Raw genomic sequence first — 230,686 nt, forward strand, 5'->3', positions numbered from 1 at the left:
GATTCATATCGCCAATGGCGGAAATCTCCACGAAGGAGAAGCGGCCATTCCTAAACAAGAGGACATTCCATTGTTCGGCTATGCAATCCAATCCAGGGTGACGACGGAAGATCCATTGAATGACTTCATGCCTGACACTGGCAAGCTGATGGTTTACCGGTCTGGTGGGGGCTTCGGTGTCCGCCTCGACGCGGGGAACGGCTTCCAAGGGGCCGTCATCACTCCATACTATGATTCCCTCCTTGTAAAAGTTTCGACTTGGGGCACGTCATTCAGGGACGCGGCTGCAAAGATGAACCGGAACCTTCAGGAATTCCGGATCCGGGGAATCAAAACGAATATCCCGTTCCTTGAAAATGTCGTCCGTCATGAAAGCTTCCTGACCGGCAATTATGATACAAGCTTCATCGACTCCACTCCTGAATTATTCGAGTTCCCGGTTAGGAAAGACCGCGGGACGAAAATACTAAATTATTTGGGGAATGTGACTGTCAATGGGTTCCCGGGAATCGAAAAACAATCGAAACCGTTATTCCATTCAGCGAGGAAGCCAGAAGTGGACTTGCTAGCACCACCTGCGGCTGGCACAAAGCAAATACTCGATCAGAGTGGTCCTGAAGGTTTAATCAAATGGATTAAAGAGCAGGATGATGTCCTACTGACAGATACCACGTTCCGGGATGCACATCAATCATTGCTTGCAACGCGAGTCCGCACTTCAGATATTACGAACATTGCCTCCGAATCGGCAAGGCTGTTACCGGATCTGTTTTCATTCGAAATGTGGGGAGGAGCAACATTCGACGTTGCGTACCGTTTCCTGAAGGAAGATCCGTGGGAAAGGCTGACAAAGCTTCGAGAGCAAATTCCGAATGTATTATTCCAAATGTTATTCCGCGGCGCAAATGCTGTCGGCTATTCGAATTATCCGGATAATGTCATCCGTGAATTTGTCAAAGCCGCAGCAGAATCGGGCATTGATATCTTCCGCATATTTGATAGCCTGAACTGGATCAAAGGAATGGAAGTGGCAATCGATGCAACCCGGCAAGCAGGGAAGGTCGCAGAAGCTGCGCTTTGCTATACAGGGGACATCCTGGATGATTCAAGAGCGAAATATACGGTTGCCTATTATAAAGAAATGGCGAAGGAACTTGAGGCTGCGGGAGCCCATATTCTTGCGTTGAAGGATATGGCCGGCCTACTGAAGCCCGAAGCCGCTTACCGGCTTATTTCGGAGTTGAAGGCGACTGTCGATATACCCATTCATCTTCATACTCACGATACGAGCGGAAACGGCATTTACATGTACGCAAAAGCGGTAGAGGCAGGGGTGGACATCGTCGATACGGCGCTCGGCTCCATGGCCGGTCTTACGTCACAGCCATCCGCCAGCTCATTATATTACGCCTTGCAAAACGGCAAGCGCCAAGTGAAGGCCGACGTCAATGCACTCGAATCTTTATCGTATTACTGGGAAGATGTCAGGAAGTACTACCAAAACTTTGAAAGCGGCATGGTAAGCCCACATTCCGAAGTGTATGTACATGAGATGCCGGGCGGACAATATTCCAACTTGCAACAGCAGGCCAAAGCTGTCGGCCTCGGGGAAAGATGGGAAGAAGTCAAGAAGATGTACTCGCGTGTAAATATGCTCTTCGGCGACGTTGTTAAAGTGACTCCGTCTTCTAAAGTTGTAGGGGATATGGCGTTATTCATGGTTCAAAATGATTTGAATGAGGAAACCGTCATCACACGCGGACAATCGATTGACTTCCCTGAATCCGTCATCGAGTTTTTCAGTGGGTTTATCGGCCAACCGTACGGAGGATTCCCAGAAGAATTGCAACAAGTCATTCTCAAAGGGCGTACGCCTATTACTGTCCGTCCAGGGGAATTAATGGATGACGTGGACTTTGGAGCACTTCTTCTTAAAACGGAAGAACTTCTCGGACATCCTTCCACTATGAAAGATGCGCTCGCCTATGCGCTCTATCCGAAAGTGTTCGAAGAATATTCCGCAATGAAAAAGGAGTTCGGAAACATTTCCGTCATCAACACACCGGAATTCCTATTCGGAATGAGGTTGGGCCAAGAAATCGAAGTGGAGATCGAAAGAGGGAAGACGCTTATCATCAAGCTCGTCTCCATCGGTGAGCCACAAACAGATGGTACACGTATCATCTACTTCGAGCTGAATGGCCAGCCGAGGGAGGTCATCATCCAAGACATCAATGTTGAGTCGGATGTAGCCCGCAAGCAAAAAGCGGATCCGTCCAATGATTCCCATATAGCAGCAACAATGCCGGGAACCGTATTGAAAGTCGCGGTTTCCAAAGGTGCGAAAGTCAGAAGAGGGGAACACTTGCTGATTACGGAAGCAATGAAGATGGAAACGACAATCCAAGCGCCATTCGATGGAATCATCAAAGAAATCCACGTCACCCCAGGCGACGCCATCTCAACAGGGGATCTACTATTAGAGCTAGAACATTAATGAATGAAAAAAGCACCCGCATGGATTTCCACGCGGGTGCTTCATTAATTTTACTGCCTGCTCCTTGAAACAAGAAGCACCATATAAGTTAAAAGGCCAAACAGAAGAATCACAAACAACGAGTGCGCCAAAGCTAAATAAAGATTTAAACGCGTAATAATAACCGATGCGCCCGCCAAAACCTGCAATGTCACAAGAATGAAAGCAGCAATCCATCCCCAATAGATAACCCGTTGGTTTTTATAATGCCTGATCGCATGAATGGCAATAATCCCTAGCCATATGAAAATCAAAGCGGCAGCCGTACGATGACTCATCTGCACCCATTCCCAGAAGTTAGCCGGCAACGAGAAATCCCCGTTCTTGCACATCGGCCAATCCGTACAGCTCAATTCGGATTCAGTATGACGCACAAGCGCTCCCGTGTACACGACAATGTAGGAATAGATCGTAACGCCGATTGTATGGAATCTGAGCGTCTTGCCGATTGCCAGCTTGTCTGCATCAAATTTCTGATCGACTTCAAAAACAAGCAAGGTAAGAAGAAATACGGATGCAAAAGAAATGAGCGAAATGCCGAAATGGAGTGCAAGAATGAAGTCGCCTTGTCCCCAAAGGACTTGAGCAGCTCCGATCAATGCCTGCAAAATCAAGAAGAAGATTGCCAAAAAGGCAAGTAGCTTTGTCTCCCTTTTATGCCCGATCGCTTTCCAAGACCAAACTGCCAGGACAACGATTAAAATGCCAACCGATCCAGTAACGACACGGTGTGAAAATTCAATAAGGACTTCGGGGGTGATTTCATCCGGAATCAACTGACCATTACAGCCTGGCCAATGCCTTCCGCATCCCATCCCGCTATCTGTCTTTGTAACAAGAGCTCCGCCCAACAGGATCAGCAGCATGCCAATTGTTGAGGCGACTCCGAACCATTTCAAATATTTATTAAATCGCAAACAAGACACCTTCTTTATGAAATGATGACCATTATGAAAAAAGGCCCCGTTTGTTGATGATAGCGAAAAAAATGCGAAAAAACAACGCATATTGGCCAAAAATGGCTTTGCATACCGCTTTTTCACAAATTGTTCATAAAATAGACCCTTTAACTTCACAAAAGGCATGGGGAAATGATTTACTATAGATAAGGCGAAACAATTCATAATGACATATATACTTCACATATCGGGTTACATAACGGGCGAAATTCGGGTTATATATAGAAATTATTGCCGGAATTCGATATAGTTAAGTATAGCGGTCCTTGCCGACATTCCTTGAAAGGAGGGTACATATGTCAAACGGTCGAGCGATTTCTTCATCCGTTGAACCGGATATCGGATCGACATCCATATTGAAGGATTTTCTAGCACTTATTAAAATCGGCATTGTGAATTCAAACCTTATTACAACATTCACCGGTCTTTTTCTTGCATTCCAATTCACGGGCAAAAGTTTCATCAGCAATTTGGACTTGCTTCTGTATGGACTTTTCGGTACGGGATTGATTATCGCGGGCTCGGCGGCTTTGAACAATCTGATTGATCGGGATATCGATCCCGTCATGACAAGAACTAAGTCACGGCCAACGGTCACCGGCAGATTTAAAGCACCGGCTGTCTTGGCACTGGCGTTCACTTTCATTGCCTTAGGCGAAGTGATGTTATTTGCTGCATCACCAGCGGCAGGACTATGGGGACTTGCAGGTGTATTCAGCTATGTTGTACTCTATTCAATGTGGTCGAAAAGAAAGCATGTCAGCAATACGGTTGTAGGCAGCATCTCTGGGGCCATACCGCCACTGATCGGTTGGGCGGCGGTCGAACCATCTCTTGGCATGGGTGCATGGGCGCTGTTCCTCATCATGTTTGCATGGCAGCCGCCACATTTTTATGCATTAGCAATGCGTAGGACTGAGGAATACCGGGAAGCCGGCATTCCGATGCTTCCAGTAGTGAAAGGATTTGAAAGGACGAAGAAGTCGATTTTTGGCTGGATTCTACTACTGTTTCCACTGCCTTTCCTTCTTTCGGAGCTCGGTATCGGATTCATTGTGCTGGCAACGGCTCTGAATATCGGATGGATATATTTTTCGATCAGAGGATTCAATGCGAAGGATGATTTGAAATGGGCTACATCCATGTTCATCTTTTCCTTGAACTATATGACGATCCTATTCGTCGCAATGATCATTTTTTCGATATTCATCTAACTGATGGAATTCTTTCTTTTTGACAGGAATTCATTATAGAGAGGTCAACAGTCCTCATTGAAGAAAACATTTTTTTAGAAAGAGAGGTATTAGTTAGCGATGATGAAAGGACTCAAAAAGTGGCGTCTCTTTTCTCTATTGGCTGTACTGACAGTTTTCCTTGCAGGGTGTGGACAAGAAGAACTTTCAACGCTTCTGCCTGCCGGACAAGTCGGTAAAGACCAATTCAACTTGCTATTATTGTCGTCAGGAATAATGTTGCTCGTAATTATTGTTGTTGTAGCAATTTATCTAGTCGCATTAGTGCGTTTCAGACGTTCGAAATTAGGTGAAGATCATATTCCTGAACAAGTTGAAGGAAGTCATACGCTTGAGCTTGTATGGACGATCATCCCGATTCTATTGATCTTATTGCTAGCCGTCCCAACAGTTTACTACACATATAAACTTGGGGATGTCACTGCGATGGGCGCTGTGGATGACGACGGGAATGCTGAAAACCTAGTCGTTGATGTAACGGCGAAACTTTACTGGTGGGAGTTTGAATATCCTGACCTTGGTATTGTAACGGCACAAGAATTAGTTGTACCAATGGATGAAAAGGTTTACTTCAACCTGATTGCCGCAGACGTGAAACACTCCTTCTGGATCCCGGCAGTCGGTGGAAAACTGGATAATAACGTAGAAAACGTCAACAAATTCTATTTGGTATTCGAGAAAGACTCTAGCGAGTTGAAAGACGGCGTATTCTATGGTAAATGTGCTGAACTTTGCGGTCCTTCGCATGCTTTGATGGACTTCAAAGTGAAGACGATGCCTCGTGCTGAATTCGACAATTGGGTAGCTGCAATGCAGGCATCCGGTGATAATCAAGTCGTTGCAAATCCAGCGGGTGAAGAAGTATTCAAACAAAGCTGTATCGGATGTCACGCCACTTCAGGTGTTGGTGAAAGCGGTGCAGTGGGACCGAACTTAGCGACATTTGGTGATCGTAACCGGGTTGCCGGTTTCATGGATCATACAAAAGAGGATTTGATCGATTGGATCAAGTATACTCAGAAACATAAACCGGGCAATAAAATGCCTGAGTTTGCCGATCAGCTTTCCGATTCTGAATTGGATGCATTGGCTGAATACTTAATGGGATTATCTGTTGAAAAATAATCTTTTGTGATTTTGAAGAGGAGGTAAACAAAGTGAGTTCAGTTGCTCAAAAAAAGGGTTTTGGCGCAACGCTATGGGACTGGCTGACTACAGTCGACCATAAGAAGATCGGAATCCTTTACTTCCTTGGTGGCGGATTCTTCTTCGTGGTCGGCGGTATTGAAGCGATGCTGATTCGTTGGCAGCTTCATAAGCCGAACAACGATTTCGTCAGTGCTGGTCTTTTCAATGACTTGATAACAATGCACGGAACGACGATGATTTTCCTAGCGGCCATGCCTATATTATTCGGATTTATGAACGCGATAATGCCTCTGCAGATAGGTGCACGTGATGTTGCGTTCCCATTCATTAACTCCTTAGGGTTCTGGATGTTCTTCTTCGGGGGACTATTCCTGAATCTATCATGGTTCTTCCAGCAAGTTCCTGATGCGGGATGGACATCTTATGCATCACTATCCACTGCTTCAGAAGGTCATGGTGTTGATTTCTATGCGATCGGTTTGCAAATTGCCGGGGGTGGTACGCTCATGGCGGGGATTAACTTCCTTGTCACGATCATCAACATGCGTGCTCCAGGTATGACATACATGCGTATGCCGTTGTTCACTTGGACAACATTTGTAGCATCTGCAATGATTCTGTTTGCATTCCCTCCATTGACTGTCGGTCTTTTCTTCCTGACATTTGACCGTATGTTCGGTGGAAACTTCTTTGATCATACAATGGGTGGTAACACAATCATCTGGGAGCATATTTTCTGGATTTTCGGTCACCCTGAAGTTTACATTCTTATTTTGCCTGCTTTCGGTATTTTCTCGGAGATCTTCTCGACGTTCTCCCGTAAGCGTCTCTTCGGATATCCATCCATGGTCTTCGCGACTGTGTTGATCGGATTCCTTGGATTCATGGTTTGGGCTCACCATATGTTTACAGTAGGTCTTGGACCGACTGCGAACGCAATTTTCGCTGTTGCCACGATGGCAATCGCTGTTCCGACAGGGGTTAAAATCTTTAACTGGCTATTGACAATGTGGGGCGGAAGCATCACGATTACAACTCCTATGCTATATGCGCTCGGATTCATCCCTTCCTTCGTAATGGGTGGGGTAACGGGTGTCATGCAAGGTGCTGCACCGCTTGACTATCAATTGCATGATTCCTATTTCATCGTAGCTCACTTCCACTACGTCATCGTAGGTGGGGTTGTTCTTGGGATCTTGGCTGCAACACACTATTGGTGGCCAAAAATGTTCGGTACGATGTTGAACGAAGCATTAGGTAAGGTTACATTCTGGTTCTTCTTCATCGGTTTCCATATGACATTCCTTATCCAGCACTGGCTTGGATTCTGGGGAATGCCACGCCGTGTTTGGACGTTTATGGACGGACAAGGTTGGAACTCGGCAAACTTTATCAGTACAATTGGTGCATTCTTGATGGCAATCGGTGTCATTGTACTCGTTTACAATATCATCGTAACTTCTGTAAAGAATGTAAAAGTTGCAAACGACCCGTGGGGAGACGGCCGTACGCTTGAGTGGGCGATCGAATCTCCGCCGATCTACTACAACTTCCCGGCAACTCCGCTTGTCCGTGGTCTTGATACTGTTTGGATCGAGAAAATGGAAGGAAATGAAACAGGTATAACGGCAGCTGAACCGATCAAGGACATCCATATGCCGAACGGATCGATCATTCCGTTCCTTATGACATTCGGTCTCTTCGTAGCTGGATTCGGTGCTATGTTCCGCACTGAGCACGCATGGGGTCTGCCTGTCCTAATCCTAGGTCTTCTCTGGACATTCTTGATGATGGGTGCTCGTTCATTGAAAGATGATACAGGCTACTACATTAAAAAAGATGAGATTCTCCGTGATCTAAAACGTAAAGGGGGTCAAAAATAATGGATTTGAATAAGAAATTCACTCCTGAAACTTGGCCCGATCATCCAGAAAAAGCGACACTTGAAGCGAAAAACAAGTTTGTCGGTTTCTGGCTCTTCCTTGGGGGAGAGACAATCCTATTCGCAACGCTTTTCGCGACGTATGTTGCATTGAAAAACTCGGGTCCAAGCGGTTTTGGATTCTCGACTCAAGAGCTTTATGAATTACCTCTAGTTTTTGTCATGACGATGTTACTATTGACTTCTTCATTGACGAGTGTGTTCGCCATGTATCATTTGCGTAACTACAACTTCAAGAAAATGCAACTTTGGCTTGCCATTACTGCATTCCTAGGACTTGGCTTCCTCATGCTTGAAGTATATGAGTTCTCGCACTATGTAAAACTTGGCTTCACATATAACAACAGTGCCTTCAGTTCCGCGTTCTATACGCTTGTCGGAACACACGGTTTCCACGTTGCTGTTGGCCTTGTGTGGATTACATTGTTGATTTTCCGTAATGCGAAACGCGGTCTGAACCTTTATAACGCTACGAAGTACTACACATTTTCATTGTACTGGCACTTCATCGACGTTGTATGGGTATTCATCTTCACTGTAGTCTACTTGATGGGAGTGGTAGGTTAAGATGGCAGAGATCCAAGTTTACAAACGTACACCTGCAGAGCAGAAACTTGCTCAACGTCGTGCGAAAAAATCGATGCGAGATCAGGTCATGATGTTTTCTCTTATGATCTTCCTGACACTTGTATCATTTTCCATGGTTGTAGCATTTGAAGCGGGCGTTGCCGGGTTTTCGAAGTTTTTCATCATTCCAATGGTAATGCTGTTTGCAGCTGTACAAGTCGGCTTGCAACTGTACTATTTCATGCATATGAGTGAAAAAGGACATGGCATTCCTCAAATGTTCATGTATACGGGAGCACTTTTAGGCTTCCTCATCCCTTTGACATTCGTAACAATCGTTTGGTGGTAATCAATAACAAAGAGCCTGTGGATCATTCCACAGGCTTTTTTGTATTTGCGATGGGTTTGTGTCCATTCGCCACATTCCGGTCAAAAATGGTGCATTGTCAAAGTTCGTTCATTGTGTTCCGCGTCTTATTCGTTTTATAATAGAAAAAGACACATTTAAAGGAGCGATGGCAATGATGCCTTTAAGCATATTCGGATTTCGCGCATTATGGAGTCCTTATTTCTTTTTATCGATCGTACTGCTTATTGTTTTATATTTTCTTTTGACGAAAAAATGGGGACATTGGTTTGAGGGGAACGAACCCGTAACCAAAAGGGAAATCAGGTTCTTCCTTGCCGCGATGGTCTTGCTGTATATTTTGAAAGGTTCGCCGGTCGATCTTCTCGGCCATATCTTGTTCTCTGTGCACATGACGCAAATGGCGCTTCTTTTATTGATGGTAGCCCCATTTTTAATCATCGGCATCCCGCATTTCATCTGGAAAAAAGTGCTCAGTGTCAAGATCATTGATAAGATTGTAAGACTATTCACGAAGCCTGTTATAAGCCTTATGGTTTTCACGATCATGTTCTCATTAAACCACTATCCGATGGTGTTGGATTATATTAAATTGAACGTATTCTTACATGCCATTTTCACCATCACGTTATTTATCTCGGCAATTTTCCTTTGGTGGCCGATATTAAATACGTTGGAAGACCATCCGCAAATTCATGGTCTGAAGAAAATCGGATATGTCATCCTAAGCGCAATTCTGATTACGCCGGCCTGTTCGTTAATCATCTTCGTGGACGTGCCTGTCTATGAAACGTACAGCAGCGGAGAAGCATGGCTGCAGGCAATGGCCCTATGTGTGCCTGCCGGTACGCTTTCAGGTCTATCGATTTCAGGACCGGAATTATTTACAAACATGCCGACATTGTATGATCAACAATTGGGCGGTATTATTATGAAAGTTATCCAGGAGCTTATTTACGTCGTCGTCATCGGAAAGATCTTCATTAAATGGTACCGTGAGGAGCAGATGAACGCAGACGAAATTACAAAGAAAGATCTTTTGGAAAGACAAAGCCTGCGAATGCATGGCTAATGATCCAATTTGATTTTTAAAGGGGTATTATGCGATGAATGTTCCTTTTTTACCGACTTTAAGCACATTTTTCATTGTTTTATCCGCTATCCTTGTTGCGATTGGATGGAAATTAATCCTGCAGAAGAAGATTGATGCCCATAAGAAGACAATGTTAGCTGCAGCCGTTGCGGCAGTCCTGTTTTTCATCATCTATGCCTCCCGTACGATTTTCGTCGGCAACACTGCGTTTGGAGGCCCGGAAAATCTGAAGATATATTATACAGTCTTCCTTATTTTCCATATCATCCTCTCTACGACAGGGGCCGTCATGGGTGTCTTGACGATCAAATGGGGTTTGAAGGATAAGTTGGACAAACACCGCAAAATCGGACCAATCACAAGCATCGTCTGGTTCTTCACAGCAATTACAGGTGTAGCTGTCTACTTACTGTTATATGTCTTCTATGAAGGCGGAGAAACAACATCGATGATCAAAGCCATTTTAGGAATATGACAGCAAAAGAAACCGGCAAAGGAAATTGTTCCTTGCCGGTTTTTACGTTTCATATTTTAAAATTCAACTTGATAATGCCTGCTTCTCTTGCTGTGTTGAATAAAATGACAATCATCGGTCCGATAAAGAAACCGAGCACACCGAATAACTTCAACCCGATGAACATGCCGATAAGCGTTGGAAGAGGGGATAAGCCGATCTGGTTGCCCATCACCTTAGGTTCAACAGTGCGTCGGATAATCAAGAGGATCGCAGCCAAAACGGCCAGCTTTGTCCCCATGCCTATATCTCCGCTTACAAACTGATACAATGACCAAGGAGCAAGAATGATGATGGAACCCAAAATCGGGATGACATCAATTATCCAAATGACAATGGACATGATCAATGCATATTTAGGTGCGATGATCAGCAATCCTACGAATGTCACCGCAAGAATGATAAAACTGACAAGCAATTGTGCCTTCATGAAACCGAAAATGACCGAGTTCAATTTAACTGTCATATAACGGACTTTTTTCGCTGTATCTTCCGTGAAATGTCGGAACACCATCTTTTTCAATTCCGGCAATTCAAGCATGAAAAGGAAAAGGGCGATCATATAAACGATAAGGCTCACTAGGAAGTTCGGAATTTCAGAAGCAAGTGCAACGATTTTATCAGAATTGAATAATTCCAATAAGGATTTCCGGAATGAATCCAAAATATCATTGAACCCGTCCTGCGCCGATCTCACAACATCATCAGGCAGCCCTGAAGTGTAGACAAACAGCTTGCTTTGAAAATCGATCCAAACCCCGGACAGCTTGTTTAAATAGTCGGGCGCGGCTTTTGTGAATTGAATAAGTCTACCTATCAAGGAGGTGACTGTATAATAGATACTGATTGCAAGAATGGCCAAGATGAAAATGAAGACGGATATGACCGACATTTTGCGCTTCCATTTAAATTTCGTTTCGGTCAATTTGACGAGTGGTTCAAACAGAAGGGCCGTCAGAAGGGCTAAAATGATCGGTACGGAAATAGGGAGAATAAAAATAAATAGTAATATGACAATAATAAGCAAAGTAACTAATAGTATATTCCTTTTTGTAAGCCATCGGGACAACGGTCATTCCTCCAAATTGTTCATTGCTCTCATTATAACCAAAATTCAGAGGAATGAATAGGTAAAAAAAGCCGCAGAACAATTAGTTCCCCGACTTTCGTTAATAAAATGCTTATTTTGATAAGATATATGGCTTCAGATCTTCTAAGACCGCTTTAAGTGTCGCTTCGCAATCTTTCACAAGACCTGCAGGGAAGTGCTCGCCCTCACCATACTCTACACCGTGTGGATAGTAGTGCTTGCCGATTACAGGTTTTTTAAGATGCATGATTGCATCCCGAGTGTCAACGTCTCCATCGGGAGTGAAACCGAATACGCGCAAGTAATAAGTGCCTTCCTTGATTACGTATTTCTTATCGTATGTCACACGCTCATAGTCCCATTGTCCAGCACGTACAAGATCGTGTTTCAGCATGATTTCATCTAGTACTGACAATTCAGCAACAATGCCTTCAATCCCTGTATTTTCAATATACATCGTTCAAGTCCTCCTTCATAATCATCCAGTCGAATGCCTATACTTATTTATCATAGAACAAAACAGTGTTAGTTGCAATGACAACATTGTGTCATAAGCGCCTCTAAACGTCCTCTATGCAACATCCTCCTATGCATGGAAGACTCAATCTTATGCGGTGATGACTTTGGCACTTGAAATTCACGATAGTTGACTTATACTCAAACTAATACTATTCATCAAGAATTTAAGGTTTTTTGTCAATATTATGGAAGGTGGCGAGAAGACTTGAAAGTACTATGGAAAATTGGATTATTACTCGTTGTCCTTCTCGCGCTGTTTTATTTCATGGGGAGTAGAGTGCAGGAAAATGAACCTTTGGAGTCGCCGGTTAAGCATGGAACGGCTATCCCCGCGCCGGATAAGGAAGTTGTTGAACTGACAGCTGGTCCCAAACGGCCGGAAACTGGACTTTCCACGTTTGTCGGGAAATCTTCGGAAAAACTGATTAAAGCAATGGGAGAGCCCGATCGTATTGAACCTTCAGCTTACGGTTATGACTGGTGGATATACTCGAATGATGTTCGAATAATGGCGGGAGTCGGAAACGGTACAGTCAATCAGGTTTTCAGCGCCGATACGGATGCTGATCTATCGCCAATTGTAATCGGGCAAAATATTAATGAAGTATTCCGATTTTCAATCATCGAGTCTGAAGTTAATGTGATACTGGATGAAAATATTTATACGTTTACATTGAATAGCCAGGATTTGAAGGATCGGATCCTGCTTAAGTATGAAAACCTGTATGCGCAAGTTTATGTAGATTCGACAGATGGAATTATTGAAAGTGTCCGATTCATCGATCCGAAGACGCTCGTCATTCACCAGCCTTATGACATGGAATTCATGGGTGAATTGTTCACAGCTGAACGCCCATCGTCGACGGTACAAATGGAAGTTGACCGTTCAATGGAGAGGCAAATTGTTGAATTGACGAATGGTTATCGGGAGCGTCATGGCCTTAAGTCGCTCAATAATGATTACTGGCTATCATTGCTTGCCCAAAACCATAGTAAGGATATGGCGATTGAGAATTATTTTTCTCATGAATCACCATCTGCAGGGAACTTGTCCGACCGATTGAAAAGCTTTGGAATTGAACATAAAAAAGCCGGGGAGAATATCGCCGCCAACTATGTGGATGCTATTGAAGCAGTCCATGGTTGGCTGAATTCTCCCGCGCACCGTAATGTTTTGTTGGATTCGGATGCAACTGATATCGGCACAGGGGCATATGGAAAGTACTACACGCAAGTACTGATAAAATCTGACAAGAAAGAAAACAGGCCAGGTGATTTGCAAAAATGATTCACGGCAAAATCCAGGTCCCTTTCTCATTGGAAGCGATGCCTCTTACATAAAGAGGTATCGCTTTTTGCATTGCATAAATGGCCGCGCGCTTTTGAATGACGGGATGATTTGTTTCCAAGAGCGGCAACAATTGATGGATGCTCATTTCGTCCAATTTTTTGGCGTTAGCACCGAAACGGGGATCACTCGTCATGACACCCGGAACGTCCTTGAAAAACTCCACATGCGATGCACGCAAAGCCCCGCCTAATGCTATGGCGGATAAGTCACTGCCACCCCTGCCAATTGTCATCACCTGGCCAAATTCGTTGATTCCTTGGAAACCTGGAATGATGACACAACCGGATTCCTGTAAGCTGTCGACGATCATTGTAGGATCAACATCACTGATCGTTCCATCGCCGAAATCCCCGGATGTCCAAATACCCGCTTGAATTCCATGTAGTATCCTGTTAGGGACGCCTGCCTCTTCCAGTTCGGCTGATAGGATGGCTGATGCGATAAGCTCGCCACATGAGGCGGCGAGGTCACTTGCAGCTTTGGAATAGATAAATGCGTCAGTTAGACGTAATAACCGATCTGTGGAGTATGGGTCATCTCCTCTTCCGATTGCTGAAACGACTACAACGACATTTTGATGGTTTTCCAATCCAGATTTGATGTGACCGATGCAGATTTTTCTAGTTTGTTTGTCTTTCATGGCCACTCCGCCAAATTTTTGAACTATCATTTAAGCTCCCAACTTTCTTCGTGTCGTTCGTTCCATTTTCTTCATACGATAAAGTATGGTTCGCTCTCAATATATTCGCTATTCATGAAAATTGTTCGGGAAGGGGAGGGGGCTTCTGTTATTATCTGAGATCTTGAAAGATTGGCCCTGTACGGTTTCGGGAAGTGTCGGTGTGCCGATTTACGGCATTACGGAGAGGTCTGGAAAAGTGAAGGATGGATTCATTTTCGTCGCGAGGAAAGGAGCTCGGGACGATGGGATTTTGCATGTCCAAGAAGCGATTGAACGAGGTGCTGTTGCAATCGTCATCGATCGAAATGAAAACGTGAATTTCGATTCAATCCAGGATATCACACTGATTACTGTGCCAGACGGAAGAAAGTTCATATCTCATGCCAGTGCCAAACTCGCAGGGAATCCATCTGAATCAATGACAATCATTGCTGTGACAGGAACGAATGGCAAGACGACTGTCACGCATTTCATCGGCCAATTATTGACGATGCTTGGAGAACAGGCAGCGGTCATCGGGACGACCGGACTTTTCATGAACGGCAGGAAAGTCTTCCTTGATGTGCCGGAAATGACGACATTGCCAGCAGAGTTTCTACATCCACTGTTAAAGCAATGCTTGGATGCTGGCATGAAATATATAGTGATGGAAGCATCTTCCCTTGGATTATCCACGTCAAGATTGGATCATTGTAAGATTGATATAGGAGTTTTCCTCAATATCGGGGTTGATCATTATGAAGAGCATGGCAGCAAGGAAGCCTATATTGCAGCGAAAAAAAGACTGACTACGATGGCGAAGAATCTTGTAGTTAACGGGGATGATCTGCAATGTGTGCAGATGATCGATGGAGCAGATAGACCCGTCCACTTTTTCAATGAGCTGATGGCTGCAGGAAGGGTTGTGCCTTGCCATTTATATCCGACATTATTGCCCGGAAAGCATAATCGGTTAAATGCCCTCGCCGCAATCACTGTTCTGAACATACTTGGTTGGAATCATTGTGAAACATTGCCCCTTTGTGACGAGCTTGTATTGCCGGAGGGGCGACTGCAAATGTTGCGTGAAGGGGAAGTGGTTGTTTTTATCGATTATGCACACACACCCGATGCTCTTCAAACGGTTTTGACTTCCCTGCTGGATGAATCTACAGGAGAATTGATTACCGTATTCGGTTGTGGAGGCAATCGAGACCGAGGGAAGCGTCCGCAAATGGGAAGGGTGGCTGCGACATATTCCACAAAAGTAATAATCACATCAGATAATCCAAGAAATGAAGAGCCTTCTTCCATAATAGAAGAAATCCTTAATGGAATTGGCTATGGAAAGGAAAAAGTCATCGTCGAGATGGATAGAAGGGCGGCAATTGAAAAAGCTGTCTCACAAGCGAAAGCCGGTGATATTGTTTTGATTGCCGGGAAAGGGCATGAAAAAACGCAGCAGATCGGTCAAGAACTTCTTACATTTTCTGATTATGAAGTCGCAAAGGCTGCATTGTGCAATAAGAAGATATAAAACAAACCGGAATGGATGCACAGGAAACGCTTTTTCTGGTATGATAAGTTGGAATGGAGGGAAAGCCCTATGATGATGACAGATGAATGGATGTCTATCATTGAGCAATCAGAAATACTCTCCGATATGTTGCTCTCTTCCGAAATCATCCAAGAGTACAGAAGAGCGAATCATGCCGTTTATTCCGACAAAAAGTTGGCAGAAGCGATCCGTGATTTTACCAATATGAAGGAGCGTTACGAAGAAGTGCAGCGTTTCGGCAGATACCATCCTGACTATAAAACAGTCATGAAAGATATACGTATACAAAAAAGGGAACTGGATATGAATGAGCAAGTCGCCGCCTTGCGCCTTGCTGAGAACGATGTGCAAAGATTGTTGAATGAAATTAGTGCAATCATTGCAACGTCCGTGTCCGAATCCATCAAAGTACCTGCAGGTGATAGTTTCTTTGTAGACTCTTCTTGTGGGGGCGGGTGTGGCACAGGCGGGAGCTGCTCCTGCTCAGCGTGACTAGGTAATGAGATTAATGCCAGGCTGCCTTAATTTCTGCAAAGTACGCAGAAATACGGCAAATCGAACCCTTCGCTGTTCGATTGGCTCCTGTTCCGCATGAGGAAACTATTATGCGTTTAATCAATATAATAAAAACGGTTGCCTGTTCAATGACTGGCAACCGTTTTTTTCTGTCATTATGAATTTCGTTGGATGACTTCCATAGCCAAAGCAGGCTCGTCTGTGATGAATCCGGCGGCTCCAGCGTTTAAGAGCTTTTCAAATGAATCTCTTTCAGTGACATTATTATAGTAGACAGAAACGTTCAAATTGGAAAGGAAGCTTACGAAGCTTTCTGTATTCATCGGAAACAAGCCCAATTTTTCAGGGATGCAAAACAGGTCTGCACGCGGGTTGTACAAATGGCCGAATCTGCTTGAATACGACGCATACGCTTTTTTCACTTCATCATTTCCTGCTCCGGTTGCAACTTTATTTTGAGCATAGAGATTGAAGCGATCCGTCTGCTCATCAAAAGTGCTCATGACAATCACACGTTCCTCCGATCCTGTTTCCTCCAAAAGACGCCAAAGCTTGGAAGGCATGAGACTGCCTTCGTATGTATCGGGCGAGTCTTTGAGGTTAATTGCGATCAGCATATGCGGATAAGCCGTTAACAGTTCACGCAAATTGATGATTTGTTCGCCTTTGCCACGGAAAGGGAAATTCCCTTCAGCATCCTCGAACATATAGCCGGCATCTGCTTTTTTCAATTCATCTATTGTATAATCGGAAACTCTGCCGGAAAAGTCAGTTGTCCGATCTACAGTTTCATCATGGAAGAGGACGATTTCTTCATCTTTTGTCAATCGGATATCGACTGCAAATCCATGGACCCCAAGTTCCGCTGAACTTGAAAACGCTGCCATCGTATGCTCTGGGGCGCTCTTCATCCCCCCACGATGGGAAAGGACGACCGGGTCTTTGAATTCAAGCGCTTCCTTTCTGGGGCGTGGTTGGGGTTTAGCGACTACTTTGGATGCAGCCCAAGCTGCAACGCCGGCTGCACCCACCGTAAGAGCCACTTTCGTTTTTCTACCCATTTTCGTATCCTCCTCAAGTATCGTTACCTTGTCCTACCCTCATTATAATGGAAAAAACGGAAGATGTCAGCAATGTTCGGTTGCAGCCCATTTCTCTACTATGGTATTGTATGGGGTAGGAAAAGAGGGGAAAATCATGATTGATCGACAAGGGATAATTGTATATCTCCATCATTTGAAACAGGCTAAATCGTTACGAAAATACGGCCATGTCCATTATATTTCAAGAAAAATGAAATATGTCGTCCTTTATTGTGATCAAGTGGATGTTGATGATACAATCCGTAAACTTGAACGACTTCCATCTGTTAAAAAGGTATTGCCTTCGTATCGTCCATTCGTGAAAACGGAATATGAAAATGTTAAACCGGATAAGGCGAAGGAATACGATTATAAAATAGGTCTTTAATCATCAAGAGCTAATTATTGTAATGGCGGGACAAGATGATTAAGACGCAGTATTCCTGTTATATACTGATAGAATAATTTAGTGTCGGCGAATTCGGAAGAGTGCTTCAGTCCGATGAAAATTGGTTCCTTTCCCAATTCAACCGAAGCTTCCTCGAAAAGAAGCCTTCTTTTCGATTTGGATTCATCTTTTTGTGTAATACCTTCCCTGCATATGTATATCGGCATGAAATTACTATCTTGGGCAGGGTGGAATGCAGCCGCCAAGGAAATCGCCTGTCCGCTTTTTGTGTTGGAGGAAAAGATGAAGGTTCTATGAAGACGTTGTGAGTTCGTTTTCATTAACTCCATAAGCTCATAGATATCTCCATACCCTTCGCCTAATTCGATAAAATACTGTTGTAACATTCATGACACTACCTTTCTCCATTCGGAATATAGTTCATCTTATCATTTTTCATGTATATTAAACATCCCTTGCAATGAGGTGCAGCGATTGAAGATCATACTCCGTATTGTCGGCCTATTAGTCATCATGAATTCAGTTTTGCTTTATATGCATTATAGTCAGCTGGCTGATGCAAGCGGGACGCCTGAAAAGGAATCAAGGTACATCCAGGAGATAGAAGTGATCAACAGGGCAGACGCTCTTTACATCAGACATCATTTTCATACATTGGACGAGGGCCGCCACGAAATCATCTTGCCTGCAGAGAGCCGGAATCGGGCTTGTTATCTGGAAACCGAAACTTCCTGTGCAAGGATTAATGAAAATGTAACAGCAATCCTGGATGGGGAAGAGCGCCGGCAATCGATTTCCTACGAAATTCCGAAAACCGGACAATTGGAAAGTGGAAAGCTTTTCAAAGAACCATTCGCCTCGTTACGAAATGCGAAACCGGACTCCACCATTTTACATGTAACAGATGAAAGTGGAATCGGCGGTATGTGGGTCAGTGGGCTGGAGTTGGTCGGTTCCAAAAAAATGGACTTGATCGATTATACAATGTTCAAAGGAAAGGGCAGCGTCACTCATCTTTATTGGCAGCGGAACTCATTGCCGCAAGTTTATCGGGGAGACCGGCTTTCGGTATTCGGAGATTCAATCGACTCTGAAGTTGCCGATCAATTGAATAATGCGTTACTGAAATTGAATTCCAGTCATATTGCAATTCTTTTGGATCCAAAGGGAAAACCGCTTCAGACTTCCCGGTTTTTAATTACACAGCAGAAAGCGTCGGAACTAACTGACTCGGTTTTAGATAGAGGAGTCCGCTCGTTGTATGCCATTTCGGAAAAGGACAGGCTTGTAGCAGGACTCGTTGCATCGATTTTGACTGATACGCCTTCAGGTACAGACAGATCCAAAGCGGCTTTTGAAACGCTTAAAGATTCATTGACCGCAGAGCAGTATGAAATGTTGAAAGCCCGATTAGACGAGAGTCTTGGGCAACATATGGATGCCGCCGGACTGGATAGCATGATAGGTGAAGTTTGCGGATGGAAAACCTCCTTCGTTCAAAAGAATGAAGAAGACATCTACCCATTCCTGTTGGAGGATACCCGGATGGTTACAATGAACGGCGAAGACCAGGAAGACATCCAAGTCATCCTTATGGACAAGCGGGCGTTGTATCCGGCAAATAAGGTTTTGACAAGAAATGGCTATTCGGTATCGGCAAATGAAAGTTCAATATATATCGAAAATGAAACGGAGAAATTTAGATTTTCGTTACGGGATCCATTCTATGTATTGAATGAAAAAAGGTACGAATTACGGGAAAGACCTTTTACATCCATTGATAATGAATATTATTTTGAGGAAGATGCATTAAGGCGTTTGTTTCATCTATCCATACAAAAAAATGAAGATACAATCATCGTGAAGTCTTTGACGAGAGGGGATTTGTAATGAGGGTCGTATCAGGATCCAGAAAAGGAACACCATTAAAATCATTGCCTGGCAATTTGACAAGACCGACTTCCGATAAGGTGAAAGAATCAATCTTCAATATGATCGGTCCTTACTTTGACGGCGGAATCGCTGTTGAGCTGTTCGGCGGCAGCGGTTCTCTCTCCATCGAATCGCTGTCCAGGGGAGCGGACATGGCTTACATTTTCGAAAAAAATCCAAAGGCATGCTCGATTATCCGGGAAAACGTGGAAAAATGCCGCTTTACCGATCAAGTACATATTATTAGAAATGATGCAAGGAACGCAGTTCGGGCATTACCCGAGGACATTCAGATTGATTTGCTTTTCATCGACCCTCCGTATGCCGAAACGAAATTCTATGATTTGGCGGATGCGCTTGTGCAAGCTGGCAAACTTTCCGACGATGCGATTATCATTTGCGAACATGATAAGCAATTGACGCTCCCGGATGCGTATCAAGATTATCAAAAGATCAAAAATCCGATCTATGGGAACAGCGCGATATCCATCTATATGAAATGAGGTAGCTTCAATGACAAAAATAGCAGTTGTGCCGGGCAGCTTCGATCCGATTACGAATGGACATCTGGATATTATCGAACGGGCGGCCAAAGTGTTTCCAGAAGTGAGAGTTGCTGTCATGAACAATTCATCCAAAAATCCTTTATTCACGGTGGAAGAGCGGATGGATCTGATTGGTGCCGTCACATCGAAATTCCCGAACGTCATCATCGAGTCATCATCCGGGCTTCTGATCGATTATGCACGTGAGGCCGGGGCTTCCGTCATCGTTCGGGGATTGCGGGCGATATCCGATTTTGAATATGAAATGCAGATCACATCTATGAATAGGATGTTGGATGAAAGCATTGAGACGTTTTTCGTCATGACGAAAAATCAATATTCATTTTTAAGTTCAAGCATTGTCAAAGAGGTCGCCCGGTATGGAGGAGATATATCCGCACTTGTTCCTCCAGTGGTCGAAAAAGCTTTGCGCGAAAAGTACATAGGTTAATAAGGTGATGGAATGGTTATGACATGAAAGCTTGTCATAACCATTTTTCATAATAAGAAATATAAAATGATTGGCACAGTGATGACGCTCCATATTCTGCTGATGAAATAGGGGAGAAATGGCGTGTCGGCGGTTTTCGCTATGACGAATACTTGCATATGGATGCTCAGCCCATTCATGGAAATGATTGCGGCGATTAAAAAAGGGAATACTGGACTCGTGAAAAAATGGTCAGTCGCTGATTGGACGCCAGAAGTCATTTCAAAAATCGCTAGCAGGATTGTTTTGGTGATCCCTAAATCGACGGTGAAGGCCTTCGATATGGCAGTCGTCAATACATTTCCAAGAGCGGAAAAAAAGATTACGGTAGTGGCGACAAGAATGATGACCGTAGAGCTTTCCTTGATGGACTCCAAGAAAGGTGAACCGGCGCGCTTTTTCAGCAGCGGCAGTTGGGGGGAATCCAATTCCCGCCGCCCTTTATTCATCGCGATCAGCGTGAAAAATAAAAAGAGGATATTGGCAATATGGATGGCGATCAATAGCTTCCATCCGGATGTTGTGTCGCCGAATAGCTCAGTTCCTACGAAACCAAGGATGAACATAGGACCGGGCGCATGACAGGCGGCTAGCAGAAAGCCGCTTTCACGCCTGCTCAATTCACCGTTTTTAACCATTTCCGTGACCGTGACCGCCCCGACTGGAAATCCTCCGAATGATCCGAGAACGTATGCTTTCATATAACGTTTCCAACTTTTCTTTGATGGATTTTCCGCAGGCACCTTCAAAAGCCATTGGGTCAAAATGATATAGGGAAGCAAATAAGGAAGCAAGGCGTGTACAAATAACTGCGCGCCGGCTTCTGCCCCGTCATGGGCAATGCCGGGCTGTAAGATGAAAAGGATGATTAGTCCCCAAATGATGGCGATGCTAATCATATTTTGTTTTGTTGCATAGTATCTAAGATGGTGTTCATTCAAGTGCCTCCTCCCGGGAAGTGTGTTGCAAATGGTTGTTGTTTTTGCTTTATTATGGATATTTTCGGTGGTACACTAATAACCAGCTGCCTTGGAGCAATAACTATGTAATATATATGTCTTAACTGTACAGGCTATTAATGGAGGTGTGTGGGTATGAAGATGAAAAGGATTGGATTGTATGCTGTCGTTCTGCTTTTGATTTTGTTTTTATTCATGTATCCTCTCGATGCATACATATCTAAACCAGGCGGGGCTTACGATCTTGCGCCGATTGTGGAAGTTGAGGGCGGCGATAAAGATGACGTGGGAATATTTAATCTCATGACCATTTCAATTGGAAAGGCCACTCCCGCTACCTACGTCGCCTCAAAATTTTCCGATCGGATGAAAATGCTCCCGATCAACAAGGTGAGAAAAGAAGGGGAGAATGATAAAGAATATAACATCCGTCAGAAAAAACTTATGTCGGATTCCCAATTCAACGCGATTACGGTAGCGTTTAGCAAAGCCGGAATACCAGTCGACATTACGTATGATGGTGTCTTTGTCGTTTCTGTCCTCAAAGGTGGGGCGTCTGATGGAAAACTTGAAACGGGAGATAAAATCCGTTATGTCGATGGGATACAACTGAAAGAGGCGGGACAATTCGCATCGTCAATCACCGGGAAAGGTGAAGGCGACAAAGTGAAGGTCACAGTAGAACGGGATAAAAAGCTTTTGGATGTTGAAATCACTTTACGTGAAATACCGGAATCCCAAGGAAGAATCGGTTTAGGTGTCGAATTCCAGGAGGATCGCTTACTTGCAACCGACCCGAAAGTTAAAATCCATACAGCTGACATCGGCGGGCCATCCGCGGGGCTTATGTTCACGTTGGAAATTATGAATCAGCTGCTGGACGAGGATTTGACAAAAGGATATAACATCGCAGGAACCGGGGAAATGCTTGCTGATGGAACAGTCGGCCGTATTGGCGGTGCCGATTTCAAAATCATGGCAGCTGACCGCGAAGGGGTGGAAATCTTCTTCGCTCCAAACGATTATTTGCCGGAAGAAGTGCGGGCGAAAAATCCCGGAATCATGACAAACTATGAAGAAGCTGTAAAAACGGCAGAAAAAATAGGCACGAAAATGAAAATCGTACCTGTAACGACAATTGATGATGCATTGGATTATTTGAAAGACTTGGAGCCGAAATGATCTGCCATGATCGGTGATTGTAGATAATCCAAGCCGATTTTGGACTCATCCGTTCCTTTTCCAAGCCCCAATGCATAAATATCGGACGCGGTTATGTCCATGTCCAATGAGGGGTCGGAAAAGGATGCAACTTTGCTGATGAGAGGCAGGGGCAGATTCTTTTTCCGTACGTTTAAATAGGAGCGTCCTTCATTGGTCATACCAAGTAGACGCAAGTAAGCGGGTTTGTCCATGTCGGCTCGCATGTCTTTCGTGAAACCGGTTAAAATATGGGTAAGCATTCTTTGGATCCGTGTCCAAGTGTAGCGCTTGGATTTCACTGCATCCATGAATGATTTGAAAGAATCCTGCGATTGCGCCGCACGGAAAATAAGGTTTTCAATTCCTTCGGAAACATCGGCAATCGTACGAAGCCTGGAAGGGCCGTCCCGTAAAATGATGAATCGGAGAAATGGGTAAAAGCTTTCCCAATTGCCGAATCCCTTTCTTTCCGATTGCCATTCAAGCAGGAGGTTCCGGGTGGCTTCTGGAATGAAACCAACAACATCATCAAGTGTTTCCGACCCGAAATAAGATTTTCGGATGCCTGTTGCACTTGCGATTTTCTGACTATCCAACGTTTCATCATGGTAGCCGGCTCCCATTCGCTTGATTGTTACAGCATCCATCGATGACCCGATTGACTGCGCCGCTTCCATGTAATGAAACCCTAAAATGTTATTCGGCTTTGACAAGTCGGCGACCGGAACTGCGGATTGTCCAGCAAGGATTGTCTCATACGCTTTATTCAACGCCATCGGATAACTTAACCCTTCAGCAATGGCATATTTCACCGCCGCTTCATATTCATCTCTGTGGCGGCCGATCAGCTGTAAGCTATTCTGAAACGGCTCCATATTGCCGTCCTCGCTTCCGAAACAAAAAGCACTGCATCCAGCTGCATCAAGCAACTCGATGGCCCCTCGGGCAAATGCAGGAGCATTGCCCGTTGCAAAACGGTAAGGCAACTCAAACACGATGTCCACACCGGATGCCAGCGCCATCTTCGTCCGTGTCCATTTATCGACAAAGGCCGGTTCGCCCCTTTGCAGGAAATTGCCGCTCATAACAGCAATTATGACATCTGCGCCAGTTGCCAATCTGGACTGCTCTGCATGGTAGACATGTCCATTATGCAATGGATTATATTCAACGACGATACCTATAGCTTTCAATATGTCCACCCCTTCGATATAATCTAATTACATTATATGTTGATGCGATTTAGGTGACAAGAAAATATCTTGACATCCCTTTTTATCCATTATATAATCAACAGTGTTGTCTTGAGGTGATATAGACGTGAAATGGTCCATTCATCAACTACAGAAATACAGACAAGGAGCATTGCCGCTTGACGAAGCGGTCAACCTTGACTCCGTCAAAAAACGGAATCCGGAAATCCGGGACATTAAGCCTGTCCACGTAACGGGTAGCTGCAATATCGGTTCGAAAAAACTGACTTGCCATTTTCATCTCGAAGGTGTGATGACATTGCCTTGCTCACGAACATGGGAAGATGTCGAATATCCATTTTCAGTGGAAACGGACGAGCAGTTCAGTTGGGATGAAGCCACTCTTGCAACGGATGACATGATTCACCCGGTTATCGGCGAAATCATCGATCCAACCCCGATCTTTGAAGAACTCGTTCTTCTAGAAGTGCCTTTGCAGGTTTTCAGCGAGAATGCCGAAAAGATGACAAGTGCCGAGGGGAAAGGCTGGTCGTATACGTCCGACGAAGAACACGAAGAGCGGCTCCGTCTTGAAAAAGAAAATAAAGTTGATCCGCGTTTAGCGGGTTTGGCCGATTTTTTCAACAAGGACAAGGAATAGACGAAACTAAGGAGGTGCCTCAAATGGCAGTACCAAAAAGAAGAACTTCAAAAACAGCTAAAAGACTTCGTCGTACGCATTTTAAACTACAAGTTCCAGGCATGACTACTTGTGACAATTGCGGCGAAATGAAACTTGCGCACCGCGTTTGCAAATCTTGCGGTCATTACAAAGGAAAAGAAGTAGTAGGCGAATAAGTTCACCTGCTTAAAAACCACCGTGAGGCCATGGCTCCGGTGGTTTTTTTATACTATAAAGCGGAGGGCGGCGTTTAGCCTCGACAGGCATAAGGCGAATCTGCGAAACGGCGTTCTTTGCCGTGCAGCAGAGTTGACTTATGACCAGAGAGGCTGCCGCCTGGAGCTGGATTGTATAAAGCGGAGGGCGGGCGTTACTAAACGTTAAAACGGATGCGTCAAAGGTCCCGAAATGACGATAACTTTTGGGAAGTGACCGATAACTTCTTTAAAGTGACCGATAACTCTATGGAAATGACCGATAACAACTCTGAATTGACCGACAACTTACCGGAAATGATCGATAACTTTCATTCAACTACCTAAGGAGGGATTTGCATGTCTTATAAAATTGAAATCACAAATGGAATCGCCACTTTCACCATTAATCGTCCTGAAATGAGAAATGCGATCAACTATGCAGTCATGGACGGTCTTGAAACGTTCTTGTCAAAAGTCGAATCGGATGACAGCATCGCATTTGCAGTCATTACAGGCGCAGGTGACCGCGCATTTTGCTCCGGCGGCGACCTATCCGAATTCCACGGATTCCGCACTGCGAAAGAGGCTTACCCGATGCTGAGCAGGATGGCTGGCCTGTTGTACAGATTATCTATTTTGCCGGTTCCAGTCATCGCACTTGTTAACGGGGCAGCGGTTGGCGGAGGATGTGAGATTGCCTCTTCCTGCGATTACAGACTAGTCTCTTCAAAGGCAAAGGGCGGCTTCATCCAAGGAACGCTCGCAATAACAAGTGGATGGGGCGGAGCTTCACAATTATTTGCCAAGATGAATAATCATACCGCAACCTTGAAATTTTTATCAGAAGCAAAAGTACATACAGCTCAGCAATTGCAATCAATCGGATGGGCAACAGATGTTTTTGAAGGAGATGCACAAGAGGCTTTAGAAAACTTCATTTCCGACAAGAAAAAAATCCATCCATCCGTCCATAAAGCCTATAAAAAGTTGGCAATTACAAACTGGACTCAAACCGGACTCAAAGATCGAATGATAGAAGAAGCAGCCCAATGCGCAAAACTATGGGAAAGCGACGCCCACCATGAAGCTGTAGATAGGTTCTTAAATAAAGAGTAATAAGGTCAGATTTTCAAAGGAATTCAGACAAATAGTTGAAAACGGTTTCATTCATCGTATAAACTATAAATGGGGAGAAGTTCAAACAATGCAGCTTGGGGGGATTACAATATGAAGAAAATACTTATCGCGAATCGTGGAGAAATCGCTTTAAGAATCATGAAGACATGCAAGCGGCTCGGCATAAACACCGTCGCTGTCCATTCAGAAGCCGATGCGGATATGCCATTCGTGAAATATGCAGATGAGGCACAGGGAATCGGGCCGGGTCCTGTCCTGCAATCTTATTTGAAGGCGGAGACAATCATTGATGTAGCGTTGAAAACGGGAGCGGACGCGATTCATCCCGGCTATGGCCTTTTGTCCGAAAATGCCGCATTCGCACGGAAAGTCCGTGATGCAGGTTTGACTTTCATCGGCCCTGACGCCGAAACAATCGAGTTGATGGGCGATAAAATCGCTTCAAGATTGAAGATGAAGGATGCTGGGGTCCCAGTAGTTCCGGGCACTGATGAAGGTGTCGCCTCATTAGAGGATGCAATTAAAGCTGCTAATGAAATTGGGTATCCGATCATGCTGAAAGCGAGTGCAGGCGGTGGTGGCATTGGAATGGTTCGATGTGAAAATGAGCAAGCGCTCAGTCAACACTTTCAATCCGTCAAAACTCGTGCAAAATCTTACTTCGGAGACGACGTTGTTTTTCTTGAGAAATTCGTTGAGAACGCGCGCCACATCGAAGTGCAGATTTTCGGGGACGATAAGGGGAATATCGTCCACCTGTTCGAGCGGAATTGTTCCGTGCAAAGGCGGAATCAGAAAGTGATCGAAGAATCGCCATCCCCTTCCTTGAGTGAGGAAGTTGCAGGGCGACTGTATGAGGCCGCGGTTGCTGCCGGGAAAGCTGTCAACTATCGGAACGCCGGAACTGTGGAATTTATTCTATCGGAAAACGATGATTTTTATTTCTTGGAAATGAACACCCGGCTACAAGTGGAGCATCCAGTTACGGAAGAAGTGACCGGATATGATCTTGTAGAATGGCAGATTGAAGTGGCACGGGGCAATGAATTGCCAGTAAAGGAACAGCAGCAGATTAAAAACGCGGGCCATGCAGTCGAATTCCGCATTTATGCTGAAGATCCGGTAACATTCATGCCATCACCTGGGACGATCAACACAATGGAATGGAATGAGTCAGCTAACGTGCGCATTGATTCGGGTTATGAAGAGGGCGGAAGTGTAACGCCTTTCTATGATCCGATGATCGCAAAAGTGATCGTCCATGCAAGCGGGCGTCAAGAAGCGATAAGTGAAGCGCAAGAATTCTTCGCTTCGTTTACCATTGAAGGGGTAAAATCAAATATTCCACTCTTTCAAAAGTTCATAGGGTCAGATGAATTTGCAAATGGAAATTATAATACGAATGTGTTAGCAGAATGGCTTAAAACAGAAAAGGAGGAAGTGGAAAAATGACACAATTAAAAGCTGCTATGGCAGGTACAGTATTTACAGTGAACGTTGCCGAAGGTGATGAAGTACAGGCTGGCCAAGTGATTATCGTCCTTGAGTCAATGAAAATGGAGATTCCTGTAGAAACGGAAGTTGGCGGCAAAGTGACATCGATCAATGTCCAAGTCGGCGATTTCGTAAATGAAGAGGATGTACTTGCAGTTATCGGGGAATAAAATAACTGGTTAGGTGCCTGAAGGGTGAATGTGATCGGGAGGGGTAGAGCGATGACGAATACGACTGAACAGAAAAGCTATAATGCAAAACTGAATGAGAGACTTGACAAGGTGCTGGCGGGTGGCCATCCGAAATACCACGAAAAATTGAAGGAGCAGAATAAGCTGTTCGTGCGCGATCGCCTTAAGCTTCTTTTTGACGATGGAAAGTATATGGAAGATGGCCGCTTCGCAAATTGCGAAGCCGATGATCTGCCTGCAGACGGCGTTGTCACAGCGATGGGGAAAGTGAACGGACAGACCGTTTGTGTCATGGCGAATGATTCGACAGTAAAGGCCGGTTCTTGGGGATCAAGGACGGTTGAGAAGATCATTCGTATCCAGGAGATTGCGGAAAAGAATAGAGTGCCGATGCTGTATCTCGTCGATTCTGCAGGGGCACGGATTACAGATCAACTTGAAATGTTCCCGAATCGTCGCGGCGCCGGGAGGATATTCCACAACCAGGTAAGACTTTCGGGCTTCATCCCGCAAATCTGCCTATTGTTCGGACCTTCGGCAGCAGGTGGGGCTTACATACCTGCATTCTGCGATATTGTCATCATGGTGGACGGCAATGCATCCATGTATTTAGGGTCCCCGAGGATGGCTGAAAAAGTGATCGGGGAGAAAGTGACATTGGAAGAGATGGGTGGAGCAAGAATGCATTGTTCCGTCAGTGGATGCGGAGATGTCCTTGCGGCAAATGAAGAGGAAGCGATCAGTGAAGCGCGTCGCTATCTAAGCTTTTTCCCTGCCAATTTCACTGAAAAGCCTTCCGTCAAAGACGCAGTCGCCGCTAAGGCGGGAAGGTCCCTGGAAGAGATCATTCCGGAAAACCAGAATGCGCCGTTCGATATGTATGAAGCGATTGACGCATTAATCGATGAAGGCAGTTTCTTTGATGTTAAGAAATTGTTTGCGCCGGAGCTTATTACAGGACTTGCGCGGATAGAAGGGCAACCGGTAGGGATCATCGCGAACCAGCCAAAAGTGAAAGGGGGCGTCCTATTCGTCGATTCGGCGGATAAGGCGGCCAAATTCATTAACCTATGCGATGCATTTTCGATTCCGTTGCTATTTTTGGCGGATGTCCCAGGCTTCATGATCGGAACGAAAGTGGAACGCGCTGGAATTATTCGCCACGGTGCGAAATTGATCATGGCGATGAGCTCGGCGACGGTTCCTAAAATTTCTGTCGTCGTCCGAAAAGCTTATGGAGCAGGGCTTTATGCGATGGCGGGGCCGGCATTCGAGCCTGATGTTTGTATTGCATTGCCGACTGCACAAATCGCAGTGATGGGACCGGAGGCTGCGGTCAATGCGGTTTATTCGAATAAAATCGAAGCAATCGAGGATCCGAAAGAGAAAATCGCTTTTGTCCAGGCGAAGCATAAAGAATATAAAGAGGAAATCGATATTTACAAGATGGCCTCCGAGCTGATCATCGACGAAATCATTGCTCCTTCGGATTTGCGGAATGTGCTTGCGGACCGTTTCCGTTTTTATTCGACAAAAGAACTTCCATTACCACCTAAAAAACATCCTGTATATCCTGTATAATCAAATATAAGGAAAAACAAAGGGCGCCTTTCCGAAGGTCGCCCTTTTTAAAAAGGGGGATTTTCATGGATGTTGTTGTTGCCGGAGCGGGTTCTATCGGTTTGCTCATAGGTTCATATTTGGCGGAGGCGGGTATGGACGTCGTCTTTTTTGTGAGGCGGGAAGAGCAGGCGGCAACCATTCGCGAACGGGGGATTAGGCGGGTAAATGGCGACGGATCGGAAACTGTTTTGAAAGCGGATGCCCAAACCGATGCAGGAAAATTACCGTGGAATGCCCCCTGGATCGTTGCAACGAAGTATGGCGGAGTAGCTCCGACGGTAGAAATAATACGTAAAAGAAATTTAGAGAACGCAGTCATGTTCGTCCAAAATGGGTATGGACACTTCGATTTTGTGCGAAAAACGGAATTGCCTAACGTCAATTTTGCCACGGTCGAGCATGGCGCTGGCCGGTTGGATGATCGGACGGTCTCCCATAACGGGGTTGGTGCCTTGAAAATTGCCCTTTATAGGGGAGATGAAAAAAGTTTTGACTTCTTCAAGTCGGTTGACTCACCCGATTTTCCAGTGATTTATGCAAATGACGCGCACCAGCTCATTTTGCGCAAAGTGCTGATCAATTGCATGATCAATCCTTTAACAGCGATTTTGCAAGTGAAGAATGGGGAACTAGTGCAGAATCGTTATGCAAAAAATCTTTTTGATCAGTTATTCGATGAAATTATGGCCGCATTCCCTGAAATGCAAAAGGATTTACCGAAGTCAGCCGTTGAAGAAATTTGTATCAGGACGGCCGCCAATAAGTCTTCCATGTTGACAGATCGATTGAATGGGAATCTGATGGAGATAAAGACCGTTGTTACATCGATCCTTCAAATGGGTGAAGGTCGCGGAATGCCCTTGCCTTTATTACGAACGCTTGAAAAAATCCTGCTTGCGATAGATGGGAGTTGATCGGCGATGGTGAATGGCATTCTTTCGATACTTACTGGCATCATCGTTTTATTTCCGTTTCTCATAACGATCGTATTTCTTGTCGTCATGAGGAGAATGGGGAAAGCGCCAGCCGCGGTCATCGGCAAAGCGGCAGATTTTACGACCCCTTTTTTATTTTTGTCGGTTTATATCACGTCAATGAACATTTTTGGCAAAGGGACCGGTTTTTATATTACATCTATTGCCATTCTTTTCGCCATCATTCTTGCTGTCATTGAAAGGGTGAAGGAGAAGGAATTTCAAATAGGACGTGTGTTGCAGAAGACGTGGAGAATGTATTTTCTGATGCTGTCCTTTGTATATGTTGTTCTCCTCCTCTTAGGTGTCGGCTTCAAAATATCGGAATACGTGAAATGATGGGCAATCCAATCTAAAGGCAAGCGTATATTTTTCATTCCGATGATTGAGAATGATATACTCTGTTCATATCAGTAAAAAGGGGCATCAATGATGGAAATCAAGTCAGTGGAATTGCAAAATGGAAACAAATTAATGCAAGCTTACAATCATGATGAACAATTCATACATAGTTTTTTTGATTATAGAAATGAAAGCCGTTCATACCCCGAAAGGCTGTCGGAGCTATCCGGCCGTCCGTTTTTCAGGAAAGAACTTTCTTCTATCATCCGTGACTTCATGGAACCCTTCGGCATTTCCGAGAAAGCTTCAGAACATCTTGGGGAACTATCGGAAAACGGAGTTGTCGTCATTGGGGGCCAGCAAGCTGGTATTCTGACTGGTCCGCTCTATTCCGTCCACAAGGCGATTACGGTCATCCTTCTTGCGGAGGAAAAAAGGAAGGAGCTAGGAGTTCCTGTCATCCCGGTGTTTTGGGTTGCGGGCGAGGATCATGATCTGAATGAAATCAATCATGTGTATACGGAAGCATTAGGCGGGATGACTAAACATAAATATCCGGAAAAATTCATCCTGAAATTGATGGCCTCTGATGCAACGTATTCCCATCATGAAATGACGGCATTCGTAGAAGGCATCTTCCGTCAGTTCGGGGAAACGGAACATACACGGGCGCTTATGGAAGAAGCTTTGACTGCAGTCGAAATGGAAAAGACATTCACCGGATTTTTCGTCAGACTGATGAACGGTCTTTTCCACGAGCAAGGGCTACTCTTCATCGACTCAGCATACAAACCGTTGCGTGAATTCGAAAAAAATCATTTCGCTCAATTTATTACAAAATCCGGTGAACTTGCCGGATTAATCGTTGAGAAAGAGGAGCAGTTTTCCGAGTCGGGATTCGGAAAGCCGATCGAAGCTGAACATGAAGCGGCGCATCTGTTTTATGTTCATGAGACTGGACGTGTCCTGCTTTCTAAAAAAGATGGAGCTTTTGTGAATGACAGCACGGGCATCCGATTTACTAGTGAAGAAATGCTGAAGATCGCTGCTGAAGAACCTTGGCTGTTAAGCAACAATGTTGCGACACGTCCGATTATGCAGGACCTTGTATTCCCGGTCGTGGCATTCGTAGGGGGACCCGGAGAAATTGCTTACTGGGCTCTATTGAAGGAAGCATTCCATCTATTCGGAATCCGCATGCCGATCATCGTGCCGCGTGTATCGATGACATTGGTTTCCAATCGTGCGAAACAGGCAATGGAGTCAACTTCACTGACGCTTGAAGATGTTCTTGCAGGAAATGTCCATGACACTCGGGAACGGTTCATCGATTCATTGCAAAATGAACGATTTGAAAAACTGCTTGCCGAAACAGAAAGTCAGTTGAAAGGAAAATATGAAGAACTTGCAGAAGGTTCGAGTACGGCGATGCGTCAGTTGCTAGAGAAGAATTTGAAATTCCACGAAAAGCAGTTGGAGTATATAAGAAGGAAGGCGGAAGAGGAGCTGCTGATCCAACATGAAACGGCTCTTCGTAAATATAGCATCCTCGAGAATGAGCTGTTGCCGGAGGGATCGCTTCAAGAGCGGATTTTCACCCCGTATTTTTTCATGAATCAGTATGGACCAGGATTGGTTCAGGATTTGCTTCGTCAACCGATCAAAATGGATGGCACCCACCAAGTCATCTATTTGTAAATAATAAATTACGCCGATGCAGGCATCAAATACTGCGTCGGCGTTTTTTTGTGCATTTATGAGTTATTTAGCGTATTTTTGCATGTTATGAGACTTTGCTCGAATCATAGCGATATCTCAATGAAACAAGTACTATATACACATTTTACTATGAAAATAGATTTTAAGTGGAGGAATGTGGAGGGATGTGGTACATTAAAAACATATAGTGGGGTGAAGAGTATGTTCATGGGCGAATATCAGCACACTGTAGATGCAAAAGGCCGTTTGATAGTCCCTTCGAAATTCAGGGAATATCTGATGGATGGTTTTGTGCTGACTCGTGGATTGGATAACTGTCTCTTCGGTTACCCTATGGAGGAATGGAAGCGGCTTGAGGAAAAATTGAAGGCGTTGCCGGTCACGAAGAAAGATGCCCGTGCATTTGCCCGATTCTTCTTCTCGGGTGCTACGGAAGTTGAAATTGACAAGCAGGGCCGTGTCAATATACCATCCTCATTATTGGATTACGCAAAAGTTGAAAAAGATTGTGTCGTCATCGGGGTTTCAAGCCGTATCGAAATCTGGTCGAAATCCTCTTGGGATTCCTATTACGATGAGTCGGAGCAATCATTCAACGAAATCGCGGAGAACATCATTGATTTTGACTTTTAACATGATAATTTTAAAATTGGAAAGTAGGCGGTTTCGATGTTCGATCACACAACTGTATTACTTCACGAAGCCGTCGATGGGCTTAACATTAAGCCGGATGGCATTTATGTCGATTGCACGCTAGGCGGTGCGGGACATAGCCTGGAAATTGTGAAGAAGCTTACGGCAGGCGGCAGATTGATTTGCTTCGATCAGGATACGACGGCAATTGAAGCTGCCAAAGTGAAGTTGAACGACTATTTGGAGCAAGTTACATTCATCCATTCGAACTTCAGGAATTTGAAAGAAGAACTTGCAAAGATTGATGTACATACTGTAGATGGCATCCTTTATGACCTTGGCGTTTCCTCTCCGCAGCTTGATACACCAGAGCGTGGATTCAGCTACAACCATGACGCAATGCTCGATATGCGCATGAACACAGAGGCGGCGTTGACTGCCTATGACGTGGTGAATGAATGGTCATACGAAGATTTAGTTCGGATTTTTTTCAGATATGGCGAAGAGAAGTTTTCAAAAGGGGTTGCCCGAAAGATTGAAGAAGCGAGGAAAAACGCTCCAGTCAAATCGACAGGCGAGCTCGTTGAATTGATCAAAGAAGGAATTCCTGCAGCGGCACGCAGAACGGGCGGGCACCCTGCAAAAAGGGTGTTCCAGGCGATACGGATAGCCGTGAATGATGAGCTTGGGGCGGCAGAAGACTCATTGACTGATGCATTGACGGTCATGAATCCAGGTGGCCGCATTTGCGTTATCACTTTCCATTCACTCGAGGACAGATTATGTAAAACAATCTTCAAAGAGGCATCTTCCATGCCTGATCTGCCACCGAACCTGCCGATTATTCCAGAGGGGATGGAACCCGATTTTAAATTGGTGACGAGGAAACCGATCCTTCCCAGTACCGAGGAAATTGAAGTGAATAAAAGATCACGATCTGCAAAGTTGCGGATCGTAGAGAAAAAATAAAGGGGGAACTTGTTAAATGGCATTGGAACAGAGAAGCTTTCAAATGAATACGATACATGAAGTACAAGCACCGCAATCACCGAAGACACATGAGCCGCAACAGCCTGCTAGGCGTTCAAGAAAACTTTTCTCGACTGGCGAGAAATTCCTGTTCGTGATGTTCGCGGCAGTTCTCGTACTTTTCTCTACAATGATTTTGCATACACAGGCACAAATCAATGAAACGAACAAGGAAGTGCAACAAATCAACAACGACATCGTGGAGATTTCAAAACAGAATACAGAATTGTCCATACAAGTGAGCGAAAAATCTACATACGAAGTTATCTGGAATAAAGCGAAGGAGCTCGGCTTGAATCTTAACGAGAAAAACGTAAAGGTCGTGCCTGGACGATGAAAAAGAAGTTTCGATTTCAGTGGGGAGCCTTCCTGATGTTTATTATTTTCGGAGGGCTCTTTTTTCTTATGTTCGGGCGATTGTTGAGCATTCAAATAACTGGACAGGCTGAAGGAAGGCAAATGGCCGCTATGGCTGAAGCGAAATATGCGCGTGAGTCGATTTTGAAAGCCGAGCGAGGCAAAATCGTTGATCGCAATGGCGAGCTGATTGCATCTGATACGTTGAGCTATAGGGTAATTGCAATATTGAATGAAAAAGCGACTGAAAAAGGTGCGAAAAAGCCGAGACATATTACTGATTTTGAGAAAGCTGCGGATTTGTTGAGCCGGTTCATTCCGATGGAGAAAGAGCAAATGATCCAGATCAGGGATGCTGCAATTAAAAGGAATGCAGAGACATACCAGATCGAATTCGGAAAAGCAGGACGCGATATTAGTCACGAAACGATGTTGGCAATTAAAGAAGCAGCGGACAAAGAAGGAGTTACAGGGCTTCAATTCATCGAAGATAAGAAGCGCTTTTATCCAAACGGGAATTTCGCTTCGTATTTGATCGGCTTTGCGATGCGTGAAGAAGATGAAAATAAAAAAGTTTCCACAGTAGGTAAAATGGGGCTAGAACAGACATATAACGAGGAGCTTACCGGGACTGACGGAAAAGTAGATTATCAGACTGATATTTGGGGATTCATCCTGCCGAAATCAGAGAAAAAAATCGTTGCTGCAAAAGACGGTTTGACGATACAATTAACGATTGACAAGACAATCCAGAACTTCGTCGAAGATGCGATGAATCAAGTGGATAAAAAATATTCTCCCCAAAAAATGCTTGTCATCGTCGCCAACCCGAAAACGGGAGAAATCTACGCGATGAGCCAGCGCCCTTCGTTCCATCCTTCCACCCGTGAAGGATTGACGGAAAACTGGCTGAACGATGCCGTGCAAAACACAATTGAGCCAGGTTCCACAATGAAAATTTTTACATTGGCGGCGGCAATCGAGGAGAAGAAATGGGATCCTTTTGCTGAATACCAATCTGGACAATATACGATTTACGATAAGACAATCCGTGACGTCAATCGGACGGGCTGGGGAAGGATCAGTTTCTTGGAAGGATTCCAGCGTTCCTCTAACGTATCGATGGCGTATCTATTGGAAAGGATGGGCGACCGGACATTCATCGAATATTTACGCGGGTTCGGTTTTGGAGAAAAGGTCGGAATCGATTTGCCAAATGAAGTTCCGGGCATTATTTTGGACATTAACCCAAGTGAGCGGCTGACGACTTCATACGGACAAGGGTCCACTGTCACTCCGATCCAAATGATACAGGCAGCATCCGCGATTGCGAATGATGGGAAAATGATGAAACCGTATGTCATCGATAAAATTGTCGATCCGAATACGGGTAAAGTGGTGGATGATCATAAAGAAGAAGTACGAAAATCCCCGATCTCGGCGGAAACTGCCAAACAAGTACGTGAGGTATTAGCTTCGACAGTCACATCAGACGCCGGAACTGGCCGGAAATTCGCTCTTTCAGGATACTCTGTAGGCGGAAAGACGGGAACAGCGGAAATCCCTAGAAAAGATGGCAGGGGATATTTGTCCGGAGACGGGAATTACCTATATTCTTTCCTTGGCATGGCGCCTATCGACGATCCGCAGTTATTGACATATGTGCTTGTCCAGCAGCCGAAGCTCGAGCTTGGCCAATATGGATCGGATCCGGTTGCTGAGCTGTTCACTTCCATAATGGAAAGCAGCTTGAAATATATGAATATACTACCTGAAAATAGTCAAACTTCCACGACGAAGTCACTCTCGAACCATATTGGAGATGATGCGGAATCCTCAATTGCAAGTCTTGAACAACAAGGATTTTCGCCAATCTTGATAGGAGAGGGAGGCAAGGTGAAAAGCCAATATCCGGAGGAGGGCACTAAGTTGAGCGAAGGCTCAATAGTACTTCTTGAGACTGAAGGGGATACAACTCTTCCAAATTTTTCCGGGTGGTCGAAAAAAATGGCCTTATCATTTAAAATGTTATCTGGGCTTGATATCCGATTGAACGGAGATGGATTTGTGACCGAACAAAGTCTTTCCGCTGGTGCGGTCATCAGCAAAGACGATCCTGTCGTGCTTCAGCTGAAATCGCCGGAAGATCAGCATACAATTATTGAACAAGATGAAATGGAAGGCGAGGAAGAGGAAGAGATAATTGGTGGATGATGTATAGCTGTCCCTGCCCATTCATAGGTTGATAGAAAAACGAAAGGTGTGGGGCTCTGCGTAAATACGCCGATTTGCAATCAAAAAAGCGATTGCGGGCAGTTTTCATCATTTTCCTCATTTCCATATCCATGGTTATAGCAAAGCTCTTCCACGTTCAAATCATTAAACATGAATGGTTGAAAGCGCGTGCGGAAGAGAACTGGGATCGGGAAATCCCTTTTGGAGCCATCCGGGGGGAAATCCAAGATCGCAACGGTCAGCTGATCGTTGGCAACCGGCTTGCTCCGACGCTATATTTTATGCCTTCCCAAAATAAGGAACCCGAGAAGGCGGCAGCAATGCTAGCGGGTATTTTACAAGTCGATCAACAAAAATTGCTTGAGAAAATGACGAAGAAATCTTATATGAATAAGTTGGCACCTGAAGGCAAAAACATAACCCAGGAGCAGGCAATGGAAATTGCAAAGCTGCAAATCGATGGCTTGTATACTGGAGTAGATTTCGTCAGGAACTATCCTTATGGAGAACTGCTTTCAAGGCTGATCGGGTTTACGGGGTTCGATGGAACTGGCCTTGCAGGCATTGAATATGCATATGATGAGATTTTGCAAGGTACCGGAGATAAGATACGTCTCTATACGGATGCAAAGGCGATTCCGCTTCCACATGTCGATGATGGTTTCCAGACGGGGGAAAATGGTGCCACTTTAGAACTGACAATTGATATTGAAATGCAGAAAGTCATGGAACGTGAACTGATCCAGGCAATGGAAAAATACGACGCGACACAAGCGATCGGTATCATCATGAATCCAAAAACAGGCGAAATACTTTCATTGGTTTCCATGCCGACTTTCCACCCTGCGGAATACCAGGAAACCGACCAGGCAATCTATAATCGAAATTTGCCGGTTTGGATGACGTTTGAGCCGGGATCGACTTTCAAGATCGTTACACTAGCAGCCGGTCTTGAGGAAAAGCTAATCGATCTTCATCATGATTATTTTAATGACCCGGGTTATACGATGGTTGCCAACGCAAGATTACGATGCTGGAAGCGGGAGGGGCATGGTCATCAGTCATTTTTGGAAGTTGTAGAGAACTCCTGCAATCCAGGATTCATTGAAATTGGCCGGCGTTTGGGCGGTGAAAAGCTTGACAAATATATACGGGATTTCGGTTTCGGTGAATCGACAGGTTCGGGTATTGCCGGCGAAGCGAAAGGAATCCTATTTTCGAAAGACAGATTCGGTCCTGTAGAACAGGCGACAACCGCTTTCGGCCAAGGGATTTCCGTAACGCCGATCCAGCAAGTGCAGGCAGTGGCGGCTGCCATTAATGGCGGTTATTTGTATCGTCCGTATATTGTAAAGGAAATAAAGAATGATAAGGGAGAGACGTTAAAAACGTTTGAACCCGAAATGAAACGCCGCGTCATTAGCGAGGAAACTTCCGCCCAAGTGAGAGAGGCATTGGAATCGGTTGTCGCGAACGGCTCCGGCCGAAATGCATTCAATGATGGCCTCCGTGTCGGCGGTAAGACGGGGACTGCTCAGAAGGTTGTGAACGGCAATTATGCCGATGGCGATTATATCGTTTCATTCATGGGATTTGCTCCGGCAGACGATCCCGAATTGCTTGTCTATGTAGCAGTTGATAGCCCGAAAAACTCCATTCAATTCGGAGGCGTTATTGCTGCGCCGATCGTCGGCAGAATCATTGAAGAAATCGCGCCGATCGCAGGCATCGAGAAAAGGGAAGGGCAGATTGAAAAAGAATACCGATGGGGCGACGCAATGACACATCGGGTTCCGGATTTGACGGGCATGACAAAAGGAATGGTCGCCCGCCAGCTTCACACGTATCGTATAGTGTGGCATGGTGAAGGAGACGTCATCAAATACCAAATGCCAGTCCCTGATTCCGTAATGCAGGCGGACGATATCATCCACGTCTATACTGAGGATGAAGAATAGAAATGCGGAAGGCGCTTGCTCAGCAGAGGTGCGCAGTCTAAGAACGCCGCGTCCTGCGGCAACGACTGCATGACCGGCTTCCTGCCGGCCTTAGGCATAAGGCGAAGATGCGAAGGCTGCTCGTAACGCTGCGCTTATACTCGCAAAAGCCGTTCTTCGTAACGGCTCTAGCTTTGACTTATGACCCGAGCAAGTCGAACTGCGAAGGGTTCGATTTGCCGTATTTCTGCGGTTTTGCAGAAATTAAGGCATCCATCTAGCGCCTGGAGCTGGACAATAAATAAAATTACAGTTTCAACACAAGTAAGGAGAACATATTATGACACTCGTCACGACAATTACGGTAATTACCGTAGCATTTGTACTAACAGCATTAATCGGGACCGCAATCATCCCATTGCTCAGAAGGCTGAAATTCGGCCAGAGCATCCGGGAAGAGGGTCCCGAAGCCCATAAGAAAAAAGCGGGCACGCCTACAATGGGCGGCCTTATTTTCCTGGGCTCCATTATCATTACGATGATTGTCCTATCATACATATATGAAGACGTACTGACTACACAGTCCATTGTACTGATGATCGTGCTCGCCGGATTTGGTGTCATCGGATTCTTTGACGATTTCATCATTGTCGTCATGAAAAGGAATTTGGGATTGACATCCATCCAGAAACTCATTGGTCAGATCATTATTGCGGTTATCGCCTTTTTCCTTTTGAAAATGGGTCCATTTGAAACGACGGTTGTCATACCGTTTACGAATTTTACTGTAGACCTCGGAATTTTTTATGTCGCTTTCCTCATTTTTTGGCTCGTCGGATTTTCGAATGCAGTCAATTTGTCGGATGGCCTCGATGGTCTCGTTGCAGGGACTTCGACAGTTGCCTTTGCGGCGTTTGGTGTACTTGGTCTTGTCTACGAACAATATGACATTGCTATGTTCGCATTCGTCGTAGCAGGTGCGATGCTGGGCTTTTTATTGTTCAATATGAAACCTGCAAAAGTGTTTATGGGTGATACGGGCTCATTGGCGCTCGGCGGAGCGATTGCGATGCTATCGATTTTAGTGAAACAGGAGCTGCTCCTTGTCGTCATCGGGATTGTTTACGTTATCGAAACATTGTCAGTAATGATCCAGGTGACAAGCTTTAAATTGACCGGAAAACGGGTATTTAAAATGAGCCCGATCCACCATCATTTCGAATTGTCGGGATGGTCGGAATGGAAAATCGTTCTTGTTTTCTGGGGAGTGGCATTATTGGCTGCGATGATACCCGTACTGTGGGAGGTGATGTAATTGGGAAAGCGAAATGAGTTTAGGGGCAAGAAAGTTCTTGTGCTGGGTCTAGCCAAGAGCGGCTATGCCGCGGCGGAACTATTACATTCACTTGGGGCATTCGTCGTTGTCAACGATTCTTCTCCTGAGAATGGTAATGAAGAAGCTAAAGCATTGCGGTCAAAAGGGATAGTCGTCATTTGTGGCGGACATCCCGAAGATATACTGGACCATGACTTTGATACGATTGTCAAAAATCCCGGTATCCCTTATCACAATCCGGTTCTTACACAAGCGCAACAAAGAGGGATTCCGATTTGGACTGAAATCGAACTTTCCTATTTAGTAAGCGAGGCTCCGATCATCGCCATCACCGGATCGAACGGGAAGACGACAACAACTACGCTCCTTTACCATATTTTGAATATCGGGGGCAAAAAGCCTTTGATTGCTGGAAATATTGGAACGGTTGCGTGCACCGTCGCACAGAATGCAAAACCTGACGAAGTGATTGTCATGGAAGTATCCTCTTTCCAGTTGGCGGGAACGGTCAACTTCCGTCCTAAGATTGCTGTCTGGACAAATTTATATGATGCACATCTCGATTATCATGGAACGTCGGAAGAATACGCCTTGGCGAAGGCAAAGGTGACGGATAATCAGAATGAAGAGGATTTTCTTATTTACAATGCCGATCAACCTGAGATGCAACCGTATATTAACCGGTCGAAAGCAACGAAAATCCCATTTTCATTACAAGGGAAACGAGCGGAAGGGATTTCCGCGGATGATGAACTGATTTACTGGCAAGGCGAACCGTTTGTGAAAAGGTCGATCATCAAATTGCTCGGCCGCCACAACTTGGAGAACATTTTAGCGGCGACCGCTTCAGCTCTCCTTATGAATTGCGATAAAGAAACGATCGAAAATGTGTTAAGTTCCTTTACAGGAGTGCGGCATCGTATGCAGTTTGTCAAGGAATTGAAAGGCAGGCCGTTCTATAACGATTCGAAAGCTACAAACACATTGGCGACAAAGAGTGCCTTATCGTCCTTCGAATCGCCCGTCGTGTTAATTGCCGGCGGATTGGATAGAGGGCATTCATTCGAGGAATTAAGGCCGTATATGAGCAGGGTGAAAGCTGTTCTTGCATTAGGGGAAACTGCTGACAGGCTAATCGATTTTGCCGCTTCATGCGGAGTTGAACATGCAGTAAAGGCGGAATCGATGGAAGAGGCTGTGCAGGAAGCATTTTCAATTTCCCACGATGGCGATCAAATCCTATTGTCGCCCGCTTGTGCAAGCTGGGATCAATACCCGAACTTTGAAGAACGTGGAGATGCTTTTATAGATGCTGTCATGAAACTTTAAGTCATTCGTTCACACGATCTTACCAATAAGACGGAAGGATGCGTTCACTGGATTGGAAATTAAAGGCTGCCTTCGTCATTTCGGCAGTGTCATTGTCACTGATAGGATTGGTTTTTGTCCATTCGGCGGGAGCGTACTGGGGGCAAGTGCACTACGCGGATTCATCCCCCTTCATCGTAAAGCAGGGGATTTACATGGCTGTTTCTATATTTGTAGCATTTATGTTGATGAAAGGGTCATGGGCCTCTAGTGAATCTTTTTGGACCGCCTTTTATTACATAACGATCCTATTGTTGGTTGCGGTTATGATTCCGGGCATCGGTGCTGTACGGAATGGATCCCAAAGTTGGATTGCACTCGGTCCTTTCAGTATCCAGCCTGCTGAATTCGTTAAAGTGGCGCTTATTGGCAAGCTTGCTTGCAACATGAAACAATCGGCTGGGAAGAATCCGTTCAGGTTAAGTCATTTTGTGCTTATATTATTGCCTGCAGCATTGATCATGCTTCAGCCTGACCTCGGATCTGCAGTGATTATGATCGTTTCCGCTTTCGTCATTTTGTTTATCGCGGGATATCCACTGTCGTTTTTCGGTATACTCGGCTTTGCGGGTATAGGTGCGTTCGTCGCTCTAATCGCCGCTGCTCCCTACCGATTGGAACGGATAAAATCATATATTGATCCTTGGAATGATCCGCTCGGGACAGGGTTTCAAGGGATTCAGTCATTGTTTGCAATTGCGCCTGGCGGGTTGTTCGGTCACGGCTACGGAAACAGCAGGCAGAAATATTTGTACTTGCCCGAACCGCAAAATGACTTCATATTTTCCATCATTGCTGAAGAAACAGGGTTTATCGGAGCGACATTCATTCTCGTCTTATTTTCAGTCCTGCTTCTGTCGGCATTCGGTATTGCGATCCGTGCAAAAGATTACAAATCATTTTTAATGACAGCGGGGATGGCTTCAATGATCATTTTTCAAACATTCCTGAATGTCGGGGTCGTCTCGGGTTTATTGCCGGTCACAGGGGTGACATTGCCGTTCATCAGTTACGGAGGCTCGTCTTTGCTAACGACATGGATGGCGGCGGGTACAATTTTACATTTTGCTTTTTATAGACCAAGAAGATGAGAGGAGGGCGGCACATGGATAAAGTGATAGACATCGAAGAACGAATACCATCCATGAGGGAAAAACGGAGAAAGAAGACGAATAAGAAGTTTTTATTCATCATAGCCGTCTTCGGTATCGCCCTTCTTGTGCTTTTATATTTTCAGTCTCCTCTTAGTCAGGTTGGGAAAGTGGAAATCCACGGGGCTGCACTTCATGATGACCAATATTATTATGATAAAAGCGGGATTTTAGAAGGAGCATCTTATTGGGGATTTACAACGAAAGAAGTGGAAGAAGAACTTTTGAAGCTTGAAGGCGTCAGTAGTGTTGCCGTCACTAGAAAATGGATGAGGGATATTGATATTTCCATAGATGAATGGAAAACCGTCGCCTATATGGAAAGTGGCGGGGAATATGGTTTATTGCTCGAAAATGGAGCCCTTTTCCCAAGTGATGGAAGTTACCCGAATGTGCCGATTTTAAATCATGTGGACAACCCTGACCTTCGGAAAAGACTGACAACACAATTGCTGAAAATGGATAAAAATGTTCTGCAATTGATTTCCGAAATCATCTATACTGGGACAGAGGAGAATCCTGATACGATTGTTGCCTATATGGATGATGGATATGAAGTCCATGCAATTTTGCAGACCTTTGCTGAGAAGATGGATTATTATCCGGATATCATATCCCAATTGGGCGATATCGAAAAAGGGATTGTCAATATGGAAGTGGGCATTTACTTCACCCCTTTTAGCAAAGTTTACGGAAATGCCGAAGTAGAGGAAGGGGAAGGTGATGAAGTTGGCGAAGAAAATGAGTGAGGACTATAAAACTAGAGGGAGATACATATTATACTCTTTCGTTTTCCTTATACTCGGTTTCATCTTCGCGTTCTCCTATCGTACCTTAGGGAAGGATAGCGGCGAATCCGTCCAATCTCCTGCATTGCAACAGGAAGAGCAATATCGGGAAGAATTGATTGCTCAAAAGGAAAGAAATAAGGAGCTTGCGGATGAAATCCATGCGAAGCAAGATGAAATCCGTGACTTTGAAAAATCCTTTTCTGAGAACGAAGACAATCATACCGTGCTAGTTGAGGAGGCAAAGGATCTAAGGTTGCTTCTAGGTGTGATTCCTGCTACCGGTCAGGGGGTCCGTGTGACATTGAAGGATGGCGATTATGATCCGATCGAACAGAATCCTAATGATTATATTGTCCATGAAAGTCATGTACTCCGTGTTGTGAATGAATTGAAGATTTCCGGCGCACAAGGGATTGCCATAAATGGACAGCGCATATCGTCCAATTCATATATCAAATGTACAGGCCCGGTAATAACAATTGACGGCAGGACGCTTCCGGCCCCGTTTGTCATTGAGGCAGTCGGTGATGCAGACGTCTTATCAGCTGCGTTGAACTTGGGCGGCGGAGTAATTGATGGATTGGTACATGACAATATCGTCGTCACATTGGAGCAACTGAAAGAAATCAAGCTTCCCGCATTAAGGGACGAGGCATAATGAATCACTAAGAGGGAGGGTGTTCGTTGAAAAAAGCTATCAATTGGAAATTCACAATTGTCCTCCTGCTCATCGGATTTATGATTGCAGTCCAATATAATACGATGGAACATCCTAAGGAACGTGATACGAGGGATATTTGGGCAATACGCCAGGAGTTGGCGGAAGAGAAGAAAATCCATTCAGAGCTTCTTACAGAAATCCGCGATTTGGATAGAACGATCTCATCTTACAGAACATTGAGCGAATCAAGTACGGGACAAGCGCTGAGGGATACTGTGGACAAGCTGCACAAAAAGGCGGGAACGACGGATATTTCGGGACCGGGTTTTACAATCGAAGTCCGCCCATCCGTGGAAAGCATAGCGTATGGAATACCAATCACGAGTATTTCATCTGATTTACTGACCCGTTTCGTCAACGAAGTGAACCGATTTAAAGGCATTCATATGGAAATTGACGGCAAACGGTTGACGATGATGAGCTCGATACGGGTCATCAATGGCGTGACTACTGTAAATGGTTTGAATGTCTCGACTCCGCCCTTTACGATTAAAATCATTTCACCTACAATGTCAGATAGTGAGAAGCTTTATAATTATTTGTTGGCATCGTCCATCCATGACGATTTTTACCTTGATAATCTTGTGCTAGAAATCAATCAACCGGAAAAGGACGTGACCGTCCGGGGGTATCCCGACAAATTTAAAAATGTTTATTTGAAAGAACTTCCGAAAGGGGAATGACAATGTGGTTGCCACTGCTCGGTTTATTACTAGGAGTTTCGCTGGGCCTGTTATCGGATATTCAGATCCCGCAAATTTACAGCAACTATTTGTCCATCGCCGTGTTAGCTGCATTGGATACGCTTTTCGGAGGAATACGTGCGCATCTGCAACAAATTTATGATGATAAGGTGTTCATTTCCGGATTCTTCTTCAATATTGCACTTGCGGCAGGGTTGGCTTTCCTCGGAGTACATCTGGGGGTGGATTTATATTTGGCTGCCGTATTCGCATTTGGGGTCAGGTTATTCCAGAATATCGCTGTCATTAGAAGGATTTTACTGACGAAATGGTCAGATCGAAGTAAAGTTTCTGAAACGAAAGTTCAGGAATGAAAGGAATTGGTCATTGGATGGAGAAAATATTTAGACAATACGACTCTAATACAATAGAATGTAAGATAAGGACTGTAATGGGAGGTGCCGGGAATTGAGTCAATCTACAATTTATGTATCACTAGATATAGGATCTTCGTCAGTCAAAGTGTTGATCGGCGAAGTGGATGGCGGATCCCTCCACGTAATCGGGGTAGGTAACGTCCAATCAGCAGGCATTCGTAAAGGGACGATTATCGACATCGATGCGACTGTCCAATCCATCCGTAAAGCGGTGGAACAGGCTGAACGGATGACAGGCATGCAAATTCGGGAAGTTATTCTCGGTATTCCTGCCAATGGCGTACTGCTGCAAGATGTTAAAGGCGTTGTTGCCGTCAATTCAGAAAACAGGGAAATCACCGATGACGATCTGGATCGGGTAATGAAGTCCGCGCAAGTCATGTCGGTTCCGCCTGAACGGGAAATCGTCAATATCATACCAAAGCAATTCATCGTGGATGATTATGATGAAATAAAAGATCCGAGGGGCATGATCGGCGTCCGACTGGAAATGGACGGGACGCTTATAACGACATCCAAAACATTAGTGCATAATATTTTGCGATGCGTCGAGCGGGCGGGTCTTGTCATCCGTGAAATCTATTTACAGCCTCTCGCAGCTGGACAATTTGCATTGACCGAGGATGAAATGAACCACGGCACTGCATTTATCGATATCGGCGGAGGTTCTACGACAATTGCCATTTTCGGGGATAACCGCTTCATTTCTACAGCTGTCATTCCAGTGGGCGGAGACCATATAACAAAGGACTTGTCGATCGTTCTGAAGACACCAACCGAGCAGGCAAGAAAAATCAAACATCAATATGGACATGCTTTTTACGACGATGCATCTGATGATGAGCTTTTTGAAGTCCCTGTCATCGGTGCGGATTCGAAAGATCAATATAGTCAAAGATACATATCGGAGATCATTGGTGTCCGATTGGAAGAATTATTCGACTTGGTTCTGGAAGAGCTCTACCGTATGGGCATCCAAGATCTGCCGGGCGGCGTCGTATTGACAGGCGGCACAACGAAGCTCGACGGGATATTGCAACTGTCTAGACATGTGTTGAGAACGAGGGTACGGATCCATACGCCGGAATATATCGGAGTGCGTGAACCGATGTATTCGACTGCTGTAGGCCTTATCCGTTATGCTAGTATGGAAGATAGCTATTATGGGACAGTGGCAGAATCTCAAACTGTCGCCGCTACTAGTGAGATGGATTATCAACCTTCCACTAAAAAGAAGGTCGCCGCCAGACCGAAAGAGAAAAAGACAAGCTTTATGAGCAAAACAAAGAAATTTTTCGATGGATTTTTTGAGTGACTGATCTAAAGGGTCATATAGGGATTAGGAGGAGAGAGCATGCTGGATTTTGAAACAAATGTCGATGCACTCGCAGTCATCAAGGTGATTGGAGTCGGTGGTGGAGGAAACAATGCGGTTAACCGCATGATTGAACATGGAGTACAAGGCGTGGAGTTCATCGCTGTAAATACGGATGCGCAAGCACTTAAATTATCCGAAGCAGAAGTTAAATTGCAAATCGGAGCTAAATTGACTCGCGGTCTAGGTGCAGGTGCAAATCCTGATGTAGGAAAAAAAGCGGCTGAAGAGAGCCGTGAGCAAATAGAAGAGGCGCTTCGCGGCGCTGATATGGTGTTCGTTACCGCAGGTATGGGCGGCGGAACTGGAACAGGTGCCGCACCAGTCATCGCACAAGTGGCAAAAGACCTTGGAGCGTTGACAGTAGGTGTCGTCACACGGCCATTCACATTTGAAGGAAGAAAGCGTCAAACACAAGCGATCGGCGGAATTGCGGCGATGAAAGAATCGGTCGACACGCTGATTGTCATACCAAATGATAAATTGTTGGAGATTGTCGATAAGAACACGCCAATGCTTGAAGCATTCCGCGAGGCAGACAATGTCCTGCGTCAAGGGGTTCAAGGCATTTCAGACTTGATCGCTGTGCCTGGACTTATCAACCTTGACTTTGCGGACGTGAAAACAATCATGTCCAATAAAGGTTCTGCACTGATGGGTATCGGTATGTCAACGGGTGAAAATCGTGCTGCCGAAGCCGCAAAGAAAGCCATTTCGAGCCCGCTTTTGGAAACGTCGATCGACGGAGCCAAGGGTGTATTGATGAACATTACAGGCGGTTCCAACCTGAGCTTGTTCGAAGTTCAAGAAGCTGCGGATATTGTGGCTTCCGCTTCCGATGAGGATGTCAACATGATTTTCGGATCCGTCATCAATGATGACTTGAAGGATGAAATCCTTGTTACAGTTATCGCTACCGGGTTTAGTGAAGAGCAATTGAGTCAGCAGAAGCCTTCAAGAAACCCAGGCTTCGGGGCTACACGTCAACGTGAATCCCAGCCTGCACAGCAGCAGCCTTCCTATACTCGTCGGGAAGAGCCGCAGCAGCAGCAATTCCAACAGCCTGAGCCGACGCGACAACCGCAAAGCCATCAGCAAGATGATGCGTTGGATATTCCGACATTCCTGCGCAATCGCCAAAGAAGATAATAGAACTGAAATAGACAGAAACTCTCCGGCAGTCCAAATGGACAAGCCGGAGAGTTTTTTTAATGACTGTGTGATGCAATGCAATCAACGGGGCTCGCAACACAAAGAATGCGGGCTGCAACACAATCAACGGGGTCGCAATGCAATCAAACTGTCGCAACGCAATCAACGGACCGCGAAACACAACGAATTCGGGGCGCAACACAATCAAACTGCCGCAACGCAATCAACGGGACTCGCAACACAACGAATACGACAGGCAACACAACCAATTCAATTCGCAACACAATAAACCGTCCATATCCGCTAATCATGTCGAATATTTATATGAATTATTCCCTTGTTCCGACAAACATTGCAGTCATGAGGTGTTATCCTTACGTACAAGGAGGGCGGGCTGATGTATGGCGAACTCATTGTTGGTATTAACATGGTTTTCAACTACGCGATTTTGTCCTTTGCCGACCGGATGGTCAAGGCACAAGCTACAACGCGGCGTCTATTGCTCGCTTCTCTCTTCGGCGCGTTGCCGGTTACGATTTTTCCAAACTCCCAAATTGCCATCATCATCGCTTTCGGTGCAATGATCATCTGTGCCTTCGGAATTTCAATAGCGTCCATCGGCGGCAGGGCGGTCATTGTATTGATTGGTGCGCTTTTTGCTGGAGGGGCACTGACGGTATTCACGGAGAAGTTCATGTTTTCGGATTCAAAGGCGACGGTCTTCGTCAGTGCGCTACTTGCTTACGTTTTCCTCTATTTATTAAAGACCAAGTGGTTGGATGTGCGAGTTGCCCGCCAATTATCCTCCTATTCAGTTGCTTCGGTACTTTCCATTTGGAATGAAACGATTTCAATTCCGAGTTTCATCGATACAGGAAATCGCTGCACGGAGCCATTGACCGGTGAACCGGTACATTTCGTTTCTTTCAAATTCGTGGAACAGTCAATTCCTGAAGAGTTGAAGAAACCTTTGCTTTCATGGAAAACCGGAGACATGCCCCAACTTTCGACATTCCCGAAGCATTACCAAAAAACATTGCGATTGATCCGGCTGCAAACAGTCCAAGGCGCGTCCTGGGCAGTAGGCTTTAAATACGATAGATGGATCATCGGGGAAGGGAGTGAGATGCCGGCAGGCTATATCGTCTTCACAAAGCAGGATAACCGTTATCCGGAAGGGGCAGGCGCCATTTTGCATGCCTCCGCATTGGAATCCATTACGAACGAAAGGGGAACCAGTCATGTTGCAGGAACTTAAAAAATGGCTATCGATCATCAAGAGCTTCATCACACGGAAAAAGTCCGGTACGTATTACATTGGCGGCCATGAATCGCTTCCAAAGCCATTGTCCCGGGAAGAAGAGGCAATCGCAATTAGGGCGTTCATGGAAGGGGACATGGATGCCCGGGATACGCTCATTGAAAAGAATTTAAGGCTCGTCGTTTACATTGCCCGCCGTTTTGATAATACGAATACGCATATTGAAGATTTGATCAGTATTGGAACAATCGGACTTATAAAGGCGATCGAAACTTTTAAGAGCGATCGCAATATTAAATTGGCGACATATGCTTCAAGATGTATTGAAAATGAGATTCTTATGCATTTGCGAAAAACGAACCGGACTCGATCGGAAATTTCATTTGACGAGCCGTTAAATTCCGATGCGGATGGAAATGAGCTTTTGCTCTCTGATATTTTAGGGACGGATGAACATATTATCATTGATGACGTTGAAAAAAAATTAGAAAGACAACATATGATCGAAGCGATCAGCAATTTGGATGAACGTGAGAAATATATAATGGAATGCCGCTTCGGACTAACAGGAAGACTCGAAATGACACAGAAGGAAGTCGCGGAACTACTTGGCATTTCCCAGTCTTATATTTCTCGTCTGGAAAAGAAAATCATCTCCGAACTGCGTGACAGACTGAATCACCCGATTGCCTGATGGTTGAAATTGGCGAATTGCTTTTCGCATATTCCGCAAGTGTGAGGACAAACTATTTGTACAGTCATCTACAGAATGCGGAGGAAAAGCGAATGATGCGTACAAGAGTTGAAATCTGTGGTATCGATACGTCCAATTTGCCATTACTGACGAATGAAGTGATGAAAGAAACGTTTATCCGGCTTCAGAATGGTGACGACTCGGCAAGGGAAGAGCTTGTAATAGGAAATTTGCGGCTAGTGTTAAGTCTTGTTCAAAGATTTGCTTACAGGGGGGAGCAAGCAGACGATCTTTTTCAAGTTGGCTGCATCGGGTTATTAAAGTCCATTGACAATTTCGATTTGAAACATAACGTCCGGTTTTCAACATATGCCGTCCCGATGATCATCGGTGAAATTAAAAGACATTTGAGAGACCACCATGCCATTAGGGTGTCCAGATCGCTCAGGGATATAGCATATAAAGCTATCCGTGCAAAAGAACAATTTGTGAATGAACATCAGAAAGAACCGAGAATATCTGATCTGGCTGAAGCGACAGGCATTCCGGAGGATGATATCTTATTTGCTTTGGATGCAATACAAGACCCGATGTCCCTTCATGAACCGATGAATGGGGATGGCGGGGATCCGGTTTATATTATGGATCAGTTGCAGGATAAGAAGGTGTCAGAAGAACGTTGGTTGACGTATGTGTCCGTGAAGGAAACGGTGTCGGGCATGACGGAAAGGCAGCAGCTGATCCTTTCGAAACGTTTCTACTTAGGACAGACACAAACCGAAATTGCAAAAGAACTAGGCATTTCCCAAGCACAAATTTCCAGACTTGAGAAAAACGCGATTCAAATTATTAGAGATGGTATGGAGAATAAATAATCAATGATGAAGGGACTGTCTGTCAGCGTATCTGACTATGACAGTCCCTTTTAACTGTTGATTTCCGCTTCAGGCGGACGCTTTCAAACGAACTACGAAGGGTTCGATTTGCCGTATTTCTGCGCATTTTACAGAATTAAGGCAGCCTGCTCGCAACGCTGCGCTTTTGCTCGCAAACGCCGTTCGCTGTTCCCGCTGGAACCGCCGCCTTACGCTACAATCAACGGAGCTACTTTTAAGTTGTTGCGCATAAGCTGTATAAACATAAAATTTATTATCTATATCCATTGTTTAGGGACATTTAATAACATGGCAGCTGTTGCTTGGAGTGCAGGCGCGAGACTCCTGCGGGAAAAGCGTTAGTCGAAGACCCCGCAGGAGTGAAGCGGAGCGTAATGACGAGGAGGCTGAGGCAACGCCCGCGGAAAGCGAGTGCCGGAACGGAAGGCAACAGCCCCTTTTATAAGCAAGATTCTATTTTAATTATCATTGGAGGGATAAGGATGCGTTTTTCGGACTTGCAGAAAAAAGAAGTGATTGAAGTGAAGAAGGGCTCGTTCCTAGGATTTGTACAGGACGCGACAATCGATATGAAAAACGGCAAAATTGATGTGCTGCAAATTGGAGGAGCAGAAAGGGCTCTGTTCTTAGAATCAAAAATGAAGGATCTGAAGCAAATCAAGTATGACGACGTCCTGACAATCGGAAAAGACATCGTATTAGTGGGCAAAAAGACTGATAAGTGAAGACTTATCATTGATATGTGTCCATCCAATTGATACAATAAAGCAAAGTAAGCAGAAAAGTAGTGATTTCATTGGACACACTTCAACAACGTATGGAAAAAATAGAAGAAGAAATTCAAGCGGCTTGTGACCGTTCAGGAAGAAATCGTCAGGACGTAACCGTTGTCGCGGTAACAAAGGAAGTATCCGACAAAAGAACTCAGGAAGTCATCGAAATTGGCATCACGGATATTGGTGAAAATCGGCCGGACGGCCTTCTCTCAAAGAGGGAAAGCATCCCATCGGATAATCTTAACTGGCATTTCATCGGTAATGTACAGAGCAGAAGAGTAAGGGACATTATCAACGAAGTCGATTTTCTTCATTCGTTGGACCGGCTCAGCATTGCAAAAGAGATTCAAAAGCGAGCAGACTCACCGGTCGATTGCTTTGTACAAGTGAATGTTTCCGGGGAAGAGTCAAAATCCGGACTACAGCCTGATGAATTAGAGGATTTCATCCTTCAATTGGCCGAATATGATAAAATTCGTGTCGTAGGCTTGATGACAATGGCGCCTTTCACGCAAGATGAAGAATTGATCCGCAAGATTTTCAGTTCATTGCGCGGCCTTCGTGACCAACTTGCAGCGAAAGAAATGGACCATGCACCATGCACATTATTATCAATGGGAATGTCAAATGATTATCCAATCGCAATCGAAGAAGGTGCAACACACGTTAGAATCGGAACCGCATTAGTCGGAACGGAGAGCGAGGGAGACGAATGAGCATAAAAAGACGATTTGAAAAATGGTTCTATCTTGATGAGGAAGAGGAATTCCAGCAAGAGCCTGTCAGGGAACAACAGCCTGCTGTACAGGAGCAGCAACAGCCGAGAAGATCGGTTTCGCGAAAGCCTCAAGTTCCGGATACTCAGCAGCCGGGAACGGTTGTCAGCTTGCAGAGCATCCAGAAATCTTCAAAAGTTGTTCTTTTTGAACCGCGTGTCTACGCAGAAGCACAGGACATTTCGGAGCATTTAAAGAATAAAAGAGCTGTTGTTGTCAATTTGCAAAGAATAGAGCGTGATCAAGGAATCCGTATCGTCGATTTCCTGAGCGGGACCGTCTACGCACTTGGCGGGGATATCCAGCGGATTGGCACTGACATATTCCTTTGCGTACCGGAGAACGTAGAAGTGGCAGGGACCATTTCGGATTTTTTTGAAAGATAGAATTGAATGAGGTGTACAGATGGAATTAGCGGTAATAATAACGTTATTATTTAAACTTTTAATGAATGTACTAGATATTTACATGATACTCCTCATTATTTATATACTAATGTCGTGGGTACCTGCATCGAGAGAAACTACATTCGGAAGGTTTTTAGGGCGGATTACTGAGCCATATTTAGGTTTTTTCCGCAAATTTATCCCTCCGCTCGGAATGATCGATATTTCTCCAATTGTGGCCATCTTTGTTTTGAATTATTTAATTCGAAGAGGAGTAGGCGAAGTTTATTATTTAATTATTGCCTCACTGACGTGAGGTTTTTTCAATAAGGAGCAGTTGACGATGGATTCGATCATACAACATTTCAGAAAAGACGAGCAGCCGTTTATTGAAACGGTGATTGGGTGGACACGTGAAGTGGAAGACACCTATTCGCCGAAGCTTACCGGTTTTCTCGATCCAAGGCAGATTTTCATTTTGAGCTCGATCGTCAGAAGTTCAGGTTTGCAATTCGGAGTCCATGGCGCATTTCTTGAACCCGAACGGCAGCGGGCATTGATATACCCCGATTATTACGAACCGGAAGATGAAGATTTCCAAGTGACTGTTTTTGGTATAAGGTATCCAGCGAAATTCATGACGCTTGAGCATCGGGATGTTTTAGGTTCTCTTATGGCGCTTGGCATTGACCGTTCCAAATTCGGTGATATCCGATTGGAAGGAGATATCGCCCAATTCGCCGCCGCGGATGAAATGAAAGATTATCTGACCGCCAATTTGACGTCTATCGGGAAATCGAAGGTCCGTGTCGAAGAACTTGGAGCCTCTGATGAACTTATCGTAATTGCGGAATCGTGGAAGGAAGAGCTTCATACTATAAGCTCATTGCGCCTGGACTCCCTTGTCGCCTCTTTAGTGAATTGTCCGCGTCAAAAAGCTGTCGCGCTCATTCAGAACGATAAAGTGAAAGTGAATCATGTTGTACGGGATCAGCAAGCATTCGAGGTGAATGAATCGGACATCCTTTCAATTAGAGGGTCGGGCCGTTTCAAAATCATGTCGATAGAAGGAAGGACTCGAAAAGACAAAATACGGTTGTTGATTGGTAGGTTAGAATGATTTTTCAGACAACCGGTGGAAAAACTGCTTTCTTATCTGTTGTGGGCATGTATAATAGGAAATAGAAGATTTACTCGAAAGGGAGGAACAGAAGATGGCATTGTCACCACTCGATATACATAACAAAGAATTCAGCCGCGGCTTTCGCGGATACGATGAAGATGAAGTAAACGAATTTCTCGAACAGATCATGAAGGATTATGAAAATGTACTGGAAGAGAATAAGACGTTGAAAAACAGTTTGAAGGAAACGAAAGAAAAGATTTCGCATTTCAATACAATTGAAGAAACATTGCAGAAGTCAATTTTGATTGCCCAAGAAGCAGCTGAAGATGTGAGAAGGAACTCGGTGCAGGAATCGAAACTGATTGTGAAGGAAGCCGAGAAGAACGCGGACCGGATTGTGAATGAAGCACTGTCGCGTGCCCGTAAGATTGCGATGGAAATCGAGGATTTGAAAAAACAATCAAAAGTGTTCAGAAACCGTTTCCGCATGTTGGTAGAAGCTCAACTTGACATGATCAAGACAGATGACTGGGAAAAACTTCTTGAATATGAACCGGATACTGAGCATCTTGAATCTGCAGCGGACGTGGAATGACGCGGAAGCTTGACATTCTATTCCCTTCGCACATATAATAATGACCATATAAGTAGGAACAGGCGTTGAAAGAGAGAGTACTTTCCGATATTCTAGTGTAGCGAGCCGGGGGCGGTGAAAGCCTGGCCTGAAACGGAAACGAAAATCACTCCAGAGCCGGATTGACAAAATCAATCCCGGATGCACCCCGTTATGGTGTTCTGAGAGGCAGTATGATGATTTATGCTGCAACTAGGGTGGTAACGCGAGAATGATCCCTCGTCCCTTTTATAGGGACGGGGTTTTTTTATTTTCAAAGGAGGAAAAGATATGGATTACAAAGACACATTGCTCATGCCGAAAACAGAATTTCCGATGCGCGGAAATTTGCCGAACAAAGAACCTGATATGCAAGCAAAATGGGAAGAAATGAACATCTATGAGAAAGTGCAAAAACGCACGGAAGGTCGCCCGTTCTTCGTCCTTCACGACGGACCGCCGTATGCGAATGGCGACTTGCATATGGGCCACGCTCTAAACAAAGTGCTGAAAGACATGATTGTTCGCCACAAATCGATGACAGGCTTCCACGCACCTTACGTACCGGGCTGGGATACGCACGGACTTCCGATCGAGCAAGCGCTTGTCAACAAAGGCGTCAACCGAAAAGAGCACTCCGTTGCTGAATTCCGTAAAATGTGTGAGGAATATGCATACAGTCAAATCGATAGCCAGCGTTCACAATTTAAACGGATCGGTGTACGTGGCAACTGGGAAAACCCATATATCACATTGAAGCCGGAATTCGAAGCGAGACAAATTCAAGTGTTCGGTGAGATGGCGAAGAAAGGCTATATTTACAAAGGATTAAAGCCTGTTTACTGGTCTCCTTCAAGTGAATCTGCACTTGCCGAGGCGGAAATCGAATACAAGGATAAAAAATCCCCATCCATCTATGTTGCTTTTCCAATCAAGGATGGCCTTGGCGTCGTTGATGAAGATGTCCGAATCATTATCTGGACGACGACTCCTTGGACGATTCCTGCGAATCTTGGAATTTCTGTTCATCCGGAATTCATTTATGCGATTGTCAATGTGGACGGAAATAAGTTCTTATTGGCGAAAGATCTCGTCGAATTTGTTGCGAAAGAGATTGGTTGGGAATCATATGAAGTTGTTAAAGAACTGAAAGGTTCTGAACTGGATCGGGTAATTGCAAAGCATCCGCTGTATGATCGTGATTCACTCGTCATGCTTGGAGAGCATGTCACAGCCGAAGCCGGTACGGGATGCGTCCATACTGCACCAGGACACGGTGAAGACGACTTCTACGTATCGAAACAATATGGAATCGATGCTTTGTCGCCGATCAATGACCGTGGTGTCATGACGGATGAGGCGCCGGGCTTCGAAGGATTGTTCTATGAAGATGCGAATAAAGAAGTAACAAAAAAATTGGATGAAGAAGGAGCTTTGTTGAAGCTTTCATTCATCACTCACTCGTATCCGCACGATTGGCGTACGAAGAAACCGGTCATTTTCAGGGCAACCGCTCAATGGTTCGCATCCATTCAATCGTTCCGTGAAGAGTTGCTAGGAGCGATCCGCAATACGAAGTTCACTCCAACATGGGGCGAGACACGTTTGTACAATATGGTACGCGACCGCGGAGACTGGTGTATTTCTCGACAACGCGTTTGGGGAGTTCCAATTCCGGTGTTTTACGCGGAAAACGGTGAAGCGATCCTTACCGATGAAACGATTGCACATGTTTCTAAACTGTTCAGGGAGCACGGTTCGAACATCTGGTTTGAGCGGGAAGCAAAAGACTTGCTTCCGGAAGGTTTCGAGCACGAAGGAAGCCCGAACGGCCAGTTTACAAAAGAGACGGATATTATGGACGTCTGGTTCGATTCCGGTTCTACACACCAGGGCGTATTAGTGGAAAGGGATGATCTTGTCTATCCGGCTGATTTGTATTTGGAAGGCTCCGACCAATACCGCGGTTGGTTCAACTCGTCGTTGACGACAAGTGTCGCCATCAATGGAATCGCTCCATACAAAGGGCTATTGAGCCACGGGTTCACATTGGACGGGGAAGGTCGCAAAATGAGTAAATCGCTCGGCAACGTCATCGTACCGGCAAAAGTGATGAATCAACTTGGCGCCGATATCCTTCGTCTATGGGTTTCGTCCGTCGACTATACAGCCGATGTGCGGGTTTCCGATTCGAACTTCAAGCAAGTATCGGAAGTATACCGGAAGATCCGTAATACGCTGCGCTTCCTGCATGGGAATGTGGCGGATTTCAATCCTGATGCAGACCGTGTCGCTTTCGTTGATATGCGCCCGATCGACCAATACGTCTATGTGAAATTGCAGGATCTGATCAAAGAAGTCCTGGAAGCTTATGAGAAATACGAGTTTGCAGGCGTTTATCACGCTGTGAATAATTTCTGTACGGGTGAATTAAGCTCGTTCTATCTAGACATCGCGAAAGACGTCGTCTATATCGAAGGTGTTGATCATCCGCACCGTCGCGCAATGCAGACAGTCATGTACGATTCGCTACTCGCATTGTTGAAGCTGTTGACGCCAATCATTCCGCATACGACAGATGAGCTTTGGGCTTATCTTGAGAATGTGGAAGAGGAAAGCGTCCAGCTGACAGACATGCCGCAAGCAGAAGAACTTGGAGAGCATGCGAATGCGCTTCGCGAACGTTTCAGCAAATTGATGCTCGTTCGTGATGATGTATTGAAAGCACTTGAAGAAGCAAGAAACGCAAAAGTGATCGGTAAATCGCTTGAAGCGAAAGTGACGGTTTCCTTGCCAGAAAAAATGGCAGGCATTTTGGCGGCAGACGATATCGATTTCGCCCAATTCTTCATCGTTTCCAAATTCGAGGAAGGCAAAGAGGGAGAAATGCCAGCTGATGCGCTTAAACTTGACGCCGCAACAGTCCTCGTCGAGAAAGCGGACGGTGAAAAATGCGACCGCTGCTGGACAATTTCCGAAACTGTCGGCAACGACGCGGAACACCCGGCGCTCTGCTCACGCTGTGCTGAAGTCGTGAAAAAATACTATTCATAAGCATTTTGGTAAAGGCTGTTTGCAACTGTGGCTAATCCATAGTTGCAGCAGTCTTTTTCTTTTCCATTGAATACACGCTAACTTCATGATTTAGAGTATTATGTGGTAAAATGAAACAGAAACTGTCGGACGGGGGTTTTTGGATTGATACTATATTATGGATTGGCTGTTTTATTAATAATGCTTGACCAACTGACAAAATGGCTCGTTGTACAAAACATGAATCTAGGGGAGCGAATCCCGCTTGCAGAACCTTATTTAGCCCTCCTTTCACATCGTAATAAAGGAGCGGCATGGGGCATGCTGGAAGGGCAAATGTGGTTATTTTATATCGTCACCATACTAGTCGTCGGCGGCATCATTTATTTTTTCCACAAAGAAGCAAAAGGCAGTAAGTTTTTAGGTATCAGCCTGATGTTCCTTTTAGGAGGAGCAATCGGAAACTTCATCGATCGATTATGGCGGAAGGAAGTTGTTGACTTCATCGATGTCCTCATCCCTGTCATCAACTACGACTTCCCAATCTTCAATGTAGCCGATGCTGCATTGACAGTCGGAGTCATCCTCATCATCCTACACGTCATTGTTGATGAAAAAAAGAACAAGAAAAAGGTGGCATAATGGAACCGTTTGAAATTGAAATTACAGAAGAACATGAAAAAGGCAGGATCGATAAAGTCCTATCGGATATCAATGCCGATTGGTCGCGCACACAAATTCAGCAATGGGTGAAGGACGGGGCAGTTCTCGTAAACGATGGGACGGTTAAACAGAACTACAAAGTGAAAACCGGAGATATCATCGAAGTGATGGAGCCTGAGCCTGTTGAACTTGATATTGTTGCGGAAGATCTCGATTTGGATATCGTCTATGAAGACGCAGATGTGCTCGTCGTGAATAAACCCCGCGGAATGGTTGTCCATCCGGCGCCTGGCCATGCAACAGGCACGCTTGTAAATGGCTTGATGCACCAAGTGAAAGATCTTTCGGGAATTAACGGAGTGATGCGTCCAGGAATTGTCCATCGAATTGACAAAGACACTTCCGGACTGCTGATGGTCGCTAAAAACGATCAGGCACATGTATCCCTCGTCGACCAGCTCGTCGACAAATCGGTGACGCGTGTTTATACAGCGCTCGTCCACGGCCATATCCCTCATGACCAAGGTACAATAGACGCCCCGATCGGAAGGGACCCGAAAGACCGTCAAAGCATGACGGTTATCGACAAAGGGAAGCATGCCGTCACCCACTTCAAAGTGTTGGACCGATTCGGCGATTTCACTTTGGTGGAATGCCGTCTGGAAACTGGAAGGACGCACCAAATTCGCGTGCATATGAAGTATATCGGTTATCCACTCGCAGGGGATCCGAAATATGGTCCGAAGAAAACTATCGATTTCAACGGGCAGGCGTTGCACGCAGGCACAATCGGCTTCAAACACCCACGCACGGGCGAATATATGGAGTTTACCCAACCTTTGCCAGAAGACTTCAATGAATTGATTGAAAAAATGCGTGCGGATAATCGTTGACAAAATGAAAAAGGGCAACTATACTAATCAATGAAATGAATAGCGATACCTTTAAAGTCAGTCCAGAGAGGCTGGGAAGGTTGCACGGAAGTACTGTAGGATAGCTGCGCGCTATGCATCAGTACGCTTCTTTCTGCACCTGTACCCTTCTGCCATCCTGGCAGAAGGTTTTTTTATTATCAAAAAGGAGGAATTTCCATGACGGAAAAAGCGATCATTCTTGACGAACAGGCAATATCACGGGCGGTAACAAGAATCGCCTATGAAATTATCGAAAAGAACAAAGGAATTGACGAATGTATCCTTGTCGGCATTAAAACAAGGGGGGCCGTACTTGCGAGAAGGCTCTCAGATAGAATCAAGCAAATCGAAGGAAAACCGATAATGACGGGTGAGCTGGACATTACGCTGTACAGGGATGATCTTCAACTTAAACATGAAAATAAGGAACCTCAAGTCCATCAAGTAGACATCCAGCACGATGTAACGGAAAAGAAAGTAATCCTTGTCGATGATGTCCTTTACACTGGCAGAACAGTGCGGGCGGCAATGGATGCGGTCATCGATTTAGGAAGGCCTGCAGCGATTCAACTGGCAGTCCTCGTTGACAGGGGCCATCGCGAATTGCCGATCCGCCCAGACTATATCGGTAAAAACATCCCAACTTCAAGTGAAGAACGGGTAGTCGTCAATGTCATTGAAGAAGACGGGACAGACGGTGTAACAATCCATAGAAAATAAAACAGGATAAGGATTGAGAGCGAAATGATGAATGACAACAAAGTGTTAGACGTATTCGATAAACCGGCACCAGGAAGATGGCTAGCTCTCAGTTTGCAGCATATGTTTGCGATGTTCGGGGCAACGATCCTTGTTCCCCAATTAGTCGGCTTAAGTCCGGCAATCGCTTTACTGACGAGCGGGCTTGCGACGATCATCTTCGTCCTTGTCACGCAATTCAAGGTTCCCGCTTACTTAGGTTCATCATTCGCTTTCATAGCACCGATCCAAATGGCGACAAGCACAGGCGGTATTGGAAGCGCGATGATCGGAAGCATGTTTGTCGCACTCGTCTATTCGCTCGTATCGCTCTTGATCTGGACGACGGGCTCAGGTTGGATCATGAAATTCCTTCCACCAGTCGTTGTCGGACCTGTCATCATGGTGATCGGATTAGCGTTGGCACCTACGGCAGTAAGCATGGCGAGTACGATTCAAGTGGATGGGGAAGCGCAATACAATCTGCTGCATTTCTCAGCCGCGATTGTGACTTTGGCAGCGGCAATCATCTGCCTCATGTTCTTTAGAGGGGTGGTCAGTCTAATGCCTGTTCTGATCGGAATTATAGTAGGGTACATCTACTCCGCGTCAATCGGAATTTTAGACTTCACAAAAGTGCATGAAGCTGACTGGTTTGAAATACCGGAATTCTTGATTCCAGGAATCGATTATGAGTTTGTCATCACCCCAGCATTACTAGCCATCATGGTTCCGATATCAATTGTAACGATTTCGGAGCATATCGGGCACCAGCTTGTACTCGGCCGCGTCGTAGATAAAGATTTCATCAGAGACCCCGGTTTGAACAGGTCGCTTTTAGGGGACGGACTGGGAACACTCCTTAGCGGACTCCTTGGCGGCCCGCCGAAAACGACTTACGGTGAAAATATCGGCGTTATGGCGATCACTCGTGTCTACAGCGTCTATGTCATCATTGGAGCAGCAGTATTCGCGATATGGTTTTCCTTCATGGGGAAATTGATGGCGATTATCGCGACAATCCCTCAAGCCGTGCTTGGAGGAATATCAATCCTGCTGTTCGGTATCATCGCATCATCTGGCTTGAGGATGCTTGTCGATCATAAAGTCGATTTCGGGCAGCAACGGAATCTAGTCATCGCCTCAGTCATTCTCGTCATCGGAATCGGCGGTGCATCCATCCATATTAGTGATGCATTCCAAGTAGGTGGAATGGCGCTTGCTGCAATCGTCGGTGTTCTTCTTAACCTGATCTTGCCTGGCAGAACGGATGATAGCTTGGCAGATAGTCCAACAGAATAGAAAGACCTTTTAACATTGTACAGAGAGACAAGGAAAGGTTCGGTTGACGGACGGTCGTTCAAAATGAATGACTAGTGTTCAGTCATGCCCAACTGGCCTTTCCACGAACTGGAAAGGCCATTTTTTATCCAAACGGAAGGGGATTTTCAACATGAAAAACCTATTATCAATGAAGGACTTAACAATCGAGGAAATTACGACCATTCTGGACCGAGCTGAAATTCTCAAGCAGTATGGAATCCGCGAATTACCCGTTAACTATATGGTTAGCAATCTATTCTTCGAACCGAGCACACGCACAAAAATGAGTTTCGAAGTGGCGGAACGGAAATTAGGTCTGGAAACGATCCCGTTCGAAGCAGGGTCTTCAAGCGCACTTAAAGGAGAAAGTTTATACGACACGCTTCGCACGCTAGAAGAAATCGGCATGGATGTCGTCGTCATCAGGCACCCGGAGGAACGTTATTATGAAGACCTCATTGGAAAATTGAATTTGGCGATTATCAATGGCGGCGATGGATCGGGGCAGCATCCAACACAATCCTTACTGGATCTCTTCACGATAAAAGAAGCGTTTGGCGGTTTCAAAGGACTTAATGTCTTGATTGCTGGAGACATCGCCCATAGCAGGGTTGCAAAATCGAATGCGGATGCTTTAACGATGTTAGGTGCTAATGTAACATTCCTCTGCCCTTCCGAGTGGGCGGGCGAATTCCCCTCTGTATGTGAGTGGGAAGGAGTGATCGAAGAAAGTGATGTCGTCATGCTGCTAAGGGTTCAGCATGAGAGACATGATGGTGAATCAAGATTTACAAAAGAAGAATATCATCAACGATTCGGGCTGACAGTCGAAAGGGAGAAAATGATGAAACCTGGATCGATCATCATGCATCCGGCTCCGGTTAACCGGGATGTGGAGATAGCGGGAAGCCTAGTTGAAGGCAGGCGTTCAAGGATTTACAAGCAAGTTGAAAACGGCGTCTACATACGTGCCGCTATTTTAGAAGTCTTATTGAAAGGAAGGGAATTGACATGGAGAAAATCATTAAGAGTGCCTATGTATTGAATGATGAAGGAGAAATGGTTCTGACGGATGTCCGGATCAATGGAGAGAGGATAACCGAAATCGGCACAGATTTGGACATCGGAAACTTCGAAGTCATCGATGCGGACGGACTTTTGTTAGCACCTGGATTCATTGATGTCCATGTCCATTTGCGCGAACCTGGTGGAGAGCACAAAGAGACGATTGAAACCGGAACCCTTGCAGCTGCGAAAGGCGGCTACACGACGATTTGCGCAATGCCGAATACGAGACCGGTTCCAGATACAAAGGAAAACTTAGCGCATGTCAATAAGTTGATTAAAGAAAAAGCGCATATTCGTGTCCTTCCTTACGCATCGATCACAATCAGGGAAGCCGGAAAAGAGCGGACGAATCTGAAAGAACTAAAGGAGCATGGGGCTTTTGCATTCACAGATGACGGCGTCGGCGTCCAGCAAGCAGGAATGATGTACGAAGCGATGCAAGATGCTGCAGCGATCGGCATGCCAATCGTCGCTCATTGTGAAGATAATACATTGATCTACGGCGGAGCGATGCATGAAGGGAAGCGAAACAAGGAGCTTGGTCTCCCAGGCATCCCTTCCATCGCTGAATCCGTCCATATCGCTCGCGATATTCTTCTAGCCGAAGCGGCAGGCGCTCACTATCATGTCTGTCATGTGAGCACGAAAGAATCGGTAAGGGTCATCCGTGATGCAAAGAAAGCCGGAATACACGTAACAGCAGAAGTGAGTCCGCATCATCTGATTTTATCGGAAGATGATATCCCTGGTGACGATGCTGATTGGAAAATGAACCCACCACTTCGTGGAGTAGAAGATTTACATGCATTGCAAGAAGGGCTGATGGACGGCACGATCGATTTTCTAGCAACAGATCACGCACCGCATACAGCAGAGGAGAAAAATGCTGGTTTTGCAAAAGCACCATTCGGAATCACCGGATTCGAAACGGCGTTCCCACTTCTTTACACACACTTCGTGAAAGAAGGAAAATGGACATTAAAGCAATTGATTGATTGGATGACTGGAAAGCCCGCAGACGTTTTCGGTCTGCCTTATGGAAAAATCGAAGTCGGAGCACAAGCAGATCTAGTTCTACTTGATTTGAATAAAGAACAAACAATTGACCGGAACACATTTTTATCCAAAGGAAAAAACACACCATTCGACGGCTGGACTTGTTTCGGATGGCCAGTAAAAACAATCTACGGCGGCAACATCGTCTGGCAGGAAGAAAAAGAACTTCAAGAAAATCAAAAATAGTCTTATTCCAGAATTTGCGTATCTACTAAATGCAAGCAACGGAGAGGGGAAGTACAATGCCAAAACGCCAAGATATTGAAACGATTCTCGTGATCGGATCCGGTCCGATCATCATCGGTCAGGCGGCCGAATTTGACTACGCAGGGACGCAAGCCTGCCTTTCATTAAAGGAAGAAGGATACAGGGTAATCCTCATTAACTCGAACCCGGCAACAATCATGACGGATACCGAAATTGCAGACAAAGTGTACATCGAACCGTTGACGCTCGATTTCGTCAGCCGCATTATCCGCAAGGAAAGACCAGATGCCCTTCTTCCGACACTAGGTGGTCAAACGGCATTAAACATGGCTATTGAACTTCAAGAATCAGGAATTCTAGACGAATATGAAATTGATATCATCGGAACGGATCTCGAAGCGATTCAAAAAGCTGAAGATCGCGACCTCTTCCGTTCTTTAATGAAGGAACTAGGCGAGCCGGTTCCCGAAAGTGCGATTATCCACAATATAGAGGAAGCATACGCGTTTGTAGAACAGATTGGTTACCCCGTAATTGTCCGACCAGCTTTTACACTTGGGGGAACTGGGGGAGGAATTTGTTCGAACGATAAAGAGCTGCTTGAAACTGTATCGAGCGGCCTGAAGTATAGTCCAGTCACTCAATGCCTCCTTGAAAAATCGATTGCGGGACTGAAGGAAATCGAATACGAAGTGATGAGGGACTCCGCAGATAACGCAATTGTCATTTGTAATATGGAAAACGTTGATGCAGTAGGCATTCACACGGGCGACTCCATCGTCGCTGCCCCATGCCAAACACTGACGGACCATGAAACTGAGATGCTACGAAATGTTTCATTGAAAATTGTAAAGGCTTTGAAGATCGAAGGCGGCTGCAATGTCCAACTGGCACTTGATTCGGAAAGCTTGACCTACTATATCATTGAAGTGAATCCTCGGGTGAGCCGATCATCAGCATTAGCTTCAAAAGCTACGGGGTATCCAATTGCTAAAATGGCTGCCAAAATTGCAGTCGGACTAACATTTGCTGAGATGGTGAATCCGATTACAGGCAAAGGGAATGCATTATTTGAACCGGCCATCAATTATGTCGTTACAAAAATCCCGAGATGGCCATTCGATAAATTTGAATCCGCAAAGCGTAATCTTGGTACGCAAATGAAAGCTACCGGCGAAGTGATGGCAATCGGCAGTACGTTCGAAGAATCGATTTTGAAAGCTGTCCGATCCCTTGAAACCGGCCAATTTGGATTGGAAGTGAAGAATGCTGATGAGATGTCAGATGAATGGATTGAAAAGCGAATCCGGGTTGCGGGGGATGAAAGACTTTTCTTCATCGGAGAGGCTTTGCGCAGAGACGTTTCGGTGGAGACCCTGAAAGAATGGAGTCAAATCGATCTGTTCTTCCTCCACAAATTTGAAAGGATCGTTCAATATGAGCGCGAGTTGGCGTTGCACCCTTATGATCTTGAAAAACTCGTTGAAGCAAAACGGATGGGCTTTTCGGATGTAACAATCGCAAAACTTTGGAATGTAGATGAACTCTCCATCTATACATTCAGGAAAGAAAATGGAGTCGTTCCAATCTATAAAAAAGTGGATACAAGCACGGATGAATATGAATCCAATGCCCCTTACTTCTACGGAACATATGAGAAGGAAAACGAATCCATAAAGTCCGAAAAGAAAAGCGTTATCGTCCTTGGCTCGGGACCGATCCGGATCGGTCAAGGTGTAGAGTTTGACTATGCGACGGTCCATTCGATTTGGGCGATCCAGCAAGCCGGTTATGAAGCGATTGTCATCAATAACAATCCTGAAACGGTTTCGACAGACTCCTCGGTATCGGATAAATTATATTTTGAACCGCTCACAATCGAAGATGTCATGCATATCATCGATTTGGAACAGCCTGAAGGGGTCGTTGTGCAATTCGGTGGACAGACGGCGATCAACTTGGCTGCAGGACTGGAAGAGCGCGGAGTGAACATACTGGGGACATCCCTTGAAGATATCGACAGGGCGGAAAACAGGGATAAATTCGAGCGTGCATTACATGAACTGAGGATTCCGCAGCCGCTCGGGAAAACAGCGGTATCCATCCAGGAAGCAGTGGCGATCGCTAATGAAATCGGCTATCCGGTACTCGTCAGGCCATCCTATGTATTAGGCGGACGCGCGATGGAAATCGTCTATCAGGAGCAAGAACTCCTTCATTATATGGAACATGCTGTTGAAGCGAGTCCCGAACATCCAGTACTCATTGACCGCTACTTGACAGGGATGGAAATCGAAGTTGACGGGATTTGCGACGGCGAAAATGTGTTGATACCGGGGATCATGGAGCATATCGAACGGGCAGGCGTCCATTCCGGCGACTCAATTGCGGTTTATCCTCCGCAGAACCTGACCGCAGCAATGGTGGAGACAATCGTCGACTATACAGAACGCTTGGCACTCGGCTTGAAAATCAAAGGGCTGCTCAATATCCAATTCGTCATCTCCGAAGGCCAAGTGTATGTCATCGAGGTGAATCCGCGGTCGAGCCGCACAGTTCCTTTCCTAAGCAAAATTACGAACATACCAATGGCAAACATCGCGACTAAAGCGATTTTAGGCCAATCAATCATTGAGCAAGGGTATGCACCGGGCCTTGCAACGGCACCTGAAGGAGTTTACATGAAAGTTCCCGTGTTTTCATTTGCTAAGCTGCGCCGCGTCGATACAACGCTAGGGCCAGAGATGAAATCGACAGGCGAAGTCATGGGGAAAGATCTGACATTTGAAAAAGCATTATATAAAGGGCTTGTAGCAGCGGGAATAACGATTAAAGACTACGGAACTGTCCTGATGACGGTATCGGATAAAGACAAGGAAGAAATCGTAGGCCTAGCTAGACGGTTCGCGAATATCGGATACCGTATCCTTGCGACAGTCGGGACAGCGAATACATTGGCAAAAGCCGGTATAGAAGCGAAAATCGTGAGCAAGATCGGATCAGATGGTCCGACGCTAGTCGATGTCATTCAAAAAGGCGATATTCAACTCGTCATCAATACATTGACGAAAGGCAAATTGCCTGAAAGAGACGGTTTCCGTATCCGACGTGAATCCGTCGAGAACGGAATCCCGTGCTTCACATCCATCGATACGGCGGAAGCGATGCTCCGTGTAGTCGAATCTATGACATTCCAAACAGATAAAATGCAGAAGCAGCAGGTGATACTATGATCATCCAAGATCGGATGAAAGTGACGGGTCAACGAGAAATTGCAAAGAGTATATTTGAAATGAAACTAACTGGCAAGCTGGTAGGGGAAATCAATTCCCCTGGCCAGTTTGTTCATATCCGCGTGTCGGATTCATTCGAGCCATTGTTAAGAAGGCCGATTTCCATCGCTTCGATTGACGTGGAAAAGAATGAAATGACAATCATTTATCGCGCTGAAGGTCGCGGCACCCAACTGCTTTCAATGAAAAAAGAAGGCGACAAAGTAGATGTGCTCGGTCCGTTAGGCAATGGTTTTCCTGTAGATGCTGCATCCCCTGGGGAAACCGCGGTACTCATCGGTGGAGGAATCGGGGTGCCGCCTTTATACGAATTATCAAAGCAACTTACTGCCAAAGGGGTCACGTGCATCCATGTGCTAGGCTTCCAAACGGCAGATGTTTCGTTTTATGAAGAGGAGTTCACGGAACTTGGTGAGACATATATCGCTACAGTGGATGGAACAAAAGGAACGGCAGGTTTTGTTACGAATGTGATGGAGACGATCGGAGACGAGTTCGCGACATACTATACTTGCGGTCCGATGCCGATGCTGAATGCGGTTCAAACAGCTTACTCTGGCAAAAAAGGATTCCTTTCATTCGAACAGCGGATGGGTTGCGGAATTGGGGCTTGCTTCGCTTGTGTTTGTGAAACGACAGATAAAACGGAAAAAGAGTACATCAAAGTTTGTTCAGATGGACCGGTATTTCCAGCAGGGGTGGTGTCGATATGAATAGGTTGGCAGTGGAATTGCCTGGGTTGCAATTGAAAAACCCCATCATGCCGGCATCCGGTTGTTTCGGATTCGGCAAGGAATACGGGAGTCTATATGATCTTTCACAGTTAGGCGCCATTATGATCAAAGCGACGACACTCGAAACACGCTTCGGCAATCCGACTCCGCGTGTCGCGGAAACAGCTTCGGGCATGCTGAACGCGATCGGTTTGCAAAATCCCGGTTTGCAAGGCGTCATGGAAAATGAACTGCCATGGCTGGAACAGTACGATGTGCCGATTATTGCAAACGTTGCCGGAACTGAAACAGCCGATTACGTTGAAGTGGCAAAAACAATTTCGACGGCTCCCAATGTGAAGGCGCTGGAATTGAACATTTCTTGCCCGAACGTGAAATGCGGCGGCATCACATTCGGGACTGACCCTCAGCAAGCACAAGATTTGACGGCTGCCGTCAAAGAAGTTTCCGAAGTACCGGTATACGTCAAGCTATCGCCAAACGTAACTGACATAAAAGAAATTGCAAAAGCGGTCGAGGCTGGCGGTGCGGACGGTATTACGATGATCAATACACTTGTCGGCATGCGGCTCGATCAAAAGACGGGACGGCCGATCATTGCCAATATAACAGGCGGATTGTCAGGTCCTGCTGTTAAGCCGGTCGCCATCAAAATGGTGTACGAAGTGAGCCAAGTTGTACAAATTCCGATCATCGGCATGGGCGGCGTCGCGGAAATAGCTGATGTCATCGATTTTCTATCCGCAGGAGCAAGTGCGGTAGCTGTCGGAACAGCGAATTTCGTAGATCCGTTCATCTGTCCAAAAATCATTGAAGAGCTTCCTGCGAAATTGGATGAGCTCGGTGTTGAACATATTTCGGAAATTGTAGGAAGGAGCCACCGATTATGAAAACATCCCCGATCATTGCGTTGGATTTTGATTCATCACAAAAGGTTTTCGATTTCCTGACAGCATTCGAAGGCGATATCAATGTGAAAGTCGGCATGCAACTTTATTACAAAGAAGGCCCTGCCATCATTGCTAAATTGAAAGAGCGCGGGTTCGATATATTCCTAGACTTGAAACTGCATGATATCCCGAATACGGTCATGTCGGCGATGGAAGTGCTTGCGAATTTAGGAGTGGACTTGGTGAACGTTCATTCTGCAGGCGGAAAGACAATGATGGAGGCTGCTCTGGAAGGACTTGATAAAGGGACGCCGTCAGGAATGAAGCGCCCTTCTATCATCGGTGTAACTCAATTGACGTCTACAGATGAGAGACAAGTGAGGGAAGAACAGCTTATCCAAAGTTCACTTCAAGATTCCGTTCTTCATTACGCGAAGCTTACCAAGGATGCTGGTTTGGATGGCGTCGTTTGTTCAGTACAAGAAGCGGCAATCATTTCAGATGTATGCGGACTTGAATTCTTGAAAGTGACCCCTGGCATCCGTCTTCCTGAAAGCGGAACGCACGACCAGAAAAGAATTGCAACACCCGATGAAGCAAGGCATGAAGGATCGACTCATATCGTAGTCGGCAGAGCAATTACGGGCGCGTCAGATCCCCGTGCAGCCTATGAACAAATTAACGCAAGATGGAGAGGGGTAGAGTGGATTGGGTAAAAAGGAAATCGCAAAAATTCTATTGAATGTCGGGGCAGTGGAGCTAAGTCCCGAAGATCCATTTACATGGGCATCGGGAATTCAATCCCCGATCTATTGTGATAACCGGTTGACAATGTCTGACCCTATCGGGCGCAAACAGATTGCAGAAGGGCTCGCAGGGTTAATTAAAACATATTATCCTGAAACGACGTTGATTGCGGGAACGGCAACGGCCGGCATTCCACATGCCGCGTGGGTCGCTGACATTCTGGGCTTGCCGATGGTGTATATCCGTTCAAAAGCGAAGGAGCATGGGCGAAGCCGTCAAATCGAGGGCAAAGTGAAGTCTGTGGATAAAGCGATCATCATTGAAGATTTGATTTCCACAGGGGGCAGCAGTTTGAATGCCGTCGAAGCGTTGCAATCTGAAGGAATCGAAGTTGTCGGCGTCGTTTCCATTTTTACATATGAGCTGGAAAGCGCGGATAAAGCATTTAGGGGTGCGGGATTATCATATAAGAGTTTGACGAATTTCGGAGCTCTTGCTGAAGCGGCGATTGAAAGCGGAGCAATTACAGCGGAGTCAATGGACGGCTTACTGGAGTGGCATACGAAATTGAAAGCGGGATTATTGAAATAAGAATAGGGGCTGTCCAAGCGATCATAAACCCCGACACATAAAAAAGGGGACTGTCGGAAAGTCCATTAAACAACTTTCCGGACGGTCCTTCTTTTATTTTCTTAGTTTACGAACGACATCCTCATCAGGCGTCACAAATAACGTCTTCTGCTCAAAATATATGACAAAACCAGGTTTAGCGCCATTCGGCTTCTTCACATGGCGGATTTCCGTAAAGTCGACAGGCACAGATGACGAACCTCTCGCCTTGCTGAAATAAGCCGAAAGAATTGCAGCTTCCTCAATCGTCTGCTCATCCGGATTCGACGCGTGAATAACTACGTGCGATCCCGGAATATCCTTCGTATGGAGCCATACATGATCCCTTGCCGCCACCTTGAACGTCAAATAATCATTCTGTTTATTATTTTTACCGACGGAAATCGGAATACCGGTTGATGAAACGTAAGATTCCGGTGAAGGTTTCTTAGGTTTCTGTTTCTTCCTACCTCTTCTTGCGCGCATCAATCCGGCTTCCGCCAATTCCTCCCGGATTTCATCGATATCTTCCGGGGACGCTTGCATGACCTGCTGCTTGAGCATCTCAAAATAGTCGATGTCTTCTTTTGCTTTCTCCAACTGTTCCGCAATCATGATCAATGCATTTTTCGCCTTCGTATAACGGGAATAATAGCGCTGCGCATTTTCAATCGGCGTCTTCCTCGGATCGAGCGGAATCGTCACAGTCGTTCCTTCCTCATAATAATTGTCGACGACCGCTTCCGTATCTCCTTTATTGATGGCATAGCTATTAGCGGTGAGAAGCTCGCCATATAACTGAAACGTGTCCAGTTTTCCCGCCGCTTTCTGCTCTTTGTCCAGCTTTTCCATCTTCAGTTTCAATTTAGCAATCTCATTATCGAGCCAACGTTCCAAGTCGGCTGCCTGGGATTTCACCCGCTCCCGTTCCGCCCGCGCAAAATAGACTTTATCGAGCAGTTCGCCGAGTGTATCGAACGTCGCGACCGTTTTGTCCGCATACGTTAACGATGCCGCGGAAAAAATCGTTTTATTCCCGACTTCTGCAATTGTCGGTGTATGCTTTCCACCTTTGAATGAAGAAAGGAAAGCCTGGAAAATAGGATAGGAATCTTCCTCGGCAACTCCATTTAACCGGTGCAACAGCTCTTCTCCATGAATCGGCGAGAACCCCGAAAGTTTGCCGACGACCTGTTTGGCATTCTCCCATTCTGGTAATAATGCTAGGAACTCCTTTTCATCCAACTCAAAAGGATCCAATTTATCTTGTGGGGGAGCCGGGACATATGGCTGTCCTGGCAAAATCGTACGGTAGCTGTTTACAGAAGGCGGCAAATGCTTCATGCTGTCGATGATCATATTGCGTTCCGGATCGATCAGCAACAAGTTACTATGCCTTCCCATGATTTCTACGATCAATCGGCGATGGATATCATCACCGATTTCATTTTTTGCGCGAATGTCGAAAGTGATGATCCGATCATTCCCTGATTGCTGGATCGATTGAATCATTCCGCCTTCTAGATGCTTCCTCAATACCATGCAGAACATTGGTGGTTCCGCAGGATTTGTAATCGTTTCATCAGTCAGTTGAACGCGTGAATACGATGGATGCGCGGAAATGAGAAGTTTATAATTGCTTCTGCCCGCCCGCACCAATAGGACGACTTCCTGTGCATTCGGCTGATGGATTCTTGAAATTCTGCCGTCCTTGATTTGTTGCAGCTCTTGAGCAATCGCTGCTGTGAATAAACCGTCAAATGCCATGATGATTCCTCTTTCAAACGTTTTGTTCCATTTTAGCACTCTCTGGGTGCAATATGTTATAATATGAGAACATTGTTTGCTATGATGAATGGAACAATAGAAGCTAGAGAATACATAAGAAGAGGGATTGCATGTACAAACAACGTGGACTGCTGATTGTCCTGTCCGGACCATCCGGAGTTGGAAAAGGGACCGTCAGAAAAGAGCTTTTTCAACAACCTGACACGAACTATGAATATTCGATATCGATGACGACGAGAAGCCCTCGTGAAGGCGAGCATGACGGAGTCGATTATTTCTTCAAGTCGCGCAGCGAGTTTGAGCAATTGATAAATGAAGGAAAATTATTGGAGTATGCCGAGTATGTGGGCAACTATTATGGGACGCCTCTGGATTATGTGAACGAGACACTGGATGCAGGGAGGGACGTATTCCTGGAAATTGAAGTTGTCGGCGCTGCACAAGTCCGTAAATTAGTTCCCGATGGATTATTCATTTTCCTTGCCCCGCCGAGTCTGTCCGAGCTTGAAGATCGTTTGGTCGGCAGAGGAACGGAGAAGGCCGACGTCATTGCAAGCAGAGTCTTGAAAGCGCGTGAAGAGCTGGAAATGATGAACTTGTATGACTATGTTGTTGAAAATGATGAAGTCTCGAAGGCATGCGATCGCATCAATGCCATTGTGACGGCAGAGCATTGCCGCCGGGAACGTGTAGAAAAAAGATACTTACTTATGTTGGAAGGGGAATAAATCATGTTATATCCATCTGTTGACTCGCTTAAAGGAAAAATCGATTCGAAGTACACACTCGTCACACTAGCAGCTATGCGTGCGCGTGAAATGCAGGAGAGCAAGAATTTATTGCTTCACTCCTACAAGTCACATAAGAACGTGGGGAAAGCTTTGGAAGAAGTCGCTGCTGGCGCATTATCGAAACAGGTTCAGGATGCTTCAATTGTTTACGAAGACGAAGTATGATGAACATTCTTTAAGATGAGGCATTTGAATAGGTTTACATACTCCCTTAGAAACAGATTTTCTTTGGGAGTTTGTCATTTTTAAAAGCATTTTCTAGGACAACCATATACATATCGTTTTTGAAAGGGTGGAGCAGATGTTGAATAAAAAGATACTTGTCTGTGTAACCGGTGGAATTGCGGTTTATAAAGCTGTTGCGTTAGTAAGCAAGCTTGCCCAAGCAGGAGCAGAAGTGAAAGTGATGATGACAGCTTCGGCAATGGAATTCGTGACACCGCTATCTTTTCAAGTGATGTCACGGAATGATGTCTATTATGATACATTCGATGAAAAAGACTCAAGTGTCATCGCTCATATCGATCTGGCTGATTGGGCTGACCTTATCATCGTCGCACCTGCTACAGCGAATATAATAGGCAAGCTCGCAAACGGCATTGCGGATAATATGGTGACGACGACTCTTCTTGCAACGACTGCAGAAGTTTGGATTGCACCGGCAATGAATGTACATATGTATGAAAATAAGTCGGTCATCCGGAACATTGAACAGCTTCATGAGGATGGCTATCGCTTCATAGAGCCTTCGGAAGGTTTTTTGGCATGTGGCTATGTCGGTAAAGGAAGACTCGAAGAGCCGGAAAAAATTGTTCAACTGATCAATGAGAGATTCTCGCAACCGGAAGACCTTCCTTTGTCAGGAAAAAAGGTCGTAGTTACGGCAGGGCCAACCCGGGAACGAATCGATCCGGTACGTTATATTTCCAATTTTTCGAGTGGCAAAATGGGGTATTCACTCGCGGAAGCAGCAGCAGCATTAGGAGCGGAAACAATTCTAGTATCGGGTCCGGTCGATTTGCCGAAACCGGACGGTGTTCAACTGATCAAGGTCGAAAGTGCAGCGGAAATGCTTGATGCTGTGGTGAGTCAATACGGGGACGCCGATTTCGTTGTCAAATCAGCGGCTGTAGCGGATTACCGCCCAAAAGAGCAGCATTCACAAAAGATGAAGAAAAAAGATGGAGATTCTTCCATTGCACTTGAGCGAACGACCGATATCCTCAAAACTCTCGGTGAAAGTAAAGAAGGGCAGATCCTTGTTGGATTTGCTGCGGAAACGAATGATGCGATCGAGTATGGCAGGAAGAAGCTATCCAATAAAAACTTGGACTACATCATCGTCAACGATGTGACTGATCCGGATGGCGGCTTCGGCAGCGATACGAATGTTGTCACATTATTATCTAGAAAAGGGAAAACAGTTCCTTTCAAAGCGATGCATAAAAAGGAATTGGCAAAACTACTCTTACAAACGATTTTGGAATTGGAGAGTGACGATTCAAATGATAGCTGAAGTCATTGTCGATGTGTCGGCGTATCCGATCGACCGTCCCTTTGATTACGCTGTGCCCGCCCATTTGGAAACGGTGATTGAACGGGGATCCCGGGTAAAAGTCCCTTTCGGACCGAGGAAAGTGATTGGCTACGTCACTGGCCTGAAATCGGAAAGTGAAATCGAAGAGCATAAACTGAAGAAGATTGATGAGCTAATCGATTTGGATCCCGTTCTTTCTCCTGAACTGATGGACTTGGCCAAAAAAATGGCGAGAGAGACGCTATCTTATGAAATCGATGCGTTGCAAGTGATGCTGCCGGCAGCAATGCGTGCAAAATATGAGAAATTCATCAGTGTTGAAAAACTCGAAGAAATAGATGATGCGAGAGTTTTGGCGGCATTGAATGGCCGGACCCGCATCCCGCTGAAGCAGATCACCGATCCAGACGTTCTGAAATTGATCAAGGATTATTCAGAAAGAGGAATTGTATCCGTAGATACTGCAATCAGCCAACAGACCAAAGTGAAAAAAGTCAGAACTGTCCATATCGGCAACTCTGACACGTTGGCTGAATTGCTTCTTACAGTCCATCCAAATGCCAAGAAGCAGGCGGAATTGATCAGGTGGATGTTGGATCATGCAGGGGAGACGATAGAGGCTGCTAAATTGTTGAATGAGTCCGGCATACAAAATCCGGTTCTGAAAGCCGTCATTGAAAAGGGAGGGGCAACGGAAGCGTATGTCGAAACGTATCGCGAGCCGGATGCACCGAAGCTTTTGGATACACCGATCCCAATCCGGTTGACTGAAGAGCAGCAAACCGCGCTCGACAAAGTGAAAGTGGCGGCCGATTCAGGGAAGGCGGAAACATTCCTGTTGCATGGCATCACGGGAAGCGGTAAAACGGAAGTCTATCTGCAAGCGATCAAGCATGTATTGGATAAAGGGAAAGAAGCGATCGTCCTTGTACCCGAAATTTCATTGACCCCTCAAATGACCGCCCGATTCCAGGAGCGTTTCGGCGGTCTTGTTGCGGTTATGCATAGTGGTTTGTCTGCAGGAGAAAAATATGATGAATGGAGAAAGATCCATCGCCGGGAAGTGAGGGTGGTCGTCGGTGCAAGGTCTGCCATTTTTGCTCCATTTGAAAATGTGGGAATCATCATCCTCGATGAAGAGCATGAATCGACATATAAACAGGAGGACACTCCGCGTTATCATGCAAGGGATGTTGCCATCTGGCGTTCGGAGCATTATGGCTGTCCGGTCATTCTCGGAAGCGCCACCCCTTCGCTCGAATCGTATGCCCGGGCGTCAAAAGGCGTCTATACATTGCTGGAGTTATCAAAGAGGGCGAAGAACCAGCCTTTGCCGTCTGTCACCGTCGTTGATATGAGGGATGAATTGAAGGAAGGAAACAGGTCGATGTTTTCTGTCCAATTGGCGGAGGCGATCCGCCTGCGCTTGGAGAAGAAAGAGCAGACCGTCCTATTTCTCAATAAACGCGGCTTCTCATCATTCGTTTTGTGCAGGGATTGCGGTACGGTCGTCCAGTGCCCGAACTGCGATATTTCGTTGACGTATCATCGCTCGAATGAAAGCTTGAAATGTCATTATTGCGGACATGAAGAGCCGGTGCCCCTCGTTTGCCCGGAATGTGAAAGTGAACATATCCGATTTTTCGGGACAGGCACTCAAAAGGCAGAAGAAGAAATTTCGAAGCTATTCCCCGAAGCACGGGTGCTTCGGATGGATGTGGATACAACACGGCAAAAAGGCGCGCACGAACGGATTCTTCGCCAATTCAGCGAAGGGAAGGCGGATATCCTCCTTGGCACCCAAATGATTGCAAAAGGGCTCGACTTCCCAAATATTACGTTGGTCGGGGTGTTGGCTGCGGATACGACCTTGCATTTGGCGGACTTCCGTGCGGCGGAAAAGACATTCCAATTGATGACACAAGTAAGCGGACGAGCCGGCAGGCATGATTTGGCGGGTGAAGTTTTCATCCAAACCTATTCCCCTGAACATTACGCGATCGAACTTGCGAAGACCCAGCATTACCAAACGTTTTATAATTTGGAGATGGCGGCACGCAAACAATATGGATATCCGCCGTTCTACTTTATTACACTCGTACAGTTTTCGCATGAGGATTTATTGAAAGTCGCAGATTTCGCGGAAAAGGGCACCCGTTATTTGAAAAATTCGCTATCTCCCGAAACCGTCATCATCGGTCCCGCTGCAGCTGCAATTAGTCGGGTGAACAATAGATATCGTTACCAATGTTTGATAAAATACAAAAAAGAGCCGAAGCTGATTGAAACGCTTCAGCAATTGATTAGAATGTATCGGACGAACTGGATGAAGGATGGTCTGCTTATGGCAGTTGATATGGATCCTACTTCCATTTTTTAATAGGTTCGAACGAGTCGGAAATGAGGAATTGAATTGGCAATACTTGAAATCGTGAAAAGCCCTTCGGCGCTGCTGACTCAGCGTTGCAAGGAAGTGGAAAAGTTTGATGATAAATTGGCTAAGTTGCTTGATGACATGTACGACACGATGATCGATGCGGATGGCGTAGGGCTTGCCGCTCCTCAAGTGGGGAAGCTGGTCCGCGTAGCCATCGTTGATATGGGGGAAGGCGATGATGTGATCGAAATGGTCAACCCTGTCGTCACGGCGATCGGAGGTTCCGTCGTTGAAGTGGAAGGCTGTTTAAGCTTCCCTGGCCTCTATGGTGAGGTGGAACGGCCGTTTTTTGTACGCGTTGAAGCGCAAGAACGGGATGGTTCTTTGTACGAGCTGGAAGCGGAAGATTATGAAGCGCGGGCAATTTTGCATGAAATTGATCATTTGGATGGAATTTTATTTGATTCGAAAATTACACGGATAGTAGATCCGGAGGAATTTGAAGAGGTTGACGAGGAGGGCGAAATGGAATGACGAAAATCGTATTCATGGGGACTCCGGACTTTTCCGTTCCTGTTTTGACAATGCTGCATGATGAAGGGCACGACATTCTTGCGGTCGTCACCCAGCCCGATCGGCCCGTCGGGAGGAAACGTGTACTGACGCCTCCGCCAGTAAAAGAAGAGGCGATCCGACTTGGCTTATCGGTATTGCAACCTGAAAAACTAAGAACTTCCGAAGAACTTGAAAAAATTATCCAGATGAAGCCGGATTTAATCGTCACAGCAGCATATGGACAAATCTTGCCGAAAAATTTACTGGATGCCCCTCGTCTTGGCTGCATCAATGTCCACGCTTCCTTATTGCCGAAATACCGGGGAGGCGCTCCGATTCACCAAGCGGTCATCGATGGCGAGAAGGAAACAGGGGTTACAATCATGTACATGGTTGAGAAGCTGGATGCAGGCGATATCATTTCGCAGACAACAGTCCCTATTACAGATGATGATAATACCGGGATACTTTTTGAAAAGTTGTCTGTCGCAGGCACTGAATTATTGAAAGAGACGCTGCCTTCCATCATTGACGGTACGAATGAACGTATTCCCCAAGACGAAAAACTTGTTTCATTTGCCGGAAATATTACTCGTGAACAGGAGAAAATCGACTGGTCCAAAGGCGGAACGGATATATTCAACCAAATCCGCGGGCTCTATCCGTGGCCCGGGGCATATTCCGTATTCCAAGGGGAGAACGTGAAAATTTGGAAAGCGGAAAAATCCGACCTCCATTCAGACGTTACGCCAGGCACGATTATTAAATTAATGAAGGACAGGCTGATCATCAAAACGGGGGATGACACTTCGATTGCTATCACTGAATTGCAGCCCGCAGGAAAAAAGCGGTTGTCGGCAGAAGAATTCCTAAATGGCGTAGGAGCCAAATGGAATGAAGGGGAGCAATTCGAATGACAAATACAAAAAAGAGGATCTGGAACGGCAATGTCCGTGATGCGGCATTATCGATACTGATGGAAATCAATCAAAATCAGGCATACAGCAATTTGCTGCTCAACCGGACGATGAAAAAATACGCTATCGATCCGAAGGACAGAGGTTTATTGACTGAATTGACATATGGTACTTTGCAGCATCGGCTCACATTGGATTATTATTTGGAGCCTTTCGTGAAAGGGAAATTGGACCCTTGGGTAAGGGAGCTGCTGCGCTTATCAATTTACCAAATTGTCTATTTGACGAAAATCCCTCCTCATGCGGTCGTACATGAAGCCGTGGAAATTGCCAAAAGAAGAGGGCATAAAGGGATCTCGTCAACTGTAAACGGCATTTTGCGCTCTGTCTTGCGTAAAGGTGTTCGTACGATAGAGGACATAAAGGACGATATCGAAAGAATATCTATTGAAACAAGTCATCCCGCCTGGTTGATCAAACGATGGGTGGAACAGTTCGGCAAGGAAGAAGCCTTGGCGATGGCTCATGAAAACAATCAACCCGCCCGGATGACAGCAAGAGTCAATTCGTTGAAATCAACTGTTGATGAAGCGATGGCGGCGCTTGCAAAGGAAGGGATGGATGCTTCCAAAGGCGAAGTCATTCCCGGCAGCATCCAAGCTTCAAGCGGCAGCTTAGCGAATACAGAAGCATTTGCTGAAGGTTTATTGACAATCCAAGATGAAAGCTCCATGCTGCCCGTCCTTGCTCTTGACGTGAAGCCCGACATGAAAGTATTGGACATGTGTGCGGCTCCAGGCGGAAAGACGACATTCATTGCAGAGAAAATGAGCGACCAAGGCGAAATATATGCACATGATCTACACGAACATAAACTTTCACTAATTGAATCGAATGCGAAACGTCTTGGCATCCAATCAATCAGGACGAAAAGCGGGGATAGCCGGGAACTGGAGTCCGTATACGGACCTGCCTCCTTTGACCGCATCCTTGTCGATGCACCTTGCAGCGGTCTTGGCGTCATCCGTCGCAAACCGGAGATAAAATACAATAAGACAGCGGAAGACTTGAAAAGTTTGACGGAAATCCAAGAGCAATTGCTCGATACTGCCTATCGGCTGCTAAAAGATGATGGCATCATCGTCTATAGTACGTGCACAATCGAGTATGATGAAAACGAAGGGATGGTCCGCAGATTCCTCGAAAAACATCCTGATATGGCGATGTCTCCGCTTGATTCGCTTGCTGACAACGATTCATTGGCTATTAAGGATGATATGCTCCAAGTGTTGCCGCAGCATTTTGGCAGTGACGGATTTTTCGTGGCCGCTTTTCGTAAAAAGAAAGATTAGCAAGCGGCGATTGATATAAGTCATTCGATAAGGGGAAATTGAAAATCGAGATTTTTGAAAAAAGGGGGGACGAGTGTTGCGATTCGAAGTTGTAACAGATATCGGAAAGAAACGGACTGTGAATGAGGATAGTGCAGCGGTCTTTGCAATTCTGGATGGACCGAAGCTCGCAGTTGTCGCGGATGGCATGGGAGGCCATCGGGGCGGAGACTATGCGAGCTCGACAGCGGTAAGGATACTTGGTGAACAATTCATGAAAGTGGACGACCCGTCAAACATGGAAGACGAAGACTGGAAAGAATGGCTTTTGGAGACCGTGTTGCATGTGAACCGCACCATATTCGAAATTGCTGAAAAAGATAGTGAATACAAAGGGATGGGAACGACATTAGATGCTGTGCTCATTTATGGAAATAAAGGTCTGATTACTCATATCGGGGATAGCCGTGTGTACATGATCAACCGGAATGAGATCCTGCAAATTACGAAGGATCACTCTTTTGTGAATGTATTGCTGGATTCCGGAGAAATCACTGAAGAGGAAGCGGCAAGACATCCTCAAAGGAATTGGATCATGAGAGCTGTCGGTTCCGAAAAATCGATTATGCCGGATTTCCACCAGATTAGCATCGATGAACAGACATATTTATTAATCTGTACGGATGGGTTAAGTAATAAAGTCGACAATGATCGAATTAAGACAATCGTCACTTCAGACGCGGATTTGCATGATAAAGCGGTTAAATTGGTTGAGTTGGCCAACGAATTAGGCGGAGAAGATAATATTTCCGTCATTTTGGCGAGTCTACCCAATTCGGAGGTGAGCCAACGATGATCGGCAAACGAATCGGCGGCCGTTACGAGGTGCTCAGAGGAATCGGTGAAGGCGGCATGTCGAAGGTCTATTTGGCACATGACATTATTTTGGATCGCGATGTCGCCATCAAAGTCTTGAACTATGATTTCGCAAATGAGCAGGATCTGAAAAAGAGATTCCAACGGGAGGCGCTATCCGCCACAAGCTTGACCCATCCACATATCGTCAATATTTTTGATGTCGGTGAGGATGAAGAACTTCATTATCTGGTTATGGAATATATCGATGGCCAAACGTTAAAGAAATACATTCAAACAAATGGTCCCTTGAAAGTAACTGAAGCCGTCAGAATCATGAGACAGCTCGTTTCTGCGATTGCCAACGCCCATCACAACGGCATTGTTCATCGCGACATTAAACCGCAAAATATCTTAATGGACTCGGAAGGCAATGTGAAAATAACCGATTTCGGAATTGCGATGGCGTTGAGTGCAACTGCACATACGAAAACGAACTCTGTTATCGGAACAGTCCATTATTTGTCCCCTGAACAAGCAAGGGGCGGAATGGCGACGAAAAAATCCGATATTTATTCATTGGGAATTGTCTTTTATGAATTATTGACGGGCGAACTTCCTTTTTCCGCAGAGACTGCGGTTGCGATCGCGTTAAAACATTTACAGGAAGAGACCCCTTCTGTCCGGCTTGCGTTTCCTGGCATTCCGCAAAGTGTAGAAAATGTCATTTTGAAAGCGACAGCGAAGGATGCTACATATAGATACCAATCAGCGGATGAGATGTATGATGATTTGCTTACTGTTTTATCGCCGGAAAGGCAGCATGAAGAGAAATTTACAATTCCGTTTGACGACGACCACACACGTGTAATTCCTGTCATTAAGGATACAAATAAACCGGACCACTCGGAAAAGACGAAAATCATCGAGCCTGTCATTCCTGAACCTGCTCCGATTCAGCAAAAGAAGAAGCGGAAAAAATGGCCGCTCATTGTTGGCCTTACTGCATTGCTGTTGGCAATTGCAGCATTCCTAGTCATTTTTTGGCCAACGTTATTCGGACCTAAAAGCGCCTTGATTCCTGAGGTAGTCGGACTTGAGGAAGCGGAGGCAGTTTCGATATTGGAGGAACACGGCTTTGTCGTTGAAGAGAAGATTGAGGATTATTCAGCTGAATACCCAGCCGGCCAAGTTTTCAGAACGAATCCGGAGGAAGGTAAAAAACGTGAAATCGGATCGCCAGTAACAGTTTACGTAAGTCTCGGCAAGGAAACGACGGAACTGACCGATTACGTCACCAGGGATTATGAGGAAATCGCGAATTTTCTGCAAGGTTTTGGATTCCGGAGTATTGAACCTGAATGGGTTTACAGCGATGAACCGAAAGGGAAAATCTTGAAACAGACGCCTGAGGCCGGAGAGAAGGTAGTTCCTGAGGAAACTGATCTTGTCTTTACAGTTAGTGCAGGGAAAGAAATGAAGACGCTTGAGGACTTGTCCAAATACAACGAGGCCGAATTAAAGGATTATGCGAAAAGATCCGGCTTCAACATCCGGATCGTGGACAGAGTAGAATCTGATACGGTGAAGGAAGGCTATGTCATTTCACAAGATCATTCTCCGAACTCTGAACTTGAAAAAGGTAGCAGGGTAGATGTCGTCCTGTCGAAAGGCAAACCGAAGAAACCGGTAAGGTATGGCAAAGACATCGTTTATATCCCATATGAACCAACGACGAATGAAGAAGGGGATGAAGAGGAAAACCCCGAACCGCAAAGAATTAAAATCTATATCCAGGACAGCAAATATTCGATGACGGCCCCTGTTGCTGAATTCGATATAACAGAAGATACGCAGCGAGAAATTATAGTGACATTGGAAGAGGGCCAACGTGGCCAATACCAAGTTCGCAGAGGTTCAGAAATCATCGCGGAAAAAACATTCGATTATGATGAACTCAAATAAGAAAGAGGGATTGGATGCCGGAAGGACAAATCAGAAAAGCAATCAGCGGTTTTTATTATGTCAAAAGTGAAGAGGGGGACCTCGTCCAGTGCAAAGGTCGTGGAGTTTTCAAAATTAGGGGCATATCACCCCTTGTCGGCGATTTTGTCACGATTGTCCAAGATGGTGATAATGACGCAACAATTACTAAGGTTCATGAGAGGAAGAATGAGTTGGTCAGGCCGCCTATCGCCAATGTGGACCAGGCTTTGCTCGTGTTTTCGATTGTGGAGCCGGATTTCTCCCTTCACCTGTTGGATCGGTTCCTCACTGTCATTGAATCGGTCGGCATCAAGCCGGTCATCTGTCTGACAAAAAAAGATGTCGCGGGCGAAAAGGAGCTTCGGCAAGCTGAATCCGCAGCTGCTTATTATCGCGGAATCGGATACGATGTGATCGGCACTTTTATCGATGATCCAAATCTTTTTCCTTTGTTACAACCTTATTTGGATGGGAAGACGACAGTTCTTGCGGGTCAGTCCGGTGTCGGAAAGTCAACTTTACTCAATACGTTGATTCCTGAGCTGACTTTGAAGACCGGCGAGATTTCCGAAGCGCTTGGCAGGGGAAGGCATACGACGCGCCATGTGGAACTACTGGAAGTGGCGGGGGGACTCGTCGCAGACACGCCGGGTTTCAGCTCACTTGATTTCGATCATATCGAAAAAGAGGAATTACGGGATTATTTCATTGAAATGGAGAGCGCGGCAGATGCATGCAAATTCAGAGGATGTTTACACCTGAAAGAGCCAGGATGTGCAGTGAAAGAGAAAGTGGAAACGGGGGAAATACTACAGTCCCGTTACACAAATTATTTACAGTTCCTACAAGAGATTACTGACCGAAAGCCGAGGTATTGACAATGATTAAAATAGCACCGTCCATTTTGGCGGCAGATTTTTCAAAGCTTGCAGATGAAGTAAGAGATGTGGAGAGAGCAGGAGCAGAACTTATCCATATCGATGTGATGGATGGGCATTTCGTTCCGAATATTACGATGGGACCGATTGTTGTAGAGGCATTACGTCCAGTTACGGACCTTCCACTTGACGTCCACCTCATGATTGAGAATCCTGATGCATATATTGAACAGTTCGCAAAAGCGGGGGCGGATTATATCACTGTCCATGTGGAAGCATGCAGGCACTTGCATCGGACGATTCAGTTGATCCGCTCTTACGGGGTGAAGCCGGGTGTCGTGCTCAACCCACATACGCCTGTAGAGCATATCCTCCACGTTTTGGAAGACGTCGACATGGTTTTATTCATGACGGTCAATCCAGGATTCGGTGGACAGAAATTCATCCATTCGGTACTTCCGAAAGTGAAGCAATTATCCGATCTGATCAAGGAAAAAGGTCTGTCGATCGATATTGAAATTGATGGCGGCGTCAATGAGGAGACGATCATTCCTTGTGTCGAGGCAGGAGCCACGATTTTGGTCGCGGGATCGGCCATTTACAATGAGGAAAACCGGACGGAGGCATTGCAACGCATTAAAGCTGCTGGGGAAAGCGTGCTGAATTGATGGAAAGGGTAATCATCTGTGCGGGCGGACCGACCGAAGAATTACCGGATCTTGCCGCTTATAAGACGGAAGAAACAATTTTCATCGGTGTAGATCGCGGGGCAATTCATTTAATGGAAAATGGAATTGTCCCTGATGAGGCAGTCGGAGATTTCGACTCGGTCAGTGAAGAGGAGTTTAGTAGAATCCAAGAATCCGTGCAGCGTGTCGATTCCTTCCAGGCCGAAAAAGACGAAACGGATACGGAACTCGCTGTAGACCGTGCGATTGCCTATCATCCGAAGGAAGTGATTTTGACTGGGGTCACTGGCGGTAGATTAGATCATTTCGAGTCGGCATTGCATTTACTGTATCGGATGCAAAATGAACATAAAGATATTTCATTTCTTATCCGAAATGCCGATAATGAACTTTCCTTGTATCGCCCCGGTGTACACAGGGTGAGAAAGGATTCCCGGTTCTCCTATATTTCCTTTTTTCCATTTGGCAGTGTTGTGGAAGGATTGACGTTGACCGGTTTTAAATATGAAACGGTCAACGCGAGAATGGAAATGGGGATGACGAGGTTCACAAGCAACGAACCAATTGCAGAAGTTTGTACTATCTCATTCCGGCAAGGCATATGCTTAATGGTAAGAAGTTCAGATTCCTGAAAGGAGAAGGGAATTGCGAGTTTATACATTTACAATGCCGAAGTTTCTAAGTAGCTTTGTTCGAAAATGCATGGTAGTCTTCCAAAAAGATGAAAAGGCGAAAACACAAGCTACTGCTAGCCAGCGAAACAGAAAACGGAAAAAAGAAAAAACGTCAGGCTGAACTTATCGGCCTGGCGTTTTATTTCTTTTTGTCTTATAGTCGGAAAGCGAGTATATGATTATACTCTTTGTACTTTACCTGATTTAAGTGCTCTTGCAGATACCCAAACACGCTTTGGTTTACCGTTAACAAGAATACGGACTTTTTGAAGGTTAGCTCCCCAAGTACGTCTGTTAGCGTTCATTGCGTGTGAACGGGCATTTCCCGTACGAGCTTTGCGTCCAGTAATTACACATTCTTTAGCCATTTTTATGACCTCCTCGCTAAAAATGATTAAGCGATTCACTATCTAATTCGCATACCATAATACTTTATCACAGGAAATAATGGCTTGCAACCTTTTTTCACGATGCTTTCAAGTGAAAAACCTTTACAAGTAATTGTTGTTTATTTGTCAACGCTTTTCTATTGGTTTAGTGTATAGTACAATGGGGTTAGTTATTATGGATGCAGGAGGGGAAGCTTTCATGTCAATCGAGATGAAAAACGATTACGGTACGATAGATATTACGAACGACGTCATAGCCCAAGTGGTAGGAGAGGCGGCAATCGAATGCTACGGAATTGTCGGCATGGCTTCACGTCATCAGATCCGGGATGGGCTTACGGACATCCTTGGGAAAGAGAACTATGCTAGAGGAGTCATTGTAAGGAATATCGGAGACGAAACGCATATCGACGTGTATGTCATTATCGGATATGGAACAAAAATCTCCGAGGTCGCATACCAAGTGCAATCCAAAGTGATGTATACATTGAAAAAGACATTATCGTTAACAGTGGATTCAGTGAATATATTTGTTCAAGGGGTTCGGGTGACGAACTGATAGAAGGAGGAAAACATTTCAATGAATTTTATTGATGGTGTGAAATTTGCCGACATGGTGAGGATGGGTGCGCATCACCTTCATCTGAATGCGGACTATGTCGATTCATTAAACGTGTTTCCCGTGCCTGACGGCGACACAGGGACAAATATGAATTTATCCATGACTTCCGGTGCGAAGGAGACCGAAGCGAATGTGTCTGCGCATTTGGGCAAGACTGCTCAAGCTTTGTCAAAAGGACTTTTGATGGGAGCACGTGGAAACTCCGGCGTTATCCTATCCCAATTGTTCCGCGGTTTTGGTAAAGCAGTGGAAGAGGAAGGGAAACTGGATAGCAAGAAATTCGCCAATGCATTGGAATATGGAGTGCAAACCGCGTATAAAGCTGTCATGAAGCCTGTAGAGGGAACAATCCTCACTGTTGCAAAAGATGCAGCGAATAAAGGTGTCGAAGCGGCGAAATCTACAGATGACATCATTAAAGTGATGGAAGCGATCGTTGAAGAATCCAAAGCCTCTTTGAAACGGACTCCAGAACTTCTGCCTGTGTTGAAAGAAGTCGGAGTCGTCGATAGTGGCGGACAGGGCCTTGTCTATGTATATGAAGGCTTTTTGGCATGTCTGAAAGGTGAAGAGCTTCCTGAACGGACGAATATGGACTTGATGGAAGATCTAGTGAACGCAGAGCATCATCGCGGCGTCCAAGGGTTCATGAATACTGAGGATATCGTATATGGGTATTGTACGGAATTCATGGTGAAATTCGAGGATGAAAAAGTGAAGAAGCATCCTTTCGAGGAAGGCGATTTCCGTCAGGATCTCAGCAAGTTCGGGGATTCCTTGCTTGTCATTTCAGATGAGGAAATTGCAAAAGTACATATTCACACTGAAGAGCCGGGAGATGCGTTGAATTATGCACAGCAATACGGTTCCCTTATCAACATTAAAATCGAAAACATGCGTCAGCAGCACATCGATATTGTCGGAGAGAGCCATTCGACCAAAAAGGCGGAGGCAGTAACACATCCTTACGCAATCGTGACAGTGGCAATGGGTTCAGGAATTGCTGATTTGCTGAAAAGCATAGGTGCTTCAGCCGTCATAGAAGGCGGTCAGACAATGAATCCATCAACAGAGGATATCGTGAAAGCAATCAAGGATGTCGGGGCTGAGCGGGTCATCATTTTGCCGAATAATAAAAATATCGTCATGGCAGCAAAGCAGGCGGCGGAAGTGATCGGCATCGAAGCGGCAGTTGTTGAAACGAAATCCGTTCCGGAAGGATTGGCGGCGATTCTCGCATTCAATCCTGAAGCCGCAGTTGCGGAAAATGAAAAAGTCATGTCGAAAGCGGCAGCTGGCGTGAAAACCGGACAAGTCACACATTCAATCCGGGATACATCCATAGATGGCATCGACATTAAAAAAGATGATTTCATGGGGCTTGCTGGAAGTAAAATCGTGATTTCCAACCCGTCTTTGGATGAAGTGATGAAAACATTGCTCGAATCACTTATTGATGAAGATGATGAAATTGTCACGATCATTTACGGCGAGGACGTAACGGAGCAAGAAGCTAATGAAATTGCAGAGTATGTGGAATCCACATACGATCATACGGAAGTCGAATTGTACAACGGAAAACAACCGCTGTATCCTTATATCCTATCCGTGGAATGATGCGGAAAAACGACGGCATGCCTTTTGGGGGCGTGCCGATTTTCTATTTTGTCTTTAATTGAAATCTACGGTAAAATGAAAGAAGTGTTTGCTTCTTAAGAAGGGGGTTATTTGTTTGAAATACAGATCTGTTTTTGAAATTATCGGTCCCGTTATGATCGGGCCTTCATCCTCACATACCGCTGGAGCTGCCCGGATAGGACGAGTCGCCCGTGATTTGTTCGGACGTCAGCCGGAGTGGGCAAGGATCCATCTCTACGGTTCTTTCGCAGAAACATATAAAGGGCATGGGACGGACGTTGCGATTATCGGGGGATTATTGGATTATGATACGTTTGATGAGAGAATAAAAACGGCTTTCGAAGATGCTGCCGCAGTCGGCATGACTTTCGAGTTCATTCCCGAAGAGGAAGAAGCCGATCATCCGAATACAGCAAAAATTGTCATTGGCGACAGTCAAGGGGAAATGGAGCTAGTCGGTATTTCAATCGGGGGCGGTACGATGGAAGTCACGGAGTTGAACGGTTTTCCACTTCGCCTCTCCGGACATTTCCCGGCGCTCCTTGTTGTACATGACGATCGCGCGGGCGTCATTGCGAATGTTTCCAACGCCATCGCTTCACAAGGCATGAATATCGCCCATATGGAAGTCGGCAGGAAAGAAAAAGGTAAAATGGCATTAATGGTTATTGAAGTCGACCAGATGTTTGATGAAACACTCATAAATGAATTGAAATCGTTGCCGAATGTCACGCAAGTTTCAACATTGGCAAACTGAGGAGGGAAATAGCAATGGAAGTTCTATTCGGTACAGTTAAGGAACTAGTAGCACTCGCAGAAGCGCAAAATAAGCCGATTTCGGAAATTATGATCGAACAGGAAATGCAAATTACAAAACGTTCAAGGGAAGAGATTGTCGCTCAAATGGAAAATAATCTTTCCGTCATGGAAAGCGCTGTCGAGCAAGGATTGCAAGGCGTAAAATCGACTTCCGGTTTGACAGGCGGCGATGCTGTCCTCATTCAAAACTATATCAAGTCGGGGAAATCCTTATCCGGAGACCTCATTTTGGATGCGGTGAGTAAAGCGGTCGCTACGAACGAAGTGAATGCAGCAATGGGGATGATCTGTGCCACTCCTACAGCGGGTGCTGCCGGGATCGTACCAGGAACGCTTTTCGCGGTGAAAGACAAATTGAACCCAACGAGGGACCAGATGGTGAATTACTTGTTCACTTCGGGCGCATTCGGCTTTGTCGTCGCGAATAATGCCTCGATTTCAGGAGCTGCAGGCGGATGCCAGGCAGAAACGGGTTCAGCCGCTTCGATGGCTGCAGCCGCAATTGTTGAAATGGCCGGTGGGACACCTCAGCAGAGCGCGGAGGCGTTTTCAATCGTTATGAAAAATATGCTCGGACTTGTTTGTGATCCAGTAGCAGGCCTTGTGGAAGTGCCATGTGTGAAGCGGAATGCAATGGGAGCCGCAAAAGCACTTGTCGGGGCTGACATGGCACTCGCAGGAGTCGTCAGCAGGATTCCGACGGACGAAGTAATTGAAGCGATGCATAGAATCGGACAATCAATGCCTTCCGCACTTAGGGAAACAGCCAAAGGGGGCTTAGCCGCCACTCCGACCGGAAAGGCGCTGGAAGCAGAGATATTCGGAAAGGATAAAGCGGTAAGTGACACCGTCAATTCTTGATTCTGTCACAACGCTGAAAGGTGTTGGCAAAGCCTCTGCTGAACAACTTCAAAAACTGGGCATTGAAACGATTGAACAATTAATTAATACATTTCCATACCGCCATGAAGATTTCAGATTGAAGAATTTGGCCGAAACGCCGCATAATGAACGGGTCACGATTGAAGGAAGGGTCGAAAGCGAGCCTTCCGTTCTTTTTTTAGGCAGAAATAAGTCGCGCCTTCAAATCAGACTGCTTGCCGGCAACCATCTCGTAAAAGCGGTTTTCTTCAATCAGCACTACTTGAAGGATCGACTTGCAATCGGAATGATTGTTACGGTGACTGGTAAATGGGACCGCGGCAGGCAAGTGATCAATGTCAGCAACTTCAACGAGGGACCGAAAACGGATCAAGCTGATTTCGAGCCTGTTTATAGTTTGAAAAATGTTATGTACCAGAAGACGTTCCGAAAATATATGAGACAGGCTCTGGATCTTTGCAAAGATGAAATAGTAGAAGTTCTTCCACCATCGTTGCGGGAAGCCTATGTATTGCCATCTATCGGAGAAGCTCTCGAAATGGTGCACTTCCCTAAATCGCCGAATGATGTGAAGCAGGCGCGAAGGCGCTTCGTCTATGAGGAGTTGCTGAAATTTCAATTGAAGATGATCGGAATGAAGAAAATTCGTAAAGAAAACGAAAAGGGAATTCCGATCCATTATGATTTGGAACGTTTAAAGGAGTTCATTGCTTCATTGCCATTCGAATTGACGAATGCACAAAAAAAGGTCGTCAATGAACTTTGTTCTGAATTGAAAAGTCCCATGAGGATGAATCGTCTATTGCAAGGGGATGTTGGTTCCGGAAAGACGGTTGTTGCCGCTATTGCCCTGTTTGCAGCGATCACTGGAGGGTTTCAAGGTGCACTTATGGCGCCTACCGAAATTCTTGCAGAGCAGCATGCAGATTCGCTATCCTCATGGCTTGCGCCGTTTGGAGTGGAGGTTGCGTTTCTTTCTGGCTCCACGAAAGGCAAAGCAAGAAGAATTATCATTGAGAAATTGCAAAGTGGAGAAATCGATCTACTCATTGGAACGCATGCGCTCATCCAGCCGGACGTAGGCTTTGCAAAGTTAGGGCTTGTCATAACGGATGAACAGCACCGGTTCGGTGTTGAACAACGCCGCGTACTAAGGGAGAAAGGCTTGAATCCGGATGTCCTATTTATGACAGCAACTCCGATTCCTCGGACTTTGGCGATCACCGCCTTCGGAGAAATGGACGTTTCCATCCTTGATGAAATGCCAGCTGGACGTAAAAAAGTCGAAACTTACTGGCTGAAAGAAGATTCCTTGTTGCCTGTTTTGCGCAAAATGGAGAAGGAGCTGCAAGCTGGCCGGCAATCATATGTAATTTGTCCGTTGATCGAGGAATCGGACAAGCTCGACGTGCAAAATGCAGTCGATGTCCATGCCCAGCTTACCCACCATTTTGCTGGACGGTATACGGTCGGTCTCATGCACGGAAGACTTCATCCTGATGAGAAAGATGCAATCATGAGGGACTTCAGCGAAGGGAAAATTGATTGCCTTGTTTCAACAACTGTCGTCGAAGTGGGTGTGAACGTTCCGAACGCGACATTCATGCTCATTTATGACGCCACCCGTTTCGGACTCGCCCAGCTCCATCAATTAAGGGGCAGGGTTGGCAGGGGGGCGGACCAATCATATTGCGTCCTTCTCGCCGATCCGAAAAACGAGGAAGGCAAGGAACGGATGCAATCCATGACAGAAACGAATGATGGATTCTTGTTAGCCGAAAAAGACCTAGAGCTAAGGGGCGCGGGCGACTTCTTCGGCAAAAAGCAAAGCGGGATGCCTGAATTCAAGATGGCTGATCTCGTCCACGACTACCGCGCGTTGGAAACTGCACGCCAAGATGCCGAGAAAATGCTTGCATCGGATGATTTCTGGACCTCTCCCGAATATAAATTCCTAAGAGAAGACCTGGAGCAATCCGGCGCCCTTTCTCATGAACGAATGGATTAACAACTTAATTGAACAACAGGCGAAGAAATTGGGTATTTTTTTCTTTGCCTGTTGTTTGTTTTTATTTCAGTCAATGTTTTGTAGAAATCAATGATGAACTATGATAATATACTGGTATTAGTACCAAGTGCTAATCCGGAAGGGTGAAACGTGTGAGAGTGCCAAAAAGGGAGAGGCAGCGCCAGCTTGAAATGAGCCTCGAACAAAATCCTTTTCTGACAGACGAAGAGTTATCCAAACAATTTAAAGTAAGCGTTCAAACGATACGGTTAGATCGATTGGAATGTGGAATTCCGGAATTACGTGAACGTTTGAAAACGGTAGCTGCACGAACGATCGATGAAGAGGTGAAATCTCTCCAGTCCGATGAAGTAATTGGTGAAATCATCGATATCGAGCTCGACAAGAGAGCTGTTTCCATCTTCGACGTAACGGACGATCATGTCTTCCGAAGAAGCGGAATCGCCCGTGGCCACCATCTATTCGCTCAGGCAAATTCATTGGCAGTAGCCGTTCTCGACGACGATCTTGCCTTGACTGTCACCTCGAACCTTCATTTCGTGAAGCCTGTCAAATCGGGTGATCGGGTCATTGCTCGTGCCATCGTTGATAAAGAGCGTTCAAACGAAAAAAGGACTTTTGTCGATGTCATCTCTACAGTCGGAAACGAGACGGTTTTCACCGGTGAATTCCAGATGTATCAAACTACGGACCATAGTAGGAGGGAAAAATGATGATCATTGCATTAGATGGAATGGGCGGAGATCATGCACCGGGTGAAATTATTGCAGGCGCTCTTCTGAGTCTAACGGAATTTGAAGATATACATATACATATTTATGGAAATGAAGAAAGGATGGCTCCCTATTTGAAAGACCATGCACGCTTGAAAGTGATTCATTGCACAGAAAGAATCGAGGCGGACGATGAGCCGGTCCGCGCGATAAGACGTAAGAAAGATGCTTCCATGGTAAGGATGGCGCAAGCTGTTAAAGACGGAAAAGCCGATGCCTGTGTTTCTGCGGGTAATACCGGTGCACTTATGGCGGCTGGCCTTTTCATCGTCGGACGGATAGAAGGCATCGACCGACCGGCGCTTTCGCCGACTCTGCCTACAATCGATGGACAAGGCTTCGTCTTCTTGGATGTCGGTGCAAATTCAGACGCAAAGCCTACTCATTTGCAGCAATATGCAATCATGGGCAGCATTTATGCGGAGAAAGTGCGAGGCATTCAAAAGCCCCGCGTCGGACTGTTGAATATAGGAACCGAAGAGGGCAAAGGGAATGAATTGACGAAAGCGGCATACGGCCTCCTCTCAGAAGCGCCTATTCATTTTGTCGGTAACGTTGAATCAAGGGATATATTAAGCGGCGCGGCAGATGTTATTGTGACGGACGGATTTACAGGGAATATGGTGCTGAAAACGATTGAAGGGACAGCTGCCGGATTCTTTTCGATGCTAAAAGAAGTATACGGATCATCGTTGAAGTCCAAGCTGTCTGCGGCAATGGTGAAAGACGACCTCCGTGGCTTGAAAAAGAAAATGGATTACACCGAGTATGGCGGGGCGGGACTATTTGGACTGAATTCCCCCGTTATAAAAGCACATGGCTCTTCAAATGCAAATGCGATTTTAAATGCAATTAGACAAGCGAGGACAATGGTCGAATTCGATGTGTGCGGAACGATTAGAAGGACAGTTGGAAAGGTGGATGCGGAATGACGAAAATAGCGTTTATATTCCCGGGACAAGGCTCACAAACCGTTGGAATGGGTTCTGAACTATTCAATGGCGGTGGAAATTACCTTGAACGGGCAGATGAAGTATTGCAATTTGGTTTAAGCCGTTTAATTACGGAAGGACCTCAAGAGGAACTGACATTGACGTATAATGCGCAGCCTGCCTTGTTGACAGTCGGTGCTATGATCGCTTCAAGACTTGTCGAGGAAGGCATCACACCTGATTACACTGCCGGGCATAGCCTTGGTGAGTATACGGCACTTGTCGCTTCTGGCGTGCTTTCATTCGAAGATGGCGTGTCAGTTGTGCATAAGCGAGGCCAATTTATGAATGATGCTGTTCCTGCTGGTGAAGGAGCGATGGCTGCCATTCTAGGGCTGGATGGCGAAAAGCTTCAAGAAGTGACTGATTCCATTACAGAAGAAGGGAATCCGGTTCAACCTGCCAACTTGAATTGTCCTGGACAAATTGTCATCTCGGGCACGAAAGCAGGCGTTGAAAAAGCTTGTGTCGAACTTAAGGATGCAGGAGCGAAAAGAGCGATACCGCTTGATGTGAGCGGACCATTCCACTCCTCCCTTATGAAGCCCGCAGCGGAACGTCTGAAAAATGCTTTGGATGAAGTGGAAATGAAAGACGCTTCAATCCCGGTCGTTGCGAATGTGAATGCAGAAACAGTTTCTGACAGTGAGAAGATCAAGCAACTGCTTGTGGAACAATTGTATTCCCCTGTACGTTGGGAAGACTCCGTACGTGAATTGATCGACCTCGGCGTTACACATTTCATTGAATGCGGCCCTGGAAAAGTGCTCAGCGGCCTTGTAAAGAAAATCGATCGATCTGTTACAGTGCTTCCGGTCTTTGACGATGAGACATTGCAAACAGTCATCGATGCAGCGAAAGGGTGGAAATAATGGGTAGATTTGAAGGGAAAACTGCGATTGTCACAGGCGCCTCAAGAGGAATCGGACGCGAGATTGCAATCTTGCTAGGACAAGAAGGTGCCCGTGTAGCAGTGAATTATAGCGGCAGCAAAGAGAAAGCTGAAGAAGTTGTTGAATTGATCAAACAATCTGGCGGAGACGCTTTTGCTATCCAAGCGAACGTATCGGATGCCGAACAAGTGAAACAGATGATCGATGAGACATTGAAATCATACGGCTCAATTGATATGCTCGTTAATAATGCAGGCATTACGCGTGATAACTTGCTAATGCGCATGAAGGAAGACGAATGGGATGATGTCATCGACATCAATTTAAAAGGCGTCTTCCTATGCACAAAAGCCGTAACACGCCAAATGATGAAGCAACGCGCAGGAAAAATCGTCAACCTTGCTTCCATCGTCGGTGTAATCGGCAACCCAGGACAAGCGAACTATGTAGCTGCAAAAGCAGGCGTCATCGGTTTGACGAAGACAACCGCAAGAGAACTTGCTACAAGGAATATCACAGTGAACGCAGTCGCTCCTGGATTCATCACAACCGACATGACTGACGCTCTTCCGGAGGACGTGAAGGAGCAAATGTTAGGCTCCATCCCATTAGGCAAATTAGGATCAGCCCAAGATGTAGCAGGCGCGGTAGCGTTCCTATTATCCGAAGATGCAAATTATATAACTGGCCAAACTATTCATGTAGACGGTGGCATGGTAATGTAATAACTTGTATAGGTCAAACTAATGATTTGTACCTGGGATTTCTGTTGCTCGAAGTGCAAGGCGGCGACTCCTGTGGGGTCTAGCGCGAAAGGTGAGACCCCGCAGGTAGCGAAGCGGACGAGGAGGCTCACCCGCGCCCCACGGAAAGCGTCCGCCTGAAACGCAGAGCAACTATTTGTTGAGTTTTTTCATTGAGAGGAGGTGACTATGTTGTCAGTACTTGAACGTGTAACGAAAGTTGTTGTCGACCGTCTTGGTGTCGATGAGAGTGAAGTAAAACCAGAAGCTTCTTTCAAAGACGATCTTGGCGCAGACTCTTTGGATGTCGTTGAGCTCGTAATGGAACTAGAAGATGAATTCGATATGGAAATTTCCGATGACGATGCTGAAAAGATCGGAACAGTTGGAGATGCAGTAAAATATATCGAAGAAAAAGTGAACTAATTTCAGTAAGTTTCCGAAAAAAATGTGCTTATTCCACATAGCGCACTTCCTTAGAGATGCTTTCATCCTTTCTCGTAAAAAGAAAGGGTGAAAGTATCTCTTTTCGGTTTTGCAAGTAAGGCTGTAACAATGTAAAATTAAATGGACTACGAAGTGAAAGGCAGAATCTTGATGACTAACAAACGGAATGTAAAAAGTAAATATCCTACAGTCCCACTTCCAAGCGAGGTGCGTAAAAAATTTGAAGACCTGCAAAAGCGTCTCGACATCCAATTTAAAGATGTATCTCTTCTTTACAATGCATTCACTCATTCATCCTATGTCAATGAGCACCGTCGAAAAAACTTCACGGATAACGAAAGGCTCGAATTCCTTGGAGATGCCGTATTGGAGCTCGGCGTTTCGCGCTTCCTTTACGCGACCGAACCGAATATGAGTGAAGGCGAGTTGACAAAACTGCGCGCAGCCATCGTTTGTGAGCCATCGCTCGTCAAGTTTTCGAATGAACTGCATTTCGGTGAATTCATCTTACTCGGCAAAGGCGAGGAACAGACCGGCGGCAGATTACGCCCGGCATTGCTTGCAGACGTGTTCGAAGCGTATATCGGCGCATTATTTTTGGATCAAGGCATGGAGCCGGTCACCCGATTCCTTGAGAAGGTTGTATTCCCGAAAATCGGGGACGGTGCTTTTTCGCATGTGATGGATTATAAAAGCCGCTTGCAGGAAATCGTACAACAGACGAATAGTGGCAGCTTGAATTATGAAATTGTAGAAGAAAAGGGTCCTGCGCATGCGAAAAAGTTTGTCACCGTCGTTAGGTTGGAAAATCGTGAATTAGGCACCGGTGTCGGTAGATCAAAAAAAGAAGCCGAGCAGGAAGCGGCCCGTCAAGCCATTCAAGAATTAAAAGGAAATGAGGCCGAAGGGGAGAACTGATGGTGTTTCTGAAAAGAGTTGAAATTATAGGGTTCAAATCATTTGCCGAACGGATCGGCATCGATTTTGTCCCCGGTGTGACAGCCATCGTTGGACCGAATGGCAGTGGAAAAAGCAATATCACCGACGCAATCCGTTGGGTACTCGGTGAACAATCTGCAAAATCCCTCCGGGGTGCAAAAATGGAAGATGTCATTTTTGCGGGCAGTGATTCCCGCAAGCCGCTGAATTACGCGGAAGTGACATTGATCCTTGATAACACGAACGGACTCTTCCCGCTTGATTACACGGAAATCAGTGTAAGCCGACGGGTCTTCCGTTCGGGGGAAAGCAATTATTTATTAAACGGGCAGCAATGCAGATTGAAAGATATCAATGATGTCTTCATGGATTCAGGGTTAGGGAAAGAAGCTTTTTCAATCATCTCTCAAGGACGTGTCGATGAAATCCTTAACAGCCGACCGGAAGATAGGCGAAGTATTTTTGACGAGGCTGCAGGTGTATTGAAGTATAAAACACGTAAAAGGAAAGCGGAGCATAAGCTTTTCGAAACGGAGGATAATTTGGATCGTGTCCTCGATATCCTAAAAGAACTGGATACGAGAATCGGTCCGCTTCAAAAGAATGCGGAAGCGGCTGAAAGACATCACGTGCTTTCCACTGAAATCAGGGAAGCCGACGTCCGTCTTTTGAATCATGATGGAGCAAAATTGCGTGAAGAGATCATTGCGAAAACCGAGCTGATCGAAGAAAAACGATTGCAACGCGATCAAATGGTGGCTGAGATTGCACAAGCCGAACAAGAATCAAATGCATTCAGGATGCGATTGGCGCAAACCGACCGAAATATTGAAACGCTTCAAAATCAATTGGTGGAAATAAGCGCAGAAGCTGAGAAGTGGGAAGGCCGGCGTCTATTATCGCTTGAGAAACAGAAGAATTCTGAGCAACAGCTGAAAAGGATTCAGCAAGAATTGGCTGATGCGCAAAAGGGCAAAGAAGAGCTTGTCGTCAAATTGGCCGCTGCGAAAGAGAAGTTGTCCATTACAGGGGCCTCCTTGGAAAAAATCAATTCGGAAATGAACGAAATTGCCCAAATCCTGAAAAGGTCAGCTAAAGAAACCGAACAGGAAATTGATGAATTGAAATCATCCTATATTGAAATGTTGAACGAAGAAGCGACGATCCGGAATGATTTGAAACATATCGAGGAAAGGATGCAAGGGGAAAAAACTTCTACTGTCCGTATATCGGAACAAACTTCCGTTTTAAAAGGCAAACTTCAAGAGTTGCAGGAAAAAAGGTCGATCCAAGCTGCTGAGCTTGCATCCTTGCAGGAGAAAAAAGAGAAAGCGGAGGCGGCATTCCAACGATCTGAAAAGCTGTACCGTGAAGCTGAAGAGGAGCTGTCTATCCAGCAGCAATTCATGCATAATGCGATGAACAAGCAGTCGGAGATGCAAGGAAGGCTGCGTGCGCTTCAAAGTCTGGAGGCGGAGTTTTCCGGATTTTATTCCGGTGTCAGAGCTGTCCTCATTGCGGCAAAAGAAGGCAAATTGCGTGGGGTGGATGGAGCTGTTGCAGAGCTCATCAACGTTGAAGACCCACATATAAAGGCGATTGAAACGGCTTTAGGCGGCGCGATGCAGCATATTGTCACATCGACAGAGTCCGAGGCGCGGAATGCAATCGGATATTTGAAACAGAAGAACGCAGGACGTGCGACATTTTTGCCCCGTGATGTCATAAAGTCTAGGAAACTTCCAATCGCGTCACTCCGTATTGTTGAAAACCATCCCGAATTTATCGGAACGGCAGATCATCTTGTAAAGACGGATTCCGCCTTTTCAATCATCATTGAAAATCTTCTTGGAATGACAATTGTCGCAAAAACGTTGGCAGGAGCCTCCGCTATCGCCAAATCGTTAGGCTATAAATTCCGGATTGTGACACTCGATGGAGATGTTGTGAATGCCGGCGGTTCCCTAACCGGTGGAGGTGCAAAAGGGCAGTCGACCGTATTTTCGAGAAAAGCGGAATTGGAAACGCTCACTGCACAACTTTCGAAAATGACCTCTTCGATTAACACGGCAAACAGTAAAATAGGCGATTCTAAAATGTCCGTCGCCCAGCATATGCATGATACGGAAAAATATCGGCAGCTGCGGGATACCGTCAGACAGGAAATGGTTTCAGTCGATTCCGTCCTACGGGAATTGGATATGGAAATCAGGGCAATTGAATCGGAAATTTCATTAGCTGAAAGAGGAATTGCCGGCGCTGAAAACGTTGGCGCAGAACTGCAAGACAGGAAAAAGAAATTGTTGGAACGGCATGGAAGTATCAAATCATCTTTGGAGTCTACTCAAAAAGAAGTTGAAACACTTGAACGGTTGGCTGCAAATCGACGGAACGAGGAAGCGGCATTGCTCACCAAAAATAGTGAGCTGCGGGAGCAGGCTGCCACTCTTCGGGAACAGAATGGACACCAACAGTCAACGATTGCAGATATGGAGCAATCACTGGATCAGCTGGAGCAAAGGATAGCTGCTTTGGAAGTTGATCGGGATATCTATACTGAACATGAGTCAGGCGTCGATCTTACGCCAGAGGAAATTGCGGCTCACATAGACCGTTCTGCGAACGAAAAGGCTACAATCGAACAATCCCTCCTTAAGGAAAGAGGAATGAGGACTGAGATTGCGTCTGTTCTTGAAAAACAGGAAGAGTTATTAAAACGTCTTCGTCTCGATGAAGGGAAGGCCGTTTCCTCTTTGAATGAAATCAATGTGGCAGTTTCACGTCTTGAAGTGAAATACGAATCGATTACAAATCGCCTATTGGATGAATATGGCCTTTATCCTGATTTTGATGCAAGCAGCGATTTTGATGTGGATGAAACAAGAAACCGGGTCAACCAATTGAAAAGCGAAATCGAATCGCTCGGTTCAGTTAATCCGAGTGCAATCGATGAGTACAAAGAAGTGTCTGAGCGTCATGCATTTTTGACTGAACAACGTAACGATCTTCTAGAGGCGAAAAACACGCTCAATGAAGCGATGTCTGAAATGGACCGTGAAATGGAAACTCGGTTCGGTACGACATTCAATGCGGTGAGAAATCGGTTCCATGTCGTCTTCAAGGAAATGTTCGGGGGAGGAGATGCGGATTTGATCCTTACAGAGCCTGATAATTTATTGGAAACAGGCGTCGAAATCGTCGCAAGACCGCCTGGCAAAAAGTTGCAGAATCTTAGCTTGCTATCAGGCGGAGAAAGGGCGCTCACAGCGATTACATTGCTGTTTTCGATCATTGAGGTGCGTCCGGTTCCATTCTGTATTTTGGATGAAGTTGAAGCGGCGCTCGACGAAGCGAATGTCATCCGGTACAGTAAGTACTTGAAGAAGTTCTCGGACAATACCCAATTCATCGTCATCACTCACAGGAAAGGGACGATGGAAGGGGCGGATGTCTTGTATGGAATTACGATGCAGGAGTCAGGAGTCTCGAAGCTTATTTCCGTGAAGCTTTCCGATGTTCCCGCCGAAGTGCTGGGATAAGGATGGACAGTATAGAAAAAGGAGAGAGTCGGATTGTCTTTTTTTAAGAAATTGAAAGAGAAGATTACGGGCACAAATGAAACGGTAACAGAGAAATTCAAGGACGGTCTATCGAAGACCCGAAATTCATTCACATCAAAAGTGAATGATTTAGTAGCGCGTTTCCGTGAAGTTGACGAGGACTTCTTTGAAGAGCTCGAAGAACTGTTATTGCAGGCGGATGTAGGCGTTGAAACAGTCATGGAGCTTGTCGATCAATTGCGTTGGGAAGTCCAAAGGAAAAATATCAAGAACACCGAAGGCATTCAATCGGTCATTTCAGAGAAGCTGGTGGAAATCTATAAAGATGGCGAAGAACTGGATACTGATTTAAATATGCAGGATGATTTGACGGTCATTCTCATGGTAGGCGTCAACGGTGTAGGTAAAACGACGACGATCGGGAAACTTGCTGCACGTCTCAAAGAGGAAGGGAAGACGGTCATGCTTGCAGCAGGGGACACATTCCGTGCAGGGGCGATCGATCAGCTGGTCGTTTGGGGCGAACGTGTTGGCGTCGAGGTGATCAGACAATCGGAAGGTTCTGATCCAGCCGCAGTCATGTACGACGCGATACGCGCCGCAAAAAGCCGAAAAGTGGACGTATTGATTTGTGATACTGCCGGCAGATTGCAAAACAAAGTTAACTTGATGAATGAGCTTGAAAAGGTCCATCGTGTCATTGGAAAAGAAATCGAAGGAGCCCCTCATGAAGTGCTTCTTGCACTTGATGCGACGACAGGTCAAAATGCATTGATTCAAGCGCAGACGTTCAAAGAAGCGACGAATGTAACTGGAATCGTACTAACGAAGCTCGACGGTACAGCGAAAGGCGGAATCGTTTTGGCAATCCGCAATAAGCTCAACATCCCGGTCAAATTCGTCGGCTTGGGCGAAGGTATGGATGACCTCCAACCATTCGATCCGGAAAAGTACGTATACGGACTCTTTGCAGACGGATTGGAGAAGGAAGCAGAAGAATAATCTTACAATCCAGCTTCGGAAGGCAACTGCTCGGGTCGCTTCGGTCTGGAGAATAAAGACAAAAAGCGTCTTTATCTCCAGCCCTCCAGCGAACGCCGTCGAGAAGAACGGCGTTTGCTCTAACTGTCGCAGTTAAACGCCTTCCTCAGCATCTTTATAGACAAGTAAATTTACTTGACAGTTCAATGTCAGCATACTAAGATTGACAGAGGGGGCGAAGCGCAATGCTTGAAAAAACGACACGCGTCAACTTCCTCTATGATTTCTATCAGACACTGTTGACCGAAAAGCAACGGGTGTATATGCAGCTCTATTACCTCGACGACCTGTCTCTCGGCGAAATAGCCGAAGAATATGGAGTGTCGAGACAAGCTGTCTATGACAATGTCAGAAGAACGGAAGCTATGCTGGAGGATTATGAAGAAAAACTGAAGCTTTTCTCCAAATTCCAGAAACGGATGGAGATTATCGATAAGCTTGAACAGCTTGTGCTCGGAAATGATCAAGCATCCGAAGAAGTACGGATGCTGATGAACGCACTGAAAGATCATGAATAGGGGGTTCTTAGCATGGCATTTGAAGGTTTGGCCCAGCGCCTGCAAGGGACGCTTCAGAAAATAAAGGGCAAAGGCAAGATCAGTGAGGCCGATGTCAAAGAAATGATGCGGGAAGTGCGATTTGCACTTATCGAAGCCGACGTCAACTTGAAAGTCGTAAAAGAATTTGTCAAGACGGTCAGTGAGCGTGCTGTCGGGCAGGACGTCATGAAGAGCCTGACACCCGGCCAACAGGTAGTGAAAATCGTCAAAGACGAATTGACGAATTTAATGGGCGGAGAACAGAATCCGATCCAGTTCGCAAGGAAATCACCGACTGTCATTATGATGGTCGGTCTGCAAGGGGCAGGGAAAACAACGACGACGGGCAAGCTCGCGACAGTTCTTCGAAAACGCCATAATAAGAAGCCGCTTCTTGTGGCGGCGGATGTTTATCGTCCAGCTGCAATCCAACAGTTGGAGACGCTCGGAAAACAATTGACGATGCCGGTCTTTTCATTGGGCACGGATGTCTCTCCGGTTGAAATTGCACGCCAAGCGATTGCAGAAGCCGAAAAGGAACATCACGACGTCGTTATCATCGATACGGCGGGCCGTTTGCATGTCGATGAAAACCTGATGCAGGAATTGAAGGATATCCGGGAATTGAGTAAGCCTGACGAAGTATTCCTCGTCGTCGATGCAATGACAGGGCAGGATGCCGTCAATGTGGCAAAGTCGTTCGACGAAGCGATCGGCATTACAGGAGTCGTCCTCACGAAACTGGACGGCGACACACGCGGAGGCGCTGCATTATCCATCCGTTCCGTTACGCAGAAACCGATCAAGTTCGTAGGTATGGGCGAGAAGATGGACGCCTTGGAACCGTTCCATCCCGAGCGGATGGCTTCTCGGATTCTAGGGATGGGTGACGTCATGTCACTCATAGAAAAGGCGCAGGAGAATGTCGATGAGGAGAAGGCGAAGGAACTGGAACAGAAGTTCCGCACGCAAACATTCACACTCGATGACTTTTTGGACCAACTTCAGCAAGTGAAGAAGATGGGCCCTCTTGATGAAATATTGAAAATGATGCCGGGCATGAACAAAATCAAAGGACTTGAAAATGCTCAAGTCGATGAAAGCCAGATGGGCCGCGTCGAAGCGGTCATCCGATCGATGACGACGGCAGAACGCACAACGCCAGAAATCATCAATGCGAGCAGACGCAAGCGGATCGCGAAAGGATCGGGTACTTCAATCCAGGAAGTGAACCGTCTGTTGAAGCAATTCGAAGACATGAAGAAGATGGTCAAGCAGATGACCAATATGCAGCAAAAGGGCAAAAAGAAAATGAAAATGCCCGGTTTCGACTCTTTATTCAGATGAAAACGGGATGATTTCAACGTATTTTTAAGGTGTTAAGAAAAAACACTTTACAAACAAGAAAAACCTTGATAATATACTATCTTGTGTGAAACTATTCGGAGGTGCAAGAAAAAATGTCAGTAAAAATTCGTCTTAAACGTATGGGAGCAAAGAAAACTCCTTTCTATCGTATTGTTGTAGCAGATTCACGTTCACCACGTGATGGCCGTCAAATCGAAACAGTAGGTACTTACAACCCACTTACAAAACCTGCTGAAGTAAAAATCGATGAAGAATTGGCTCTTAAATGGCTTCAAAACGGTGCTAAACCTTCTGATACAGTTCGTAACCTGTTCTCAGAACAAGGCATCATGGAGAAATTCCACAACGCTAAATACGGTAAATAATCAGGTAATCAGGAGGGGTGGACATGAAGCAGCTGATTGAAACGATTGTCAAACCTTTGGTCGATCATCCCGGAGATGTTCAGGTCGACAAAGATGAGCAACATCATCGTGTCACTTATAAACTTTCCGTAAACCCGGAGGATATGGGGAAAGTGATCGGAAAGCAGGGGCGTGTCGCAAAAGCGATACGAACTATTGTTTATTCAGCAGCAGGAAGTCGCCACGGTAAGAAAGTTTACCTAGATATTGTTGACTGATTCATATCGGTCAAGAACAAAAGGAGGGAGCCTATGTTCCTTCCTTTTTTGTCTACTTAAGGAATGCATCCATGTCCCGAATAAAAAGGAAGGTGTAATGTATGCAATGGTTCAACGTTGGAAAAATTGTCAACACACATGGAATCTATGGTGAAGTTCGTGTCATTTCGCGTACTGATTTTCCAGAGGAAAGATATGCAGTCGGAAACGAACTATCATTATTCATGCCAAATGAAAAAAAGCCGATCAAACTGATCGTAGCAAGCCACAGACGCCACAAGAACTTTGACCTTCTCACTTTTGAAGGTCACATCAATATCAATGACGTGGAAAAATATCGTGACGGCATCTTGAAAGTTTCCGAAAAGCAGCTTGGAGACCTTGATGAAGGAGAGTTTTACTACCATGAAATCATCGGTTGCACTGTTTATACCGATACTGGAGAAGAGCTAGGCGAAGTGACGGATATTATCGAAACTGGAGCCAATGATGTATGGACGGTAACGCCGAAAACCGGGAAACCGCATTATATCCCTTATATCGAAGATGTCGTCAAAGAAGTCGATATTGAAAAGAAACAAATCATCATCGAACCGATGGAAGGGCTTCTTTCATGATGAAAATAGATGTCCTCTCATTGTTTCCCGAAATGTTCGAAGGGGTTCTCCACTCCTCCATCATGAAGAAGGCGCAGGAAAATGAAGCAGTCTCCTTCAAAGTGACCGACTTCAGAGACTTCTCCGGCAACAAGCACCATAAAGTGGACGATTATCCATACGGCGGCGGTGCAGGCATGGTTTTGAAGCCCGAACCGCTCTTTGCAGCAGTCGAATCACTCGCCCTCGATGATGCTAAGAAACCGCGCGTCATCCTCATGTGCCCCCAAGGCGCCAGATTCAATCAGCAAAAGGCCGAGGAGCTTTCCAAGGAAGAACATCTTGTCTTCCTTTGCGGGCATTATGAAGGCTATGACGAGCGCATCCGTGAGCATCTCGTAACAGATGAAATATCACTAGGAGATTTCGTACTGACTGGCGGAGAAATTGCCTCTATGGCGATCATCGACAGCGTCGTCAGACTCTTACCGAATGTCTTAGGGAATACGGATTCACCCGTCCATGATTCATTCTCTACAGGGCTTCTCGAACATCCCCAATACACAAGACCTTTCGATTTCAGAGGCTTAAAAGTTCCCGACGTCCTTCTATCGGGAAACCACGCCGAAATCGAAAAATGGCGCCAAGAACAATCACTTAAACGCACATTCCATCGCAGACGTGATCTATTGGACAACGCCCCATTAACAGAACAACAACAGAAACTATTGAAGCAATTAATCAAAGAAGAAAATCAATGATGTATCTTGCACACACCGTGTATTTATGATAATATCTACTATGTACTTCTATGGGAAGTGCATACTGACTGGTGTTCCGCTGCAAAGGGAAAACGTGCAAGAGCATCTGTGGATAAGGAGAGAAAAACATGCAAAACATTATTGCAGAAGTAACAAAAGATCAACTTCGTACGGATCACCCTGATTTCCGTCCTGGGGACACTGTCCGCCTGCACGTGAAAATCGTCGAGGGCACGCGCGAGCGTATCCAACTTTACGAAGGAGTCGTCATCAAGCGTCGTGGAGGCGGAATCAGTGAAACATTCACAGTCCGTAAAATCTCCAACGGTGTAGGTGTTGAACGTACATTCCCTGTACACACACCGAAAATCGCTAAACTTGAAGTTACTCGTCGCGGTAAAGTCCGTCGTGCGAAATTGTACTACCTTCGCAACCTTCGCGGAAAAGCTGCACGTATCAAAGAAATTCGATAAAACTCAAACAAAGGAGACCAAAAAGTTGGTCTCCTTTCTTTTTGCCCTAATAATGAATAGACTGTACAATAAGAGTAGCGACTTGGCAGGAGGCTTTGTGATGAATGAAGAGAAAAAGAAAAATGAAACTTGGGAATGGATCAAAGCGCTTTTAATAGCGTTTGGATTGGCAGCAATCATTCGAATATTTTTGTTCACACCGATTGTTGTAGATGGCATTTCAATGATGCCCACACTTGAACACGGCGATAAAATGATCGTTAATAAAATCGGCTACACACTTGGTAAACCCGACCGTTTTGATATCGTCGTTTTCCATGCACCAGAAAAAAAGGATTACATCAAAAGGGTTATCGGCCTTCCGGGGGATACAGTGGAATACCGGGACGATGTTCTATACATTAACGATCAACCTTATAAAGAACCATACCTTGATCAATACAAAGCCGAAATTGCAGAAGGGACTTTGACAGAGGATTTCACGCTGGAAGAAAAAATCGGCATGCAAACTGTTCCTGAAGGCCATGTGTTTGTAATGGGCGATAATCGTCGCAAGAGTAAAGATTCGAGACATATCGGGGCAGTGCCAATCGATGAAATCATAGGAAGCACAAAATTCGTTTTCTGGCCGATCAGTGATTTCGGCGTGGTGGAATGAAAGAAGGGGGATGAAATCAATGACCATTCAATGGTTTCCGGGCCATATGGCCAAAGCGAGACGTGAAGTGACGGAACAATTGAAGCTCGTCGACATCGTATTCGAGTTGATTGATGCCCGATTGCCTCTTTCATCTAGAAACCCGATGATCGACGAAGTCATTCAGCAAAAACCGAGATTGCTCATTTTGAATAAAATGGACCTTGCCGATGAGAAAGAGACGGAGCGTTGGATCAAACATTTCGAATCGGAAGGGATCCGGGCTGTCGCCATCAATTCATTTGAAGGAAAAGGTTTGCAGACCGTAACAAAGGCAGCAAAGGAAATATTGGCTCCAAAAATCGAACGCTTGAAAAAGAGGGGCATTCGACCGGGGGCAATCCGGGCAATGATTGTCGGAATTCCGAATGTCGGGAAATCGACGTTGATCAACCGACTCGCAAGAAAAAATATCGCGAAAACTGGCAATAAGCCTGGCGTCACGAAAGCTCAGCAATGGATCAAATTCGAGAAGGAGCTGGAATTGCTCGATACGCCAGGAATCCTTTGGCCGAAGTTTGAAGACCAAGCTGTAGGGTATAAGCTTGCGTTGACAGGGGCGATCAAGGATACAATCGTCAACATGGAAAACCTGGCAGTCTACGGCCTGCGCTTTCTGGAGGAACATTATCCAGACCGGCTCGAGAAGCGATACGGCATCACAAATGTAGGCGAAGATATCAAAAGGGTGTTCGATGTAATAGGCGAGTCCCGAAAGGCATATACACAAGGCGGCGAAATCGATTACGACAAAGTGGCTGAACTGATTGTCCAAGACATCCGCAGCGAGCTGCTTGGCAAGCTGACGTTCGATTTCACAACCGATCTATCCAAACAGGCCGATGAAGTCACGGAATAACCCCCGTGACAATCGGCCTTTTCCTATTGAAACAATCCTCATCATTGACCGATATAAAAGAAAACTGCTGTCATACATAATAGAAGGTGAAAAAATGAAAACGATAAAAGAAATTTCAGTGCGGCTGCAACAGACTGCAGCACCTGAACCATGGATGAAAAAACTTGAAGACGATCATCGTGCAGGCGTCAAAACAGAACTAAAAAGATGGTATCGCAATTACGAGAAGAAACAGCAACTGGAACAAGCGCTGCAAGAAAAAATCACATTCGACAACAGCTATAAAACAACCTCCGAAACACTCATCGCGGGTGTTGACGAAGCAGGTAGAGGACCGCTTGCAGGACCTGTCGTCTGTGCAGCTGTCATATTGTCCGACGACGCATCGCAACTGCTCGGACTCGATGATTCAAAAAAGATATCCGTACAGGAAAGAAATCGATTCTCTACTATTATAAAAGAAATTGCAATCAGCTATTCGATACATATCCAAACCGCAGAAAAGATAGACGAAATGAACATATATGCGGCAACGAGGGAGTCGATGGAAATGGCCGTGAGCACCTTAGACATCCGCCCGCATATCGTCTTGGCGGACGCCATGAAGCTCCGGGTCGGCTGTAGAACAGAATCAATCATCAAAGGGGATGCTCAAAGCCTAGCCATAGCGGCAGCTTCCATCCTTGCGAAAACAACCCGTGATCAGTTGATGGACCGGCTTCATGACGAGTTCCCGATGTACAACTTCAAGAAGAACGCCGGATACGGCACTGGGGAGCATGTGGAAGCCCTCCACATCCATGGGCCATGCAAGTACCACAGAAAAACATTTGAGCCTGTCAAATCAATTTTGGAAGGAAGGTGATCCGGCATGAACTATCCATCGATTCCACGTTTGAGCAATCAGCCCATTCCTGTATCACAACAACCTTCGATAATGCGGGAAGGCCAAATGTTCCATGGACAGATAAAACAACTTTTTCCGGGGCAGATGGCTGAAGTGCAAATCGGTGGTCAAAAATTGATGGCCAAACTGGAAGTTCCCATGAAGGCAGGAGATGCATACTATTTCCAAGTGAAATCAGTCGCTCCCGAGCTGCAAATCAAAGTCGTTTCAGGCCCTTTGCAAGCGACCGAAGGACAGGCGAAGCAAATGGCGAATTTGATGGAATCAATGCAACTTCCAAAATCTCCTGAAATGATGGCTGTATTGAATCATTTTTTGAAAGAGAGGCTGCCTGTCTCAAAGGAAATCTTGCTGAATGCGATTGGCCACTTGAAAACTGTACAACCTTCTTTGCACAATGAAGCTTTGAACTCCATTCAGAAATTGGTGGAGCTGAAATTGCCGCTAAACGAAGTCAATTTCAAATCACTTTTCGGCGTGGAGACGAAGGAAGGCCTGCACGATGTCTTAAATGCATATAGGAATGCGGTGATCGCGGATACAAGTATGCAGACGCAGTCCAAGGAAAGGTTACTCTCTGCAATAGGGGAGGCAAACAGGGGAACAACATCCGCTGCGGAAAGGGCGCTAGTAAGCGGAGCTATGATGAAGCTGCTGGATGAAACCGCCCCAAGGGAGCAGCGTTTCCAAGTATTGCAGTTGCTGAAGAGTTCTAACATAGTTCCTTCCGGAATGACGCTAGCTAATTTGCATACGATGATTGATTCGGAAGTGATGGGACGTGTTGCAGGAGGAGAATTGAAGAATTTGATCCAAAATGATCCTGTACTGCAACAGTCTTTTAAAATGCAACTGATTGGTCTAGTAACCGAATTGGAGAACAATCGAACGCCCGATATGAACTCCTCCCCGGTCAGTGAGCAGATAAGTAAAACGATTGTTCGGGCAGTTGCGGAACAACTCCAAACAATGCCATTTCGAGCGGTCGATTCCTCAGTCCTTACAACATTATTGATGCCGGACAATGCAAAGGGAAAGATGCCCGAACTGTTTCGCGCCATGGAACAATCAACAGTTCCAATCGCGAAAGAATTGATTCAAGGGGCTCAAACAACAGTTGATCAAGCGATTGACGGCAAGGCGATGAAAGAAATGATGCAAAATCTTTTCAGAGCCCTCGGATTCAATTATGAAGCGGGGTTGCTAAGTGGAAATCAAGACACAGCAAAGATGATGGAAATGCTGAAACCCCAATTGGTGGCACTGTTGCATGACAGCTCGGTTTCCCCAGCATTGCGCGATGCGGCGGAGACAATGATCGCCAGGATGAACGGCACACTTTTACAGTCAAGTGACTCTGGATTGAACCAGCAAATTGTCATGCAGCTGCCCCTTGAATTCCTAGGTAAACGGATTGATGCGACGCTCCAATGGAATGGAAGAAAGATGGAGGATGGGAAAATCGATACGGATTTCGCTCGCATCCTTTTTTATTTGGAATTGGAGTCGCTCAACAAGACAGTAGTCGATATGCAAGTGCAAAATCGGGTTGTCACGTTAACGGTTTTCAATGAAAACGACGGATTAAGAGAAATCGGGAGCCCTTTATTAACAAAATTAAGGGAAGGCCTCGAAACAATAGACTACAGATTATCTGGAGTCTCCTTCAAAAATTATGAAGAGGAAGGAAAAAAGGAATTCAAAAGGCGGAATGAGATAATGACGGATCAAGGCGGAGTTGACTTCCGGATATGACAGAACAGAAACATTCGCGTAAAGAAGCAATTGCCCTTTCCTACGATCCGACTGCAGGGGATGCTCCAAAGGTTGTTGCAAAAGGAAAAGGAAAGATTGCGGACAATATATTGGATAAGGCAAAAGAACATCATGTCCCCATACAGGAAGACCCTACATTAGTCGAATTGCTTGGACAGCTTGAAGTGGATGAAACAATTCCTGAGCAGCTTTACCAGGCTGTGGCGGAAGTGTTTGCATACATTTATCAAGTGGACCGGGAGCATGGCGCGCGCAAGAATAATAGCGGAAAATGACGAAAAATAGTAAAAGACACTCAAATAGCGACAACAACTGTGGACATTATTTTACATCTTTACTACAATGGATACGGCAGTAAATTATGAGCTACAAGTTCGAATGGAGGATGTAAGATGAATATCCATGAATATCAAGGAAAGCAGCTGCTGAGAGATTATGGCGTTGCTGTTTCAAACGGTCGGGTAGCTTTCTCTCCCGATGAAGCTGTAAAGGCGGCAAAAGAACTCGGTACGGACGTAATCGTCGTCAAGGCGCAAATCCATGCTGGCGGGCGTGGTAAAGCTGGCGGTGTTAAAATTGCCAAAAATCTTGATGAAGTGCGCGAGTATGCAAAAGAGCTTCTTGGCAAAACCCTTGTAACCCATCAAACAGGCCCTGAAGGTAAAGAAGTGAAACGACTTCTTGTCGAAGAAGGATCCGATATCAAAAAAGAATATTATTTAGGCCTTGTTGTAGACCGCGCTACAGATCGCGTAACGCTTATGGGATCTGAAGAGGGCGGAATGGACATCGAGGAAGTCGCAGAGCAGACTCCTGAAAAGATCTTCAAAGAAGTTATTGATCCGATTGTCGGCCTAACAGGGTTCCAGGCTCGCCGAATGGCATTCAATATGAACATCCCTACACATCTTGTGAACAAAGCTGCAAAATTCATGCTAGGACTCTATCAAGTATTTGTTGAAAAAGACGCATCGATCGTTGAAATCAATCCACTTGTCGTTACAGGCGATGATAATGTATTGGCATTGGATGCAAAATTCAACTTCGATGACAACGCATTATACCGTCATAAAGATATTGTCGAATTACGCGATTTCGACGAAGAAGATCCGAAGGAAATCGAAGCTTCCAAGTACGATCTAAGCTACATATCCCTAGATGGCAACATCGGCTGCATGGTTAACGGTGCAGGTCTTGCGATGGCGACGATGGATACAATCAATTACTACGGCGGATCACCGGCTAACTTCCTTGACGTTGGGGGCGGTGCTACAGCTGAAAAAGTTACAGAAGCATTCAAAATCATCCTCTCTGACGAAGCCGTCAAAGGAATCTTCGTCAACATTTTCGGCGGCATCATGAAATGTGACGTTATCGCAGAAGGCGTCATTACAGCTGCGAAAGAAGTAGGCCTTGAAGTGCCTCTTGTCGTCCGTTTGGAAGGTACGAACGTAGACAAAGGTAAAGCGCTATTGAACGAATCAGGATTAAATATCATCGCTGCTGACACAATGGCAGACGGTGCACAAAAGATTGTTGAACTCGTAGGCTAAGAAAGGCAGGGACAAACGATGGCAATTTATATTAATAAAGATACAAAAGTGATTGTACAAGGTATTACTGGCTCAACAGCACTTTTCCATACGAAGCAAATGCTTGAGTATGGTACGAAAATCGTCGGCGGTGTGACACCGGGCAAAGGCGGAACGGAAGTTGAAGGAGTACCTGTATTCAACACAGTTGAAGAAGCTGTAAAAGCAACAGGTGCAAATGTTTCCGTCATCTACGTTCCGGCTCCGTTTGCGGCAGATGCGATCCTTGAAGCTGTCGACGCAGAATTGGATATGGCAATCTGTATTACAGAGCATATTCCGGTTCTAGACATGGTGAAAGTGAAGCGCTACATGGAAGGCAAGAAAACACGTCTTGTCGGACCGAACTGCCCGGGTGTCATTACATCCGATGAGTGTAAAATCGGTATCATGCCTGGCTACATCCATACAAAAGGCCATGTAGGCGTTGTATCCCGTTCAGGAACATTGACTTACGAAGCTGTTCATCAGCTTTCACAAGCAGGCATCGGCCAAACGACTGCTGTCGGTATCGGCGGAGACCCTGTAAATGGTACAAACTTCATCGACGTTTTGAAAGAATTCAATGAAGACCCGGAAACATATGCGGTCGTCATGATCGGTGAAATCGGCGGTACAGCTGAAGAAGAAGCAGCTGAATGGGTGAAAGCAAACATGACAAAACCTGTTGTCGGCTTCATCGGCGGTCAAACTGCACCTCCAGGAAAACGAATGGGCCATGCCGGCGCAATCATTTCCGGTGGTAAAGGTACAGCTGCAGAGAAAATCAAAGCGATGAACGCTGCAGGAATCGAAGTTGCTGATACACCATCCGTTATCGGCGAAACGCTTATCAAAGTGTTGAAAGATAAAGGTCTTTACGAAAAATGTAAAACACATTAATGAAAAGTGCGGCATGCAGGAAACTGCATGCTGTTCTTTTACATATCGGAAAATTGAAGGAGGAGTTTTGTGTACCTGACCGACGTCGACCGAAGGCTGCTTGCCTTGCACTATGTATATCCTGTACCATTTAACAAAGCAGCGGAAGTTTTAACGCTGGATCCCGAACTTCGTAATCTATTTAATTATCGCAATGACGAACTGGCGAGACTGCTCCAAATCCCCCAAACGAAAGCAGTCCAGCTGAATGTACAGTTGAAACGGCATGAAGAAACCCCTTTTCCCCTTCTTTATCATCGAGAGAAAATCATTCCTATTCCAATTACGAATCCAGTGTATCCGAAGACGTTGAAATGGCTTGTCGATCCTCCAACCGTCCTATATGTTAAAGGTGACCCGGCGATATTGGACACTGCTTGTAAAGTGGCAATCATCGGTTCCAGAAAAGCAACTGACTATTCGAGAAAAGCGCTTTCATACATCATTCCGCCACTTGTTGATCGTGGGGCAGTCATCGTTTCCGGCCTGGCAAAAGGGGCCGATACGATGGCGCATGAATCCGCAATCCACTTTGGAGGAAAAACGATTGCTGTCCTTGGACATGGGCTGTTCCATTTGTATCCTAATGAAAATAAAAGCCTTGCGGAAAAACTTGCCGAAAATCATTTATTGCTGACAGAATACCCTCCTTATATGAGACCCGCGAGATGGACTTTTCCAATGAGAAATCGGATCATCAGCGGGTTATCGGAATCGATCATCATCACCGAATCGGAGGAAAAGAGCGGCACAATGAGTACTGTCGATCATGCGCTCGAGCATGGAAAGACCATTTACGCGGTTCCTGGTCCCATTACATCGACTTTATCTCTAGGGCCCAATAAATTGATTGAACAAGGTGCAAAGCCTATCTGGAACGGCTTTCAGGCGCTTGAAAACTGCCTATTCCAATAGAGGGAAAAAGATGCCTTTAATTGAAAAGGTTGATTTTAATTCAAATCTGTTATACATTTTGCAACAGATATTCTTTTACATCCGGATTCACCGGGAAAAGGTTTGGGCAAGAATAAAAAGACAGCCCTGCGGATGTATAAAAAGGGAACCTCTATGAGGAGGAACATGAAAAATGGCAGATTACTTAGTAATAGTTGAGTCGCCAGCCAAGGCGAAAACAATTGAACGTTATTTAGGGAAAAAGTACAAGGTTCGTGCTTCCATCGGACATTTGCGGGATTTGCCGCGCAGTCAGATGGGCGTTGACACTGAAAACAATTATGAACCAAAATACATCACGATACGCGGAAAAGGCCCGATATTGCAAGAACTGAAAAAAGACGCCAAAAAAGCGAAAAAAATCTTTCTCGCGGCTGACCCCGACAGGGAAGGGGAAGCGATTGCATGGCACTTGGCACACCAATTGGGCGTGGATATCAATTCTGATTGCCGCGTCGTGTTCAATGAAATCACAAAGGATGCCATCAAGGAATCTTTCAAAAGCCCAAGACCAATCGATATGAATCGGGTGGATGCCCAACAGGCAAGAAGGATTTTGGATAGACTGGTAGGCTATAATATTAGTCCGATCCTTTGGAAGAAAGTGAAGAAGGGATTGTCCGCGGGGCGTGTGCAATCGGTCGCTTTACGCTTGATCATCGACCGGGAGAATGAAATCAAGGCATTCGTCCCCGAAGAATATTGGAGCATAAGCGGAAAGTTCAGCAAGGACGGGAAAACGTTCGAAGCTTCCTTCTACGGCGATGCGACGAAGAAAATGAAGCTGGAGAATAAAAAACAGGTCGATGAAGTCCTCTCCAAAATGTCAGGCGATGAATTTGAAATCGTCAACGTCATCAAAAAGGAGAGGAAAAGGAATCCTGCACCGCCATTCACGACGTCCTCCTTGCAACAGGAAGCGGCCCGCAAATTGAATTTTAGGGCTCGGAAAACAATGATGCTTGCCCAACAGCTTTACGAAGGGATCAATACCGGCAAAGAAGGCATCGTCGGTCTAATTACGTATATGAGAACGGACTCCACAAGGATTTCTGAAAGTGCAAAGGGAGAAGCGGTCACCTTCATAGAAAAAATGTACGGCAAGGAATTCATTGCCACATCAAAAGTGAAGGCGAAGGAATCAGCCAACACGCAAGATGCGCATGAAGCTGTACGACCGACCTCGGTCATGAGGCCGCCTGAAGCGATGAAAGCGTTTTTATCGCGTGATCAGCACAGACTCTATAAATTGATCTGGGAACGGTTCGTTGCAAGTCAGATGGCCCCTGCCGTGCTCGACACGGTTACAGCAGATCTGATGAATGGCGACGTCAAATTCAGGGCGACAGGCTCCGAAGTGAAATTCCCGGGCTTTATGAAAGTGTATATCGAAGGGGAAGACGACCAGGAAGAGGAGAAGGAGGGCATTCTGCCGCCGCTCGATAAAGGAGAGCGTGTGAAAGGGAGCGAAATCGATCCGAAGCAACACTTCACGCAGCCTCCGCCAAGGTATTCAGAAGCACGTCTTGTCAAGACGTTAGAGGAGCTTGGAATTGGCCGGCCGTCCACGTATGCACCTACACTCGACACGATTCAAAAACGGGGCTACGTCACGTTGGACGCTAAGCGGTTCGTTCCGACAGAGCTTGGGGAAATCGTCCACCAAGCAGTGACGCAATACTTCCCTGACATTATAAACATCGAGTTCACTGCCGATATGGAGAAGAGTCTTGATGATGTTGAAGATGGGGAAGTCCAATGGGTGCAAGTCATCGATGAATTCTACAAAGAATTCGAAAAACACGTCAAAGTTGCTGACGAAGAGATGGAAAAAATAGAGATCAAGGACGAGCCTGCTGGCGAGGATTGCGAGAAATGCGGTTCCCCGATGGTGTTCAAAATGGGCCGTTACGGAAAATTCATGGCTTGCTCGAATTTCCCGGATTGCAGAAACACGAAAGCGATCATCAAACCGATCGGAGTCACTTGTCCGTCTTGTAAAGAAGGGCAGGTCGTCGAGAGGAAGAGCAAGACAAAAAGGATCTTCTACGGCTGCGACAGATATCCTGAGTGTGAATACGTATCTTGGGATAAGCCGATTGCCAGACCATGTCCGAAATGTCAAAGTACATTAGTCGAAAAACGATTGAAAAAAGGTGTGCAAATTCAATGTACGGAATGTGACTATAAAGAGGACGCACAAGAATAAGAGGATGGAAAAGAGGAAGGCTGAATGACGCCAATCGTAAATGTCATCGGAGCTGGACTTGCCGGGAGCGAGGCCGCTTGGCAGATCGCTTCCCGTGGAGTTTCAGTCCGGCTATTTGAAATGAGACCCGTCAAACAGACACCTGCCCATCATACGGATAAGTTTGCGGAACTCGTCTGCAGCAATTCATTAAGAGCGAACAACTTGACGAATGCTGTGGGAATTATCAAGGAAGAGATGCGCAGACTCAACTCCCTGATCATAAGCGCTGCGGATGCATGCGCTGTTCCGGCAGGAGGAGCGCTTGCGGTCGACCGCCACGAATTTGCCGGAAATGTAACAGACAGGGTCAGGAACCATCCGTTAATCGAAGTTATCAATGAAGAGGTCACGGACCTCGACAGAATGATGGAAGGGATTACTGTCATTGCAACAGGACCATTGACCTCACCAGCATTGGCTGAGCGCATCCGAGAACTGACAGGCGAGGAATATCTCTATTTCTACGATGCTGCCGCTCCAATCGTGGAGAAGGACTCCATCGATATGGATAAAGTTTATTTGAAATCGCGATATGATAAAGGTGAAGCCGCCTATTTGAACTGCCCGATGGACGAGGAGGAATTCAAACGGTTCCACGAAGCGTTGATCAATGCGGAAGTGGCGCCATTGAAGGAATTCGAAAAGGAAGTTTATTTCGAAGCGTGCATGCCTGTCGAGGTGATGGCCCGCCGCGGCGAGAAAACCCTCCTATTCGGTCCATTGAAACCGGTTGGATTGGAAGACCCGAAAACGGGCAAACGTCCAAAAGCGGTCGTACAACTGCGACAGGACGATGCTGCGGGCACTCTTTATAACATTGTAGGTTTCCAAACTCATATGAAGTGGGGAGCGCAAAAAGAGGTGCTGCAACTCATTCCGGGTCTTGAGAACGTTGAAATCGTCAGATATGGAGTCATGCACCGGAATACGTTCATCAATTCCCCGCGTGTCCTAAGTTCAACGTACCAGCTACGGGAGAATGGCAATATATTCTTTGCCGGTCAAATGACTGGAGTCGAAGGATATGTTGAATCGGCAGGCTCGGGGTTGATTGCAGGTATCAATGCTGCAAACTTGGCATTAGGCAAAATGCCAATCCGATTCCCGAAAGAGACAGCTTTAGGAAGCATGGCCAGATACATTACAGAGGCCGACTCAAAAAACTTCCAGCCAATGAATATCAACTTCGGATTATTCCCTGATTTAGGCGAGCGGATCAAGTCAAAAGTCGAACGCGCTGAAAAACATGCTGAACGCGCTTTCGTGGCATTAGAGGAATTTCAATCGGCAGTACTAGGATAAAGTGCAGCTGCACATGACGGAGACTCCGCATCGTGCAGCTTTTTACTGTGTATGCAAATGAAAATTGAACAATCTGTGTCTAAAAAAACGGCAGATGTCAGACAACCTAAGACAATTATGTTGCCGGAACAATATACTATACGTTATAGTGAATCGTGGATGACTTTTGAATTTCCGAATTAGTCCTCCTATTCGATTAACAATGAAAAACAAGCGGTCAAAAAAAGAAAAAATAACCACTATTCAAACATGTTCCAATTTTGCTATAATTGATAGAGTGATTCATATGGGGGTGAAGCACTTGCAACAAAAAGGTCCTGGGTCTGTTCTTGATGAATACATATCCTATATACGCCTTGAAAAGAACTATTCATCCCGGACAGTTTTGGAATACAGCAATGATATTCAAGAGTTCCTCGCCTTTTTATCCCAAGAAGGAATTGCTGACCTGAATGATGTCGAATATCCTGAAGCAAGATTGTATATAACAACACTGTATGACAAAGGCTTAGCGAGGAAGACAATTTCAAGAAAAATCTCTTCGATTCGTTCTTTTTATAAGTTTGGCAATGCTCGATTCGGGATAAATGATAATGCGTTCCGTTTATTGCACCATCCAAAGAAGGAAGAACGGCTTCCGGCTTTTTTTTATGAAAAGGAATTGGAATCGCTCTTTGAAACATGCGAGGGCGGAGATCCGAAATCATTACGGAATCATGCGCTTTTGGAACTGCTTTATGCAACCGGAATACGGGTAAGCGAGCTGACATCCATCGAACTGGGTGATATTGACAATTCGCTTGGAATTGTCAAGGTGATGGGGAAAGGTAGGAAAGAGCGCTACGTTCCATTCGGAAGCTTTGCCCAGGATGCGCTTGAATCCTATTTGGAAAAAAGTCGTCCTATCCTTATGAAGAAGAAAAGTCATCAATCGCTATTTGTCAATTTGCGCGGAGATCCGATCACGGATAGGGGTGTCCGACATGTGCTGAATGCAATGATGGAAGAGGCATCTATTCACGGAAAGATATATCCGCATATGATCCGCCATTCCTTTGCGACTCATCTGCTGTCCAATGGTGCAGATATGAGGACTGTGCAGGAATTGCTTGGCCATAGTCATTTATCTTCGACACAAGTTTATACGCATATCACGAAAGAGCATCTGCGGAAAACGTATATGAAAACACATCCGCGGGCCTAGGAGGATGAGCTGATGGAATTTCATTCGACAACGATTTTCGCCATCCGGCACAAAGGTGTTTGTGCGATGTCGGGTGACGGGCAAGTGACAATGGGGGAATCCGTTGTCATGAAACATACCGCTAAAAAAGTGAGAAGGCTTTTTGGCGGTAAAATTATTGCGGGTTTTGCAGGATCTGTAGCTGATGCTTTTACCCTATTCGAATTATTCGAAGGCAAGCTCGGCGAATTCAATGGTAACTTGGAACGGGCTGCCGTGGAGCTTGCGAAAGAGTGGCGGGGCGACCGGATCTTAAGGAAGTTGGAGGCGATGCTCCTCGTCGCCGATAAAGATAAGCTTCTGCTCGTTTCGGGAACCGGTGAAGTGATTGAACCGGATGACGGCGTGCTTGCCATCGGTTCAGGTGGCAATTATGCGCTGGCAGCTGGGCGCGCGCTGAAAAAGTATAGCGGTGATACACTCGATGCCGAGCAGATTGCCAAGGCCGCTCTTGAGACGGCTGCAGAAATATGTGTCTACACAAATGACCGGATAATTGTGGAGGTACTCGGATGAATAAAAAACAGGAATTGACCCCGCGCGAGCTGACCGCTTACTTGGATCGATATATTGTAGGACAGGATGCCGCCAAGAAGGCAGTTTCCGTCGCCATCCGGAATAGGTACAGAAGAAGCCTTTTGACTGAGGAAGAAAAAAGGGAGATTATCCCTAAGAACATTTTGATGATCGGACCGACAGGCGTCGGAAAGACGGAAATAGCAAGAAGGATTGCTAGGCTCGTCAACGCGCCATTCGTTAAAGTGGAAGCGACAAAGTTCACTGAAGTCGGATATGTCGGAAGGGATGTCGAATCAATGGTAAGGGATTTGACCGAATCTGCCGTCCGGATCGTGCGGGATGAGATGCGGGAGTCCGTAAAAGGCCAAGCGGAGAAGCTTGCAGAGGAACGGCTCGTCGAATTGCTTGTCCCGGAAAAGAAACGCAAAGTGAATATGCAGAACCCTTTTGAAATGCTTTTTGGTCAGAAGGGCGATGAGGATGATAAAAGTCCTGAGGAAGCCGCTGATATTAGCCGAAAACGGTCGGAAATCTCACGTCGTCTTGCTGCTGGTGAATTGGAGGATGAAACGATCACTGTCGAAGTCTCCTCCCAACAACCTTCCATGTTTGACGCACTGCAAGGTTCGGGAATGGAACAAATGGGCGCGAGTATGCAGGATGCATTATCATCTTTAATGCCGAAAAAAATGACGAAACGCAAAATGAGGGTGAAGGATGCGAGAAAGATCCTTCAAGCCGAAGAGGCGGACAAATTGATCGATCATGATGAAATTGCAAGAAGGTCGGTTGAGCTGACTGAGCAATCAGGCATCATCTTCATCGATGAAATGGACAAAATTGCCAGTCGTGGAAACAGTGGTGGTTCTTCCGCAGATGTTTCCAGGGAAGGCGTTCAGAGGGACATTTTACCTATCGTGGAAGGCTCGACAGTGACGACCAAATATGGACCTGTCAAAACGGATTTTATACTATTCATCGCGGCGGGCGCTTTCCATATGTCGAAGCCTTCAGATATCATCCCTGAGCTGCAAGGACGTTTCCCGATCCGTGTGGAACTTGAAAAGCTAACGAAAGAAGATTTTGTCCGGATCTTAAAAGAGCCTGATTTTTCATTGATCAAGCAATACGTAAAACTTTTAGCGACGGAAAATGTCGAAATCGAGTTTTCGGAGGATGCCATCGAAAGAGTTGCGGAAATTGCATTTGATGTGAATGATAACACCGAAAACATCGGCGCTAGGCGTCTGCATACGATTTTGGAGAAACTGCTTGAAGAGCTATCGTATGAAGCTGCGGAAATTGGACCGTCGTCAATCAAGATAACAGTGGCTTATGTCGATGAAAAGTTGAAAAACATCGTTAAAAACAAAGATTTGTCACATTTTATCTTATAATGAGGGCGTTTTAGTTTATTTAATGATTGAAAAGCTTTAGAATATTCTTAAATACAAAAGGACCTATTAGGAGGAAATATTTATGTCTTTATTAGCAAAAACAAGAAAAATTAATGCAATGTTACAAGAAACAGCAGGAAAGCCTGTTAACTTCAAAGAAATGGCTGAAAAACTTAGCATGGTTATCGAATGTAATGCTTTTATCGTCAGCAGAAAAGGAAAATTGCTAGGTCTTGAAATCCACCATCAAATCGACAACGAACGCATGAAGCAAATGTTCCAAGAACGTAAATTCCCTGAAGAGTATACACAAAAGCTTTTCGAAGTGAATGAAACTTCTTCAAACATTGATGTGTACAGCGACTACTCGGTATTCCCTGAAGAAGAGCGCGAATTGTTCAAAGACGGTTTGACGACTGTCGTTCCGATCATCGGCGGCGGCGAGCGTCTTGGAACACTAATCCTTGCCCGTCTAAAAGAGAAATTCACTGAAGACGATCTCATCCTTGCTGAATACGGCGCAACTGTAGTCGGCATGGAAATCCTACGCGAAAAATCAGAGGAAATCGAAATGGAAGCACGCAGCAAAGCTGTCGTTCAAATGGCCATCAATTCATTGTCCTACAGTGAACACGAAGCGATTGAGCATATCTTCAAAGAACTTGACGGTAACGAAGGCCTACTTGTAGCTTCTAAAATTGCAGACCGCGTAGGTATCACACGTTCAGTTATCGTTAACGCATTGCGTAAACTTGAAAGTGCGGGTGTGATCGAATCCCGTTCACTTGGTATGAAAGGCACATACATTAAAGTATTGAACAGCAAATTCCTAGAGGAACTTGAAAACCAAAAGAACTAATCATATGACACTTCGGCTTAATAAGCCGAAGTGTTATTTTTATGTGAAGAAATTTGTGTTGGAATAATAAGGAAGTAACACTAATCTGCCAAGTTATGATAATAGTCCTAAGAACTATAAATGATAGGTTTATAGTGTTTTAAAAGGGTTGTTTTGTACTAATCAATTTTAATTAATATGATGGACAAAGTTCGTCAAAATCCGATACAATAAGATATGTGTTTTAATTGAAAGTTTAATAGAAAAGATTATCTTGCATAGTAAACTAGTAAAAAACCAGAGGTGAAATAGATTAATGAACATTTATGGATCAACGATTTCACTGTTGGAACGGGGTTTGGATTTTTCTTCTGCGAAGGGGAAAGTAATTTCGCAAAATATAGCAAATGTCGACACGCCGAATTATAAGGCGAAACATGTCAGCTTTAAACAAATGATGCATGAAGCCCAAAGCAGACCTATCAATGCCTATCGGACGAATGAACTGCATTTTGATTTCTCTTCCAAAGTTTCAAAGGCGGGAATAGCCAAATATGCCGATTTCAACTATAGGCAGGATGGCAATGGAGTGGATATGGATAAGGAGCAAGCGGATCTCGCAGCAAACCAGATTTACTATAATGCATTGGTCGACCGCTTGAACGGTAAATTCAATTCACTTCAAAATGTCATTAAAGGAGGACGTTAATCATGTCGATTTTCCATAGTCTTAATACTTCCGCCTCGGCCCTGACTGCCCAGCGGCTAAGGATGGATGTCATCTCCTCCAATATGGCAAATATTGAAACGACGCGTGGGAAAATGGTGAATGGCGAGTGGCAGCCTTATCGCCGCAAGGCAGTCAGCTTCCAACCGATGGAAGGGCGATTCTCTTCAATGTTGCAAGCTGCAATGGGAACTCGGGACAGAGGAGCGGCCGGTTACGGAGTTACAGTATCCCGAATACAGGAAGATACGGAGACTCCGTTCAAGCTTGTATATGATCCGAGCCATCCTGATGCGAATGAGGAAGGGTATGTCCAAATGCCAAATGTGGATCCGCTGCGTGAAATGATTGACCTCATGTCTGCGACAAGATCTTATGAAGCGAATGTCACAGTGCTGAACGCCAACAAGGCGATGTTAATGAAGGCACTTGAGATAGGAAAATAAGGACCGGGAAGGAAGAGAATAAAGTATGCCTATAAATTCTATACAAGGCGCAGGCAATGTGCCCGGGTTCATTAAGATTAATCAGGGTATTCAGCCGACACCATATGAGTCTCAAAAAAGCTTCGGCTCTTATTTGAAGGATGCCATTCAGGAAGTGAACGTAAAACAGATCGAATCAGATAAAATGACCGAGAAGCTCATTTTAGGAGAAGATGTCGATTTGCATAACGTCATGATCACAGCACAAAAAGCCTCAATCGCATTGAATGCGACAATGGAAGTACGCAACAAGGTGATTGAAGCGTACCAGGAAATAATAAGAATGCCAGTTTAATTCACAATGCATTTGGTTTTTTAACTATGTAAGCAGACCGGGGGATCAGAATGAAAGAAAGATTGACGAAAATTGGGACTGACTTGAAACAGTTCTGGTCGAGTCGCACGAAACGACAAAAAACAACATATATCGGGTCCGCGGCTGCTGTCATTATTTTTGCTGCATTTTTGACGTATTTCCTATCGAGGACGGAATTTGTCCCTCTCTATAGTGATGTTTCTCGAGCGGAAATAGGCCGTATTAAAGAAGAGCTGGATGTCCAAGGTGTACCGAGCCAAATTGCACCCGGGGGTACTTCCATCCTCGTTCCGAAAGAACGTGTGGACGACCTTCTTGTCACCCTTGCGGCAGAGGGATATCCGAATTCGGGAACGATCGATTATTCGTTCTTCTCACAAAACGCCGGTTTCGGCACAACGGATAATGAATTCAATATGACCCAACTAAAAGCGACGCAAAACGAGCTGGCAAATTTAATCAAAGGGATCCAAGGCGTTAAAGATGCAAATGTAATGATCACATTGCCGACGAAAAGTGTCTTTTTAAATGAAGCCGTCCAAAGTGCAAGCGCTGCAATCATGTTGAAGACGGAACCTGGTTATCAGTTTACGGAATCTCAAATTACTGCCTTATATAATTTAGTGTCAAAAAGTATACCGAATTTATCTACAGACGATATCGTAATCATGAACCAGTATTCCGAGTACTTCGATTTGAAATCATCCGATCAGTCCATCGGCATGAATGTTGCCAATCAAATGGACTTGAAAAAGACGATTGAACGCGATCTTCAGCGAAAAGTGCAAATGATGCTTGGCACAATGTTAGGAATGGATAAAGTCATCGTTTCCGTAACGACTGACATCGACTTCAAACAAGAGAATAGACAAGAGAATCTTGTCGACCGTGTTGATGAGGACCTTGACAGCCTGGCAATCAGCGTACAAAGAATTACGGAGTCCTTCACAGGGAATGGTGCTCTTGCAGGGGGGGTTCCCGAAGCCGAAGATCCGACGGACAACCGTACGAACTTTGTAGAGGGGAATAACGCCAACGGGGACTACGAAAGACTTGAAGAAACGATTAACAACGAAGTGAACCGGATCAGGAAGGATATTGTTGAAAGTCCATATAAAATCCGTGATATTGGCATTCAAGTGATGATGGAAACATCGGAAGGAAATGATGTTGAAGGCCCGATCAGAAATATTCTTGAGACGATCATCAGCACTTCGATCGATAAAAGCTATGTGCCTGCAGATGCGACAAACGAATATTGGCAAAATAAAATTGCTATTTCCACACATGACTTCAAAGGGATGACGGCATTTGAACAGCAAGCGCCTCCAATCGGGATTCCATGGTGGGTATATGCAATCGGTGCAGCTTTACTCGTTGTCATTGCTATCCTAATCGTTGCTTACTTCCGCAAACGCAGACAGGAAAACGAATTGGAAGAAGCGATGATACTCGAAGAACAGCGTGAAGCATTACATGTGGAAGATATCAATATGGAGCTCGAAACAGAAGCAACACTTCGCAAGAAGCAACTTGAAAAAATGGCAAAGGATAAGCCAGAAGAGTTTGCTAAATTGTTAAGAACGTGGATTGCCGAGGAATGACGGAGGGATGAACAGTGGTAAAGAAAGATAAAGGAATGACTGGTAAGCAAAAAGCGGCACTCCTGCTCATATCGCTCGGTCCGGAAGTTTCGGCAGCCGTCTATAAGCATCTTACTGAAGAAGAGATTGAACGATTGACGCTTGAAATTTCCGGTGTCAAGAAAGTCGATTCCTCCGTAAAAGAAGAGATTATCGAGGAGTTTCATAATATCGCACTTGCCCAAGATTATATCTCCCAAGGCGGAATCGGCTATGCGAAGACAGTGTTGGAAAAAGCGTTAGGGAAAGAGCATGCCCAAGCAATCATCAATCGGTTGACATCTTCTTTACAAGTGAGGCCATTTGATTTTGCAAGAAGAGCTGAACCGAGTCAAATACTTAATTTCATCCAGAACGAGCATCCACAGACAATTGCTCTCATCCTGTCATATCTTGAAGCGGAGCAGGCGGGGATGATTCTGTCATCCCTGCCACAGGAAATGCAGGCGGATATTGCAAAAAGGATTGCGACGATGGACTCCACTTCCCCCGAAGTCATCAGCGAAATCGAAGCTGTTTTGGAAAGGAAATTATCCTCCACAGTCACTCAGGATTTCACGGAAACAGGCGGGGTCGATGCTGTTGTACAAGTTTTGAATGGAGTCGACAGAGCTACCGAAAAGACGATTTTGGATGCACTCGAAATCCAGGATCCGGAGCTTGCGGAAGAGATCCGAAAAAGAATGTTCGTTTTCGAGGACATTGTCACATTGGACAATCGTTCCATTCAGCGCATTGTGCGTGAGTGTGAAAATGAGGACCTCATTTTGTCCATGAAGGTTTCCAGTGAAGAAGTAAGGGAAATCCTCTTTAAAAACATGTCTCAACGGATGGCCGAATCTTTTCAAGAAGAGATGGAAGTCATGGGCCCTGTACGATTGCGGGATGTCGAAGAGGCGCAGGCACGTATCGTTTCCATAATCAGAAGACTCGAAGATTCAGGCGAGATCATCATAGCCCGCGGTGGAGGGGATGACATCATTGTCTAACATTTTTCGTTCTTCCCGAACAGTATCCGAGGAAGGCAGCGTCAAGGAAATCACAATCCGGAATTTGAATATGCCGACGATTGACGGGAAAGAGGAAGTGATCTCAAAAGAAGCACTTTTTCTGGAGCGCGATCGGATGCTGAAGGACGCAAGGCGGCAGATAGAGATGGAAAAGGCGGAATTGGAACAAATGAGGCAGATGGCGCAGGAAGATGTCGCCGCTATGCAAGCCGCCTGGGAGCAGGAGAAAACGACGCTTCAGCAACAGGCGTATGAAGAGGGGTTCCAAGTCGGTTATGAAGAAGGAAGGAATAAGTCGATATCCGATATGAGCGAATCCGTGAAAGCTGCGAACGAAATCACTATCCAATCAAAGGGGAATGCCCTGAAATACTTGGATGAACAAGAAAGAGTCATATTGGAAATCGCAATGAAGACGGCGGAACGGATTCTTGGTAAAACGCTTGAAGAGGATGAGGAAGCTTTCTTATCAATCGTCAAAAGAGGGTTGAAGGAAGCAAGGGAGATGAAGGAAGTCAAACTATATGTTCCAGTTTCCCATTATGAACTTATCTCCTCGAACCGAGCAGAACTTGCATCTATTTTCCCGCCGGATATTCCTTTCCTTATCTTTGCGAATGAAGATTTCGATATGGACGATTGCATTATTGAAACAAACCAAGGCCGGGTAGTTGTCAGTGTGGATGAACAATTGAATGAGCTGAAAGAACAGCTCGTTGAAATGTTGGAAAGTGGTGACTGACGATGAAGAAAGCGAAAGAACTGTTAGAAGTAATTCCGAAAATGAATTCCTTTCCGAAATTCGGTCGTGTTGTCCGGGTTGTCGGTCTTATGATCGAATCACAAGGGCCTGAAAGCTCTGTCGGAGATGTGTGTCGTATCCACTTGAATAACGCGGGAAATAAGGACTCGGTCATTTTGGCGGAAGTTGTTGGATTCAGAGAGGAAATTGTCATCCTGATGCCTTACTCGAACATCACCGATATATCGAGCGGATGTCTGGTGGAATGTACCGGGAAGCCGCTTGAGGTGAAGGTCGGAATGAACCTGATCGGAAAAGTGCTTGATTCGATGGGGAATCCGATTGATGACAGTCCGCTTCCTAAGGGATTATCGACAGTAAGGACAGAACAGAACCCTCCAATTGTCATGACAAGAATGCCGATCAGTGAAAAGCTTGCTGTCGGCGTGAAGGCGATCGACGGGATGCTAACAGTTGGAAATGGCCAAAGGGTCGGGATCTTTGCAGGATCTGGTGTTGGGAAAAGTACATTGCTTGGCATGATTGCGAGAAACACGACAGCTGATTTGAACGTCATCGGTCTTATTGGCGAACGCGGCCGCGAAGTTAGGGAGTTCATCGAACGTGATTTGGGACCGGAAGGATTGAGCAAGACAATCGTCGTTGCTGCCACATCAGACCAACCTGCCTTAATGCGGATTAAAGGGGCTTTTACGGCTACAGCGATCGCTGAATACTTCCGTGACAAAGGGATGAACGTCATGCTCATGATGGATTCCGTCACACGTGTCGCGATGGCTCAAAGGGAAATCGGTCTTGCGGTCGGAGAGCCACCAGCCACACGCGGCTACACGCCATCCGTATTCTCGATCCTACCGAAGCTCCTCGAACGGACAGGGACGAATGATGTCGGTGCGATTACGGCATTTTACACCGTGCTCGTCGATGGCGATGACATGAACGAACCGATTGCGGATGCAGTCCGGGGGATACTTGACGGCCATATCGTATTGGACAGGACACTGGCCAACAAAGGGCAATACCCAGCTATAAACGTCTTGAAAAGTGTAAGCCGTCTGATGAATCATATCGCCAGCCCCGAACATGTGAAGGCGGCTGAAAAGCTCCGCGAATTGTATTACACCTACGACAAGTCGGAAGATCTCATCAACATCGGCGCGTATAAACGGGGCACGTCAAGAGAAATCGACGAAGCGATCGAATATGAACCTCACATTACGAACTTCTTGAAGCAGAGCTATAAAGAGAATGTGATGATGGAAGACTCCATTGAAGAGCTGATATCACTTGCACCAGGAGGAGGCACACAATGAAACCTTATGAATACCGATTTGAAAAGGTGCTCACCTACCGGGAACAGGAGAAAACGGAGACCGAAATAGAATTCAAGAAATCAGTCGAATCCTTCGAAACGGTCGCAACCGAATTATATGAACTGTTGAAACGGAAGGAAGACATCATTGCCGAACACCAGGAGAAAATGAAAAAAGGTTTTTCAATCAATGAAATCCATCACTATGCACGATTCCTAGATAGCCTTGAGAAACGGATTGAAGCTTTGCAGCAATCTGTCATGAAAGCCCGTTCCAAAATGAATTGGTTCGAAGAGAAATTGCTGGAGAAGACGATTGAAGTGAAGAAGTTCGAAAAGATGAAGGAAAAAGATAAAGAACATTATCGTACTGAAATGGAACAAGCTGAAGCAAGTTTGTTGGATGAATTATCAACATTGAAGTTCCATAGAAGAGAAACAGGGTGGTAACTTGGCAAGGAACTCAAAACTGCAAACAGACGAGAAAATCGTTGAAAAGAAGACTGGCACCCACGTCTTCCAAGAAGTGTTGCTTTGGACCCTCATTCCACTGCTGTTCACAACGATGGTGCTATTGATCATCGCTTATGTCGCTGATGTAAACGTCTTTGACAAAGCGAAGGAATGGACCCGCTCCCTTCCGTTTGTCGAAAATAAGCAAGCTGACGACGAAAAGGGAAGCGACTTGATCATCGAAGAACGTGTCGTTGAATTGCAGGCGGAAATTCAAGAAAAGGAAGCACAATTGTTCAAACTACAAGAAGATCTGGCGAAATCTGCGGACGAAAAAAATGCATTGCTAAAGGAACAAAAGAGCCTGTTAGCTCAAATTGAAGCATTGAAGATCGAGAAAGATGATTATAAACGCGACATGAAAGAAGTCATTTCTACATTCGAGAAAATGTCCGCAAAATCAGCAGCACCCGTCATTACAAAAATGAGCGATGCAGAGGCCATTAACATACTTAGCAACCTAAAACCTGAAGTTCTCGCACCGATATTAGAAAAGATGTCACCTGAAGATGCCGCAAAGTATACAAGTCTTATGACGAAATAGGCAGTAGCTAAAGGTGATTCAATGAAGGGAGGTGAACAAAGAGTGAACATCGGAACACTGCAATCCATGATAGGCATGAACCAAATTTCGACCAATTCAATAGGCAACATGCAAAAAGGCGGCCCGGCCACTTCCAAATTCGGAGCGATATTCGCATGTCTGTCATCAAATGCTCCAGAAATGGAAAATCCGTCTGAAGGATCGCTTTCAATTGAATTGATTCCAAACTTGTTCAATGCATCAACAATTGAAGACCTGGAGAATGCACTGCAAGCTATACCTGGAAGTGAAAACATCACGCTATCTAGTAATCTCGAAGCAATTGGCCAAAACGGTAGTTTAGAAGAGTTAGCAAATGTGTTATCGATCAATCCGGAAGGTATGCTCGAAAAGCTTCGACAGCTCTTGGAGAAAGCCGGAATGACAAAAGATGAGACTGAAGAACTGACGATTGCTAGTGATATGTGGACATTAATGACCTTGATCGACGAAGCGGGAATCCGGTTTTTCGAAAATCTGAATGAAGATCTTGTAAAACAGGCAACTAGGAATGAAGCTGCACAACTTCTATCACTTATCAAAACAATGGAATTGATTGCGCCAAAAAATGATTTGGTCGTATCGATGGAGCAGAAGGTCGACAGTTACCGCCATATGATGACAACCGCAGCTGGACAATTTGAACAGCGGACGATTGCATTAGGGACACAAGAGCAACTTCCGTTCATCAACCAAAAAACGGACTTCAAGATTGTTCTTGAAACGAGTTGTGCTACTTCAACGAATGCAGAAGGATCTGGTCAGAATCATTCCGATACTACCAATTCAGGTTCAGTACATGCAACGACAACAATCGTCAGGACGGAAATGCCGCTACAGACCGAAGCGAATTCAACAAATCGAAGCGAAACATTCCTGAGGGAAATGCAAGCATTAATGAACCGATCCAATTTCGGACAAGTTGGCGGTACCAATCGGATGCTTATTAAGTTGTATCCGGAACATTTAGGACAAATACGTATCGAACTGCTTGAAACAAATGGGATTATGACAGCGAGAATCCTTGCATCTACCGCATTTGCAAAAGGACTGCTAGATAGTCAGTTGCATCAACTGAAACATGCGTTCAATCAGCAAAACTTGCAAGTCGACCGCATTGATATTTCGCAAACTCTCCAAGAGTCGCAAAGAAACGAACGTGAACAAACCTTTAACGAACAATTCAAACGCGAGCAACAAACGGATGACAACAAGCAGAATAAATCATCCGAAGAAGAAATTTCTTTCGAAGAATATATGATTGAATTGGAGGTGTAAAGCTTGGTAGATGGACAAAAACCGATTACGGAATCGATGTTTCTCATTAATAAACAACGTGATCAACGGAAAACCGGACCGGATACGATGGGCAAGGACGCATTCATGAAAATCCTCATAGCTCAGCTGCAAAACCAGGATCCGACAAACCCGATGAAAGATAACGAATTCATCGCACAGATGGCACAGTTTTCATCTTTGGAACAAACAATGAACTTGGCAAACGCATTTGAAAAGTTTGCAGAAGCGCAAAACCAATCCCAATTGATCCAATACAATCAATTCGTCGGAAAAAATGTCCGTTGGCATGAATTGACGACTCAAAAGGACGAAGCAGGTAAGCCAATTATCAATGAAGGAACAGGGATCATCCAATCCGCAAAATTTGTAAACGGATCCGTCGTCTTCACGATGGCAGACGGGAAGGAACTCACACCTGGAAATATTTCAGAAGTGCTAGCAGGTTCCGGCAATACAAATAGTTTAGTAGAAGCCAGTCTTTTGATTGGGAAAACAGTAGGCTATATGGATGGAGAAGAAGAAAAATCAGGCAAAGTCATCTCCGTTTCCAATAAAGAAGGGAAACTCCAATATATTTTAGACGACGGGACCAGGTTGGAAGGAAAATCATTCACTTCCATCAGCCAATAAAAAGGAGCGAGTGTATGGACAAGCTGAACATCCACCACGTTCCATCGCAGCCGCTCATACGCCATGGACAACCATTGAAAACGCCGCCCCAGCCAAAACAGTCATTTATCGAACAGCTAAACAAAGCAATCCAGCCGCAAGAATTGAAAATCAGCAAACACGCAAACGACAGGCTGAAAGAGCGGAACATTCATATCTCAGAAACAGAATGGGCGCACATCACAGACAAGGTGAATGAAGCAAAAGTGAAGGGAATCAAAGAATCGCTTGTACTAATGGATCAAGCAGCACTGATCGTCAGCGCAAAAAATTCAACCGTCATTACAGCGATGGATCGCAAGGAAGCAAAAGACCAATTATTCACAAATATCGACGGCACAATCGTGCTCAGCTAAAACCGGCAGGACCTCAGAAAGAGGATGCCGACACACTGCCGACCGACAGAGGCAGTCATACTTTTACTATCCGAGAGGGGAAAAAATAAATGTTACGATCAATGTACTCAGGAATCTCAGGCCTACGGAACTTCCAAACAAAATTGGACGTCATTGGAAATAACATCTCGAACGTTAATACCTATGGGTTTAAAAAGGGACGTACGATCTTTAAAGACTTGATTTCGCAAACTGTTGCAGGTGCTTCTGGTGCAACAGCAACTCGTGGAGGCGTAAACCCCAAGCAAGTAGGACTAGGGGCACAAATGTCTGCAATCGATACGATTCACGCTGGAGGTTCTACACAGTTCACGGGCAATACGCTGGACTTAGCTATATCGGGAGATGGATTCTTCCAACTTGGTGAATACAATACAGACGCGACTGCCAATAGTGAAATTTCAAACATCCAATATACAAGAGCAGGAAATTTTTATATGGATAATACCGGGTATTTAGTTAACTCCGAAGGAAAGTATTTAATTGGTGTAACTGATGTTACTGGATATAATCCAAGAGCTGCATATGACGAAACAGCATTTACTAATGTGAATCCGATTGATGAAAATGATACTTCTGCTGGTATTCCAACTAATTTAGATCCTGCAGATGCAACAGAATATTCTCGTATCGTGATTCCTACTACGGCTCAAAGCATGAGTATTGGCCAAGACGGAACCGTAACATTTGTTGACGAAAACGGGGTTTTGAAATTTGCGGGTAAACTTGCAATGGCTAAATTTCCAAATCCAAGTGGACTAAATAAAGTTGGAGGGAACTATTTCCAAGAGTCTGCAAACTCAGGTTCCCCAGTTAGGAGTTTTGCAACTGAAGGTGGAACAGGATCAGTGGAATCAGGTTTCCTAGAAATGTCCAACGTCGACCTTGCCGAAGAATTCACAGAAATGATCGTCGCACAACGTGGTTTCCAAGCAAACACACGTATTATCACAACATCAGATGAGATCCTTCAAGAACTAGTTAACTTGAAACGATAAGTTTAAGAATCTATCAATAGTATAGTATCACCAGGATTGTAGCGAAAGGCGGCGACTCCTGCGGGAACAGCACGAGCTGAAGACCCTGGACTGAGCGAAGCGAGGGAAGCGGCTGAAGCCGTGCCCGCGGAAAGCGTCCGCCTGCAGCGAAAATCCGGTATATTGGAATATGCGTTTATAAAAGCAAAGGAGGGTCGGGCCGGCCCTGTGCCCGGCCCCTTACATATGATCAAGGTCACACGCCTCAACGGCAAAGCGTTCATGTTGAACGCCCTATACATAGAAACAGTCGAATCATTTCCCGATACGACCATTACACTGACGACCGGCACCAAATACGTCGTCCTGGACCCGATCGACGAAGTCAATCGCCGCATCAAAGAATTTTATCAATCGGTCCAACTACTATCGAATCCGCATATCCGAGGTGAAGAAAATGAAAAATAAAGCATTGACAATCGTACTAATCATCGTAATTACCTTAACGCTTGTCGGGATCATCGGCCTGATCCTCACCTTGCAACTAAAAGGCGATTCTGCTAGTAAAGAGCCGACAATCGATGACATTCTTGAAGCATCCGTGGACGTACCAGAAATCATGACGAACTTATCCGGCCGTCAATTTATCCGGATTTCATTAAAAATCCAAACAACCGATAAAAAAGCCGCTGCTGAACTGGCGAAGCGGGACTTCCAAGTTCAAAACATCGTCATTCAAGAACTCTCAGAAATGACATCGAAAGACTTTGACGGTAAAACAGGGAAGCAAGCATTCGAGGATTCCATCAAATCACAATTGAATCCGCTCATGCAAGAAGGGGAAATCGAAAAAGTGTACATCGTTTCCTACATCATCCAATAACAAAAATGATGGACATATACTATGCCGGGAGGTGGCCTTATGCCGGGAGATATTTTATCCCAAAATGAAATTGATGCCTTATTATCGGCATTATCGACAGGTGAAATGTCGGCGGAAGAAATGAAGAAGGAAGAGGAGACCCGGAAGGTCAAAGTATATGATTTCAAACGTGCCCTCCGCTTCTCGAAAGACCAGATCCGCAGCTTGACGCGGATCCATGAAAACTTCGCAAGATTATTGACGACTTATTTTTCCGCGCAATTGCGGACGTATATCCAAATCAATGTCGCTTCGGTCGATCAAATTCCCTTTGAGGAGTTCATCCGATCCATCCCGAACATGACATTGCTCAATATTTTCGAAGTGCCGCCGCTTGAAGGGAATATCATCATGGAAGTCAATCCGAACGTTGCCTATTCAATGCTTGACCGATTGATGGGCGGCGTAGGGGAAGGCCCCGGAAAAGTGGACAATATGACTGAAATCGAAACGAAGATCTTAACAAACCTTTTCGAACGGTCATTCGATAACTTACGGGAAGCATGGTCGGGAATCATTGAAATGGATCCGTTTTTATCTGAAATGGAAGTGAATCCACAATTCCTTCAAATGATTTCCCCGAATGAAACGGTTGTTGTCATTTCATTCAATATCGTCATCGGAGAGTCCAGCGGCATGATCAACATATGTATTCCGCATGTTGTCCTCGAACCAATTGTCCCGAACTTATCAGTCCGGTATTGGATGCAGACAAATAAAAAAGAACCGACGCCTGAACAAAGTATCATTTTGGAAAAGAAACTGAAACAAGCAAGATTGCCGCTAACTACAGAATTAGGAAAAGGGGCTATGTCAGTTGAGGAATTCTTATATCTTCAAGTCGGGGATGTCATTTCCCTTGATCGGAAAATTGAAGACCCCTTGATTGTCAAAGTGGGAGACATACCAAAATTCACAGCGCAGCCTGGACATCTTCGAAACAGGATGGCTGTACAAATAATTGATATATTGAACGGAGGGGATGAAGATGATGAGTGATAATGTACTTTCTCAGGAAGAAATCGAAGCGTTGCTGCGCGGAGAACCGATCCGCGCGGAAGAAACAGCAACATCGTCCTCTGAACATCAGGAATTTGAAGACCAATTAAGTGAAATGGAGAAAGATGCCTTAGGAGAAGTCGGGAACATTTCCTTCGGCAGCTCCGCAACAGCACTCTCCTCATTGCTTGGACAAAAAGTGGAAATCACCACTCCCGCAATCTCTGTTGTGGATCGCAGCATGCTAGAAACGGAATTCATCCATCCATATGTTGCGGTCCAAGTGGAATATACGGAAGGTTTGAATGGCGCAAACCTATTAGTTATTAAACAAAGTGATGCTGCAATCATCGCTGATCTCATGCTGGGCGGAGACGGAGTAGCGCCGAATGAAGAACTCAATGAAATCCATCTTAGTGCTGTACAGGAAGCGATGAATCAAATGATGGGGTCGGCGGCAACGTCGATGTCTACCGTCTTCAATAAGAAAGTCGATATATCCCCGCCATCCATCGAATTGATGAATATGCAAAACGAGGAAGGCACCGGAAAAATTCCGAAGGATGAAATGATGATCAAAGTCTCCTTCGAGCTGAAAGTCGGAAATTTGATAGATTCTAATATTATGCAGCTTTTCCCGCTTCAATTTGGGAAAAACCTTGTTGCATCGCTTATGGGGATGGGGGCTGAAGAGGAGGCCGCTGTTACATTGGAAGCGCCGGCCAGGCCGGCTCCGCCAAGTGAACAACAACCTAAAAGGCAGGAGTTTCTGCAAGAGGATCTTTCCGGTTCTGATAATGGGCAAAGTGATTCCCAATCAATCGGATATCCAACCTATGAACAGCCTTATTACGAACAGCCAGTTCAACAACAGATGCCACAAAGGCAGCAACAGCCACCTGTACATGTACAACAAGCCCGTTTTGCAAGCTTTGAAGGGCCTTCATTGAACCAAGTTGAAACGAACAATTTGAATATGTTGCTGGATATTCCTTTGCAAGTGACTGTTGAACTTGGAAGAACAAAACGATCGGTTAAAGAAATCCTTGAAATGTCTAGTGGATCCATCATAGAATTGGATAAGTTGGCTGGGGAACCGGTTGATATTTTAGTGAATAATCGCCATATCGCCAAAGGGGAAGTCGTCGTGATCGATGAGAACTTCGGCGTGCGGATAACAGATATTTTGAGTCAGACAGAGCGTTTAAATAATTTAAGATAGTATCCGGGAGGTTAAGAGAATGGGTAAACGTATTTTAATAGTAGATGATGCGGCTTTCATGCGCATGATGATCAAGGATATTTTGACTAAGAATAATTTTGAAGTAGTCGGAGAGGCCGCCGATGGTGCGCAAGCCGTTGAAAAATATATGGAGTTGAAGCCCGATCTTGTCACGATGGATATTACAATGCCTGAAATGGATGGCATTGCAGCGTTGAAATCCATTAAAGAAAAGGACCCTTCAGCGACGATCATCATGTGCTCCGCAATGGGTCAGCAAGCGATGGTCATCGATGCAATTCAAGCAGGAGCAAAGGACTTCATTGTCAAGCCGTTCCAAGCTGACCGCGTTGTAGAAGCGATCCAAAAAGCAATAGGTTAAACGATGAGTTTATCATTTGGTTTGAAATGTTTATTACGATTCCTTCTAGTACTATTCATCGCATTGTTGCCAATCGGGATTGTGCACGCCGAAGTCGATCCGAACAAGTCGGTATCTGATTGCTTAGGCAAAGACAATGATTGCGGACAAGATTCAAAGATTGTAAATGAAAAAAAACAGCCAGCTGCCGACCGCACGCAAGACGGGGCAGCTGTCGGCTTGTCATGGTGGGATTATACGAAGACATTTTTAGCGCTAATTTTCGTAGTCGGTCTTCTTTTCGCTCTTTTGAAATTCATTAATCGGAAGAACCGAATGTTTGATCAGCATCGATTGATGAAAAATGTCGGGGGAATTTCTTTAGGTCAGCAGAAATCGATTCAATTGGTTGTCATCGGCGATTCTTATTACCTAATTGGCGTAGGTGACGAAGTTAGGCTTTTGAAAGAGATCACCGAGCCCGAAGAGATTGAGGCATTGGAAAGTTATTTGGTTGAGGATGAAATTCAATCACCACAGGGCCTCGTAAATAAGTTGGTCACGATGCTTCCGATTGGAAAAGGGGACGCAACGGAAGAAAACGAACAATCCGCTGATTTTAAGAAAATGTTCACTTCCAGGCTTGATGAGTTGAGAGCGGAGCGGAAAAAGCATTTGAACCGACTGGCAGAAAAGGAGAGCAGAAAAGATGAATGATTTCGTCCAGTTTTTCTCGGACAGCAACCCGACTAACGTATCGACATCCATCAAAATGCTTCTCCTTCTTACTGTCTTATCGCTCGCGCCGGCAATCCTCATCCTTATGACGTCGTTTGCGCGAATTGTCATTGTGTTATCTTTTGTAAGAACGGCTTTGGCAACGCAGCAAATGCCGCCAAACCAAGTCATTGTCGGGCTCGCATTGTTTTTAACGTTCTTTGTCATGGCGCCTACTTTCCAGCAGGTGAATGAAACAGCTCTGTCGCCATTATTTGCAGAAGAAATCACATTAGATGAAGCATATGAACGGGCCAGTTTGCCGTTCAAGGAGTTCATGAGCAAACATACACGTCAGAAGGATTTGGAGTTATTTTTGCGATACAATCAAGCGGAACGCCCCGAAACATTGGAAGACATTCCTCTGACGATGTTAGTTCCAGCTTTTGCACTAAGTGAAATAAAGACCGCATTCCAAATGGGCTTCATGATTTTCATTCCGTTTCTCGTCATCGACATGATTGTTGCAAGTGTACTCATGTCCATGGGGATGATGATGTTGCCACCGGTCATGATTTCATTGCCATTTAAAATTTTGTTATTTGTCCTTGTCGATGGATGGTATCTCATCGTCAAGTCATTATTGCAAAGCTTTTAGATTTAACAGCAATCACCTGTCATATCCCTTTCGGAAAATCGGCAATTTTACAGTTTAGGAGTGGTTAGTAATGACAGGCGAATTAGTCATAGCGATAGCTGAACGTGCGGTTTGGGTCATTTTATTAACTTGTGGTCCGCTGTTGATTGTCGCATTGGTGTCCGGTTTGGTCGTCAGCATATTCCAGGCAACGACCCAGATTCAGGAACAGACGTTGGCATTTGTGCCGAAAATCATCGCTGTCCTTGTTGCACTTGTATTTTTCGGACCTTGGATGTTGGCGAGGGTTACTGCGTTCGCTACAGATATTTTCGATAATCTAGTTCGGTATATCGGGTGATCGAATGGAAGAGCTGATTCCTTCTTTAGCCGTTTTCTTGCTCATTCTGACACGGGTTACAGCATTTATCGTAACCGTCCCGTTGTTTTCCTACCGGGCAATACCGACAACGCAAAGAATCATCTTTGCTGCACTATTGTCTTGGATGATGGTATATACGATCGAAGCACCCGAACTTGAAATTGATGGCACATACATACTCCTTGTCCTCAAGGAGGCTACTACTGGCCTGTTTATTGGTATCATCGCCTATATTGTCATGTCGGCAATCCAAATTGCCGGGGGCTTTATAGACTTCCAAATGGGCTTTGCCATTGCAAACGTCATTGATCCGCAAACAGGCGCCCAATCGCCGTTGCTTGGCCAATTTTTCAATTCATTGGCGATTTTACTTTTGTTGACGTTGAATGGACATCATATGTTGCTCGATGGCATTTTTTACAGTTACCGCTTCATACCGATTGACATGCTTTGGCCGGCGTTCGGCGATGAACGGCTAATCGAATTCGTTATAAGAACTTTTACCATGACGTTCGCCATCGCTTTCCAAATGGCTGTTCCGATTGTCGCTACCCTATTCCTCGTCGATTTGGCATTGGGGATTACAGCGAGAACAGTTCCGCAACTGAATATATTCGTTGTCGGATTTCCTATTAAAATCGGTGTCAGTTTCCTCGTTCTTGTAACGATGTTCACGGTCATGATTGCGATGATGCGTAAATTATTCGAAGTGATGATGTCTGCGATGCGGGATTTGATGATCATCTTAGGAGGTGGCTGACGAATGATCCGTTTGGACTTACAGTTCTTTGCAGGCGAAAAGACGGAAAAAGCCACACCAAAGAAACGACTCGATTCCCGAAAGAAAGGGCAGGTATTAAAGAGCCAGGATGTAACGACTGCGATTGTCCTTCTCTTTGTATTCCTGTTCCTTTTTTTTGCTGCAGGCTTCATGAGGGACCGATTTTTTGTTTTCTTTACGCATACTTTTACAGAATCCATCTCCATCGGGACAACGTTGGATATCGATCAAACGATGATCCTTTATACAGATATGATTATCCAAATGGCGTACATACTTTTGCCGGTTATGGCAGTTGCGGTCATCGCCGGCATCGCGGGAAACTTGATGCAATTCGGCTTACTTTTTACAGCAGAGCCTTTGAAATTTGATTTGAAAAAAATCGATCCGATCAAAGGATTGAAACGGATATTCTCCATACGGGCGCTCGTCGAATTATTAAAGTCTTTGTTGAAAATATCTTTTATCGGTTCGGTGACGACATTTCTTCTCATGATGAACATCGAAAAAGTGTTAGGTCTTGCATTCAAGACGCCGCATGACACGTTGGTGACAGTCGGGCAACTGGTCGCACTGATGGGCATTGTAGCATCGTTCGTCCTATTATTTATTTCAGTTTTGGATTATTTTTATCAAAAATTCGACTATGAGAAAAACTTGAGAATGTCGAAACAAGATATTAAAGACGAATATAAAAATACTGAAGGGGATCCGATCATCAAGTCGCGCATTAAACAACGCCAAAGGGAAATGGCGATGCGTAGGATGATGCAGGAAGTGCCTCAGGCGGATGTGGTCATCACGAATCCGACGCACTTTGCAATCGCCCTGAAATATGACGATGAAAAAATGGATGCACCCGTAGTTATAGCAAAGGGTGCTGACTTCATCGCCCAAAAGATCAAGCTGATTGCGAAAGAACATAATATTGTCATGGTGGAAAATCGTCCGCTGGCAAGGGCGCTCTATGATGATGTGGAAATCGGCGATCGCATTCCAGATGAGTTTTTCAAGACGGTCGCTGAAATTTTAGCATATGTGTATCGCATACAACGGAAAATCTGAGTACATTTTTAGAAAGTAGGGATGGCATGCAATTTAAAGATATAGGAGTGTTAGCAGCGGTCATTATGATTGTTGCCATGCTCGTCATCCCATTACCGCCTTGGCTTCTGAGCTTTCTGATCATCATTAATATCACACTTGCATTAATGGTCCTCTTGACTTCAATGAATATGCAGGAAGCATTGCAATTTTCAATTTTTCCTTCGCTCCTTTTATTGCTGACGCTTTTCCGGCTTGGATTGAACGTTTCAACAACCCGTGCAATTCTTTCACAAGGGGACGCAGGCGGCGTTGTCGATACATTCGGGACATTTGTAACCGGCGGAAATATTGTCGTCGGACTTGTCGTCTTTGTAATATTGATCATTATCCAATTCATCGTCATCACGAAAGGGTCGGAGCGGGTTTCCGAAGTGGCTGCCCGTTTTACGCTCGATGCGATGCCGGGTAAGCAGATGAGTATCGATGCCGACTTGAACGCTGGCATGATTTCCGAATCTGAGGCAAGGGTCCGCCGTGAAAAGGTGAGCAATGAAGCCGACTTCTATGGCGCGATGGACGGGGCGACGAAATTTGTAAAAGGGGATGCCATTGCTGGAATCATCATCGTCATCATCAATCTTCTAGTTGGTATGATTATCGGTGTTGCGCAAATGGGTTTGCCATTTGCCGAGGCTGCGACCAAATTCTCCACATTAACTGTCGGTGATGGAATCGTTTCTCAAATACCGGCTTTGCTCATCTCAACTGCGACAGGAATCGTCGTAACAAGAGCTGCTTCCGAAGGGAATCTCGGGTCGGATATTACTAAACAGCTATTGGGTCAGCCAAAACTGCTCTATGTTGCAGCGGCAACGGTCTTCTTATTGGGGCTCTTTACTCCAATTAATGACATTCTAACAATTCCAATCGCGGCACTTCTCGTCTTGGGAGCATTCATCATGTCAAGACAACCGGAGGAAGATCCGGATGAATTGCTTGAGATGGAAGAAGAGGTTGAGACGGAAGGGTTGAAAAGCCCTGAAAATGTTGTCAACTTGTTAAATGTCGATCCGATCGAGTTCGAGTTCGGCTATGGTCTTATTCCGTTAGTCGACGCCCAGCAAGGCGGGGATTTACTGGACAGGGTCGTCATGATCAGAAGGCAGCTTGCGCTTGAATTGGGTCTCGTTATTCCAGTCGTCCGCATCCGCGACAATATACAATTGCAACCGAATGAATATCGGATCAAAATTAAGGGAAATGAGCTGGCAAGGGGCGAACTCCTACTAGACCATTATCTCGCGATGAGTCCAGGCGGTGACGATTCAATCGTCGGAATCGACACGATCGAACCTTCATTCGGCCTTCCTGCGAAATGGATTACGGAAGATGTCAAAGAGGATGCTGAGATTATGGGCTACACCGTCGTCGATCCTCCAAGCGTCGTATCGACCCATCTAACAGAAGTGATCCGAGCGAATGCAGCAGATCTGATTGGACGCCAAGAAACGAAACAGCTCGTTGATCATGTACGTGAGACCTATCCGATCTTGGTCGATGAACTGACGCCGACCCCTCTTTCCATAGGGGAAATCCAAAAAGTGTTGGCGAAATTATTGAATGAAAGTGTCTCGATCCGGAACTTACCGATTATTTTTGAAACGCTTGCCGATTATTCGAAGTATACGTCAGATATCGATTTGCTGACGGAATATGTTCGACAATCGCTGGCAAGACAAATTACGGCACAGTATTCATCAGGGGTCGATGCACTAAAAGTGTTAACTGTGTCAGGAAAAGTCGAAAAGTTGATTGCAGATCATATTCAGCAAACCGAGCAAGGCAATTATTTGTCAATCGACCCTTCACACTCCCAGGAAATATTGGAGTCGATTGCTAGGGAAGTTGAAAGGGTGGCGTTGATGGACCAGTCGCCTGTCATACTTTGCTCGCCTGCTATCCGGATGTATTTACGGCAAATTACGGAGCGTTACTTCCCACAAATTCCTGTTTTATCCTACAATGAGCTCGAAGCTTTAATTGAAGTCCAGAGTGTCGGGGTGGTAGATATCTGATGAAAATGAAAAAGTATACAGCTGATACGATGGTGGAGGCGATGAAGAAAGTGAGAGCCGATTTCGGAGACGATGCTGTCATCCTCAGCTCAAATGTCATCACATCCAAAGGATTCCTCGGTTTCTTTCGTAAAAAGTCTGTTGAAGTCGTAGCAGGTTTCGATGAACCGTTACTTTCGCAAGCGGAACCGTCCTTCGTTCCGAAACAGGCTCATGGGTTTGCGGAGTCTAAGCAAGACAACGAAATAAGAAAAGAAATGAATGAGATGAAACAGTTGCTCCAGGAAATGAAGCAGTCCGCATCATTTACCAATTTCCCTGACGAGCTGAAGCCATTGCTCACTTTTTTGGAAGGCCAGGAATTATCCGAAGAACTGATCCTTCAAATCGGTAATGAAATCTTTTCACAAATGAAAGAGGAAAAGAAGGATTTTTCAGGAGCGGAGCAAGTGGAAATTGCGAAGACTTTCTTAATGAAAGAATTCTCGGAATTGCCATTTGGAGGAATTTCAAATTCCAAAAAATATATTAATGTCCTCGGCCCGACTGGAGTCGGAAAGACGACGACAATCGCTAAAATCGCCGCAAGGGCTCTATTGGAAGATAAAAAGAAAATCGGCTTTATAACAACCGACACGTACCGGATTGCCGCAATCGAACAGTTGCGCACATATGCGAATCTATTGCAGGCACCTGTTGAAATCGCCTATAACAGCAAGGACTTCGAAGAAGCCATTTTGAAAATGAAAGATCGCGACTTGATTTTCATCGATACAGCTGGCCGAAATTATAAAGAAATGAAATTCGTGGATGATTTGAAGCGTTTAATCGACTTTTCATTGGATATGGAATCATTCCTCGTCTTATCGGTCACGTCAAAAGAAGAGGATATGAAGACGATCATCGATAGGTTCACTTCTTTTCCAATTGAAAAATTTATCTTTACGAAAGTCGATGAAACGGGATCGATCGGTCCAATGTTCAACTTGATGAAACAATACGGCATCGGTACCGCCTATTACACGGATGGCCAGGAAGTGCCTGAAGATATAACCGACGCGGATCTTGAAAAAATGCTCAAACTGTTATTGGCGGGTGCTGAACATGCGTGATCAAGCGGAAGCACTTCGGATGAAAATGCTGAAAGCTCAAGGTGGTTTGGCCAAATCCATTGCGATTGTAAGTGGGAAAGGGGGAGTTGGCAAATCGAATTTCTCGACGAACTTCGCCCACTCCTTACGCTTGAAAGGAAAGAAAGTCATCGTCGTAGATATGGATATCGGAATGGGCAACATCCATATTCTACTTGGCGTAGCTCCCCAATATAGTTTGAAAGATTACTTGAGCGGCCAAAAAGGATTGGAATCTGTCATTAATACTGATGAGGATGGCCTTACATTCATTTCAGGCGGATCGGGTCTGGACACCGTACTTGATTGGTCTGAGGAAATGTTCGATAGATTGCTGACTGCTTTCGAGCAATTGCAAAAGGAGTACGATTTCATCCTTTTTGATATGGGGGCAGGTGCCACGCAGCGCTCGATTGAACTCATCATTGCTGTGGATGAAGTGATCGTCATCTCGACGACAGAGCCAACATCAATAACGGATGCTTATTCAATGATGAAATTCATCTGTCTTAAGGATCCTGATAAGAAATTCAACATCGTCAGTAATCGGGTGTCAAGACTTGATGACGGAAATGACGCAGTGACACGATTGCAATATGCAATGCGTAAATTCCTTGATAAAGAGACGTCCATATTAGGATTTTTACCGGAAGACGCTGCTGTCCATAAGGCGGTTGTCGCCCAAAAACCGTTTATATTACTCTATCCAAACGCTCTCATCTCAAAGCGGATGGCTGCAATTGCAGGCGAATTTGTCAAAGCGGATCAGATGGAGGGAAAACAAGAAACCGGCTTCCTTCAAAAGTTGAAGGGGATTTTCTTGAAAGGGCGTGAATGAATTGGGATTCGGCACTGTAAAAAAAGTGCTTGTTGTTGATGATTCCGCATTTATGAGGAAACTGATATCGGAGATGCTTTCAAAACATCCTTTACTAGAAGTGATTGGGATTGCACGCAACGGACAAGATGCTCTTGCAAAAGTCATTGAACTGCGACCAGATGTCATCACAATGGATATTGAGATGCCGCTTATGAATGGACTTGAAGCATTGAAACAAATTATGGAGCAACAGCCGACCCCAGTCGTTATGCTCTCTAGCACTACCGAAATCGGGGCTGAAAACACGATGATTGCCATGGACTATGGCGCTGTGGATTTTGTCGCCAAGCCGGGAGGAGCCATTTCACTTAATCTGCATCAAGTGGAACAGGAGATTGTCGGGAAAGTTGTAGCCGCATCAAAAGTAAGAATTTCAAATCTCATTAAACAACCAATAACATTAGTGGAGCCTGGAACCGCATTGCAGGAAACGGCGACAAAGCCATTATTCGCATTTGCGAATAAAATAGATTCATTGCAAGAGAAAAAGATTTCCAAAGCACGAGAAACTTTTGTTATAATAGGTACATCGACAGGGGGTCCTCGGGCACTGCAAGAAGTGCTCACACGACTGCCTTCTGATATAAATGCCCCAATTTTAGTCGTCCAACATATGCCGGCAGGATTTACGAAATCATTGGCTCAACGATTGGACGGCTTAAGCGATATTCGGGTGAAGGAAGCCGAGGATGGAGAAACTCTTCTAAAAGGCGTAGCCTATATAGCTCCTGGCGGCAAACATTTGAAGTTCGAAAAATGCCCAGCAGGTTTTCGCGTGCGGCTCGACGAGACGGAACCGCCTCGGATGGGCCATCGCCCGTCAGTAGATGTACTGTTGGAGTCGGCTGCGGAAAAGCGGGATCTTCAATATGTAACGGCCATCATGACAGGGATGGGGCATGATGGCAGGGAAGGCATGCAACAACTGAAAGTCTCGTGTAAAACGATTACAATTGCTGAGTCTGAAAAGACATCAATCGTCTATGGCATGCCGAAAGCGATCACTGAAGCCGGCCTCGCCGACCAGGTCGTTGATGTACAATGCATTGCGGCCGCAATTAAGGAAATCTTACATTCTTGAGGGGGCGTCATGATGGATACGAATCAATACCTTGAAATGTTTCTTGAAGAAAGTAAGGAACATCTTCAAGCGTGCAATGAACATTTGTTGGAACTGGAAAAAAATCCGGAAGATCTGGCTATCGTCAACGAAGTTTTCCGTTCTGCACATACGTTGAAAGGGATGTCCGCAACGATGGGATACGAAGACATCGCCGATTTGACGCATAAAATGGAAAACGTACTGGATGCGATCCGGAATTCAAAAATAAGCGTTACGACAGAAATCCTTGATATCGTCTTTAAAGCTATCGATTATTTAGAAGAAATGGTAATGGATATCGAAGCGGGCGGCACAGGTAAAAAGGATGTACAAGAACTTGTTTCAGCATTGAATCGGATAGAGACTGGGCAACCAGCCATTGATTCACCTGAAATGGAAACGGCCGCTTCTATAATGGCAATTGAGCAAAAGACACAAAACACATTGGCGCTCAGCTATGATGATTATGAAATGACGGTTATCGGTCAATCGCAGGAACAAGGGTTCCATGCATTTGAAATTTCCGTCACACTTAGAGACGATTGTCTGCTTAAAGCGGCAAGGGTTTTCATGGTTTTCGAGATTCTTGAGAAATCAGGTGAAATCGTCAAAACAAAACCATCCGTTGAACTGTTGGAAAATGAAGATTTCGATGAAGTGTTTACCATCGTACTGATCACTAAAGAAGAAGCAAGCTCGCTTGAAGCAAAAGTGATGAAGGTTTCTGAGGTGGAACGGGTTGATATCCATCACGTTTCAGATGTGTCTCAGCCGAAAGGACAGCAGCCAATAGAGATTGAGGCAGATTCAGTTGAGAAAACACCGACAGAAACCAAGAAGGATGAACCCCTTCAAAAAGGGCGACGTGCAGTGAATGCACATAATGCAAACAAAACAATTCGTGTCAATATCGACCGATTGGACATACTCATGAATCTTTTCGAAGAATTGGTCATTGACAGGGGACGTTTGCAATCGATAGCAAGTGAATTACATAATCCCGACCTGAATGAAACAGTCGAACGGATGACTCGGGTTTCAGGAGATCTTCAAAACATCATCTTGAATATGCGCATGATTCCAGTGGAGACTGTATTCAACCGCTTCCCTAAAATGGTGCGCCAGCTTGCACGTGATCTCGATAAGAAGATAAATCTGGAAATCATTGGAGCCGAAACTGAATTGGACAGGACGGTTATCGATGAAATCGGGGATCCGCTCGTACACTTGATACGGAATGCATTGGATCACGGCATTGAAAGTCCGTCAGAAAGACTTGCGAAAGGGAAGCCTGAAGAAGGCACTGTCACGTTGAGGGCATACCATTCAGGCAATCACGTATTCATTGAGCTGGAAGACGACGGGGCGGGCATCAATAAGGACCGTGTATTACAGAAGGCACTTGAAAGAGGCGTCGTCACAGAAGAGATTGCGGCCACGTTAACGGATCGGCAAATTGCGGAGCTCATTTTGGCATCTGGATTTTCCACCGCCGAAAAGATTACAGATGTATCCGGACGCGGGGTTGGCCTGGATGTCGTGAAAAGTACAATCGAATCGCTTGGCGGATATATTACTATCGACTCCAAGGAAGGGCAGGGATCCCTTTTCCAAGTTCAGTTGCCGCTGACATTATCCATTATCTCGGTAATGCTCGTCAATTTGGATAAGGATATCTATGCAATCCCGCTTTCTTCGATCATCGAAACAGCAATCATTCAAACTTCCGATATTTTGAATGCGCATAACCAACAAGTGATTGATTTCCGAGGAAGCATCGTTCCGCTTGTGAACTTAAAAGGAATTTTCGAGATGGAGGATGCACAGGAGAGGGAGGAATTCCAATCTGTTGTCATCGTCCGTAAAGGTGATAAGATGGCTGGCCTTGTAGTGGATTCCTTCATCGGGCAACAAGAGATCGTTTTGAAATCACTTGGTAATTATCTACAAAGCGTATTTGCCATTTCAGGCGCTACAATTTTAGGGAACGGCCAAGTTGCGCTTATCGTGGATTGCAATGCATTGATCAAATAGGCGGGAGGGGAAATCAATGGCTGAGGTAATTGAAAGCAGTAAAGAAATGAAAGTGATCGTATTCCAGTTGATGGAGAAGGAATATGCGGTTGGTGTCGACGTCGTCGAGTCGATTGAAAAACTCATATCGATTACGAGAGTTCCGAAAACACCTTCCTATATAAAAGGCGTCATTAATTTAAGGGGAGTCGTCACTCCGATTGTCGATCTACGTGAGCGTTTCGGTATGGAATTGAAACCTCTCGATGACAGCAGCAGAATCATCATCGTTTCGTTGGAGGAATTTGAAGTGGGACTAATCGTCGATTCAGCGAATGATGTGATCGATATTCCGGTCGGATCGATCGAGCCGCAGCCGGAAGTTGTCGGATCCATCGAATCTGAATTCATTTCGGGGGTTGCCAAGGTCGGTAAACGGCTATTGGTCATGTTGAATCTTGAAAAAGTGCTCCAGCCCGTGAAAAGGGTGACGACAGATGAGGTCTGATCACCAGATTACCGATATGCATTTGGATGTTCTGAAAGAGATCGGCAATATCGGGGCTGCCCATGCGGCAACTTCCCTTTCACAATTGCTGGGTAGGAAGATCGATATGCTCGTCCCGAAAGTTTCGCTTGTGTCCTTCGATGAAATGTTTGAATTGGCAGGGGGAGCAGAGCGGATTGTGGCGGGTATATACTTAAGGATCCAAGGGGATCTGTCCGGAAGCATGTTCTTTGTCTTGCCAATCGATTCCGCAAATGAATTCATAAGAAGATTGATCGGTGATGAAATGTTCGACTTCTATGCAGTTCCAATTCCGGAGATGGGCATTTCAGCAATGCAGGAACTCGGCAATATTTTGTCAGGTTCTTATTTGTCCGCTTTGTCTGATTTCACCGGATTGAAAGTCCATCCGACCGTTCCATCGCTAAGTGTTGATATGGTAGGGGCGATAGTCAGTTTCGGCCTCATAGAAGTGTCACATTATAGCGATGAAGTCATCGTCATTGATACGCGTATCGAGGAAGAAGGCGAAGACGGGAATTCAAGTGTCGACGGTCATTTCTTTCTGCTTCCTGATCCCGAATCATATATCACGATTTTCCGGTCGTTAGGTGTGCTGTAAATGAGTACGATAAAGACTGTTGTCAGAGTCGGCATCGCCGACATGAATATCGTCCATGCGCCGGATTCCATCCGGACATCAGGTTTAGGGTCATGCGTCGGAGTCGTGTTATATGACGAGACGAAGAAGATTGCGGGACTGCTTCATGTCATGCTTCCTGATTCGAGTCTTGGAAGATCTGACAATTTGAATGCTGCAAAATTTGCAGACACCGGCATCTATTCGCTGATGGAAATGCTGAAGGCGCAAGGGGTTCGCCCTTTATCATTAAAAGCCAAAATCGCTGGGGGATCCCAAATGTTTCAATTTGGATCCAGCGATTCCATCCGTATTGGCCCCCGAAATGTCGAAGCTGTCAAAAATGAGCTTGCTCGACTATCAATTCCGATCATAGCGGAAGATACTGGTGGTTCCAGTGGGCGGACGATCGAGTTCGACCCTATGACTAGCACTTTGAGCATCCGGACGGTCAATTTAGGAACGAAGGAAATTTGAGGCGGTTTCCAATGGAATAGACGTACCAGAGCGACTGAACGGTTCAGTCGCTATTTTTTGTCGAAATTTGCTATAATAGAATTCAAATAATCAATTTTTTTATCGGAAACATCATGGAAGGTGAGGGATTCGATGTCCAAAGAGGATCTGACGGAAGAAGATGCAAGTTGGAAACTATGGTTGAATGATCGGGATCCCGATGCCGGCGATAGACTTGTCCGGAAGTATACTCCTCTCGTCAATTACCATGTGCAGCGAATTGGCTCAGGCCTGCCGCGGAATGTTTCGAGGGATGAAATCATGAGCCTTGGACTTCAAGGACTTTTTGATGCTTTGACGAAATTCGATCCGGGAAGGGACTTGAAATTTGATACATATGCTTCCTTCAGGATCCGCGGATCGATTATCGACGGACTGCGAAAGGAAGACTGGTTGCCCCGTTCGTCCCGTGAAAGATCGAAAAGGCTTGAAGAAGAGATTTCAAAGTTGGAGCAGAAACTGCTGCGCCATGCCGCCCCTGAAGAAATAGCGGACCATCTTGGCATTTCGGTTGAAGAGGTCTATCAGACAGTGCATGAACACTACTTCTCAAATGTGCTCTCCATGGATGAGCGTATGAACGATGATGAGGAGGAAGGGCAGAAGTCTTTTATAATAAAGGACGACCATGAGCGCACGCCTGAACAGCAGATTGTCATGGGAGAGCTTGTTGGTGATTTGGCCATGAAAATCAAAGAACTGAATCATAATGAACAATTGGTTTTGAATCTATTCTACACAGATGAAATGACATTGACGGAAATAGGGGAAATCCTGAACTTATCGACGTCCAGAATTTCACAGATCCATTCGAAGGCGTTATTCAAACTGCGAAAGTTATTGTTGCCCGAAATTGTCGACGGAGGGATTTTATGAGCCTGAAAGGAATCGAACTCCAAATTGCCATCCCTAAAACGTTCGAAGCAGGAAAGATGGCAGAACAAAAACAACAGCAATCGCAGCTTAATCAGGATCAGGCACAGCTGCAAAATGAAAAAGAGGCATTGAAAAACAGGGAAAGCGTCCGGCATTCCGAGAAATATGCCAAAACGGATAAAGATTCAAAAGGGAAAAGTCAGGACAATGAACGGAACGAAAAGGAACGCCAACATAACGAAGAGGAAAAGAAGACGAAGCACCCTTACAAGGGGTCGTTTGTCGACTTTACAGGATGATTAGCATGCAAATGGCATTTTTATTATTTTTATTCATTTTACAAGTGGTCGGGTTTTATTTCATGGCGTTGCTTTATATGAAAGTTTCCAAATTCAACAATCTGGAGAAGAAGCAGCAGAGACTGATGGCGGAAATGGATGATGCAATTGGCGCATACTTATCCGAATTGAAGGAGGAAAACGAACGGCTCATCAGCATCATCGAAAAACGGGAGAAAAATGACCTTCTTGAGAAACACTCACCTGAAGCCCGTCGATATGCAGAACCTGAACGGCAGTCAGAGACGAAGACGTTTTCCATCAAACCACCAAGCTATCCAGTGAAAGCCGCGATGAAATCCTACCAGACGGCCCCCGCTCTGAAAAAGAGCAACATGATCGAACCGGAAACGAATGCATCCGAATTGGATGATCGGACTCTCGCCATCCGGATGCATGATGACGGAAAGCCGATCGAAGAAATCGCAAAAAGGCTAGGCAAAGGGAAAACGGAAGTGGAATTGCTGCTTAAATTCAGATGAAGTGAGTTGCAATCGGATTGTCGGTATGGTATATTAGCAAATGGTGTTACTACACACGTATGTGGAGGATGGGAAAAGGTGCCGCAAGGTCGTTCCGTCGCATGAAACATACGGAGGAATATAACCAAATTGGAGGAAAAACAAATGTCAGTAATCTCAATGAAACAACTGCTTGAAGCAGGGGTACATTTCGGACACCAAACTCGTCGTTGGAACCCGAAAATGAAAAAGTATATTTTCGTTGAACGTAACGGAATCTACATCATCGATCTTCAAAAGACGGTGAAAAAACTAGAAGAAGCTTATGACTTCATGCGTCAAGTAGGTGCAGACGGCGGAAAAGTTCTTTTCGTCGGTACGAAGAAACAAGCACAAGACGCTATCAAAGAAGAAGCTGAGCGCGCAGGAATGTACTACATCAACCAACGTTGGCTTGGTGGTACACTTACAAACTTCGGTACGATCCAAAAACGTGTTGCACGTATGAAAAAGATCGAAACGATGGAAGAGGACGGTACATTTGACGTACTTCCTAAGAAAGAAGTTTCTGAACTAAGAAAAGAACACGATCGTCTTGTGAAATTCCTTGGCGGTATCCGTGATATGAAATCATTGCCTGACGTCATCTTCGTTGTTGACCCACGTAAAGAGCGCATCGCTGTGGCTGAGGCAATCAAATTGAACATTCCACTTGTCGGTATTGTTGATACGAACTGTGATCCGGATGAAATCGACTATGTCATCCCAGCGAATGACGATGCAATCCGTGCGGTTCGTCTACTTACTAGCAAAATGGCAGATGCATTGATCGAATCAAGACAAGGCGCTGATGAAGAAGTATCTGAAGAAGCGACTGAAACGGCGGCTGCAGAGTAATATTAGTGATAGAACAGACGATAAGCGGCCAACCCCCTTATCGTCTTTTTTACAGATTGTCGTCTCAAATCACCTAAACAGGAGGAACTTACAATGGCAATTACAGCACAAATGGTAAAAGAACTGCGTGAAAAAACTGGCGCAGGTATGATGGACTGCAAAAAAGCACTTACTGAAGTAAATGGTGATATGGATGCAGCGGTAGACTTCCTTCGTGAAAAAGGTCTATCAAGCGCAGCTAAAAAAGCTGACCGCATCGCTGCTGAAGGTACAACGGACATTATCGTAAACGGTAACGACGCTGTCATCTTCGAAGTGAACGCTGAAACGGACTTCGTTGCGAAAAATGAAGCGTTCCAAGCGCTTGTTAAAGAGCTTGGTGAGCACCTTCTAGCAACAAAACCGGCAACAATCGAAGAAGCAACTGAATCAAAAATGGAAAACGGCCTAACAGTCGCTGACCATATCTCGAATGCAGTCGCTAAAATCGGTGAGAAGATCACTCTCCGCCGCTTTGAAATCAAAACAAAAACAGACAACGATGCATTCGGACCTTACCTTCACATGGGCGGCCGCATTGCGGTGTTGACTATCTTGGAAGGTTCTACTGACTCCGATGCTGCGAAAGATGTAGCGATGCACATTGCTGCTATGAACCCGAAATACATTTCACGTGATGAAGTGTCCGAGGAAGAAGTAGAGCGCGAGCGTAAAGTCCTTACTGAGCAAGCGTTGAACGAAGGCAAGCCTGAAAACATCGTTGCGAAGATGGTTGAAGGCCGTCTTGGAAAATACTTCGAAGAAATTTGTGTTCTTGACCAAGCATTCGTTAAAAACTCCGATCAAAAAGTCCGCGATTTCGTTAAATCGACTGGTGGAACGTTGAAAGAATTTGTTCGCTTTGCAGTTGGTGAAGGAATCGAAAAACGCGAAGACAACTTTGCTGATGAAGTCATGAGCCAAGTTAAAGGCAACTGAGCAGATATAAAGATCAATTAGGGGACACAACTTTGTGTTCCCTATTTTTCGAGAAAACACAGTAGACGGAGGGTACATATGGGCGTCCCAAAATATAAAAGAATTGTCTTGAAGCTTAGCGGCGAGGCACTTGCGGGTGAAAAAGGCTACGGTCTATCACCGGCAATCATCAAAACTGTCGCAGAACAAGTGAAAGAAGTTGTCGACCTTGGTGTGGAAGTTGCGGTCGTAGTTGGTGGAGGAAACATTTGGCGAGGTAAAGTCGGAAGCGAGATGGGCATGGACAGAACAACCGCCGATTATATGGGCATGCTCGCCACAGTCATGAATTCATTGGCTCTTCAGGACGCTCTGGAAAAACTAGACGTCGAAACACGTGTATCATCATCGATTGATATGAGGCAAGTGGCTGAACCGTATATCCGCCGGAAAGCGATCCGCCATCTGGAGAAAAAGCGTGTCGTCATCTTTGCTGCTGGCACAGGGAACCCTTATTTCTCAACAGATACGACAGCTGCACTTAGAGCCGCGGAAATCGAAGCAGATGTCATCTTAATGGCTAAAAATAATGTTGACGGTGTCTATTCAGCAGATCCATTAAAAGATGAGAATGCAGTGAAATATACGGAATTGACATACTTGGAGGTAATCAGCCAAGGACTCGAAGTCATGGATTCCACTGCTTCAACCCTATGTATGGACAACGATATCCCTCTCGTAGTATTCTCAATTATGGATAATGGAAATATTAAAAAGGCCGTGCTTGGTGAACCAATCGGTACGGTTGTGAGGAGGAATGGGTAAATGCCGAAAGCGGTAATGGATCAAACGAAAGACAGAATGGAAAAAGCGATCGGGTCTTTCACAAGACAGCTGGCTTCCATCCGTGCAGGACGTGCGAACGCTTCATTGTTGGATCGGATTTCAGTACTTTATTACGGAGCTCCGACGCCGTTAAACCAAATGGCAGGCATTTCTGTGCCAGAGGCGAGACTAATGGTCATCCAGCCATATGATAAAACGACTTTGGGTGATATTGAAAAGGCGATATTGAAATCGGATATCGGTATCACTCCTTCCAACGATGGATCGGTCATCCGTTTGGCAGTCCCTGCTTTAACGGAAGAACGACGCAAGGAATTGGTGAAAGAAGTCAAAAAAGAAGCGGAAGACTCCAAAATTGCAATCCGCAACGTACGCCGGGATGCGAATGACGAGTTGAAGAAGCTTGAAAAGAACGGGGATATCACAGAGGATGAACTCCGCCGTGAAGGTGAGGAAATCCAAAAACTGACTGATTCCTATATCGTCAAAATCGATGAGATTGCCAAAGAAAAAGAAAACGAAATCATGGAAATCTGATCGAAGAACTTTCTATACACTGGGGCGTCCTACTTTCAGGACGCCTTTTTTTCTGACCGTATTTCATTCGTTCCCCCGAATGATAAATATTTCACCACAAGGTTAGCATAATCTAAAAGAGCCTTACCTGTAATTTTTAACTGTTTTAAATGAAATTTATCGGCTGATTTGTTACGATAGACTAGGAACTTGCTCAAAAAGCAGGCGAGTGGAGGAAACGAAATGCTAGATAAACTGTTACGGAAAAAAACTGTAGAGAACCAACCATCAATTTCCGACAGGCTTACAAAAGTCAAAAGTAGAACTATACCTTCACACGTCGCCATCATCATGGATGGGAACGGCAGATGGGCAAGACGACGCAACTTACCGCGGATTGCCGGACATCATGAAGGGATGAAAACCGTCCGGAAAATCACCCGGATTGCAAATGACATTGGCATCAAAGTACTGACATTATACGCATTTTCAACAGAAAACTGGAAACGGCCCAAAATGGAAATTGAATTCCTTATGAAACTGCCTGGAGAATTTCTCACGACGTACTTGCCCGAATTGATCGAGCAAAACGTCAGAGTTGAAATGATCGGCAATTTCGATGCGTTGCCGCTGCATACGAAAGAAGCGATTGTGAAAGCGATTGAGGCGACATCGAACAACGACGGGCTCGTCCTGAATTTTGCAATGAACTATGGCAGCCGTCTTGAAATGGTGAAGGCAGTGAAAGAAATCGCAAAATTGGCCGTCGACAATCAAATAGCAATTGATGAGATTGACGAATCATTAATCGAATCTCGTCTCATGACATCCCATTTACCTGAACCCGATCTGCTAATCCGGACGAGTGGGGAAGTGCGATTGTCGAATTTCATGCTTTGGCAGCTAGCTTATTCGGAGTTTTCCTTTACAGAAGTTCTCTGGCCGGACTTCGATGAATCATGCATGTTAAGTGCTATCGAGGAATTCCAAATGCGCAACCGAAGATTTGGAAGTGTGGAAGGAGATAAAGAAGTTTGAAACAGAGAATACTAACAGCGATCGCTGCATTGGCTATATTTTTCCCGCTAGTCATTATCGGCGGGCTCCCATTTACAATCGCGATTTATATCATAGCTTCAGTGGGGTTGTATGAATTGCTGCGCATGAAGGATATTCGGATAATTTCTTTCGAAGGCATTCTCGTCTGGATTGCACTGGCCATTTTATTAATGCCGTCAAGATGGACTGTGGAAGTCCAACAGTGGGTTGGCTATACGAAAATTGAAATGATATTTGCACTTATTCTTATCTTACTGATTTATACCGTCATCTCTAAAAACCGTTTTACATTTGACCATGCGGCGTTCACTGCATTCAGTGCATTATACGTCGGCATCGGATTTTATTATTTGATTGAAACTCGTTTTTATGGGTTTGAATACGTTTTTTATGCACTTTTAGTCATTTGGACGACGGACTCGGGTGCATATTTCGTGGGAAGAAAGATTGGTAATCGGAAGCTTTGGCCGGACATATCCCCGAATAAGACAGTGGAAGGATTCGTCGGTGGAATCGTCTTTGCCGTCTTGTTTGCATGTGTGTTCCAAATCTTTTACCCGATAGCGCCTTCTTATTTGATGTTGGTCATTGTTACGATCATCGCCTCGATTGTCGGACAGTTGGGGGATTTGGTCGAGTCGGCGTTGAAGAGGCATTTCGGGGTGAAAGATTCCGGGAATCTTTTGCCGGGACATGGAGGAATTCTTGATCGATTCGATAGTCTCCTTTTCGTGTTGCCGCTCATTCATTTTTTACACCTAGTCGGTTAATGGAAAGGAAGTTAATCATATTATGACGAAGAAAATAAGTCTGCTCGGTGCCACGGGATCAATCGGCACACAGACTCTCGATATTATTCAATCAAACAAAGAGCAATTCAAGCTAGTATCTTTTTCAGCTGGGATGAATATACCGAAAGTGAAGGAAATCACTGCACAATTCGGCCCGGAAATCGTATCTGTCATGCAGAAAGAAGATGCGGATGCTTTGCAAGCTGAATTTCCGGGAACACGATTCGTGTATGGCAACGAAGGCCTCATTGAAGTGGCGGCCCATGCGCGTGCAGACATGCTTGTCAACGCGGTCATCGGCAGTGTCGGACTTGAACCGACAATGGAAGCGATCCGGGAAGGCATCACGATAGCCATTGCAAACAAAGAGACGCTCGTAGCTGCAGGAGATATCGTCATGGAGGAAGCAAGAAAGAGGAATGTTGCGCTTCTGCCAGTCGACAGTGAGCATTCGGCGCTCTTCCAATCGTTGAATGGGGAAAATCCGAAACGGATCTCCCGGCTTGTTCTGACGGCTTCCGGAGGCAGTTTCAGGGATTTGTCAAGGGATCAACTGCAGGGCGTGACTGTTGAACAGGCGTTAGCTCATCCGAACTGGTCCATGGGAAATAAACTGACGATCGATTCCGCCACAATGATGAACAAAGGGCTTGAAGTGATCGAGGCGCATCATTTATTCGATATGCCATATGACAAGATCGATTGCTTATTGCACAAAGAAAGCATCATTCATTCAATGGTGGAATTTGAAGACACAAGTGTAATGGCGCAATTGGGATCTCCGGATATGCGGGTTCCGATCCAGTATGCAATGACATATCCGGATCGGATTCCAATGCAAAACGCCAAGCCGCTGCGACTTGAGGAAATTGGAATGCTCAACTTCGAAAAGATGGATTTTGAACGGTTCAAAGCACTTGCCCTCGCTTATGAGGCAGGCAGGCAAGGCGGTACGATGCCGACAGTGATGAATGCTGCGAACGAAGTCGCGGTCCAATTGTTCATGAAAGGCAGAATACCTTTCCTTCAAATCGAAGAAATTGTTGAACGGATGATGGACAATCATCAGTCGATCTCTTCACCAGATTTAGAAACGATTTTAGAAACCGATTCAATCACCCGTAAAATGGTGTATGATATGGTGAAATGAGTAATTCATAAATCGGCCGATTGGGCCAGTTAAGGTGGTTTTTTATGGAAACCGTTATTGCGTTTATAATAATTTTTGGCTCTCTCGTCTTTTTTCATGAATTAGGACATTTCCTATTTGCTAAAAAGGCCGGAATTATGGTGCGCGAATTCGCAATCGGAATGGGACCGAAAATACTAGCACTTCGTAAAAAGGAGACACTTTACACAATCCGAATCCTTCCGATTGGCGGCTATGTCAGGATGGCTGGCGAGGATTTCGATACCGTTGAATTACAACCCGGATATCGCGTCGGTGTCATACTGAATAACAACGACGAAATCGAAAAGATCTATTTGAACCGTGATGTTTCCAATCCGAATGTTTTATTTTTGGAAACGGAATCCGCCGATTTAAGCAAAGACCTGTTCATCGAAGGATATGACGAAGATGGGAATCTCGTGAGATATAATGTTTCCCGTAATGCTGTCATTTATGAAAAAGGACAGGAGACGTTGATTGCGCCTTACGATCGACAATTCGATTCCAAGTCGTTGGGAAGTCGGGCAATGGCGATTTTTGCCGGTCCATTATTCAACTTCATCCTCGCATTCTTCATCTTCTTGGCGATCGGCCTATTGCATGGCATCCCTACAAACGAGCCTATTATTAAGGAAGTCATCAGTGACAGTCCTGCTTATGCTGCGGGAATGGAGGCAGGGGACTTCGTCAAGGAAGTCGATGGAAAGCCAATGGAAACTTGGCAAGAGTTCACCGAAACGATACAGGCAAATCCCGAAAACCGTCTTCAGATGAAGGTGGAAAGGAACGGAGAAATGGTGACGCTCGCGGTCGTACCTGAGAAAATGGTCGAGGCTGGCAGGGAATATGGACAAATCGGCGTCATGTATGAAAGCCCATTGGAAAAGAATGCGTTAAAAGCATTTGCGTTCGGAGCGGAGCAGACATATAGCTGGATGAAGAGGATATTCGAACTTCTCGGCATGCTCGTTACAGGCAAGTTTACAATTGACGCATTAAGCGGACCTGTCGGCATCTATAAAGCGACAGAGGAAGTTGCGCAATGGGGTGTGTTCTCCCTGATGAACTGGGCTGCCGTATTGAGCATCAATCTAGGAATCATGAACCTTTTGCCGTTGCCGGCATTGGATGGCGGACGATTGCTTTTCTTCGCATTCGAAGGAGTGCGCGGCAAACCCGTCGACAAACAGAAGGAAGGCATGGTCCATTTCGTCGGCATCATGCTGCTGATGGTCCTAATGCTCATCGTCACCTGGAACGACATCCAACGATTTTTCTTTTGATACAACAGGTTAATTTATAAGAATTCGAGGTGAAATCTTCATGAAACAATCACGGACATTCATCCCGACAATGCGAGAAATCCCGACGGATGCCGATATCCTTTCCCATCAACTTCTACTCCGGGCAGGATACATCCGACAACATATGAGCGGCGTCTATTCCTTCCTTCCACTTGCAAAAAAAGTAATTCGGAAAATCGAAAACATCATCCGTGAAGAGATGGATGCAATAGAAGCCGTTGAAATGTTCATGCCGACATTGCAGCCGTCAAGCCTTTGGAAAGAGACGGGCAGATGGGATTCATACGGTGCCGAACTTTTCAGGCTTAAGGATCGCCATGAACGTCAAATGGTATTAGGGCCTACTCATGAAGAAGTGGTTACATCGCTCATTCGGGATGAAGTGAAATCCTATAAGAAACTGCCGCTTACGGTCTATCAAATCCAGACGAAATTCAGGGATGAGAAACGGCCACGGTTCGGATTACTTCGCGGCAGGGAATTTATCATGAAGGATGCCTATTCATTCCATTCAACTGTAGAGAGTCTGGAAGATAAATATAATGAAATGATGCAGGCGTACTCGAATATCTTTTCGAGGCTCGGCTTGGATTTCCGTGCAGTCATCGCTGACGGCGGAACGATCGGCGGCGAAGGGAGCCATGAGTTCATGGCGCTGTCCGATATCGGGGAAGATACGATCGCTTATAGTGACGCTTCCTCATTTGCTGCCAACATCGAGATGGCAGAAGTGAAAGTTGAGTATGCAAAGTCCAAGGAAACATTGAAAGAGATTGTAAAAGTCGATACTCCGGGAAAAAGGACGATTGCGGAAGTGGCGGACTTCCTGAACGTCGACCCTTCGAAAGTGATCAAGACGCTTATTTTCAAAGCGGACGAGAAGTTGGTTGTCGTACTGGCTCGGGGCGATCATGACATCAACGAAATCAAGCTGAAAAAGGCATTGCAGGCAGATGAAATTAATCTGGCGACTGAAGACGAAATCAAAGAAATGCTTTCTTGCAAAGCTGGTTCCATCGGGCCTGTCAAACTGCCGCTTGATTTGAAGGTTTATGCCGATCACGGTGTCGAATCTATCGTCAACGGTGTATGCGGGGCGAACGAGGATGACTGCCATTTGGTGAATGTTAATCCGGAGCGCGATTTCGCAATTGATCAATATGTGGATTTGCGGTTCATTAACGAAGGCGATCCTTCGCCGGACGGAAACGGGACGATAAGATTTGCCAAAGGAATCGAACTTGGCCATGTCTTTAAATTAGGAACGACGTATAGCGGTCCGATGAAAGCGACATACCTTGATGAATACGGCAAGGCCCAACCGTATATTATGGGATGCTATGGTATTGGTGTTTCTAGGATTTTGGCCGCTGTGGCGGAACAGCATAATGATGCAAATGGATTGAGATTGCCGAAACAGCTTTCTCCGTATGATATACATCTTGTAACGATCAATATGAAGGACGAAGCGCAAACAAAACTGTCCGAAGAGCTCTATCATCTTCTAAAATCATACCGGTATGACATTTTACATGACGACCGTGATGAAAGACCGGGCGTGAAATTCACGGATGCCGATCTTATTGGATTGCCGATTCGTTTGACAATCGGCAAGAGGGCGAGTGAAGGGATCGTTGAGGTGAGATTCAGAGCAACCGGCGAAACAGTTGAGTGGCAAAAAGAAGAAGTGACCGAAAAGCTGCAAGCCTTTTTCGGTTAAGGGTAAGAGAGAGGGGGAGGCCGAATGTTCCGGCACTTCCCTTCTTTTCACTGTACGAAAAGGGGGAGGTATACATATGGATGCAAAAGTGAAACTGCTGACATTGCTACAGCAGATCGGTATGACGGACGATCAAACAATTGCCCATTTCGAACATGGAACATTGGAACGAGTTGATATTCATCGCAAATCGAGAGTATGGCAATTTAATGTGGAACTTGAAAAAACTTTGCCTGTACAAGTCTTTCAGTTATTCCAACAAAGGATGTCGGAGTCCTTTACGTCCATAGCTTCAGTACGCCTTCAATTGAAAGTGCGAACTACAGAAGGGGATCCTGAACTGATTGTCGGTTATTGGCCGCATGTTATTGAAGAAATGAGAGATATGTCTCCTCCGATACGCGAAAGGCTCATCGGGCAAAAGCCTGTCCTCGTTGGCGGGAAAATGACATTGACTTGCGCGAATGACTTTGAACAGCAAACAATGAAAAATAAATATGGGCCGCTCATCGCCGAGGTCTATGAATCATTCGGCTTTCCCTCGATGGCCGTCGAATTTACAATCTCAGAGGAGTCTGACGACAACGAAGCGGAAATGCTTGCATTCATGGCGCAAAAAAAGGCGGAAGAAGAAGAGTATGCGAAGAATGCCTTAGCCAACCTGCAAAAAATGGAAGCGATGAAGAAGGAGAACGGGGATGCAGGGAACAGGCCATTCGTTTTAGGGGTCCCGATCAAGCCGGATGAACCGATCATCGACATTCAGACAATACAAGACGAGGAAAGACGCGTGACGATAGAAGGCTATGTTTTCGATGCGGAAGTAAGGGAATTAAGAAGCGGACGTTCCTTGCTAACGATTAAGGTGACCGATTACACCGATTCGATTCTTGTGAAAATGTTCTCCAGGGATAACGAGGATGCCGAGCTCATGAAAACATTGAAAAAAGGGGCTTGGGTGCGTGCTAGGGGCAGCATCCAGAACGATACATTCGTCCGTGATCTCATTATGATGGCTCAGGACATCATGGAGGTCCCTGCGATAATTAGAAAAGATACTGCTCCTGAGGATCGCAAACGGATCGAATTGCATGCACATACGACGATGAGTCAGATGGATGCGGTGACTTCGGCATCCGCATTAGTCGCACAAGCGGCAAAATGGGGCCATCCTGCAGTTGCAATTACCGACCATGCGAACGTCCAATCGTTTCCGGAAGCCTATTCCGCTGGCAAGAAACATGGCATAAAGGTTCTGTTCGGCTTGGAAGCGAATTTGGTGGACGACGGCGTCCCGATTGTCTATGACGAGCAGCACCGAGAGCTCGAAAACGACACATTCGTTGTATTTGACGTGGAGACGACCGGCCTGTCCGCCGTGTACGACACTATCATCGAGTTGGCGGCGGTCAAAGTTGTCAATGGTGAACTGAAGGAAAGGTTTGAACGGTTTGCCAATCCACATCATCCACTGTCTTCGACAACAACGGAGCTGACGGGCATTACGGATGACATGGTGAAGGACGCACCTGAAGTGTCGGAAGTTATAAAGGACTTCAAGGAATTCATTGGAGATGCAATCCTCGTCGCACATAACGCCTCATTCGATATGGGCTTCTTTTACGAGGCAAGTAAAAAAGCCGGTGTGCATGACAAAAATTACCCGGTGATCGATACGCTGGAGTTGGCACGTTTCCTTTACCCGGAAATGCGGAATCACAGATTGAATACGTTAGCCAAAAAGTTCGATATTGAACTGACACAGCATCACCGTGCGATCTACGATACAGAAGCGACAGCCTATCTGTTCATCCGCCTCATGAAGGAAGCGGCTACGGAAAAAGGAATCGTATACTTGGATGATTTCAATAAAAACATCGGAGAAGGGGATGCCTATAAACGTTCAAGGCCATCCCATTGCACATTACTTGCGACGGATGATGAAGGTTTGAAAAATCTATTCAAACTCGTCTCCATTTCCCATATGAATTACTTTTACAGAGTTCCACGCATCCCTCGTTCTTTATTGATGAAATACCGGAAAGGCCTCCTAGTCGGCTCGGGTTGCGATAAAGGCGAAGTCTTCGAAGGCCTCATGCAGAAGTCTATGGAAGAGGTTGAAGAAATCGCAGGCTTCTATGATTATCTTGAATTGCATCCGAAACCTGCCTATTCCCATTTGATTGAATTGGAATTGATCAGGGACGAATGGAACCTGGAAGATATAATGCGGAAGATGATCAAGCTCGGGAAAAAGGTCGGACTTCCCGTATGTGCTACAGGGAATGTCCACTATATAGACGAGACGGATGCTATGTACCGTCAAGTCCTTGTCCGTTCCCAAGGCGGGGCAAATCCGATGAATCGACACTCCTTGCCTGAAGTCCATTTCCGGACGACAGACGAAATGCTCGAGCACTTCTCATTTTTAGGCCAAGAAGTTGCTGAACAAATCGTCATCGACAATCCACGGGCAGTGGCGGACCGTGTCGGAGAAGTTAAAGTAATCAAAGATGATCTGTATACGCCAACGATTATCGGCGCAGATGATGAGGTTAGGGATCTCACCTATTCAATGGCACGCAGCATTTACGGTGAGCAGCTGCCTGAAATAATCGAAGCACGGATCGAGAAAGAATTGAAATCGATCATCGACAACGGATTTGCGGTCATCTACCTCATTTCACATAAGCTTGTGAAAAAATCATTGGATGATGGATATCTTGTCGGTTCCCGTGGATCGGTTGGTTCTTCCCTCGTCGCAACGATGATGGAAATTACGGAAGTAAACCCGATGCCTCCGCATTATGTTTGCCCATCATGTAAGACGTCCGAGTTCTTTGACGACGGGTCAGTCGGCTCCGGGTTCGACTTGCCGGACAAAGCGTGTACGTCGTGCGGTACGATGTTCAAAAAAGATGGACAAGATATCCCGTTTGAAACATTCCTAGGCTTTAACGGGGATAAAGTTCCGGATATCGACTTGAACTTCAGTGGAGAATACCAAGCACATGCGCATAATTACACGAAAGAGCTTTTTGGTGAGGACTTCGTGTACCGTGCAGGGACGATCGGAACGGTTGCCGAAAAGACGGCATACGGCTATGTCAGGGGCTATATGAATGACAATAACCTGCATTTGCGTGGCGCAGAAATTGACCGGCTCGTGCAAGGCTGCACAGGCGTCAAACGGAATACAGGGCAGCACCCAGGAGGGATCATCGTCGTCCCGGACAATATGGAGATTTTTGATTTCACGCCGATCCAGTTCCCGGCGGATGACACGGCTTCAAGTTGGCGGACGACGCATTTCGACTTCCATTCGATTGATAATAACCTTCTAAAGCTGGACATATTGGGGCATGATGATCCGACGATGATTAAAATGCTTGAAGACCTTTCGGGAATAGATCCGAAAACAATTCCGCCGGATGATGAAGGGGTCATGGCACTATTCAGCGGGACTTCGTCATTAGGTGTTACCGAAGAGCAGATCGATTGCAAAACGGGAACTTTGGGTGTACCGGAATTCGGAACGCGCTTCGTAAGGCAGATGCTTGAGGAAACGAAGCCATCCACATTCTCGGAATTAATCCAGATTTCCGGTCTTTCCCACGGGACAGACGTATGGCTTGGCAATGCCCAAGAACTGATCCAGAATAAAATCTGCCAATTGTCCGATGTGATCGGGTGCCGTGACGATATTATGGTCTACTTGATTTACCAAGGGCTTGAACCTGCGATGGCATTCAAGATCATGGAATCGGTGCGGAAAGGGAAAGGGCTGACGCCGGAATTCGAAGAGGCGATGAAGGCGAACCAAGTGCCAGGATGGTATATCGATTCATGTAAAAAGATAAAGTATATGTTCCCGAAAGCGCACGCCGCCGCTTATGTACTCATGGCGCTGCGGATTGCTTATTTCAAAGTCCACCATCCGATCATGTATTACGCTGCGTACTTCACTGTCCGAGCGACTGATTATGATCTGGCAACAATGACGAAAGGGAATGCCTCCATCCGAGCAAAAATCAAAGAGATCAATGATAAAGGTTTGGAAGCATCGCCGAAAGAAAAGAACTTGCTTACAGTTCTAGAGATTTCTTTGGAAATGTACGAACGTGGCTTTTCATTCGCTAAACCGGATCTCTATAAATCCTCCGCCTCTGAATTTATTATCGATGGAAATCAATTGATACCGCCATTCGATGCGATTCCTTCCCTAGGCACGAACGTCGCCAAAGCGATTGTCGAAGCCCGCGAGGATGGCATTTTCCTATCGAAGGAAGATTTGCAACAACGAGGGAGAGTATCGAAAACGGTTATTGAATATATGGATAACTTGGGCTGCTTGGAAGGAATGCCCGATTCAAACCAACTATCCCTTTTCTGAATGGATGAATTTGCATCGTCTAGACTCCGGGTGGCAAAAAGACTGCCTTAATTTCTGCAAAGACCGCAGAAATACGGCAAATCGAACCCTGCACTGTTCGATTCGCTCGGGTCATAAGTCAGCTCTGCTGTACGGCAAAGTTCGCCGTTTCGCCGATCTGTCTTATGCCTGTCGCGGTTAACCGCCACCCTACGCTTTTGCACATCATTTGCATTGATACCCAGCAGATGGTATAATTGGTGCAACTTTTGCTATACGTCTTGCGAAAAGAGTGGGGTTTCCCGCTCTTTTCTGTTGTCTATTCGTATAAGACAAGTTTGAATCAAATTTCGGGAGGGTTATGATGAGTAAAATTACAGAAGAAGTTGAAAAGCTCGTCAGTCCGATAGTGAATGACCTCGAGTTGGAATTGGTTGATATTGAATTCGTTAAAGAAGGCAGGGACTGGTTTTTACGGGTTTATATCGATACGCCGGAAGGGAATATCGATATTGAACAGTGCGCACTTGTGAGTGAAAGGCTTAGTGAAGAGCTGGACCGTACAGATCCAATCCCTCAGAACTATTTTCTTGAGGTTTCCTCACCCGGCGCTGAACGTCCGCTTAAAAAAGAAGAGGACTTCAAAAAAGCAGTCGGTCAGTATGTATTCATTAAAACGTATGAACCGATCAACGGCATGAAAGAGTTTGAAGGATACTTGCTTTCTTATGGTCCTGATGCCGCAGAAGTTGAAATCCGCATCAAGACCCGGAAATTGCAAGTCGTCATCGAAAAGGAAAAAATCGCATTTGCACGACTAGCAATTGATTTTTCCGCATAATTGAATATAGGAGTGATTAATTATGAGTAGTGATCTACTCGATGCATTGACAGCCCTTGAAAAGCAGAAAGGAATTTCGAGGGATGTAATTGTGGAAGCGATTGAAGCGGCCCTTGTTACCGCATATAAAAGAAACTTCAACCAGGCGCAAAACGTCCGTGTCGATTTGAATCTGGAAAAAGGGACGATGAAAGTCTATTCCCGCAAAGATGTCGTGGAAGATGTGGAAGATGAAAGACTTCAAATCGCACTTGAAGACGCTTTGGCCATCAATCCTGCATATGAACTCGGAGATATCGTCGAAGAAGAAGTGACTCCGCGTGATTTTGGACGGATTGCAGCGCAGACGGCCAAGCAAGTCGTCACACAGCGTGTCCGTGAAGCTGAACGGGGTCTAATCTACGATGAATATGTAGACCGGGAAGATGATATCGTCAACGGGATCGTCGAGCGTTTGGACGCAAGGAATCTTTATGTTGGACTTGGAAAAGTGGAGGCAGTACTGCCTGCTAGCGAACAGATCACTACAGAATCCTACCAGCCTCATGATCGTATCAAAGTTTACATTACTAAGGTCGAGCGTACTTCAAGAGGGCCCCAAGTTTTTGTTTCCCGTACACATCCCGGCCTTTTGCGCCGGTTGTTTGAAATGGAAGTTCCAGAAATTTATGACGGTACGGTAGAAATCAAATCGATTGCCCGTGAAGCGGGGGACCGTTCGAAAATTTCAGTCCATACAAATAATGAGGAAGTCGATCCGGTCGGTTCTTGCGTTGGTTCCCGCGGAGCGCGCGTCCAATCCATTTCAAACGAATTGAACGGCGAAAAAGTCGATATCGTGGAATGGTCCGAAGATCCGGTCGTCTTCGTAGCGAATGCATTGAGCCCTTCCAAAGTGCTTGATGTGCAAGTGAATGAAGAGGACAGATCGACAACGGTAGTCGTGCCGGACTACCAGCTATCTTTGGCAATTGGGAAACGTGGACAGAACGCACGGTTGGCCGCCAAGCTTACTGGATGGAAAATCGATATTAAAAGTGAAACGGATGCCCGCGAATTAGGGATCTATCCGCCTTCCTTCGATCAAACTGGCGGAGAACGACTATTTGAAGATGATGTATATGCTGTTACCGAAAATGGAAACGATGAATATGATGAGGATCCATATTTCGATGATGAGCCGGAAGAAGAATCCGATCTGGAAACGATCGATTTATATTCGGAAACAGACGAGGACAATTGAGTTGAAAGGATGACTGCCCATGACAAGCAAAAAGAAAATCCCTTTGCGTAAATGTGCGGCGACGGGCGAGATGCTGCCAAAGAAGGAAATGATCCGCATTGTCCGCACAAAGGAAGGTGAAGTTTCAGTCGATCTGACAGGCAAAAAATCAGGACGTGGTACATATGTATCGAAAACTGAAGAAGCTGTTGAAACAGCGAGACGCAATCGATCGATTGAAAGCCAGCTTGGAACATCGGTGCCTGAGGAAGTCTATGAAGATCTTCTGCATGCAATCCGTCGTGAGGCGTTGAAATGAATCCTACTGCAATCTTCCAATTGTTAGGGATGGCCGCAAGAGCCCGTAAACTGATCACCGGTGAAGAACTGGTCGTCAAAGAAGTGCGTTCGGGTAATGCACGTTTAGTCATCGTTTCTGAAGATGCTTCACAAAATACACATAAAAAAGTAAATGATAAATGTAATTTCTACAACGTTGAGAAGCATGTATTCGGGAGCCGGGAAGCTCTCGGCCATGCAATCGGAAAAGAGTCGCGGGTCGTACTCGCGTTAACGGATGCCGGCTTTGCCAAAAAAGTATCCGGGCTCCTCAACGAATATAACCGGGGGTGGGCTAATGACGAAGATACGTGTACACGAATACGCGAAACAAGTGAATCGGACGAGTAAAGAAGTCATCGAAGAGCTTGGGAAAATAAATGTGAATGTAACGAACCATATGTCGATGCTTGATAGAGAGGCGACATCAAAATTGGATCAACGTTTTGGTAAAGGCGGTTCTACGCCGTCTGATAAGCCTAGAAGCGGACAAAATGACCGGAATCCTGCTTCAGGGGCGGCTCGTCCTTCGGGCAATGCGCAGGACAACAAGAGACAGGGCGGCCAACGTCAAGGGCAAAGTACACAAGGTGGCAACCGACCGGCACAAAGCGGTCAGCGCCAAGGCCAAAATGCACAAGGTGGCAACCGACCGGCACAAGGCGGTCAGCGTCAAGGACAAGGAGCACAAGGCGGCAACCGACCAGCTCAAGGCGGTCAGCGTCAAGGACAAGGAGCACAAGGCGGCAACCGACCGGCACAAGGCGGCCAGCGTCAAGGACAAGGAGCACAAGGCGGCAACCGACCGGCACAAGGCGGCCAGCGTCAAGGACAAGGAGCACAAGGCGGCAACCGACCGGCACAAGGCGGCCAACGTCAAGGTCAAGGGACCCAAGGCGGCAACCGTCCGGCACAAGGCGGCGGCAATCGCCCGGCTGGACGTGGCGGAAGACCACCAGCACGTGGCATTAACCAAGGGCGCAGAAGACATCGTCCGGCTCCAATGCCAAAAGTGGAGAAGCCGTTGCCGGAAAAAATCACGTTCTATGAATCATTGACAGTCGGTGAACTTGCAAACAAACTGGGCAGAGAACCGTCTGAAATCATCAAAAAGCTATTCATGCTTGGCGTCATGGCAACAATCAACCAAGAGTTGGATAAAGATGCAATCGAGCTGATCTGTGCGGAATACGACGTGGAAGTGGAAGAAGAAATCCGCATTGACGTCACTGATCTCGAAATTTATTTTGAGGAATCCGAAGAGCCTGAAGGTGAACTGACAGAACGTCCGCCAGTCGTTACAATCATGGGACACGTTGACCATGGAAAAACGACGCTACTCGATTCGATCCGTGACACGAAAGTGACACAAGGCGAAGCGGGGGGCATCACTCAGCATATCGGTGCTTATCAAATCGAAGCGGAAGGCAAGAAAATCACGTTCCTGGATACGCCTGGACACGCGGCGTTTACAACAATGCGTGCACGTGGTGCGAAAGTGACGGATATTACAATCCTAGTCGTTGCAGCGGATGACGGTGTCATGCCTCAAACGATTGAGGCGATCAATCATGCGAAAGCCGCTGAAGTTCCGATCATCGTCGCGGTGAATAAAATGGATAAGCCGACTGCAAATCCGGACCGAGTCATGCAGGAGTTGACGGAGCATGGCCTACTAGCCGAAGCGTGGGGTGGAGATACGATCTTCGTACCGATTTCCGCATTAAAAGGCGAAGGGATCGATCAGCTGCTTGAAATGGTTTTATTGGTGGCGGAAGTCGCTGAATTGAAGGCTAGCAAAAACATTCGCGCAAAAGGGACTGTCATCGAAGCTCAATTGGACCGCGGCCGTGGATCGGTCGCAACGCTTCTTGTACAAGATGGAACGCTTCGTGTAGGTGACCCGATCGTCGTTGGAAACACATTCGGGAAAGTACGTGCGATGATCAACGACCTTGGCCGCCGCGTAAAGGAAGCAGGTCCATCCACGCCGGTGGAAATTACAGGTCTTAGCGATGTACCGCAAGCGGGTGACCGTTTTGTCGTCTTCGAAGACGAAAAGACAGCCCGTCAAATTGCCGAATCAAGAGCAGGAGATGCATTGCAGGAACAACGTGGCGAAAAAACACGTGTCACGCTTGATAACCTTTTCGACCAGATGAAACAAGGGGATATGAAGGAATTGAACCTTATCGTCAAAGCCGACGTTCAAGGAACCGTCGAAGCGATGGCCGCTTCCCTTATGAAAATCGAAGTCGAAGGCGTAAACGTCCGGATCATCCATACTGGAGCAGGCGCCATCAACGAATCGGACATCTCCCTAGCTGCAGCATCCAATGCAATCGTCATCGGTTTCAACGTGCGTCCCGATGTCAATGCTAAACGTGCAGCCGAAGAGGAAGGCGTCGATATCCGATTGCACCGCGTCATCTATAAAGTGATTGAGGAAATCGAATCGGCGATGAAAGGGCTATTGGATCCTGAATACGAAGAAAAAGTGATCGGCCAAGCCGAAGTCCGTGAAACGTTCAAAGTTTCGAAAATCGGAACGATCGCCGGAAGCTATGTGACAGAAGGTAAGATTACCCGTGATGCGGGCGTACGTGTCCTACGTGATAATATCGTCATCTTCGAAGGCGAGCTTGACACATTGAAGAGATTCAAGGACGACGTAAAAGAAGTCGCAAGAGGCTATGAATGCGGAATTACAGTTAAAAACTTCAATGACATTAAGGAAGGCGACATTTTTGAAGCCTTCATCATGGAGGAAATTAAACGGACATGATCGTCTATGCGGAATGCACATTCTTCATACCTGACGTCCATTCATTGAAAGGCAAACGATCCGTTTTGAAAAGAATGACAGATCGTGTAAAAAATGAATTCAACGTTTCCATCGCCGAGATCGATCACCAAGACTTATGGCAAAGGACGACAATCGCACTTGTTTCAGTTGCCGCGTCAAAAGATGCCGCGGAAGGGGAAACGAGGAGAGCCATCCGTTTTCTGGAATCAAATCCGGAATGGGAAATGACAGAAATGATACTTGACTACTATTGATACGGAATCGGGGTGACCATCTATGTCTATGCGTGCAAATCGTGTTGCTGAACAGATGAAGAAAGAATTAGGTGGAATCATCAGCCAAAAATTGAAAGATCCTCGCATCGGCTTCGTTACTGTGACGGACGTCGAAGTGACAGGTGATCTTCAACAGGCGACCATATTCATTTCGGTATTAGGAAATGAATCTGAAAAAGAGGCGACTCTTGCCGGTCTGACGAAGGCGAAAGGTTTTATCCGCACTGAAATCGGGCAACGGATCAGACTCAGGAAGACACCTGAAATCGAATTTGCATTTGATGATTCTGTCGAATACGGAAATCGTATCGAATCGCTGCTTCGTCAAGTGAATAGTGAAGAAGAATGAACGATTGGAGGAAGTCGGCGTCCGAATGGACTTTCCGGCTTCCTTCTTTTTGTTACTAAAGCTAAAGTGAGGAGGATGAATATGGATGGGATTCTTCCTTTGTGGAAGCAAAAAGGGATGACTTCGCATGATTGCGTATTCAAACTCAGGAAAATAGTAGGCATGAAAAAAGTGGGGCATACAGGGACACTAGACCCCAACGTGGAAGGCGTCCTCCCAATATGCCTTGGACAAGCTACAAAAGTTGCGGAATACGTGACAGACGCAGGAAAAGAGTATATTGCCACAGTCTCGATTGGCACATCAACTGAAACGGAAGATGCGGAAGGGGCACCTGTCTCGACAGATAATTCCAATAAAAAAATCAGCCGTTTGGAGATTCTTAATGCACTTGAACAGCTCACCGGAGAGATTGTGCAAATTCCACCGATGTATTCCGCAGTAAAAGTGAATGGCAAAAGGCTATATGAATACGCCAGAAAAGGAATCGAAGTTGAAAGACCCGAACGGACTGTACATATTTATGAAATCGAATTGCTTGATGATCGCGAGACGTTCGAAGGGGAAGAAATCAAGTTCATGATCCGGATAGCGTGCGGAAAAGGCACATATATCCGGACGCTATCCGTGCAAATTGGCGAAAAACTTGGGTATCCAGCCCATATGGCAACTTTGGTCCGTACGGCATCAGGAAACTTCCGGCAGAATGATTGTTTGACGCTTGCAGAAGTGGAAGAGCACAAGAAGAAAAACACTCTCCAACAATTTATCCGACCGCTTGAAGAGGCGCTTGCCGAATTTGAATTCGTCGAAATCGACGATGATTTGTATGGTAAGATAATAAACGGACAAGTATTACCACAGCATCCTGCACTGGCGGACAATGAGGCAATTGCTTTTACGAAATCACAAAAGGCGATTGCCATCTATTGCAACCATCCGACAAAAGAGGGATTGATGAAACCTGAAAAGATGTTTCCATTCAATCAGTAGGGGAGAATCTCATGGAAATTTACCATTTGCACTATCCATCTCACACAGCTGTCGATGACAAAGGCCCTTTTTCGCTAGCCATCGGTTTTTTCGACGGGCTGCATAAAGGACATCAGACAGTAATCAATGAAGCGATAACAAAAGCGGAGCAATTAGGGATCCGTACAGCTGTTATGACATTCGATCCTCATCCGTCGCACCTGTTTGGCAAGGGAAGAGAAAAGGTCGGCTACATTACAAAATATCCGGAAAAGTCCCGGCTTCTAGAAGAAATGGGTGTCGATACGCTTTTCATCGTAACGTTCGATTGGGAACTTGCTTCCCTTTCCCCGGAGCGTTTCATTGAAATTTTTATTAAAGGCTTGGGCATCAAGCATGTGACCGCCGGCTTCGACTTCACGTTCGGTTCAAAAGGAGCGGGCACTATGGAACAGATGGCCGCGCTTTCTGCAGGTGAATACGGTACGACAATCATTGAAAAAGTGACCGATTCCGTTGAAAAGATTTCATCGACCCGGATTCGCAAACTTCTTTCCGAAGGAGACGTCGAAAAGACCGCCTCATTGCTCGGAAGACCGTTCAGAACGGTCGGTACCGTCATAGACGGCGAGAAGAGAGGCAGGCTGCTCGGCTTCCCTACAGCTAACGTATCTATCGACGAAGAGACAATCCTGCCAGCAAACGGTGTCTACGCTGTCCTATTCTCCGTTGACGGTCAATTTTATAAGGGCGTCTGCAACGTAGGAGTGAAACCTACCTTCCACGATCCTGATAAGATGAAACCGAGCGTAGAAGTCCACGTCCTCGATTTCAACTCCGATCTATACGGAAAAAAAGTCACCGTCGATTGGATAGCAAGAATCCGTGCAGAAAAGAAATTTGGATCGGTTGATGAACTTATTCAGCAAATCGGCAAAGACAAAGAAACAGCCAAGCAGTTGCTGTCAGGGCGTTGATATCCGCTCATTTCGACTTCTTTGTTGCATCCTCAAACCACACATGTTATGATAAATCAGTGCTAGAGCACAAACCTTTCCTTGGCTATCGAATCACCAACGTTTGCTCGGGATTTGGGGATATTTAATGATTAGGAGGTGAAAAGGATGGCTATTACACAAGAGCGTAAACATGAATTGATCAACGAATTCAAAACTCATGAAAACGATACTGGATCTGCTGAAGTACAGATCGCTATCCTTACTGAAGAGATCAACAACTTGAACAACCATTTACGTACACACAAGAAGGATCACCATTCTCGTCGTGGTCTTTATAAAATGGTCGGTACTCGTCGTAGACTACTTAAGTACCTACGTGAAACTGATGTTCAACGTTACCGTGATCTTATTGCCAAACTCGGCCTTCGCCGTTAATAAGATGTATACGAAAAGCGGGCCTTGCCCGCTTTTTTTTATTGAACGATTAATTTTTCGCATATGTCCTTCTTTTTTGATACACTACTACGTAATACATACTTCGTATGATGTCCATGTTTGAAATTAGAGAGGGGTACCATAATGACAGAACAGAAAAAAGTTTATTCATTTGATTGGGCTGGAAGACCGTTAACGATTGAAACGGGCCAGCTTGCGAAACAAGCGAACGGCGCTGTACTTGTAAGGTACGGAGACACGACCGTGCTATCTACAGCAACCGCTTCGAAAAATCCGAAAGCACTTGATTTCTTTCCGTTGACAGTCAACTATGAAGAAAGATTATACGCCGTAGGGAAAATTCCAGGCGGTTTCATCAAACGTGAAGGACGCCCATCGGAGAAGGCCGTTTTAACGAGCCGCCTCATCGACCGTCCGATCCGTCCGTTGTTTGCGGATGGATTCCGTAATGACGTGCAAGTCATTTCACTTGTCATGTCTGTCGATCAGAACTGTTCATCTGAAATGGCAGCAATGCTCGGCTCATCGCTCGCATTGTCCATTTCCGACATTCCTTTCGAAGGGCCGATTGCCGGCGTACAAGTCGGACGCATCGATGGCGAATTCATTGTGAACCCGACGCCGGAGCAATTGGAAGTGAGCGAGCTTGACCTCGTCGTTGCAGGAACAAAGGATGCCATCAATATGGTTGAAGCAGGAGCGAAGGAAGTTGCGGAGGATATCATTCTCGAAGCAATCATGTTCGGTCATGAGCAGATCATCCAATTGATCGAATTCCAAGAAAAGATCATTGCAGAAGTCGGCAAAGAAAAAATGGAAATTACATTATTCGAACTTGACGAAGCATTGCTTGCTGAAGTGAAAAATAAATGTGAAGCCGATCTTATCAGCGCCATCCAAACTGAAGAGAAGCATGCACGTGAAGAAGCGATCAACGCTGTAAAAGACGAAGTGATGGAGCACTACACAAATGAAGAGTCGGATGAAGATACGATAAAGCAAGTGAAGAACATTCTGGATCACCTTGTTAAGGAAGAAGTCCGCCGACTCATCACGGATGAAAAAGTCCGTCCTGATGGCCGTGGATTGGATGAAATCCGTCCGTTAGCATCGGAAGTAGGCATTTTGCAGCGCACGCATGGTTCAGGCTTGTTCACACGTGGACAAACCCAGGCGCTCAGCGTATGTACATTAGGGGCTTTAGGTGAAGTTCAGATCATCGATGGACTTGGACTTGAAGAATCAAAACGTTTTATGCATCACTATAACTTCCCGAACTTCAGCGTAGGGGAAACAGGTCCTATCCGTGGACCGGGCCGTCGTGAAATCGGTCACGGTGCCCTTGGGGAACGAGCACTTGAAGCGATCATCCCGGATGAGAAAGATTTTCCATATACAATCCGTCTCGTAGCGGAAGTATTGGAGTCCAACGGCTCGTCCTCCCAAGCGTCAATCTGTGCCTCTACAATGGCGATGATGGACGCAGGAATCCCGATCAAGGCGCCAGTTGCGGGAATCGCAATGGGACTTGTGAAAAAAGGGGACAATTATTCCGTTCTTTCAGATATCCAAGGGATGGAAGACCATCTTGGAGATATGGACTTTAAAGTTGCCGGAACTGAAAAAGGGATTACCGCTTTGCAAATGGATATTAAAATCGAGGGACTATCCCGTCAAATTTTGGAAGAGTCTTTAACTCAAGCGAAAATCGGACGGATGCATATCCTTGATCATATGATGGCGACCATTTCCGCGCCACGCGAAGAACTTTCACAATATGCGCCGAAGATCATCATGATCCGGATCAATCCTGACAAGATTCGTGATGTCATCGGGCCTGGCGGTAAAGTTATCAATAAGATCATTGAAGAAACGAATGTTAAAATCGATACGGAACAAGATGGCACAATCTACATTTCTTCCCCTAACTCGGACATGAACGAAAAAGCGAAAACGATGATTGAAAACATCGTACGAGAAGCAAAAGTCGGAGAATATTACCTAGGTAAAGTGAAACGGATTGAGAAATTCGGTGCATTCCTAGAAATATTCCCAGGCAAAGACGGGCTTCTCCATATTTCTGAAATCCAGGAAGAGCGTACGAAAGCTGTTGAGGATGTATTGAAAATGGGCGATGAACTTCTTGTCAAAGTCATTGAAATTGACAATCAAGGTCGCGTGAATCTTTCCCGCAAAGTCGTTTTGAAAGAAGAAAAAGAAGCGGCGGAAAAAGGGAAAAACGAATAAACGATTTGCATATAATAATGGAAAGCCCCACTTTACGATGGTGTGAAGATGGTGGCTTTTTGTTATTTCAATTAGCGGGGGGAAAAGAATTGATACAAAAAAAGATATGCCAAAACGGCGTCAGAATTATCCATGAAAAGATGCCATATGTCCGCTCATTGGCAATCGGCCTATTTGTGAAGGCCGGTTCCATAGATGAGACAGAAAAGGAATGGGGGCTTTCCCACTTCATTGAACATATGCTTTTCAAAGGTACGGCGACACGAAGCGCAAAAATGATCGCAGAACAATTCGACCGGATAGGCGGGGATATTAATGCGTACACTTCCAAAGAGATGACTTGCTATTATGCGACGGTGCTCGATCATCATGCGGAAGAAGCGTTAACAATATTAGCGGACATGTTTTTCAATTCCAGTTTTAACGGAGCTGATATTCAAAAAGAGAAATCCGTTATTTTGGATGAAATCGCGTCAGTGGAAGATACGCCTGATGATGACGTTGATGAACGGCTTTGGTCAGTCATGTACCCGCAGCATACGATTGGAAGGTCGATTGGCGGGATTAAAGAAACAATTGATTCATTCGATAAGGAAATGATCGAGAAGTACATATCGAAGCACTACACTGTTGAAAATACCGTCATCTCGATAGCAGGAAATTATGACGATGAATTGATTGGATTCATCGAAAACCTATTCAACTCATTCATCCGGAAAGGATCATCTGATTCGATTGAGGCAACTCGCCCTGTCTTCCACAACGGCAGAATATCGAAATCCAAGGATATCGAACAAGCGCATATTTGCATCGGTTATCCGGGTCTCACACTAACCGATGACCGTCTGCATGATTTGATTCTGCTCGATAGCATCGTAGGAGGAACGATGTCTTCCCGGATGTTCCAAAAAATCCGAGAGGAGAAAGGGCTTGCTTATTCCGTGTTTTCCTATTATTCATCGTATATGTCAACAGGCTCATTCGTCATTTATGGGGGAAGCGGACCTGAACATTTGGAAGAGATGGTGAATACGATGGATAGCATCATCCGCGACATTATGGCGGATGGAGTGACAGAGAAGGAGTTGCACAATGCGAAGGAGCAATTGAAAGGCAGCTTCCTGCTCGGCCTTGAAAGTTCTGAATCGAGAATGCATCGCAACGGCAAGAATGAGCTGATTCTTTTAGAGCATAAGACGATCGACGAAGTAGTTGACCTGATCGATAAAGTGGAAATGGACAATGTCAATTCGATCGCGCGCGAGACGTTTGCCAGGGAGCGAGCGATTTCCGTCATCGCCCCGAAAAAAGCGGTGAAAAGAATCCGGTTTTAGAAACGTGTCAGCTTTGCCTCCTCTGAATCATATGATGAGTCAGGACATTTAAAAGGGGGCAAAGACATGCTGCTATCTGAAATGGCACAAAAAGAACTTATCCAAGTGGAGGAAGGAATCCGCTATGGCTTTCTTGCAGATACGGATTTGATTTTCAATCGAAAAACAGGAGCGATCATCGGCTTCGAAGTGAAAAAGAAATTCGGAAGATTTCCATTCCGAAATAGGGAACAGGAGACCTCGGAGTTCATACCTTGGAGCGAGATCGTATTGATTGGGGAGCACCGGATTCTTTTTGGAAAAACACATAGTTTGGGGGAGTTTGATATTGACGACAATTGATGGAAAATGGCTGTTCATCGGAACGGACCGCCGATTATCGGAATGCAGCCGGATTATCGAGAATCATGGCTTCGAAGTGCTCCATTATGACGGAAACGATTATACCGATGAGCTGGCCGACATCCTTGACGAATTCTCTCCGGCTCATATCGTTTTTCCGATTCTGCAAATGGAAGGTGCCATTCCTGTAGAAAAAATTAATCCATCAACAATTCTTTATCCTGGAGTAGCTACAAAAGAATGGCTTTCGCCTTTCAATGAAGCCGGCATCCCTATCCGCCCCTACTTGAAGGAAGTGGAGTTTGTCTGGGAAAATGCTGTTTTGACAGCAGAAGGATTTCTGCTGGAATACTACTCCTCAGCAAAACGGCGGGTATCCGGTGAACATTTTCACATTGCCGGGTTCGGAAAAGTCGGTAAAACGACAGCTGCTGCCCTTTCATCTCTTGGTGGCTCTGTAACGATATTGGCGCGTTCCGCAGATCAGCTTGGGGAAGCATCCGCATTCGGTTATCAAACGATGCCGTTGCCGACCGGAACAGTCGACTTACAAGGGATTCTCGTTAATACGATACCCGCGAAATGGCTGAATGTCGGAACGGACTCCACATTGCGGATTTATGATTTGGCATCTGCGCCCGGTTGCCTAAGGGACAATGCCCCTGATGAATACTATACAATACACCTCGGATTGCCGGGAAAACATTTTCCGGCAGATGCCGCTAAGGCTTTGTCCGAAGCGTTGCTGAGGATGAATAGTAGATGAAAGGGGAAAAAGATGCTACAAGGGAAAAGAATTGGCCTTGGTATTACGGCATCCCATTGTACGTATGACCAAATACTGCCCGTTATCAGCGATTTGCAGGAAAACGGGGCGACGGTAGTTCCAGTTATTACACACTCCGTCCTTACCGCTGCAACCCGATTCGGGACAGGAGAGGAATGGATTGCAAGAATTGAAGAAGCGACAGGTGAAAAAGTCATTTCTACAATCGTAGGGGCTGAGCCGTTCGGTCCAAGTTCCCCGGTCGACTGTATGATCATTGCACCGATGACTGGAAATTCCATTAGCAAACTCGCTAATGCCGCGACAGATTCGCCAGTATTGATGGCGGCAAAGGCCACTTTGCGGAACGGCAGCCCGGTGTTGCTTGGCATTTCAACAAATGACGCATTGGGATTGAATGGCCCGAACATCATGAAGTTATTGAACATGAAAAATGTATATTTCATCCCGTTCGGTCAAGACGATCCTTTCAAAAAACCGAACTCATTGATCTCCGATTTTACATTAATGGTTCCTGCTGCGGCTGCGGCCCTCGAACACCGACAATTACAACCACTTTTAATTATTCATAAATAAAATAAAAGATACAACGCAGAAAACTTTCGGATATGATATACTTTCTCCAATGAACACATATGGGACCTAGGATGAAGTTTTGTTTTTGCATAAATATGAATTTCATTCATGTGCATCAATAAACAAAAATACGTATATATATCCGACTGTCCTTACAAATGAAAGGGAGATAGAGATGAATAAAGAAAATCTGAATGTAGCAATTGTTGGCGCAACCGGTGCAGTGGGAACAAAAATCCTTGAAAAACTATTGGAAAGAAAATTTCCTGCAAACTCAATAAAATTGCTGGCTTCGAAGCGCTCTGCCGGTCTTGAAATCTCTGCAGGCGGTCAAACATATATAGTCGAAGAAACGGTGCCTGAATCATTTGAAGGCGTCGACATCGCATTCTTCAGCGCGGGAGGATCCATTTCCCAGAAGTTTGCGCACGAAGCGGTGAAACGCGGAACTGTCGTTATTGATAACACGAGCGCGTTCAGGATGGATGAAAACATACCGCTTGTTGTTCCAGAAGTGAATCCGCAAACGTTGGAACAACATTCCGGAATCATCGCGAACCCGAATTGTTCCACAATCCAAATGGTTGCCGCGCTTCAGCCGATCAAGGAAAAATTCGGCATCAAGCGGATCATCGTATCAACCTATCAAGCAGTTTCAGGAGCGGGTGCTGAAGCGATTGATGAACTTGATCAGCAAAGCACCCAATTCTCGGAACGCGCGCATATCAAAGCGGAACTGCTTCCAAGCGCTTCAGCCGAACGTCATTATCCAATTGCGTTCAACGCTATCCCACAAATCGATCTTTTCGATGAATCGGGGTACACTTTAGAGGAATTGAAAATGATGAATGAAACGAAAAAGATTTTCGGCGACCAAGAAATGGCTGTTACTGCCACTTGCGTCCGTCTTCCTGTCGTGACAGGCCATTCGGAATCCGTCTATATCGAAACGGGCGATGAAAATGCGACTGTCGCCGACATCCGTGCTGCGATGGAAAACGCGCCGGGAGTTGTCGTCCAGGACGATCCATCCGCACAATTGTATCCGATGCCGTTATTCGCCGAGGGGAAAGATGAAGTCTTTGTTGGGCGCATCCGGAAAGATCCGAAGCATCCTGGAGGCTTTCATATGTGGATCGTTTCAGATAACTTGCTGAAAGGCGCAGCGCTGAATTCGGTCCAAATTGCAGAGGAATTGATTAAATAAATTTGAAACGGTTGTGAAATGCCGTTTCAGCCGGAAAATGAGGAGAATCGTTTCAACATAAAAGCCATGAAAAGGACTGGTCAGAATGGAACTTGGACAAATTGGCACAGCGATGGTCACTCCTTTTTCATATGCCGGAGACATCGATTTTGACTTGACCGAAAAGCTGATTGAGCATTTGATTGCTACGGGGACGGATTCATTGATCGTCTGTGGGACTACGGGGGAATCACCTACGTTAAACCATCAAGAGAAATCGGATTTATTCAAATATGCAATTGAAATCGTTAATAAAAGGATTCCCGTCATTGCAGGGACGGGAACCTTCAATACAGCAGAATCCATCAAACTGACAAAACAGGCAGATGAGCTGGGTGCAGACGGAATCATGCTCGTGACCCCCTATTACAACAAGCCGGACCAAAAAGGGATTGTCACGCATTTCGCACATATTGCGAAAGAGACGGAACTGCCGATCATGCTGTATAACATACCCGGTAGGGCAGCAGTCAATATGGAGGCGGGAACCGTCATCGAATTATCGAAAATCAAGAATATCCGGGCTGTCAAGGAAGCAAGCGGCAGCCTCGATCAAATGTCTGAAATCATTTCAGGCACGGACAATGGGTTCAAAGTGTACAGCGGAGATGATGCGTTGACGCTGCCGGTCCTATCCATCGGTGGAGACGGGGTCATCTCGGTCGCTTCCCATATTGCCGGGTCTGAAATGCAGCGAATGATCACAGCCTACAGATCTGGCGATACGGCGAATGCCGCGTTGATGCATAGGACATTGCTGCCTTTGTTCAACGCAGTCTTTTCAGCTCCGAACCCTGTCCCGGTGAAGTATGCACTCGCTAAGATGGGAATCGATACCGGAGGGGTAAGGATGCCGTTGGTTGCAGGTCTCGGTGAAGGGGCTTCCGCATTCGACAAAGTATGGGATAAATTCAAAGAAAATGAGCATGTTTTTCATTAAAACAAAGCCGGTAGCAATCACCGGCTTTTTTTGTTTGTGTAGTAGGGGCATTCTCACGTATAATGAAACTTAGTCGTTGTGGACGGGTATTCAAATAACAAACAACAACATAATCAAATGAAAATGGACAGTTGGAATTCAATAAGATAGTTTTGGCGGAAACATAAACGCAAGTCTCGCATACATAGACGGTTCAAAGTCCAACACCAGTCTTTTTCAAACAAAGTATAGGAGGAAAAAATGTGGCAAAAACAAAAAATGAAATAATAAAAGTGATACCGCTAGGAGGTGTCGGGGAGATCGGAAAAGCGATGTACGTCGTTGAAATTGACGACGAGCTTTTCATCGTTGACGCGGGGCTTATGTTCCCGGAAGGCGAAATGCTCGGCATTGACATCGTCATTCCTGACCTGACATACATCGAGGAAAATAAAGATCGGGTGAAAGGGATCTTCCTAACCCATGGTCACGAAGATGCAATCGGATCCATCGCGTACTTGTTGCAAAAAGTACAAGCTCCCGTTTACGGTTCCAAACTGACGCTTGCCTTGGCGAAGGAGCATCTGAAAGAGATGCCTGCTCCTGCAGGCGTGAAATTCTTTGAAGTGACGAATAAAAGCCGGATGAACTTCAAAAATACGTATGTGACTTTTTTCCATACGACACATAGCATCCCAGATTCCCTTGGCATCGTGTTCCATACGAGCGAAGGTGCAATCGTCCATACAGGCGAGTTCAAGTTTGACCAATCCGCAAAAGGGAAATATCGTCCGGACATCGCAAAAATGGCGGCATTGGGTGAAGAGGGTGTCTTCATCCTAATGTCCGATTCAAACGAAGCCGAACGTCCGGGGTATACGACATCCGAATCCGTCATCGAGGACCGGTTATCTACTACATTCCATAGCGTGGACGGCCGCATTCTAGTTGCCTTGTACGCTTCCAATTTCATCCGGATCCAGCAGGTTTTCGATAAAGCGCTGGAAACGGGCAAGAAGGTCGCGGTTGTCGGTAAGAGCCTTGAAAGCTATTTTGAAGTCGGCGTCCGATTAGGGTACTTGCAAATCGACGAGGAAATCGTTATTTCCGTAAAAGACATCGGCAAATATTCCGATGATCAAATCGTCATTATCGTTACGGGTAACCAAGGTGAACCGCTCGACGCTTTAGAAAAGATCGTCCGCAAACACCATAAAGATATTAAAATCAAAGATACGGACACAGTCCTTATTACATTCACTCCATCGCCTACAATGGAAGTTTCCATGTACCAGATGGCGAATGAGCTATCGAAAGCCGGAGCAAACGTCATCACTGCTTCGAAGAATGTCCATGTATCTGGACATGGCAGCCAGGAAGACTTGAAGCTTATGTTGAATTTGATGCAGCCGAAGTATTTCATCCCGATCCAAGGGGAATATAAAATGCTTATCGCGCATTCAAAACTTGCACAGCAGGTCGGATTGCAAAAATCCCAAATCTTCATTGCGGACAAAGGGGATATTGTCGAATATAAAAATGATAAGATGAGGATGAGCGGTCGTGTACAAGCCGGAAATATCCTCATCGACGGAATCGGCGTCGGCGATGTCGGCAATATCGTATTGCGTGATCGTAAGCTGCTGTCACAAGATGGCATTTTCACTGTCGTCATTACGTTAAGCCGCAGACAGAAAAGGATTGCTGCCGGTCCGGAAATCGTTTCCCGCGGTTTCGTTTATGTAAGGGAATCCGAAGAGCTTCTTGATGAGTCGAGAAACCTCGTACGGAAAATCGTGGAAAAGTATGTGAATAAAGATACGTTCGAATGGACAAACATAAAGCAAGAGATCCGTGATACATTAAGCTCTTATTTATTCCAACAGACAAAGAGAAGACCGATGATCATCCCGATCATCATGGAGTATTAATCCATTAACACGGAAGAAAAAAGAGGTTACACGGAACAACGACAGAACTTGAGAAAAGGATTTCCATGCCGACCGAACGGCGGGAAATCCTTTTTTCAAAAGGAGGCGTGACATGTCTAAAAAATCGAAGAAAAAGAAAAGGGCGGCCGCATCAAAAAAGAAGAATGAAGGCCTCCATCCGTTATTGTACGAAGTGGGCGGCTTGACGATGATCGGGTTCGCTATTATCATCATTTTTGAATTTGGCATTGTTGGAAGAGGTCTATCGTCTTTTGCAAGACTGCTATTCGGGAATTGGCATGGGGCTGTTCCGCTGCTGTTGATCGTCCAGGCACTTCTGTTCATGGTGAAACGGAAGGCGATCGGTTGGAAAAACCGCATTGTCGGCGGTAGTTTATTCATATTGGCAAGTCTGCTATTATTCAGCCATATTTATTTATTTAAAGAGCTTTATGAAAGTAAAGTGCTTATGTCCAATTCAGCTTTTAAAGAAACTTGGAAAGTGCTCGTCACGAACGAAGGAATCGCATCAAGAAGCGGGGCTCTTGGGGGAGGACTAGCGGGGGCTATGCTATTCGCACTCTTCCATTCTTTATTTGATTCCGCAGGTGCCACCGTGGCAGGTGTTCTTTTACTATTGATTGGGATCATTCTGCTCACTGGTAAGGCGCTCGTCCCCTATATTGCGGATCTTTACCCGAAAGTGATCGACTCGTTGAAATCCAAAACAGAGCGAAGAGAAAAGAAAGTTCCTAAAAAAGGAAATCAGCAAGCGCAAACCAGGTCGACGCGTTCGAAAAAGTCCCCTCCTATTGAAGGTATGCAGGATATTCCAGCGGCAACAATCGAGGAACAGGAAGAGGTCATATCAAAACCGATCATATCGGCATTCAATGAACGTATTGAGCCGGTTTCGACCAATGATGAGCATGCAGCAGTCATTGAGAAGGAAGTAGTGGCCCCTCAGGCAATTGAACAGGATGACAGTGAAGTTCCAACTTATTCGGGTGTATCCGGCGAAGAGGAAAATGTTTCATATGTTTTGCCTCCTTCATCATTGCTTCGGCAGACGCCGTTAAATGACCAATCTGCGGAATACGATTCCATCCATGCAAATGCACAAAAGCTTGAAAGGACGTTTTTGAGCTTCGGCGTGAAAGCGAAAGTAACCCAAGTCCATTTAGGTCCTGCTGTAACGAAATACGAAGTTCTGCCTGATACGGGAGTAAAAGTGAGCAGAATCGTCAGCTTAGCTGACGATATTGCCCTTGCCTTGGCAGCAAGTGATATAAGGATCGAAGCGCCAATTCCAGGAAAGTCGGCAGTCGGTATTGAAGTGCCGAACAAAGCTGTAGCCATCGTCAGCTTGCGGGAAGTGATTGATTCAAAAGAGAATAATCGCCCGGATTCGAAGCTGAGCATTGTTCTTGGAAGAGACGTGACAGGTCAGGCAATGATGGCCGAATTGAATAAAATGCCGCATGTCCTTGTCGCGGGATCGACGGGAAGCGGGAAAAGTGTTTGTATCAATGGAATCATCATTAGTATTTTAATGCGCGCGAAGCCGCATGAAGTGAAGATGATGATGATCGATCCGAAAATGGTGGAACTGAATGTCTACAATGGCGTCCCTCATCTGTTGGCGCCAGTCGTGACCGATCCGCGGAAAGCCTCCCAGGCATTGAAAAAGGTCGTTTCAGAAATGGAAAGAAGATACGAGCTGTTTTCACATACAGGCACCCGGAATATTGAAGGATACAACGAACATATCGAACAGTGGAATGAGGAAAACGACGAAAAGCATCCACGTATGCCGTACATCGTCGTCATCGTCGATGAGCTAGCAGATTTGATGATGGTCGCTTCAAGTGATGTGGAAGATTCCATCACGCGACTTGCCCAAATGGCCCGTGCAGCAGGAATCCATTTAATTATTGCAACCCAACGGCCAAGTGTGGATGTTATTACAGGTATAATAAAAGCGAATATCCCGTCACGAATCGCATTTGCAGTTTCTTCGGCCGTCGATTCGAGGACAATTCTGGACGGAGCCGGCGCTGAAAAGCTGCTCGGACGCGGAGATATGTTATTTTTGCCGGCCGGAGCATCCAAGCCGGTCAGGGTCCAAGGGGCATTCGTTTCCGATCAGGAAGTCGAGGCTGTCGTCGATTTCGTTATTGAGCAGCAAAAAGCGCAATACCAGGAAGAGATGATCCCGACGGAAGTGGAAGAGATCCAACCGTATGAAGAGACGGATGAATTGTATGATGATGCGGTACAACTTGTCATCGAAATGCAGACGGCTTCGGTTTCCATGCTGCAACGCCGATTCCGGATAGGCTATTCAAGAGCTGCAAGAATCGTTGATCAAATGGAAATGAGGGGCGTAGTAGGTCCTCCGGAGGGTAGTAAGCCGAGACAAGTCCTCACGTCAACCGCAGATGCAGATTATCACGCATGAAAAACATGACAAAAGAAGTACATTTTACAAGGGTTTCTCATAGTTTCTACTTTTTTTGAAAAACAGATGTTTATTTTGGAGTATGAAAATGATATAGTATGGATGATTGAGAAATGAGGTAACACATCTGAGGTCTAACCTCACGGGGAGGGGGGATTAAAATGGTGGTGAAAACAGATCAAAGGCATTTATATGTGCAAGTGATCGAGCGGCTGAAAGAGGATATCGACTCCGGTGTTTTCAAGGAAAATGAAAAGTTCCCATCTGAATTCGAGCTTGCCAGAACGCTTGGCGTCAGCCGGGCGACACTTCGCGAAGCATTAAGGGTACTTGAAGAGGATAAAGTCATCGTCCGCAAACACGGTGTCGGCACTTTCGTTAATCCGCGGCCATTATTTTCATCCGGAATTGAACAGCTATCAAGCGTCTCCTCCATGATCTGTGACGCCGGCATGGTTCCTGGCACAATTTTTATGGACGTGCAAGAGAATCTACCGAATGATGAGATGATTGAGAAGTTCAATTGCGAGGCAAATGATAGTCTTGTTACGATTAAAAGAGTCAGGACTGCAGACGGGGAACCCGTTGTCTATTGCATCGATCATGTACTATCAAAAAATCTTGGCGTCGGATCGGACCTCATTTTGAATGAATCCATTTTCGATTTGATTGAGAAATCAGGCGAAATCAGGATTGTCCAAGCCGTGGCGAACATCGAACCGGTCGGTTATGACGATGAAGCCTCTTCTATACTTAGATGTGGAGTTGACATTCCTCTTCTTGTTTTACTGCAGCATCATTACAGCGAGGAAGGCGAAATGGTCCTTTACTCCAAAAACTATTTCAGGGCTGATAAGTTCAGCTTCCATGTAGTCCGTAAAAGGGTATAATGCACATTTTATTGTGCAATTAAGACGTTAAATACGTCATATATCATACCAAAATAAAAAACAGGGAGGTCCAATCGGTGAGCAAACGTAAATACGGTCTTGCATTATCATTGGTTCTAGCAGCCGGAACATTACTCGGCGCATGCGGTACAGACAAAGAGAAAACAACTTCAAAAGGTGGAAACGAATCCGAGTTTTCACTAGCAATGGTCACGGATGTCGGCGGAATTGATGACAAATCGTTCAACCAATCTGCTTGGAAAGGAATCCAAGATTTCGGTAAAGATAATGGTTTGAGTGAAGGGGACGGGGGCTACGCATATCTTCAATCGAAAGGCGAAGCGGATTATACATCCAACTTGAATGCGCTTACTCGTCGTAACTTCGATCTTGTCTTCGGTGTAGGATTCTTGATGGAAGAAGCGATCAATACAATCGCTGAACAAAAGCCGGAAACGAATTACGCAATCATCGATGGTGTTGTCGAACAGCCTAACGTAGCAAGCATCCTTTTTAAAGAGCAAGAAGGTGCATACCTTGCAGGTGTTGCTGCAGCATTGATGACAAAATCCAATAAAATCGGTTTTGTCGGCGGTATGGAAATCCCGGTTATTGAACGCTTTGAAGCTGGATTTGTTGCGGGTGTAGCAGCTGTAAATCCGGATATCAAAGTTGACGTTAAATACACTGGTGCATTTGACAAAGCTGAGCTTGGTAAAGCAGAAGCTGGCCGTATGTATTCTTCTGGCGTAGATATCATCTTCCACGCAGCTGGTGGTACAGGAAACGGTGTCTTCACGGAAGCGAAAGAGCGTAAAGCTGCTGACAAAGACGCATACGTATGGGTAATCGGCGTTGACTCCGACCAATACGATGAAGGTCAAGTCGGTGACGACAACATCACAATGACTTCAATGCTTAAACGTGTTGACGTAGCGGTACAAGATATTGCGAAGCTCGCTAAGGAAGGCAAATTCCCTGGCGGTGAAACAAAAGTTTATGGTCTTCAAGACAATGGCGTAAAACTAGCAGATTCACGTGGTGCAATTCCTGACGATGTTATGAAGCAAGTTGAAGAATATGCTAAAAAGATCGCTGATGGTGAAATCAAAGTACCTGAGTTCGCAAAATAATAATAACAAATAATCACAATGACAATGGCCGGTTCATTCCGGCCTTTGTTGTGAGAAAAGCCCTGGTAAAATGATAGACTAAAAGGTTTTTTCTACGAAAGAACCTTTTATTGTGTTCATTTTATTACCAAATACTAAAGAGAAATCATTATACAAGGAAGTGAATCCATTGGAGCATGTCATTGAGATGTTGAACATTACAAAGCAATTCGGTAATTTTCGGGCGAATGACAACATCACCCTGCAGTTGAGAAAAGGGGAAATCCATGCGCTGCTAGGTGAGAACGGTGCTGGAAAAACAACATTGATGAATGTGTTGTTCGGACTCTATCAACCCGAAAAGGGAGAAATTCGCGTCAACGGGAAAAAGGTGAACGTGACAAGTCCAAATGTCGCGAACGATCTAGGAATTGGAATGGTCCACCAACATTTCATGCTTGTCGAGAATTTGACGGTCACAGAAAATATCATTTTGGGCAATGAACCGAAAAAGATGGGTGTCGTCAATATTAAAGATGCGGCAAAAAAAGTGGCTGAGATTTCAAATACGTATGGCTTGAATGTTGACCCTTATGCAAAGATCGAGGATATTTCGGTCGGGATGCAACAACGTGTGGAAATCTTGAAAACGCTTTATCGCGGTGCGAATATACTAATCTTTGACGAGCCGACTGCTTCCTTGACACCACAGGAAATACAAGAATTGATTGGAATTATGAAGAAACTCATCACCGAAGGTAAATCAATCATTCTCATCACTCATAAATTGCAGGAAATTATGGATGTCTCTGATCGGGTAACCGTCATCCGGAAAGGTCAAGGGATTGGGACGGTGATCACTTCCGAAACGAACCCTGAAGAACTGGCCACGCTTATGGTTGGTAGACAAGTTACATTCAAAACAGAAAAAGGGCCCTCTAATCCGACCGAAGAAGTTTTGCACATCGAGAATCTTGTAGTCGTGGACTATCGGGGCGTCGAAAAAGTGAAGGGCTTGAATCTTTCCGTCCGAAAAGGCGAGATTGTCGGCTTGGCTGGAATTGACGGAAATGGTCAATCCGAATTGATTGAAGCGATTGCGGGCTTGAGAAAAGTTAAAAGCGGAAAAATCACGATCAATACAACAGATATAACGGGATTGAAGCCGAGAAAAATTACGGAAGCGGGCTTGGGACATATTCCTCAAGACCGTCATAAACATGGTCTTGTCCTCGATTTCTCTGTCGGTTACAATGCTGCATTGCAAGAGTATTACCATGCTCCGTATTCAAAAAATGGCCTCATGGATTATGATGTCATTTCAGAAAAAGCTGCGAAGATCATTGAGGAATATGATGTCAGAACGCAAGGTGTACACGAACTTTCCCGCGCCTTATCCGGTGGGAATCAGCAAAAGCTAATTATCGGACGTGAAGTTTCACGTGATCCCGATCTGCTCATTGCGGCATTGCCAACGAGGGGGCTGGATGTCGGAGCGATTGAGTTCATCCACAAAAGGCTCATTGAACAGCGTGATAAAGGAAAAGCTGTATTCCTCATTTCGTTCGAATTGGATGAAGTCATGAACGTTTCAGACCGCATTGCGGTCATTCATGACGGCCAGATTGTCGATACGGTCATTCCGTCTGAAACGGACGAACAGGAACTCGGCCTTTTAATGGCAGGTCATTCCAGGGAAGAGAGAGAGCAGCAAGTAATGAAAGAAGGTGCGGATCGAGATGTCTAATAGATTGATCAAAATTTTAGTGCCAGCCATTTCGATCATCCTTGGTTTACTCGTAGGAGCCATCGTCATGCTTTTCAGCGGCTATGATCCTATAGCTGGTTATATAGCATTATGGAATGGTATTTTCGGAGATAGTTATGCGATCGGCGAAACGATTCGTCAGATCAGCCCTTACATCCTTGCCGGACTAGCGGTCGCATTCGCCTTCCGGACTGGGCTTTTCAACATCGGAGTAGAAGGACAGCTCATGGTCGGCTGGTTTGCATCGGCTTACGTCGGCTCGGCGTTTACATTGCCGATGTACATCCATTTGCCTTTTGCCCTTTTGGCTGCAGCTGCGGCAGGGGCGTTGTGGGGCTTGATCCCGGGGATCTTGAAAGCAACGCTTCGTGTCCATGAGGTTATTGTGACGATCATGATGAACTATATAGCACTTCATGTCGTTAACGCATTGATCAAGACAGTGTCAGGTGGAAGTTATAAGACGGAAAGGATACAGCCGACCGCTTCCTTGCGTTCGGAATTCCTTTCGAATTTAACCGATTATTCCACTCTTCACTATGGAATATTCGTAGCACTTGCGATGGTCGTTGTCATGTGGTTCATCCTTGAAAAGACGAAAACCGGTTTTGAATTGAAATCTGTAGGTTTCAACGAGAACGCTTCCCAATATGCAGGGATGAGCGTCAAGAAAAACATCATTTTATCGATGCTCATTTCGGGAGCATTCGCGGGTCTCGGGGGAGCGATGGAAGGTCTTGGGACGTTCGGTAGTATGACGAACCAAGGCGGCTTTACCGGCATTGGATTTGACGGAATCGCCGTCGCATTGCTCGGTGCAAACGCCCCACTTGGAATTATCTTCGGTGCATCATTGTTCGGATCGTTGAAATATGGAGCGAACAATATGCCGAATGCTGCAGGAATTCCACTTGAAATCGTATCAATCGTCATTGCACTTATCATCTTCTTTGTTGCCTGCGGGTACATCATCCGGGTTGGACTGCAACGATTGAATAAGAAAAAGGAGGCGAAATGACATGAGCTTTTTAGAAGCGCTGTATTTTATCGTGCCGACTACAATCGCTTATGCAGCCCCTCTCATTTTAACTGCTATCGGCGGCGTTTTCTCTGAACGTTCCGGCGTAGTCAATATTGGACTTGAAGGCCTCATGGTCATGGGTGCGTTCATAGGAATCGTGTTCAACTTGGCATATGCCGATGTGTTCGGCGGCTGGACGCCATGGATCGCGCTATTGGTCGCCATGTTTGTTTCCGCCCTCTTTTCGGTTATGCATGCTGTTGCTTCGGTTTCTTTCCGGGCAGATCAGGTCGTTTCCGGGGTGGCAATCAATATGCTCGGTATTGCGATTGCCTTATTCTCTGTAAAAATGATGTTCGGAAAAGGACAGACGGATTTCATCCAAAAGAAAATACCGCGTGTCAATATACCGATTTTGCAAGATATCCCTGTGATTGGACCGATGTTTTTCAAATCGGTTTACGGAACTTCTGTGTTGGCGATACTTGTTGCAATAATTGCTTGGTTCGTCATCTATAAGACGCCATTCGGACTCCGTTTGCGTTCAGTAGGGGAGCACCCGATGGCGGCGGACACGATGGGGATCAATGTGACGAAAATCAGGTATACCGCAGTCATCATTTCTGGTGGTCTTGCAGGTATCGGTGGAGCAATCTACTCACAAACGATGACTGGGGATTTCGGACATGCAACGATTAATGGCCAAGGCTTCATGGCATTGGCAGCGATGATTTTTGGTAAGTGGCATCCGATTGGTGCGATGGGGGCGGCCCTTTTCTTCGGGTTTGCCCAAGCGCTTGCAATCAGTGCCGGATCCATCAGTTTCATTGAAAATGTTCCGACAGTCTATTTCTACATCTTACCTTACGTCTTGACAATCCTTGCATTGGCAGGGTTTATCGGTAAGGCAAATGCGCCGAAAGCGAACGGTGTACCTTACATCAAAGGCAGCAGATAATAAATCTATCAACCGCCTGGATTTCCAACGAATGGAGTCCAGGCGTTTTTGTTCGTTCGCGTCTAGCTCCGGGCGCCAAAAGCTCGGGTCATAAGTCAAAGTTGCTGTGTGGCAAAGTGCGCCCCTTCGCATCTTTGACTTATGCCTGTCGCTTCTAAGCAGGCACCCTCCGCTTTTGTTTTGAAAAGCGTTTATTTTGCCTTGCATATAGGATGAAATGTATATTGTAGAAGGGTATTCGTATAATAAAGGAAAAACGAGGTGTTCGTATGTTTACAAAGGTTGAGCTTCAAAAAGGAGTCAATTTATACATCCGTAAAACGGACCAATTTAAAACGATAACGATGTCCATCAAATGGTTGGCTGAACTGGATGAAAAACAGGCAGCATACCGGGCGGTTTTATCAAATGTACTCCAAGATTCGAACGCTGATTATCCAAAGCAGAGCGATTTGCGTAAAGCATTGGATGAATTATATGGCACCGTCTTTTTCATGGATGCAGGAAAGCGGGGCAATTCCCATATCGTTTCATTAAATATGGAATGTGTGAACGATGAATACCTGTCTACGTCCGGTGTCTTTGATGAAGCGTTGAAAATGGTCCACTCCGTCATCTTTAATCCGAATTTAAAGGACGGATCATTCGATAGTACAATCGTGAACCGGGAAAAACGGACAGTAATCGAAAGGATCCGATCCATTTATGACGACAAAGGAAGATACGCACATAAGCGCATGCTTGAACTGATGCGTCCGAATGATCCTGCGTCGATGTCGGCAAGCGGTACCGAAGCGGATGTTGAAAGTATTACGAATGCAACGCTCCTTGATACATACAAGAGCATGTTGGATGAAGATGAAATCGACATTTATGTTGTCGGAGATATCCAAGAGGACGAACTCATAGAAAAAATTAAGTCGATGTTCGGGTTTGCAACAAGAGCCGTCACGAAAAAACAATATGAACAACCCGATAAAGAAGTCAAAGAGGCCCGTCAAGTATTTGAAAGACAGGACATGAAGCAAGGGAAGCTGCAAGTTGGCTATAGCACTCCAGTTTCCTTCTTCCATCCCGACTATCCAAAAATGCAAGTGACGAATGGTGTGTTGGGTGGTTTTGCACATAGCAAGCTGTTCATGAACGTCCGGGAAAAAGAAAGTATGGCATACACTGTCAATAGCGCCTATGCGGCATATTACGGCATTCTGTACGTCATGGCAGGGATTGATGCGGAACTTGAAGAGAAAGCCGTCAAGCTGATCGGTGAGCAGATTGATGAAATGCAAAACGGAAACATATCCGATTTGGAGCTTGACCAGACAGTTGCCTTGCTGACGAATAGTATTCGCAGCGCATTCGATTCGGCAAGGGGCCAAATCGAAGTATACGATCAATATAAACAATTGGATGAGGATTTCACAGCAGATAAATGGATAGCCAATTGGGAGGCGGTCTCAATCGAAGATGTTAAACAGATGGCATCCCAGATCCACCTGGAACTCGTCTACTTGTTGTCGGGAAGAGAGGCGTAATAATGGAAAAAATCACTTTTGATAATTTACAGGAAACATTATTCCACGAAAAGCTCGACAATGGGCTGAACGTGTATATTTTGCCTAAGCGCGGCTTTTCAAAGACGTATGTGACGTTTACGACGAAGTATGGTTCAATAGACAGGACGTTCATTCCAAGGGGGAAAAATGAGTTTGTTACGGTGCCTGACGGAATCGCCCATTTCCTTGAGCATAAAATGTTCGATAAGAAGGAAGGGGACGTTTTCCAGAAGTTTGGTGTCCTAGGCGCTTCTGCGAACGCATTCACTTCGTTTACGCGTACGTCCTACCTGTTTTCAACGACCGAGAACTTATATGAAAACACGAAAGTACTGCTTGATTTCGTACAAGAGCCTTATTTCACAGAGGAAAAAGTGGAGAAGGAAAAAGGCATCATCGCACAGGAAATCACGATGTATGATGATAATCCGGATTGGCGCAATTATTTCGGTACAATTCAAAGCTTGTATAAAGAGTATCCCATCAATATCGATATTGCGGGTACGGTGGACACGATCCAAGAAATTACGGCGGAGCATCTTTACGAATGTTACGAAACATTTTATCACCCTTCAAATATGACCGTCTTCGTCATTGGAGCTGTCGATCCAGAGGAAATGATGAACTTTATCCGCAAAGATCAAAACAGCAAGGAATTTTCCGAGCCGGAAGAGATCAAGCGTAAATATCCTGAAGAACCGGAAGAAGCGAACAGGAAGAAAACAGTTCTTGAAATGGATGTACTCCGGCCTAAATTCAATTACGGCATGAAGTGCAATCGCGCGTCGGTGGCGGGAGATGAAATGCTCCGGCAGGACTTGGCGGTCAATCTTCTTCTTGACATTTTGTTCGGCCGCACATCCGAATTTTATACGAAAGCGTATAATGATCATTTGATTGATGAAACATACCACTATGAATTCATTTCCGAAAAAGATTACGGATTCGCAATGGTCGAATCGGATACGGAGAAGCCAGTTGAGTTGGAAGCTGCAGTCCGCTCTGCATTGAAGTCGCTTGCTGAAAATTGGACAATATCGGATGATGATCTGAATCGTGCAAGAAAGCGGAGAATCGGGCAATTCATGCGTTCATTGAACTCCATCGAATTCATTTCCAATCAGTTTACACAATACAACTTCAATGATATGAATTTATTTGATGTCGTGCCGACTCTTGAAAAGATTGAAATGGGGCATTTGCAAGAAGCGTTTAAGACGATTTCCAATGAAGCTAGCCATACTGTCATGACGATTGTTCCCGGCACAAAAGAAGGCTGAGAATGAAGCGCTATGCAGTGATACTTGGATCATCGGGAGGAATCGGGGAAGCGGTCAGCCGTAAACTGGCCGCCGATGGATGGTCGTTGTATCTTCATTACAATAAAAACGCAGAACGGGCTTCAGAACTGAAAAGGTCATTGACAGAAACATATCCTGAAGCGGACTTCCACTCTGTTCAGTCGGATTTGTCGGAGCCGGATGGTGCTGTGAAGTTGGCGGAGCAAGTCGGGCATGTCCAAGCGATTGTCGTCGCATCCGGACAATCGATGTTGAGATTATTGACGGATACGACTAGAAGCGACATGGATGCATTATGGCGTGTACATATGCAAAACCCTGCAATGTTCATTAGCCTCGCTTCAGCGCAGCTGCGGAGCCACCCTATTTCATATATTGTTTTCATCGGCTCGATTTGGGGCAATACAGGTGCTGCAGGGGAAGTGATGTATTCCGCTGTCAAAGGAGCCCAGCATGCATTCGTCAAAGCGTATGCAAAAGAGGCGGCTTATACCGGAACGCGAGTGAACGCCATTGCCCCTGGGTGGATTGAAACGGAAATGAACGGGGAATTATCGGAAGATGATAAGCTGGTTGTCATTGATCAAATTCCCTTGCAAACGACAGGCCAGCCTGAGCAAGTGGCAGATCTTGCAAGTTTTCTGCTAAGTGGAAAAGCGGATTATATGACAGGCGAAATTTTAAAGCTGAATGGCGGATGGTATATATAACCAGAGATTGGGGAGCCAATTTTCCCCTTTTTCTTTTTTCCTTTTCTTCAGCCGATGAATCCGCTATTATAGAACTAAGTTGCGGCTTATGCGTCCTACTAATCGAAGTGCTTCTAAAAGGGGCCGTATAATCAAAATCACTATGGGTGAAAATGGTTCGAAAGGGTGTGTCGAATGGGTGAATGGTATGTCGAATATGAGATACAGGTGAATCGGCCAGGCCTGCTCGGAGACATTGCTTCGCTGCTCGGGATGTTGCGCGTCAATATCGTAACCATCAACGGTGTGGACGGCGGACATCGCGGGATGCTTGTCCGAACCGAAAATGACGATCAAATCAAGCGTTTTGAATTGATTGCATCCACCATGGAAACTATTCAGGTGAAAAAGATCCGTGAGCCAAAATTGCGAGATATCTTGGCGGTCAGACATGGACGGTATATCCAACGTGATGTCGATGACCGAAAGACATTCAGATTCATTCGCAGCGAATTGGGCGTCCTGGTCGATTTCATGGCGGAGCTATTCAAGACGGAAGGCCATAAATTGATCGGGATCCGGGGGATGCCACGGGTCGGCAAAACGGAATCAGTCGTCGCCGCAAGCGTGTGTGCAAATAAGAAATGGATTTTCCTTTCTTCCACGATGATCAAACAAACCGTACGAAATACGCTAGCGGGCGATGAATTTTCGAAGGACAATATATTCATCCTCGACGGTATTGTTACGCGCAAATCCGGTGATGAAAGGCATATGCAGCTTGTCCGCGAAATGATGAGCATGCCTTCTGTCAAAGTGGTCGAGCACCCGGACATGTTCGTTCAGCATTCTGAATACGACATGGAGGATTTTGATTATATTATCGAATTACGGACAGATCCCGACCAGGAAATTACATATGAAATGATGGAGAAGAACCATATGATGTCCGATACTGGACCGATGGGCGGATTTGGAACGTTCAACTTTTAAACAGGCAGGTGATAAAATTGACCGGATTAGGTGATCGTCTTAAAGAGGCGAGAACAGCTAAGGGATATTCACTGGATGATTTACAATCGATAACTAAAATTCAAAAACGGTACCTTTCCGGTATTGAAAACGAAGATTACAGTATGATGCCCGGCGCATTCTATGTACGCGCGTTCATTAAACAGTATTCGGAAGCTGTCGGATTGGATTCCGACGAAATGTTATCTTTATATAAAGAATCAGCCATGCATGAAAAACTCGAAGAAGAAAATGCGCAAATCACTCCTCCCATGACGAGGAGCCGCGGAATTGGCAACAGCCGTCTGAATGAAATGATCCCAAAAATCATTGTGGCGTTATTCATTATTGTCATTATTGTTGTTATATGGACATTCTTTTTCTTCCAGAAAGGTGCTTCCAATAATGCAGGAGTTGACGTTGAGACGGATCCGACAATAACGATGGATAGCAAACAGCCGCCAGCGGGCAATGTGGGCGGCGATCCGGCGGATGACGAATCAAACAAGGAAGAGACGACTGAGCCGGATCCTGAACCGGAAGAAGTGGTGAAGGAACAGTCTCTTACGTACGTCAATACAAGCGGAGAAGATTCTACTTACACATTGAAGGACGCTGATCAATTCAAGCTGAAGATCGATACATTCGGAGATACGTGGATTGGCGTACAGAATGAGAACAAAGAAGAACTTACGCCGGCTGCCAGAGTCATGAAAAAAGGCGAAACAATCGAGCTGGATGTATCGGATGTTGAATTTGTCCGTATCCGTGTTGCCGTGACTTCATATACGGATATCTATGTAAATGGTGAAAAACTGCAGTATACATCAGACAAGTCGACGCAAAACATTTTTATAGAATACGAGAAATGAAAAATAGTCATCTACAAAGATGACTTTTTTCATTCCGGAAGGATAAGTGAGACTAATGAATCTACCAAATAAAATTACAGTATCCCGCATTTTTCTTATACCGATATTCATTATCTTAATGGTTGTCGATTTCGGGTTAGGTTCTTTTGCAATCGGGGGCACCATTCTCTCCGTGGAGCATCTGATCGGTGCGTTGCTGTTCATCATTGCTGCAGCGACAGACTGGTTTGATGGTCATTTGGCGAGAAAATATAATCTGGTTACAAACATGGGGAAATTCCTGGATCCGCTCGCTGATAAGCTTCTTGTATCAGCTGCACTGATCATTTTAGTGGAAATGGGTTCCGCTGCTTCATGGATCGTCATTATCATCATAAGCAGGGAGTTTGCTGTTACCGGATTAAGGCTTGTGCTAGCGGGTGGCGGCGAAGTCGTCGCTGCAAACCAATTAGGGAAGATTAAAACGGCTACCCAGTTGGTTGCAATCGCCTCCTTGCTCTTGAACAATATCTTCTTTGAAGCATTCAACTTCCCATTCGGAACGATCATGCTCTATATCGCCCTGTTCTTTACAATCTGGTCGGGCGCGGATTATTTTTATAAAAACCGAAGAGTCTTGCTCGACTCCATGTAAGGGGATGGCATCATGAAAGCGGAAATTATTGCGGTAGGGTCCGAGCTTCTATTAGGACAAATCACAAATACGAATGCAGCCTTCATTTCAGCTCGTCTTGCTGAAGTCGGCATCGATGTGTATTATCATACAGTCGTCGGAGACAATCCGAATAGACTCGAAGATGCGATAACCATTGCGCAAAAACGTGCTGATCTGATCATCTTTTCGGGAGGATTGGGACCGACAAAGGATGATTTGACGAAAGAAACGATTGCAAAGATGCTTGGCACTGAACTTGAAAGCGACCATGCAGCGTTACTAGCGATTGAAGCCTATTTCAAACGGACTGGCAGAACCATGACTGAAAACAATAAGAAGCAGGCGCTTGTCCTCGCTGGTTCGACAGTTTTGACGAACAATTTTGGGATGGCGCCTGGCATGGCACTCGAAAAGAATGGAAAGTGCTATATTTTATTGCCCGGCCCGCCTCACGAAATGGAACCGATGTTTGAAACGGAAGCGATTCCCTACTTATTGGGGACTTCAGGCAAACGTGAAGTGATCGTTTCCCGTGTGTTGAAATTTTACGGAATCGGTGAAGCCGAACTTGAATATCGGGTTCAGTCGATTTTGGAGAAGCAGACAAATCCAACCGTCGCCCCTCTTGCCTCACCCGATTCGGTCATTTTGCGGTTGACTGCAAAAGCTGATACGAATGAGGCGGCACAAAAATTGATTGCACCAGTGGAACTGGAAATCCGTTCCCTGGTCGGTCAATTCATCTATGGCACAGACGATGATACATTGTCCTCGAAAGCGGCAGAGCTTTTGGTGGGCAATAAGCTCACCATCTCAGCAGCTGAAAGCTTGACGGCAGGCCTATTCATGGCGGAATTGGCGGATGTGCCGGGCATCAGCTCTTCCCTGAAAGGCGGGGTAGTCGTCTATGATGAGGACGCAAAGATGCGACAGCTGGATATTCCGGGCACTTTGCTGGACGAGTATGGCGTTGTCAGCTCGGAATGCGCAACGGCGCTGGCACGTAATGTGAAACGGAAATTCGGTTCGGACATCGGAGTCGGACTTACAGGTGCTGCAGGCCCGGATCCACATGACGGGAAGCCGGTTGGAACGGTATGGATCGGCATTGCTTTTCAGGATGAGGAAGTAAAGACGTTTAAACTCGATCTTTCAGGCTCCAGGAATGCCAATCGGAAACGTGCGGCGAGATTCGCTCTCTACTATTTAATTAAAGAAATGAAGGGGCAACTAGCTGAAAATTAATTTTCGCCTTATATTCTCATTTAAAATTGATTTTTCATCCCTATTCTCATTTAAAAATAGATTTCGAGAAAATAAATCGAATAAGCGTTCGTTTTTTGTTTGAGTATTTCTCATAAAAGGAGTATAGTAGAGACAGGAAGAAAAGAATAACGCCTTTTAAGGGAGGAATCGTTTTTGAGCGATCGTAAAGCAGCTTTGGACCAAGCTTTAAAACAAATTGAAAAACAATTCGGTAAAGGATCCGTCATGAAATTGGGGGAAAAGACCGACCGGGAGATTGCAACGTCTTCTACCGGCTCGCTGGCATTGGATGCGGCATTAGGAGTCGGCGGATATCCAAGAGGGCGTGTCATTGAAATCTACGGACCGGAAAGCTCCGGTAAGACGACAGTGGCATTGCATGCAATTGCGGAAGTGCAGGCGGGAGGCGGACAAGCCGCTTTCATTGACGCAGAGCACGCATTGGATCCAGTATACGCACAGAAGCTGGGCGTCAATATTGACGAATTGCTTTTATCTCAGCCTGATACGGGAGAACAGGCGCTTGAAATTGCCGAGGCACTCGTAAGAAGCGGTGCGATTGACATCGTTGTCATTGACTCCGTTGCAGCATTAGTGCCGAAAGCGGAAATCGAAGGGGAAATGGGCGACTCGCACGTCGGTTTGCAAGCCCGTCTCATGTCCCAAGCGCTTCGTAAACTGTCCGGTGCTATCAATAAATCGAAGACCATCGCTGTCTTCATCAACCAAATCCGTGAAAAAGTCGGCGTCATGTTCGGGAACCCTGAAGTTACACCGGGCGGCCGTGCTTTGAAATTCTATTCTTCGGTCCGTTTGGAAGTGCGTCGCGGTGAAGCGATCAAACAAGGCAACGACATCATGGGTAACAAAACACGCATCCGTGTCGTGAAAAACAAGGTTGCTCCTCCATTCCGTACTGCGGAAGTGGATATCATGTACGGTGAAGGGATTTCCAGAGAAGGTGAAATCGTCGACCTTGGAGCAGAGCTGGAAGTTGTCCAAAAGAGCGGCGCATGGTACTCCTATGAAGGAGAGCGTCTCGGCCAAGGTCGTGAAAATGCGAAGCAATTCCTGAAGGAAAACCCGGATATCCGCGCTGAAATCGCAAACAAAATCCGCGACTCCTATGGAATGGCTGCCGCAAACTACGTCATCGCCGGCCACGACGAGGAAGACGAAGAAGAACTGGAACTATTGCTTCTTGATGATGAAAAATAATTGATCGACTAGCGGACTGCCTTTTATTGTGGCAGTCCGTTTTTTACTAGAGCCTATGCCTCCGCTTTTGTTTACGTCTACGGATGGCAAGATCCTGCCTTAATTTCTGCAAAAAACGCAGAAATACGGCAAATCGAACCCTTCGCAGTTCGATTCGCTTTTGTTTACAATCCTTGACATGTCAATTTTTCATAGATACAATTAGAATTGTATAATTTCACACCAATGAAATCATTATGGCAGTATGTTGAATGTTAATATACGAGCCGACTGAAAACGAAAAGAATAGCAGGAGGAGGTGACCTGGATGCCAGAAATCATCGTAAACATCATCTCCGCTTTGCTCGGTCTGTTCGTCGGTGCAGTTGTTATCTATTTAGTTATCAAAAAGGTGAATGATTCAAAAGTGACGGGTGCCAAAAACTCAGCCGAACAAATCGTCGAAGACGCGAAACGTGAAGCGGAGGCTATGAAAAAAGAGGCACTCTTAGAAGCGAAAGATGAAAATCACAAACTGAGAATTGAAGCGGAATCAGAAGTCCGTGAACGAAGAGCGGAACTGCAAAAACAGGAAAACCGCCTTTTGCAACGGGAAGAAAATCTTGACCGCAAGGATGATGCTCTCAATAAAAGAGAAGCAGGGCTGGAGCGTAAAGACGAAGCGCTTTCCAGTAGACAACAGCATATTGAACAAATGGAACGCAAGGCGGAAGATCTTGTTGCCACGCAACAGACGGAACTTGAAAGAATCTCGGCTCTTACGCGGGATGAAGCTAAACGGATCATCCTGGATGATGTCGAGAAAGAACTTTCCACAGATATCGCCGTAATGACGAAAGAATCGGAGCAGCGTGCAAAAGAGGAATCCGAAAAGAAAGCCCGTGAAATCCTTTCCCTTGCATTGCAACGTTTCGCAGCAGACCATGTTGCAGAAACGACCGTATCTGTCGTGAATTTGCCTAACGATGAAATGAAAGGCCGAATCATCGGAAGGGAAGGTCGAAATATCAGGACATTGGAAACATTGACTGGTATCGATTTGATCATCGACGATACTCCGGAAGCGGTCATCCTATCAGGCTTCGATCCCGTACGTCGTGAAACTGCGCGTCTCGCACTTGAAAAGCTCGTGCAAGATGGCAGGATACACCCAGCTCGGATTGAAGAGATGGTGGATAAGGCACGCAGAGAAGTGGATGAGCTGATCCGTGAAAAAGGAGAACAAACTACATTTGATGTAGGTGTTCATAATCTGCATCCGGATCTGATCAAAATCCTTGGAAGATTGCATTTCCGCACAAGCTACGGCCAAAATGTCCTGAAGCATTCTGTTGAAGTCGCTTATCTTGCAGGACTGTTGGCAGCCGAGGTTGGCGAAGATGTCACCCTTGCAAGACGCGCAGGACTTCTCCATGATATCGGAAAGGCTATCGACCATGAAGTCGAAGGAAGCCATGTCCAAATCGGAGTTGAGCTTGCAACGAAGTACAAGGAGCACCCTGTTGTCATCAACAGTATCGCTTCCCACCATGGTGATGAGGAAGCGACGTCGGTCATTGCAGTATTGGTAGCTGCAGCAGATGCGTTATCAGCGGCGCGACCAGGTGCACGAAGTGAAACGCTTGAAAACTACATTCGTAGGCTGCAAAAACTCGAAGAGATTTCTGAGTCGTACGAAGGCGTGGAAAAATCATTCGCCATCCAAGCGGGCCGCGAAGTTCGGATCATCGTCCGTCCGGACCAGATTGATGACATTACAGCACATCGTCTGGCCAGGGATATTCGAAAACGGATCGAGGAAGAACTCGATTACCCAGGTCACATCAAAGTGACGGTCATTCGCGAAACGCGTGCAGTCGAATATGCAAAATGATAAAATGACTCCTGTCCAGCCATGGTTCAGGAGTCTTTTTTTTATCGTTTCCAATGAAGTTCGTATAACTAGAAAGAGGTTACAATTATGAAGGTTATTTTTATAGGTGATATCGTAGGATCAATCGGAAGGGATATGGTATTTGATCATATTGCTCGATTGAAACGGAAATATGGAGCGGATGTAGTCATTGCCAACGGCGAAAATGCCGCTTCCGGAAGAGGGATCACAAAGGCTATTTTTGACGATCTTCTCCGTTCGGGAGTCGATGTCGTGACGATGGGCAACCATACGTGGGATCAAAAAGAAATATACGATTTCATCGATGAGACCGACTATTTGATCCGTCCGGCCAATTTTTCGGACGAAGCCCCTGGTAAAGGGATGACGACGATCACGAAAAATGGGGTCACATTATCGGTCATCAATTTGCATGGCCGCACATTCCTCCCTCCACACGGCGATCCTTTTGCAAAGGCAGAAGAATTGATCGAAGAGGCCAGCAAGATTTCCCCGCTCATCTTCGTCGATTTCCATGCCGAAGCGACGAGTGAAAAGATTGCCATGGGATGGCATCTGGACGGCAAGGCATCCGTCGTTGTCGGGACGCATACACATGTCCAAACAGCCGATGACCGTATTTTACCAGGCGGTACAGCCTATTTGACAGACGCTGGAATGACAGGTCCTTATGATGAAATATTAGGAATGAAGAAAGAGGATGTCATCTACCGTTTCCGCACGAATTTGCCTGTCCGTTTCGAAGTGCCGAAAAGAGGGCGCGCCCAATTGAGTGGCGTGTTCGTCGAGTTGAATGACCAAACGGGGAAAGCAGTCGCAATCGAGCGTATTATGATCAATGACGATCATCGATTCGAAGCATGAAGTGAGTCTAATCATCTCCTACTTTTCATAAGATGACGTATGGATAAATATATTCCATAGACATCGTGAAAACAAGGAGGAAACATGGTGAGTCCATTGAAGGTATCATCCCGCTCTAATCCGAATTCCGTCGCAGGAGCACTCGTAGCGGTAATCAGGGATCAAGGGTATGCGGAAATGCAGGCGGTCGGTGCCGGCGCATTGAACCAGGCCATCAAAGCAGTCGCAATAGCACGCGGCTTCGTCGCCCCAAGCGGAAGCGACCTCGTATGCGCCCCGGCATTTACCGATATTGAAATTAACGGCGAAGGCAGGACAGCATTGAAGCTGTTAGTTGAAAAAAGAAAGAGAAATTAAGAAAGAAACGTAAAAGTCAAAAATGTGGATACTTGAAAGACCGAAAATCGCCAGAACGGCTCGCTTTCCGCGGGCGTTGCCTTAGCCTCCTCGGCGCTTGCGCCTGCGGGGTCTTCGGCTAACGCTTTTCCCGCAGGAGTCTCGCCTTTTCTGGCGATTTTCTAGATTCTCCTACTTACCTAAATTAATATAACGAGTGAAGGTGGCGAAACAGCATTCCTTCACTTGTTTTTCTTTTGACTCTTATAAACCAATTATCAGAACAACAGTGATTACTCATAAATGCATGCACCTTTCGAGTTCTGTTGATTGGAGCGGAAGGTGGCGACTCCGGCGGGAACAGCGCGAGCTGAAGACCCTGGACTGAGCAAAGCGAGGGAAGCGGCTGAAGCCGTGCCCGCGGAAAGCGTCCACCTGAAGCGGAAATCAAAGTTAATAGTATATCCTTTATCTAAACTGTCACACAGTTGACTCAAACAAACGTTATTTCATAAGTCATGAAATCTCACCACTTCAAAGTGGTAAGATGTTCATGTATAATGAAATCGAATCTGTTCAATTCCCACAAGGTTTGAAGAAAGGGGAAGTTTTTGCATGAATGAAGAACAACGCCTGGAAGCCGGGCTTGTCAAACCGGATACAGTGAAAACTGCATCTGCACCGGAAAAGGACTATAGTAAATATTTTGAGACTGTCTATACACCTCCATCCTTGAAAGAAGCGAAGAAGCGCGGCAAAGAGGAAATTGCCTACCATGACGATTTCAAAATCGAAGAACGCTTTTTAGGCATGGGTGCTGGACGTAAATTTTATATCCGTACATACGGCTGTCAAATGAATGAACACGACACCGAAGTGATGGCGGGCATCTTCACAGGATTAGGATACGAAGCGACCGACACAGTGGACGATGCGGACGTCATTCTTTTGAATACATGTGCAATACGGGAAAATGCGGAAAACAAGGTGTTCGGTGAACTAGGACATCTAAAGCCGTTGAAACTCGAAAGACCGGATTTACTCATCGGAGTATGCGGCTGCATGTCGCAGGAAGAATCGGTCGTCAACAAAATCCTGCAAACATACGATCAAGTCGATATGATTTTCGGGACGCATAACATCCATAGATTGCCGAATATCCTTCATGAAGCTTATATGTCAAAAGAAATGGTCATCGAAGTTTGGTCGAAGGAAGGGGACATCATTGAAAACCTTCCCAAAGTCCGTCACGGCAATATCAAAGCGTGGGTAAACATTATGTACGGCTGCGATAAATTCTGCACCTATTGCATCGTTCCGTATACACGAGGAAAAGAGCGCAGCAGACGCCCGCAAGACATCATCCAAGAAGTGAGGCAACTTGCTGCACATGGATACAAAGAAATTATGCTTCTCGGCCAAAACGTTAATGCCTATGGAAAAGATTTCGATGATATCGACTACCGCCTAGGTGATTTGATGGATGACCTTCGCCAGATCGATATTCCGCGTATCCGCTTTACAACGAGCCACCCACGGGATTTCGACGATCACCTCATTGAAGTGCTTGCAAAAGGCGGTAACTTGCTTGATCATATCCACTTGCCTGTCCAGTCGGGTTCGAGTGATATTTTGAAGATCATGGCAAGGAAATATTCAAGGGAACAGTTTTTGGAGCTTGTCGCTAAGATTAAAGCTGCCATCCCGAATGTCACATTGACAACTGATATCATTGTGGGCTTCCCGAATGAAACGGACGAGCAATTCGAAGAAACACTTTCTTTATATAAGGAAGTCGGATTTGAAATGGCTTACACGTATATCTATTCTCCGCGTGAAGGGACGCCAGCTGCCAAAATGGTGGACAATATTCCGATGGAAGTGAAGAAGGAACGTCTCCAACGACTTAACAAGCTCGTCAACGATATGTCGGCGGAAGCGATGAAGCCTTATAAAGGAAAAGTCGTCAAAGTGCTAGTTGAAGGTGAAAGTAAAAGGAATCCGGATGTACTTGCGGGTTACACGGAGAAGAATAAACTTGTCAATTTCAAGGCGCCACGTTCGGTGATCGGCGAAATTGTCAATGTAAAAATAACTGAGGCCAAAACATGGTCGCTCGACGGCGAATTTATCGGCGTTGTAAAAGAGGAAAAGGTGATGTCATAATGGAAAAACTTTATACAAAAGAAGAGATAATCAAAAAAGCACGGGAAATTGCGCATATGATCGCAAATACCGAGCAAGTCGAATTCTTCAAGCGCGCAGAAGCACAAATTAATGAAAACCAAAAGATTCGTGAAAAGATTGCAAGCTTGAAATCATTGCAAACACAAGCGGTCAATTTCCAAATGTATGAAAAAGAAAGAGCCCTTGCAATCATCGAAGGGAAAATCGAGACAATTCAGGCGGAAATCGACGAAGTTCCGATTGTACAGGAATTCAAGCAATCACAGATCGATGTGAACCAACTTCTTCAGTTGGTCTCAAACACAATTGCCAACTGTGTAACTGACGAGATCATTGAATCGACGGGCGGGGACGTACAACGCGGGGAAACTGGTTCATACGTCAGAAATACACAACATAAGCCGTTACAATAATGCAAACCGACGAGGATAATAATTTCCTCGTCGGTTTTTTCACTTTCTGGGCTTCTGGTGCATAGGATAAATAGACGTCAACGAAGGAGGAAACGAACTGAAGAATCTACGGCAAATTGTGACGAAGGCAGTCATTGCAAAGGGGAAACTGCGGACAGAATCGAATGTCTCTCTGAAGCCGCCGAATAATCCATCGAGCATATTGGGCTGTTGGGTGATCAACCACACGCATCATGCGAAAAAAGTGGGACGATACATTGAAGTGACCGGGAAATTTGATGTGAATGTCTGGTATTCACACCATGACCACTCAAAGACATCCGTCTATTCGGAATCGGTGCCGTACAAGGATAAGATCAGGCTCCATTATCGGGATGAGCCGGTATCCGGTCAGGAAGAAATCATCGTCAACGTTGTCCAGCATCCAAATTGCACCGAGGCGCTCATCTCGGAATGCGGGGAAAAATTCATCATTAAAGTAGAAAGAGAATTGGTCGCTGAAGTCGTGGGTGAAACAAAAGTTTGCATTACTGTACATCCCCATCAATTTGAGGAAGAATGGTCATTCAAGGATGAGTCCTCTTCCCATCATGAGCATGACCATCATAAAGCAGAAGATGAAAAGCGTCATGATGAAAGAGGAAAAGATTCACGTCCGTTTTAAGCCGGAAGGAGCATCCGGCTTTTTTTTATTGTGATAACTCCGCATATTCCACTTTAATACTGTGGAGCTGTATGATTTGATATAATAAAAGAAAATGCAAGATGAGCGAGGTTCTGGAATGACTACATATACACCGATGATTCAACAATACTTACAAGTGAAAGCGGAACATGAGGATGCGTTCCTCTTTTTCCGTTTAGGGGACTTTTATGAACTGTTTTTCAATGACGCGATAGAAGCATCCAATATCCTTGAAATTACATTGACGAGCAGGGATGGGGGGAGTACGGACAAAATTCCGATGTGCGGAGTGCCTTTTCATTCCGCCGAAGGCTATATAGAGACATTAGTCCGGAAAGGCCATAAGGTGGCGATCTGTGAACAAACGGAGGACCCGAGGGAGGCAAAAGGGATCGTAAAACGGGAAGTCGTCAAGGTGGTCACGCCGGGAACAATCACGGAGGGTAAATCTCTTGATGCCAATTCCAATCATTTCATCGGGGCTGCTGACCAGTTGGATGAAAAGCTTTATGCTCTAGCCTATGTCGACCTAGCGACAGGTGAAGGGAAGGCTGAAATCATAACAGGCGATGAACGTACATTAATTGGCGAAATCGAAGCGCTTGGAATGAAAGAGATTGTTGTCCGTGAACGGTTGCATATCACGTTGAATGAATGGATGGCAAAAAGGGATATTGTCCTCTCAATGGAAAATGGAGAAGAGGACAACAATTCCTTGAACGTTCAATCAAATATTCCGAATGAGTTGCACGAGGCATGCGATATTCTTGTTTCCTATTTGAAACGCACTCAAAAGTCCTCATTGGAACACTTGCGTCCCTTCGAATACATACAGAAATCCAGCAAGCTATCGATAGATGCCAATTCGATGCGTAATCTTGAGCTTGTTCAATCGATTCGGAATGGAAGCAAAGAAGGTACACTTTTCTGGCTGTTAGATGAGACGTCGACTGCGATGGGTGCAAGGAAATTGAGGATTTGGATCCATCAGCCCCTTGCCGACAGGGCGGCGATTGAGGATAGACTTACAATCGTGTCCGACTTGCTTGAAGATTACTTTCTTCGTGATGATTTGAAAACATCCTTGAAGGAAGTATATGACCTTGAGCGTTTGTCGGGAAGAATTTCCATGGGGAGTGCGAGCGGAAGGGATCTAGCCCAGCTGCGAAATTCACTTCGACGGGTGCCCCATTTGAAAAATGCCCTTCAGCAGTCCGGCCACGAGCGTTTGCAACGGTTTTCAGAACAGATTGATCCTTGTTCCGAAGTCCTCGATCTGTTGGAGGCTTCGATTGCGGAAAATCCCCCGCTTTCTGTCAAGGAAGGCGGCATCATCAAAGACGGCTATCACGAAAAGCTGGACCAGTATAGAGATGCTTCAAGAAATGGCAAGGAATGGCTGGCAGGTCTCGAGCGCGAGGAACGGGAACGTACGGGAATTAAAAATTTGAAGATCGGTTACAACCGCATTTTCGGCTATTTTATTGAAATTACCAAATCCAATATCCATTTGGCGGATCTGAGCCGCTATGAGCGCAAACAGACGCTTGCAAATGCGGAGCGCTATATCACATCTGAGTTGAAAGAGAAGGAAGATTTGATCCTGAACGCCGAAGCGGAAGGTCAGGAGCTGGAATACACCCTTTTCTGCACTGTACGTGATGAAATGAAAAACCATATCCGTAGAGTTCAACGATTGGCTAGCGTTCTATCAGAACTTGACGTGCTTCTTTCATTCGCGGAAGTCTCTGAAAAGCAACGTTTCGTCAGACCGCAATTCCATGATGGACGGGCATTGGAAATTAAAAATGGAAGACATCCCGTCGTAGAGAAGATGATGGATCATTCATTGTATGTGCCGAATAGCTGTAAATTAACAGAAGACGCGAATATGCAGCTGATCACAGGTCCGAATATGTCCGGTAAAAGTACATTCATGCGACAAGTCGCCTTGACGGTGATCATGGCTCAAATCGGCTGCTATGTACCTTGCGATTCCGCATTGCTTCCTGTAACGGATCAAATTTTCACAAGGATTGGTGCAGCGGATGATCTTGCATCAGGTCAAAGCACATTCATGATGGAAATGATGGAGTCAAAATATGCAATCGCAAATGCAACTGGGAACAGTTTACTTCTATTCGATGAAATCGGCAGAGGAACGTCGACGTATGACGGAATGTCGCTTGCCCAGGCGATGATGGAATTCATCCATGATGAAATAGGCGCAAATACGTTGTTTTCGACACATTATCATGAACTGACAAAGCTTGATTTGGAATTGGAGAGGCTCGTGAATGTCCATGTCGCCGCGATGGAGCAGGAAGGTAGAGTCGTCTTCCTCCATAAAGTGATGGCGGGACCTGCGGATAAAAGTTACGGCATCCATGTTGCCCAACTGGCAGGTCTCCCGGATACGATCGTCGTCCGCGCCAAGGAGCTGCTCGACGCTTTTGAGAGCGGAGAACAGGCAGCGGTGGCGACGGCGGCATCCGAGCAAATGACGTTCTTCGACCTACAGGAAGAGCCAGATCCGGTATCGGAATCGGACAAAGCCGTTTTAGATCAGATGAAACAGACGGATTTATTGAACTTGACGCCGATGCAGGCGATGAACTTGATCCTTGATTGGCAAAAACAACTTGGCTCAAAGTAAGGAACGGACTGAAACTATTTTAGAATGATCAAAGGAGATAAGGAGGGATCCGATGGATATTATTTCAGTCATGGATGATTCATTATCCAATAAAATTGCTGCGGGGGAAGTCGTTGAGCGACCGGCTTCGATTGTGAAAGAACTAGTCGAGAACTCGATTGACGCGGATAGCACATCGATTGAAATAGCGCTAGAAGAAGCCGGGCTCACTTCGATTCGGGTGACCGATAATGGAAAAGGAATGTCACGTCGCGATGCTGTCCTTTCATTTGAACGCCACGCAACAAGCAAAATATCGAACGAACATGACTTGTTCCGAATCAGAACGCTCGGATTCAGGGGGGAGGCGCTCGCCAGTATCGCTTCGGTATCCAAGGTCAGCCTCTTCACTTCAGACGGGGAAACAGAAGGGACGGAAGTGCAGTTGGACGGTGGGGTTGTTGTGAAGCAATCCACCGCGGCATTCCGAAAGGGCACCGATATGACGGTTTCCCACCTTTTTTATAACACGCCTGCGAGGCTGAAATATATGAAGACGATCCAGACAGAGCTTGGTCATACGATCGATCTCGTCAACCGGATTGCGCTTAGCCATCCCCATATCGCCTTCAAGCTGTCCCATCATAGCCAAACGATACTTCATACATCCGGCAGCGGGGATCGACGGAAGGTGCTCACTGATATTTACGGAATGGCGGTCGCGCGGAAAATGGTGCCCTTTACAGGAGAGAACGCCGATTTCAAAGTGGATGGATATGTCACTCTGCCCGAAATGACAAGGGCATCCAGAAACTATATGACACTCATCGTTAATGGAAGATGGGTAAAAAGCTATGCCGCAAACCAAGCCGTGCTCGATGGTCTTCACACCTATTTACCGATTGGACGCTTTCCGATTGCAGTCATCAACGTTGAAACGGACCCGTTTTTAACGGATGTAAACGTACACCCTTCTAAACAGCATATTCGTCTAAGTAAAGAGGGAGAGCTCTTTGACTTAATCAAATCATCTGTTCGTGATGCGGTGAAGCGGTCAATTATCGTTCCGGATGCTGTGAAGCGGGAACCTGTCAAAAGAATTCCTTCCGAGCAAGTAACGATCTGGAATGAATTCCAGCCAGCAAGCGTTCGGAAGGAAACGGAAGTTGAACAAAAGAAGCAAGAAGAGCCGACGTTTGATACGAATTTAGTTGAGAAGAAATCGCTCCAAACACTTTATGAACCTGTCATGCAAGAACCTGTGCAAACGGTTCAGCCAGAGAAAGTAATGGAAGTCCAGGCAATCGAGGAAATTGAGGAAACCAATAAAACCGCTGCCTCTGAACTGACAGAACCACTAGACACAACAGAAACGGCTGAATCGAAGGAAAAAAGATTTCCATCACTCGTTCCAGTCGGCCAAGTCCATGGCACCTACATTGTCGCTCAAAATGAAGATGGATTTTACATGATTGATCAGCATGCTGCCCAAGAGCGGATCAAATATGAATTCTTCAGGGATAAACTGAGTAGAGTGGAAGAGGATGAAAGGCAGTTGTTGCTGATGCCGCTCATTTTCCATTACTCGGGGGACGATATGGTGAAAATCGAGGAGAATAAGGAAGCGTTGCATGAAGTAGGGGTCTTCCTTGAGGATTTTGGACCATCCTCTTACACAGTCAAGGAATATCCAGCCTGGTTTCCGGCAGGAGAAGCGTCGGCCCTTATCGAAGAATTGATAGAGCAAGTTCTGACGACAAGGAAAACGGATATCGGGAAGCTGCGGGAAGAGACGGCGATCATGATGAGCTGTAAACGATCCATCAAAGCGAACCATTATTTAACGATTGCAGATATGGAAAGGCTGCTAAATGATCTATCGCTGGCAGAGAATCCGTATACGTGCCCGCATGGACGTCCGGTTCTTATTCATTTTTCAACATATGAAATTGAAAAGATGTTTAAGAGGGTAATGTGATCTATAGTTCAACAAGGGAGAGGATATGACAATGGGGGAGTTCATATTAACGATCGACCAAGGCACGACTAGCACAAGGGCGATTCTTTTCAATCGGAAAGGCGAGATTGTCCATACCGCTCAAAGGGAATTCAGGCAAATTTTTCCCAAGCCTGGTTGGGTGGAGCACAATGCCAGTGAAATATGGGGTTCCGTCCTATCCGTCATTGCTTCAGTTCTGACCGAAAGCGGACATCAACCGGAAGATATTGATGGAATCGGCATTACAAACCAGCGTGAGACGACAGTTGTTTGGGACAAGCAGACCGGACAACCTATTTATAACGCGATTGTTTGGCAATCACGACAGACGCAGCCGATCATCGATGAATTGCGGAAAGCTGGGAAGGAAGAGAGCATCCGTCAAAAAACGGGCTTGCAGCTCGATCCCTATTTTTCAGGTTCGAAGGTGAAATGGATTCTTGATGAAGTGGAAGGGGCACGCGAGCGGGCGGAAAAAGGGGAACTGCTTTTTGGAACAATCGATTCGTTCCTTATCTGGAAGCTATCGGATGGTGCAGTCCATGTAACCGACTATTCCAATGCTTCGAGGACGATGCTGTTCAATATACATGAACTCGAGTGGGATAAGGAACTTTGCGGTATGTTGGACATCCCGATGGCGATGCTGCCGGAGGTGAGGATGTCTTCCGAAATCTATGCCCATACAGCCCCTTCCGTCTTTTTCGGAGCTTCGGTTCCAATAGCCGGTGCTGCGGGTGACCAACAATGCGCTTTGTTCGGGCAAGCTTGTTTTCACGAAGGGATGGCTAAAAATACGTATGGTACAGGTTGCTTCATGTTATTGAATACAGGCGAGCAGCCGGTCACTTCCGACAATGGGCTTCTGACAACGATTGCCTGGGGTCTTGATGGCAAGATTACATACGCACTAGAAGGCAGTGTGTTCGTAGCGGGCTCCGCCATCCAGTGGCTGAGGGACGGATTGCGAATGATTCAGAAGGCGTCCGATTCGGAAAACTACTCGACACGGGTTGCTTCGACGGATGGTGTTTATGTCGTACCCGCTTTCGTCGGACTTGGTACCCCGTATTGGGATTCGGATACGAGAGGGGCGGTATTCGGATTGACGCGCGGGACGGAAAAAGAACATTTCATCCGGGCGGCAGTCGAATCGCTGGCGTATCAATCAAAGGATGTACTCCTGACAATGGAAAAGGACGCAGGTATCGATATCGGTATTTTGCGTGTCGACGGAGGTGCTGTCGCCAATACATTCCTCATGCAATTCCAATGTGACTTATTGCAGATCGAGGTGGAGCAGTCGGCCTATTTGGAGACGACGGCACTCGGTGCGGCATATCTTGCAGGGCTTGCGACCGGCTTCTTTGAATCTTGCGAATCTGTTGAAGCGTTATGGGCAAAGGAGCGGACGTATTCACCTACTATGGATGTGGAAGAGCGTGATGCCCTATACAGCGGATGGAAAAAGGCCGTCACGGCGGCGAGGGCTTTCAAACTTTGACTGGAGGAGAGCAAAGGATGTTATCATCGATCACAAGACCGAAAGTGAAACAATTCATGCGCGACTATCAGTTTGACCTGCTTGTCATTGGAGGGGGAATTACCGGTGCCGGCATTGCGCTGGATGCGGTGACGAGGGGTTTATCCGTTGCCTTACTTGACATGCAGGATTTTGCGGCAGGCACTTCCAGCCGATCGACGAAACTCATCCACGGAGGTTTGCGGTATTTGAAGCAGATGGAATTGAAAATCGTTTCGGAAACCGGCAGGGAAAGGGATATCGTCTATCGGAATGCCCTTCATGTGACAGAGCCCGAACGGATGCTTCTTCCGTTCCATAAAGGCGGCTCTTTCGGAAAGTTGACAACTTCCGCCGGATTATTCGTCTATGATAAATTGGCTGGTGTGAAAAAAGAAGAGCGCCGTGAAATGCTGTCTGCCGAAGAGGCGCTCGCAATGGAGCCATTGGTCAGGGAAGAAGGCTTGCTTGGCGGGGGGCATTACGTCGAATATCGGACAGACGATGCACGGCTGACAATCGAAGTATTGAAAAAAGCCGCTCAGAAAGGCGCGCTTTGCCTGAATTACATGAAAGCTGAGCAGTTTCAATATAAAGATGGGAAAGTGTCAGGTGTCACTGCATGGGACATGCTTTCCGGTGATGCAATTGATATAAGTGCTTCTGTCGTTGTCAATGCGACAGGCCCCTGGGTGGATGAAATGCGGGAAAAGGACGAAGTGTCAAATGACAAACGTCTACGATTGACGAAAGGAACGCATATTGTGATTGACAAGGCGGTTTTCCCTTTACGTCAAGCGATCTATTTTGACTCTCCTGACGGCAGGATGATCTTTGCCATCCCGAGAGGCAATAAAGCTTATATCGGGACGACGGATACATTTTTCGATGGCGATCGGGCCCATCCGGTTGCGAGCGAGGAGGACATTTCCTATCTCCTTGATGCACTCCATTATATGTTCCCTTCTGTAAAAGCAGGTCGGAACGATATCGAATCGACTTGGGCAGGCGTACGGCCGCTTATTTACGAGGAAGGAAAAGACGCCTCTGAGATTTCAAGAAAAGATGAAATTTGGGAAGCGGGAACGGGATTGATCACAATTGCAGGCGGAAAACTGACCGGCTATCGTAAAATGGCAGAAACCGTCGTCGATCACGTCGTAAAGCGTATTCCAACAACATCTTTCGGTCCATGCATCACGGAACACCTCCCATTATCCGGCGGGGACTTTGAAAGTGAAGAGCAGTTTGCGAACTTCCTTGAAAGCAAATCGAATGAAGCCGAATTATACGGGCTCAGCAAGGAAGAAGGCCATTCGCTCGCTTCCTTATATGGGACGAATGTCGATCAGGTCTTCAACTACGTCAGTGCCGTGTCAACGGAGAACACTGTGCTGCCAGCTATATGGAAAGCAGAAATCCTATATGCAATCCATTATGAAATGGCCATGACGCCATCGGACTTTTTCATCCGGAGAAAAGGTGACCTATACTTCAACATTGCATTTGCCAAACTATACAAAGAGGCGGTTACGGATTATATGGGCGCCATTCTTTCCTATACGGAAGAAACTAGAGAGCACCACTTATCTCAATTGGAACAACATATAAAAGAGGCAGAAGGAAAGGCCGGTGAACGTATGTGAATGAACAAATGATAACGATGTCCGACGGTTTTTCCATCTATACGGTTTACGCACAACCCACAGATAGACCGATTGCGCATATCCATCTTCTGCATGGTATGGCAGAGCATATCGGCCGTTACGAAGAGTTCATCACATACCTCACAAACGAAGGATTTGCCGTATCTGGGCAAGATCATCGCGGTCATGGCCAGACAGCGGCGTTTAATGGGAAATTAGGTCATTTCGGCGATTCTGCCGGCTTTGACCGGATTGTCGATGACGCGCATGAAATCATCAGCTATTATAAGAATAAATTCAATGCTCCCAAAGTGATCCTTTTCGGCCACAGTATGGGTTCATTTATTGCAAGAAGATACGTTCAAAGGTTCGGAAAAGATATTAACAAACTTATTTGTTTAGGAACAGGCGGCGACCCGGGTGTAAGTGGTATTGGCGGGAAGGCTCTAGCGTATATAAAAGGCAAGGCAACGAAATTCGATGAGCCGGATTACTTGATTAATAAACTGGTGTTCGGAGGGTTCAATAAAGTGGTGGATCAACCGAAAACATCTTTAGACTGGCTAACGTCAGACGAGAGTGTAGTTGAGAAATATATTAACGATCCGTTATGCGGATTCGTGCCGACCACCCGTTTTTTCATCGACTTGTTCAAAGGCCTAGCGAAAATCAATGATCCGGACAATATTAAAAAAGTCCCTAGCGGATTGCCGATCCTCCTTCTTTCCGGGTTGGACGATCCTGTTGGCAAAAAAGGAAATGGCATCTGGCAGGCTGCGCGGCAATTTACAGATGCGGGCATCAAGAATATAACCGTCATGTTATATGAAGGCGGCCGCCATGAGATGTTGAATGAAGTGAATCGGGAACAAGTATTTAATTTCATAAAGGATTGGATAAAAGAAGAATGAAACAATCGGAAAGAGTGATCGCAATTGTCGGACCGACAGCATCAGGCAAAACATCATTGAGCATCGAGCTTGCTAAAAAACTCGATGGGGAAATCATCAATGGGGATGCGATGCAGGTCTATAAAGAATTAAATATCGGCACCGCGAAAATAACAGAAGATGAAAAAGAAGGCATTCCTCATTATCTATTTGATATAAATGAACCGACAGAGTCGTTTTCTGTAGCAGAATATCAGTCGGCAGTGAGAAACTGTATCGATGACATCCGAAGTAGAGGAAAGCAGCCGATCATCGTCGGCGGCACTGGTTTGTACATCCAGTCGGTCCTGTTTGATTTCAGATTCACGGAAGAAGCAGGGGATGAAAAGGTCAGGGTGGATTTGGAGCACGAACTGGAAGCAGAAGGCGGCGCAGAACGTCTGTACAAACGTCTGCAAGCTCTTGATCCTTCAAGTGCGGAAAAGATCCATCCAAACAACCATCGCCGTTTGATACGGGCACTTGAAATCATCGAAGTGACGGGTAAGACGAAAAATGAGCACGAACAAGGTGCGGGTGACCTGCCGTTATATGACCATCTGATTGTTGGCCTTGACCTCGACCGGGAATTGCTATATGAGCGAATCAATTTACGGGTGGATCAAATGATGGAAGATGGCTTGCTTGAAGAGGCTAGAAGTTTGTGGGAACGGGGTGTCCGCAATGTCCAATCAGTCCAAGCCATCGGATATAAGGAACTTTATCAGCATTTCGAAGGTCAACTATCGTTGGATGAAGCCGTAGACTTGATCAAAAAACATACTCGCCATTATGCGAAACGGCAAATGACCTATTTCCGCAACAAAGTGAAAATCTCCTGGTTCGATGCAACTTCGGATAAAGAAAAGATTATCGATGAAATTTTAACGATTTTGAAGGGTTTTGAAGGAACGGAATCGAATAAGTAAAAAGGCAAGAGAAATATAGAAGCAATTGGAGGCTGGGGTGTATGTCACAAGGTAATATGCAAGAAACTTTTTTGAACTCATTACGGAAAAATAACACGTTCGTCACTGTATTCCTATTGAATGGTTTTCAGTTGAAAGGTCTTATCAAATCATATGATAATTACACGGTTTTATTGGAATCGGACGGCAAACAGCAATTGATTTACAAGCATGCGATCTCGACGTATGTGCCTGCAAAACCGGTCGTGTTAAAGGACGAGGAATAAAAACATATGTCCCATTGGAGGAACAGGTCAACTAGCCTGTTCCTTTTTCCAATGGGGTTATTATGAATCACTGCGAGGCAATTCCCAGTGATAATGGTAGGAAAGGATTCGTAAAGTCGCGACAACTACGAGCAGTCCGTATAATGCCCAATCATTCCCATGAAGTCCGATGCCGACAAAAAATCCGGCGCCAGCTGCCCAAACGGCATAAATATCCCTTTTAAAGACGAGAGGGCGCCTGCCAGCGAGCAGATCCCGGATCACCCCTCCGCCAGCACCAGTCAATACTGCTGCAACCATCACAGCAAATAGCGACATATTCATATTGACCGCAAGCATTGCCCCTTGAATCGCGAACGCCGCAAGTCCGATGGCGTCAAAATACGTGCCCCACCGATTCCAATGATTAATGATTGTTTTTGAAAAAAAGAATATGAACGTGATTAAAATCGACGCGACGATAAAGAGGAAATTCTGGCTCCATAAAACGGATGCCGGCAGACCAAGTAAAACATTTCGGACTGCCCCTCCGCCGAATGCCGTCACCATCCCCAATATATAGACTCCGAAAATATCATACTTCTCTTCCATTGCAATTAGCGCTCCCGATATGGCAAAAGCCGCCGTACCGATAAAACTGAAAACTTCCCAAGCCAATCAAAGTTCCTCCTCACTTCAAACATCTCATATTGTATATCAAAATAGAGACTCCGCCAATACCGGTCGTTTTCCATTGACCTATTCCATGAGACTGATAAGATATTATAGTGACTAATTGTAGGAATGAGGAAATTGAAATGATGATACATGAATTTGCTTCCGAAATCGAAACGAAAGCGGAAGCTACTGAAGAAAAACTTGCCCCTTACTTTAAAGAAGTTGAAAAGATCGCCTTTTATAATCAGCGGAAAGTGTTGGCGGCATTTCGTAAAAACATGGTGAGTGATTTTCACTTAACCGGCTCGACAGGGTACGGATATGACGATAGCGGTCGGGATGTGCTTGAGCAAGTATATGCGGATACATTTGGGGCGGAAGCCTGTCTCGTACGCAACCAGATCATCTCAGGCACGCATGCAATCTCACTGAGCCTTTTCGGAGTGCTTCGGCCAGGTGATGAACTTCTTTATATAACTGGTAAGCCGTATGATACGCTTGATTCGATTGTCTCCGGAAATGGGGAGGACACAGGGTCGCTCATTGATTACGGCATTACATATAAGCACATCGATTTGGTCGAAGACGGCTCTGTCGATTTTGATGAAGTGAAGAAGAATATCCATAGAAAGACGAAAGTGGTCGGCATCCAGCGTTCGAAAGGGTATTCGGACCGCCCATCTTTTCTTGTGGAAGAAATCGGTGAAATGGTCCGATACATCAAATCGATCAATCCAAACATCATCGTATTTGTCGATAATTGCTATGGCGAATTCGTTGAAAGGAAAGAACCGATCGAAGTAGGTGCGGATCTCATGGCGGGATCACTCATAAAAAACCCTGGCGGTGGACTTGCAAGGACGGGTGGATATATAGCAGGACGTGCTGATCTTGTGAAAAAATGTGCATACCGTATGACGTCGCCTGGAATCGGTGCAGAAGCAGGGGCCTCTCTAGATACGTTGCTGGAAATGTACCAAGGCTTTTTCATTGCGCCACATGTCGTCAGTCAATCCGTAAAAGGCGCCCTCTTTACAGCGGGATTCCTTGAAAGTTTCGGATTCGATACAACACCACATTATTCGGCCCCGCGGACTGATTTAATACAATCCGTGAATTTTGGCAATGCCGACCAAATGATCGCTTTCTGCCGGACGATTCAGGAGAATTCACCGATAAATGCGCATTATGCACCAGAACCATCGTATATGCCCGGCTATGCAGATGATGTCATCATGGCAGCAGGTACGTTCATTCAAGGATCCAGCATCGAGCTTACGGCTGACGGACCGATACGTCCGCCATATACGGCGTATGTACAAGGTGGATTGACGTATGAACATGTGAAGGCTGCAGTCATGTCTTCCACGGATAAGCTGTTAAAAGAGAAAATGATATAAGATTGAAATGAAAAGAGGATGATCCATGTCGATACAAATCGACAAGGTCATCCTCTATTTTTAATTAATGATTTTTGTTTAATGAATCTGACGATAAACGCCGACAACTTTCCCAAGGATGGAAACGTTATTGACGATAATAGGCTCCATCGATTCATTTTCCGGCTGCAAGCGGAAATAATCCTTTTCTTTGAAGAAGCGCTTCACTGTCGCCTCGTCCTCTTCCGTCATAGCGACGACAATTTCTCCGTTATGGGCAGTGTGCGTCTGCTTGACGACGACATAATCTCCATTTAAAATACCTGCCTCTATCATACTATCACCGACAATTTCTAGCATGAACAGCTTATCGTCGGACGTGCCGTATGTATCCGGCAACGGGAAGTATTCCTCAATGTTTTCAATTGCGGTGATCGGCAAGCCTGCTGTAACCTTCCCGACAAGCGGAACATGGACGACACCTGCTTTCAGTGCTGTCAGACCTTCCGGATCCAGCACTTCGATCGCTCTTGGCTTTGTTGGGTCCCTGCGGATGTACCCTTTGCTTTCCAACCTGGCTAGGTGGCCATGCACGGTTGAGCTTGATGCCAGTCCGACAGCTTCCCCGATTTCACGCACGGAAGGCGGATAACCTTTGAGTTTCACTTCATCTTTAATGAATGATAGGATATCCTGCTGTCTCTTTGAGATTTTCTTCATTTTTCCACCCCTCCAATTAATAGAATCATAATTTAGCAATTGTGCGAACAAAGGTCCGTAACCTCAATTGTTTCTTAAAAAGAGTATAACAGGTGTTCGGCCAATTGGCAAACAAAGGTTCGAAAGTTTTGTTGACTTCTTAAAAAACGTGTCCTATAATGGGAACAAGTATTCCGAACAAACATTCTTGGAGGGGTTTTTTATGACTTTCATTCAAAAATATGGCTTTATCCTTTTGATTGTATTCCTTTGCACAGCCTTTACGTTGGCAGCTGTCATGAAGGAAGCCAAGACGGCTTCAACTTCATTCGTTGAATTAACGATTGCCGAGGGGGACACACTTTGGGGATTGGCACAGGACTATTCTGGAAAGGATCAGCCGACGAAATGGATTGCAAAAGTAATGGAGCTGAATGACATGCAGTCTACGACGATTAGAACAGGAGAAACATTGAAATTGCCGGAAATTGAATCAGTCATGCCTGACCCGATGATGACTGAATTGGCAGGGGAAGATTGATGAAAGGGAAAATGAAGACATGCGTCCTCTATTGCCGTGTCAGCACTGAAAAGGATTCCCAGGAAGCCTCTTTATCAAGGCAGGAAGAGGAACTGAAAAGGCTTGCCGATGAACTTGGACTGAAGCCTGTACATATATTCAAAGAAAAGCATAGCGGCTACGACATGGATCGCGAAGAATTGCTCAATTTATTGGACTGCATCCGTGATGAAAAGATTGATGCGGTACTTGTACAAGATGAAACAAGACTTGGGAGAGGAAATGCCAGGGTGGCCATCCTGCATCTGCTCGCCAAGACAAATACCGCTGTCATTACGAACCACGACAACGGCGCGCTGAAATTGAATGAGATGGATACGATGCTGCTGGAAATATTGGCGATCGTCGAAGAATATCAACGCAAATTACACAACGCCAAAATCCGCAGAGGCATGAAACGGGCAGTCCGTGACGGTTATAGGCCAGAGCGAAACTTGAAAAACAAAGGAAATCTCGAAGGACGCGAACGCATCGAAGTCCCGATAAGTGAAATCGTGTCCTTGCGTCAAAAAGGGCTCACATTCGAAGAAATTTCAGGAGTCCTGAAAGGCCTTGGCCACAACATAAGCAAAGCAACGGTCCACCGCCGTTATAAAGAATATGAACAAGAGCAGGAAGGCTGATTGGTTGCACTTCCTGCTCTTTTTGTATACCTTCAAAGTATAGTTTTTAAATGAAATCCACTTCAATTGTTAGCAATAATGTTGTAATTAATAGGCATAAAAAGGATTGTAGCGGAAAGCGTCCGCCTGCAGCGGAAATCCGGTATAATTGATTGTGGACACAACACTATTGGAGGAATTCGATGTTATCACCAGATAAAATTAAACGAATCAACGAACTATCGAAAAAGTCGAAAACAATCGGCCTGTCTATCGAAGAAGCAAAAGAACAAACACAACTGCGCAAAGAATACCTCGAATCATTTCGCTCATCCATGCGCGACACAATCGAACACGTAAAAGTGATCGACCCTGAAGGCAACGATGTCACACCCGGCAAAGTGAAAGACGCTCGCAATAAGAAGTACCTCAACTGAGCTTCCGTTCATAGAATGGATTGTATTTCATCTATAGATTGACTACACTATAGATGGTAAAACTATTGCAACTACAAGATAAAGCGTGGGAAAGGATGTTCTGAATGACCGAAAAGATTGACCAATTAGCAATAAATACGATTAGAACGCTCTCCATCGATGCAATCGAAAAGGCGAATTCCGGCCACCCGGGATTACCGATGGGTGCTGCTCCGATGGCTTACACACTTTGGACAAAGCATATGCACCATAACCCTTCGAACCCTGAATGGTTCAACCGCGATCGATTTGTCTTATCTGCAGGCCACGGTTCCATGCTGTTATATAGCCTGCTTCACCTAAGCGGATACGATTTGCCGATGGAGGAAATTAAAAACTTCAGACAGTGGGGATCGAAAACACCTGGTCATCCGGAATACGGCTATACGGTTGGCGTTGAAGCGACAACAGGTCCGCTCGGACAGGGAATTGGGATGGCAGTTGGAATGGCAATGGCTGAAAAGCATTTGGCAGCAACTTATAACCGTCCAGGCTTCGACGTTGTCGACCACCATACGTTCGCACTATGCGGCGACGGCGACCTTATGGAAGGCGTAGCGGCGGAAGCGATTTCCCTTGCAGGCCATCTCCAATTGGAGAAGCTTATTGTCCTTTATGACAGCAATGATATCTCCCTTGATGGAGAACTCGATATGTCATTCACGGAAAACATCCGAAAACGTTTCGAATCTTACGGCTGGAACTATATCCGTGTAGAAGACGGCAATAATATAGGGCTTATCTCGAAAGCGATTGAAGAGGCGAAAGGCAATTCAGGCGGTCCGACAATCATCGAAGTGAAGACGGTCATCGGATACGGCGCGCCGAATAAATCCGGAAAAGCCGACGTCCATGGTGCACCTCTAGGCGAAGATGAAATGAAACTTACGAAAGAGTACTACAAATGGACGTACGAAGAAGATTTCTGTGTTCCTGAAGGCGTTTATGAGACATTCAAAGAAGCGACAGATGAATTAGGCGCCAAAAAAGAGGAGCAGTGGAATAAGCTGTTTGATCAATACGAAAGCGAACATGCAGATTTGGCTCGCCAATTAAAAGCCGCAATCAAAGGCGAAATGCCTGAAGGACTCCAAGAAGCGCTTCCGACTTATGAAGCCGGTTCTTCACACGCAACCCGTTCCGCTTCCGGTGACGCGATCAATGCCATTGCAAACATTTTGCCTTCATTCTTCGGAGGAAGTGCCGACCTTGCAGGCTCCAATAAGACGACGATCAAAGGTGCAGGAGACTTCTTGCCAGGCGATTACAGCGGACGTAATATCTGGTTCGGTGTCCGTGAATTTGCGATGGGTACTGCCTTGAACGGAATGGCGCTTCATGGCGGTTTGCATGTGTTCGGCGGAACATTCTTCGTGTTCAGCGACTATATAAGACCTGCAATCAGACTATCCGCTCTAATGGGAATGCCTGTCACATACGTATTTACACATGACAGCGTAGCAGTCGGTGAAGATGGTCCAACGCATGAGCCAATCGAACATTTATCATCTCTACGTTCAATGCCGGGATTGACTGTCATCCGCCCAGCAGATGGCAATGAAACGTCTACGGCATGGAATATTGCTGTTGCGTCGAAAGACAGACCGACAGTTCTCGTTTTGTCCCGTCAAAACTTGGAAGTGTTGCCGAAATCCGGCGAACTTGCTATGGATGGCGTGAAACGTGGAGCTTATGTAATTTCTCCTGCCAATAAAGAAGGGGCAGACGGAATCCTAATTGCAACAGGCTCTGAAGTGAATCTAGCGGTTGCAGCTCAAACGAAACTTCAGGAAGAAGGAATCGATGTTGCAGTCGTTTCGATGCCTTCATGGGACTTGTTCGAGCAGCAAGATGAGCAATACAAAGAAAGCGTACTGCCAAAAGCAGTTAAAAAACGCCTATCCATTGAAATGGGTGCTTCCCTCGGCTGGCATAAGTATGTCGGGGATGAAGGCGGAGTCATGGCAATCGACACGTTTGGGGCAAGCGCTCCAGGGGAAAAGGTCATTGCGGAATATGGCTTTACAGAAGAGAACGTAGTTCGTAAAATGAAAGCGATCCTCGATCGTAACTAATGTTTGCCGCTTCGGAATGTCATAAGACTTTTTATTCCGAAGCGGCTTTTTTCTCTAAGTGAATAACTCACTATTAGAAAACTTTCGACAACAATAGTGCCTTTCTTTACCGTGTTTTGACAAACTTTTTACTTTGGTTGGGATAGACTATGTAAAAGGAGGTATGGTCATGAGAACTTATGATATTTATAAAGTGAAGAAGAGATACCAATCATTCATCCTTGGCAGGGAAGGGCTTCTCTATGACTTGTTGAAGGATCATGCACAGGAAGAACCTTTGCAGGAAGTTAAGTATTTATGTGATGAAATCGAAGAAACTGCGATTGACCAAGCAATCCTCAGCAATTTGGGAAAAAGCTTTACGACAGTCGAAAGTGATGATGGTGAATATAAATTGTCACATCCGATGAAAGGGTCCATTCATATTTCGCTAACGCCTTATTCTCTTCAAGCTTATTGCGATGGCTCGCGCATGCTCGATCTGGATCTGTTCGTCGCATTGTCCGGATCAGATGATCGTTTTTTTGCAGTGATGGACGAGCATGGTGAGTGGGGATGGCTAAAGCCTGTCAAACAGGAAAATCACCTTGGAAATGAACGGACTTTTTTATTCTAATGCAATTCGACATGTTCGTTGAATTATTTACTCCCAGTCATTGCTAACCGCCATCCCTTTGTTGTATAATCCATGATGGTAGAGTATTCTCGAATCACGGTAGTGAAGGAGGTATAGCGGATGGTAAGCACGATTTGGGTAATCCTCATTGCCGTCGTCGCGTTAATCGCAGGTGTGGCCCTCGGATTTTTCATTGCACGTCAATATATGATGAAATATTTGAAGGAAAACCCGCCGATCAATGAACAAATGTTACGTATGATGATGATGCAAATGGGACAAAAACCTTCACAGAAGAAGATTAATCAAATGATGGCACAAATGAACAAAGTAAGTGACAATGCGGGTAAGAAAAAATAAGTGGACAAGTAAGCAATAATGTTGAGATGGCGCAGTTTGTGAGCGTTTCAACAAATGCTCGCTAATTGTTCTTATAAATTATTGCCTGTCACAATGTTGTACAGGTTAATCATTCTTCCGAAAATCACATTTTGTGCTTAATCTTTCTTTATGTATACAAACTAACCACTTTTTCTGGTGAAAGATAAACCGGAGAGGTGGTTTTTTTGTTGGAATTAGAAGATGTATTAGAGGAATATCGCTATCACTGCTTAGCAAAAGGATTCACAGAAAAAACGATGAGAAATAAGCGTCAAGAGTTGACCCAAATGAAAACATATCTTATGGAAAAGAGGGCTATAAGAGATATAGAGAGCGTTACCGTCCATGATATGAGGGCTTATATCAGACAGAAGCAAATAGCCGGATTACAGCCACAAAGTATTGTTGCGATGATTAAGCTAATTTCTGCCTTCTTTAATTGGTGTGTATCAGAAGAGTATTTAATTGAAAATCCTATGAATAAAGTAGAGAAGCCAAAAGTCCCGAAGAAAGTACTCAAGGGGTTTACTCCTGAAGATGTCAATAAAATGATTAATTCATTTACCTATAAAAACTATATAGAGGCAAGAAATAAAGCGCTTATTGCGATGCTGGCTGATTGTGGGTTAAGGGCAATGGAAATTAGAGGATTACTATCGAAGAATGTTAAAGAAACTACCATCTTAATAAATGGAAAAGGAAATAAAGAAAGAACAGTGTTCATAAGCCCAGTATTGAAGAAGATATTAATTCGATATGAACGCATAAAAAATCAATTTATTAAGGAAAAGAATATTAACTCGGATAGATACTTTTTAACGTACTTAGGAACAGAGTTAAGCCATGTGGCACTCTATAATGTAATTAAAGAGGCTGGATATAGAGCTGACATTGAGGGGAAGAGGATATCACCACACACGTTCAGACACTTCTACGCAGTTCAAACCCTTAGTGAAGGTCAGATGGATGTATATTCATTATCACGCATTCTGGGACACTCTGATATTGCTACAACGCAGCGATATCTAACCTCTATGACGGATACACAGCTATTAGAAAAAGCAATATCATCGAGTCCACTTATGAATTATGGAAGAGGTAATGCTCTTATGTAGTAGTAATATTAGATTAAATTACGGTAGGAAGGGCTTATTTAAAACCACTATTAAGAACTTTAACGCTTGCATTATATAGAGGATACGCAAAGAATTTACATGACAAGGGAGCGAGTGTTGCACTTATCAGTAAGGCACTCGGACACTCGGATTTAGCTGTGACTACGCAATATTTAGATTTAGATGTAGAGGAAGTAGCAAAGGATTTGAGAGAGTATCTATAATTTTTAATAGCTGTCTATGTCTTATATTCAGTTTGTTTCTAAGATGTAGACAGTTTTTTAGCAAAATTCAACGCTCGTTACCTTAATTTAATTGAGGTTAATAGCTAATGAATAATTAATTAGTATTGTCCTCACTAATCATTTTTACCTATAAAAGATGATTAGTGTTGTCAGTACTAAGTGAATAAAGTCCTATATTATTGTTGTGTAAATGGTAAATTTAATATATAATGAAATTACTGTAGCGAAGAATTGCAATTAGAGGTGGATAAATATGCTAAATCAAGAAGAGAGAAACGAACTCATAAAGCTAGTTGAAAAAGGAATTGAAGAAGGAGAGAGAAGAGAGCGTCACTTGAATGAGCAATTAGGATATTTAGTCCTTAAAAGTGCGGAAATGCACCAATGGTTGGATGAGTTTAGAAAGTATGCATTAGCTTCAATGGACGAACGAATCAATGATGTGAATAAAGCAGAAGGAAAAATATTGAGGGATTTGGCTAAAGTAAAAGAGTCCTACTTTGAAGCCGACTACAATGATTTGATACAAGATTTGGTTACAAATATGGCTCATAAAACTGAAAATAAGAACTTCAAGAATGAACAAATTGACTACCAACAAATTTTTAAACTATTGCTCCCTGAAAAGTTAATTTGAGTGTGAGCTAATGCTTGCACTCTTTTCTAATTCAAAGAAAAAAGGAGCTTAATTATGCTAAACAACCTTAATAAACATACAGTATCTGATGAAATTGGTGATTGCTATCAACGATGGGAAAAGGGCGATATTGTAAGTATTTCGGGTGGTACAGGGAGCGGGAAAAGTTATTTTGTTCGAAATGTATTGGCGGCTTATGCTAAAAAACATAATGAACTCATTCTATATCTAGTTCCCAGAGTGAAACTTAAAGAACAAATTGAAGCGATTCTAGTTGAGGAAGAAATCACCAATATAACTGTGAAGATGTATCAAAGTATTGAGGGTATTTGCAAATCACATGGGGATAACAATGAATGGCTAAGCGCTTACAAATATGTAGTATGTGATGAGTCGCACTACTTTTTAGGTGATTCTCAATTCAATGACTATACTGATATGTCATTGACACATGTTTTATCAGCTACTAATACTATTACGTTACTTTTAAGTGCAACTGGTGAAACAATTTTAAGTTATATTGAAAAGTTCTATAAAGAAAGAAAGATAATTAGATATAGCGTAGAGCATGATTATAGCTATATTCAAAAAATATCAGCATATCAATCTGATGAATATTTATTTGAGGCAATGGATTGGTTGCTAAAAAACAATCATAAGTCATTGGTATTTATTCAAAGTGCTAAGAAGGCGTATGAGTTATTTAGGAAGTATGAACAGTATGCAACGTTTGTTTGTGGAGAGCAGAGTGAATACCATAAGTTTGTTGATAAATGCAAAGTGGATACTATTATTAATAGCTCAACATTTGATTCCCTATTTTTAATCGCTACTTCAGTGTTAGATGTAGGTGTCGATATCAAAGACGATGGAATTAATCACATTATAATTGATATGTTAGATACAGATACATTTATCCAGTGTTTGGGTAGAAAAAGGTTATCTCGTGTTATTGAAGAGAAGATTAATCTGTTGTTCAAAAATTATACCAATCAACAAATCAACGGCTATATTAGTGTGGAAGCTGAACGGGTGGAAACAGGTAAACTGTTTTATGGAGCTTCTATTGAATCTGATTATAAAGTTAAAAGGCGAAGAAGAATGAGCGGCATATTCTATATGGACGCTTCTGGGGAAGTTAAAGTAAACAATATGAAGTATATAAAATCAGCAATTAATTTAAGAAGATACAGACGCTATGTCCAACAACCGCAAGGTTTTATAAATGAAATTGCTAGCCTATTGAACTATCCGAATAAGGTATATATCCTTGATTTTCTACAGGATAGAAAAGAAAAGTTATCAATTTTGGAGAAATATGTTGATGTTGATTTTTATTCATCTTCCGAAGCAAAAGTAGTATTAAAAGAGTTGAAGTTGAAGAATCCTAGTACTAAAAAAGTTGTGAAAGACTTTGCGGTTGCCAACAGAATATTATCAGATGAAGGATATCCATTTGAATTTATAAATAATAAAGCTTATGTAACAGATTCGAATGGAAAGAAGCAGACTAGAATTTACACCTTAATAGGGATTGAGACAAAATGAGCTATACTCTATATAAGGGAGTGTGTCTATTTTGTCTTAAAGGTGTAATGGTAGAATATATTACCTCGTCCAGGGGTTTGGGGACGGACGAAAGCGTGTTTTTCGAATTGGATTTATCGGGAGCGAAGCGGAAGATAAATCAATTCAAAAACCGCAGCGTCCCCAAGAACTTTGATAGTAATACAAATTGAGTGAAAGAGCTTTATCAAATGTATTTTTACTAGCACATCATTAAGTTGGTGTGCTTTTCTTTTGTTCAATCTCAATCACAAACCCTGAACTACGGGGAAATACATGAGTCCTACTGAGGTTCTTGATAGGGTAGGTGGCTTATTACTGCTACCTAACACTGAGCTTGCTACAACGAAACAAGTTGCTGAGTTCTATGGTGTTGACTATCAAATGGTAAACTAATTGATTCTACGTAATCGTGGGGAACTAGAAAGCAACGGTGTTAGAGTAATGCCACATAGAGAAATTAAAGAAATGGTTTATGAGGACAACATGTCCATATATAAAATCTCTAAACGTGGTGCAACAATTTTCACTAAAAGAGAAATCCTGAAAGTTGGTATGCTGAAGTAAAGTCAAAGCATATCTTGAGGGGTATTTTTACATTGGTGAATAGTCATTTAATAGCATATGTCTGTTTGATAACGCATCATTAAGTTGGTATGCTTGTATAAAAGGGGTGTTTTGTTTTGGCAGAGTTTGAAGTTTATTCAAGAAGACATGGGATTGTAATACCATCTGATACCTATAATTATGATAAGATACCAATTGATTTTAGGAATCAGTTTATTAATATCATTACAAAGGTCTTCTCAAATTTTGAATATAGAACAATCACTAAAAGTAGTGCTTTTTGGAAAGAAGTAGCAGATGAAATAAAAATTGAAATGGGATTGTTGAATTACACACGATTTAATGATGGATTGAGTGGTCTACCGCATGATGTCCATTGTGTAATGGCATATTTCTTAGAGTGTGATGATAGACAAGCAATTGATATTATTGATTTGTTGATTCATTATCATTACGCTTATGCTGTTAAACACCAAGAATATCAGAAAGATTGTTCAGTTGTATTTGATAAAATTAATAAGAAATTTAAACATAATTCGCTAGGATATGAAATAGTAACTAATCAATTAGTACGTATTGATAATCAATTTATCCACTCAGAAGTAGTAATAAGAGCAATTAATTTGTTGGTTGAAGAATCATTTACATCTGTTTCAGATGAGTTTCTTAAAGCGCATGAACATTATAAAGATGGTGATTATAAGGACGCTGTTGTAAATGCAGGAAAAGCGTTTGAAAGTACGATGAAGACAATTTGTTCGAAGAATGGATATAACTATGATGCGCAAAGAGATACAGCGAATACATTAATAAGGCATCTTTTTGATAATGAGCTAATTCCATCATATATGCAAAACCATATTCAAGGGTTAAAACAAGCGCTTGAGAATAGTGCTCATGTGTTGAGAAATAAGAATGGTGGGCATGGGCAGGGTGATGTAATAATAGAGGTTGATGATTCAATTGTACGTTATACGTTGAATCTGTGTGCTACTAATATTGTGTTTTTGGTTGAGAGATATAAAGAAACTAAATAAAGTTACCAATAAGCACATCACAAATTCCGTGGAGTGCTTTTTCTTTTACCTACCGCCACTTAACAGCACTTAGACAATTCGAGTATCAGTTAGTCGTACAATTTGTTACCTAGATTGCTCTTATATCAGTTCTCAGATACATGTATATGATTTCCTGTTGTCGTGAGAGAAGTTTATGGTAATATAATCTAAAAAGGGATGATTTTGTGGGTTATTTATTCGATAACTATATGAGCGATAGACCTAACGAGTATGTACTAATGAAATTTAGAATGGGTATTACTAACACATATAATAGTTTTTATAGAGAGATTTTAGATGAAAGAGAATTGAATGACGAGGATGAAGTTTTCTTCGATAATACAAGTTATCTCCGCCTAGAAACAAAGTTTGTGATTAATCTCTTTAATGAAATAGGATATAGCATTGATGAAATCAAACTGAAAAAGGAATACATTGATTTTATGGAAGAGTATTTTTATTATTATTCGATTGAAGATGTATGGAGTTTCATTCAAAGGCGTGATGATGAATATTTTTACGGAGTAATGGTTTATCTCTCTCAAACAAGTACCACAAATAAAATATTATTAAAATTACAACAGGCAGTCAAAGATGAATTGCTTAGAAACAGAATATCTATTAGGGAACTTAGAAAAACCGTGTTTATTGCAATGTCATTTGCTAGTGAAATGGACAAACCGAGAGAAGCGATAATGAGAGCAATAGAAGATAAAGGGTACAAAGCGATAGTTATAGATGAAAAAGAACATAACGAACAGATTGTACCTCAAATTTTTGAGGAAATAAACAGGGCCGAATTTGTAATAGCAGATTTAACAGGACATAGAAATGGTGTATATTATGAAGCAGGTTTTGCTAAAGGACTTAACAAACAAGTGATATTCACTTGTCGGGCTGATGATTTTGGGAATAGCCATTTTGACGTTAAGCAAATAAATACAATCAGATGGGAGAATGAATGGATACTGGAAGAGAGATTAAGAAAAAGAATCGAAGCAATGATGACTAATGAGCTTGAAGAGCAACATGTGCCTTTTTAACGAGTAGAGTATTTTGCTACTCGTTTTTTTTATGTGTACCAGTAGCGGAAATCAATCACCGTTACCGCAGACGATACGATAAGGTCTAGTGGCGGAGAAATGTAGTCATTGATAAGACATGATGAAACACACCCGAAATCTGTATAGATTTCGCCACCCGATCGGATGGACGTCTAGCAGCGATACATAAGTCAAAATGTATCATCACTTGAACCGTGTAATTATGGACGGATATTTTCACGCAGGAACTTAGGTCTGAACGATAACGGTTGCAAACATTAAACAATACTTGGAAGTAAGCTGAAGGCGCGACGTGACGATTTAGATTGCTACTTGTATGAATCCTAAGTGACAAAATTGCCACAATATCAAGTGACCACTTGCGATAGCTACAGTGACCTAGTAGCATTGATAACCCCTAAGTGTTGAATCTGCGTCATAGTTCGATTGTGGGGAGTGTGTACAGTTTGTACGGAGGTAGAACAACCTTCTGTGACAATTGAGAGAAACCCAATATGTAGCATAGCCGTGGGAGTTATTTTCTGTCTTGTAAATATTAAAATAAAAAACACCTAAGTATTAATGTTTTAAATAAGATAGGTTATCTCATTAATTATTAGGTGTTTTTATCAAATAGACCTATTGAATATTCGCTAATTCGATTAATCTTATCATCCTCGGAAATGACTTCGAAATTCGTGAAAATAAGCTCTTTGAATTTTAGGCAAACAACTCGTAAACCTACAATGTCAGTAATATCTTCGAATGGCTTTTCTGTTTGTTTCAGTTCAACTTTTTTTAGGAATGAATCTTTTTGCTTAACACGAGAAGAAATCGTATGAATTTTTATTCCTGTTTCTCCTAGACAGGATGATAATATGTATTCCCCTTCTTCTTTTAGTTGTTTGAACAAACTAATTTTCTTCGAATAGGTATGTTCAATTTGAGAATAATCGATATTTTTTTCAATTGTAATAACAGATGAAGTCAATTATGTCCCTCCTTTTTTTGGTGTATATTACCATTGTATTCTATTGTACTAGAAATGTAATTGTAATACTATTCACATTTGAATCGTTTTGTGGAATTTTAACAAATCGACAACGTTTGCATATCTTGTATTTGATTAAACGATATTTACTTGCACAATATACCTTTTGATAACAATTTAAAAGTAATTTACGAATAGGTATTAAAATCTAAGTCGTAAACGCTAAAATGGCAATACCGTTTAAGTACACTCTATCGGTAACGAAAATGACCGTCTAGGAATGGCTCTATAACAGTGTTTTCCTATTACCGTTTGACTGTTACCGTAATTATGGTACGATTAGTGTAACAATTCGGTAAGGGAGGAACAAGCACATGACTTTTTATGCTTACATACGTGTTTCGTCAGTAGACCAAAATGAAGAACGACAAGTTAAGACGATGAAAGATAAGGGTGTTTTAAAGGAGCATATGTACATTGATAAGGCGAGTGGAAAGAATACAGACCGCCCAAAGTATCAATTGCTAAAGGAAGCGGTACAGGAAGGCGATATAATTATTTTTGACAGTATCACTCGATTGTCCCGCAACTATTACGATATTAAAGATGAATATGAGTTCTTCATAAAGCGTGGAGTGTTCCTAGAGTTCGTTCAAGAGCCAATCTTAAATACACCGAAAGAGAAGGTTGACGATATTGTACAGGTGGCACTAGCAGACGTTATTCTTTCTCTATTATCGGCTTTTGCACAGAAAGAGCGTGAGGACATTAAGCAACGACAGGCGGAAGGAATAGCAATCGCTAAGGCAAAGGGAAAATTCAAGGGTCGTAAAACGAAGTTGGTTGAAGGCGGGGAGGAAGAAGTTAGGCGCAATGCAATCCTCGAAGCGTATCAAAGTGGCACTTCCATCGCAGACATCAGAAAAACGTACAGAGTAGGCACTGGAACAATTTATAGACTATTAGAACGTGAAGGTATCAAACGTAAGTAGAACTTGCCTTTTGGGTAATATATTTTAATACAAACTTCATCATCGGTAGTTTATATAGTCAAATACTTTTACTATCTCAAAAATAAATTATTACTTTAGTCACATCGGAAACTTTCTAGATGATATAATATTACTAAACTACTATATTGAAGAGGTGTATATGTATTGTTAGAAAAATTATTAAATGGGCTAAACGAAAAACAGCAACATGCAGTTACAACTACTGAAGGTTATGTAAGGGTTATCGCAGGTGCTGGTTCTGGAAAAACTAAAACATTAGTAAATCGCTATGTTTATTTAGTCGAAGCTCTAGGTATATCACCTAAAAATATTTTATGCGTTACTTTTACAAATAAAGCTGCTGCTGAAATGCGGAAAAGAGTTAAAAGCCTTTTAGGCAATAGCAATGACGGCTCTTTAATATGTACCTATCATGGATTTTGCGTAAAAGTTTTACGGGAAGATATTCACCATATCAACTATCCCAAAAATTTCATGATTCTTGATGAAGATGACCAAAAAGATATTTTAAAGGAAGTGTACGAAGAATTAGGATTAACAATTAAGTTTATGAAATTTGATGATGTTCTCAAAAAAATTGGTACTTATAAACTAAATCCAGAATATGTCGCAGCTTTAACAAACCCCTCGTCAGCTATAGATATTAATCTTGAAGATGATACTCTTATTAAAGTAATGAATCTATATTTGAAAAAACAGCGTAAGTATTTCGCTTTAGATTTCCAAGATTTACTAAACTTTGTGCTTTATTTATACAAACAAAATCCTGCTGTTCAAGCTAAATGGCAAGAACGTTTACACTATATACAAGTAGATGAATTTCAAGATAGCAGTTCAGGACAAATCGGTCTAATTAATATGCTCAGTGAAAAACATCAAAATTTATTTGTTGTTGGTGACCCAGACCAAGCTATATACACATGGCGAGGTGCAAGACCCGAGTATTTGGTTAACTTCGATAAAACTCATGAACCTTGCGAGACTATCATAATGAATGAAAACTATCGTTCAACACCCGAGATATTAAATCTTGGGAACACTATAATTAAAAATAATAAAGTTCGAATTGATAAAGATTTATTCACTAAAAATCGCGTAATGGTGTAGATGTTGTACATTATCATGGTAAAAACGAATTCGATGAAATCAAATATATTTCCGAAACAATTAATTCACAAGTTGAAATTGGCAAAGCAAAATATAATGACTTCGCAATATTATACAGAGCTAATTATAATTCACGTTCTGTAGAACAGGGTTTTATGAAAGCTAATATCCCTTACACTATGTACAGCGGTTTCAAATTCTTTCAAAGAGCAGAAATTAAGGATTGTATAGCCTATTTAAAAATGATAGTATACGCAGATGATTTGTCATTACTGAGAACTATTAATAATCCTAAACGTAGCTTCGGAAAGACTAAGTTAAAATTCTTAAAAGAAAAATCCGAGGCGGAAAGTTTATCTTATTATGAAACGTTACTGAAATATCAAGAAGAAGTAAGTTTCACCAAAACTAAAGTCAAACAATTCATTGATACCATCGACAAGTACAAAAAGACTTATAAAACTCTTACAATCTCTGAATTACTTAGAGAACTTCTAGATAAGTCTGGCTATGATGAGGAACTTTGTTTAAGCGGAGACCAAGAACGTATAGACAATGTGAGTGAACTATTATCCTCTATTGTAAATATGGAAGAAGAGTATGGCGAAAAACTCGAATTAGATGATTACTTGCAACAAATTGCTCTTTTTAGCGATAATGATAGAGAAGCAAACAAAAACTCTGTGAAACTTATGACTATTCATACAGCTAAAGGATTAGAATTTCCTTATGTATTCTTAGTATCTTTTAATGATGGGATTCTCCCTTCTTACCGTTCGCTTGATAAAGGAAATAAAATTGGCTTAGAAGAAGAACGAAGATTAGCCTATGTAGCTATTACAAGAGCTATGAAGGGTTTCTATATGACAGAATCAGAGGGGTTTACAAATTACGGCAAACGAAAAGTCCCTTCACGTTTTATTTTTGAAATAAAACAGACTCTGTTTACTCGTGTTGGAGTTTTAGAACAAGAACTCATAGAGGAAGCCATGGAATCTTTTAAGGATACTGAACAAAAAAATGAAATTAAATCCACTTCTATATTTCAATTAAATGATTCTATTAGTCATCCAGTATTCGGAAAAGGTACTGTCAAAGAAATTAACACAAAAGAGAACCAATATCTAATACACTTCATAGATAAGGATATTACTAGACCTATCTCAATAAGCTTTAAGGGATTAGATAAAGATATAAAGTATTGATGAAGAGGTCAGTTCCATCTGTGAATTGACCTTGTCTTTATTCATTTAGCCTTCTTTATTAATAACACCACGCTATATCGGAGTCATGAAGAAATCATTAATCAGCATTTCATTTCCCTAATGCTCTATTGCTCTAAAGGATTGATTTATAAGGGGTTATTACCTATATATTTACTACAATTGAATTGTAAAATCTTCATTTTACCTAGAGTTGATATTGTAGGTGAGTAAGTGGTTAAGAGAGAGACAGAGCCATTCATGAGGTCGCAGGAGTGTCACAGGGAGGGGGTGCTTTCCGATATTTTGATGTTTGTGAATGAAAAATTGAAGCTACCTTCTACACGCACACCAAACGGAAAAACAGATAACAATATTTAACAATAAACAACTTATTTAAAAATGCGTAATAAAAATCTGTATTTGTTTTTTAACGAGTAGTAATAGCTGAATAAAGTGTTAAAATATATATTAATGTAATAATTAAAAATGTAAGGGGTAGTGGCTATGTTAGGTAATAAAGGATTAAAGACTTTTATAGTTTTTGAAAAGTTAGATACCCAAATTGGTCAGTTAGAGTTGTTTCGAAAAGATAAGACAGTTCAAATAAATAAAATTCAAGATTTGAATTTAGACTACATTGATGAATATGAAATATTAAAGGAATATGAACGTGAAATTCTATCGGAAACACTAACTGAATATGGAGATACTGAATATGAATATAAAATTGTGAATAAAGTCGCAAGGGTTGCAGTTTGGGAATTTAATAATACTCCATATATTATTGTGTTTAGTAGAGGTATTAGTAATTTAATGGTTAAAAATTTAATTGAAGAATCGTTTGGTTATAAACTAAAACGTTTAGATTTTAATAAGGTGTTTTTTAATGAAATTATAGAGTTGAATGATTCAAAAGTTGTCCAAACTACATTTAAATCATTGAATATAGACCAAGAATTTTCTATAGAAGGATTAATTAATGAAAGTAGTAATTTCACTTCGGAGAATGTTATTACAGAATTAGAGGTGATTTTGCACTCTTT

At 45.0% G+C, this 230,686-nt stretch carries 225 protein-coding genes, 1 pseudogene and 1 other annotated feature (2 of these 227 only partly in view); of the genes and pseudogenes, 213 read left to right on the plus strand and 13 right to left on the minus strand.

Annotation, left to right across the window (positions count from 1 at the left end; translation table 11 throughout):
* On the plus strand, positions 1–2,497 hold the 3' portion of the coding sequence (pyc, locus tag ACFPTP_RS06870; protein ID WP_381444189.1) for a pyruvate carboxylase. Its footprint begins 941 nt before the window's first position; the window shows 2,497 of its 3,438 coding nt (coding positions 942–3,438); the start codon falls outside the window, past its left edge; it ends in the stop codon at positions 2,495–2,497.
* Positions 2,498–2,547: 50 nt separating this feature from the next.
* Here the strand turns inward: pyc and ACFPTP_RS06875 are convergent, their stop codons facing one another.
* The gene (locus ACFPTP_RS06875) at positions 2,548–3,453 is read right to left on the minus strand and encodes a COX15/CtaA family protein (protein ID WP_381443196.1); all 906 of its coding nucleotides are present in this window, start codon (positions 3,451–3,453) and stop codon (positions 2,548–2,550) included.
* Between the two features lie 338 nt (positions 3,454–3,791).
* On the opposite strand from ACFPTP_RS06875, the gene cyoE reads away from it, so the two are divergent.
* The 7 genes from cyoE to ACFPTP_RS06910 all read left to right on the plus strand — a co-directional run bounded on the left by cyoE (position 3,792) and on the right by ACFPTP_RS06910 (position 10,341).
* On the plus strand, positions 3,792–4,709 hold the full coding sequence (gene cyoE, locus ACFPTP_RS06880; protein ID WP_381443198.1) for a heme o synthase: 918 nt from the start codon (positions 3,792–3,794) through the stop codon (positions 4,707–4,709).
* A 99-nt stretch (positions 4,710–4,808) separates the two neighbouring features.
* Complete coding sequence (gene coxB, locus ACFPTP_RS06885) at positions 4,809–5,873, plus strand: cytochrome c oxidase subunit II (protein WP_381443199.1); 1,065 nt, start codon at positions 4,809–4,811, stop codon at positions 5,871–5,873.
* A gap of 32 nt (positions 5,874–5,905) precedes the next feature.
* A complete protein-coding gene (locus tag ACFPTP_RS06890) occupies positions 5,906–7,780 on the plus strand; it encodes a cytochrome c oxidase subunit I (RefSeq protein ID WP_381443200.1) in 1,875 nt (624 codons plus the stop codon).
* Positions 7,780–8,406, plus strand: a complete 627-nt coding sequence (locus ACFPTP_RS06895) for a cytochrome (ubi)quinol oxidase subunit III (protein WP_381443201.1) — start codon at positions 7,780–7,782, stop codon at positions 8,404–8,406. Before ACFPTP_RS06890 ends, ACFPTP_RS06895 begins: the two co-directional genes overlap by 1 nt.
* Position 8,407: 1 nt before the next feature.
* Entirely contained in the window at positions 8,408–8,755 is a 348-nt protein-coding gene (locus tag ACFPTP_RS06900; RefSeq protein ID WP_381443202.1) for a cytochrome C oxidase subunit IV family protein, read from the plus strand.
* Positions 8,756–8,930: 175 nt separating this feature from the next.
* Positions 8,931–9,845, plus strand: coding sequence for a cytochrome c oxidase assembly factor CtaG (ctaG, locus tag ACFPTP_RS06905; protein WP_381444193.1), 915 nt, complete (start codon positions 8,931–8,933; stop codon positions 9,843–9,845).
* A gap of 34 nt (positions 9,846–9,879) precedes the next feature.
* Positions 9,880–10,341: a DUF420 domain-containing protein gene (locus ACFPTP_RS06910; RefSeq protein ID WP_381443203.1), complete on the plus strand. Its 462-nt coding sequence runs from the start codon at positions 9,880–9,882 to the stop codon at positions 10,339–10,341.
* Between the two features lie 49 nt (positions 10,342–10,390).
* On the opposite strand, the gene ytvI is transcribed toward ACFPTP_RS06910, so the two are convergent.
* Both ytvI and ACFPTP_RS06920 read right to left on the minus strand, forming a co-directional pair.
* Positions 10,391–11,449, minus strand: coding sequence for a sporulation integral membrane protein YtvI (gene ytvI, locus ACFPTP_RS06915; RefSeq protein WP_381443205.1), 1,059 nt, complete (start codon positions 11,447–11,449; stop codon positions 10,391–10,393).
* A gap of 112 nt (positions 11,450–11,561) precedes the next feature.
* Positions 11,562–11,927 (minus strand): YugN family protein, encoded by a 366-nt coding sequence (locus ACFPTP_RS06920; protein WP_381443206.1) that lies wholly within the window; start codon positions 11,925–11,927, stop codon positions 11,562–11,564.
* 267 nt (positions 11,928–12,194) lie between these two features.
* On the opposite strand from ACFPTP_RS06920, the gene ACFPTP_RS06925 reads away from it, so the two are divergent.
* Positions 12,195–13,277, plus strand: a complete 1,083-nt coding sequence (locus ACFPTP_RS06925; RefSeq protein ID WP_381443208.1) for a CAP domain-containing protein — start codon at positions 12,195–12,197, stop codon at positions 13,275–13,277.
* 1 nt (position 13,278) lies between these two features.
* Here ACFPTP_RS06925 and ACFPTP_RS06930 read toward each other — a convergent pair whose 3' ends face one another.
* Entirely contained in the window at positions 13,279–14,010 is a 732-nt protein-coding gene (locus tag ACFPTP_RS06930; RefSeq protein WP_381443209.1) for an amino acid kinase family protein, read from the minus strand.
* 172 nt (positions 14,011–14,182) lie between these two features.
* Here ACFPTP_RS06930 and ACFPTP_RS06935 point away from each other — a divergent pair, with 172 nt between their 5' ends.
* Positions 14,183–15,538: a Mur ligase family protein gene (locus tag ACFPTP_RS06935; RefSeq protein ID WP_381443211.1), complete on the plus strand. Its 1,356-nt coding sequence runs from the start codon at positions 14,183–14,185 to the stop codon at positions 15,536–15,538.
* A gap of 69 nt (positions 15,539–15,607) precedes the next feature.
* On the plus strand, positions 15,608–16,051 hold the full coding sequence (locus ACFPTP_RS06940) for a YlbF/YmcA family competence regulator (RefSeq protein ID WP_381443212.1): 444 nt from the start codon (positions 15,608–15,610) through the stop codon (positions 16,049–16,051).
* Positions 16,052–16,230: 179 nt separating this feature from the next.
* Here ACFPTP_RS06940 and ACFPTP_RS06945 read toward each other — a convergent pair whose 3' ends face one another.
* On the minus strand, positions 16,231–17,136 hold the full coding sequence (locus tag ACFPTP_RS06945) for a glycerophosphodiester phosphodiesterase family protein (protein WP_381443214.1): 906 nt from the start codon (positions 17,134–17,136) through the stop codon (positions 16,231–16,233).
* A gap of 136 nt (positions 17,137–17,272) precedes the next feature.
* On the opposite strand from ACFPTP_RS06945, the gene ACFPTP_RS06950 reads away from it, so the two are divergent.
* Positions 17,273–17,545, plus strand: coding sequence for a YlbG family protein (locus ACFPTP_RS06950; protein ID WP_381443215.1), 273 nt, complete (start codon positions 17,273–17,275; stop codon positions 17,543–17,545).
* 14 nt (positions 17,546–17,559) lie between these two features.
* Here the strand turns inward: ACFPTP_RS06950 and ACFPTP_RS06955 are convergent, their stop codons facing one another.
* Positions 17,560–17,952: a DUF7147 family protein gene (locus ACFPTP_RS06955; protein WP_381443216.1), complete on the minus strand. Its 393-nt coding sequence runs from the start codon at positions 17,950–17,952 to the stop codon at positions 17,560–17,562.
* An 88-nt stretch (positions 17,953–18,040) separates the two neighbouring features.
* Between ACFPTP_RS06955 and ACFPTP_RS06960 the strand changes: the two genes are divergently transcribed.
* The 3 genes from ACFPTP_RS06960 to coaD are packed head-to-tail and all read left to right on the plus strand — an operon-like array spanning position 18,041 to position 20,494.
* A complete protein-coding gene (locus ACFPTP_RS06960; RefSeq protein WP_381443218.1) occupies positions 18,041–19,456 on the plus strand; it encodes a hypothetical protein in 1,416 nt (471 codons plus the stop codon).
* The gene (gene rsmD, locus ACFPTP_RS06965; protein WP_381443219.1) at positions 19,456–20,001 is read left to right on the plus strand and encodes a 16S rRNA (guanine(966)-N(2))-methyltransferase RsmD; all 546 of its coding nucleotides are present in this window, start codon (positions 19,456–19,458) and stop codon (positions 19,999–20,001) included. Before ACFPTP_RS06960 ends, rsmD begins: the two co-directional genes overlap by 1 nt.
* 10 nt (positions 20,002–20,011) lie before the next feature.
* Complete coding sequence (gene coaD, locus ACFPTP_RS06970) at positions 20,012–20,494, plus strand: pantetheine-phosphate adenylyltransferase (RefSeq protein WP_381443220.1); 483 nt, start codon at positions 20,012–20,014, stop codon at positions 20,492–20,494.
* Positions 20,495–20,541: 47 nt separating this feature from the next.
* Here the strand turns inward: coaD and ACFPTP_RS06975 are convergent, their stop codons facing one another.
* Positions 20,542–21,474: a hypothetical protein gene (locus ACFPTP_RS06975; RefSeq protein WP_381443221.1), complete on the minus strand. Its 933-nt coding sequence runs from the start codon at positions 21,472–21,474 to the stop codon at positions 20,542–20,544.
* 153 nt (positions 21,475–21,627) lie between these two features.
* On the opposite strand from ACFPTP_RS06975, the gene ACFPTP_RS06980 reads away from it, so the two are divergent.
* Positions 21,628–22,674, plus strand: coding sequence for a SepM family pheromone-processing serine protease (locus tag ACFPTP_RS06980; protein WP_381443222.1), 1,047 nt, complete (start codon positions 21,628–21,630; stop codon positions 22,672–22,674).
* On the opposite strand, the gene ACFPTP_RS06985 is transcribed toward ACFPTP_RS06980, so the two are convergent.
* A complete protein-coding gene (locus ACFPTP_RS06985; protein ID WP_381443223.1) occupies positions 22,647–23,888 on the minus strand; it encodes a nucleotidyltransferase in 1,242 nt (413 codons plus the stop codon). The genes ACFPTP_RS06980 and ACFPTP_RS06985 overlap by 28 nt on opposite strands.
* Positions 23,889–24,015: 127 nt before the next feature.
* On the opposite strand from ACFPTP_RS06985, the gene ACFPTP_RS06990 reads away from it, so the two are divergent.
* The 44 genes from ACFPTP_RS06990 to pyrE all read left to right on the plus strand — a co-directional run bounded on the left by ACFPTP_RS06990 (position 24,016) and on the right by pyrE (position 69,237).
* A complete protein-coding gene (locus ACFPTP_RS06990; protein ID WP_381443224.1) occupies positions 24,016–24,549 on the plus strand; it encodes a YceD family protein in 534 nt (177 codons plus the stop codon).
* Positions 24,550–24,572: 23 nt separating this feature from the next.
* The gene (gene rpmF, locus ACFPTP_RS06995; protein WP_381443226.1) at positions 24,573–24,746 is read left to right on the plus strand and encodes a 50S ribosomal protein L32; all 174 of its coding nucleotides are present in this window, start codon (positions 24,573–24,575) and stop codon (positions 24,744–24,746) included.
* Between the two features lie 378 nt (positions 24,747–25,124).
* On the plus strand, positions 25,125–25,883 hold the full coding sequence (locus ACFPTP_RS07000) for an enoyl-CoA hydratase/isomerase family protein (RefSeq protein WP_381443227.1): 759 nt from the start codon (positions 25,125–25,127) through the stop codon (positions 25,881–25,883).
* Between the two features lie 111 nt (positions 25,884–25,994).
* A complete protein-coding gene (locus ACFPTP_RS07005) occupies positions 25,995–27,356 on the plus strand; it encodes an acetyl-CoA carboxylase biotin carboxylase subunit (protein WP_381443228.1) in 1,362 nt (453 codons plus the stop codon).
* Positions 27,353–27,568, plus strand: coding sequence for a biotin/lipoyl-binding carrier protein (locus tag ACFPTP_RS07010; protein WP_381443229.1), 216 nt, complete (start codon positions 27,353–27,355; stop codon positions 27,566–27,568). The genes ACFPTP_RS07005 and ACFPTP_RS07010 overlap by 4 nt, the downstream gene beginning before the upstream one ends.
* Before the next feature lie 51 nt (positions 27,569–27,619).
* A complete protein-coding gene (locus ACFPTP_RS07015) occupies positions 27,620–29,170 on the plus strand; it encodes an acyl-CoA carboxylase subunit beta (protein WP_381443231.1) in 1,551 nt (516 codons plus the stop codon).
* 65 nt (positions 29,171–29,235) lie between these two features.
* Positions 29,236–30,126, plus strand: coding sequence for a 2-dehydropantoate 2-reductase (locus ACFPTP_RS07020; protein WP_381443232.1), 891 nt, complete (start codon positions 29,236–29,238; stop codon positions 30,124–30,126).
* A 6-nt stretch (positions 30,127–30,132) separates the two neighbouring features.
* Positions 30,133–30,525 carry a DUF3397 family protein gene (locus ACFPTP_RS07025; RefSeq protein ID WP_381443233.1) on the plus strand — a complete coding sequence of 131 codons (393 nt, stop codon included), beginning with the start codon at positions 30,133–30,135 and terminating at the stop codon, positions 30,523–30,525.
* 93 nt (positions 30,526–30,618) lie between these two features.
* Positions 30,619–32,226: a bacillithiol biosynthesis cysteine-adding enzyme BshC gene (bshC, locus tag ACFPTP_RS07030; protein WP_381443235.1), complete on the plus strand. Its 1,608-nt coding sequence runs from the start codon at positions 30,619–30,621 to the stop codon at positions 32,224–32,226.
* 222 nt (positions 32,227–32,448) lie between these two features.
* On the plus strand, positions 32,449–32,880 hold the full coding sequence (gene mraZ / locus ACFPTP_RS07035; protein WP_060209308.1) for a division/cell wall cluster transcriptional repressor MraZ: 432 nt from the start codon (positions 32,449–32,451) through the stop codon (positions 32,878–32,880).
* A 36-nt stretch (positions 32,881–32,916) separates the two neighbouring features.
* A complete protein-coding gene (gene rsmH, locus ACFPTP_RS07040) occupies positions 32,917–33,849 on the plus strand; it encodes a 16S rRNA (cytosine(1402)-N(4))-methyltransferase RsmH (RefSeq protein WP_381443236.1) in 933 nt (310 codons plus the stop codon).
* A 16-nt stretch (positions 33,850–33,865) separates the two neighbouring features.
* On the plus strand, positions 33,866–34,246 hold the full coding sequence (ftsL, locus tag ACFPTP_RS07045) for a cell division protein FtsL (protein WP_381443238.1): 381 nt from the start codon (positions 33,866–33,868) through the stop codon (positions 34,244–34,246).
* A gap of 35 nt (positions 34,247–34,281) precedes the next feature.
* Positions 34,282–36,480 (plus strand): penicillin-binding protein, encoded by a 2,199-nt coding sequence (locus ACFPTP_RS07050; protein ID WP_381443239.1) that lies wholly within the window; start codon positions 34,282–34,284, stop codon positions 36,478–36,480.
* 131 nt (positions 36,481–36,611) lie between these two features.
* Positions 36,612–38,459, plus strand: coding sequence for a penicillin-binding transpeptidase domain-containing protein (locus ACFPTP_RS07055; RefSeq protein WP_381444196.1), 1,848 nt, complete (start codon positions 36,612–36,614; stop codon positions 38,457–38,459).
* Between the two features lie 319 nt (positions 38,460–38,778).
* A complete protein-coding gene (gene mraY / locus ACFPTP_RS07060) occupies positions 38,779–39,753 on the plus strand; it encodes a phospho-N-acetylmuramoyl-pentapeptide-transferase (protein WP_381443241.1) in 975 nt (324 codons plus the stop codon).
* Positions 39,754–41,103 carry a UDP-N-acetylmuramoyl-L-alanine--D-glutamate ligase gene (gene murD / locus ACFPTP_RS07065; RefSeq protein ID WP_381443242.1) on the plus strand — a complete coding sequence of 450 codons (1,350 nt, stop codon included), beginning with the start codon at positions 39,754–39,756 and terminating at the stop codon, positions 41,101–41,103.
* A 38-nt stretch (positions 41,104–41,141) separates the two neighbouring features.
* Positions 41,142–42,233, plus strand: coding sequence for a putative lipid II flippase FtsW (gene ftsW / locus ACFPTP_RS07070; protein WP_381443244.1), 1,092 nt, complete (start codon positions 41,142–41,144; stop codon positions 42,231–42,233).
* Positions 42,234–42,247: 14 nt separating this feature from the next.
* A complete protein-coding gene (locus tag ACFPTP_RS07075; protein WP_381443245.1) occupies positions 42,248–43,042 on the plus strand; it encodes a cell division protein FtsQ/DivIB in 795 nt (264 codons plus the stop codon).
* Entirely contained in the window at positions 43,017–43,742 is a 726-nt protein-coding gene (locus tag ACFPTP_RS07080) for a DUF881 domain-containing protein (protein ID WP_381444198.1), read from the plus strand. The genes ACFPTP_RS07075 and ACFPTP_RS07080 overlap by 26 nt, the downstream gene beginning before the upstream one ends.
* Before the next feature lie 26 nt (positions 43,743–43,768).
* The gene (locus tag ACFPTP_RS07085) at positions 43,769–44,488 is read left to right on the plus strand and encodes a DUF881 domain-containing protein (protein WP_381443246.1); all 720 of its coding nucleotides are present in this window, start codon (positions 43,769–43,771) and stop codon (positions 44,486–44,488) included.
* A 2-nt stretch (positions 44,489–44,490) separates the two neighbouring features.
* Positions 44,491–44,862: a small basic family protein gene (locus ACFPTP_RS07090; RefSeq protein WP_381443247.1), complete on the plus strand. Its 372-nt coding sequence runs from the start codon at positions 44,491–44,493 to the stop codon at positions 44,860–44,862.
* 94 nt (positions 44,863–44,956) lie between these two features.
* Positions 44,957–46,240 carry a cell division protein FtsA gene (gene ftsA / locus ACFPTP_RS07095; RefSeq protein ID WP_381443248.1) on the plus strand — a complete coding sequence of 428 codons (1,284 nt, stop codon included), beginning with the start codon at positions 44,957–44,959 and terminating at the stop codon, positions 46,238–46,240.
* A gap of 39 nt (positions 46,241–46,279) precedes the next feature.
* Positions 46,280–47,449, plus strand: coding sequence for a cell division protein FtsZ (gene ftsZ, locus ACFPTP_RS07100; RefSeq protein WP_381443249.1), 1,170 nt, complete (start codon positions 46,280–46,282; stop codon positions 47,447–47,449).
* A 400-nt stretch (positions 47,450–47,849) separates the two neighbouring features.
* Entirely contained in the window at positions 47,850–48,710 is an 861-nt protein-coding gene (locus tag ACFPTP_RS07105; RefSeq protein WP_381443250.1) for a sigma-E processing peptidase SpoIIGA, read from the plus strand.
* A complete protein-coding gene (gene sigE / locus ACFPTP_RS07110) occupies positions 48,694–49,407 on the plus strand; it encodes an RNA polymerase sporulation sigma factor SigE (protein WP_381443251.1) in 714 nt (237 codons plus the stop codon). Before ACFPTP_RS07105 ends, sigE begins: the two co-directional genes overlap by 17 nt.
* Positions 49,408–49,502: 95 nt before the next feature.
* Positions 49,503–50,282: an RNA polymerase sporulation sigma factor SigG gene (sigG, locus tag ACFPTP_RS07115; protein ID WP_381444200.1), complete on the plus strand. Its 780-nt coding sequence runs from the start codon at positions 49,503–49,505 to the stop codon at positions 50,280–50,282.
* Between the two features lie 503 nt (positions 50,283–50,785).
* Complete coding sequence (locus ACFPTP_RS07120) at positions 50,786–51,028, plus strand: PRC-barrel domain-containing protein (RefSeq protein WP_381443253.1); 243 nt, start codon at positions 50,786–50,788, stop codon at positions 51,026–51,028.
* Between the two features lie 71 nt (positions 51,029–51,099).
* Positions 51,100–51,795, plus strand: a complete 696-nt coding sequence (locus ACFPTP_RS07125) for a YggS family pyridoxal phosphate-dependent enzyme (RefSeq protein WP_381444202.1) — start codon at positions 51,100–51,102, stop codon at positions 51,793–51,795.
* Positions 51,792–52,241, plus strand: a complete 450-nt coding sequence (locus ACFPTP_RS07130; RefSeq protein ID WP_381443254.1) for a cell division protein SepF — start codon at positions 51,792–51,794, stop codon at positions 52,239–52,241. The genes ACFPTP_RS07125 and ACFPTP_RS07130 overlap by 4 nt, the downstream gene beginning before the upstream one ends.
* A 19-nt stretch (positions 52,242–52,260) precedes the next feature.
* Entirely contained in the window at positions 52,261–52,557 is a 297-nt protein-coding gene (locus ACFPTP_RS07135) for a YggT family protein (RefSeq protein WP_381443255.1), read from the plus strand.
* Between the two features lie 27 nt (positions 52,558–52,584).
* On the plus strand, positions 52,585–53,361 hold the full coding sequence (locus ACFPTP_RS07140) for a YlmH family RNA-binding protein (protein ID WP_381443257.1): 777 nt from the start codon (positions 52,585–52,587) through the stop codon (positions 53,359–53,361).
* Positions 53,362–53,455: 94 nt separating this feature from the next.
* The gene (locus ACFPTP_RS07145) at positions 53,456–53,962 is read left to right on the plus strand and encodes a DivIVA domain-containing protein (protein WP_381443258.1); all 507 of its coding nucleotides are present in this window, start codon (positions 53,456–53,458) and stop codon (positions 53,960–53,962) included.
* Positions 53,963–54,018: 56 nt separating this feature from the next.
* Positions 54,019–54,231 (plus strand) — a binding site (T-box leader).
* 40 nt (positions 54,232–54,271) lie between these two features.
* Positions 54,272–57,034, plus strand: coding sequence for an isoleucine--tRNA ligase (ileS, locus tag ACFPTP_RS07150; protein WP_381443259.1), 2,763 nt, complete (start codon positions 54,272–54,274; stop codon positions 57,032–57,034).
* 144 nt (positions 57,035–57,178) lie between these two features.
* The gene (lspA, locus tag ACFPTP_RS07155) at positions 57,179–57,655 is read left to right on the plus strand and encodes a signal peptidase II (RefSeq protein ID WP_381443260.1); all 477 of its coding nucleotides are present in this window, start codon (positions 57,179–57,181) and stop codon (positions 57,653–57,655) included.
* A complete protein-coding gene (locus tag ACFPTP_RS07160; protein ID WP_381443262.1) occupies positions 57,655–58,569 on the plus strand; it encodes an RluA family pseudouridine synthase in 915 nt (304 codons plus the stop codon). Before lspA ends, ACFPTP_RS07160 begins: the two co-directional genes overlap by 1 nt.
* 198 nt (positions 58,570–58,767) lie before the next feature.
* Entirely contained in the window at positions 58,768–59,310 is a 543-nt protein-coding gene (gene pyrR, locus ACFPTP_RS07165; protein WP_381443263.1) for a bifunctional pyr operon transcriptional regulator/uracil phosphoribosyltransferase PyrR, read from the plus strand.
* Positions 59,311–59,334: 24 nt separating this feature from the next.
* Positions 59,335–60,630, plus strand: a complete 1,296-nt coding sequence (locus ACFPTP_RS07170) for a solute carrier family 23 protein (RefSeq protein WP_381443265.1) — start codon at positions 59,335–59,337, stop codon at positions 60,628–60,630.
* 151 nt (positions 60,631–60,781) lie between these two features.
* Positions 60,782–61,696 carry an aspartate carbamoyltransferase catalytic subunit gene (locus ACFPTP_RS07175; RefSeq protein ID WP_381443266.1) on the plus strand — a complete coding sequence of 305 codons (915 nt, stop codon included), beginning with the start codon at positions 60,782–60,784 and terminating at the stop codon, positions 61,694–61,696.
* Positions 61,663–62,961, plus strand: a complete 1,299-nt coding sequence (locus tag ACFPTP_RS07180; protein ID WP_381443268.1) for a dihydroorotase — start codon at positions 61,663–61,665, stop codon at positions 62,959–62,961. Before ACFPTP_RS07175 ends, ACFPTP_RS07180 begins: the two co-directional genes overlap by 34 nt.
* A 56-nt stretch (positions 62,962–63,017) precedes the next feature.
* Positions 63,018–66,215, plus strand: a complete 3,198-nt coding sequence (carB, locus tag ACFPTP_RS07185) for a carbamoyl-phosphate synthase large subunit (protein ID WP_381443269.1) — start codon at positions 63,018–63,020, stop codon at positions 66,213–66,215.
* A complete protein-coding gene (locus ACFPTP_RS07190; protein WP_381443271.1) occupies positions 66,212–66,988 on the plus strand; it encodes a dihydroorotate dehydrogenase electron transfer subunit in 777 nt (258 codons plus the stop codon). The genes carB and ACFPTP_RS07190 overlap by 4 nt, the downstream gene beginning before the upstream one ends.
* Positions 66,985–67,899: a dihydroorotate dehydrogenase gene (locus ACFPTP_RS07195; protein ID WP_381443273.1), complete on the plus strand. Its 915-nt coding sequence runs from the start codon at positions 66,985–66,987 to the stop codon at positions 67,897–67,899. The genes ACFPTP_RS07190 and ACFPTP_RS07195 overlap by 4 nt, the downstream gene beginning before the upstream one ends.
* Positions 67,896–68,615 carry an orotidine-5'-phosphate decarboxylase gene (pyrF, locus tag ACFPTP_RS07200; RefSeq protein WP_381443274.1) on the plus strand — a complete coding sequence of 240 codons (720 nt, stop codon included), beginning with the start codon at positions 67,896–67,898 and terminating at the stop codon, positions 68,613–68,615. Before ACFPTP_RS07195 ends, pyrF begins: the two co-directional genes overlap by 4 nt.
* The gene (gene pyrE / locus ACFPTP_RS07205; protein WP_381443276.1) at positions 68,608–69,237 is read left to right on the plus strand and encodes an orotate phosphoribosyltransferase; all 630 of its coding nucleotides are present in this window, start codon (positions 68,608–68,610) and stop codon (positions 69,235–69,237) included. The genes pyrF and pyrE overlap by 8 nt, the downstream gene beginning before the upstream one ends.
* Before the next feature lie 93 nt (positions 69,238–69,330).
* Here pyrE and ACFPTP_RS07210 read toward each other — a convergent pair whose 3' ends face one another.
* Positions 69,331–71,022: an Rqc2 family fibronectin-binding protein gene (locus tag ACFPTP_RS07210; protein WP_381443278.1), complete on the minus strand. Its 1,692-nt coding sequence runs from the start codon at positions 71,020–71,022 to the stop codon at positions 69,331–69,333.
* Between the two features lie 131 nt (positions 71,023–71,153).
* Here ACFPTP_RS07210 and gmk point away from each other — a divergent pair, with 131 nt between their 5' ends.
* From gmk to spoVM, 13 genes are all read left to right on the plus strand, one after another.
* Positions 71,154–71,771 carry a guanylate kinase gene (gene gmk, locus ACFPTP_RS07215; RefSeq protein ID WP_381443279.1) on the plus strand — a complete coding sequence of 206 codons (618 nt, stop codon included), beginning with the start codon at positions 71,154–71,156 and terminating at the stop codon, positions 71,769–71,771.
* A gap of 3 nt (positions 71,772–71,774) precedes the next feature.
* Positions 71,775–71,999: a DNA-directed RNA polymerase subunit omega gene (gene rpoZ / locus ACFPTP_RS07220; protein WP_381443280.1), complete on the plus strand. Its 225-nt coding sequence runs from the start codon at positions 71,775–71,777 to the stop codon at positions 71,997–71,999.
* A gap of 136 nt (positions 72,000–72,135) precedes the next feature.
* A complete protein-coding gene (coaBC, locus tag ACFPTP_RS07225) occupies positions 72,136–73,350 on the plus strand; it encodes a bifunctional phosphopantothenoylcysteine decarboxylase/phosphopantothenate--cysteine ligase CoaBC (RefSeq protein ID WP_381443281.1) in 1,215 nt (404 codons plus the stop codon).
* Positions 73,340–75,751: a primosomal protein N' gene (priA, locus tag ACFPTP_RS07230; protein WP_381443282.1), complete on the plus strand. Its 2,412-nt coding sequence runs from the start codon at positions 73,340–73,342 to the stop codon at positions 75,749–75,751. Before coaBC ends, priA begins: the two co-directional genes overlap by 11 nt.
* Positions 75,752–75,784: 33 nt before the next feature.
* Positions 75,785–76,282 carry a peptide deformylase gene (gene def, locus ACFPTP_RS07235; RefSeq protein WP_381443283.1) on the plus strand — a complete coding sequence of 166 codons (498 nt, stop codon included), beginning with the start codon at positions 75,785–75,787 and terminating at the stop codon, positions 76,280–76,282.
* Positions 76,279–77,220 carry a methionyl-tRNA formyltransferase gene (gene fmt / locus ACFPTP_RS07240; protein ID WP_381443284.1) on the plus strand — a complete coding sequence of 314 codons (942 nt, stop codon included), beginning with the start codon at positions 76,279–76,281 and terminating at the stop codon, positions 77,218–77,220. Before def ends, fmt begins: the two co-directional genes overlap by 4 nt.
* A complete protein-coding gene (gene rsmB, locus ACFPTP_RS07245) occupies positions 77,217–78,572 on the plus strand; it encodes a 16S rRNA (cytosine(967)-C(5))-methyltransferase RsmB (RefSeq protein WP_381443285.1) in 1,356 nt (451 codons plus the stop codon). Before fmt ends, rsmB begins: the two co-directional genes overlap by 4 nt.
* Before the next feature lie 73 nt (positions 78,573–78,645).
* A complete protein-coding gene (locus ACFPTP_RS07250) occupies positions 78,646–79,407 on the plus strand; it encodes a Stp1/IreP family PP2C-type Ser/Thr phosphatase (RefSeq protein ID WP_381443286.1) in 762 nt (253 codons plus the stop codon).
* On the plus strand, positions 79,404–81,371 hold the full coding sequence (gene pknB, locus ACFPTP_RS07255) for a Stk1 family PASTA domain-containing Ser/Thr kinase (RefSeq protein ID WP_381443287.1): 1,968 nt from the start codon (positions 79,404–79,406) through the stop codon (positions 81,369–81,371). Before ACFPTP_RS07250 ends, pknB begins: the two co-directional genes overlap by 4 nt.
* Positions 81,372–81,385: 14 nt before the next feature.
* A complete protein-coding gene (gene rsgA / locus ACFPTP_RS07260; protein ID WP_381443288.1) occupies positions 81,386–82,270 on the plus strand; it encodes a ribosome small subunit-dependent GTPase A in 885 nt (294 codons plus the stop codon).
* Positions 82,271–82,272: 2 nt separating this feature from the next.
* Complete coding sequence (rpe, locus tag ACFPTP_RS07265) at positions 82,273–82,938, plus strand: ribulose-phosphate 3-epimerase (RefSeq protein ID WP_381443290.1); 666 nt, start codon at positions 82,273–82,275, stop codon at positions 82,936–82,938.
* Positions 82,938–83,591, plus strand: coding sequence for a thiamine diphosphokinase (locus tag ACFPTP_RS07270; RefSeq protein WP_381443291.1), 654 nt, complete (start codon positions 82,938–82,940; stop codon positions 83,589–83,591). The genes rpe and ACFPTP_RS07270 overlap by 1 nt, the downstream gene beginning before the upstream one ends.
* A gap of 13 nt (positions 83,592–83,604) precedes the next feature.
* On the plus strand, positions 83,605–83,754 hold the full coding sequence (gene spoVM / locus ACFPTP_RS07275) for a stage V sporulation protein SpoVM (protein ID WP_381443293.1): 150 nt from the start codon (positions 83,605–83,607) through the stop codon (positions 83,752–83,754).
* Between the two features lie 58 nt (positions 83,755–83,812).
* Here spoVM and rpmB read toward each other — a convergent pair whose 3' ends face one another.
* Positions 83,813–84,001 carry a 50S ribosomal protein L28 gene (gene rpmB / locus ACFPTP_RS07280; RefSeq protein WP_060209036.1) on the minus strand — a complete coding sequence of 63 codons (189 nt, stop codon included), beginning with the start codon at positions 83,999–84,001 and terminating at the stop codon, positions 83,813–83,815.
* 220 nt (positions 84,002–84,221) lie between these two features.
* Between rpmB and ACFPTP_RS07285 the strand changes: the two genes are divergently transcribed.
* From ACFPTP_RS07285 to hfq, 123 genes are all read left to right on the plus strand, one after another.
* Positions 84,222–84,581: an Asp23/Gls24 family envelope stress response protein gene (locus ACFPTP_RS07285; protein WP_381443294.1), complete on the plus strand. Its 360-nt coding sequence runs from the start codon at positions 84,222–84,224 to the stop codon at positions 84,579–84,581.
* Positions 84,582–84,602: 21 nt separating this feature from the next.
* Complete coding sequence (locus ACFPTP_RS07290) at positions 84,603–86,261, plus strand: DAK2 domain-containing protein (protein ID WP_381443296.1); 1,659 nt, start codon at positions 84,603–84,605, stop codon at positions 86,259–86,261.
* A gap of 115 nt (positions 86,262–86,376) precedes the next feature.
* Positions 86,377–87,039 (plus strand): L-serine ammonia-lyase, iron-sulfur-dependent subunit beta, encoded by a 663-nt coding sequence (sdaAB, locus tag ACFPTP_RS07295; RefSeq protein ID WP_381443297.1) that lies wholly within the window; start codon positions 86,377–86,379, stop codon positions 87,037–87,039.
* A 14-nt stretch (positions 87,040–87,053) separates the two neighbouring features.
* Positions 87,054–87,962 (plus strand): L-serine ammonia-lyase, iron-sulfur-dependent, subunit alpha, encoded by a 909-nt coding sequence (sdaAA, locus tag ACFPTP_RS07300; protein ID WP_381443299.1) that lies wholly within the window; start codon positions 87,054–87,056, stop codon positions 87,960–87,962.
* On the plus strand, positions 87,943–89,991 hold the full coding sequence (gene recG, locus ACFPTP_RS07305) for an ATP-dependent DNA helicase RecG (protein WP_381443300.1): 2,049 nt from the start codon (positions 87,943–87,945) through the stop codon (positions 89,989–89,991). The genes sdaAA and recG overlap by 20 nt, the downstream gene beginning before the upstream one ends.
* 152 nt (positions 89,992–90,143) lie before the next feature.
* Entirely contained in the window at positions 90,144–90,725 is a 582-nt protein-coding gene (gene fapR, locus ACFPTP_RS07310; protein WP_381443302.1) for a transcription factor FapR, read from the plus strand.
* Positions 90,725–91,717 (plus strand): phosphate acyltransferase PlsX, encoded by a 993-nt coding sequence (plsX, locus tag ACFPTP_RS07315; RefSeq protein ID WP_381443303.1) that lies wholly within the window; start codon positions 90,725–90,727, stop codon positions 91,715–91,717. Before fapR ends, plsX begins: the two co-directional genes overlap by 1 nt.
* Positions 91,714–92,649 (plus strand): ACP S-malonyltransferase, encoded by a 936-nt coding sequence (fabD, locus tag ACFPTP_RS07320; protein WP_381443304.1) that lies wholly within the window; start codon positions 91,714–91,716, stop codon positions 92,647–92,649. Before plsX ends, fabD begins: the two co-directional genes overlap by 4 nt.
* On the plus strand, positions 92,649–93,395 hold the full coding sequence (fabG, locus tag ACFPTP_RS07325) for a 3-oxoacyl-[acyl-carrier-protein] reductase (RefSeq protein WP_381443306.1): 747 nt from the start codon (positions 92,649–92,651) through the stop codon (positions 93,393–93,395). Before fabD ends, fabG begins: the two co-directional genes overlap by 1 nt.
* Positions 93,396–93,602: 207 nt before the next feature.
* The gene (locus tag ACFPTP_RS07330) at positions 93,603–93,839 is read left to right on the plus strand and encodes an acyl carrier protein (RefSeq protein ID WP_060209057.1); all 237 of its coding nucleotides are present in this window, start codon (positions 93,603–93,605) and stop codon (positions 93,837–93,839) included.
* 171 nt (positions 93,840–94,010) lie between these two features.
* Positions 94,011–94,778 (plus strand): ribonuclease III, encoded by a 768-nt coding sequence (gene rnc, locus ACFPTP_RS07335; RefSeq protein WP_381443307.1) that lies wholly within the window; start codon positions 94,011–94,013, stop codon positions 94,776–94,778.
* A 2-nt stretch (positions 94,779–94,780) separates the two neighbouring features.
* On the plus strand, positions 94,781–98,338 hold the full coding sequence (smc, locus tag ACFPTP_RS07340; protein ID WP_381443309.1) for a chromosome segregation protein SMC: 3,558 nt from the start codon (positions 94,781–94,783) through the stop codon (positions 98,336–98,338).
* Positions 98,339–98,371: 33 nt separating this feature from the next.
* Positions 98,372–99,361, plus strand: coding sequence for a signal recognition particle-docking protein FtsY (gene ftsY / locus ACFPTP_RS07345; RefSeq protein ID WP_381443310.1), 990 nt, complete (start codon positions 98,372–98,374; stop codon positions 99,359–99,361).
* Between the two features lie 224 nt (positions 99,362–99,585).
* Positions 99,586–99,918 carry a putative DNA-binding protein gene (locus tag ACFPTP_RS07350; RefSeq protein ID WP_381443311.1) on the plus strand — a complete coding sequence of 111 codons (333 nt, stop codon included), beginning with the start codon at positions 99,586–99,588 and terminating at the stop codon, positions 99,916–99,918.
* A 12-nt stretch (positions 99,919–99,930) separates the two neighbouring features.
* Positions 99,931–101,286, plus strand: coding sequence for a signal recognition particle protein (gene ffh / locus ACFPTP_RS07355; RefSeq protein ID WP_381443312.1), 1,356 nt, complete (start codon positions 99,931–99,933; stop codon positions 101,284–101,286).
* Positions 101,287–101,399: 113 nt separating this feature from the next.
* Complete coding sequence (gene rpsP, locus ACFPTP_RS07360; protein ID WP_060209070.1) at positions 101,400–101,672, plus strand: 30S ribosomal protein S16; 273 nt, start codon at positions 101,400–101,402, stop codon at positions 101,670–101,672.
* Positions 101,673–101,695: 23 nt separating this feature from the next.
* Positions 101,696–101,929, plus strand: a complete 234-nt coding sequence (locus ACFPTP_RS07365) for a KH domain-containing protein (RefSeq protein WP_252503628.1) — start codon at positions 101,696–101,698, stop codon at positions 101,927–101,929.
* A 101-nt stretch (positions 101,930–102,030) separates the two neighbouring features.
* The gene (rimM, locus tag ACFPTP_RS07370) at positions 102,031–102,546 is read left to right on the plus strand and encodes a ribosome maturation factor RimM (RefSeq protein WP_381443313.1); all 516 of its coding nucleotides are present in this window, start codon (positions 102,031–102,033) and stop codon (positions 102,544–102,546) included.
* Complete coding sequence (gene trmD, locus ACFPTP_RS07375; protein WP_381443314.1) at positions 102,543–103,286, plus strand: tRNA (guanosine(37)-N1)-methyltransferase TrmD; 744 nt, start codon at positions 102,543–102,545, stop codon at positions 103,284–103,286. The genes rimM and trmD overlap by 4 nt, the downstream gene beginning before the upstream one ends.
* Before the next feature lie 128 nt (positions 103,287–103,414).
* Positions 103,415–103,759, plus strand: a complete 345-nt coding sequence (gene rplS / locus ACFPTP_RS07380) for a 50S ribosomal protein L19 (RefSeq protein WP_252503626.1) — start codon at positions 103,415–103,417, stop codon at positions 103,757–103,759.
* Positions 103,760–103,859: 100 nt separating this feature from the next.
* Positions 103,860–104,417, plus strand: a complete 558-nt coding sequence (gene lepB, locus ACFPTP_RS07385; RefSeq protein ID WP_381443316.1) for a signal peptidase I — start codon at positions 103,860–103,862, stop codon at positions 104,415–104,417.
* A 19-nt stretch (positions 104,418–104,436) separates the two neighbouring features.
* Positions 104,437–105,315, plus strand: coding sequence for a ribosome biogenesis GTPase YlqF (gene ylqF / locus ACFPTP_RS07390; RefSeq protein ID WP_381443318.1), 879 nt, complete (start codon positions 104,437–104,439; stop codon positions 105,313–105,315).
* Between the two features lie 94 nt (positions 105,316–105,409).
* Positions 105,410–106,180, plus strand: coding sequence for a ribonuclease HII (locus ACFPTP_RS07395; RefSeq protein WP_381443319.1), 771 nt, complete (start codon positions 105,410–105,412; stop codon positions 106,178–106,180).
* A gap of 6 nt (positions 106,181–106,186) precedes the next feature.
* Positions 106,187–107,977 carry a hypothetical protein gene (locus ACFPTP_RS07400; protein ID WP_381443320.1) on the plus strand — a complete coding sequence of 597 codons (1,791 nt, stop codon included), beginning with the start codon at positions 106,187–106,189 and terminating at the stop codon, positions 107,975–107,977.
* Positions 107,974–108,273 (plus strand): EscU/YscU/HrcU family type III secretion system export apparatus switch protein, encoded by a 300-nt coding sequence (locus tag ACFPTP_RS07405; protein WP_381443322.1) that lies wholly within the window; start codon positions 107,974–107,976, stop codon positions 108,271–108,273. The genes ACFPTP_RS07400 and ACFPTP_RS07405 overlap by 4 nt, the downstream gene beginning before the upstream one ends.
* 117 nt (positions 108,274–108,390) lie before the next feature.
* On the plus strand, positions 108,391–109,551 hold the full coding sequence (gene sucC, locus ACFPTP_RS07410; protein WP_381443324.1) for an ADP-forming succinate--CoA ligase subunit beta: 1,161 nt from the start codon (positions 108,391–108,393) through the stop codon (positions 109,549–109,551).
* Positions 109,552–109,569: 18 nt separating this feature from the next.
* A complete protein-coding gene (gene sucD, locus ACFPTP_RS07415; RefSeq protein WP_381443325.1) occupies positions 109,570–110,472 on the plus strand; it encodes a succinate--CoA ligase subunit alpha in 903 nt (300 codons plus the stop codon).
* A 69-nt stretch (positions 110,473–110,541) separates the two neighbouring features.
* Entirely contained in the window at positions 110,542–111,426 is an 885-nt protein-coding gene (dprA, locus tag ACFPTP_RS07420) for a DNA-processing protein DprA (protein ID WP_381443327.1), read from the plus strand.
* Between the two features lie 172 nt (positions 111,427–111,598).
* Positions 111,599–113,674 carry a type I DNA topoisomerase gene (topA, locus tag ACFPTP_RS07425; RefSeq protein WP_381443328.1) on the plus strand — a complete coding sequence of 692 codons (2,076 nt, stop codon included), beginning with the start codon at positions 111,599–111,601 and terminating at the stop codon, positions 113,672–113,674.
* Positions 113,675–113,698: 24 nt separating this feature from the next.
* Positions 113,699–115,018 carry an FADH(2)-oxidizing methylenetetrahydrofolate--tRNA-(uracil(54)-C(5))-methyltransferase TrmFO gene (gene trmFO, locus ACFPTP_RS07430; protein WP_381443330.1) on the plus strand — a complete coding sequence of 440 codons (1,320 nt, stop codon included), beginning with the start codon at positions 113,699–113,701 and terminating at the stop codon, positions 115,016–115,018.
* A gap of 286 nt (positions 115,019–115,304) precedes the next feature.
* On the plus strand, positions 115,305–116,222 hold the full coding sequence (gene xerC, locus ACFPTP_RS07435) for a tyrosine recombinase XerC (protein ID WP_381443331.1): 918 nt from the start codon (positions 115,305–115,307) through the stop codon (positions 116,220–116,222).
* A 9-nt stretch (positions 116,223–116,231) separates the two neighbouring features.
* On the plus strand, positions 116,232–116,777 hold the full coding sequence (gene hslV, locus ACFPTP_RS07440; RefSeq protein ID WP_381444205.1) for an ATP-dependent protease subunit HslV: 546 nt from the start codon (positions 116,232–116,234) through the stop codon (positions 116,775–116,777).
* Entirely contained in the window at positions 116,774–118,177 is a 1,404-nt protein-coding gene (hslU, locus tag ACFPTP_RS07445) for an ATP-dependent protease ATPase subunit HslU (RefSeq protein ID WP_381443332.1), read from the plus strand. The genes hslV and hslU overlap by 4 nt, the downstream gene beginning before the upstream one ends.
* 82 nt (positions 118,178–118,259) lie before the next feature.
* Positions 118,260–119,036: a GTP-sensing pleiotropic transcriptional regulator CodY gene (gene codY / locus ACFPTP_RS07450; protein WP_381443333.1), complete on the plus strand. Its 777-nt coding sequence runs from the start codon at positions 118,260–118,262 to the stop codon at positions 119,034–119,036.
* Positions 119,037–119,331: 295 nt separating this feature from the next.
* Entirely contained in the window at positions 119,332–119,724 is a 393-nt protein-coding gene (flgB, locus tag ACFPTP_RS07455; protein WP_381443334.1) for a flagellar basal body rod protein FlgB, read from the plus strand.
* Between the two features lie 2 nt (positions 119,725–119,726).
* Entirely contained in the window at positions 119,727–120,188 is a 462-nt protein-coding gene (gene flgC, locus ACFPTP_RS07460; protein WP_381443335.1) for a flagellar basal body rod protein FlgC, read from the plus strand.
* 25 nt (positions 120,189–120,213) lie between these two features.
* The gene (gene fliE / locus ACFPTP_RS07465) at positions 120,214–120,522 is read left to right on the plus strand and encodes a flagellar hook-basal body complex protein FliE (protein WP_381443337.1); all 309 of its coding nucleotides are present in this window, start codon (positions 120,214–120,216) and stop codon (positions 120,520–120,522) included.
* 50 nt (positions 120,523–120,572) lie between these two features.
* Positions 120,573–122,147 (plus strand): flagellar basal-body MS-ring/collar protein FliF, encoded by a 1,575-nt coding sequence (gene fliF, locus ACFPTP_RS07470; RefSeq protein WP_381443338.1) that lies wholly within the window; start codon positions 120,573–120,575, stop codon positions 122,145–122,147.
* Between the two features lie 14 nt (positions 122,148–122,161).
* Entirely contained in the window at positions 122,162–123,175 is a 1,014-nt protein-coding gene (gene fliG / locus ACFPTP_RS07475; RefSeq protein ID WP_252503609.1) for a flagellar motor switch protein FliG, read from the plus strand.
* Entirely contained in the window at positions 123,168–123,938 is a 771-nt protein-coding gene (gene fliH, locus ACFPTP_RS07480) for a flagellar assembly protein FliH (protein WP_381443340.1), read from the plus strand. The genes fliG and fliH overlap by 8 nt, the downstream gene beginning before the upstream one ends.
* A gap of 2 nt (positions 123,939–123,940) precedes the next feature.
* Positions 123,941–125,272 carry a flagellar protein export ATPase FliI gene (fliI, locus tag ACFPTP_RS07485; protein WP_381443342.1) on the plus strand — a complete coding sequence of 444 codons (1,332 nt, stop codon included), beginning with the start codon at positions 123,941–123,943 and terminating at the stop codon, positions 125,270–125,272.
* Positions 125,269–125,721 (plus strand): flagellar export protein FliJ, encoded by a 453-nt coding sequence (gene fliJ / locus ACFPTP_RS07490; protein ID WP_381443344.1) that lies wholly within the window; start codon positions 125,269–125,271, stop codon positions 125,719–125,721. The genes fliI and fliJ overlap by 4 nt, the downstream gene beginning before the upstream one ends.
* A 1-nt stretch (position 125,722) precedes the next feature.
* Positions 125,723–126,328: a MotE family protein gene (locus tag ACFPTP_RS07495; protein ID WP_381443345.1), complete on the plus strand. Its 606-nt coding sequence runs from the start codon at positions 125,723–125,725 to the stop codon at positions 126,326–126,328.
* A 42-nt stretch (positions 126,329–126,370) separates the two neighbouring features.
* Positions 126,371–127,645 (plus strand): flagellar hook-length control protein FliK, encoded by a 1,275-nt coding sequence (locus tag ACFPTP_RS07500; protein WP_381443347.1) that lies wholly within the window; start codon positions 126,371–126,373, stop codon positions 127,643–127,645.
* 3 nt (positions 127,646–127,648) lie between these two features.
* Positions 127,649–128,296, plus strand: a complete 648-nt coding sequence (flgD, locus tag ACFPTP_RS07505; RefSeq protein WP_381443348.1) for a flagellar hook assembly protein FlgD — start codon at positions 127,649–127,651, stop codon at positions 128,294–128,296.
* Positions 128,297–128,310: 14 nt separating this feature from the next.
* Positions 128,311–128,691 carry a TIGR02530 family flagellar biosynthesis protein gene (locus ACFPTP_RS07510; RefSeq protein WP_381443350.1) on the plus strand — a complete coding sequence of 127 codons (381 nt, stop codon included), beginning with the start codon at positions 128,311–128,313 and terminating at the stop codon, positions 128,689–128,691.
* A gap of 89 nt (positions 128,692–128,780) precedes the next feature.
* Positions 128,781–129,728: a flagellar basal body rod protein FlgG gene (gene flgG / locus ACFPTP_RS07515; protein ID WP_381443351.1), complete on the plus strand. Its 948-nt coding sequence runs from the start codon at positions 128,781–128,783 to the stop codon at positions 129,726–129,728.
* A 225-nt stretch (positions 129,729–129,953) separates the two neighbouring features.
* The gene (locus tag ACFPTP_RS07520) at positions 129,954–130,175 is read left to right on the plus strand and encodes a flagellar FlbD family protein (protein ID WP_381443353.1); all 222 of its coding nucleotides are present in this window, start codon (positions 129,954–129,956) and stop codon (positions 130,173–130,175) included.
* On the plus strand, positions 130,165–130,590 hold the full coding sequence (fliL, locus tag ACFPTP_RS07525) for a flagellar basal body-associated protein FliL (RefSeq protein WP_381443355.1): 426 nt from the start codon (positions 130,165–130,167) through the stop codon (positions 130,588–130,590). Before ACFPTP_RS07520 ends, fliL begins: the two co-directional genes overlap by 11 nt.
* Before the next feature lie 39 nt (positions 130,591–130,629).
* Entirely contained in the window at positions 130,630–131,628 is a 999-nt protein-coding gene (gene fliM / locus ACFPTP_RS07530) for a flagellar motor switch protein FliM (protein ID WP_381443356.1), read from the plus strand.
* On the plus strand, positions 131,621–132,850 hold the full coding sequence (fliY, locus tag ACFPTP_RS07535) for a flagellar motor switch phosphatase FliY (RefSeq protein ID WP_381444207.1): 1,230 nt from the start codon (positions 131,621–131,623) through the stop codon (positions 132,848–132,850). The genes fliM and fliY overlap by 8 nt, the downstream gene beginning before the upstream one ends.
* A 19-nt stretch (positions 132,851–132,869) precedes the next feature.
* A complete protein-coding gene (locus ACFPTP_RS07540; protein WP_060209136.1) occupies positions 132,870–133,232 on the plus strand; it encodes a response regulator in 363 nt (120 codons plus the stop codon).
* Between the two features lie 3 nt (positions 133,233–133,235).
* The gene (locus ACFPTP_RS07545; RefSeq protein ID WP_381443357.1) at positions 133,236–133,928 is read left to right on the plus strand and encodes a flagellar biosynthetic protein FliO; all 693 of its coding nucleotides are present in this window, start codon (positions 133,236–133,238) and stop codon (positions 133,926–133,928) included.
* Positions 133,921–134,586: a flagellar type III secretion system pore protein FliP gene (gene fliP / locus ACFPTP_RS07550; protein ID WP_381443359.1), complete on the plus strand. Its 666-nt coding sequence runs from the start codon at positions 133,921–133,923 to the stop codon at positions 134,584–134,586. Before ACFPTP_RS07545 ends, fliP begins: the two co-directional genes overlap by 8 nt.
* 70 nt (positions 134,587–134,656) lie before the next feature.
* On the plus strand, positions 134,657–134,926 hold the full coding sequence (gene fliQ, locus ACFPTP_RS07555; protein ID WP_381443361.1) for a flagellar biosynthesis protein FliQ: 270 nt from the start codon (positions 134,657–134,659) through the stop codon (positions 134,924–134,926).
* 4 nt (positions 134,927–134,930) lie between these two features.
* Positions 134,931–135,707 (plus strand): flagellar biosynthetic protein FliR, encoded by a 777-nt coding sequence (gene fliR, locus ACFPTP_RS07560; protein WP_381443362.1) that lies wholly within the window; start codon positions 134,931–134,933, stop codon positions 135,705–135,707.
* A 3-nt stretch (positions 135,708–135,710) separates the two neighbouring features.
* Positions 135,711–136,793, plus strand: a complete 1,083-nt coding sequence (gene flhB / locus ACFPTP_RS07565) for a flagellar biosynthesis protein FlhB (RefSeq protein WP_381443364.1) — start codon at positions 135,711–135,713, stop codon at positions 136,791–136,793.
* A gap of 26 nt (positions 136,794–136,819) precedes the next feature.
* Positions 136,820–138,850: a flagellar biosynthesis protein FlhA gene (gene flhA / locus ACFPTP_RS07570; RefSeq protein WP_381443366.1), complete on the plus strand. Its 2,031-nt coding sequence runs from the start codon at positions 136,820–136,822 to the stop codon at positions 138,848–138,850.
* Positions 138,850–139,962, plus strand: a complete 1,113-nt coding sequence (gene flhF / locus ACFPTP_RS07575; RefSeq protein WP_381443367.1) for a flagellar biosynthesis protein FlhF — start codon at positions 138,850–138,852, stop codon at positions 139,960–139,962. Before flhA ends, flhF begins: the two co-directional genes overlap by 1 nt.
* Complete coding sequence (locus ACFPTP_RS07580) at positions 139,955–140,818, plus strand: MinD/ParA family protein (RefSeq protein ID WP_381443369.1); 864 nt, start codon at positions 139,955–139,957, stop codon at positions 140,816–140,818. Before flhF ends, ACFPTP_RS07580 begins: the two co-directional genes overlap by 8 nt.
* 1 nt (position 140,819) lies before the next feature.
* Positions 140,820–141,941, plus strand: coding sequence for a protein-glutamate methylesterase/protein-glutamine glutaminase (locus tag ACFPTP_RS07585; RefSeq protein ID WP_381443371.1), 1,122 nt, complete (start codon positions 140,820–140,822; stop codon positions 141,939–141,941).
* Positions 141,942–141,953: 12 nt separating this feature from the next.
* Positions 141,954–143,996 (plus strand): chemotaxis protein CheW, encoded by a 2,043-nt coding sequence (locus tag ACFPTP_RS07590; protein ID WP_381443372.1) that lies wholly within the window; start codon positions 141,954–141,956, stop codon positions 143,994–143,996.
* Positions 143,997–144,012: 16 nt separating this feature from the next.
* A complete protein-coding gene (locus tag ACFPTP_RS07595) occupies positions 144,013–144,483 on the plus strand; it encodes a chemotaxis protein CheW (protein WP_381443374.1) in 471 nt (156 codons plus the stop codon).
* Positions 144,473–145,105 (plus strand): chemotaxis protein CheC, encoded by a 633-nt coding sequence (locus ACFPTP_RS07600; RefSeq protein ID WP_381443375.1) that lies wholly within the window; start codon positions 144,473–144,475, stop codon positions 145,103–145,105. Before ACFPTP_RS07595 ends, ACFPTP_RS07600 begins: the two co-directional genes overlap by 11 nt.
* A complete protein-coding gene (locus tag ACFPTP_RS07605) occupies positions 145,106–145,600 on the plus strand; it encodes a chemotaxis protein CheD (protein WP_381443376.1) in 495 nt (164 codons plus the stop codon). It abuts the gene before it with no gap.
* A gap of 132 nt (positions 145,601–145,732) precedes the next feature.
* Positions 145,733–146,515 carry a FliA/WhiG family RNA polymerase sigma factor gene (locus ACFPTP_RS07610; protein WP_381443377.1) on the plus strand — a complete coding sequence of 261 codons (783 nt, stop codon included), beginning with the start codon at positions 145,733–145,735 and terminating at the stop codon, positions 146,513–146,515.
* Positions 146,512–146,814, plus strand: coding sequence for an RNA polymerase subunit sigma (locus ACFPTP_RS07615; RefSeq protein ID WP_381443378.1), 303 nt, complete (start codon positions 146,512–146,514; stop codon positions 146,812–146,814). Before ACFPTP_RS07610 ends, ACFPTP_RS07615 begins: the two co-directional genes overlap by 4 nt.
* A 5-nt stretch (positions 146,815–146,819) precedes the next feature.
* Positions 146,820–147,335: a hypothetical protein gene (locus tag ACFPTP_RS07620; protein ID WP_381443379.1), complete on the plus strand. Its 516-nt coding sequence runs from the start codon at positions 146,820–146,822 to the stop codon at positions 147,333–147,335.
* Between the two features lie 144 nt (positions 147,336–147,479).
* On the plus strand, positions 147,480–148,211 hold the full coding sequence (gene rpsB / locus ACFPTP_RS07625) for a 30S ribosomal protein S2 (protein WP_251624024.1): 732 nt from the start codon (positions 147,480–147,482) through the stop codon (positions 148,209–148,211).
* Positions 148,212–148,304: 93 nt separating this feature from the next.
* The gene (tsf, locus tag ACFPTP_RS07630) at positions 148,305–149,189 is read left to right on the plus strand and encodes a translation elongation factor Ts (RefSeq protein ID WP_381443380.1); all 885 of its coding nucleotides are present in this window, start codon (positions 148,305–148,307) and stop codon (positions 149,187–149,189) included.
* Positions 149,190–149,267: 78 nt separating this feature from the next.
* Positions 149,268–149,993 carry a UMP kinase gene (gene pyrH / locus ACFPTP_RS07635; protein ID WP_252503580.1) on the plus strand — a complete coding sequence of 242 codons (726 nt, stop codon included), beginning with the start codon at positions 149,268–149,270 and terminating at the stop codon, positions 149,991–149,993.
* A complete protein-coding gene (gene frr, locus ACFPTP_RS07640) occupies positions 149,994–150,551 on the plus strand; it encodes a ribosome recycling factor (protein ID WP_381443381.1) in 558 nt (185 codons plus the stop codon).
* 222 nt (positions 150,552–150,773) lie between these two features.
* Entirely contained in the window at positions 150,774–151,568 is a 795-nt protein-coding gene (locus tag ACFPTP_RS07645) for an isoprenyl transferase (protein ID WP_381443382.1), read from the plus strand.
* On the plus strand, positions 151,565–152,359 hold the full coding sequence (locus ACFPTP_RS07650) for a phosphatidate cytidylyltransferase (protein WP_381443383.1): 795 nt from the start codon (positions 151,565–151,567) through the stop codon (positions 152,357–152,359). The genes ACFPTP_RS07645 and ACFPTP_RS07650 overlap by 4 nt, the downstream gene beginning before the upstream one ends.
* Positions 152,360–152,381: 22 nt before the next feature.
* Complete coding sequence (locus ACFPTP_RS07655; protein WP_381443384.1) at positions 152,382–153,530, plus strand: 1-deoxy-D-xylulose-5-phosphate reductoisomerase; 1,149 nt, start codon at positions 152,382–152,384, stop codon at positions 153,528–153,530.
* 44 nt (positions 153,531–153,574) lie between these two features.
* Positions 153,575–154,834 (plus strand): RIP metalloprotease RseP, encoded by a 1,260-nt coding sequence (gene rseP, locus ACFPTP_RS07660; RefSeq protein ID WP_381443386.1) that lies wholly within the window; start codon positions 153,575–153,577, stop codon positions 154,832–154,834.
* Between the two features lie 40 nt (positions 154,835–154,874).
* On the plus strand, positions 154,875–156,575 hold the full coding sequence (locus tag ACFPTP_RS07665; protein WP_381443387.1) for a proline--tRNA ligase: 1,701 nt from the start codon (positions 154,875–154,877) through the stop codon (positions 156,573–156,575).
* A gap of 76 nt (positions 156,576–156,651) precedes the next feature.
* A complete protein-coding gene (locus ACFPTP_RS07670; RefSeq protein WP_381443389.1) occupies positions 156,652–160,968 on the plus strand; it encodes a PolC-type DNA polymerase III in 4,317 nt (1,438 codons plus the stop codon).
* A gap of 343 nt (positions 160,969–161,311) precedes the next feature.
* On the plus strand, positions 161,312–161,788 hold the full coding sequence (rimP, locus tag ACFPTP_RS07675) for a ribosome maturation factor RimP (RefSeq protein WP_381443390.1): 477 nt from the start codon (positions 161,312–161,314) through the stop codon (positions 161,786–161,788).
* A gap of 22 nt (positions 161,789–161,810) precedes the next feature.
* Positions 161,811–163,031: a transcription termination factor NusA gene (nusA, locus tag ACFPTP_RS07680; RefSeq protein ID WP_381443392.1), complete on the plus strand. Its 1,221-nt coding sequence runs from the start codon at positions 161,811–161,813 to the stop codon at positions 163,029–163,031.
* Positions 163,032–163,050: 19 nt separating this feature from the next.
* Positions 163,051–163,329 carry an RNase P modulator RnpM gene (gene rnpM / locus ACFPTP_RS07685; protein WP_381443394.1) on the plus strand — a complete coding sequence of 93 codons (279 nt, stop codon included), beginning with the start codon at positions 163,051–163,053 and terminating at the stop codon, positions 163,327–163,329.
* Positions 163,326–163,700, plus strand: coding sequence for a YlxQ family RNA-binding protein (locus ACFPTP_RS07690; RefSeq protein WP_381443395.1), 375 nt, complete (start codon positions 163,326–163,328; stop codon positions 163,698–163,700). The genes rnpM and ACFPTP_RS07690 overlap by 4 nt, the downstream gene beginning before the upstream one ends.
* Positions 163,648–166,134, plus strand: a complete 2,487-nt coding sequence (gene infB, locus ACFPTP_RS07695) for a translation initiation factor IF-2 (protein WP_381443396.1) — start codon at positions 163,648–163,650, stop codon at positions 166,132–166,134. The genes ACFPTP_RS07690 and infB overlap by 53 nt, the downstream gene beginning before the upstream one ends.
* Entirely contained in the window at positions 166,131–166,409 is a 279-nt protein-coding gene (locus ACFPTP_RS07700) for a DUF503 domain-containing protein (protein WP_381443397.1), read from the plus strand. The genes infB and ACFPTP_RS07700 overlap by 4 nt, the downstream gene beginning before the upstream one ends.
* A 22-nt stretch (positions 166,410–166,431) precedes the next feature.
* Positions 166,432–166,779, plus strand: coding sequence for a 30S ribosome-binding factor RbfA (rbfA, locus tag ACFPTP_RS07705; protein ID WP_381443399.1), 348 nt, complete (start codon positions 166,432–166,434; stop codon positions 166,777–166,779).
* A gap of 81 nt (positions 166,780–166,860) precedes the next feature.
* Entirely contained in the window at positions 166,861–167,772 is a 912-nt protein-coding gene (truB, locus tag ACFPTP_RS07710) for a tRNA pseudouridine(55) synthase TruB (RefSeq protein ID WP_381443401.1), read from the plus strand.
* 11 nt (positions 167,773–167,783) lie between these two features.
* Positions 167,784–168,728: a bifunctional riboflavin kinase/FAD synthetase gene (locus ACFPTP_RS07715; protein WP_381443402.1), complete on the plus strand. Its 945-nt coding sequence runs from the start codon at positions 167,784–167,786 to the stop codon at positions 168,726–168,728.
* A 147-nt stretch (positions 168,729–168,875) separates the two neighbouring features.
* On the plus strand, positions 168,876–169,145 hold the full coding sequence (gene rpsO, locus ACFPTP_RS07720; RefSeq protein ID WP_239429857.1) for a 30S ribosomal protein S15: 270 nt from the start codon (positions 168,876–168,878) through the stop codon (positions 169,143–169,145).
* 144 nt (positions 169,146–169,289) lie between these two features.
* On the plus strand, positions 169,290–171,413 hold the full coding sequence (pnp, locus tag ACFPTP_RS07725; RefSeq protein ID WP_381443404.1) for a polyribonucleotide nucleotidyltransferase: 2,124 nt from the start codon (positions 169,290–169,292) through the stop codon (positions 171,411–171,413).
* Positions 171,414–171,502: 89 nt separating this feature from the next.
* Positions 171,503–172,747, plus strand: coding sequence for a M16 family metallopeptidase (locus ACFPTP_RS07730; protein WP_381443406.1), 1,245 nt, complete (start codon positions 171,503–171,505; stop codon positions 172,745–172,747).
* 66 nt (positions 172,748–172,813) lie between these two features.
* Positions 172,814–173,089 (plus strand): YlmC/YmxH family sporulation protein, encoded by a 276-nt coding sequence (locus ACFPTP_RS07735; RefSeq protein WP_381443407.1) that lies wholly within the window; start codon positions 172,814–172,816, stop codon positions 173,087–173,089.
* Entirely contained in the window at positions 173,076–173,855 is a 780-nt protein-coding gene (locus tag ACFPTP_RS07740) for a hypothetical protein (RefSeq protein ID WP_381443408.1), read from the plus strand. Before ACFPTP_RS07735 ends, ACFPTP_RS07740 begins: the two co-directional genes overlap by 14 nt.
* 12 nt (positions 173,856–173,867) lie before the next feature.
* Positions 173,868–174,452 carry a dipicolinate synthase subunit B gene (locus ACFPTP_RS07745; protein WP_381443409.1) on the plus strand — a complete coding sequence of 195 codons (585 nt, stop codon included), beginning with the start codon at positions 173,868–173,870 and terminating at the stop codon, positions 174,450–174,452.
* A 175-nt stretch (positions 174,453–174,627) separates the two neighbouring features.
* Positions 174,628–175,659, plus strand: a complete 1,032-nt coding sequence (locus ACFPTP_RS07750) for an aspartate-semialdehyde dehydrogenase (RefSeq protein ID WP_381443410.1) — start codon at positions 174,628–174,630, stop codon at positions 175,657–175,659.
* Positions 175,660–175,744: 85 nt separating this feature from the next.
* Entirely contained in the window at positions 175,745–176,638 is an 894-nt protein-coding gene (gene dapA / locus ACFPTP_RS07755) for a 4-hydroxy-tetrahydrodipicolinate synthase (protein ID WP_381443412.1), read from the plus strand.
* A gap of 242 nt (positions 176,639–176,880) precedes the next feature.
* Entirely contained in the window at positions 176,881–178,548 is a 1,668-nt protein-coding gene (locus ACFPTP_RS07760) for a ribonuclease J (RefSeq protein ID WP_381443414.1), read from the plus strand.
* 112 nt (positions 178,549–178,660) lie between these two features.
* Positions 178,661–181,009 (plus strand): DNA translocase FtsK, encoded by a 2,349-nt coding sequence (locus ACFPTP_RS07765; protein ID WP_381443416.1) that lies wholly within the window; start codon positions 178,661–178,663, stop codon positions 181,007–181,009.
* Positions 181,010–181,170: 161 nt separating this feature from the next.
* On the plus strand, positions 181,171–181,899 hold the full coding sequence (locus tag ACFPTP_RS07770) for a GntR family transcriptional regulator (RefSeq protein WP_381443417.1): 729 nt from the start codon (positions 181,171–181,173) through the stop codon (positions 181,897–181,899).
* 77 nt (positions 181,900–181,976) lie between these two features.
* Entirely contained in the window at positions 181,977–183,032 is a 1,056-nt protein-coding gene (locus tag ACFPTP_RS07775) for a BMP family lipoprotein (RefSeq protein ID WP_381443418.1), read from the plus strand.
* 169 nt (positions 183,033–183,201) lie between these two features.
* Positions 183,202–184,758: an ABC transporter ATP-binding protein gene (locus ACFPTP_RS07780; protein WP_381443420.1), complete on the plus strand. Its 1,557-nt coding sequence runs from the start codon at positions 183,202–183,204 to the stop codon at positions 184,756–184,758.
* On the plus strand, positions 184,751–185,797 hold the full coding sequence (locus ACFPTP_RS07785) for an ABC transporter permease (protein ID WP_381443421.1): 1,047 nt from the start codon (positions 184,751–184,753) through the stop codon (positions 185,795–185,797). Before ACFPTP_RS07780 ends, ACFPTP_RS07785 begins: the two co-directional genes overlap by 8 nt.
* Position 185,798: 1 nt before the next feature.
* Positions 185,799–186,758 (plus strand): ABC transporter permease, encoded by a 960-nt coding sequence (locus tag ACFPTP_RS07790; protein WP_381443422.1) that lies wholly within the window; start codon positions 185,799–185,801, stop codon positions 186,756–186,758.
* 269 nt (positions 186,759–187,027) lie between these two features.
* The gene (gene yfmF, locus ACFPTP_RS07795) at positions 187,028–188,293 is read left to right on the plus strand and encodes an EF-P 5-aminopentanol modification-associated protein YfmF (protein ID WP_381443423.1); all 1,266 of its coding nucleotides are present in this window, start codon (positions 187,028–187,030) and stop codon (positions 188,291–188,293) included.
* Positions 188,294–188,295: 2 nt separating this feature from the next.
* Positions 188,296–189,594 (plus strand): EF-P 5-aminopentanol modification-associated protein YfmH, encoded by a 1,299-nt coding sequence (gene yfmH / locus ACFPTP_RS07800; RefSeq protein WP_381443424.1) that lies wholly within the window; start codon positions 188,296–188,298, stop codon positions 189,592–189,594.
* A gap of 2 nt (positions 189,595–189,596) precedes the next feature.
* Positions 189,597–190,325, plus strand: a complete 729-nt coding sequence (gene ymfI / locus ACFPTP_RS07805) for an elongation factor P 5-aminopentanone reductase (RefSeq protein ID WP_381443425.1) — start codon at positions 189,597–189,599, stop codon at positions 190,323–190,325.
* Between the two features lie 174 nt (positions 190,326–190,499).
* On the plus strand, positions 190,500–191,297 hold the full coding sequence (locus ACFPTP_RS07810; protein ID WP_381443426.1) for a YmfK family protein: 798 nt from the start codon (positions 190,500–190,502) through the stop codon (positions 191,295–191,297).
* Positions 191,298–191,314: 17 nt separating this feature from the next.
* Positions 191,315–192,187, plus strand: coding sequence for a helix-turn-helix domain-containing protein (locus ACFPTP_RS07815; RefSeq protein ID WP_381443427.1), 873 nt, complete (start codon positions 191,315–191,317; stop codon positions 192,185–192,187).
* A 55-nt stretch (positions 192,188–192,242) separates the two neighbouring features.
* Positions 192,243–192,821: a CDP-diacylglycerol--glycerol-3-phosphate 3-phosphatidyltransferase gene (pgsA, locus tag ACFPTP_RS07820; RefSeq protein ID WP_381443428.1), complete on the plus strand. Its 579-nt coding sequence runs from the start codon at positions 192,243–192,245 to the stop codon at positions 192,819–192,821.
* Between the two features lie 12 nt (positions 192,822–192,833).
* The gene (locus tag ACFPTP_RS07825; protein WP_381443430.1) at positions 192,834–194,087 is read left to right on the plus strand and encodes a competence/damage-inducible protein A; all 1,254 of its coding nucleotides are present in this window, start codon (positions 192,834–192,836) and stop codon (positions 194,085–194,087) included.
* Positions 194,088–194,261: 174 nt separating this feature from the next.
* Positions 194,262–195,326, plus strand: coding sequence for a recombinase RecA (recA, locus tag ACFPTP_RS07830; protein ID WP_381443431.1), 1,065 nt, complete (start codon positions 194,262–194,264; stop codon positions 195,324–195,326).
* A 307-nt stretch (positions 195,327–195,633) separates the two neighbouring features.
* A complete protein-coding gene (gene rny / locus ACFPTP_RS07835; protein WP_381443433.1) occupies positions 195,634–197,199 on the plus strand; it encodes a ribonuclease Y in 1,566 nt (521 codons plus the stop codon).
* Between the two features lie 87 nt (positions 197,200–197,286).
* Entirely contained in the window at positions 197,287–198,084 is a 798-nt protein-coding gene (locus ACFPTP_RS07840) for a TIGR00282 family metallophosphoesterase (RefSeq protein WP_381443434.1), read from the plus strand.
* Positions 198,085–198,171: 87 nt separating this feature from the next.
* A complete protein-coding gene (locus tag ACFPTP_RS07845; protein ID WP_251624091.1) occupies positions 198,172–198,441 on the plus strand; it encodes a stage V sporulation protein S in 270 nt (89 codons plus the stop codon).
* Between the two features lie 594 nt (positions 198,442–199,035).
* Positions 199,036–200,586, plus strand: coding sequence for a tRNA (N6-isopentenyl adenosine(37)-C2)-methylthiotransferase MiaB (gene miaB, locus ACFPTP_RS07850; RefSeq protein WP_381443436.1), 1,551 nt, complete (start codon positions 199,036–199,038; stop codon positions 200,584–200,586).
* The gene (locus ACFPTP_RS07855; RefSeq protein ID WP_381443438.1) at positions 200,586–201,020 is read left to right on the plus strand and encodes a YlbF/YmcA family competence regulator; all 435 of its coding nucleotides are present in this window, start codon (positions 200,586–200,588) and stop codon (positions 201,018–201,020) included. Before miaB ends, ACFPTP_RS07855 begins: the two co-directional genes overlap by 1 nt.
* A gap of 118 nt (positions 201,021–201,138) precedes the next feature.
* The gene (cotE, locus tag ACFPTP_RS07860) at positions 201,139–201,684 is read left to right on the plus strand and encodes an outer spore coat protein CotE (protein WP_381443439.1); all 546 of its coding nucleotides are present in this window, start codon (positions 201,139–201,141) and stop codon (positions 201,682–201,684) included.
* A gap of 118 nt (positions 201,685–201,802) precedes the next feature.
* Positions 201,803–204,361 (plus strand): DNA mismatch repair protein MutS, encoded by a 2,559-nt coding sequence (mutS, locus tag ACFPTP_RS07865; RefSeq protein WP_381443441.1) that lies wholly within the window; start codon positions 201,803–201,805, stop codon positions 204,359–204,361.
* A gap of 52 nt (positions 204,362–204,413) precedes the next feature.
* Complete coding sequence (mutL, locus tag ACFPTP_RS07870) at positions 204,414–206,318, plus strand: DNA mismatch repair endonuclease MutL (RefSeq protein ID WP_381443442.1); 1,905 nt, start codon at positions 204,414–204,416, stop codon at positions 206,316–206,318.
* Between the two features lie 31 nt (positions 206,319–206,349).
* Complete coding sequence (glpK, locus tag ACFPTP_RS07875) at positions 206,350–207,843, plus strand: glycerol kinase GlpK (RefSeq protein WP_381443444.1); 1,494 nt, start codon at positions 206,350–206,352, stop codon at positions 207,841–207,843.
* 17 nt (positions 207,844–207,860) lie between these two features.
* Complete coding sequence (locus tag ACFPTP_RS07880; RefSeq protein WP_381443445.1) at positions 207,861–209,507, plus strand: glycerol-3-phosphate dehydrogenase/oxidase; 1,647 nt, start codon at positions 207,861–207,863, stop codon at positions 209,505–209,507.
* Entirely contained in the window at positions 209,504–210,418 is a 915-nt protein-coding gene (locus ACFPTP_RS07885; RefSeq protein WP_381443447.1) for an alpha/beta hydrolase, read from the plus strand. Before ACFPTP_RS07880 ends, ACFPTP_RS07885 begins: the two co-directional genes overlap by 4 nt.
* Positions 210,415–211,365 carry a tRNA (adenosine(37)-N6)-dimethylallyltransferase MiaA gene (miaA, locus tag ACFPTP_RS07890; RefSeq protein ID WP_381443448.1) on the plus strand — a complete coding sequence of 317 codons (951 nt, stop codon included), beginning with the start codon at positions 210,415–210,417 and terminating at the stop codon, positions 211,363–211,365. The genes ACFPTP_RS07885 and miaA overlap by 4 nt, the downstream gene beginning before the upstream one ends.
* Positions 211,366–211,406: 41 nt before the next feature.
* The gene (hfq, locus tag ACFPTP_RS07895; RefSeq protein ID WP_251694746.1) at positions 211,407–211,631 is read left to right on the plus strand and encodes an RNA chaperone Hfq; all 225 of its coding nucleotides are present in this window, start codon (positions 211,407–211,409) and stop codon (positions 211,629–211,631) included.
* A 60-nt stretch (positions 211,632–211,691) separates the two neighbouring features.
* Here hfq and ACFPTP_RS07900 read toward each other — a convergent pair whose 3' ends face one another.
* Entirely contained in the window at positions 211,692–212,288 is a 597-nt protein-coding gene (locus tag ACFPTP_RS07900; protein WP_381443450.1) for a trimeric intracellular cation channel family protein, read from the minus strand.
* A gap of 140 nt (positions 212,289–212,428) precedes the next feature.
* On the opposite strand from ACFPTP_RS07900, the gene ACFPTP_RS07905 reads away from it, so the two are divergent.
* On the plus strand, positions 212,429–213,688 hold the full coding sequence (locus ACFPTP_RS07905) for a methionine gamma-lyase family protein (protein WP_381443452.1): 1,260 nt from the start codon (positions 212,429–212,431) through the stop codon (positions 213,686–213,688).
* A gap of 78 nt (positions 213,689–213,766) precedes the next feature.
* Here the strand turns inward: ACFPTP_RS07905 and lexA are convergent, their stop codons facing one another.
* Positions 213,767–214,387 carry a transcriptional repressor LexA gene (gene lexA / locus ACFPTP_RS07910; RefSeq protein ID WP_381443454.1) on the minus strand — a complete coding sequence of 207 codons (621 nt, stop codon included), beginning with the start codon at positions 214,385–214,387 and terminating at the stop codon, positions 213,767–213,769.
* Between the two features lie 202 nt (positions 214,388–214,589).
* Between lexA and yneA the strand changes: the two genes are divergently transcribed.
* From yneA to ACFPTP_RS07970, 12 genes and pseudogenes are all read left to right on the plus strand, one after another.
* Positions 214,590–214,907 carry a cell division suppressor protein YneA gene (gene yneA / locus ACFPTP_RS07915; protein ID WP_381443455.1) on the plus strand — a complete coding sequence of 106 codons (318 nt, stop codon included), beginning with the start codon at positions 214,590–214,592 and terminating at the stop codon, positions 214,905–214,907.
* Entirely contained in the window at positions 214,907–215,569 is a 663-nt protein-coding gene (locus ACFPTP_RS07920; RefSeq protein WP_381443457.1) for a YneB family resolvase-like protein, read from the plus strand. Before yneA ends, ACFPTP_RS07920 begins: the two co-directional genes overlap by 1 nt.
* 182 nt (positions 215,570–215,751) lie before the next feature.
* Positions 215,752–215,985, plus strand: a complete 234-nt coding sequence (locus tag ACFPTP_RS07925) for a DUF896 domain-containing protein (RefSeq protein ID WP_381443459.1) — start codon at positions 215,752–215,754, stop codon at positions 215,983–215,985.
* Between the two features lie 104 nt (positions 215,986–216,089).
* Positions 216,090–218,099 (plus strand): transketolase, encoded by a 2,010-nt coding sequence (gene tkt / locus ACFPTP_RS07930; protein WP_381443461.1) that lies wholly within the window; start codon positions 216,090–216,092, stop codon positions 218,097–218,099.
* A gap of 169 nt (positions 218,100–218,268) precedes the next feature.
* Positions 218,269–218,715 (plus strand): sporulation inhibitor of replication protein SirA, encoded by a 447-nt coding sequence (gene sirA, locus ACFPTP_RS07935; protein ID WP_381443462.1) that lies wholly within the window; start codon positions 218,269–218,271, stop codon positions 218,713–218,715.
* Positions 218,716–218,835: 120 nt separating this feature from the next.
* Positions 218,836–219,075, plus strand: coding sequence for a YneF family protein (locus ACFPTP_RS07940; protein ID WP_251694738.1), 240 nt, complete (start codon positions 218,836–218,838; stop codon positions 219,073–219,075).
* 209 nt (positions 219,076–219,284) lie between these two features.
* Entirely contained in the window at positions 219,285–220,211 is a 927-nt protein-coding gene (locus tag ACFPTP_RS07945; protein WP_381443463.1) for a tyrosine-type recombinase/integrase, read from the plus strand.
* Positions 220,212–220,279: 68 nt separating this feature from the next.
* Positions 220,280–220,435 (plus strand): annotated as a pseudogene (locus tag ACFPTP_RS07950) (tyrosine-type recombinase/integrase); the annotation flags it as partial.
* Between the two features lie 274 nt (positions 220,436–220,709).
* Complete coding sequence (locus ACFPTP_RS07955; protein WP_381443464.1) at positions 220,710–221,093, plus strand: hypothetical protein; 384 nt, start codon at positions 220,710–220,712, stop codon at positions 221,091–221,093.
* 54 nt (positions 221,094–221,147) lie between these two features.
* Entirely contained in the window at positions 221,148–222,641 is a 1,494-nt protein-coding gene (locus tag ACFPTP_RS07960) for a DEAD/DEAH box helicase (protein WP_381443465.1), read from the plus strand.
* A 701-nt stretch (positions 222,642–223,342) separates the two neighbouring features.
* Positions 223,343–224,263, plus strand: coding sequence for an STM4504/CBY_0614 family protein (locus ACFPTP_RS07965; protein ID WP_381443466.1), 921 nt, complete (start codon positions 223,343–223,345; stop codon positions 224,261–224,263).
* A 260-nt stretch (positions 224,264–224,523) separates the two neighbouring features.
* Positions 224,524–225,327, plus strand: a complete 804-nt coding sequence (locus tag ACFPTP_RS07970; protein ID WP_381443467.1) for a hypothetical protein — start codon at positions 224,524–224,526, stop codon at positions 225,325–225,327.
* 616 nt (positions 225,328–225,943) lie between these two features.
* Here the strand turns inward: ACFPTP_RS07970 and ACFPTP_RS07975 are convergent.
* Positions 225,944–226,318, minus strand: a complete 375-nt coding sequence (locus ACFPTP_RS07975; protein ID WP_381443469.1) for a hypothetical protein — start codon at positions 226,316–226,318, stop codon at positions 225,944–225,946.
* A 374-nt stretch (positions 226,319–226,692) separates the two neighbouring features.
* On the opposite strand from ACFPTP_RS07975, the gene ACFPTP_RS07980 reads away from it, so the two are divergent.
* The 4 genes from ACFPTP_RS07980 to ACFPTP_RS07995 form a co-directional block, all read left to right on the plus strand.
* Positions 226,693–227,310, plus strand: coding sequence for a recombinase family protein (locus tag ACFPTP_RS07980; RefSeq protein WP_381443470.1), 618 nt, complete (start codon positions 226,693–226,695; stop codon positions 227,308–227,310).
* Between the two features lie 165 nt (positions 227,311–227,475).
* Positions 227,476–228,438, plus strand: a complete 963-nt coding sequence (locus tag ACFPTP_RS07985; RefSeq protein ID WP_381443472.1) for an ATP-dependent helicase — start codon at positions 227,476–227,478, stop codon at positions 228,436–228,438.
* Between the two features lie 47 nt (positions 228,439–228,485).
* Positions 228,486–229,643 (plus strand): ATP-dependent helicase, encoded by a 1,158-nt coding sequence (locus ACFPTP_RS07990; protein ID WP_381444210.1) that lies wholly within the window; start codon positions 228,486–228,488, stop codon positions 229,641–229,643.
* 504 nt (positions 229,644–230,147) lie between these two features.
* A protein-coding gene (locus tag ACFPTP_RS07995; RefSeq protein WP_381443473.1) for a hypothetical protein crosses the window boundary here: on the plus strand, positions 230,148–230,686 show its 5' portion. It continues 127 nt past the right edge of the window; 539 of the gene's 666 nt are visible here — the first part of the coding sequence; it begins with the start codon at positions 230,148–230,150; the stop codon falls past the right edge of the window.

It is taken from the genome of Sporosarcina koreensis (genome assembly GCF_042655825.1).
GTDB lineage: Bacteria > Bacillota > Bacilli > Bacillales_A > Planococcaceae > Sporosarcina > Sporosarcina koreensis.

What these genes read in the sequence shown, in the direction of transcription:
- cyoE (WP_381443198.1), top strand. Translation starts at nt 3,792, where the DNA reads ATGTCAAACGGTCGAGCGATTTCTTCATCCGTTGAACCGGATATCGGA.
- coxB (WP_381443199.1), top strand. Translation starts at nt 4,809, where the DNA reads ATGATGAAAGGACTCAAAAAGTGGCGTCTCTTTTCTCTATTGGCTGTA.
- ACFPTP_RS06895 (WP_381443201.1), top strand. Translation starts at nt 7,780, where the DNA reads ATGGATTTGAATAAGAAATTCACTCCTGAAACTTGGCCCGATCATCCA.
- ACFPTP_RS06900 (WP_381443202.1), top strand. Translation starts at nt 8,408, where the DNA reads ATGGCAGAGATCCAAGTTTACAAACGTACACCTGCAGAGCAGAAACTT.
- ctaG (WP_381444193.1), top strand. Translation starts at nt 8,931, where the DNA reads ATGCCTTTAAGCATATTCGGATTTCGCGCATTATGGAGTCCTTATTTC.
- ACFPTP_RS06910 (WP_381443203.1), top strand. Translation starts at nt 9,880, where the DNA reads ATGAATGTTCCTTTTTTACCGACTTTAAGCACATTTTTCATTGTTTTA.
- ACFPTP_RS06920 (WP_381443206.1), bottom strand. Translation starts at nt 11,927, where the DNA reads ATGTATATTGAAAATACAGGGATTGAAGGCATTGTTGCTGAATTGTCA.
- ACFPTP_RS06930 (WP_381443209.1), bottom strand. Translation starts at nt 14,010, where the DNA reads ATGATAGTTCAAAAATTTGGCGGAGTGGCCATGAAAGACAAACAAACT.
- ACFPTP_RS06940 (WP_381443212.1), top strand. Translation starts at nt 15,608, where the DNA reads ATGATGATGACAGATGAATGGATGTCTATCATTGAGCAATCAGAAATA.
- ACFPTP_RS06945 (WP_381443214.1), bottom strand. Translation starts at nt 17,136, where the DNA reads ATGGGTAGAAAAACGAAAGTGGCTCTTACGGTGGGTGCAGCCGGCGTT.
- ACFPTP_RS06950 (WP_381443215.1), top strand. Translation starts at nt 17,273, where the DNA reads ATGATTGATCGACAAGGGATAATTGTATATCTCCATCATTTGAAACAG.
- ACFPTP_RS06955 (WP_381443216.1), bottom strand. Translation starts at nt 17,952, where the DNA reads ATGTTACAACAGTATTTTATCGAATTAGGCGAAGGGTATGGAGATATC.
- rsmD (WP_381443219.1), top strand. Translation starts at nt 19,456, where the DNA reads ATGAGGGTCGTATCAGGATCCAGAAAAGGAACACCATTAAAATCATTG.
- coaD (WP_381443220.1), top strand. Translation starts at nt 20,012, where the DNA reads ATGACAAAAATAGCAGTTGTGCCGGGCAGCTTCGATCCGATTACGAAT.
- ACFPTP_RS06980 (WP_381443222.1), top strand. Translation starts at nt 21,628, where the DNA reads ATGAAGATGAAAAGGATTGGATTGTATGCTGTCGTTCTGCTTTTGATT.
- rpmF (WP_381443226.1), top strand. Translation starts at nt 24,573, where the DNA reads ATGGCAGTACCAAAAAGAAGAACTTCAAAAACAGCTAAAAGACTTCGT.
- ACFPTP_RS07000 (WP_381443227.1), top strand. Translation starts at nt 25,125, where the DNA reads ATGTCTTATAAAATTGAAATCACAAATGGAATCGCCACTTTCACCATT.
- ACFPTP_RS07005 (WP_381443228.1), top strand. Translation starts at nt 25,995, where the DNA reads ATGAAGAAAATACTTATCGCGAATCGTGGAGAAATCGCTTTAAGAATC.
- ACFPTP_RS07010 (WP_381443229.1), top strand. Translation starts at nt 27,353, where the DNA reads ATGACACAATTAAAAGCTGCTATGGCAGGTACAGTATTTACAGTGAAC.
- ACFPTP_RS07015 (WP_381443231.1), top strand. Translation starts at nt 27,620, where the DNA reads ATGACGAATACGACTGAACAGAAAAGCTATAATGCAAAACTGAATGAG.
- ACFPTP_RS07020 (WP_381443232.1), top strand. Translation starts at nt 29,236, where the DNA reads ATGGATGTTGTTGTTGCCGGAGCGGGTTCTATCGGTTTGCTCATAGGT.
- ACFPTP_RS07025 (WP_381443233.1), top strand. Translation starts at nt 30,133, where the DNA reads ATGGTGAATGGCATTCTTTCGATACTTACTGGCATCATCGTTTTATTT.
- bshC (WP_381443235.1), top strand. Translation starts at nt 30,619, where the DNA reads ATGGAAATCAAGTCAGTGGAATTGCAAAATGGAAACAAATTAATGCAA.
- mraZ (WP_060209308.1), top strand. Translation starts at nt 32,449, where the DNA reads ATGTTCATGGGCGAATATCAGCACACTGTAGATGCAAAAGGCCGTTTG.
- rsmH (WP_381443236.1), top strand. Translation starts at nt 32,917, where the DNA reads ATGTTCGATCACACAACTGTATTACTTCACGAAGCCGTCGATGGGCTT.
- ftsL (WP_381443238.1), top strand. Translation starts at nt 33,866, where the DNA reads ATGGCATTGGAACAGAGAAGCTTTCAAATGAATACGATACATGAAGTA.
- ACFPTP_RS07050 (WP_381443239.1), top strand. Translation starts at nt 34,282, where the DNA reads ATGTTTATTATTTTCGGAGGGCTCTTTTTTCTTATGTTCGGGCGATTG.
- ACFPTP_RS07055 (WP_381444196.1), top strand. Translation starts at nt 36,612, where the DNA reads ATGGTTATAGCAAAGCTCTTCCACGTTCAAATCATTAAACATGAATGG.
- mraY (WP_381443241.1), top strand. Translation starts at nt 38,779, where the DNA reads ATGACACTCGTCACGACAATTACGGTAATTACCGTAGCATTTGTACTA.
- ftsW (WP_381443244.1), top strand. Translation starts at nt 41,142, where the DNA reads ATGCGTTCACTGGATTGGAAATTAAAGGCTGCCTTCGTCATTTCGGCA.
- ACFPTP_RS07075 (WP_381443245.1), top strand. Translation starts at nt 42,248, where the DNA reads ATGGATAAAGTGATAGACATCGAAGAACGAATACCATCCATGAGGGAA.
- ACFPTP_RS07080 (WP_381444198.1), top strand. Translation starts at nt 43,017, where the DNA reads ATGAAGTTGGCGAAGAAAATGAGTGAGGACTATAAAACTAGAGGGAGA.
- ACFPTP_RS07090 (WP_381443247.1), top strand. Translation starts at nt 44,491, where the DNA reads ATGTGGTTGCCACTGCTCGGTTTATTACTAGGAGTTTCGCTGGGCCTG.
- ftsZ (WP_381443249.1), top strand. Translation starts at nt 46,280, where the DNA reads ATGCTGGATTTTGAAACAAATGTCGATGCACTCGCAGTCATCAAGGTG.
- ACFPTP_RS07105 (WP_381443250.1), top strand. Translation starts at nt 47,850, where the DNA reads ATGTATGGCGAACTCATTGTTGGTATTAACATGGTTTTCAACTACGCG.
- sigE (WP_381443251.1), top strand. Translation starts at nt 48,694, where the DNA reads ATGTTGCAGGAACTTAAAAAATGGCTATCGATCATCAAGAGCTTCATC.
- sigG (WP_381444200.1), top strand. Translation starts at nt 49,503, where the DNA reads ATGCGTACAAGAGTTGAAATCTGTGGTATCGATACGTCCAATTTGCCA.
- ACFPTP_RS07120 (WP_381443253.1), top strand. Translation starts at nt 50,786, where the DNA reads ATGCGTTTTTCGGACTTGCAGAAAAAAGAAGTGATTGAAGTGAAGAAG.
- ACFPTP_RS07130 (WP_381443254.1), top strand. Translation starts at nt 51,792, where the DNA reads ATGAGCATAAAAAGACGATTTGAAAAATGGTTCTATCTTGATGAGGAA.
- ACFPTP_RS07135 (WP_381443255.1), top strand. Translation starts at nt 52,261, where the DNA reads ATGGAATTAGCGGTAATAATAACGTTATTATTTAAACTTTTAATGAAT.
- ACFPTP_RS07140 (WP_381443257.1), top strand. Translation starts at nt 52,585, where the DNA reads ATGGATTCGATCATACAACATTTCAGAAAAGACGAGCAGCCGTTTATT.
- ACFPTP_RS07145 (WP_381443258.1), top strand. Translation starts at nt 53,456, where the DNA reads ATGGCATTGTCACCACTCGATATACATAACAAAGAATTCAGCCGCGGC.
- ileS (WP_381443259.1), top strand. Translation starts at nt 54,272, where the DNA reads ATGGATTACAAAGACACATTGCTCATGCCGAAAACAGAATTTCCGATG.
- ACFPTP_RS07160 (WP_381443262.1), top strand. Translation starts at nt 57,655, where the DNA reads ATGGAACCGTTTGAAATTGAAATTACAGAAGAACATGAAAAAGGCAGG.
- pyrR (WP_381443263.1), top strand. Translation starts at nt 58,768, where the DNA reads ATGACGGAAAAAGCGATCATTCTTGACGAACAGGCAATATCACGGGCG.
- ACFPTP_RS07170 (WP_381443265.1), top strand. Translation starts at nt 59,335, where the DNA reads ATGATGAATGACAACAAAGTGTTAGACGTATTCGATAAACCGGCACCA.
- ACFPTP_RS07175 (WP_381443266.1), top strand. Translation starts at nt 60,782, where the DNA reads ATGAAAAACCTATTATCAATGAAGGACTTAACAATCGAGGAAATTACG.
- ACFPTP_RS07180 (WP_381443268.1), top strand. Translation starts at nt 61,663, where the DNA reads ATGGAGAAAATCATTAAGAGTGCCTATGTATTGAATGATGAAGGAGAA.
- carB (WP_381443269.1), top strand. Translation starts at nt 63,018, where the DNA reads ATGCCAAAACGCCAAGATATTGAAACGATTCTCGTGATCGGATCCGGT.
- ACFPTP_RS07190 (WP_381443271.1), top strand. Translation starts at nt 66,212, where the DNA reads ATGATCATCCAAGATCGGATGAAAGTGACGGGTCAACGAGAAATTGCA.
- ACFPTP_RS07195 (WP_381443273.1), top strand. Translation starts at nt 66,985, where the DNA reads ATGAATAGGTTGGCAGTGGAATTGCCTGGGTTGCAATTGAAAAACCCC.
- pyrF (WP_381443274.1), top strand. Translation starts at nt 67,896, where the DNA reads ATGAAAACATCCCCGATCATTGCGTTGGATTTTGATTCATCACAAAAG.
- ACFPTP_RS07210 (WP_381443278.1), bottom strand. Translation starts at nt 71,022, where the DNA reads ATGGCATTTGACGGTTTATTCACAGCAGCGATTGCTCAAGAGCTGCAA.
- gmk (WP_381443279.1), top strand. Translation starts at nt 71,154, where the DNA reads ATGTACAAACAACGTGGACTGCTGATTGTCCTGTCCGGACCATCCGGA.
- rpoZ (WP_381443280.1), top strand. Translation starts at nt 71,775, where the DNA reads ATGTTATATCCATCTGTTGACTCGCTTAAAGGAAAAATCGATTCGAAG.
- coaBC (WP_381443281.1), top strand. Translation starts at nt 72,136, where the DNA reads ATGTTGAATAAAAAGATACTTGTCTGTGTAACCGGTGGAATTGCGGTT.
- priA (WP_381443282.1), top strand. Translation starts at nt 73,340, where the DNA reads ATGATAGCTGAAGTCATTGTCGATGTGTCGGCGTATCCGATCGACCGT.
- fmt (WP_381443284.1), top strand. Translation starts at nt 76,279, where the DNA reads ATGACGAAAATCGTATTCATGGGGACTCCGGACTTTTCCGTTCCTGTT.
- rsmB (WP_381443285.1), top strand. Translation starts at nt 77,217, where the DNA reads ATGACAAATACAAAAAAGAGGATCTGGAACGGCAATGTCCGTGATGCG.
- pknB (WP_381443287.1), top strand. Translation starts at nt 79,404, where the DNA reads ATGATCGGCAAACGAATCGGCGGCCGTTACGAGGTGCTCAGAGGAATC.
- rsgA (WP_381443288.1), top strand. Translation starts at nt 81,386, where the DNA reads ATGCCGGAAGGACAAATCAGAAAAGCAATCAGCGGTTTTTATTATGTC.
- rpe (WP_381443290.1), top strand. Translation starts at nt 82,273, where the DNA reads ATGATTAAAATAGCACCGTCCATTTTGGCGGCAGATTTTTCAAAGCTT.
- ACFPTP_RS07270 (WP_381443291.1), top strand. Translation starts at nt 82,938, where the DNA reads ATGGAAAGGGTAATCATCTGTGCGGGCGGACCGACCGAAGAATTACCG.
- rpmB (WP_060209036.1), bottom strand. Translation starts at nt 84,001, where the DNA reads ATGGCTAAAGAATGTGTAATTACTGGACGCAAAGCTCGTACGGGAAAT.
- ACFPTP_RS07285 (WP_381443294.1), top strand. Translation starts at nt 84,222, where the DNA reads ATGTCAATCGAGATGAAAAACGATTACGGTACGATAGATATTACGAAC.
- ACFPTP_RS07290 (WP_381443296.1), top strand. Translation starts at nt 84,603, where the DNA reads ATGAATTTTATTGATGGTGTGAAATTTGCCGACATGGTGAGGATGGGT.
- sdaAA (WP_381443299.1), top strand. Translation starts at nt 87,054, where the DNA reads ATGGAAGTTCTATTCGGTACAGTTAAGGAACTAGTAGCACTCGCAGAA.
- plsX (WP_381443303.1), top strand. Translation starts at nt 90,725, where the DNA reads ATGATCATTGCATTAGATGGAATGGGCGGAGATCATGCACCGGGTGAA.
- fabD (WP_381443304.1), top strand. Translation starts at nt 91,714, where the DNA reads ATGACGAAAATAGCGTTTATATTCCCGGGACAAGGCTCACAAACCGTT.
- fabG (WP_381443306.1), top strand. Translation starts at nt 92,649, where the DNA reads ATGGGTAGATTTGAAGGGAAAACTGCGATTGTCACAGGCGCCTCAAGA.
- ACFPTP_RS07330 (WP_060209057.1), top strand. Translation starts at nt 93,603, where the DNA reads ATGTTGTCAGTACTTGAACGTGTAACGAAAGTTGTTGTCGACCGTCTT.
- rnc (WP_381443307.1), top strand. Translation starts at nt 94,011, where the DNA reads ATGACTAACAAACGGAATGTAAAAAGTAAATATCCTACAGTCCCACTT.
- ACFPTP_RS07350 (WP_381443311.1), top strand. Translation starts at nt 99,586, where the DNA reads ATGCTTGAAAAAACGACACGCGTCAACTTCCTCTATGATTTCTATCAG.
- ffh (WP_381443312.1), top strand. Translation starts at nt 99,931, where the DNA reads ATGGCATTTGAAGGTTTGGCCCAGCGCCTGCAAGGGACGCTTCAGAAA.
- rpsP (WP_060209070.1), top strand. Translation starts at nt 101,400, where the DNA reads ATGTCAGTAAAAATTCGTCTTAAACGTATGGGAGCAAAGAAAACTCCT.
- ACFPTP_RS07365 (WP_252503628.1), top strand. Translation starts at nt 101,696, where the DNA reads ATGAAGCAGCTGATTGAAACGATTGTCAAACCTTTGGTCGATCATCCC.
- rimM (WP_381443313.1), top strand. Translation starts at nt 102,031, where the DNA reads ATGCAATGGTTCAACGTTGGAAAAATTGTCAACACACATGGAATCTAT.
- trmD (WP_381443314.1), top strand. Translation starts at nt 102,543, where the DNA reads ATGATGAAAATAGATGTCCTCTCATTGTTTCCCGAAATGTTCGAAGGG.
- rplS (WP_252503626.1), top strand. Translation starts at nt 103,415, where the DNA reads ATGCAAAACATTATTGCAGAAGTAACAAAAGATCAACTTCGTACGGAT.
- lepB (WP_381443316.1), top strand. Translation starts at nt 103,860, where the DNA reads ATGAATGAAGAGAAAAAGAAAAATGAAACTTGGGAATGGATCAAAGCG.
- ylqF (WP_381443318.1), top strand. Translation starts at nt 104,437, where the DNA reads ATGACCATTCAATGGTTTCCGGGCCATATGGCCAAAGCGAGACGTGAA.
- ACFPTP_RS07395 (WP_381443319.1), top strand. Translation starts at nt 105,410, where the DNA reads ATGAAAACGATAAAAGAAATTTCAGTGCGGCTGCAACAGACTGCAGCA.
- ACFPTP_RS07400 (WP_381443320.1), top strand. Translation starts at nt 106,187, where the DNA reads ATGAACTATCCATCGATTCCACGTTTGAGCAATCAGCCCATTCCTGTA.
- ACFPTP_RS07405 (WP_381443322.1), top strand. Translation starts at nt 107,974, where the DNA reads ATGACAGAACAGAAACATTCGCGTAAAGAAGCAATTGCCCTTTCCTAC.
- sucC (WP_381443324.1), top strand. Translation starts at nt 108,391, where the DNA reads ATGAATATCCATGAATATCAAGGAAAGCAGCTGCTGAGAGATTATGGC.
- sucD (WP_381443325.1), top strand. Translation starts at nt 109,570, where the DNA reads ATGGCAATTTATATTAATAAAGATACAAAAGTGATTGTACAAGGTATT.
- topA (WP_381443328.1), top strand. Translation starts at nt 111,599, where the DNA reads ATGGCAGATTACTTAGTAATAGTTGAGTCGCCAGCCAAGGCGAAAACA.
- trmFO (WP_381443330.1), top strand. Translation starts at nt 113,699, where the DNA reads ATGACGCCAATCGTAAATGTCATCGGAGCTGGACTTGCCGGGAGCGAG.
- xerC (WP_381443331.1), top strand. Translation starts at nt 115,305, where the DNA reads ATGGGGGTGAAGCACTTGCAACAAAAAGGTCCTGGGTCTGTTCTTGAT.
- hslU (WP_381443332.1), top strand. Translation starts at nt 116,774, where the DNA reads ATGAATAAAAAACAGGAATTGACCCCGCGCGAGCTGACCGCTTACTTG.
- codY (WP_381443333.1), top strand. Translation starts at nt 118,260, where the DNA reads ATGTCTTTATTAGCAAAAACAAGAAAAATTAATGCAATGTTACAAGAA.
- flgB (WP_381443334.1), top strand. Translation starts at nt 119,332, where the DNA reads ATGAACATTTATGGATCAACGATTTCACTGTTGGAACGGGGTTTGGAT.
- flgC (WP_381443335.1), top strand. Translation starts at nt 119,727, where the DNA reads ATGTCGATTTTCCATAGTCTTAATACTTCCGCCTCGGCCCTGACTGCC.
- fliE (WP_381443337.1), top strand. Translation starts at nt 120,214, where the DNA reads ATGCCTATAAATTCTATACAAGGCGCAGGCAATGTGCCCGGGTTCATT.
- fliF (WP_381443338.1), top strand. Translation starts at nt 120,573, where the DNA reads ATGAAAGAAAGATTGACGAAAATTGGGACTGACTTGAAACAGTTCTGG.
- fliI (WP_381443342.1), top strand. Translation starts at nt 123,941, where the DNA reads ATGAAGAAAGCGAAAGAACTGTTAGAAGTAATTCCGAAAATGAATTCC.
- fliJ (WP_381443344.1), top strand. Translation starts at nt 125,269, where the DNA reads ATGAAACCTTATGAATACCGATTTGAAAAGGTGCTCACCTACCGGGAA.
- ACFPTP_RS07510 (WP_381443350.1), top strand. Translation starts at nt 128,311, where the DNA reads ATGGACAAGCTGAACATCCACCACGTTCCATCGCAGCCGCTCATACGC.
- flgG (WP_381443351.1), top strand. Translation starts at nt 128,781, where the DNA reads ATGTTACGATCAATGTACTCAGGAATCTCAGGCCTACGGAACTTCCAA.
- ACFPTP_RS07520 (WP_381443353.1), top strand. Translation starts at nt 129,954, where the DNA reads ATGATCAAGGTCACACGCCTCAACGGCAAAGCGTTCATGTTGAACGCC.
- fliL (WP_381443355.1), top strand. Translation starts at nt 130,165, where the DNA reads ATGAAAAATAAAGCATTGACAATCGTACTAATCATCGTAATTACCTTA.
- fliM (WP_381443356.1), top strand. Translation starts at nt 130,630, where the DNA reads ATGCCGGGAGATATTTTATCCCAAAATGAAATTGATGCCTTATTATCG.
- fliY (WP_381444207.1), top strand. Translation starts at nt 131,621, where the DNA reads ATGAGTGATAATGTACTTTCTCAGGAAGAAATCGAAGCGTTGCTGCGC.
- ACFPTP_RS07540 (WP_060209136.1), top strand. Translation starts at nt 132,870, where the DNA reads ATGGGTAAACGTATTTTAATAGTAGATGATGCGGCTTTCATGCGCATG.
- ACFPTP_RS07545 (WP_381443357.1), top strand. Translation starts at nt 133,236, where the DNA reads ATGAGTTTATCATTTGGTTTGAAATGTTTATTACGATTCCTTCTAGTA.
- fliP (WP_381443359.1), top strand. Translation starts at nt 133,921, where the DNA reads ATGAATGATTTCGTCCAGTTTTTCTCGGACAGCAACCCGACTAACGTA.
- fliQ (WP_381443361.1), top strand. Translation starts at nt 134,657, where the DNA reads ATGACAGGCGAATTAGTCATAGCGATAGCTGAACGTGCGGTTTGGGTC.
- fliR (WP_381443362.1), top strand. Translation starts at nt 134,931, where the DNA reads ATGGAAGAGCTGATTCCTTCTTTAGCCGTTTTCTTGCTCATTCTGACA.
- flhB (WP_381443364.1), top strand. Translation starts at nt 135,711, where the DNA reads ATGATCCGTTTGGACTTACAGTTCTTTGCAGGCGAAAAGACGGAAAAA.
- flhA (WP_381443366.1), top strand. Translation starts at nt 136,820, where the DNA reads ATGCAATTTAAAGATATAGGAGTGTTAGCAGCGGTCATTATGATTGTT.
- flhF (WP_381443367.1), top strand. Translation starts at nt 138,850, where the DNA reads ATGAAAATGAAAAAGTATACAGCTGATACGATGGTGGAGGCGATGAAG.
- ACFPTP_RS07580 (WP_381443369.1), top strand. Translation starts at nt 139,955, where the DNA reads ATGCGTGATCAAGCGGAAGCACTTCGGATGAAAATGCTGAAAGCTCAA.
- ACFPTP_RS07590 (WP_381443372.1), top strand. Translation starts at nt 141,954, where the DNA reads ATGGATACGAATCAATACCTTGAAATGTTTCTTGAAGAAAGTAAGGAA.
- ACFPTP_RS07595 (WP_381443374.1), top strand. Translation starts at nt 144,013, where the DNA reads ATGGCTGAGGTAATTGAAAGCAGTAAAGAAATGAAAGTGATCGTATTC.
- ACFPTP_RS07600 (WP_381443375.1), top strand. Translation starts at nt 144,473, where the DNA reads ATGAGGTCTGATCACCAGATTACCGATATGCATTTGGATGTTCTGAAA.
- ACFPTP_RS07605 (WP_381443376.1), top strand. Translation starts at nt 145,106, where the DNA reads ATGAGTACGATAAAGACTGTTGTCAGAGTCGGCATCGCCGACATGAAT.
- ACFPTP_RS07610 (WP_381443377.1), top strand. Translation starts at nt 145,733, where the DNA reads ATGTCCAAAGAGGATCTGACGGAAGAAGATGCAAGTTGGAAACTATGG.
- ACFPTP_RS07615 (WP_381443378.1), top strand. Translation starts at nt 146,512, where the DNA reads ATGAGCCTGAAAGGAATCGAACTCCAAATTGCCATCCCTAAAACGTTC.
- ACFPTP_RS07620 (WP_381443379.1), top strand. Translation starts at nt 146,820, where the DNA reads ATGCAAATGGCATTTTTATTATTTTTATTCATTTTACAAGTGGTCGGG.
- rpsB (WP_251624024.1), top strand. Translation starts at nt 147,480, where the DNA reads ATGTCAGTAATCTCAATGAAACAACTGCTTGAAGCAGGGGTACATTTC.
- tsf (WP_381443380.1), top strand. Translation starts at nt 148,305, where the DNA reads ATGGCAATTACAGCACAAATGGTAAAAGAACTGCGTGAAAAAACTGGC.
- pyrH (WP_252503580.1), top strand. Translation starts at nt 149,268, where the DNA reads ATGGGCGTCCCAAAATATAAAAGAATTGTCTTGAAGCTTAGCGGCGAG.
- frr (WP_381443381.1), top strand. Translation starts at nt 149,994, where the DNA reads ATGCCGAAAGCGGTAATGGATCAAACGAAAGACAGAATGGAAAAAGCG.
- ACFPTP_RS07645 (WP_381443382.1), top strand. Translation starts at nt 150,774, where the DNA reads ATGCTAGATAAACTGTTACGGAAAAAAACTGTAGAGAACCAACCATCA.
- ACFPTP_RS07655 (WP_381443384.1), top strand. Translation starts at nt 152,382, where the DNA reads ATGACGAAGAAAATAAGTCTGCTCGGTGCCACGGGATCAATCGGCACA.
- rseP (WP_381443386.1), top strand. Translation starts at nt 153,575, where the DNA reads ATGGAAACCGTTATTGCGTTTATAATAATTTTTGGCTCTCTCGTCTTT.
- ACFPTP_RS07665 (WP_381443387.1), top strand. Translation starts at nt 154,875, where the DNA reads ATGAAACAATCACGGACATTCATCCCGACAATGCGAGAAATCCCGACG.
- ACFPTP_RS07670 (WP_381443389.1), top strand. Translation starts at nt 156,652, where the DNA reads ATGGATGCAAAAGTGAAACTGCTGACATTGCTACAGCAGATCGGTATG.
- rimP (WP_381443390.1), top strand. Translation starts at nt 161,312, where the DNA reads ATGAGTAAAATTACAGAAGAAGTTGAAAAGCTCGTCAGTCCGATAGTG.
- nusA (WP_381443392.1), top strand. Translation starts at nt 161,811, where the DNA reads ATGAGTAGTGATCTACTCGATGCATTGACAGCCCTTGAAAAGCAGAAA.
- rnpM (WP_381443394.1), top strand. Translation starts at nt 163,051, where the DNA reads ATGACAAGCAAAAAGAAAATCCCTTTGCGTAAATGTGCGGCGACGGGC.
- ACFPTP_RS07690 (WP_381443395.1), top strand. Translation starts at nt 163,326, where the DNA reads ATGAATCCTACTGCAATCTTCCAATTGTTAGGGATGGCCGCAAGAGCC.
- infB (WP_381443396.1), top strand. Translation starts at nt 163,648, where the DNA reads ATGACGAAGATACGTGTACACGAATACGCGAAACAAGTGAATCGGACG.
- ACFPTP_RS07700 (WP_381443397.1), top strand. Translation starts at nt 166,131, where the DNA reads ATGATCGTCTATGCGGAATGCACATTCTTCATACCTGACGTCCATTCA.
- rbfA (WP_381443399.1), top strand. Translation starts at nt 166,432, where the DNA reads ATGTCTATGCGTGCAAATCGTGTTGCTGAACAGATGAAGAAAGAATTA.
- truB (WP_381443401.1), top strand. Translation starts at nt 166,861, where the DNA reads ATGGATGGGATTCTTCCTTTGTGGAAGCAAAAAGGGATGACTTCGCAT.
- ACFPTP_RS07715 (WP_381443402.1), top strand. Translation starts at nt 167,784, where the DNA reads ATGGAAATTTACCATTTGCACTATCCATCTCACACAGCTGTCGATGAC.
- rpsO (WP_239429857.1), top strand. Translation starts at nt 168,876, where the DNA reads ATGGCTATTACACAAGAGCGTAAACATGAATTGATCAACGAATTCAAA.
- pnp (WP_381443404.1), top strand. Translation starts at nt 169,290, where the DNA reads ATGACAGAACAGAAAAAAGTTTATTCATTTGATTGGGCTGGAAGACCG.
- ACFPTP_RS07735 (WP_381443407.1), top strand. Translation starts at nt 172,814, where the DNA reads ATGCTGCTATCTGAAATGGCACAAAAAGAACTTATCCAAGTGGAGGAA.
- ACFPTP_RS07745 (WP_381443409.1), top strand. Translation starts at nt 173,868, where the DNA reads ATGCTACAAGGGAAAAGAATTGGCCTTGGTATTACGGCATCCCATTGT.
- ACFPTP_RS07750 (WP_381443410.1), top strand. Translation starts at nt 174,628, where the DNA reads ATGAATAAAGAAAATCTGAATGTAGCAATTGTTGGCGCAACCGGTGCA.
- dapA (WP_381443412.1), top strand. Translation starts at nt 175,745, where the DNA reads ATGGAACTTGGACAAATTGGCACAGCGATGGTCACTCCTTTTTCATAT.
- ACFPTP_RS07765 (WP_381443416.1), top strand. Translation starts at nt 178,661, where the DNA reads ATGTCTAAAAAATCGAAGAAAAAGAAAAGGGCGGCCGCATCAAAAAAG.
- ACFPTP_RS07770 (WP_381443417.1), top strand. Translation starts at nt 181,171, where the DNA reads ATGGTGGTGAAAACAGATCAAAGGCATTTATATGTGCAAGTGATCGAG.
- ACFPTP_RS07785 (WP_381443421.1), top strand. Translation starts at nt 184,751, where the DNA reads ATGTCTAATAGATTGATCAAAATTTTAGTGCCAGCCATTTCGATCATC.
- ACFPTP_RS07790 (WP_381443422.1), top strand. Translation starts at nt 185,799, where the DNA reads ATGAGCTTTTTAGAAGCGCTGTATTTTATCGTGCCGACTACAATCGCT.
- yfmF (WP_381443423.1), top strand. Translation starts at nt 187,028, where the DNA reads ATGTTTACAAAGGTTGAGCTTCAAAAAGGAGTCAATTTATACATCCGT.
- yfmH (WP_381443424.1), top strand. Translation starts at nt 188,296, where the DNA reads ATGGAAAAAATCACTTTTGATAATTTACAGGAAACATTATTCCACGAA.
- ymfI (WP_381443425.1), top strand. Translation starts at nt 189,597, where the DNA reads ATGAAGCGCTATGCAGTGATACTTGGATCATCGGGAGGAATCGGGGAA.
- ACFPTP_RS07810 (WP_381443426.1), top strand. Translation starts at nt 190,500, where the DNA reads ATGGGTGAATGGTATGTCGAATATGAGATACAGGTGAATCGGCCAGGC.
- pgsA (WP_381443428.1), top strand. Translation starts at nt 192,243, where the DNA reads ATGAATCTACCAAATAAAATTACAGTATCCCGCATTTTTCTTATACCG.
- ACFPTP_RS07825 (WP_381443430.1), top strand. Translation starts at nt 192,834, where the DNA reads ATGAAAGCGGAAATTATTGCGGTAGGGTCCGAGCTTCTATTAGGACAA.
- rny (WP_381443433.1), top strand. Translation starts at nt 195,634, where the DNA reads ATGCCAGAAATCATCGTAAACATCATCTCCGCTTTGCTCGGTCTGTTC.
- ACFPTP_RS07840 (WP_381443434.1), top strand. Translation starts at nt 197,287, where the DNA reads ATGAAGGTTATTTTTATAGGTGATATCGTAGGATCAATCGGAAGGGAT.
- miaB (WP_381443436.1), top strand. Translation starts at nt 199,036, where the DNA reads ATGAATGAAGAACAACGCCTGGAAGCCGGGCTTGTCAAACCGGATACA.
- ACFPTP_RS07855 (WP_381443438.1), top strand. Translation starts at nt 200,586, where the DNA reads ATGGAAAAACTTTATACAAAAGAAGAGATAATCAAAAAAGCACGGGAA.
- mutS (WP_381443441.1), top strand. Translation starts at nt 201,803, where the DNA reads ATGACTACATATACACCGATGATTCAACAATACTTACAAGTGAAAGCG.
- mutL (WP_381443442.1), top strand. Translation starts at nt 204,414, where the DNA reads ATGGATATTATTTCAGTCATGGATGATTCATTATCCAATAAAATTGCT.
- glpK (WP_381443444.1), top strand. Translation starts at nt 206,350, where the DNA reads ATGGGGGAGTTCATATTAACGATCGACCAAGGCACGACTAGCACAAGG.
- ACFPTP_RS07880 (WP_381443445.1), top strand. Translation starts at nt 207,861, where the DNA reads ATGTTATCATCGATCACAAGACCGAAAGTGAAACAATTCATGCGCGAC.
- miaA (WP_381443448.1), top strand. Translation starts at nt 210,415, where the DNA reads ATGAAACAATCGGAAAGAGTGATCGCAATTGTCGGACCGACAGCATCA.
- hfq (WP_251694746.1), top strand. Translation starts at nt 211,407, where the DNA reads ATGTCACAAGGTAATATGCAAGAAACTTTTTTGAACTCATTACGGAAA.
- ACFPTP_RS07905 (WP_381443452.1), top strand. Translation starts at nt 212,429, where the DNA reads ATGATGATACATGAATTTGCTTCCGAAATCGAAACGAAAGCGGAAGCT.
- lexA (WP_381443454.1), bottom strand. Translation starts at nt 214,387, where the DNA reads ATGAAGAAAATCTCAAAGAGACAGCAGGATATCCTATCATTCATTAAA.
- yneA (WP_381443455.1), top strand. Translation starts at nt 214,590, where the DNA reads ATGACTTTCATTCAAAAATATGGCTTTATCCTTTTGATTGTATTCCTT.
- ACFPTP_RS07920 (WP_381443457.1), top strand. Translation starts at nt 214,907, where the DNA reads ATGAAAGGGAAAATGAAGACATGCGTCCTCTATTGCCGTGTCAGCACT.
- ACFPTP_RS07925 (WP_381443459.1), top strand. Translation starts at nt 215,752, where the DNA reads ATGTTATCACCAGATAAAATTAAACGAATCAACGAACTATCGAAAAAG.
- tkt (WP_381443461.1), top strand. Translation starts at nt 216,090, where the DNA reads ATGACCGAAAAGATTGACCAATTAGCAATAAATACGATTAGAACGCTC.
- sirA (WP_381443462.1), top strand. Translation starts at nt 218,269, where the DNA reads ATGAGAACTTATGATATTTATAAAGTGAAGAAGAGATACCAATCATTC.
- ACFPTP_RS07940 (WP_251694738.1), top strand. Translation starts at nt 218,836, where the DNA reads ATGGTAAGCACGATTTGGGTAATCCTCATTGCCGTCGTCGCGTTAATC.
- ACFPTP_RS07955 (WP_381443464.1), top strand. Translation starts at nt 220,710, where the DNA reads ATGCTAAATCAAGAAGAGAGAAACGAACTCATAAAGCTAGTTGAAAAA.
- ACFPTP_RS07960 (WP_381443465.1), top strand. Translation starts at nt 221,148, where the DNA reads ATGCTAAACAACCTTAATAAACATACAGTATCTGATGAAATTGGTGAT.
- ACFPTP_RS07970 (WP_381443467.1), top strand. Translation starts at nt 224,524, where the DNA reads ATGAAATTTAGAATGGGTATTACTAACACATATAATAGTTTTTATAGA.
- ACFPTP_RS07980 (WP_381443470.1), top strand. Translation starts at nt 226,693, where the DNA reads ATGACTTTTTATGCTTACATACGTGTTTCGTCAGTAGACCAAAATGAA.